A 223,240-nucleotide genomic window follows, 5' to 3' on the forward strand; every position below is an offset into this window, starting at 1 on the left:
TCCCACCAATGGTCAGCGTCTCTACGCCATCCGGTGCGGTGATGGTGAAAGTGCCGCTCTGAGTCAGGGCACCTGCGTCGGGACTGCTGCCGTCGCTGAGGTTTTTCTCGTAGACGTTGAGCTCACCACCCTCGACATTCAAACCATCGATGGTCACGCCATCGTCGTCGTTGTGGATTAACAGCACCAGATTCGCGGTGCTGGTATCCCCGTCGGCGTCGGTGAGGGTGTAGGTGAAGGTTTCCTTGCCATCGCCACCGCCATGCAGCGCCTTGAAATCTGCATCGTTGGTATCGAGGGTGTAGGTGTAACTGCCGTTGGCGTTCAGCACCAGGGTGCCGTAGGTACCCACAAAAGTACCGGGGGTGATCGGGCCGGCGTTCTCACCCACCGGCACACGGTCGGCGCCCTGCTCATCGTTGGTCAGCACATTGCCGTTCAACGTCAGCTGGGTTTCCGAGGCCGTGCCGTTGAGGTCGTCGATCGCCTTGGGCACGTCATCGGTGATGTTCACGTCCAGCGAACCGGTGGTCGTATCGCCGTTGTTGTCGCCCGCCACCACGGTGAAGTGTTCGCTGAGGGTGGTGCCGTCGCCGCTCGTATGGGTCTCGCTGCCGTTGAGGGTGTAGCTGTAACTGACCACGCCGGTGGCCGGGTTGTAGCCGGTGATGGTCAGGGTGCTGCCCAGCGGCGTGGTGATCGATTGCGGGAAGCCTGCGGCGACACCGCCGGTGATGACGTTGATCCCGCCGATGCTCAGGCTGTTCAACCCGTCGGGCGCGTTGACGGTGAAGGTGCCGCTCTGGGTCAGGGCCGCAGGGTTGCTCGCCGTACCGTCAGGCAGGTTCGCTTCGTTGAGGTTCAGCTCGCCACCCTCGACCGACAAGCCACCGAGGGTGACCGGGTTGTTCACCACCGGTGGAGGCGCAGGCACGATCACTGGCGCCGCAGCGCCATCGTCGGTGTTGACCACCGCATCGTGGCGTTCTTCAGGAAACTCGGGAATGCCGCCGAAGCCGGCGGTAGGAAAGCCGATGGTCGGATCGACCCGCCCGCCCACTTCTTCCAGCATCACAAAACTGTGGCCGCCACCCAGCGCGCCGCCGGCAGGTCCGGTCGAACCCGGTCCCGCCGCCGTGGCTTCAGCGGTCTGCGTCGGGTCGTCACCGGCAGCGATGGCTTTTTGCAGTTGCTCGACATCGCTCAGTTGCGCCTCGCTGGGCGTCACCGATTCGTTGGTGTTCAGGTGCGCAGATTCATGGGCCAGCAACTGAGGGGTCATCTGCAGGCTGCTGCCCCGGCCGAGCGTCAGCTCCTGGCCATTTTGCAGATGCACCGCCACGGCGCCTTCGGCTCCGGTATTGAGCTGATCACCGGCGAACAATCGATCGCCTTCGACCAAGGCGCGACGAGTGCCGTCGGCCGCCACCGCGAACACCTGACCGATGACCTTACTGACGATACCGATGAGCGTAGCCATGTGCATTTCCTCCGCTGCCAACCGCTGTCGGCACCTTTTTTTGTGACGGAGAACATGCGTGTGGATGACCAAGTCGGGTGACTGGCGGAGCGCCTGCCGGTCAGCGTTTACCTGCGTAAGCCGCTTCCCTGGCGACGATCTCGCCCAGCGTATTGCTCACGGGGGTCGTCTACGGTGGGAAAAATCCTTTGCAATCAATGGCATCGGACTTCTGTTCGTGGACGACCGGCCTGCGAGCGATGCGTAACGGTTTTGAATCACACCAGTGACAAAAAATTGTCACCGAAACCGCTCCGCGTCCCTCCCCTCCAGCACTTCTCCGTTCCATGTCGATAAGTGGATTGGAACTTTCGCGAAACCCTGATGAGCGCCCTAGAGCTCATAAAACAAGGGCTTCGCAACTGAACAATGTGCTGGATTTTGCAGAGCGCATAAGTTTTTTTCGGCATAACGGTTATGAGAAAACCTTCTTAGCTTCTCTCCAGAATGTTCTTAGCTCTGATGTAAAACCCGTGAAACGGTTTTCCTATAAATGTCGTCAATAAATTGGCGACGATAAAGCACCATCAGGACTTCAGGGAGATGCACCCATGCGCCGCCTAACCCCCCTCTGCTCCGCAGTTCTACTGGCCATGGCCTGCACCTACCAGGCTCAAGCCATGAACCTGACCGAAGCCATCCAGAGCACCATCGCCACTCACCCGGAGCTGGCCTCGCGGGTAGACAGCCGTCTGTCGGCTGACGAAGACGTGAAGGTCGCCAAGGGCGGCTTTTATCCGTCCGTCGACCTGAATGCCGCCTACGGGCGCGGCTACAGCGATAACACCAACACCCGGGCGTTCGGTGATCACCACACCTCGATCCTCAACTACACCCAGTCGGAACTGCGGCTGCGGCAGATGCTGTTCGACGGTTTCAACACCGCCAACGAGGTCGAGCGCACCAAGGGCGTGGTCAACTCCCGTGCCTATTACGCTCAGGGCACCGCCCAGGACCTGGCCCTGCGCACCATCGAGGTCTACCTCGAAGTGCTCAAGCGCCGCGAGCTGGTGACCCTGGCCCAGAACAACCTGCAGGCACACCTGCGGGTCAACGACCAGATCGGCCTGCGCACCGAACGGGGCGTGGGCAGCAACGCCGACGCCGACCAGTCCACCGCTCGTCGGGCGCTGGCGGAAAACAACCTCGATACCGCCCAGGTCGACCTGGCGGATGCCGAGTCGAACTTCGCCGCCGTCGTCGGGCGCCTGCCCGATGAACTGGAAGCGCCGCCCTCGACCCGAGGCGAACTGCCGGCCACCTTGCAGGAAGCCCAGCAGAGCATGGTGGACAACAATCCCTACCTGAAATCCGCCCAGGCCGACGTGCAATCGGCCGAGAGCCAGTACGAAGTGGCCAAGTCGCCGTTCTACCCACGCTTCGACGCCGAAGCGGCGGTGGGCGCCAACAACAACATCCAGGGCGACAAGGGCCATGACAATGAATGGCGGGTCGGCGTAGTGATGAACTACAACCTGTTTCGCGGCGGCAGCGACAAGGCGCGCCTGCAATCGGACGCGCACAAGATCAATCAGGCGATGGACATCCGCAACAACGCCCTGCGCCAGCTCAACGAGAACATTCACCTGGCCTGGAACGCCATGGTCAATGCCAAGAAGCAAACCCCGACCGCCCGTGAATACGCCGAAACCAGCAAACGCGTGCGCATGGCCTACCAGGACCAGTTCGGCCTCGGCCAACGAACCCTGCTCGACCTGCTGGACAGCGAAAACGAACTCTACAACGCCAACCGCCGCTACACCGAAGTGCGCTACACGGAAGAGTTTTCGATGTACCGTGTACTGGCGAACATGGGGCAGTTGCTGAGCAAGCAGCGGGTGGTGCTGCCTGCCGATGCGATTGCCCAGGCCGAGGTGAAGAGCGAAGCCCGTTTGCCAGATCTCAAATAAAAGCGCTGTGTGTAGGAGCTGCCGAAGGCTGCGATCTTTCGATTTTGCTTTTGAAAATCAAGATCAAGATCAAAAGATCGCAGCCCGCTGTGTATTTACAGCCAGCTCCTACAGGGTGTGAGTGTCGTTCGTTCTTCTGTCCTGCCATTTACCGGAGCGTTCAATGTGACCAGCATGGAACCCGGCAACACCGGTGTCGATCCGCGTCTGAGCTTCGATGACCCACTTCTGGACGGTCTGTTGATTCTCTGCAAACTCCACGGCGCAACCGTCAGTCGCGCCAGCCTCAGTGCCGGGCTGCCCATGGCCAAACAGCGCATGAGCCTGGACCTGCTGCCCCGCGCCGCAGCCCGGGCCGGGTTGCAGGCGCGTCTGCTGCGCCGCGATCTCAAGGACATTTCCCCGCTCAACCTGCCGGTGTTGCTGTTGCTTAACAACGATCGCACCGCGGTGCTCAGGCGTATCGGCGAAGACGGCCGGGTGCTGATCCTGCCCAGCGAAGCCGACGGCGGCGAACAGTGGATCAGCCCGGAAGAACTCGCCGAACACTACAGCGGCCAGGCCCTGTTCGCCCGTCCGCGACATGAACTCGAAGACCTGCGCTCACCTCTGGTACCGCGCGTGCAGGCGTGGTTTCGCGACACCCTGAAGCTGTCGAAATGGCTATACAGCGATGCGATCCTGGCGAGCTTCCTGATCAACCTGCTGGGACTGATGGTGCCGCTGTTCGTGATGCAGACCTACGATCGCGTCGTACCGAACCAGGCCACCTCGACTCTGTGGGTGCTGACCATCGGCCTGTTGATCGGCACCGGTTTCGAGCTGGTGCTGCGGGTGGTGCGCGCGCACCTGCTGGACACCGCCGGCAAGAAAACCGATGTGATCCTTTCCGCGACTTTGTTCGAACGCATCACCGGCATGGCGATGAAAGCCAAACCGGCGACCATCGGCGGCTTCGCCCAGAGCATCCATGACTTTCAGGGGCTGCGAGAATTTCTCACGGCGGTGACCCTCACCAGTCTGATCGACCTGCCCTTCGCCCTGCTGATGCTGCTGGTGATCGGCTTGCTCGGCGGCTGGCTGGTGGTGATCCCGATCCTGGCCTTTCCGATCACGATCATTTTCGCCATGGTGATTCAGGCGCGGCTGCGCGACACCGTGCAAAAAAGCCTGAGCCTTGGCGCCGAACGCCAGGCCCTGCTGATCGAAACCCTCGGTGGCCTGGAAACCCTCAAGGCCTGCAGCGCCGAAAGCGAGCGCCAGCACAAATGGGAAAGCACCCACGGCGCCCTCACCCGCCTGGACAGTCACGCGCGCAACCTGGCGGCGTTCGCCACCAACGGCACCCTGTTCATCCAGCAGTTTTCCGGCATGGCGACCATCGTCGCCGGGGTCTACAGCATCATCGCCGGCAACCTCAGCGTCGGCGCCCTGGTGGCGACCTACATGCTCGGCAGTCGGGTCCTGGCGCCGCTGGGGCAGATCGCCGGGCTGATCACCCGCTACCAGCAAGCGCAACTGACCATGAAGAGCACCGACGCCCTGATGGCCCTGCCCCAGGAGCGCGATGCCCGGCAACGTCCACTGGAGCGCACTCACCTGCAGGGCGCGCTGGATGTGGTCGGCATGACGTTTCACTACAACGGTCAGAGCGCGGCGGCGCTGGCCAATATCAGTTTCAGCGTCAAACCCGGTGAACGGATCGGCATCATCGGCCGTAGCGGCTCGGGCAAAAGCACCCTGGCGCGCATGGTCATGGGCTTCCTCGAACCCGAGGAAGGCCAATTGCTGCTCGATGGCCTGGACCTGCGGCAAGTGGACGTCGCCGACCTGCGCCATCAGATCGGTTATGTCGCCCACGACCTGCCGCTGCTGGCCGGCAGCCTGCGCGACAACCTGACCCTGGGCGCGCGCTACATCAGCGATTCGCGCATGCTCGAAGTGGCGGAGTTGACCGGCGTGACCGAACTGGCCCGACAGCACCCGCAAGGCTTCGACCGGCCCGTGGGCGAGCGCGGGCAACTGCTCTCCGGTGGCCAGCGCCAGGCCGTGCTGCTCGCCCGGGCGATGCTGCTGGACCCGCCGATCATGTTGCTCGACGAACCCACCAGCGCCATGGACAACAGCAGCGAGGACGTCCTGCGCCAGAAACTCCACGGCCTGGTCCAGGGCAAAACCGTGCTGCTGGTCACTCACCGTACTTCGATGCTCAGCCTGGTGGATCGGTTGATCGTGCTGGACAACGGGCGGATCGTCGCGGACGGGCCGAAAGAAGCGGTTATTGATGCACTGCGCAAGGGCCGTGTCGGCTCTGCGGCAGTCTAGGAGTCGGCCATGTCTGCTTCCGAACCGATTACCCCCAAGGGACGCGGCTACTTCGACAGCTTCGGCAAAAGCGCCGAGGCCGAGTTCATGCCCGAAACCGCCGGCGCCTCGCTTCAGGATTCGCCACGCTGGTCACGCATTACCGTGTGGCTGGCGGCGGCGCTGCTGATCAGCGCGCTGGTCTGGGCCAAGTTCGCGGTGCTGCAGGAAGTCACCATGGGCGAAGGCAAGGCGATTCCGTCGAGCAAGGTGCAGGTGATCCAGAACCTTGAAGGCGGCATCGTCACCGAGATCTTTGTGCGTGAAGGACAAATGGTGAACAAGGGCGACACCCTGTTGCGCCTGGATGACACCCGCTACCTGTCGAACAAGGGTGAAAGCGAGGCCGATCGTTATGCCCTGACGGCGCAGGTCGAGCGCTTGTCGGCGGAGGCCGAGGGCCGGCCGCTGAAACTGTCGGATGAAGTAATCGCCAAGGCCCCGCAGGTGGCTGAAGACGAACGCGCGCTGTATGACCAACGGCAACGCCGGCTGGCCAGTGAACAGCGCACCCTGACCGAACAACTTCGGCAGAAAACCCAGGAACTGGCAGAATTTCGCTCCAAGGCCGGGCAATACAGCTCGAGCCTGGCGCTGGTCAATCAGGAGTTGGCCATGTCAGAACCGCTGGTCAAGACCGGCGCCGTGTCCCCCGTTGAGATCCTGCGGCTCAAACGCAGCGCGGTGGAGATCCGCGGTTCGATGAACGCCACCAACCTGGCGATTCCCCGGGCGGAATCGGCGATTGCCGAGATCCGCAGCAAGATCGACGAGTCGGAACAGACCTTCCGTTCGGAAGCGGCCAAGGAGCTGAACGAGAAACGCACCGACCTGTCGAAAATCACCGCTTCGAGCATCGCCATCGACGACCGCGTGACCCGCACCACGGTGGTTTCGCCGGTCAAGGGCATCATCAAGCTGCTCAAGGTCAACACCATCGGCGGCGTGGTGCAGCCGGGCAGCGACATGGTGGAAATCGTGCCGTTCGAGGACAACCTGCTGATCGAAGCCAAGGTGCGGCCACAGGACGTCGCGTTCCTGCATCCGGGGCAGAAGGCGATGGTCAAGTTCAGTGCCTATGACTACACGATCTATGGTGGGCTGAGTGCGAAGCTGGAGCTGATCGGGGCCGATACCATCACTGACGACAAGGGCAACAGCTTCTATTTGATTCAGGTGCGCACCGACAAGAATCATTTGGGCGGGGATGCGAAACCGCTGCTGATCATCCCCGGGATGGTGGCGACGGTGGACATTATTACCGGGGAGAAAACGGTGCTGGATTACCTGCTCAAGCCGGTGCTTAAGGCCCGTACCGAGGCGATGCGGGAGAGGTAGTCAGGCCGTTGCATTTGTGGTGATTCAACTGGCCTCTTCGCGGGCAAGCCCGCTCCCACAGGTTTCGTGGTGGTCGCAGAATTTGCGTTCGACGCGGTCAATGTGGGAGCGGGCTTGCCCGCGAAGAGGCCTGCACGGACAACACCTATTTCGACCCATGATTACGCTGAAAGGTCTCCTCCCCCATCGCCGCAATCTGCCCCTCGATCAACGCCTCGAACGGCTTCAACAACGGCTCGAACGAAGCCGGCGCATCCAGCACCTGCAACGCCTGCACGATCGCCTCTATCGTCGACAGCGCTCCCGGCCCCGGTGCCTTGCGCAATCGATAGCGGGATACGCCGCCCTCGGCCAGGGTCACCCTGGGCAATGCCGCCAGCAGCGGATTGAGGTGCAGCATCTTGCGCGCCTTGCGCCAGGTGCCGTCCGGGACCACCAGCAGCAACGGCTCATCCGAGTCGGCATAAGCCTGCATCGGCTGCGCCTCGTCGCCGGGAAACAGCAACCGCGCCCGGTATCCGGGCTGATCCAGCAACCGGGGCAACTCCTCGAACAGCTCGCCAACGATCAATTCGGCATTGGTCAGACCCAATGCCGCCAGCCGCGCCGTATTCAGCGCGTGACTCACTTCACTGGGATGCTGCAACAGCAACACTCGGGTGCGGCTGTCGAGGCTGGGGATCAGCGGGCAGAGGCAGTGGCTTTGCGGACGCAGGCAGCGCGGGCATTGAATTCTGGACATGGTGCTTTCCTCAAGTCGCCTGGTTCAGCTGCGCTTTGAGCAGATCGCGGAAGGTCTGGATCAACGGCTCGCGACTGCGGCCACGACGCACGATCATCGAGAACGGCGCCTGGTAACCGAAGGTGGCCGGCAGCAGCACGCGCAAGTCGCCCTTGTCGGCCCAGGCCTGGGCATAGTGTTCGGGCAAGTAACCGATGTAGGCGCCGGACAGCACCAGAATCAGCTGCGCTTCCATACTCTCCACCGTCGCCGCGCTGTGCTTGAAGCCGTGACGCGCGAGTTCCGCCTGGCTCCAGTAGCCACGACCGACCATGCGCTGCTGGGTGATGACCTGCTCGGGAATGCGCCGCTCGTTGAACAGCGGGTGCCGGGTGCTGCAATAGAGCCAGTGCTGTTCGCGGTACAGCGGCATGTACACCAGACCACTCATGCGCGTGGAAAACGCGCCGATGGCCAGGTCCAGGCGGTTGTCCTGGACGCCCAGTTGCAGTTCATAAGGGCTCATCACCGACAGATGCAGGTGCACCGCCGGGTGTTCCTGGCTGTAGGCGCCGATGGCTTCGGCGAACGGCAGGGCCTTGTCGCTGACCGTCGAGTCGATCACCCCCAGATTCAATGTGCCGCGCAATTCGCCCTTGAGGGCGGCGGCGTACTGCTCGAAACCCTCGAGTTCCCCCAGCAGCCGCAGGGTCTCCTGATGGAACAACTCGCCCTTGCTGGTCAGGCTGAAACCGCCCCGCCCGCGATGGCACAGCACCAGACCCAGGGCCGACTCGAGCTGGCTCATGTAGGTGCTGATGGCCGACGTAGAGAGGTTGAGCTCCTGCTGGGCGTTGGCAAATCCCTGATGCCGCACCACGCTGACGAAGATGCGCAATAGTTTCAGGTCGGGTAAAGCGTTGGCCATGCAAGGGCTCCGGATATTGCTTTTGTGGCGAGGGGGGCAAGCCCTGATGCCTGTCAGTTAAGCCGACGCAGGACCTGTAGCAGCTGGCGAAGCCTGCGTCCGGCTGCGAAGCAGTCGCAAAACCTGAATGCGAGGCCTGCCTGAAGCACCGCGTTGCCTGATTTCACGACTGCTGCGCAGCCGGACGCAGGCTTCGCCAGCTGCTACAGGGATCGCGCTTTGCCTTAACTGCGTGCGGTTTGCGAATGGAGGAGTCTACCGCCGCCATCAGCATTAGTTTAGAAAAATCTGAACTAAGTATTTGCCCGTAGCGATTCTTCCCGGCCACTACATTTCGCAGAATCGGTCCAAAGCGGCGCCCGTCTTCCGTGAGCGGGCTCGACTGCATAAATAAAACAATGACGATGAGGCCTTTCCCGTGGAAAAGATTCTTCACCAACCACTGGGCGGCAACGAAATGCCGCGCTTCGGCGGCATCGCCACCATGCTGCGACTCCCCCATGTTCCTACTGCTGCCGGCCTGGACGCTGCGTTCGTTGGCGTGCCGCTGGACATCGGTACCTCCCTGCGCCCTGGCACCCGTTTCGGGCCGCGTGACATCCGCACCGAATCGGTGATGATCCGCCCGTACAACATGGCCACCGGCGCTGCTCCGTTCGACTCGCTGTCGGTTGCCGACATCGGCGACGTGGCGATCAACACCTTCAACCTGCTCGACGCCGTACGCATCATCGAAGAAGCTTACGACAACATCCTGGAACACGATGTGATCCCGATGACCCTGGGCGGCGATCACACCATCACCCTGCCGATCCTGCGTGCCATCCACAAAAAGCACGGCAAGGTCGGCCTGGTGCACATCGATGCCCACGCCGATGTGAACGATCACATGTTCGGCGAGAAAATCGCCCATGGCACCACCTTCCGTCGCGCCGTTGAAGAAGGCCTGATCGACCCGGACCGCGTCGTACAAATCGGTCTGCGCGCCCAGGGCTACACCGCTGACGACTTCAACTGGAGCCGCAACCAGGGCTTCCGCGTGGTCCAGGCCGAAGAGTGCTGGCACAAGTCCCTGGATCCACTGATGGCCGAAGTTCGCGAGAAAGTCGGCGGCGGTCCGGTGTACCTGAGCTTCGACATCGACGGTATCGATCCGGCTTGGGCGCCTGGCACCGGCACCCCGGAAATCGGCGGCCTGACCACCATTCAGGCGATCGAGATCGTTCGCGGCTGCCAGGGTCTCGACCTGATCGGTTGCGATCTGGTAGAAGTCTCGCCCGCTTACGACACCACCGGTAACACCTCGCTGCTGGCCGCCAACCTGCTGTACGAAATGCTCTGTGTACTGCCTGGCGTAGTCCACCGCTGAGGATTGGTCATGAACGAACGTGATCAGGTCCTGAAAGCGGCCGCCGACCTGGTGTCCGCCTTCGCCCGAAACGATCGCGAAGCCTACTTCGGCGCGTTCAGCGCCGATGCCAGCTTTGTGTTCTACACCCTCGAACAGCCCCTGCTGTCGCGCGACGCCTACCAGGCGTTGTGGGACAGCTGGCGTGCCGAGGATGGCTTCGAAGTGCTGTCGTGCATTTCGAGCAACGCCTTCGTCAGCCTGCAGGGTGACGTGGCGATTTTCATCCATGACGTGGCCACCGAGCTGCGCATGCAAGGGGAGCAACACTTCAGCCAGGAGCGCGAGACGATTGTTTTCAAGAAACAAGCGTCTGGCCAAGAACAACAAGGCCAATGGCTGGCCTGTCACGAACATTTGTCCGCAATGCCGGAAGGGCTGCCAACCCCTTAGCCAAACAGGTGACGCTCACGAACGATGAACGCGCCTTTATGATCGGAGCAGATCATGAATAACAACAACAACGACCAAAGCCTTACGCAGATTGAAACCCACGGGGTCGAACAGATCCCGGACAACGAACGCACCGCGGGTCCGACGGACTTGTTCCGGATGATCTTCGGCGGTTCGAACACCTTTGCCACCGCCGTGCTCGGCAGTTTCCCGGTGCTGTTCGGCCTGTCATTCCAGGCTGGAGCCTGGGCGATTGTGCTGGGCGTGTTGCTCGGTTCGCTGATCCTCGCGCCGATGGGCCTGTTCGGTCCGATCAACGGCACCAACAACGCCGTGTCTTCCGGTGCACACTTCGGCGTGCACGGGCGGATCGTCGGCTCGTTCCTGTCGCTGCTGACCGCCATCGCCTTCTTCTCGCTCTCGGTGTGGAGTTCGGGGGATGCGCTGATCGGTGGTGCCAAGCGCCTGATCGGCCTGCCGGAAACCGACCTGACCCTGGGCCTGGCCTACGGTCTGTTCGCGATTCTGGTGCTGACCGTGTGCATCTATGGCTTCCGCTTCCTGTTGTGGGTCAACAAGATCGCGGTCTGGAGCGCCAGCCTGCTGTTCCTGCTGGGCGTTTTCGCGTTCGCCGGTCCCTTCGACGTGAACTACGCCGGCACCGTGAACATGGGTCAACCAGGTTTCTGGGCGGCATTCATCGGCGCGGCGCTGGTAGCCATGAGCAACCCGATTTCCTTCGGTGCGTTCCTGGGCGACTGGTCGCGCTACATTCCGCGTGACACCTCCAAGCGCCGGATCATGGCGGCGGTGGTGATTTCGCAGATCGCCACCTTCATCCCGTTCCTGTTCGGCCTGATCACCGCCACCATCGTAGCGGTCAAGGCACCGGACTACATCGCGGCCAACAACTACGTCGGCGGCCTGCTGGCGGTATCGCCAAGCTGGTTCTTCCTGCCTGTGTGCCTGATTGCAGTGATCGGCGGCATGTCCACCGGCACCACCTCGCTTTACGGCACCGGCCTGGACATGTCCAGCGTGTTCCCGCGAGTCCTGTCGCGGGTCAAGGCCACGCTGCTGATCGGTGTGATGTCGATTGCCTTCATCTTCATCGGACGCTTCGCGGCGAACCTGGTGCAGAGCGTGTCGACCTTCGCCGTGCTGATCATCACCTGCACCACTCCGTGGATGGTGATCATGATCATCGGCCTGCTGGTGCGCCGCGGCTTCTACTGCCCGGATGACCTGCAAGTGTTCACCCGCGGCGAGAAAGGCGGTCGCTACTGGTTCAACCACGGCTGGAACTGGCGTGGCCTGGGTGCCTGGATCCCGAGCGCGGCCGTCGGCCTGTGCTTCGTGAACCTGCCGGGGCAGTTCGTCGGTCCGCTGGGCAACCTGGCCGATGGCATCGACATCAGCCTGCCGGTCACCCTGGGCCTGGCTTCGGTGGTGTACCTGGTGCTGCTGAGCCTGTTCCCGGAACCGGCGACGGTGTTCGGCCCGAATGATTCACGCAACAAGAGCACGGATTCGCTCGCTAAACCGGCGATGCGACAAGTCGCCTGATTCAACACACCAACATTGCTTTGAAATGCTTTTGTGGCGAGGGGGCTTGCCCCCGTTCGACTGCGTAGCAGTCGCAAAAGAAGGGCCGCTTCGCGACCCAACGGGGGCAAGCCCCCTCGCCACAGGGTGTCGAAATCACAGTAATGCTGTTTGGTTTCACCATAAAAAAGACAATCGGAGACACGCCATCATGGCTTTGGATTTATTCGTCGTACTCATCTACGCCGCCGCGATGCTGATACTCGGCTACTACGGCATGCGCAAGGCCAAGACCAACGAAGAGTTTCTGGTCGCGGGTCGTAACCTGGGCCCGACACTGTACATGGGCACCATGGCGGCAACGGTTCTGGGTGGCGCGTCCACCGTCGGCACCGTACGCCTGGGCTACGTGCATGGCATCTCCGGTTTCTGGCTCTGCGCCGCACTGGGTTGCGGGATCGTGGCGCTGAACCTGTTCCTCGCCAAGCCGCTGCTGAAACTGAAGATCTACACCGTTACCCAGGTACTGGAAAAGCGCTACAACCCGATGGCCCGCTCGGCGAGCGCGGTGATCATGCTGGCCTACGCCCTGATGATCGGCGTGGTCTCGATCCTGGCCATCGGCACCGTGCTGCAAGTGCTGTTCAACCTGCCGTTCTGGTTGTCGGTACTGGTCGGCGGTGGTGTGGTGGTGATCTACTCGACCATCGGCGGCATGTGGTCGCTGACCCTGACCGACATCGTCCAGTTCATCATCAAGACCGTGGGCCTGATGTTCATCCTGCTGCCGATCTGCATGTACCGCGTGGGCGGCTGGGATGAACTGGTCACCAAACTGCCGGCGGCGAGCTTCAGCTTCACCACCATCGGCTGGGACACCATCATCACCTACTTCGTGATCTACTTCTTCGGCATCCTGATCGGTCAGGACATCTGGCAACGGGTGTTCACCGTCAAGACCGCCAAGGTCGCGCAATACGCCGGTACCGCTGCCGGTATCTACTGCATCATCTACGGCCTGGCCTGCGCCCTGATCGGCATGGCCGCTCACGTATTGATCCCGGATCTGGACAACGTCAACAACGCCTTCGCCGCGATCGTGAAACTGTCCCTGCCGGACGGCATCCGTGGCCTGGTGATCGCTGCCGCACTGGCCGCCATGATGTCCACCGCCAGCGCCGGCCTGCTGGCCGCTGCAACCACCCTGAGTGAAGACCTGCTGCCGAAGCTGCGTGGCGGCAAGCAGTCGAGCCTGAGCATGAACCGCCTGGTGACCCTGCTGACCGGTCTCGTCGTACTCGGTATCGCCTTGGTGGTGAACGACGTGATCAGCGCCCTGACCCTGGCTTACAACCTGCTGGTGGGCGGTATGTTGATCCCGCTGATCGGTGCTATTTTCTGGAAACGCGCCACCACCGCCGGCGCCATCGCCAGCATGGGCCTGGGCTTTGCCACTGCCCTGCTGTTCATGGTCAAGGACGGTCTGGATGCCAACACCCCGATCTACTACAGCCTGGCTGTAGGTCTGGTGAGCTTTGTTGTGGTGAGCCTGATGTCTCGTCGCCCGTCCGCGGTGGCGAACGCCATCTAAGCCAGACATAACGAATTGATGCTTTCTTCGACGGGTGCGGCGTCGGTTGCCACACCCGTTTTTTTTCGTCTGGAGAAAACCCTTGAAGATCGTTTCCCGTGATCAGTGGTTCGAGGTCAAACAGCTCAGCGACGGCATACGCCTGATCCACGAGCCCTACATTCGCCCCTTCTACCGCTGCAACCTCTGGCATGTGCAGGGGCGTGACAAGGACTTGCTGCTCGATAGCGGTTCCGGGCTGGTCAGCCTGCGCGAGCAACTGCCGTGGATCACCGAGCGGCCGCTGGTGGCGGTGGCCAGTCATTGCCATTTTGACCACATCGCCGGCCATCACGAGTTCGCCGAACGCCTGGTGCACCCGGCCGAAGCGGACATCCTGGCCGCGCCCGACGGCGAGAACGATTTGAGCCGGGCCTTCGTCGGTGACGATATGTTCGAGGCGCATCCCGATTGCCCGCTGTGCTACGCCGAGTACCGGGTCAAGGCCGCCCCGGCCACCGGCATGATCGAGGAAGGCGACGTGCTGGACCTGGGCGACCGGGTGCTGCAAGTGCTGCACACGCCAGGGCATTCGCCGGGCGGCATCAGCCTGTATGAGGCGGCGACCGAGACGCTGTTCAGCGGCGACATCATCTACGACGGCCCGCTGATCGAAGACGCCTACCACTCCAACCTCGAAGACTACGCCCGCAGCCTGCAACGCTTGCGCGCGCTGCCGATCCGCACGGTGCATGGCGGGCATTTCGGCAGTTTTTCCGGGGAGCATCTGCGCCACATGATTGACGAGTGGCAGCGCTCACACGGCTGAAGCCTGCTGTACTGATCTGAAGGGACCTTTTCGGGATACATCGCAGGGACAACCAACCCCTAACGCCCTCGAAGAACCATCATGAAAAAAGCCGCCGTCCGCGCCGCCGTGCACCGCTTCATCAGCCGCCTGCTGGAGGATCAGAAAGACTTCGACGACAACGCCAGCCTGGCGCAGTTGGGATTGGACAAGACGGATATCGAAGAACTGATCTTCCATCTGGAGGATGAGTTGGGGTTGACGGCGTTCACCGCCGAGGAAGACCAGATGCTCAAGACGGCCAGGACGGCGAATGACTTGAGTCGGTTTTTGATGGAGATTGGGCGGCATTGATAGCTGTATACGGAATCAATGCCATTCAAGGAGAGGTGACTGTGGTGAGGGGATTTAGCGAGTCGTCGCACCGCCCCGTTGGGCTGCGAAGCAGCCCCAAGACCATTCAACCCGGAGATATCAGACAGATCGTGTCCGCCGATTTACGACTGCTTCGCAGCCGGACGCAGCCTTCGGCAGCTGCTACAGGGCCGCGTTGCGATTACCGGCGGCGCTGCTGACGTCGACGCTGTTCGTCATCGGTGCGAATTGGCACAGGTTGCAGAGGCGGTTCGATCAAACCGAGCGCGACACCCAGGTCATGCAGCCAGTTTTGAATTTTCTCTTTCATGTTGCCCCCTTCAGGGTAATGCCGAGCGATCCAAATTCTTGATCGCTTCGAACTGATAATAGTCCGAAGTCCAGAGCAATGCTCGCCCAAAGTGGCAATGATCTGTTACTGAATCGATCACAATCGGAAACGATTAAATCATGCTATCGCCTTGGCCTGGCGCTGCGCCGACGGAAAGAGCGCCTGCTGCTCCTCGATCCACGCATTGAGGTTGGCGCCGACCATACCCTTGCGCCACATCAGCCAGGTCGTCGCGCTGGCAAACGCCTCCGGCAGCGGATGCACCGCCACGCTTTCGCGCCCAGGCAGGCTGGCAAGCATCGACTCCGACATCAGCGCCACGCCGGACCCGGCGATTACACAGGCGAGCATGCCCGGATAGGATTCGATCTCGATCGCCCGGCCCATGGCCGCCTGATCATGGGAAAACCACGACTCCAGGCGCATCCGGTAGGAACAGCCCTGGCGAAAGGTGAACACCGAACGCCCTTCCACATCCCGCGCGCTCTGCACCGGTGGATGATCGGCCTCGCTGATCAGCACCATGCGCTCCTCGCAGAGCAGCACGCCATCGAGCACCGCCAGCCCCGGCGGGCCGTCCACCAGCGCCGCATCCAGCCGGCCGGTGAGCAAACCTTCGAACAACTCGCCGCTGGGCCCGGACTGCACCTGCAGGTTCACCGTCGGGTATCGCCGGTGATAGCGTGCCAACAGCGCAGGAAGGTGAATGGCGGCGGTGCTGTACATGGTGCCGAGCACGAAGTCGCCGGCAGGTTGCCCGCCCTGCACCGCCGCGTGAGCCTCATCGTGCAGGGCGAACAGCTTGGCGGTGTAGTCCAGGAGTACTTTTCCTGCAGGCGAAAGCTGCAGACGCTGACGCTCGCGGACGAACAGCTCGACACCGAGCTGTTCTTCCAGCTGTTTGAGCCGGGTCGACAGGTTAGACGGTACGCGATGCAGGCGCTCGGCGGCACGGGTGATGGACTCTTCCTGCGCCACCGCCTGGAAGATGCGCAACTGGCTGAATTCCACGCCATTCTCCAAACAAGAACAAGTCACCCACTATTGTTCTTTTGCAAAGAATGTCAATCGAATCGGCCAGACGGTTTCAGGATTGCCCCAGCGCCTTGCGCAAGCGCCGACGCAACCACTGCTCGGCACTGACGAAGGTGATGCCCAGCAGCACCAGCACTGCACCGATGACGAAGTTCAGGCTGAGCTTTTCACCCAGCAGCACCACGCCGAAGGTGACGCCGAACAGCGGCGTCATGAAGGAAAACACCGCCAGGTTCGCGGCCAGGTAGCGACGCAGCAGCCAGAACCACACCAGGTAGCTGAAGAACGACACCACCACGCCCTGGAACAGCACACTGGTGAGGGTCACGCCGGTCAGGCTGACGTGGGTGATCTGGCCACTGAGCAACGCGATCAGCAACAGGCCGACGAAGCCGACGATCAGCTGATAGAACAAGGTCAGGGTCACCGGCGCCTCGGACAGACGCGAAGCCCGTACCACCACCGTGGTCGCGCCCCAGGCGGCGCCGGCCAGTACGCCCAGCGCGTCGCCCATCAACATGCGCGGGTCGAGGTTGTCCCAGGACACGCCTGCGGCAAACGCGACGGCAATGCCGATGAACGCCAACAGGATCCCCAGCCACTGCAACGGTCGCAGGCGTTCGCTGGGCAAAAGCCAGTGCACGCCCAGCGCGGTGAAGATCGGCGCGGTGTAGAGGAACACCGACATGTGCGCGGCGGTGGTCAATTGCAGGCCTTCGGAAATGAAGAAGAACTCCAGACCGAACAGCGCGCCAGCCAACAAGCCGCCGCGCCAGGTACCGCCCACCTGATCCCAACCGCCTTTCCAGCAGATCAGCAGCCCCACCAGCAGCGCGGAGATCCCCGAGCGCCCCGCCGCCTGCATGACCGGCGCAATGTCCGCTGCCGCCCACTTGATCATCACCTGCTGGATACCCCAGACCAGGCACAGGCCCAGCATCACCTGCAGGGCAAACCCATCGGCGCTGCGCCGGGTGACGCTCATTGGGAAACCTCTCTTGAACAAAGCATGACAATGACTCGGCAGAAAAAAAGCAAAACCCCGACACAGGGTCGGGGCTGAAATTGTCCCCCTGCAGGAGCTGCCGAAGGCTGCGATTTTTTGATCTTGCTTCTTAAAATCAAAAGATCGCAGCCTTCGGCAGCTCCTACACGGGCGAGGTGTTATCAGGTCAACTCGATACGATCGGCATGAATAACGATCTGGCCATTCTTGTACAACGCACCGATGGCCTTCTTGAAGTTGCCCTTGCTGACGCCAAACATGTCGCTGATCACCGCCGGATCGCTCTTGTCGCTGACCGCCAGGGTGCCGTTGTTCTCGCGCAACCGGGCGAGGATCTTCGAGTTCAGGCTGGTGGCCGCTTCCTGACCCACCGGTTGCAGGCTCAGGCTGATCTTGCCGTCGGCACGCACTTCCTTGATGTAGCCCTTCTCCTGCTTGCCCGCGCGCATGAACTTGAAGATTTCATTCTTGTGGATCAAGCCCCAGTGCTTGTTGTTGATGATCGCCTTGAAGCCCATGTCGGTGGCTTCGGCGACCAGCAGATCAACTTCCTGGCCCTGGCTGTAGTTGGCCGCGGTCTTGTCCAGGTAGCGGTCCAGACGCGTCGTCGCGGTGATGCGACGGGTGTGCTTGTCGAGATAAACGTGCACCACGGCATATTCGCCGGCCTTCATCTGACGTCTCTCTTCCGAGAACGGCAGCAACAGATCCTTCGGCAGCCCCCAGTCGAGGAACACACCGATGCTGTTGACTTCAACAACTTTCAAACTGGCGAATTCACCCACCTGAACTTTCGGCTTTTCAGTAGTTGCGATTAGTTTGTCATCGCTGTCCAGATAAACAAAAACGTTCAGCCAGTCTTCATCTTCGCTGGGAATATCTTTTGGAATATAACGATTGGGCAAAAGAATTTCGCCGTCCGCGCCACCGTCCAGATATAAACCGAAGTTAGTGTGTTTAACCACTTGCAAACTGTTGTAACGCCCGACTAAAGCCATGTCCAATACCCTCATTACGTGGGCGGCATTCTACCCGGTTTTACCGGTCGCGTCGGGCGGCCGAGTCCGCCTCACGAGAAAATCCATCCCAGGCCTTCATTTTCGCGACCTTTGCAGGGGCAAGCGGCCGTTCGTCAGACCGTGGCCGGGGTTGGGCTCGCTCGCCGCCAGCCTGCAAGCTGAAATTTTCCCGACCCTGTTTTTTATTTAAAACAGCGACTTAGAGGAAGTTTGAAAAGTAATTATTTGCCCGTAATTCATGTCCGTCTGAATATCCCTGGGATATTAACCAAGCAAATGACGGCTTATTCCTGTACGATGCCTGGCCATTTTAATTTCCTGAAGGTTAATGGCCGCCATGCGCGTAAAAGCATCCAAAAGCCCAGTAAAACCAGCTCCAGCCGTCGAAACCAGCGAGTCGCTCAACAGCCAGATCGCTGCGTTCCTCAAATCCGGCGGTGAAATCCAGCAAATTGCCAAGGGTGTCAGCGGCCAGACATTCACCCCGTCCAAGCAGATCAGCCTGGGCAAGAAGTAATCATTTCAGCTTTATCGGGTCCACAGGCGCTTTGACTCTCGAAGCGCTTGGACCGCACGCCAGACCTCTTCTGTTTCCTGCGCCATCCATCCTGTAAAAATCGACGAACGGTATTCGTTACCGGGCATTCGCCGGTATGCTTGCACCCGTCTAAATCAAGCGTTTCAGCTCAAGCTGTGCTCGCTGTTCAAGGGAGTGAAGCGTGCTCAAGCCTTTCGGTTTCCTGTTGCCCCTATGCACGCTGCTGGCGTGTTCAGTGGCGCACGGTCAGATTTTCCAGCGTGAACTGGGGGATTTCGATCTCAAGCTCGGTACCAGCCCCAGTCGCAGCATGGCCCAGGGCCTGGTCAAGCCATCGGCCACAGGCTCATTTCACGGTGGCCTGGACCTGACCCACGACAGCGGCTTCTATTTCGGCCAATGGTCGCCCAGCGCGGGCATCAACCCCGAACACACACTCGAAATCGATTCCTACGCCGGGTTTAAACAGCCTTTCGACCAGAATCTGGGTTACGAAATCGGCGTCATCCATTACAGCTATCCGCAACTGGACACCCTCGACAGCCAGGAACTCTACGGCGGCCTGACCTTGCTGGGCAGCCGCTTCGGCGCCGCCTTCAGCAACGACCCCGACAAACGCAACAGCACCCTGTTCGCCGACCTGGGGGGCAATGAACCGTTCGGCATCGGGATCAGCATGAAATACACCACGCACCGGTTGAACACGCCGGTCGCCGTGGACGGTGGTTTTGTCAGCAGTTTTACCGATTGGTCGATGAAATTTTCCCGACCGTTCATGGGCATCGATCTGAACCTGATCTACAGCGACTCCAGCCTCAACGGCAGCAGCTGCTCGGCCTATTCCGGGCACAACAGCCAATGCGACGGACTGCTGACCCTGAAGGCCGAACGCAGCTTCTATTGATCGGCTGAACTGCCAGGCTCATTCTGCGTTCACATGAGCATCAGACTCCGAAACCAGGCTCTCGCAAGGATTCGATCATGTCGCGCTGGTTGAAACACTTGGCTTTCGTACTCACCCTCTCCCTCGCCTTGGGCGCGTGCAGCCGCATGGGCCTGGCCTACCGCAACCTCGACGTGATCATTCCCTGGACGCTCAGCGACTACCTGGACATGAACGGCGAGCAGAAAAGCTGGTTCAACGATCGGCTCAAGGAACACCTGAGCTGGCACTGCACCACGCAAATGCCCGGTTACCTGGATTGGCTGGACCGCCTGCAAACCATGGTCGCGACCAACCAGGTCACCGACGCCGCCCTGCAGGCGCGCACCGAAGAAGCCGAACAGGCCATCGCCGAGACCGCCCGGGAGATCACCCCTTCGGCCGTCGAGTTACTGCAAGGCCTGGACGACCAGCAGGTGGCGGAAATGAACGAGGCGTTCGTCAAGGATCAGCGCAAGCGTCAGGCGCAGTACCTCAAGCCGTCCCTCGACCAGCAGATCAAGGAGCGCGGCGAGCGCATGGAGAAGCGCCTGGATGACTGGATCGGCCCGCTCAATCCGGTGCAGCAACAGCGCGTCATGACCTGGTCCAATGCCCTGGGCGACCAGAACACCCAGTGGCTGGCCAATCGCGTGCACTGGCAGAAGCAGTTCAGCGCGGCGGTGGCCCAGCGTCATGACCCGGGCTTCGCGCAGCGAATCGAGACCCTGCTGGTCAATCGCGAGCGTTTGTGGACACCGGAATACAAACAGGCCTTCGCCAAAACCGAAGCCCAGGCGCGCTCGCTGTTCGTGGATCTGATGGCGCAGAGTACGCCGGTGCAGCGTCAGCGGTTGCAGACGAAAATCGAAGGGGTGAAAAAGGACTTCAGCGACCTAAAGTGCCTGAAGGCCGCAAAACAATCCTGAACCCAACACACATCCCCTTGCAGGAGCTGTCGAGTGAAACGAGGCTGCGATCTTTTGACGTTCAAAAACAAGATCAAAAGATCGCAGCCTGCGGCAGCTCCTACAGGGCACTGGAGGTCAGGCAATCTGCACCTTTGACGCCACCTCATCGAACGTCAGCTCATCCAGCGCATCTTCCTGTTCATCCAGCACCTGCCGCGGATGATCATTGCCGGGGATGCTGCTGTCGATCAGGCTAAGCAGGCGTGAGCCGCGCATCGTCAGAATGTAGTTCGAACCGGTACCGCCCTGCTCTTCAGGGCGCGGCTCGATGTACCCCCGCTCCAGCAGCAGCTTTTCATACTCACCGGCCACGGCCTTGAGGTGGTCGAGGTTTTCCGGCTCTCCGCCCTCGGCGGCCACTTGCGCCGCGTACTGCTCGGCATAGGGCCGTGGGGTGAAGCTGGCTTCACCGTTCTGCACTTCGTGCAGCAAGCGTTCAATCAAATCCCAGTTATAAGTCGTCATCCTGAATCAACCTCCGGTACCCGTGATTGATGGGGCTTTCATAGGTTGTGACCGGTGCGGGCGTTAGCCGTTCAGCCGAGGTCTTGCTCACGACCGACCGGCGGTATGTCGATTTGCCCCGACGTCAAACGACTAGGCTGTGTAATCCGACTCCCAGCTCCACGCAGGAGAAATCATCATGAACATTCAGAATCATCCCGTCGTGTCGCGGGAAGAATGGCTCGCCGCCCGCAAGCGGCACCTGGCCAACGAAAAGGCCTTCACCCGGGAACGGGACAAGCTGAGCGCCGAACGCCGCGCCCTGCCTTGGGTGAAAATCGACAAGGACTACCGTTTCCAGGGCCCCAAGGGCGAGCTGAAACTGGCCGACCTGTTCGGCGGCCGCAGCCAGTTGATCGTCTACCACTTCATGTTCGCCGAAGGCTGGGAGGAAGGCTGCTCCGGCTGCTCGTTCCTGTCCGACCACATCGACGGCGCCAACCAGCATCTGGCTCATCACGATGTGGCAGTGGTCGCGGTTTCCCACGCACCGTTCGAGGAATTCCAGGCCTTCAGGCGGCGCATGGGCTGGACCTTCGATTGGGTATCGTCCGCCGGTTGCGATTTCAACTACGACTTCGGCGTCACCGCCCGGCCCGAAGACGTGGCCGCTGGTACGGCGACCTACAACTATGAAAAGACCGATGGTTCAGAAGAAGAACTGCCGGGGCTCAGCGTGTTTTATCGCAACGACGCCGGGGAGATTTTCCACACCTATTCCACCTACGCCCGGGGCCTGGATTTGCTGGTCGGGGCCTATAACTATCTGGATTTGACACCGAAGGGGCGCAATGAAGAGGAGATCATGGAGTGGGTGCGGCATCACGACAAGTATGAGCAGGCGCAGAAGTCGGGGTGCTGTCACGGCAGCTGACTTCACCCGGATCCCCTGTGGGAGCAGGCTTGCTCGCTCCCACAAGTTCGGTGGTGTTCTCGGGATGTTTGTCGATCTGAACTTTTCCCACTAAAAAGCCCTCAACCGGTTACCCCGCCTTAACCGGACCCGAGGCCTGCCCCCATGAAAACCCTGCACACGCTCACCCTCGCCGCCACCCTCGCCTGCGCCCTGCCCGTCTGGGCCTGCACGCCGGAAGAAGCCACCGCCAAGCGCGAACAGCTGGCCAAGGAAGTCACCCGGCTGACCGAGCAGAACCCGACCAAGGCCAAGGAGATCAATGATGAGTTGCAGAAGATGGACCTTGGCACGGCGGCCAAGGATCTGCCGGACAAGTGCCAGTTGATTGACCAGCGCCTCAAGGAGCTGGGCGTGGCAGAGAAGAAAGCCGAAAGCTGACTGACATTGAAACTGTGGGAGCGGGCTTGCCCGCGATAGCAATTTCTCAGACACATCAATGTTGAATGTGCCGCCGCCATCGCGGGCAAGCCCGCTCCCACAATTTGATGGGTGTTGAGTAAAAGTACTGCACCCGACACAAATCCACTGCTCGCGATGCGTTCTAAACCTTCAACCCCAACTCCGCCGACAACCTCGCCGTCACGCCCTTGATCAGCGGAATCAGCTCAGCCATTTTCTCCAGCGGCATATACGGCACCGTACTGGCGATGCTGATCCCGGCCACGATGCGTCGGCTGGCATCGCGAACGGGCGCGGCCACGCAGCGGATCGACGGTTCGTTGTCTTCCAGGTCGAAGGCATAACCACCGGCCACGTACTCGATCATGCGCTGCTGGAACTGCTCCCAGGATTGCTCCGGGTGCTGCGGCCAGAACTGATTTTTCCCACCCACCGGCAGGCTGACTTCGTACAGCCGTTGCCACTCTTGCGGCGTGTCGTCCAGCATCAGCGCCTTGCCGATCCCGGTGCGCGCCAGCGGCATGCGATGGCCGACCCGCGAGCGCATTTCCGGGCCGTTGCGCCCCGGATTCTTGTGCAGGTACAGGACCTCGTCGCCTTCGCGAATCGCCAGGTGCACGGTGTCGCCGGTCAACGCCGACAGCTCGTCCAGATACGGCCCGGCCAGGGTCACCAGCGGCAGTTCTTCCCGGGCCTGGAAGCCCAGTTCGATGAGCTTGGGCCCCAGCAGGTAACCGACTTGCGGCACTACCCGCAGATACCGCTCATCCACCAGGCAGCTGGCCAGGCGATGGGTGGTACTGCGCGTGGTGCCGATCAGCCGGGCGATTTCCTTGAGATCGCGAGCGCCGCTGGCCACGGCCTGGACCACACCCAGGCCGCGAAGCAGGGTCTGGGTGCCGGTGGGCGCGGCGTCCTTGGCGGTTTTTGGGGCGTCTTCCTGCATATCCAGCCTTAGGGTTGAGCGAGTGAACGGGCGGCATTATGGTCGCCCGCGTGCCTGGACTACAACTTGATACGCTCGACCTTGCCAACCAGCAAGATGTAGGAAAGTGCACCGATCAACGCCAGAACCGAGATGTAGGTAATCGCGGGGGCGAAGGAATCACCGCTGGCGAGGAAACCGATGACGATCGGCGTGGCGATGGCTGACAGATTGCCGATGAAGTTAAACACCCCACCGGTCAATCCGAGCAGGCGCGCCGGTGCCAGGGTAGACACCAGCGACCAGGTGATCGACGCCAGGCCGTTGCCGAAGAACGCCAGCGCGAGGAAGGCAATCACCAGCGGCGTTGACTCGACGAAGTTGGCGCCGATGATCGAGGTGGAAATCAGCAGGCCGCTGATGATCGGCAGCTTGCGGGCGAAGCCGACCGAGTAACCGCGACGGATCAGGAAGTCGGAGAAGAACCCGGAACACAGCACGCCGACGAAGGCCGCGAGAAACGGCAGCGACGCCAGCAGGCCGGACTTGATGAAGTCCATGCCGCGGTACTTCACAAGGTAGGTCGGGAACCAGGTCAGGAAGAACCACAGCGTCGAGTTGAGGCAGAACTGGCCGAGGTAGATACCCCAGAGTTTGCGCTTGGTCAGCACGATCCCCAGATCGCTCCAGCTGAACTTGGCCTTGACCCTGGCCTGCTCCGACTGGATGTCCACCAGGCCGCCGCCTTCGCGGATCAACTCGATTTCGGCATCGTTGGCGCCCTTGAAATCACGGGGTTCGCGATACACCGCGTACCAGATCACCGCCCAGAGAATGCCCACGGCACCGGTGGTGACGAACACCATGTGCCAGCCGAACTCATGCTGCAGCCAGGCCAGGACCGGCGTCAGGAACGCCAGGCCGACGAACTGCCCGGAGGTGTAGAAGCCGATGGCCGTGGCCCGTTCGCGCTCGGGGAACCAGGTGGTGACCACGCGGCTGTTGATCGGATAGGCCGGCGCTTCCAGCGCACCGACCGCCATGCGCAGCACGAACAGCGCGATGAAGCTGGCGGCGAAGCCGAGCATCACCGTGGCGATCGACCACAGCAGCAGTGCGGCGGTATAGAGGATGCGTGGCGGCACCCGGTCCACCAGCCAGCCGCCGGGGATCTGCATGGCGGCGTAGGTCCAGCCGAACGCGGAGAAGATCAGGCCGACGTGGATCGGGTCGATGCCCAGATCGCTGGTCAGCGCGGGCGCGGCAATCGACAGGTTGCTGCGGTCCAGGTAGTTGATCACCACGGTGATGAACAGCAGGACCATGATGAAAAACCGCTTGCGGCTGGGCGTCACCAAAGACGCCTGCCCGGTGAGGGTTTGCGGTTGCATGGGGGGGCCTCTTGTTATGTTTATTGAGGTCGATCCAAAACTTGTGCGCTGATCTCCAGTCCATGGAGATCCAGTGTGGGAGTTTGTGGTGGTCAGTGGAAACTCACCACTCCGCAAAACTGCCATCGGCATGGCGCCAGATCGGGTTGCGCCAGCGATGGCCGACGGCGGCGCGTTCGATCACGTATTCCTCGTTGATCTCGATGCCCAGTCCCGGGCCGTTGGGGATCTTCACCATGCCCTGGTCGTAATCGAACACCCGTGGATCTTTCACGTAGTCGAGCAGGTCGTTGCTCTCGTTGTAGTGGATGCCCAGGCTCTGCTCCTGGATGAACGCGTTGTAGCAGGCCGCGTCCAGTTGCAGGCACGCCGCCAGGGCGATCGGGCCCAGCGGGCAATGCAGGGCCAGCGCCACGTCGTAGGCTTCGGCCATGTTGGCGATCTTGCGGGTCTCGGTGATGCCGCCGGCGTGGGACGCATCCGGCTGGATGATGTCGACGTAGCCTTCGCTGAGCACACGCTTGAAATCCCAGCGCGAGAACAGGCGCTCGCCCAGGGCGATCGGGGTGCTGGTCAGCGGCGCCAGTTCCTTCAGCGCTTCATAGTTTTCGCTGAGCACCGGCTCTTCGATGAACATCAGTTTGTACGGATCGAGTTCCTTCATCAGCACCTTGGCCATGGGCTTGTGCACCCGGCCATGGAAGTCCACGCCGATGCCGACGTTCGGGCCCACCGCGTCACGCACGGCGGCGACGTTGGCCAGGGCCAGGTCGACTTTCTCGAAGGTGTCGAGGAACTGCAGCTCTTCGGTGCCGTTCATTTTCACTGCAGTGAAACCACGGCCAACCGCTTCTTTCGCGGCCCGTGCGGTGTCCGCCGGACGGTCGCCGCCGATCCACGAATAGACGCGGATCTTGTCCCGCACCTGGCCGCCCAGCAGGTCGCTGACCGACACGCCCAGCGCCTTTCCCTTGATGTCCCACAGGGCCTGGTCGATGCCGGCCAGGGCGCTCATGTGAATCGCGCCGCCACGGTAGAAACCGCCGCGGTAGAGTACGGTCCAGATGTCTTCGATGTTGCGCGGGTCCTTGCCGATCAGGTAGTCGGACAGCTCTTCGACGGCAGCAGCAACGGTGTGGGCGCGGCCTTCGACCACGGGTTCGCCCCAACCGGTCACGCCCTCGTCGGTTTCGACCTTGAGGAAGCACCAGCGCGGCGGAACGATGAAGGTGGTCAGTTTGGTGATTTTCATCTGCTTGTCTCTCTTGTTAGATGCGGCGCTCACGGCGCCGGAAAAGTCTTAGCGAAGGGCTTTCCAGGCCGCGACATAGGCCTTGGCATTGGCCGCAACCTGCTCGGGCGTCATGCCCGGTTTGAACAGGCCGGAGCCCAGGCCGAAGCCTTTGACGCCAGCATCGATGAACTGCTGCATGTTGTCCGGGGTGATGCCGCCCACCGGCGCCAGAATGGTTCCCGCCGGCAGCACTGCCAGCCAGGCCTTGGCCACGGCCGGGCCCATCTGTTCGGCGGGAAACATCTTCAGGATGTCCGCGCCTTCGGCCAGGGCCGCGAACGCCTCGGTGGGCGTTGCCACACCCGGCGACAGCGACAGGCCCGCCGCTTTCGCCGCGCGCAGCACCTTGGCGTCGCAGTGGGGCATGACGATCACCTGACCGCCCGCCGCCTTCACCTGCTCGACCTGCTCCGGCGTCAGCACCGTGCCTGCGCCGATCAGGCAATCGGCGGGCAAGGTATCGCGCAGGATGCGGATGCTGTCGTAGGGCTCGGGGGAATTGAGCGGCACTTCGATGACGCGAAATCCGGCGGCGTACAGGACCTCGCCGATGGCCGCGGCTTCTTGCGGGCGCAGGCCGCGCAGGATGGCGATCAGGCCGTTTTGCGCCAGTGCTTGCTTGAGCATCTCAGGACTCCAGTCAGGTTTAACGGGAAGGGTTGGCGGCGATCAGCCCGGCGGCGACCGCCAGCTGCCACAGACCGCGTTCGGTGGCCTGCTCGGCCAGGGTCACTCGGGCAAAGCCACAGGCATTCAGCGCCCGACTGTAGCGAGCGCACAGCTGGGAATTGCCGATCAGGACGATCGACGGCAAGTGCACGCTGTTGCGGCGCTGGCGTTGAGCGTTGGCCAGGGCCGAGAGTTCGTGGCCGATCAGCAGGCCGGACAGGTAGTCGGTCTGTTCGGCACCATTGAGCTCGCCGGTGAGGCCCAGGGTGCGGGCGCTGAACAGGGTCGACAGCACGCCGATGTCGCCGTCCGCCGACAACGCCACCTGCACGCCGCGATCGAAGGCCTGGCCGTCGAACGAGCCGCCGCGCTGCTGGGTGCGGCCGAGGATGCTGTGTTCGCTGAGCACGGCGAAGACTTCGCCGGTCATGAAGGTATCGAAGTGCACGATGCAGCCGTCGGCCACTTCCACCCATTTCGAATGGCTGCCCGGCAGGCCGATCAGCAGATCGCCGTTCGCTTCGTGCGCCAGGCTTTGCAGCACGCCAAGCACCTGGGTTTCTTCGCCGCGCATGACATTGGGCAAACGCGAGCGCTGGATCACCCCCGGCACGATGTGCACGTCGACACCGCGCAGGCTGCGCACGGTTTGCAGGGAGGTGCCGAGGTTGGCGACGTTCGCCGGGGTGTCGCGGTAGGTCGCTTCGCGCCAGCCCTGGGCGCTGCCGACCATGCCGCAGGCGATCACCGGCAGATCCGGCTGGGCATCGAGCCAGTCACCACAGGCCTCGTCGAACGCCAGTTCAAAACCGTCGGCGCATTCGCGGCCGTTGATGATTCGCGGCGCCTTGGGCAACTGCATGATCCCCGACGCCAGCGAACGCTGTTCGAGCACCTGGCCGCCTTCGGCAAGTTTGTAAGCACGTAATGAGGTCGTCCCCCAATCGAGCGCGATCAATTGCGCCTGCATCGCTTCACCTGTTCTGGTTTTTGGCAGTGAGTGAGCAGGACTATAAACCCGGGCGCGGGGAAATCTCAATATATAAATATCAATCCCATATATTGAGACAAATTCAAAAAAAGATCGCAGCCTTCGGCAGCTCCTACAGGGGGGCGTGTAGGAGCTGCCGAAGGCTGCGATCTTTTAAGCGTTCAGGCTGTTTTCAATTACCTTCAGCAAACTCGCGCAACACCTTGCCGTCCATGCGATAGCGCACCCACTCCTCCTGCGGCTGCGCGCCCAGGGATTTGTAGAAGTCGATGGCCGGGGTGTTCCATTCCAGCACGCTCCACTCGAAACGCCCGCAGTCGTTGGCGCAGGCGATTTTCGCCAGTTGCCGCAGCAAGGTCTTGCCCGCGCCGCCGCCGCGTTGTTCGGGGGTGATGTAGAGGTCTTCGAGGTACAGGCAGTTGCTGCCCAACCAGGTGGAGTAGCTGAAGAAGAACACGGCAAAACCGATGGCCACGCCGTCGCGCAGGCAGATCAGTCCATGGGCGGTGGCGCCTTCGCTGAACAGACTGCGCTCGATGTCGGCGACGCTGGCGATGACTTCATGGCGGGCACGTTCGTAGTCGGCCAGTTCAGTGATGAACGCGAGAATTTGCGGAGCATCGCTGGGGGTTGCCGGGCGGATTTCGATCGTCATGGACGTGCCTTGTCGGAAAATGGAAAACGCCATACTAAGGCTGCGCAGGTTTTGTGGCGAGGGGGCTTGCTGTGATGCCAATCAGAATGCACCGCGGACCCTGTAGCAGCTGGCGAAGCCTGCGTTCGGCGGTGTGGATTACTCCGGTGAGCGCTAACCCTGGCATCACGAACCTCAGACCTAACATCCGCACCCAACGTGGTAGATAGACACCCTGCGCATTTATCAGGTCAAGGAACCGCTTCATGTCTACCGCAACACCTCCCGTTTCCGGCAAGTTATTCGGCCTGTTCTGCCTGGCCAGTTACCTGCTGTCGCTGTCCTACGGATCGACGTTTCTGCTGTCGCTGCTGATCGGCTCGCGCGGCGGCAACGAGCACGATGCCGGCAGTGTGATTTCCGCGGCGATGCTCAGCACCTTCGTGGCGGTGATCTTCTCCGGTCACTTGTGCGATCTGCTTGGCGCGGCGCGTTCGGTGGCGTTGTTCGGCGTGTTGCTGGTGGCCGCCAGCCTGGGCTTTGCACTGACACCCGGTTTCGGAAATCTGCTGCTGTTCTTCGGCCTGCTGCTGGGTCTGGGCTGGGGTGTGTTCTATACCCTCGGGCCGATCATCGTCGCGAGCCTGGTCAGCCCCGCGCAGCGCGCCAAATACTTCGCCCTGCTTTCGGGCAGCATGATGACCGGGATCGGCAGCGGACCGTTGCTCGGTCGCGCGGCGAGCGCCCTGGGTTATCCGGTGACCGCGGCGTTCTACCTGGCTGCGGCGGCCAGCCTGATCGGCGTACTGCTGTTCTGGCGACTGGACCACCAGCTGAAAAACGCCTCGACGCAATCCACGGCGGTCTCGCGGATTTCCTGGCAGGCGGCGCGCCAGGTGCTCAAATCAAGGGCGGTGTTCCCGATCATCATGGTCGGCCTCGGCGGTTGCGTGTTCGGCGGTCTGTCGAGCTTCCAGACCAGCTACGCCGCAGCGCGCTCGCTGGACTATTCGCTGTTCTTCCTGGGCTTCATGAGCGCGGCGATCAGCAGCCGCATGTTGATCGCAGGCATCGTGGTCAAGCGCGATCCGCTGCGTGCGTCGTGCCTGCTGTCGGGGTTGATGATGGGCTCGATCCTGATGTTCGGTTTCGTGGTCGACGACGGTTTCAGCTACGTGCTCGCGGCGGTGATGCTCGGGGTCGGTTACGGCCTGACCTACTCGGTGATCAACGGTCTGGCGGCCAATGAGGCGCCAAGCGGCACCACCGCGCAATCGCTGCTGCTGTTCAGCCTGTCGTACTTCATCGGCGTCTTCGGTTTTCCGTTGCTGGCGGGGAAAATCATCGTCGAGCAGGGCATGGCGACGCTGTTGCTCACTGTATTGGCGGTTGCGGCGTTGAACTGGTCGATCACCTTGGGTCGCCTGATCTGGCGGCGAGTCAGTACGAACCGGGCTCTGCAACAGGCCTGAACCGTTCGTCGACCATCAGGCACCAATCAGAAGCGAGGGCGGACCAATATCAGGTAAGGACTCTAAATCAATGGAGAGACCACCATGATCACGTCCCGGCTGACCGCCCTCGCCTTCGCGGCACTGCTGTCCCCCCTCGCCCTCGCGGCGACCACTGCCTCCGGCACCGGCCCGACCAACCCGGTCGAAAGCCCCAAGGCTCCCGCCATCCAGAGTGCCCCCGGCATGAACACCAACGGCGCCGAAATGGAAAACAGCCTGCCGCCATCCACCGGCACCGACCCGCGCACCCAAGGCAACGATGCAGGCCGTCAGGGCGGGCTCAACCAGCCGGACACCGGCGCACCCGACAATGCCGGCTCCGGCATGGGCTCGAAAACCACCACCGGTGGCTCGGGCTCCGAAGGGGGCGTGAGCCAGTAACACCATTCGCTCCAAGACCTGTCCATCGCCATGAAGAGGTAACCATGAACATCGATAAAAACCTGGAGAAAGAAGTCCTGACCCGCCTGCTGCACGCCCACCCGAACGGTCTGGGCAAGGAGGTCCTGGACAATTACCGGGGGGAGAAAGTCGTGGCCAGCACCCTCGCCACCCTGCAGGACCGCGGCTTGATCCAGCACGGCAATGTGCTATGCAACGAAGCCGGCGAGCACTCGCTGAACCTGCCGATCAAACTCAGCGCCGCCGGCGTCGAGGCAGCTCGCAAGCTGGACGTTTGAATGATGAAAGAGGCCCGGGCGAAGAAGATTCCGGGGCGGTCGTCGATGCGCAAGCAGGAGTTGATTGAGGCGTTGCGCAAGGCTGGTCAGGTTCAGAATATTGTGTAGAAGCTGATGGCCCCATCGCGGGCAAGCCCGCGATGACGGCAGATCAGGCGCTGAAAGTCTTGTTGATCAAAGCATCAACCTCAGCAACCCCCGGCGCAGTCGCCGGCCCCCACCGAGTCACCGCCAATGCCGCCGCCGCATTCGCCCGCCGCGCCGCCTCAAACGCCGACAACCCCCGCGCCAACCCCGCGACAAACACCCCGGCATGTGCATCACCGGCACCATTGCTGTCCACCGCCTGAACCTTGAACCCCGGCACATGCCGACGCTCGGAACCCTGACTGATCCAGCACCCCTGCGGCCCGTCCCGCACCACCATCAACACCTTGGCAGGAAGCAGCCCGGCCAGCAGATCCAGCGCCCCGGCGATATCCGGCGCCCCGGTAATCCTCAGCGCCTCGACGCCGTTGCTGGTCCACAGATCGATGCGCGTCAGCAGCGCCTGCAGCAGCGGCGCATCCGGCGACTCCACCAGCGGCCCCGGATCGAACACCACCTTGACCTGCTCCGGCAACGCCAGCACCCAGTCCACCAGCGCCTGCCCCTTGCCGGTCAGCAGCAGGCTGTAGCCGCTGACGTACACGTAGTCGCCCGCCTCCACCTTCACATCAGCGAGATCCTCGGCCGTCAGGTCGCCTTCGGCGCCGATGTAGGACACGAAACTGCGCTCGGCCGATGCATCGGTGATCGCCACGCACAACCCGGTATCCCGCTCGGCACGACCGGCGAGGCCAATGCGGATGCCTTCAGCGTTCATCGCCTCGCGGGCCAGGTCACCGAAGCGTCCGCTGCCGTGGCGTCCCAGGTAGATCACCGGCAGGCCGTTACGCGCGGCGGCGGCCATCACGTTGAAACCGCCACCGGCTTCGAAACTGGCCGACTGGGCCAGCACATCGCCGCCCGCTTGCGGCAACTGATCCACCGCCATGACCAGGTCGATGATGACCTGGCCTGTGTGCAACATCTTAGGCATGAGCATTCTCGTTCAACGCAGCGCGACGATCCCTGGCGCCACCGAGTACAAAGTAAATCCCGCCGGCCACGACGAAGGTCACGATCCAGCCGAGGCCGTTGTGCCCCAGCCATGAGTCGGACAGGAAGCCCTTGAACCAGACGTTTTGCGCCGTGGTGCCGATGGTGGTGAAGCTGAAACCCAGCACGATCGCCAGCGCCCAGGCGCCGAACGCCCGCCACTCCACACCGCCCTGATACCAGTAGGCGCTGCTCGGGCTGACATCCAGCAGGTCCTTGGGGCTGTAGTAGTGACGGTGAATCAGGTCGACCACGAAGATTCCGACCCACGCGGTGATCGGCACCGCCAGCAGGGAAATGAAGGTGATGAACGGGCCGTAGAAGCTGTCGGCGATCAGCATGAAGTAGATGGAACCGGCGAAGATCGCAACGATGTCCACCACCACCGCATACACGCGCTTGACCTTCAGACCCAGGGTCAATGTGGTCAGGCCGGCGGAGTACACCGACAGGTTGTTCGACAGCAGCAGGCCGCCGAACGCGGTGATCAGGTACGGCACGGCCATCCAGGTCGGCAGCATGTCGCGGATGGCGATGATCGGATCGGTGGCCTGGGCCAGGTCATCGTTGCCCACCGACAGCAGGCCGCCGAGGGTGATCAACAGCACCAGCGGAATGCCCGCGCCGAACGCGGCAGACGCCACCAGGCGCACGGCTTTCACGCTGCGATGCTGATAGCGCGACATGTCCGCGCCGGCGTTGGCCCAGCCGATGCCTGTGCCGGCGGCCATGGTGCCGATGCCGATGATCATCGCGCTCATGGGCGCGGGCGTGGCGTTGAACACCGCGCTCCAGTCGATGGTGGCGCAGAGAAAACCACCGACCAGGATGTTCAGCGCACCAAACACATAGGTCGCCCATTTCTGGATCACCAGCAAGGTGGCGTGGCCGAGGCCCGAGACCGACAGGGTCAGCAGCACGAAGATGGCGATGAAGGTGAGGGTCAGCAGCGGCGCGCTTTTCGCTTCCACCGGCGAGCCGAACAGGATCGAGCACAGCGACAGCAGCACGAAGGCGGCGGTGGTGGTGTTGACGGTTTCCCAGCCCAGGCGCGACATCAGCGAGACCAGGGTCGGGCCGATGTTGCCGCGCACGCCGAAGATCGCCCGCGACAGGGTCAGGCTCGGCGCGCGGCCACGGCGACCGGCGATGGAGATGACCCCGACCACCGCGAAGGAACCGGCGGCACCGAGGATGGCGACAATGATCGCCTGCCAGATCGCCAGCCCGCGAAAGGCCACCAGGGTCGCGCCCAGCGGCAGGCCGAGGATGGAAATGTTGGCGGCGAACCAGACCCAGAACAGCTGCAGCGGATGCCCGTTGCACTCGGCCTCCGGCACCGGTTCGATGCCGCGTGTTTCCAGCTGCCCGGCGTTCTGCCCGGCGTTCGATGAACTCATGAAAAATGCTCCTGTTGCCATTTTTGTGGTTGTGGGCAAATCAGATTTTGGCCTGCAACACCCGCCCCGCTCTCTGTAGGAGTTGTCGAGTGGAACGAGGCTGCGATCTTTTGATTTATACAAAGCAAGATCAAAAGATCGCAGCCTTCGGCAGCTCCTACATTGGACGTCGGGTAGTTGTGGGAGCGGGTTTGCCTGCCATTCAGCGCAGCGAAAGCAGCCTTTTAACCAAAGGTTCCAACTCCAGATCATTGACGGCCTTGACCTTGTCGATCATCGCCGACGGCCAGATCTCCAGACCCAGGCAGGCCCCCAGCATCGCGCCGAGAATCGCCGCGATGGTATCGGTGTCGCCCCCCAGGCTCGCCGCCATGCACAGCGCGTCGAAGGCGGTCATCTCACCCATGGCCACCTGCTGGGCCAGGGCAAACGACACCACCACCGACTCCTGCGAAGCCACCGAAGTGCCGATCACGTCGTACAGCAAATCGGCGAGCGCCGCCTTGTCGCTGTCGACGCTGAGGGTCTGTGCCCAACCGATGCGCGAAGCGATGCGTCCACCGGCAACCCAGTGGCCGTGGCTCTGCGCCTGTTGGGCGATGTGCTGGGCGAGGCTCAGCGCCTCGCCCAGGGCCATGCCGTTGATCCCGGCGGAAATCACCGCCGCCACCGCCGCCGCACTGGAGATGCCCAGCGTGGTGTTGTGGGTGACCTGGCAGGCTTGAATCACCGCCTCGATGAAACGCTGCGGATCGCTCACGTCCGCGGCAATCCCGACAGGCGTGATGCGCATCGCTGCGCCGTTGGTGGTGCCGTAACGCCCGGCCTCCTCCGGCGAATGACCGGCGAGGATCATCTCGATCGCACGTTTGGTCGAAGGGCCGAGCAGGTCCTGCGAGCCCTTGGCCTGCATCTCGGCTTCCCACTCGATCAAACGCCGGGCGAGTTGCGCGGGTTCGATCCGGCCTTTGCCATCGACCAGCAACTGACCGACCAGGATCGCCTGTTCGGTGTCGTCGGTGATCGAGCCCTTGGGCATGTTGGCGGCAATCGGTTGCAGGGGACCGGCGTCCTGCAGGTCCTTGATTTCACCGAAGCGCGCCTTGATGTCGTCGCGGCTCAGGGATTGGGTCGGCATGCCCAAGGCGTCGCCCAGGGCCAGGCCATAGAACGCGCCCAGGGCACGATTGAGCGCAGTCATTTCGGGTTTCCAAATTGCAGGTGCATGCGGAAATGCACGGGGTCGAGCAGGCTTTCCACTTGTTCCATGAAGCGGTTCTGCCGGTCGTAGGTAGTACGCAAGGCCTTGAGGAATACCGTGCCCGCCGGACGTCCCAGCAGTTCGGCATCTTCGGCGCTCAGCGGTTCGGCGCCGATCCATTGATCGCCGCGCTCACCGATATAGCCGTAGGCGGCCAGCGTGATGGTCAGGGAGTTATCGATCAAACCGACCCGCGGCAAGCCTTCCAGGCCACCCGTTGCGGGCATCAATGAGCGTTCGAGGGAGACCAGCGTGCCGTCGTTGGAGCGGCGTCGGCGGTCCAGTGTGATGAATTGGTCGGTGCCGAAACGCGACAGCAGGTCGGGACGCGTCACCGCCTCCAGCCGCAGCACCTCGGTATTGACCAGCGACCCGTTGTCGGCCAGAGCCTGGGCCCAGCCGTTGCGCTGGTCGAGCACCACACCGTCAAACGTGACGATGGACCCTACCCCGCTTTGCGTCGCGATGTAGTTGCGCCGTTTCAACTCGGCCAGCGCTTCACGCAAAGTACCTCGGCTGACTTTGAATTCCTGAGCCAACTGATGCTCGCCCGGCAAATGAAACCCGTCCTCCAGAAGGCCGCTTTCAATACGCCGGATGAGCTCATCGACTACCCTTTTTTTCTTGTCGAATCGAACCTGTCTAATCATGTACAAATTGAACATGAAACCAATTGTTTCGAGCAAGAAATATTTGTGGGGAGATGACAGAAGGAGGGTCGGGGGTTACCCAATTCCCTGTGGAAGCGGGCTTGCCCGCTCCCACAGGAGGTGGTGTCAACGCTGCTTCAAACGGTCAATCACCACCGCCAGCAACAGAATCGAACCCCGAATCACGTACTGATAAAAGGTGTCGATGTTCTTCAGGTTCATCGCGTTTTCAATGATCGCCAGGATCAGCACCCCGGCAATCACATGCCGGATCATTCCGATCCCGCCGCTTAAGGAAACCCCGCCCAGAACGCAGGCCGATATCACTGTCAGCTCGAACCCCTGGCCGATCATCGGTTGGCCGGAGGTCATGCGCGAGGCCAGGATCACTCCGGCCAAAGCACCGATCACGCCATGCACGGCGAAGATCATGATCTTGGTCCGGTCCACGTTGACCCCGGCCAACAGCGCCGCTTCCTGGTTGCCGCCGATGGCCATGGTGTTGCGCCCGTAGGTGGTGTAGTTCAGCAGCCAGCCGAAGAACAGGAAGCAGACGATGGTGATCAGGATCGGCACGGGCACGCCGAACAGCTGGCCGTTGCCGTAGACGAAGAACGATTCCTGGGACACGCCCACCGCCTTGCCGTTGGCGAAGATGTAGGCCAGGCCGCGGACGATCTGCATGGTCGCCAGTGTGGTGATCAGCGCATTGACCCGCAGCTTGGCGATCACGATGCCGTTGATCAGGCCGACGATCAGGCCCATGCACAACGCGGCGGAAATCCCGAGGAACACGCTGTTGGTGTCGCGCATCACCACCGCCGCCACCACGCCGGCGCAGGCAATCACCGAGCCCACCGACAGGTCGAAATGCCCGGACGCCAGGCAATACAGCATGGTGCACGCGGCAATACCGGTGGTCGAGATCGCCAGCCCCAGGCCACGCATGTTCAGCGGCGAAAGGAAGTTGTCGATCAGCAAGGTGCAGAGCACGAAGATCCCGACCGCAGCCGCCAGCATGGCCCAGTCATCGACAAAGCGCCGCAGGTCCAGAGGCTTGCGCGCAGTCGGCAGGGTTTCGTTTTGGGTTGTCATCATAGTCACCTCTCAGTTCGCCACGCCGTCAGCGCGTTGGCGCGGCAAAGCCAGTTGCAGCAGGTTGGATTCATTGGCCTGTTCGCGGCTCAGCTCGCCGCGCATCACCCCTTCGCACATCACCAGGATGCGGTCGGAAATGCCCATCACTTCCATCAGGTCGCTGGACACCACGATCACCGCGATGCCGCTGGCGGCCAGGTTGTGGATGATCTGGTAGATCTCGGCCTTGGCGCCGACGTCGATGCCACGGGTAGGCTCGTCGAGCAGCAGGATCTTCATCGGCATCGACAGCCAGCGACCGAGAATCGCCTTCTGCTGATTGCCGCCGGACAGGAACTTGATCGGTTGCCCGGCGTGGGGCGTCTTCACCCGCAGTGCCTTGATCTGTTTGTCGGCGTTGTTCTTTTCCCAGAGCCCGCGGATCAGGCAGCCGAATCCGGAATGAGCCGGGCGTGCACTGATGTTGATGTTTTCGGCGACGCTGGCCAGCGGAATGATGCCCTCCTTCTTGCGGTCCTCCGGGCACAGCAGAATGCCGGCGGCGATGGCATCCCGAGGCGAGTGCAGCTTGAGCTCATGGCCGCGCAATTCCAGACGCCCGGCGGTGTTGCGCTCCAGCCCGCTGAGCAGGCGGAACAGCTCCGTGCGGCCAGCGCCGACCAGACCGAACAGCCCGAGGATCTCGCCTTTGTGCGCCTCGAAACTCATCGGCTCGCGCAAGCCAGGGCCTAGCAGGCCGTCGACCTTCAGCGCCACCGCACCGCGCGGACGCGAGCGATAGTCGTAGATGTCCTGGATGTCGCGGCCGACCATGCAGGTCACCAACTGATCGTGGGTCAGCTCGCTCATGTCCTCGAAAGTGCGCACGTAGCGACCGTCCTTGAACACGGTCACCGCATTGCAGATGCGAAACACCTCTTCCATGCGGTGGGAGACGTACAGCACCACTTTGCCTTCGTCACGCAGGCGCCCGATGATCGCCATCAAGCGATCGATCTCCCGCGCCGACAGGCTGCTGGTGGGTTCGTCGAAGGCGATCACATGGGCGCCACGGGACAGGGCCTTGGCGATTTCCACCAGTTGCCGCTGGCCCAGGGACAGGCGACCGACTTTCTCCTGCGGATCGATTTCGTCGGCCAGGCCCTTGAGGCAGGCCAGCGCCTGCTGGCGTAACTGGCGACGATTGATCAGGCCGAAACTGGCCGGCAGATGGCCGAGGAACAGGTTTTCGGCAACGGTCATTTCCGGCACCAGGTGCAGTTCCTGGTGAATTACCGCCACGCCACTGCCGATGCTGTCGGCGGTGGATTTGAACACGTGGGTGCGGTCGCCGATCCGCAGGTCGCCGCTGCTCGGAATGTAGGCACCGCCGAGGATTTTCAGCAGGGTCGACTTGCCCGCGCCGTTCTCGCCCATCAGGGCATGAACCTGCCCGGGATGGGCGATGAAGTTGATGTTGTCCAGCGCCTTCACGCCGGGAAAGGTCTTGCCGATCCCGTTGAAACGCAGGCTGCCGCCCGACGGGAATGCGGCCGGTTGTTGTAATTGTGTTTGCGCCATAACCACCTCGTCACACAGATCAGGCGGCCCCGCTGCCGGGGCCGCCGATGAAATCAACCGGCCTTCAGTTCCACAGACCGATCTTTTCCAGTTCCTGCTTGAAGTTGTCGCGGGTGATCAGGGTCACGTCGTCCATCGCGGTGTATTTCGCCGGTTCTTTGCCGGTGGTGACCCACTCGTACATCATGCTCGCGGTGTTGTAGCCCTCGATGTGCGGGCTGGGCAGCATCGACCCGTAGAAGCCGCTGTTGGGCTTTTTCAGCTCGCCGATGGCGTCGGTGCCGTTGATGCCGATGCCGATCACGTTCGCCGCGGCAAAACCGGCAGCCTCGGTGGCGCGCACGCCGCCCAGCACGGTGTTGTCGTTCATGCCGCCGATGATCAGGTTCTTCGCCGCACCCGGCAGTTTCACCAGCGCCGAGTTGGTGGCGTCCATGCTGCCTGGCACGTCCAGGGTTTTCAGTGCCGAAAACAGGATGTGATCCTTCGGCATGCCGGCGTCTTCCAGCGCCTTGACCGAACCGTCGGTGCGCTTCTTGCCGGTGTCGAGTTCGTTGTAGGTGTTGATCACGGCGTAGGTGTCTTTCCACTCCCAGCCGCGTTTCTTCGCTTCGGCGGCCATCGCGGCGCCCTGCTTCTGGCCGACCTCGAACGCCGCCATGCCCAGGTACGGAACGTCTTCCATGAACTTGCCGTTGGCGTCGACGAAACGGTCGTCGACGGCGATCACTTTCAGATCGTTGAGCTTGGCCTTGGCCATGATCGCCGGGCCCAGGGAAACATCCGGCGGGCAGATCACGAAGCCCTTGGCGCCGTTGGCCGCCAGGCTGTCGATGGCCGAAAGGGTTTTCTCGCCGTCAGGCACGGCAATCTTGATCAGGGTGAAGCCCTTCTCCTTGCCGGCCTTTTCGGCGAAGGCCCATTCGGTCTGGAACCACGGCTCCTCAGCCTGCTTGACCAGGAAACCGATTTTCACCTCCTCGGCCGCCAGCAGCGGGCCGCTGAGGCTGAATGCGCTGGCCGCCAATGCGGCGCAGCACAGGGAACGGATGGCATGACGACGATTCATAAGCTGACTCCTTGTTATTTTTTTGAGCATTCTTTGAAAGCCATAAAGCGGTGAAACCGAGTTACCAATAGTCATATCGTATGATGATTGGATTTCAGGCGTATTGATGCGCGTGAAATCCCGGACATTCAGTCGTGATACATCACTGAACGGCCACCATCGATGGTGATGCAGGAAGCGTTGATGAACGGCGCCTCGTCGCTGGCCAGGAACACCGCGGTCATCGCCACTTCGATCGGCTGGCCGATGCGTTTGGGCGGATGCAGGTCGTAGGCGCGCTGGCGTTCGGCATGGGGATCGGCAAAGCCGTTCCAGTAATCGACGTTCAATTGGGTTTCGATGTAGCCCGGCGCAATGGCATTCACGCGAATGCCCTTGGGCGCGTATTCGATGCCCAGGGCGCGGGTCAGGCCGAGCAGACCGTGCTTGGCCACCGGATAAGGGAAGCAGCCGGGAATGATGTGGCTGGAATGGGTGGAGGCGATGTTGATGATACTGCCGACGCCCTGCTCGATCATCTGCGGCAATACCGCCTTGCAGCCGTACCAGGCGCCGTCGAGGTCGATGGCGAAGCAACGGTGCCAGTCGTCTTCGGTCATCAGCAGGGGATCGCGGAATACGTTGATCCCGGCGCAATTGACCAGCACGTCGATCCGACCGTGGCGCTCGACCGCAAGCCGGGCCATGGCGTGCAGGTCCTGCTGACGGGAAACGTCAGCCTTGATCGCCACCACGTCCGCACCTTGGTCACGCCAGTGAGCCGCGACTTTTTCGACCTTGTCGGCCTGGATGTCACTGATGACCAACTTCGCCTGCTGGCAGGCGAAGGCCGCGACAATGGCCTCGCCAATGCCCTGAGCGGCACCGGTCAGCAGCACGACCTTGTCTTTGAGGCGCTCGCCCTTGGGCGGTTCAGGCACCGGCGGCAGTTCGAGGGGATATCGCTGCATCACTTCACCAATCTTGTTTTTTTAAGTGTGAGTGCATCGTGGAACGATGGTGCCGACTATAAACCCGGCACCGGATTAATCTCAATATATAATTTTGCATCCCATATTTTGGGATTTAGCCGGCAAATCTCGTACAGAGCTTTCCTGCGACATCCACCTGAATCGACAACACGGCACCGTCCAGCGGGTGATCGAGGGGGCTGGCGGCGCTGGTGATGTACAGGGTTTTCAGGTCGGGACCGCCAAAAACGCAACTGGTCGGACGGCTGACAGGCAGCTCGATGACCCGATCAATCTGGCCGTCCGGTGCCAGCCTGAGCAGGCAACTGCCGTCCCAGCGGGCGTTCCAGATAAAACCTTCGGCATCCATCGCCGAGCCGTCCGGACCGCCGCGACGATGGGGGCCAAACCAGGTTTGCGCCGGTTCCAGGTTGCCGTCGGTGCGGATGAAATGCCGATACAGCGTGCCGTCGAGGCTGTCGCCGAAATAGACCGTGGTGGCGTCGTCGCTCCAGAGCAAGGTATTGGGGATGCCGAGGCCGCGCAGCAGCGGGGTTACCCGCGCATCACGATCGATACGAAACAGCCCGCCGGAACGTCGCTCGAGGGGCAGGTCTTCGCCGTTCTCGCCGATGTTGTTTTGCATGGTGCCAAGCCAGAGCCGACCCTGAGCGTCGCAGCGGGCTTCGTTGCCACGATTGCCGGGTTGCGGATCGGCGACGCAGAACAGGGTCAGGCGCGGTTCAAGACCTGGGGAGTTCAGGTCGAGGCGGTAAACGCCGCTGCTCAAGGTCACCAGCGCATCGCCGCTGGTGCAGGGGATGAAGGCCGACACGTGTTCGGGCATCTGCCAGATCTGCACATTGGCGCCGATCAGCCGCAGGGCTTGTTTGCCGGCGATGTCCACCCAGTAGAGCGCCTGGGTGGGCGCATCCCAGAACGGGCCTTCGCCGAGTTGGGCACGGTGTTCGGTGACTGCGGTCCACGTCATGAAACCTCCTGATTTGTTCTTGTTTTTATACTGTGGGCTTGTTCGCGAATGCGGTGTATCAGTCGACATTGATGTTGGCTGACCCACCGCATTCGCGAGCAAGCCCGCTCCCACAATGGGTTTGCGGTGTATCAGCCGGTTTTCTTGTCCGCCATGACCTGCGGGTAGTAGCGCTTGATCGCAAGGTCTGCGTTATCGATCAGGGTCATACAGGCCCAGACACCCCGCGCAGCATCCCGGGCGGCGATGGCTTCGGCCATGTCCTTGTGAATCGGCAAGGTGCGACGCAACTCGTCGGGGTCGGCGGCGGACACTTCGAAGCACACCGCCAGCAGCGCGCCGAGGGCCGGGACCATTTGTTCAATGAATTGGTTGTGGCTGGCGGCGAGGATGCACTCGTGGAAGAGCTGGTCGGCGCGGTTGTAGTCGATGCCGCTGTCCACGGCCCGTTCCAGGGCGTTGCAGGCGAGCAGGATGGCTTCCACCTGTTCGACGGTGGCGCGCTCGCAGGCCCAGCGCACGGCCATCGGTTCGATGGTGCGGCGCAGGTCGAGCAGATCGTCGACGAAGTTTTCCGGTAATCCGCCACGGGAAAGCCAGCCGACGACTTGCGGATCGAAGAGGTTCCAGCGCTTGACCGGCAGTACACGAGTGCCGACCTTCGGCCCGACTTCGAGCATGCCTTTGGCGACGAGCGTCTTGATGGCTTCGCGAATGACCGTGCGGCTGACGCCCAGCTGTTCACCGAGATCGGCTTCCACCTTGAGCGACTCACCGGGCTTGACCTGCCCGGCGGCGATCCAGCAACCGAGCCAGTCGACGGTCGAGGCGTGAAAACTGCTGGACATGGACACCTCGGAAGCGTGTGCGATGGAGGCACACGCTAATCATCATACGATTGGGTGTCAAATTGATTTTTCAGGAAACACTCGCTCCCACAAGGGTCATGCGTCAGGGCTCGAGGCCGATGGGGAAGAACTCTCCCCCACTCCACACACCCAGCCAGCGCTGCCCATCGATCTCACGACTCACCGCCAGCTCCACCAACTGATAGAACACATTGCGATGAATCAACGACTCAAGATTGCTGCGCACATGCACGTAAGGCGCAGGCTCCTGGGTCTGTGGATCGATCATCACGCGAATCGGATGCTCGGCCCCGGCCTCGGTGGTTTCGTCGACATTGGTGGTAAAGCGCAGGACCTGCGACTCGCCCTCGCCTTCCACGTCCACCGCAATAGCCACGAACGGTGCGTCGTCGACCTTGATGCCGACCTTCTCGACCGGGGTGATGAGGAAGTAATCATCGCCGTCGCGGCGAATGATGGTGGAGAACAGCTTGACCATCGGCTTGCGCCCGATCGGCGTGCCCAGGTAATACCAGGTGCCGTCGCGGGCGATGCGCATGTCGATGTCGCCGCAGAAGTCCGGGTTCCACAGGTGGACCGGCGGCAAGCCTTGGGTCTTGGGGATTTGCCCCAACAGGTCGTTGGCTTTTTGCGGGCCACTCATGGCGATCTCCTTGGATTACTGGTCGCTGAGCCCCAACAGACTGCGAGCGTATTGCTCAAGCGGCGGGCCCATCAGGTCTTCTGGCTTTTCGTCGTGGAACGTCAGTAAACCGCCACGACTCTTGATACGTGCAGTATCGATCAAATACTGGGTGCTGGTCTCGATCAACATGATCTGAATCACGCCGGTGTCGATCCCCAAGCGATCGATCGCTTCCTGATCCAGCCATTCGTCGGAGTTGCCGATGCGGTCATCGGCCTTGGCGAAGCGGGTATAGAGCAGGTAATGGGCGCCGGCGGAACGGGCTTCGTTCATCGCTTCGTCCAGGCCGACAGGCCCTCGGGCGCGGCGGACCATCGGGAAGTATTCGATGAAACCGTCGAAAGCGACTTCGGCGATCACGTTGGGACGCGGGTAAGCGGTGCCACCTGGCGGCATGAAAGCGCCCTGGGCGATGTAGACGAACGAGTCCGGCTGAATGCGCAGGTTGTTCACGCGACGGCTGTCGCTGTGATCCAGAAAGCCGGCGTCGCTCATATGGTAGCGAGCCCCTTCGGCCATATCGCTGACATTCATGCAGCCGCCAAGCGCCAAAACGGCCAGCAGCAAAACCAGGCTACGCATCCTATCCTCCAGAGGCCGGTGTCGGAAAACCGGCGAATGGCCGTGGGATGCAGCTTCCGCGCCAGCTTGGGAGCATCGTTGTGAGGGAGATAGCATTCGCGGGCAAGCCTCGCTCCTACAAATCCTGTAGGAGCGAGACTTGCCCGCGAATGCAAATCCTGTAGGAGCGAGGCTTGCCCGCGAAGAGGTCGGTTCAACCGCCGATGATTTTCATCACGGTCGCGCCACCGGAAAACGCCACTTCCTGCTTGTCACCCAAGGCCTTGACCAACAGGCGCTGCAAGGACGGCAATGCCTGGTGACGCGGCTTGTCCAGCAGATCGCCGACATAGTGACGATTACTCGAAGACAGGCAGCCATGCAGCCAGCCCGTGGAAGACAGTCGCAGCCGTGAACAGGTACGGCAGAACGGCACGCTTTCGTTGGCGATCACGCCAAAGTGCCCCAACCCCGGAATCTGGTAACGCACCGCCGTGGCATCCACCGGCGCATTGGCCTGCAGATACTCATAACGTTCGCCAATCAGGCTCAGCAGTTGTTGCAGGCTGACGAACTGCTGCAGGAAGGTGTTGGAGTCGCTGGCCAGATGGCCCATGCGCATCAGCTCGATGAAACGCAGTTCGTAACCACGCTCCAGGCAGTAATCCAGCAGCGGCATCACCTGATCGAGGTTCTGCCCCCGCAGCGGGACCATGTTGACCTTGATCTTCATGCCGGCCGCGCGGGCCTGTTCCATGCCGTCGAGCACGGTAGCCAGATCGCCGCCACGGGCAATGCCGCGGAACGCGCCGGGATCCAGGGTATCGAGGGAAACGTTGATGCGCCGAATGCCGGCATTGACCAGCAGCGGCAGCTTTTTCGCCAGCAGTTGACCGTTGGTGGTCAGGCTGATGTCTTCAAGACCCATCTGCCCGACCGCCGTCATGAAGGTTTCGAGTTTCGGGCTGACCAGCGGCTCGCCGCCGGTAATGCGCAGACGCTCGATGCCTGCGGCCTCGATCAGATAGGCGACACCGCGTGCCATGGCCTCGGCCGACAACTCATCCTGCGCAGCCACCAGCCGCTTGCCGTTGGGCACGCAGTAGGTACAGGCATAATTGCAGGCTGAGGTCAGGCTGACCCGCAAATTGCGAAAACGCCTGCCTTGACGGTCAACGATCATGGTCACTCCGGCGAAAGAAGATTCGGACCGGCAAAACTTGACTCACAATTCAAGTTTTAGCAAGTCCTACGCCTGAGTATATTCCTGCGACACTGCACCAAATAGCAAAATCATGGCGCAATCAGGCAACTGAATGTCTTAGCTGCTCGACGTGTCGGTATCGCGCTTGCGCTTGTTGCCCATGCGCACGCCGATATCCATCAGAAACTGGAAGAAGCCTTCCTGGTCTTCCAGCACGTTGCTCCAGAACGGCGAGTGATACAGCGCCACGGCACCGTGCACCAGCGCCCAGGATGCGCAGTAGTGGAAATAGGGCGGAACGTCTTCAAGCTTGCCTTCGCTGATCCGGCCCTTGATCAGCAGGGTCAGGCGCTCGAAGTTCGAGGCGCGGATCTTGTGCAGCTCCTCGATCATCTCCGGCACCTGGTTGCCCTTGACCACCTTCTCTTCCAGGCGGTCGAACAGGCGATAACGCTGCGGATCGCGCATGCGGAATTCGAAGTAGGCGCGGGACAGGGCTTCCTTGTCCTTGTCGACGTCGGCCGAATGCAGCAGCTCGTTCAAATCGCGCTCGTAGTCGAGCATCAGGCGCAGGTAGATCTCGGCCTTGGACTTGAAGTGCTTGTAGATCGTGCCTTTGCCGATACCGACGGCATCAGCAATCATCTCGACGGTGACACTGTCTTCACCTTGTTCGAGGAACAGCTTGAGCGCGGTATCGAGAATTTCTTGCTCGCGGCGACGAAACTCACGGACCTTACGAGGTTCTTTGTGCATAAGAAAAGGTCTGTAGGGGTCAAAATACGAAGCCGCGTATTATGCCTAAATTACGCAAAAATGCACGGATCATCCGACCATAACTGTGTTTCTCGAGTATTTCGCGCAAGACCTCCAGTTGATGAGAACTCTTCTGAAGCGCATGTATTCCAAATTTGTTTAAAAACCGCGACGGACAAACTGGACTGACTGAAATACTGATCAATACTTGAACTGTCGGCGGAACATCTCCCCCAAGTGTCACGCCGATATTGGTACCAACGGACCGCGTACCATTGTTTTACTCCTAATGGTCTTAACCCGGATTCACCCCCCAGAACCCGGGTTTTTTTTGCCTGCGATTTAACCTTTCACGTGGGCCAGCGGGAAAAGACGCTTGAAATTCTCGGTCGTCTGCTCGGCAAATCGCTCGAAAGGCTCACCTCGCAACATTGCCAGAAATTCCGCTACTTCCCGAACGTACTGCGGCAGGTTCGGCTTGCCCCGATGAGGGATCGGCGCCAGGTACGGCGAGTCGGTTTCCACCAGCAAACGATCGGCCGGCACCTTGCTCGCCACATCCCGCAGTGCGTCGGCATTGCGGAATGTGACAATGCCCGACAAGGAAATGTAATAACCCATGTCCAGCGCTTCTTTGGCCATGTCCCAGTCTTCGGTAAAGCAATGCAGCACGCCGGCTTGCGGCAGCGCCGCTTCACGCAACAGGTTCAAGGTATCGGCGCGGGCGCCACGGGTGTGGATGATCACCGGCTTGCCAGTCTGCTGCGCGGCCTGCAGGTGCAGCCTGAACGATTCCTGCTGCAATTCGGCCGCTTCCGGCTCGTAGTGGTAGTCCAGGCCGGTTTCGCCGATGGCGACCACCCGCGGGTGATTGAGCTCGTGCAGCAGCCAGTCCAGCGCCGGCGCGGCGCCTGGCTGCACGTCCAGCGGATGCACGCCGACCGAACAATCGACATCGTCGTAGCGCTCGGCCAGGGCCTTGACGTCGGCGGCGTTGTCCGCGCTGACACCAATGCACAGGAAGTGCCCCACGCCCCGCTGGCGGGCCGCATCGAGTGCGGCATCCAGGGAACCATCATGGGCGGCGAGGTCGAGACGATCGAGGTGGCAATGGGAATCTACAAGCATAAAGGGACGGCAACTTACATCGTATGAGTGGGACGGTCGGATTTCAGGGCTCCGGCCAGATGGGTTTCGATTCGACTGCGCGCGGTGTTGTCGCCGTCATTGAACTGTACGCCGACCCCGGCGGCGCGATTGCCCTGGGCGCCCTTCGGGGTAACCCAGCTGACCTTGCCGGCCACGGGGATCTTTTCCGGCTCGTCGAACAGGTGCAGCAGCATGAATACCTCATCGCCCAACTTGTAGGTCTTGTTGGTCGGGATAAACAGGCCGCCATTCTTGATGAACGGCATGTAGGCCGCGTAAAGCACGGATTTGTCCTTGATGCTCAGGGACAAAATACCGTTGCGCGGGCCCGGACTGACTGATTCATTCATGCTGACCTCCACTGCTGAGCTTTACGCTGACAATCAGAGTCTAGGCGCAGACACTCACCTCTGGCCAGGCAACGATGCCCATTGCACCAGCAGCGCCTCCAGCAACAACACCCGATTGAGGTTGGCCTTGCTCAAGACTTTCTGCCGCTGGGCGAGGATCCAGTCCTGAATATTCAGGACTTTGTCCTGGGCGGTTTTCTGCGCCAGGTATTGCACGACCTTGCGCATGTCCATCAGTCCCAGCCCTTCTTCGTCCTGAGTCAGTTGATAGCGCAGGATCAGGTTCGACCAGTCGCAGAACCAGTCGAACAGCAGCAACAGCGGGATCGCGTTCCAGCCTTCCGCCAGCTGTGTCGGCGACTGTTGCTGCTTGAGCAGCTTCTTCACCCCATCGACCACCTGTGCCCGCTGTTCGCGCACACCCTGGGCGTGGAGGTTGGCGGCGGCCAGCGGCGAACCGGCGGCCAGGGTGAGCAATTCGCCGCGTTCTTCTTCCGTGCAGTCTGGCAAAGCGTTGGCCAGCCAGGCCAGACTCGCCGCCTCGCTCGGCAGCGGGCAAGCCTGCTGCACGCAACGGCTCTTGATGGTCGGCAGCAGACGGCTCGGCTGGTGGCTGACCAGCAGCAACACCGTGTCGCCGGAAGGTTCTTCCAGGCTTTTGAGCAAGGCGTTGGCGGCGTTGATGTTCATCGACTCAACCGGCTCGATCAGCACCACCTTGCGCCCGCCCAGTTGCGCGGTCTGCACCACAAAACTCACCAGATCCCGGACCTGGTCGACCTTGATCGCCTTGTCCGCTTCTTCCGGTTCCAGAATGTAGTTATCGGGATGACTGCCGGCCTTGAGCAGCAGGCAGGATTTGCATTCGCCACAGGCGCCCTGCGCGGTGGGATGCTGGCACAGCAGACTCGCCATCAGGCGTTCGGCCAGGGCGCGCTTGCCGATCCCGGCCGGGCCATGCAGCAGGTAGGCATGGGCGTGTTGCGTACGGCCGGCGAACTGCTGCCAGAGGCTGTCCTGCCACGGATAGGCTTCAGCCACGGGCCAACTCCAGAAGGCGCGGCAACAAGCCATCCAGCGACTGCTGAACCTGGGCCAGCGGCTGCGCGGCGTCGATCAACACATAGCGCGCTGGCTCGGCTTCAGCGCGCTTGAGAAACGCACTGCGCACGGCATCGAAAAAGGTCCGGCCTTCGAGTTCGAATCGATCCAGGCGTCCGCGGGCACTGGCGCGGGCCATCCCCACCTCCACCGGCAGATCGAAAATCAGTGTCAGACCCGGGCGCAGATCGCCCTGGACGAAGGACTCCAGCGAGGCGATGCGCTCCAGAGACAGGCCGCGACCGCCTCCCTGATAGGCGTAGGTCGAGTCTGTGAACCTGTCGCACAAAACCACAGCGCCACGGGCCAACGCCGGGCGAATCACCTCGGACAGATGCTGGGCGCGAGCGGCGAACACCAGCAACAGTTCGGTGTCCGGATTCATCACCTCATCGACCGGTGCCAGCAGCACTTCACGGATGCGCTCGGCCAGTGGCGTGCCACCGGGTTCGCGGGTCAGCACGACCTCGATGCCGGCAGCGCGCAGGCGCTCGGCCAGGTATTCGCGATTGGTGCTCTTGCCGGCGCCTTCCGGGCCTTCCAGCGTAATAAACAAGCCAGTCACAGGCAGTCCTTAGTCAGAGTCATTGCGAGCCTTGCGGTGCGGTGGTTTCCGGCTCGGGAGCAGGCGCAGGTTCTTGTGGCGGAACCTGCGGCAGCGCTTCGGGCGCGGTATCGGGCGAGGCGGCGGGGATCGGTGCCTGCTCCTGCCCGGCACCGGATTCGGCCGGCGGAGATTCAGGCGCATGGGATTCCAAGGCCTGGGTCTGTCCGGCCGGAGCTGGCGCAGTCTCGGTGCCGTTGATCGGCGCGGGGCTTGAGCGATAGTCCGCGCGACGCTTGAGCTGGAACTCGCGCACGGCGTTGTTGTGGGCATCAAGATCGTCGGAGAACACATGACTGCCATCGCCGCGCGCCACGAAATACAGGCTGTTGCCCGCCACGGGATTGAGCGCCGCATGGATCGCTTCGCGGCCGACCATCGCAATCGGCGTCGGCGGCAGGCCGGCGATCACATAGGTGTTGTACGGCGTCGGCTCCTTGAGGTGCGCGCGAGTCAACTTGCCACTGTACCGGTCGCCCAGGCCATAGATCACCGTCGGATCGGTCTGCAGCAGCATGCCCATCGCCATGCGCCGCACGAAGACGCCGGCAATCTGCCCGCGCTCCTGTGGCACACCGGTTTCCTTCTCCACCAGCGAGGCCATGATCAGGGCTTGATAGGGTTCGGTGTAGGGCACGTCCGCAGAGCGCTGGTTCCACTCTTTGGCCAGCACTTCGTCGAGGCGGTCATAGGCGGTCTTCAGCAGCTCGACGTCGGTCATGCCGCGCACGAAGCGGTAGGTGTCCGGGAAGAAACGCCCTTCAGGGAAAATCCCGGCATGCCCGAGCTTGTCCATGACCTGAGTGTCGCTCAGAGAGTCGAGGGTGTGCTCCAGCTTCTCTTCCTTGGCCAGGGCTGCGCGGACCTGACGGAAGTTCCAGCCTTCGACCAGGGTCACGCTGTACTGAACCATCTCCCCGCGTTTCCACAGGTCGATCAACCCTTCCATCGTCATGCCCGGCACCATGCGGTATTCGCCGCTGTGCAGAGGTTGCTTGGGCAGATTGAAGCGCCAGTAAACGCGCAGCCAGAACGCGTCCTTGATCAGGCCGTCGGCTTCGAGTCGCAGGAGGGTGCGATTGGGGGTGGTGCCCTTGGGCACGTCCAGCAGTTCTTCCTGAGTGATATTCAGCGGCTGCACCAGCGCCGAATGAATTTTCCAGGCCGAAGCGCCCAACATCAGCCCCGCCAGAACCAGTCCGGTTTCCAGCAGAAGCAAGAATTTACGTCTCACGTATCAAACATCCAGTAGCGCGTGGGCAATGGTTTGGAGTTTACGGGTGAGCGGCCCAACCGGCCAGTGACAGTCGGCATAGGCATGCACCGGCCAAACGCCATACACGCTGTTGCAGACAAAGACTTCATCGGCGTCCTGCAGCTGCTCCAGCGTGATATCGGTGATTTGCGTGGCAATGCCCAAGGACTCGGCCTGGGACAACAGTTCGGCACGCATCACCCCTTCCACGCCGCAGCGACTCAGATCCGCGGTGATCAGCACACCGTCACGCACCAGGAACAGATTGCTGAACACGCCTTCGATCACGCGAGCGTCCTGATCGAGCATCAAGCCTTCGGCATGTTCGCTGTCCCGCCATTCGGCGCGAGCCATCACCTGCTCGAGACGGTTCAAGTGCTTGAGCCCGGCGAGCAGCGGCTGAAGGGAAAGTCGTGTGGTGCACGGGAACAGGCGAATGCCCTGTTCGGCATGGGAATCGGGGTAAGCCGCGGGAGGGTTGCCCGACAGAATACGGCGGGCCGGGGTCGACGGATCGAAAGCGTAACCGCGCAGGCTGTCGCCGCGGGTCACGATCAGCTTGAGCACACCTTCGTTGAGTTGTTCGGCATAGGTCACCAGTTCGGTGACCACGGCCTCATGATCCAGGTTGATCGCCAGGCGATGGCAACCCCTGGCCAGTCGCACCAGATGGCGATCCAGCATGACCGGAAAGCCATCGCGCACGGCGATGGTCTCGAACAGACCATCGCCATACGCCAGGCCGCGATCCTTCAGCGACAGTGCGTCAGCCGGCTGACCGTCGACCCAGGTTTCCATCAACCCGCGAACCGACGGAACACCAGCGAGCCGTTGGTGCCGCCAAAACCGAAGGAGTTGGACAGAACCACATCGATATCCATGTTGCGCGCGGTGTGCGGCACGAAATCGAGATCGCAGCCTTCGTCCGGCTCATCGAGGTTGATGGTCGGTGGCGCCACCTGGCTGTTGATCGCCAGCACGCTGAAGATCGCCTCGACCGCGCCCGCCGCACCCAGCAGGTGACCGGTCATGGACTTGGTGGAGCTGACCGCCAGCTTGTAGGCGTGATCGCCGAACACGGTCTTGATGGCCTGGGCTTCGGCGAGGTCGCCGGCCGGCGTCGAGGTGCCGTGGGCGTTGATGTAGTTCACCTGGTCGGCGTTGACCTTCGCGTCGCGCAGGGCGTTGGTGATGCAACGGGCAGCACCGGCGCCATCGGCTGGCGGCGAAGTCATGTGATAGGCGTCGCCACTGGTGCCGAAACCGATCAGCTCGGCATAGATGGTCGCGCCACGGGCCTTGGCGTGTTCCAGCTCTTCCAGAACCAGGGCACCGGCGCCATCGGACAGAACGAAGCCGTCACGGCCCTTGTCCCATGGACGGCTGGCACGGGTCGGCTCGTCGTTGCGGGTCGACAGTGCGCGGGAGGCACCAAAGCCGCCCATGCCCAGGCCACAGGCGGCCATTTCGGCGCCGCCGGCGATCATCACGTCGGCTTCGTCGTACATGATATTGCGAGCGGCCATGCCGATGCAGTGCGTACCGGTGGTACACGCAGTGGCGATGGCGTAGTTAGGCCCCTGTACACCCAGGTGGATCGACAGGAAGCCGGAAATCATATTGATGATCGAGCCTGGTACGAAGAACGGAGAAATCCGTCGCGGACCGGTCTCGTGCAGCGTGCGGCTGGTTTCTTCGATATTGGTCAGACCGCCAATACCCGAACCCATGGCCACGCCAATGCGCTCGCGGTTGGCGTCGGTGACTTCCAGACCGGCGTTGCGTACTGCCTGGAAGCCTGCGGCCAGACCGTACTGAATGAACAGGTCAAGTTTGCGAGCTTCCTTGACCGACAGGTATTCCTCGACATTGAAGCCCTTTACCGAACCGCCAAAGCGGGTGGAATAGGCAGAAAGGTCGGTGTGTTCGATCAGACCAATGCCACTGCGGCCAGCCAGAATGCCCTGCCAGCTGCTTGGCACATCCGTGCCCAGTGGCGACAACATACCCATACCGGTGACTACGACGCGTCTACGCGACACAGCACTCTCCTTTTTTCAAATGACGACTTTGGATCAGGCCTAAAGAAAAAACCGCACGCCGTGATAGCAGTGCGGTTTTTCCATGACAGCGAGCAACGATTACAAACTATTAACCCTGGTGGGAGTTAACGTAGTCGATTGCAGCTTGTACGGTAGTGATCTTCTCGGCTTCTTCGTCAGGGATTTCGGTCTCGAATTCCTCTTCCAGAGCCATCACCAGCTCAACGGTGTCAAGGGAGTCGGCACCCAGGTCTTCAACGAAGGAAGCGGTGTTGACCACTTCTTCTTCTTTAACGCCCAGTTGCTCGGCAACGATTTTCTTGACGCGCTCTTCGATGGTGCTCATACCTTGTTTTCACTCCTAATGGACAAATTCAGGCAGCTGGCCAGTGGGCAAGTGTATAGAAAGACTTTTCAGCTTTTCAACCGAAAGCTTTGCTCCGCAAACCCGGTGACCCTCTGCCTATAAATAGATTGCAGCTTTATAACGGATTTTAGACAGCTCGTATGACATTTTTTTGAAGCAATCCGTCACATTTAACCTACATGTACATCCCGCCGTTCACCGGGATTGTAGCCCCAGTCACGTAAGCCGCACCGTCGGATGCAAGAAAAGCGACCACAGACGCGATCTCTTGAGCTTGCCCCAGACGACCCAGCGGAATTTGCGTCTGCAAGGCTTCACGCTGTGCCTCGGGCAGTTCGCGGGTCATATCGGTGTCGATGAACCCTGGGGTCACCGAGTTTACCGTAATCGAACGCGAACCGACTTCACGCGCCATGGCGCGGCTGAAACCTTCCAGACCGGCCTTGGCGGCGGCATAGTTTACTTGGCCTGCGTTGCCCATGGCACCCACTACCGAGCCAATACTGATAATTCGGCCCCAGCGCGCCTTGGTCATGCCGCGCAGAACGCCCTTGGACAGGCGATATAGACTGTTCAGGTTGGTATCGATCACGTCGTACCACTCGTCGTCTTTCATGCGCATCATCAGGTTATCGCGGGTGATACCGGCGTTATTGACCAGAATCGCCGGCGCACCGAACTGCTCCTGGATGCTCGCCAGCACCGCGGCAACGGACTCGTCGCTGGTGACGTTGAGCTCAAGGCCGGTGCCCTGGATGCCGTTTTCCTTCAGGGTCGCAGCGATACGCTCGGCACCCGATGCGGAGGTCGCGGTGCCGACCACGATGGCACCCTGACGACCCAGTTCCAGGGCGATAGCCTGACCAATGCCGCGGCTCGCACCGGTAACCAGTGCAACTTTACCTTGCAGACTCATGCAAGCTTCTCCTGATTCAGGCCAACGCTGCACGGGCGGCAGCGAAAGCGTCTGGGGTATTGAGGTTGGAAGTCGATACGCCTTCGGCGCAGCGTTTGTTCAGACCGGCCAGCACTTTGCCAGGACCGCACTCGACCAGATTGGTCGCGCCTTTTGCTGCCAGGGTCTGGACCGATTCGACCCAGCGCACTGGCTTGTAGAGCTGCTCGAGCAGATCACGCTTGAGGGTTTCCAGATCGGCAGGCACGGCGGCGCTGACGTTCTGCACCACAGGAATCTGCGGCGCCTGCCAGTCGATCGCGGCAACCGACTCGGCGAAACGCTCGGCCGCAGGACGCATCAGCTCGCAATGGGATGGCACGCTGACCGGCAACGGCATGGCGCGCTTGGCACCACGGGCCTTGCAGCCTTCGATGGCGCGCTCGACCGCAGCCTTGGCACCGGCGATAACCACCTGGCCCGGGGAGTTGAAGTTGACGGCGCTGACCACTTCGCCTTGCGCCGCTTCGGCACAGGCAGCCAGCACATCGGCATCTTCCAGGCCGAGGATCGCGGCCATGGCGCCCTGCCCGGCCGGCACGGCCTCTTGCATCAGCTTGCCGCGGGTTTCGACCAGCTTCACCGCGTCGCCCAGGCTCAGACTGCCTGCCGCGACCAGCGCGCTGTATTCACCCAGGCTGTGACCGGCAACATAAGCCGGGCGCTCGCCGCCTTGCGCCAGCCACAGGCGCCACAGGGCGATCGAGGCGGTCAGGATGGCCGGCTGGGTTTTATCGGTTTGATTGAGTTGCTCTTCCGGCCCCTGCTGGGTCAGTGCCCACAGGTCATAACCCAGAGCATCGGAAGCTTCTTTGAATGTTTCGAGGACAACCGGATGTTCCGCGCCCAATTCGGCCAGCATGCCGAGGGACTGCGAACCCTGTCCTGGAAAGACGAATGCGAGAGAAGCAGACATGTAACAAGCCCCTAATGATCTTATCGTCGGAGAATTGGTGTCCCGCTATTTGGGGGACGCAAGAAACTGACAGTTGGATGGCCCGATGAACCGGCCGGTCACATTTAAGCATTGTCCGACGAAAACGCCTAAAGCAACAAATCCTCCAGACGGCCGTGTATACGCTCGGGCAGGTTTTCCTGGATCTCGATCAAGGCCCGGGAAATCGCACTCTGAAAACCCTGAACCCCGGCAGAACCGTGACTTTTCACGACAATCCCCTGCAAGCCGAGGAAGCTCGCGCCGTTGTGCCGCGCAGGCGCCAGATCCGCCTTCAGACGCTTCATCAACGGCAAGGCCAACGCGCCCACCAGGCGCGACGGCAGGCTCTGCTTGAACAACGCCTCGATGCGCCCGCCAATCATGGTGGCCAGGCCCTCGCTGGATTTGAGCAAAATGTTGCCGACAAAGCCGTCACAGACCACCACATCCGCCTCGCCACGGTACAAGCCGTCGCCTTCAACAAAACCGATGTAATTGATGCCACGGGCACTTTGCAACAATGTTGCAGCCAGCTTGACCTGCTGGTTTCCTTTTATGTCCTCGGTGCCGATGTTCAGCAGCGCGACACGGGGGCGCACGATACCCAGGGTTTCGGCGGCCACCGAACCCATGACCGCAAACTGCAGCAGGTGCTCGGCACTGCAATCGACGTTGGCGCCCAGATCGAGCAACTGGCAGTAACCGGTCTGCGTGGGAATCGCCGCGACCATGGCCGGCCGGTCGATGCCCGGTAGCGTCTTGAGCACGAACCGCGACAACGCCATCAACGCCCCGGTATTGCCGGCACTGACACAGGCCTGGACCTTGCCATCGCGCAACAGCTCCAGCGCCACGCGCATCGACGAATCAGGCTTGGCGCGCAGAGCCTGGGCAGGCTTTTCGCTCATGGTGATGACTTCGGACGCCGGCGTAATCGTCAGGCGCGCGCGATCCGCAGCCGATTGGCCAGCGATCAATTCTTCAAGGAGGGAGGGTTGACCGACGAGGGTCAGGTGCAGCGAGGGAGTAGCAGACAGGCTGGCAAGGCTGGCCTGGACAATGCTGCGGGGACCGAAGTCCCCGCCCATTGCGTCAATCGCGATGACTTGAGCGGACAAGTGATTACTCGTCAGCGCCCTTGTCGATCACTTTACGACCACGGTATACGCCTTCTGGCGATACGTGGTGACGCAGGTGAACTTCACCGGTGGTTTTTTCTACAGACAGGGTGCTAGCCTCGAGAGCGTCGTGCGAACGGCGCATGTCACGGGCAGAGCGGGATTTTTTGTTCTGCTGAACAGCCATAATTGATTAACTCCTAAACGTTTGGGTCACGCTTTAACTGCGCCAATACACTGAACGGGTTGGACCGCGTTACCTCGTCCTCGCTCGGTTCGGGTTCATCTGCTCCCGCCGGCTGCTGGCATTCTTCCGGATGATGAGCAGGCACAATGGGCAAGGCGAGCAGAAGCTCTTCCTCGATCAGTGACTGCAGATCCAAAGGATCTTCGCCCAGTTCCAGCACGTCATAACCTTTCGGTAACGACTGGGTATTCGCACCCTCCTTCACCACAGCGTAACTGCATTCGCTATGGATCGGCAGGGTGACCAGCTCAAGACAACGCTGGCAAACCATTTTGACTTCGGTGTCGATAAAGCTGTGGATCACCACAGATTTACGTTCATCTCGCTCAAAAACGAGTTTGGCCTGCACCGTACCGACATTGTCGGAAAGCGGGTCGCAGAGTCTCTCCAAATCGGCCAGCAGCAGTTCACCTTGAAGGGTGGTGCCACGATCAGCCAATTTGCGCGGGTCAACGTGAGGTGGAATCGGGTCATTCAACATAGGCGCAGCATTATAGGGATGCCCCCGCCCATGTCAAAGGAAATTCAGCCCTGTGCGCCACCTGCAACCCTCGCTAGAATCCACAACCTGCCTTCCGGAGATGCACATGCTGCCTTTATTACTCGCTTCCAGCTCGGTATATCGCCGGGAATTGCTGGCTCGCCTGCGCCTGCCGTTCACTTGCAGCTCGCCGGATATCGACGAAAGCCATCGTCCGGGCGAACGTGCCGTTGATCTGGTCATGCGCCTGGCCGAGGAAAAAGCCCGGGCGCTAGCCGGCAGCCATGGCGCTCATCTGGTCATCGGCTCCGACCAGGTCGCGGTGCTCGGCGAGCGGATCATCGGCAAGCCCCACACCTTCGAAAAGGCCCGGGAACAACTGCTGGCCGCCAGCGGCAAGAGCGTGACCTTCCTGACCGGCCTGGCCCTGCTCAACACGCAAACCGGTGCATGCCAGGTCGATTGCGTACCTTTCACCGTGCACATGCGCGAACTCGATGAGGCACGCATCGAACGTTACCTGCGTAGCGAGCAACCCTACGACTGCGCCGGCAGCTTCAAGGCTGAAGGCCTGGGGGTGAGCCTGTTTCAAAGCACCGAAGGCCCGGATGCCACCAGCCTGGTGGGACTGCCGTTGATTCGTCTGGTCGATATGCTGCTCAACGAAGGTGTGCAAATCCCGTAAAGCAAAAGATCGCAGCCTTCGGCAGCTCCTGCAAAAGGCATTGCCGATGATTGCGATCTTTTTGATGTCAAAGCCGGGTCAGCGAATAGAGGGACCGTTGAACCCCATCCACATCGCCAAATGCTCAGCCACGCTGGCGCCAAGCTTTTTCGAGAAGCGATCGAACGGAGATTCCTGAACGGTGAAATCCACCAGCTCCTTCTCGCCGATCACATCCCGGGCAACCGAGCTGGCATTGCCCAGACCATCGATCAACCCCAACGGCAGCGCCTGCTCGCCGGACCAGACCAGACCGGAGAACAGTTCCGGATGCTCCTTGTCCTTCAGGCGATCGCCACGCCCCTGCTTGACGCTGTTGATGAACTGCTTGTGCGTGGTGTCGAGCACACCCTGCCAGAACGCGGTCTCTTCAGGCTTCTGCGGCTGGAAGGGATCGAGAAAGGATTTGTGCTCGCCGGAGGTGTAGGTGCGGCGCTCGACACCCAGCTTCTCCATGGTGCCGACAAAACCGTAACCGGCAGCGGTGACACCGATGGAACCCACCAGGCTCGCCTTGTCGGCGTAAATCTGGTCGGCGGCACTGGCGATGTAGTAGGCGCCGGAAGCCCCCAGATCGGAAATCACCGCATACAGCTTGGTCTCAGGGTGCAGACCGCGCAGACGGCGAATCTCGTCATAGACGTAACCGGACTGCACCGGACTGCCGCCCGGGCTGTTGATACGCAGGATGACACCCTTGACCTTGTCGTCCTCGAAGGCGGCACGCAGGCTGCCGACGATGTTGTCAGCGCTGGCCGGCTCCTTGTCGGCGATCATGCCGGTCACGTCGATCAGGGCCGTGTAGTGGCCGCTGCGGGTAGCCGCTTTCTCCACATCCATCAGGGGCGTGAACAAGGCCAGCGCAACAAACAGGTACACAAAGGTCAACAGCTTGAAGAAAATCCCCCAACGACGGGACCGACGCTGTTCCTGCACACCCGCCAGCAGCGTCTTCTCCAACAGCTTCCAGCTTTTTTCGTCACCGCTCTCTGCGCTCGACTTCTCGGGCGCCTTCCATTCGTCGGCCATGCCATCTACCCCAGCAAAAACGTATTAAGCCTGCTGATTCAGCCAGGCATGCAATTGCGAAAAACGATCGATAGCCAATCGCGGCTCGAACACCTTCAGCGCCTCGATCGACTGAGCCCCGTAGCTGACAGCTACCGAATCCATGCCGGCATTGCGCGCCATCTGCAGGTCGAAGGACGAGTCACCAACCATCAGCGCCTCTTCCGGGCGGACTTCGCAGTGCGCCAGGATCTGCTCGAGCATCAGTGGATGGGGCTTGCTGGCGGTTTCGTCGGCGGCACGGGTGATGTCGAAGTAATCTTCCCAACCGTGAGACTTCAGCACCCGATCCAGCCCGCGACGGGCCTTGCCGGTCGCGACCGCCAGATGGTAACCCTCGGCCCGAAAGGCCTCCATCGACTCGACCACACCCTCGAACAACGGCGAAGGCACAGCTTCGGACGCGATGTAGTGATCCGCGTAATGCTGACGAAAAGCCACCAGCTCATCATCACCGATTTCGGGATACAGGGTGCGAATTGCCTCGGGCAACCCCAGACCGATGATGCCCTTGACCGCAAAGTCATCGCACAGCGCAAAACCCGAACGTTCGGAGGCAACGTGCATCGCCTCGACAATCCGACCAATGGAATCGGCCAACGTGCCGTCCCAATCGAATATCAACAGTTTGTAATCAGATTGGCGCACTCAGACGCTCCACGGTTTGGGCCCACATTTCATCCACCGGAGCCTGCAGCTTCAGTTCGCCGCCATCGGGCAGCGGCACGGTCAGCATGTAGGCGTGCAGGAACAGGCGCTTGCCGCCCAGATCGCGAATTTCCCTGGTAAAGTCATCATCGCCGTACTTGCTGTCGCCGGCGATGCAGTGCCCGGCGTGCAGGGTGTGCACGCGAATCTGGTGAGTCCGGCCAGTGACAGGCTTGGCCTCGACCATGGTGGCGAACTCACCGAAGCGGCGCAGCACCTTGAATACGGTCAGCGCTTCCTTGCCCTCGTCGTTGACTTCGACCATGCGCTCGCCCGAACGCAGGTTGCTCTTGAGCAAAGGCGCGCGAACCTGCTTGATCGAGCTTGCCCAGTTGCCGCGAACCAGCGCCATGTAGCGCTTGTCTACGCCGTCACCGCGCAGTTGTTCGTGCAGGTGGCGCAACATGCTGCGCTTCTTGGCGATCATCAGCAGGCCGGAAGTGTCCCGGTCCAGACGGTGGACCAGCTCCAGCTCCTTGGCCTCGGGACGCAACTGACGAAAGGCTTCGATCACGCCGAAGTTCAGGCCGCTGCCGCCGTGGACCGCGATCCCGGCAGGCTTGTTGATCACGATGAGAGCCTTGTCTTCGTAGACAATCGAGGCTTCCAGGCGCTGCAGCAGCCCCTGGGCCACCGGCACCGGCTCGTCACGTTCAGGCACGCGAACCGGCGGCACGCGCACGATGTCGCCGGCCTGCAGCTTGTATTCGGGCTTGATCCGGCCCTTGTTCACCCGCACTTCGCCTTTGCGCAAAATGCGATAGATCAAGGTCTTGGGCACGCCTTTGAGCCGGGCAAGAAGGAAGTTATCGATACGCTGGCCGGCATATTCCGGCGAGACCTCAAGCATTTGCACGCCTGGAGTCGGAGGGGTAGTAGTCGTCATGGCGCGGATGATATCAATTTTTTATGGAATTGAAGCACTTAATCATTGCTGCTATAGTCGCGAACGCCGCCAAAAGCGGCCTGGACAGCGGACCTACGGTCAAAAACCGGCCCTGACCAACGCAATTCACCAGGACGCGAGGCCGTCCTACGGGGCTTTCGCTACGTAACGGTGGAGTTTGCAGGTGTAACGAGCGCAGGTGACATGAGGCCTGAATCACGCCGCGAAGCAGAGTTCCCACTCGCCACGCGAGCCATATTCACGGCCAGTTCACAAAGTGCAGTCAGCTGCAGATGACCCCGAGCGACCGCCTCGGAAACTACGCCTAATTAGCCATGATGCGTGACCTCCCCTTTCGGAGCTCACGGTAAATGCCAACCCGCTGCGGATTCTGCGCGCGGCAGCACCCGAATTATCAGGGATACGTGTAGGGTGGAGATGCACAACCGCTGGACTGTGTAGCAGTAGGCTTTATCAAGACGCTTCATCTCGTCCACAGCCGCCGGTTGATTCCTCCTCCTGACTGAGTGCTTAAGTAGCCACAGCAAGCAGGACGCGTACGTCGCGACAAAGGCCCACATTGGCCGGACATCGCTGGACACGGGAATGGCCAACCACTCCCGACGCACCTGACACCGACCGTGAGAAGTCGTGTGTGCCGAACGCCGTTTCCGGCAGCCCGGAAACCGACGGTACTACATGAAAAGAATGCTGATTAACGCAACTCAACCCGAAGAGTTGCGTGTTGCACTGGTAGACGGCCAGCGCCTCTACGACCTGGACATCGAGTCCGGTGCACGCGAGCAGAAGAAAGCCAACATCTATAAAGGCCGGATCACTCGCATCGAGCCAAGCCTTGAAGCCGCCTTTGTCGATTTCGGCTCCGAGCGTCACGGCTTCCTGCCTCTCAAGGAAATCTCCCGCGAATACTTCAAGAAAGCCCCCGAAGGCCGCGTCAACATCAAGGACGTCCTGAGCGAAGGCCAGGAAGTCATCGTTCAGGTGGAAAAAGAAGAACGTGGCAACAAGGGTGCCGCCCTGACCACCTTCATCAGCCTGGCCGGTCGTTATCTGGTCCTGATGCCGAACAACCCGCGTGCCGGCGGCATCTCCCGTCGCATCGAAGGCGAAGAGCGCAACGAACTGCGTGAAGCCCTGAACGGCCTGGTTGCCCCGGCCGACATGGGTCTGATCGTGCGCACTGCAGGCCTGGGCCGCAGCAGCGAAGAAATGCAGTGGGACCTCGACTACCTGCTGCAACTCTGGACCGCCATCAAGGAAGCGTCCCTGGATCGCGCCGCGCCATTCCTGATCTACCAGGAAAGCAACGTGATCATCCGCGCCATCCGCGATTACCTGCGCCAGGACATCGGCGAAGTGCTGATCGACAGCGTTGAAGCCCAGGACGAAGCCCTGACCTTCATCCGCCAGGTGATGCCACAGTACGCCAGCAAGATCAAGCTGTACGAAGACAGCGTTCCGCTGTTCAACCGTTTCCAGATCGAAAGCCAGATCGAAACCGCCTTCCAGCGCGTCGTCGAACTGCCTTCCGGCGGCTCCATCGTCATCGACCCGACCGAAGCCCTGGTGTCCATCGACATCAACTCGGCGCGCGCCACCAAAGGCAGCGATATCGAAGAGACCGCACTGCAGACCAACCTTGAAGCCGCCGAAGAAATCGCCCGTCAGTTGCGCCTGCGCGACATCGGCGGCCTGATCGTCATCGACTTCATCGACATGACCCCTGCCAAGAACCAGCGCGCCGTGGAAGAAAAAGTCCGCGAATGCCTGGAAGCCGACCGCGCTCGCGTGCAAGTCGGTCGCATCTCGCGCTTCGGCCTGCTGGAAATGTCCCGTCAGCGCCTGCGCCCATCCCTGGGTGAAAGCAGCGGCATCGTCTGCCCACGCTGCAGCGGCACCGGCATCATCCGTGACGTCGAATCGCTGTCGCTGGCCATCCTGCGTCTGATCGAAGAAGAAGCCCTGAAAGATCGCACCGCCGAAGTGCGTGCCCAGGTGCCGATCCCGGTCGCCGCGTTCCTGCTCAACGAAAAACGCAACTCGATCACCAAGATCGAACTGCGCACCCGCGCCCGCATCGTCATCCTGCCGAACGATCACCTCGAAACCCCGCATTTCGAAGTTCAGCGCTTGCGCGATGACAACCCGGAAGCCGCCACCAACCAGTCCAGCTACGAAATCGCCGCTGCCGCTGCCGAAGTGGAAGAAGTCCAGGCATCCGCCGCGACCCGCACCCTGGTTCGCCAGGAAGCCGCGGTCAAGACCGCTCCAGCCCGCGCCAACGCTCCGGTTCCGACCGAAGTCGCCGCTCCGGTTGCAGCTCCAGTGGTCGCCGCGCCTGAGCCAAGCCTGTTCAAAGGCCTGGTGAAGTCGCTGGTCAGCCTGTTCGCCACCAAGGAAGAGCCCGCCGCGCCGGTCGTGGTTGAAAAGCCGGTTGTCGAGCGCCCTGCCCGTAACGAAGAGCGTCGCAACGGTCGCCAGCAGAGCCGCAACCGTAACGGTCGCCGCGATGAAGAGCGCAAGCCTCGCGAAGAACGTGCACCGCGTGAAGAGCGCGCACCACGTGAACCACGCGAAGAGCGTCAAGCGCGCGAAGCCCGTGAGGAAAGTCCAGCGGTAGCTCGCGAAGAGCGCGCGCCACGCGCACCGCGTGAAGAACGTGCACCGCGCGCTCCACGTGAAGATCGCAAGCCACGTGGCGAGCGTGAAGAACGTGTACGCGAACTGCGTGAGCCCCTGGATGCCGCTCCGGCAGCCGCTGCTACCGCAGAAGAGCGTCCAGCCCGTCCACCACGCGAAGAGCGCGCTCCACGCCCACCGCGTGAAGAGCGTCAACCGCGTGCCGAGCAAGCCGCTGCCGCCGCTGCCGAAGAAGAGCTGCCAACCAACGAAGAGCAACTGCAGGAAGAAGGTCAGGAAGGCGCCGAAGGCGATCGTCCACGCCGTCGCTCCCGTGGCCAGCGTCGTCGCAGCAACCGTCGTGAGCGTCAGCGCGATGCCAACGGCAACGTGATCGAAGGTTCGGAAGAATCCGAATCCGGCGAAGCCACCGCGACCAGCGAAGCGCCAAGCACCGCCGATCTGGCTGCCGGCCTGGCTGTAACCGCCGCAGTTGCCAGCTCGGTGATCAGCGCTCCGGCCGAAGCACAAGCCAACCAGCAAGCCGAACGCGCCACTGCCGCCACCCTGGAAACTGCTCCAGTCGAAGCGCCAGTCGTTGAGGCTCCAGCTGTTGAAGCCCCCGTTGTCGAAGCGACCACCCCGGTGGAAGTGACAGCATCGCCGGAAGTCGAGCTGGCACCAGCGCCAGAGGCTCAGCCAGTGGTTGAAGCCGCTGCCGAGCCGACCGTCGTTGCCGAAGCGCCAGTCGTGGCCGCAGAGCCTGTGGTCGAAACCGTGACTGAAACCGTCCGTGAAGTTCGCGAAGAGCAAACCGCGTTCAACTGGGTCGCCGAGCCAGCCGTTGTCGAAGCTCCTGCTCCGGCCGTCGAGGCCGAAGTGGCTGAAGCGATGGTCTCTGAGCCAGTGGTTGCTGCCGCAGAGCCAGCTCCGGTAGTTGAAGCACCGGTGGTTGTTGAAGCACCTGCCCCAATGGTCGAAGCGGCTCCTGTCAGCGCCCTGACCCCAAGCGGCCGCGCACCGAACGACCCGCGCGAAGTGCGTCGTCGCAAGCGTGAAGAAGAGCGTCTGCAGAAGGAAGCCGAACTGGCTGCCGCTGCTGCTCAGGCTGAACCGGTTGTCGCAGAACCCGTTGCCGAAGTCGTCGAGGCAGCCCCTGCCCCGGCTGCGGAAGTGGCTGCCGAGCCAGCTGAGTCGGTGATCCACGAAGCACCACGCTCCGTTCAGGAAGCCGTAGAGCAACACGAACAGGCCCAGGAAAAAGAACACGAGACCAAACCTCTCGTCTGATTCCTGAAGCCGTAAAAAAGCCCCGCCTGGTGATGCCAGGCGGGGCTTTTTCATGCCTGCGATAAACTTTGGACCGCGTTATCGTTCTTCGCGGGCAAGCCTTGCTCCTACGGGTTTTGTGTCGTCCACAGGAATGGATCCTGTAGAGAGCGAGGCTTGCCCGCGAGTGCAATCTATCGGTTAAACGTTAAAGCCTCAGGCACATCCACATCCCACAACACCCCGGGATCGTCCACCGCCACCTCGACCACCTTGGCCGACGCAAACAACGGCTTGGCCCCACGATCTCCCGACAACCCCATCAATCCCGGCCCGAACGTACGCCCGAACCCCACGGGATGCCCATATTCGCCATCGATCACCGGAACACTGATCCCGTCATTGGCAATCCCCGACAACACCTGCTGTACCGTCGACGGCAGGATGAACGGCATATCTCCCAACACGATCAACCAGCCGTCCAGCTGCGAACAGGCCGCAACTCCGGCCGAGATGCTGTCGCCCATACCGGTCGATTCGATCAATACGATCTCGAAACCATAGGCCTGGGCCATGCGGATCACCTGCGGGCGATCTTCGGTGGTTACCAGCACGCGCCTGCTCAGTTCAGCCGGCAAACTCACCAGCACCTGCTCGATCACCGAACGAACCGCGCCGTCACGTCCTGTGCAGTCCGCCAGCAACTTGTCCTTGTCTGCACCCGCCACTTGCCTGAACCGACTGCCCTGCCCCGCCGCCAACACGATGACGCCGACCGACTCACTCATACACTCTCCCGCAAAGGCTTTTTCTGTTTCAGCTCGACGCCGTTCTTGATGGCCACGATTTCGGCCATCAGCGACAAGGCGATCTCCGCCGGGTTATGGCTACCGATGTGCAGGCCGATCGGGCCGTGCAGCCGCGCGATAGCCTGCGGCGACAACCCCAGCTTCAGCAGATTATCCCGGCGCTTCTGGCTGTTGACCCGCGAACCCAGCGCACCGACATAGAACGCCCTGGAGTCGAGCGCCGTCAGCAGGGCCATGTCATCCAGGCGCGGATCATGGGTCAGAGCGACGATGGCTGTGCGTTCGTCGGTCTGGATGTTCAGCACCGCCTCGTCCGGCATGCCCGAGACAAACCGGCCGTGCTGCTCTTCCCAGCCATAGACGAACTCGGTGCGTGGATCGCAGATCAGCACTTCGAAATCCAGCAATCGGGCCATTTCGGCGACGTAGCGGGACAATTGCCCCGCGCCGATCAGCAACAATCGCCAGCGCGGGCCGTAAATGGCCCGCAGTGTCCTTTCATCGAATGTCAGCACGTCCGACTTGCTGGCTGGCTGCAAAACCACCTCACCGGTCGCGATATCCAGCGAACGCGCGACGATCTGGTGGTCTTCACAACGCGCCAGCAATTCGGCGACCCAGGCCGGCTCGCCGACGCGTTCTTCGGTCAGGCGCAAGGTGCCGCCACAAGGCAATCCGAAACGGGCCGCCTCCTCGCGGGTCACGCCGTAGGTAATCAGCTGCACCGGCGGCCCGTCTGCCGGGATACGACCGTCATGCAACCGCGCAATCAGGTCATCCTCGACACAACCGCCGGACACCGAGCCGATCACCACACCATCTTCGCGCAACGCCAGCATGGCGCCAGGCGCCCGGGGCGCGGTGCCCCAGGTCTGGACCACGCTGTACAACACCACCCGCTGTCCGGCGCGGCGCCACTCCAGCACGCTGCGCAGGACATTCAGATCGGCACTGTCCATCAGGCGCTGGCCTTGTTCCAGCCGGAAAGCTGGTAACGAACCGGCAGATCGCGAATGCGCTTGCCGGTGGCGGCGAAGATCGCGTTGCACAGCGCTGGCGCGATCGGCGGCACGCCCGGTTCGCCGACACCGCCCAGCGGCACCTCACCCGGTGGCGTGACCAGATGCACGGCCACTTCCTTCGGCGCCAGGTTCATGCGCGCCACTTCGTACATATGGAAGTTGTCCTGCTGGACCTTGCCGTCCTTGAAGCTGATCTCGCCCAGCACCGCGTTGCCCAGGCCCATGACGCAGGCACCCTCGAACTGCGCGCGAATCCGCTCGGGATTGATCTGCGGGCCGCAATCGACGGCGATATCGGCCTTGTGCACGATCAGGGTGCCGTCGTCCTTGACCTCGACCTCGATCACCGCCGCCACATAGGTGACGAAGCTGTAATGCACCGCCAGGCCCAACCCGCGCCCCTTCGGCAGTTCACGCCCCCAGCCGGCAGCCTTGGCCGCGGTTTCCAGCACCGTGCGCAAACGTCCGGTATCGATCGGATAGCGCTCGGGAGACTCGCCGTAGTTCCACTCATCGCTCAAGGTGGTCGGATCGATCTTGCGGTCCGGGCCGAGCAGCTTGATCTGATACTTGAGCGGGTCTTCCTTGGCCTTGTGGGCCAACTCGTCGATGAAGCTCTGGACCGCAAAACCGTGGGGGATGTTCGACACAGAGCGATACCAGCCCACGCGGGTATGGACCGTTGCCTCAGGGTTTTCCAGGCGAATATTGGGGATTGCATAGGCCATGTTGGTGAAGCCCATGCCCAACTCGAACGCCGCCTCGTGATTCATGTTCGGCGCAAACAAGGCGGTGATGCTCGGCGCCACGGTGCGGTGCAACCAGCCGGAGGGCAGGCCGTCCTTGTTCAGGCTGGCTTCGAGACGCTCCACCGAGACGGTGTGGAAATACGAGCAGTGGATGTCGTCCTCACGACTCCATTGCACCCGCACCGCCTTGCCGGGGAATTCCTTGGCGAGGATTGCCGCTTCGATGATGAAGTCCGGCTTGGACTTGCGACCGAAACCACCGCCGAGCAAGGTGACGTTGAAGGTCACGTTGTCGAATGGCAGGCCAAGGCGTTCGCCTATCCGCTCGCGAGTGACCTGCGGCGCCTGGCTCGGCCCCCAGGCTTCGCAGACACCGTCCTTGTAACGGGCGATGCCGACCATCGGCTCCATCGGCGACTGCGACAGGTGCGGCAGGTAATAGGACGCTTCCAGCTTGCTGTCGGCGCTTTTCATGGCTTCTTCGATGTTGCCGGTATTGCGCACCACCTTGCCGGGTTTCTGCGAAGACGCTTCCAGTTCCTTGCGATAGGCAATCGAGTCGTAACTGGCGTTGGCACCGTCATCCCACTCGATTTTCAGCGCCTCGCGGCCCTTGAGCGCAGCCCAGGTGTTGTTCGCCACCACGGCAATGCCGCCCAGGGGTTGAAACTCCGAAGGCAGCGGTTTGCTCTCGATCTGAATCACCTTGACCACGCCCGGGACCTTCATCGCCGCCGAGCCGTCGAAGCTTTTCACCTTACCGCCATACACGGCTGGCCGGGCAATGACGGCGAACAGCATGCCGTCGAAATGCACATCGGCGCCGTAGACCGCGCGGCCGTTGACGATGTCTTCACCGTCAATGGCCTTGCTGCCTTCCTTGCCGATGTAGCGGAATTCCGAAGGCTGCTTGAGTTTCAGGCTGTCCCGCGCCGGAACCGCCAGGGCGCTGGCGGCGGTGGCCAGGGCGCCGTACTCCAGCTCGCGGCCGGAGGGTTTGTGGATCACCTTGTGCAGTTGCGCGTGGCATTCGCCTACCGGCACTTTCCACTGATCGGCAGCGGCCTGCTCCAGCATGGTCCGCGCGGCGGCACCGCAGCGGCGCATCGGTTCGAACCAGTGGCGCATGCTGCGCGAACCGTCGGTGTCCTGGTTGCCGTAGCGGGCTTCGTCGCCCGGCGCCTGGCGCACCTTGACCCGCGCCCAGTCGGCTTCCAGTTCATCGGCCACGACCATGGTCAGGCTGGTGCGCACGCCCTGGCCCATTTCCGAACGGTTGCAAACCACGGTCACCGTGCCATCAGTGGCGATGCTGACGTACACCTTCGGATCATCCACCCAGCCGTTGGGCATGCCGTCGGCGCCGAACTTCTTCTCTTTATCCTCGGCAAACACGTCCTGCCAGCCCCAACTCGCGGCGACCACCAGGGCACCCGTCGCTCCCACGCCCTTGAGGAAGCCGCGCCGGCTGAGGTTGCTCAGGGCGAAATCATTCGGTAACCGGCTCATGCCTTGGCCTCCTTCAGGTGAGTGGATGCCTGGCGGATGGCGGTCTTGATGCGGTTGTAGGTACCGCAACGGCAGATGTTGCCGACCATCGCCTCTTCGATCTGTTCGTCGCTGGGGTTCGGATTGGTCTTGAGCAATGCGGTGGCGGACATGATTTGCCCGCCCTGGCAGTAACCGCACTGGGCCACGGCCGTATCGAGCCAGGCTTGCTGCACGACTTTGCCTACCGGGTCTGCATGGAGGTTATCGATGGTGCTGACATTCTGGCCAACCACCGAGCCGATTGGCGTGATGCAGCTGCGCGCCGGAGCGCCTTCGATGTGGATGGTGCAGGCACCGCACAGGCCCATGCCGCAGCCGAATTTGGTGCCGTTGTAACCGGCCACGTCGCGGATCGCCCACAACAGGGGCATGTCCTCGGTGACATCGAGTTGATGGTCTTGACCATTGAGTTTCAGGGTAATCATGGGCACGCCCGCATAGGTTTGGTTTATGGGGTCGAGCAATCTGCCGCCGGCGTCCGGCGGTTGGCATAACTCAGATCGACTCAGGCTAATGAGGCTCTCTTATGCCGACGCAAGCGTCTGCACCGGGCCTTTGATGGAGTAAAGCATTGCATCGTTAGCTCGCTAAGTTAACCCAGCATTAACAAAAAAGCCCTGCTTAGGCAGGGCTTTTGGGTTGCAAGCTTCAAGCTACAAGCTTCAAGTAGAAGCAAAGCTGTAAAACTCGACATATCCAGATTGTAGCTCGCAGCTCGCAGCTTGAAGCTTGAAGCTTGCAGCTGCTTCTCTAATAACGATTCGGCTCCATTTCCAGATCGACTTGGAAACGTTCTGAAATGTCTTTCTGGATGCGCTGCGCCAGGTCGAGCAATTGCAGCCCGGTCGCGCTGCCGTAATTGACCAGCACCAGCGCCTGCAACTTGTGCACACCGGCATCCGCTTCGCGAAACCCTTTCCAGCCTGCCCGCTCGATCAACCAACCGGCGGCCAGTTTCACCTGCCCGTCAGGTTGCGCGTAGGCCACCAGATCCGGGTATTGGCCCTTGAGCGTTGCCGCCAGCTGCGCTGAAACCAAAGGGTTCTTGAAGAAGCTGCCGGCATTACCGAGTACCGCAGGGTCAGGGAGCTTTTCGTTGCGAATGCTGCAAATGGCCTGGCTGACATCGCTGGCGGTCGGATGCTCGATTCCCTGCTCGGTCAGGCGCTGGCGCACCGGACCGTACTCCAGGTGCAAGTGCGCCTTGCGATCGAGGATGAAACGTACCCGCAGAATCAACCAGCGGCCCGGCTCCTGCTTGAACAGGCTGTCACGGTAGGCGAAGTTGCACTCATCGAGGTTGAACTCGCGCAGTTCGCCGCTCTGTCGATCGAGAGCGGTGAGGCCGGCGAACACATCCTTGATCTCGACCCCATAAGCGCCGATGTTCTGCATCGGTGCCGCGCCGACAGTGCCTGGGATCAGGCTGAGGTTTTCAAGGCCCGACAAGCCTTGCAGCAGAGTGTGTTGCACGAACGGATGCCACGGCTCGCCCGCCTCGGCCTCGATCAGCACTTTGCTGCCATCGTCGCTCAGCACACGAATCCCGCGGCTGGCCATGCGCAGCACCAGCGCCTGGATATCGGCGGTCAGCAGCAAATTGCTGCCACCGCCAATCACCAGCAACGGCACGTCGTGGGACTGTGCGTAAGCCAGGGCTTCGCGCACATCGGCATCGCTGTGGGCTTCGGCGAACAGGCGGGCCTGAACGTCCACGCCGAAGCTGTTGTACGGCTTTAGCGAAACCTGTGAACGCACCTGCAAACTCATAACCGTCCCTTCAGTTCAATCACCAGCAAATCGGTGGCGCGTTCGATCAGGTCCAGCACCTGCTCGAAACCCTGCTCGCCGTCGTAATACGGGTCCGGCACTTCATCGAGCCCGGACTGATAACGACGCAGGAACAGGTCCAGCTCGGCCTTGCCCTTGGCCGGTTGCAGGGCCTTGAGGCTGCGCAGGTTGCTGTTGTCCATCGCCAGGATCAGGTCATACGTTGCGAAATCGGCGCGGGTGACCTGCTGGGCGCGCTGCGCCGACAGGTCGTAGCCGCGAAGCCTGGCCGCGGCCTGACTGCGCTTGTCCGGCGCCTTGCCGACGTGCCAGTCACCGGTACCGGCGGAAGCGACTTCGACCTGATCGGCCAGTCCCGCCTCGCGCAGTTTTTGGCGCAGCACGCCTTCGGCGGTGGGAGAACGGCAGATGTTGCCCAGGCAGACAAACAGAACCCGCATCAGGCCTCCAGCAGGCGACGAACGCGCTCGAGGTCATCGAAGGTATCGACACCGGCCGGTGGCGCGATCAGCGCATCGGCGACGTGAATCCGTACGCCGTGCCACAGGGCCCGCAATTGCTCCAGGCATTCGGTGTTTTCCAGCCAGCACGGGCCCCAGCTGACGAAGTCATGCAGGAAACCGGCGCGGTAGGCGTAGATTCCAATGTGGCGACGATACGGCACGCCTTCGGGCAAGTGCTCGCGGCTCTGCACAAAGGCATCCCGCGCCCAGGGCAGCGTGGCGCGGCTGAAGGTCAGGGCCAGGCCGTTGAGGTCACTGACGACCTTGACCACATTGGGATTGAACAGGCTTTCAACGTCTTCGATCGGTTCACCCAGGGTGGCCATGCGCGCTTCGGTATGGGCGGCCAGGTTGGCGGCGACCTGATCGATCACGCTCGGCGGGATCATCGGTTCGTCACCCTGGACATTGACCACGATGGCGTCCGGGGCCAGGCCCAGTTTTGTCGCGACTTCGGCCAGGCGATCGGTACCGGAGTTGTGATCTTCGCGGGTCAGTACCACTTCGGCGCCAAACCCCTGGCAGGCTTCGACGATGCGCGCATCGTCGGTGGCAACCACCACGCGCTGGGCGCTGCTTTTTTTCGCCTGCTCCCAGACGTGCTGGATCATCGGCTTGCCGGCGATCGGCAGCAGCGGTTTACCGGGCAGACGGGTGGAAGCGAAACGCGATGGAATGACGACGGTAAAGGCTGTGGTCATTTATCCAGGCGCTCGTCGGTGGTCAGGGTGCGGGCTTCGGTTTCGAGCATGACCGGGATGCCGTCGCGAATCGGGTAGGCAAGACCTGCGCCCTTGCTGATCAACTCGGTCTTGTCGGCGCTGAGCTTGAGCGGGCCTTTGCAGACCGGGCAAGCGAGGATATCGAGCAGTTTGGTGTCCATGAGCATTCCCTGGATAAAAACGGATTAAGGCAACAGACGAGCCGGCAACAGGCGCATCAGCTGAGTATCGAACCAAGCCACGAAAGCCGGCGACGGCACAGCATCGACCGCCAGGTACCACCAATCGGCGGCGGCGAAGGCACGGCACTTCACCGCGTCCTTTTCGGTCATCACCAACGGCAATGACGGGGTGAAATTCAAGGCCTGCACGCTGTATTCGGCGTGGTCGGCAAAGGCATGTGGAACAGGCTGCCAGTGTAGCGTTTCAAGGGTATTGAAGAAACGCTGCGGATTGCCGATGCCGGCCACCGCGTGCAACGCCTGGCCCGGGGCAAAGTGGTCGAGAGGATGGCGCTCGCCGCTGCGCAGATTGATCAATGCGCTGGGTTGCAAATGGAAGGCAAAACCACCGTCGCGATCGGCCGTGGCGCCGTTGTAGAGCACCGCATCGACGCTTTGCAAACGCTCGACCGGTTCGCGCAGAGGGCCGGCCGGCAGGCAACGCTTGTTGCCCAGGCCGCGGGCGGCGTCGATCAGCACCAGTTCCAGGTCGCGAGCCAGGCGGTAGTGCTGCATGCCGTCATCGGAGAGGATCAGGTCCAGCGGCTCGCTCGCCAGCAAGGCCTTGACCGCGCTGCTGCGGTCCGGATCGATCATCAGCGGCACGCCGGTGCGCTGGACGATCAACAGCGGCTCATCGCCCGCAACATCTGCGGTCTGATCAGCCTCGACCCGCCACGGCAATTGCGGCGGTTTGGCGCCATAGCCGCGACTGACTACGCCGACCCGCAGGCCGCTGCGCTGACAGTGCTCGATCATCCACAGAATCAGCGGCGTCTTGCCGGTGCCGCCGACCGTGATGTTGCCGACCACGATCAACGGCACGGGCGGCTGATAGATATCACCCTCGCCCGCCAGGAAGCGTTTGCGCTTGTTGTTGACCACGCACCGGTATAGCCATTCCAGCGGCTGCAACAGTTTGAGGGCCGGATGCCCCTGGTACCACGCGGCGAGTAGGCGATCGGACATGGCCATCATGGCGCGGTTGGCGCCGCCTCGACTGTGGTCATGCGCAAGTGGCTGAAGCCCAGCTTGCCGGCAGCGTCCATGGCAGTGATCACCGACTGGTGCTGGGATTTGCCGTCGGCGCTGATGGACAGCGGCCGACTGGTGTCGCCATTGGATTCTTTCTGCAACGCTTCCATCAGACTGGCCAGGTCGCTTTTCGGCAGGATCTGGTTGTTCACCGAGAACACGCCATCGGCGCTGATGGCGATATCCAGCTGTTTGGACTGATCATCCGCTGGCGAACCGCTGACGGCTTCGGGCAAGTCCACGCGCAGCTGGGTCTCGCGGGTAAAGGTCGTGGTCACCACGAAGAACAGCAGCAGGATAAACACCACGTCGATCAGCGACGCGAGGTTGATGTCCACGTTCTCCCGCTGCTTGCGACGGAATTTCACGCTTTGACTCCCGCCAGGTCCACATCACGGTCGCCCTGGACGACTTCGACCAGCTTGATCGCTTCCTGCTCCATGCCCACCACCAGCTCGTCGATGCGGCGTTGCAGGAAACGGTGGAAGAACACCGACGGAATACCGACCATCAGGCCCGCGGCCGTGGTGATCAGCGCCTTGGAGATACCGCCGGCCAGCACCGCGGCATTGGTGGTCATGCCGGTGCCCATGAACGCACTGAAAATGTCGATCATGCCCAGTACCGTACCCAGCAGGCCCAGCAGTGGAGCCATGGCGGCGATGGTGCCGAGGGCGTTGATGTAGCGCTCCAGTTCGTGAATGACCCGGGCGGCAGCCTCTTCGATGCACTCTTTCATGATCTCGCGACCGTGCTTGGAGTTGGCCAGGCCCGCGGCGAGAATTTCGCCCAGCGGCGAGTTGGCGCGCAGTTCCTTGAGTTTTTCCTTATTGAGCTGTTTGTCCTTGATCCATACCCAGACCTGCCCGAGCAGATGCTCCGGGGTTACACGGCTGGATCGCAGAGTCCAGAGGCGCTCGGCGACAATAGCCATGGCCGCGATGGAACTCAGGATGATCGGCAGCATCATCCAGCCGCCGGATTTGACCAATTCCCACACAGTGACAGTCCCCTCGAAAAAGTGCGCCACTCTAACATAGGGGGTGGTCGCACCGAAGACCGTGATGTCGCATCCGGTCGGTCTTTAATAGCTGACGGTTATCAATGCGCGGGCGCTGGATCGCGCCAGAAACGCCGTTCCAGACGCATCGTCCCCGGTGGCTCGAAGCGTCCCAGTTGCAGATGAATGGCGCCCTGTTCCGCGCTGTCGTAGATGGCCATGCCGCGTTGTCGATAACGCGCCAGCACCGTTGGATGAGGATGGCCGAACGAATTGCCCCGGCTACGGGAGATCAGCACAGCCCTGGGCTGCAGGGTGTTGAGCAAGGCCGTGGTGGAAGAACTGCGACTGCCATGGTGTGGCGACTGCAGCCAGTCGGTCTTCACCGCCAGGGGACCTTCGAGCAACGCACGCTCGGCGCTGGCGTCGATATCGCCGGTCAGCAGCAAGCGCTCACCACTGGCATTGATTTGCAGAACACAGGATCTTGGGTTGCTTTCCCGGGCGTCGGCCCAGCGCCAGAGTTCGAAGTTCACGCCATCCCAGGTCCACTGTCGGCCGCTTTCGCATTCCGTGGCTTGCAACTCGGCCGGCAGCTCTTCGGGTTCACCGCCGATAACCTGTTGAACCGGGATTGTTCTGGCGACCGCTTGAGCCCCACCGGAATGATCGACATGGGCGTGGCTGATCAACATCAGGTCGAGGGCCTCCACCCCCAGTTTGCGCAAGGCCGGCACCACGACACGCTCGCCTAGATCGCTGTCACCGAAGCGCGGTCCCGCGTCGTACAGCAACGCGTGATTTCGGGTCCGAACCAGAATGGCCAGCCCCTGGCCGACATCCAGTTGCCAGATCTGCGCCACGCCTTCCGGCAGCGTGGGTCGAGGCGCAAAAACCAGCAACAGCAGCAACGGCCAACCCAGCGGCCGCATCGGCACGCCGCGCGGTAATAGAAGCAGCAGCGCACCGAACGCCCCCATGGCCCATGACCACCAGGGCATCGCCACCGGTATCCAGGCGGGGATCTGCCCGGCCATCATCCCCAGCCCCAGGAATAACCAGTCGATCAACCCGCCGGCCAGCCACAGCAAGCCCTCCCCCAGATAGGGAATGGGCAGCAACAGGGTTCCAAGCAAGGCCGGTGGCAGCACCAGCATGCTGATCCAGGGCACCGCCAGCAGATTGACCAACGGCCCACTGAGGCTGATCGGCAAGCCGAGTATCAGCAATAACGGACCGAGGCCGATTGCGATCAGCCATTGGGCGCGGGTCCAGGTTTGCCACCAGCGCCACGGCCCCAGACGACCGCTGAAGGTGAAGATCAGTACCGCCACTGCGCCGAAGGACAACCAGAACCCCGGTTGCAGGCTGGCCAGCGGGTCCATCAGCAACACGCCATTGAGCGCCAGCAACAGCGGCCACCAGGCGCCAAGGTGGCGAAAGCGCAGGCGCCACAACAGAACAAGGCCGAGCATCAGGCAGGCGCGGCGCACCGGGACCTCGAAACCTGCCAGCAGCCCGTAGCCGAGCCCCGCCGCAAAGGCCAGGCCGCAGGCCCAGGGCAGCCACGGCAATCGGGTCGGCCACAGACCGTAACGGGCAAGCCCGGCGACCAGCAGGTATACCAGCCCCGCCAGCAGCCCGATGTGCTGTCCGGAAATCACCAACAGGTGCACGGTGCCGGTGTCCTGCAACACCTGCCAGTCCTCGCGACTGAGCCCCGCGCCATCCCCGAGCACCAGCGCCACCAGCACGCCGGTTCGCCCTTGCGCGTCCACTTGCAACAACTTCTGGCGAATACCGTCTCGCCAGGCCCATCGCGCCTCGCTCAGGCGCTCGCCGTCCTTGACCGTTCCGGTCGCGCCGATGCGTTGCGCCAGCAACCAGGCGTCGTAATCGAAGGCATGAGGATTGAGCAACCCGCCGGGCCGTTTCAACTTGACCGCCAGTCGCCAGCGTTCGCCGCTGTTGACCGTCGGTCCGCCGTACCAGGCCAGGCGCATGAGCTTCGGCACGCTGCCGTGTCGCGACCTGGCGTCGGCCAATTCGAAACGCACTGCGGCCTCGCCATGCTGAGGCAAGCCCACGACCCGCCCTTCGACCCAGCGCGTCTCGCCATCCAGGTTCGCTGGCAAGCGGTCATCCAGCGCCCATTGCGCCTGGACGCCGGCCCAGCTCAAGCCGAAGAGGAAAAGTGCCACGGGGTACGTCCGGAACGGCAGCACCATCAAACCCAAGACCGGCAACAACAACCACAACCCGACCGACGGCAATGCCGGTAAAAAACGCAGGGCCAGAAGACCCAGCGCCAACGCGACCATCCCTGTGCGCATACGCCTGTCCTAGAGAGTCCCGACCCTAGGCATAGCTGTTCATCCGCACGACCGTCGTTATCAATTGTCACAAAGTCTGAATAGGCGAGTCATGGAATCCAGACATACTTGCCGCCTTAACCGACCGAGAAGCCTTATGCCCCGGCGCTTGTTCAAACGCTACATGCCAGACCCGATAAGCATCAGGGAACACAAGTCCTTACGCTTTCTCGGCACGCTGCTGCATGACCCCAACCTCTGGCACCTCAACCGCCACTCCGTCGCCCGCGCCATGGCGGTCGGCCTGTTCGCGGCGTTCCTGCCGATCCCGTTGCAGATGCTGGTCGCCGCCACCCTCGCCATCGTCGTGCGCGGCAACATGCCGATCGCCGTCAGCCTGGTCTGGCTGACCAACCCGATCACCATGCCCGCCGTGTTCTTTTGCACCTACCAGACCGGCGCCTGGCTGATGGACGTCCCCGCCCGGCATCTGCCTGACGAGCTGACCTGGGAATGGATCAGCGGCGAACTTTCGACCCTCTGGCAGCCGTTCCTGCTGGGCTCGGTGGTGACGGGGCTGGTGCTTGGCGCCCTGGCCTATTGCCTGGTGATGATGTACTGGCGCTGGTGGGTGGCGCGGCAATGGAAACGGCGCAAGCAGCGCCGGATGCAGCAATGAAATCGGCCTCCGCTTGGGAGGCCGTTTTCATTGCTTGTGTAGGAGCTGTCGAGTGAAACGAGGCTGCGATCTTTTGACCTTAAAAACAAAATAGCCTGCGGCAGCTCCTGCAAAAAGACTGCGATCAGGTCAGGTCCGCATCCCCCGCCCACTCACCAGCAACCGCGCACAACCGAAATACAGAATCACCGTCGCCACCAGCATGAAGGTGATCGCGATGCTGATGCGAATGTCCGACACCCCGAGGATGCCGTAACGGAACGCATTGACCATGTGCAGCACCGGGTTGGCCAGGGACACGGTCTGCCAGAACGGTGGCAGCAGCGAGATCGAGTAAAACACCCCGCCCAGGTACGTCAGCGGCGTCAGCACGAAGGTCGGGATGATCGAGATGTCATCGAAGTTGCGCGCAAACACGGCGTTGATGAACCCGAGCAACGAGAAGATCGTCGCCGTCAGCACCACCACCAGAATGGTCACGCCCAGGTGATGGACCTGCAAATGGGTGAAGAACAGCGACAGCAGGGTCACGATGATGCCCACCATCAACCCGCGCAGCACGCCGCCCAGGGTATAGCCGATCAGGATCGTGTGCGGCGAAACCGGCGAGACCATCAGTTCTTCGATGGAGCGCTGGAACTTGCTGCCGAAGAAACTCGATACCACGTTGCCGTAGGAGTTGGTGATCACCGACATCATGATCAGCCCTGGCACGATGTACTCCATGTAGGTGAAGCCACCCATGTCGCCGATCTGCCGGCCAATCAGGTTACCGAAGATCACGAAGTACAGGACCATGGTGATCGCTGGCGGCAGCAGGGTCTGTGGCCAGATCCGGGTGAAGCGCCGGACCTCGCGGTAAACGATGGTGTTCAGGGCGACGAGATTGGGGCGCAGCTCGGAACTCATACCGCCACCTTCGACAGATTTTTCTCCACCAGGGACACGAACAACTCCTCGAGGCGATTGGTTTTGTTACGCAGACTCAGCACTTCGATGTTCTGTTGTGCCAGTTGAGTGAATAGCGCGGTGATGCCCATGCTTTTGTCGACCTGGACTTCCAGGGTGTGGCCATCGAGCAGACGCGACGGGTAGCCGATCAGTTGCGGCGGCGTGCCCAGACCGTTCTTCAGATCCAGCAGGAAGGTCTCGACATGCAACTGGCTGAGCAACTGCTTCATGCTGGTGTTTTCGACGATGGTGCCGTGGTCGATGATGCCGATGTTGCGGCACAACTGTTCAGCCTCTTCCAGGTAATGGGTGGTGAGGATGATGGTGATGCCGCGCTTGTTCAGCTCGGTGAGGAAAGTCCACATCGAGCGACGCAGTTCGATGTCCACCCCCGCCGTCGGCTCGTCGAGGATCAACAGGCGCGGTTCGTGAACCAGGGCGCGGGCAATCATCAGTCGGCGCTTCATGCCGCCGGACAGTGAACGCGAAGGCACATCGCGCTTGTCCCACAGGCCGAGCTGGGTCAGGTACTGCTCGGCGCGTTCCTTGGCGACTTTCGCCGGAATGCCGTAGTAACCGGCCTGGGTCACGACGATGTCGAAGGTCTTTTCGAACTGGTTGAAGTTGAACTCCTGGGGCACCACGCCGATGGAGCGCTTGAGCGCGGCCGGGTTCTTGTCCAGGTCATTGCCAAAGATATTGACCGTGCCGCTGGTCTTGTTCACCAGGGTCGAGAGAATGCCGATGGTCGTGGATTTGCCGGCGCCGTTGGGGCCGAGCAAGGCGAAGAAGTCACCTTCGGAGACGTCCAGATCGATACCACTCAAGGCCTGGAAACCGTTGCCGTAGGTTTTGGTTAGCTGCCGGATGGACAGAGCGGAACTCATATCGGATTTACGCACCAGAAAGTGAAGAAAGGAAAAATGTGAGCGGGCGGCGAACCATGCAACCGCAGCGCAATAGCACAATGGTGCTTGTCGCCGCCACACAAGTACAGTCAAGTGTGTCGATAGTGAGTATTAAGTCAACGCGGTCATGACCGCCTTGCGATAGGCCGGACGCGCGGACAGGCGCTCATACCAGGCTTGCAGATGAGGCAGCGGCGCACGCTCGATGGGCATTTCGAACCAGGCATAGATAAAGCTGCCCAGGGGAATGTCGCCCATGCCGATCTCGTCGCCCGACAGATACGGCTGGCTCGCCAGAGCCTGATCGGCCATGGCCAGCAGCGCGTCGCACTCCTTGATCGCCGCCTTGATGGCAGGCCAGTCCTGTTGCTCGGCCGGGGTGCGCAAGACGCCCCAGAACACGGTGCGGAACGGGCCGGCGAAACTGGAGGTGGTCCAGTCCATCCACTTGTCAGCGGCGGCGCGGGCTTGCAGATCCGAGGTGAACCACGGCGTGCCGGCCGCGTGCTTGGCCATCAGATAACGAACGATGGCATTGGATTCCCACAACACGAAACCGTCGTCTTCGATCACCGGAACGCGGCCATTGGGGTTCATGGCGCGGTACTCGGGTGTGTCGACGACACCAAAGGCGCCGCCCGCATCGATGGCCTCGTAAGCCAGGCCGAGTTCCTCGGCGGCCCACAAGGGTTTCCTGACATTCGACGAATTTTTCCGACCCCAGATCTTCAGCATGACCGCCTCTCGATTGATGAATGCGCAGGCAGCATACGCCGGATCAGGCGCGACTCAAATCGCTCTGCATGTCACCCAGCAACGCCTGCAACTGCTCGCCGAACAGATGCGGATAGCACTGGCGCAGGTGTTCGAAGAAGAACGCTTCGGGGACGTCGGTGAACTGGCCGTGATCGACCAGGTATTCCATCAGCTTCTCGCCGTCGCGATTGAAGGGGTGAAACACACTGTCATTAATACCGTCGAACTCCAGCGGCGCGACGTTGAACAACTCGCACAATCCCTGATTGAACGCCGGCGTGGCCTTGACCCAGCGACCGTTCAGATACAGCTCGGTGTAGCCGTGCATGGCGAACACATCGCTTTTGAGCAACTCGAGCAGACGCGGCGTCGACAGATGATTACGCACATCCGCCAGACCGATCCGCGCCGGTATTGCGCAATGCCGTGCACAAGCGGCCAGCAGCGTGGCCTTGGGCACGCAGTAACTCTCCCCGGCGGCCAGGGCATGACTGCCACGCAGAGTCTGCGGATCGCGGCTGAACGAGTAAGGGTTGTAGCGCACCGCCTCGCGCACGGCGTAATAGAGACTGACGGCTTGCTCGAGGGGATCGCGACTGGCGCCACGATGCTTTTCGGCGAACTCCACCACCGAGGGATGGTCACTATCGGTGAAGCGGCCGGGACTCAGGTACTCGTGCATGCGGGCAATCTCCTTGGCGAGTCCCGAGTCTAGCGAGAGGTTCAGCACAGAGATAACGACGTTTCGGCCAAATGTGGACGCTTTGGCGCCCGCTCAATGAACGATCTTTCACGGTCCTGCACTCACAGGGCCTACACAATCATCGTAGGTTTCCTACGAATTCAGTCACCTCGCTCTGCCCACCCCGTTTCGCGGATGCCGTCTAAGCTCTTGGGGTTGGTTTGCCCTGGTTTCACGGAGGATTAAATATGCTGCTGTTGTGGATAGTGGTTCTGGTTGTCGGGATAGCTTATTTAGCCCACCGTCGCATCGCCCCGCTGCCTGCCTTGGGCATGGTGGCTGTCTACCTGCTGGCCATGGGCGCCCTCAGTCGCGCGCCGGGTTGGCTGCTGCTGATTTTCTGGGTCCTGCTCGCTGCCGTGGCAGCCCCTTTGCTGTTGCCCGATCTGCGGCGCAAATTCTTCAGCGCGCCGATGTTCAACTGGTTCAAGAAAACCCTGCCGCCCATGTCGCAAACCGAACGCGATGCCATCGAGGCCGGCACCGTGTGGTGGGACGGCGAACTGTTCAGCGGGCGCCCGGACTGGAACAAGTTGCTGTCCTATCCGGTGGCACAACTGAACGAGGAAGAACGGGCCTTTATCGATGGCCCGACCGAAGAACTCTGCGCCATGGTCAGCGACTGGGAGCTCGGGCAAACCATGGACCTGCCAGAGCAGGCCTGGACCTTCATCAAGGACAACGGTTTCTTCGCCCTGATCATTCCCAAGGAGTTCGGCGGCAAGGGCTTTTCTGCCTACGCCCACTCGCAAGTGGCGATGAAACTGGCGAGCCACAGCGGCGACCTCGCTTCCACCGTGATGGTCCCCAACTCCCTGGGTCCTGCCGAACTGCTGCTGCACTACGGCACCGACGAACAACGCAACCATTACCTGCCGCGCCTGGCCCGGGGCGACGAGATTCCGTGCTTCGCGCTGACCGGGCCGCTGGCTGGCTCCGACGCCGGCGGCATGCCCGACACCGGCATCATCTGCAAAGGGGTATGGGAAGGCCAGGAAACCCTCGGCCTGCGCCTGAACTGGGAAAAGCGCTACATCACCCTGGGCCCCGTGGCCACCCTGCTCGGCCTGGCCTTCAAGGCCTATGACCCGGACCACCTGCTGGGCGACCAGGAAGACCTTGGTATCAGCCTGGCCCTGGTACCCACCAACACCGCCGGCGTGAACATCGGTCGCCGCCACCTGCCCTTGGGTGCCGCGTTCATGAACGGCCCGAACTCCGGCAAGGACGTGTTCATCCCTCTGGACTTCCTCATCGGCGGCCAGGAAATGCTCGGCAAGGGCTGGATGATGCTGATGAATTGCCTGTCGGTCGGACGCTCGATTTCCCTGCCGGCAGTGGGCACCGGCATGGCCAAGTTCACCAGCCTGGTGACCGGTCAGTACGCGCAGATTCGTGAACAGTTCAATGTGCCGATCGCGGCGTTCGAAGGCATTCAGGAGTCCATGGCCCGTATCGGAGGCAATGCCTGGATGATGGACGCCGCGCGAATGCTGACCGCCAATGCCGTGGATCTGGGCGAAAAACCGTCGGTGCTGTCGGCCATTCTCAAGTACCACCTGACCGAACGTGGTCGCGAGTGCATCAGCCACGCGATGGATGTGCACGGCGGCAAGGCGATCATCGAAGGGCCGAACAATTACCTGGCGCGCAAATGGAACGGTGCGCCGATTTTCATCACCGTCGAAGGTGCGAACATTCTCTCGCGCAACCTGATGATCTTCGGCCAGGGTGCGATTCGCTGCCATCCTTTCGTGCTCAAGGAAATGGCCCTGGCAGGTCGCGAGGACAAGGATCAGGCACTCAGCGAATTCGATGGCCTGCTGCTCAAACACATCGGTTTTGCCGTGGGCAACGCCGCCAGCACCCTGGTGCTGAACCTTGGTTTCGGTCATCTGGAACACCTGCCGGGCGACCGTCTCAGCCAGGGCTATTTCCGCGCCCTCAACCGTCAGGCCGCGGCATTCGCGCTGCTGGCCGACCTCAGCATGATGTTGCTGGGCGGCGAACTGAAACGTCGCGAACGCCTGTCGGCGCGACTGGGGGATGTGCTGAGCAACATGTACCTGGCCAGCGCCGCGATCAAACGCTACAACGACCTCGACACGCCGCAGCACATGGAGCCGCTGTTCATCTGGGCCATGGAAGAAAGCCTTGGCCAGGCCGAACGGGCCATGGACGAACTGCTCAGCAACTTCCCGAACAGGGTGATGGCGTGCTTGCTGCGGGTGATCGTGTTCCCGTTCGGTCGTCGCCACAAAGGGCCTTCGGACAAACTCGGTGCGGCGGTCGCGGCGGTGATCGGACGCGCCAAGGGCGATCCGGCCCTGGAGGAACTGCTTCAGGGTTGCTACCGCCCGCAGTCGAACGACGATCCGGTCGGCGCCCTGCAACAGGCCTGCGACCTGTTGAACGAAGCGCAGCCGCTGCAGAAAAAGCTGCATGTGGCGCTCAAGAGCGGCCAGGTCAGGCCGGTCGCCGGTGAACATGTCATCGATACCGCGCTGGAAGCCGGCGTGTTGCAGCCGGTCGAGGCGCACACCCTGCGGGAGGCGGAAGCGGCGCGGCGCAAGGTGATCGACGTCGATGACTTCGACAAACAGGAACTGGCGCTGGCCCAGGGTCGGATCCGCTGATCCAGCCGAGCCGGTACGGCGTATAAAAATGGGCGCGGGGGCTTTATACTCCCGCGCCCGTTTTGCTCTTGAGGACTTATCTCGTGTCCAACATCGTTGCCGATCATCTCGTTTTGCTCGACCACCTGCGCAGCATCCTGGTCGCCGTGGGTGAGGCCGACCAGGTTCCCGAAGAAAGCCATGCCTTGTTCCTGGAGCGCTTCGACGAACTGCGTGCCCTGCTGCCGGTCGACCCGATCGAAAGCCAGTACCTGGGCCAGGACATCCTGTGCCAGGTCATCACCCGCTACCCGCAGATCGCCCACCTGGTCCCGCGCGACCTGCTGTGGTACTTCGCCGGCGACTGCCTGCACTACATGCCCGATGACGAAATCGACCTGTACCAAGCCCTGGAAGAACGTCGCTTCGAAGCCGAACAGAACGACGAACCGTTCGACTGGAACCAGGAAAAGCAGCTGCTCGCCCTGTCGAATCAGGACAGCAAGCACTGATCCGGAGCCGGTAAAGCAAAAGGCCCGCATGGTTGTTCATGCGGGCCTTTTTTGTGGCTGAAAACGCCTTCGCGGGCAAGCCTCGCTCCTACAGGTCACGCAAAACGCTGTAGGAGCGAGGCTTGCCCGTGAAGAGGCTCGTCAAAACAACCCGTCACTCTCTGGCAACTCATACTCCGCCGCCCCACCCGATTTCCCCGGGTTGCTCAACGTCGGCTCCTTCTCCAGACACTCCACCAGATAATCGATGAACACCCGCAACTTCGGCGGCAGGTAGCGCGTCGGCGAATGCAGCAACCACGCACCGCCATGATAGGACGCAAGGAAGGTCCAGTCCGGCAGCACCTGCACGATCAACCCCTGCTCCAACGCATGCCGCGCGGTGAAATACGGCAGGCTGCCAATGCCGATGTGCTGCATTACCGCGCCCAGACGAACCCCGGTGTGATTGGCGGCATAACGCCCGCGCACGCCCACCGTCACCACTTTTGAACCTTTCTTGAATTTCCAGCGCGCATCGCTCGGCGTTTCACCCAGATAGATGCAACTGTGATTGAGCAGGTCATGGGGATGGGTCGGCGTGCCGTGCTCGGCCAGATACTGCGGTGTGGCGCAGAGCATATGGTCGATGGTCAGCAGTTGCCGCCCCACCAACCCCGCAGGCGGGCGGTCGGTGATGCGAATCGCCAGGTCGACGTTGTCATCGATCAGGTCCACCTGACGATCCTCGAGCAGCAACTCCACATCCACCTTGGGATAGCGGCGCAAAAACTCCGGCATGTGCGGGTGAATCACGAAGCGCCCGACGGCCTTGGGCACGCTGATCCGCACCAGCCCTTCCGCTTCCTCGCTGAACTGGCCACTGATTTCCATCACCGAGCGGGCAGCGCTGACCATCTCCTGACAGCGCTTGAACACTTCCTCGCCGCCGTCGCTCAAGCGCAATTTGCGCGTGGTCCGTTGCAGCAAACGAATGGCCAGGGCTTTCTCCAGTCGCGAAATGCTGCGACTGACTGCCGAGGGTGAAGAGCCCATTTGGCGGGCCGCTTCGGAGAAGCTGCCGGTCTCGACAACCTTGACGAATATCGCCATTTCACCGAGCAGCGGCAGCGGTAGATTTATGCTCACGACGCAACAGTCCTTTGATGTTTGACCGGATTATCACGCATTAACCCGCTTCATATAATGAAAAACGGAAACATTTATACGAGCCTGCAACATGACGCTTCGCCTTTTTTTCCACAGTGACGACCGCAAGGCCAACGTGGAAATCCTGGAATGCACGCCCCACGAGCAAGAGTTCGCCGTGGTGTTGCGCGCCACGCTGTTCCACCCCCAGGGCGGCGGACAACCCTTTGACACCGGCTGGATTGGCGAAAGCCGGGTACTGCGGGTAATGCAGGATCCCGAGCGGATCGTCCATTACGTCGACCGCCCGGTGGACCTCGGCATGACGCAGATCCGCGTCGACGCACAACGTCGCCAGTCCAACACGCGCCTGCATTCGGCCGGCCACCTGATCGGTCATTTCGTCCAGGCCATGGGCTGGATGCCGATCAAGGCGCATCACTGGCCCAGCGAAGCGCGGGTGCAGTTCAAGCCGTTGGACGCCGCGCAGGACGTTGATGCAAAGACGCTGCAGCACGGCCTCGCGCAATGGATCGCCCACGACCTGCCACGCCTGACCTCGTCGCGCGAAGGCGCCCGGGAAATCGGTTTCGGTGAATTGCCCGCCTACGGTTGCGGCGGCACCCACGTTCGTAGCCTGAAGGATTTGGGCACGGTCACGATCGACTCCCTTTCGCACAAGAAAGGGATCCTGTCGGTCCACTATCACGTGGACTGACAGGACGCTGGATGAGCCTGCGTTCGCAGGCTTCGTAGACACTTTGTCGGATGGACCCAAGGCATGATGCTAGACGTCGAATGTCTCGATGAGACGTGCATAAAAAAGCTGGCCAATGAAGAAATCCTCGCCATCCGCATCAAGGGCTGGCTGCCGCCATCAATGGCATTGAAGATCGGCGACAAGATCCTCGAACCAGGCTTTGAGGGCTATATCAACGCGCCGAGCATTGGCCGCATCGGCATGGCGTTCTACGAAGCGGAAAACCAGCCGCTGCTGGTCGAGGACTATTTCGCCCGCGCCACCCGCAACATCGCCGAATTGCGCAACCGTTGCGCGCCCTACTCGTCTCCGGTCGACACCCTGCGCTGCATGCTCGACGAATCCTGGCCGGCCGGTGCGCACCTGGAAACCCTTTACGGACGCAAGATGTATGTCGGGCTCTCACGGGTGGTGAAACCCGGCGTGTGCTTCCTCGCCCATCACGACATTTTCGCCAAGGACGCCCCAGACAGCTTTCAAGCGCGAAGCCTGGAAGCGCAGTTCGCCTGCAACGTCTACCTGAACATGCCCCGCGAGGGCGGTGCCCTGCAGGTGTGGGACCACGATATTTCGCCGGACCAGTTCGACGAAATGCGCGGCGACAGCTACGGCATCGATCCCGCCTTGCTGGGAACCCCGACCCTGGAAGTTCGCCCCGAGCCTGGGGATTTCATCATGTTCAATTCACGCCGCATGCACGCCGTGACGCCGGGCCTGACCGATCCACGCCTGAGCCTTTCATTCTTCGTCGGTTACCGCGGCACCGCTTCCCCCCTGACTTTCTGGAGTTGAAATGCTTTCCAATTACCTGGGCGAGTTTCTGGCGCTGGCGACCATCCATTTCCTGGCCGTGGTCGCCCCCGGACCGGACTTCGCCGTCACCATCCGCCAGAGCGTGCGATTTGGCCGCTGGGTAGGCATCTTCACGGCACTGGGCATCGGCGCAGGGATTTCCGTGCATGTGCTGTACACCTTGCTGGGTGTCGGCGCGCTGATGCACACCATCCCCTGGTTACTGAGCGTCGCCAAGGTGGTTGGCGGTGCCTACATTCTGTACCTGGGTGTCAGCCTGTTACGCAGCAAGCCCAAATCCGTGCTTGAAGGGGAAAAGGAAGCGGACGAGCCCGTGGTCGAGCAAACCCTGCTCAAGGCATTCACCACCGGCTTTCTGACCAACGCCACCAACCCAAAAGCCACGCTGTTTTTCCTGGCGATCTTCACCACCTTGATCAGTGCTACGACGCCGCTGGAGATTCAGGCGCTGTACGGCGTATGGATGTGCAGCGTGAATGCCTTGTGGTTTGTCATCGTTGCGCTGTTTTTTTCCAGCAGCCGGGTGCGATTGCTGTTTTTGCGCATGGGGCACTGGTTTGAACGGAGCATGGGGGTGATTCTGATTCTTTTTGCTGGCCGGTTGATCCTGTCGATGTAAAACGCCCACGCAAAAAAAGGCCCGCCCAGTCAGACTGGCGGGCCATTTTTTTGATCGCGTAAATCGCGGACGAACAAAAACGCCGCTCAATGAGCGGCGTTTTTGTTTAATTTGGAGCGGGAAACGAGACTCGAACTCGCGACCCCGACCTTGGCAAGGTCGTGCTCTACCAACTGAGCTATTCCCGCAAATGGCGTCCCCTAGGGGACTCGAACCCCTGTTACCGCCGTGAAAGGGCGGTGTCCTAGGCCACTAGACGAAGGGGACACGCTACCCGGAACACATGGTGTGTGTTTCGGTGTCCAGATCCGCATCCGAAGACTTGGTTCTGGTTTCACTCAGCCCTGCCCGAAAGCAACGCTGTTTAAAATTGGAGCGGGAAACGAGACTCGAACTCGCGACCCCGACCTTGGCAAGGTCGTGCTCTACCAACTGAGCTATTCCCGCATTGGCGTCCCCTAGGGGACTCGAACCCCTGTTACCGCCGTGAAAGGGCGGTGTCCTAGGCCACTAGACGAAGGGGACACGCTACAACATTCACTCCCTGCTTCGTTTCGCTGTGTGCTTTACGCTGCAAGTGGCGCGCATTCTATGGATGGTTTGAGGGGTCGTCAACCCCCTGTTATAAATTTTTTTAAATCAATGACTTGGACCCGCTTTTCAGCCCCGATCCGGTTTTTCCGTCGACCGGTGTTTGACGCCTATATTCTGACACCCGCCAAGGCGCTATAGTCGACGACCATGAATGATGGCAACTTGCCAAGTATGTGCCAGCATTCAAAAAGCAGGTCTACGGTCGATACAGGCGTAACCCCATTGATCCAGCTCGTCGGGTGGCGCCAGACGCCTATATGGCAAGCCAATACACTCGCACGCGAACCTAATAGAAGAGGTCTTACCGGTGACACCACTCATGATCACCCTGCTCGTCGTAGCCGGGATCGCACTCTTGATCGCCATTGGCTACATCAACCATGTGGTGGAGAACAATAAGGTAGAAAGGGCCCGTACCAAGGTTGAACTCAACGACCGCCTGCGTCGTTGTGGTGAACTCACCGAAACGTTCCCTGGCCAGTTGATGACACCGGGGCTGAAGTTGCTGCTGGCTCGCCTGGAATTGAATGTCTGCCAACGCCTGCTGAGCCTGGAAAAGACCAGCGCCAACCTCAAGGCGCGCATTGAAGAGCTTGAAGCGCTGGTGGCCCAGGGCGAATCGATTCCGGTCAACAACCCGCCGGCCCCGATCCAGACCGAAGCCAAGGCCAAGGACGTGCGCTTCCTGCTCGAAGCCCTGCACGGCCAGATCACCCGCGCGGCCCATGACGGTTTTCTTCCTCCGAACGAAGCCAAGCGCTGGATTCGCGAAGTGCGCCACATTCTGGTGCTGCTGCACATCGAGTTCTTCAACAACCTCGGCCAGCAGGCCCTGCAACAGAATCAGCCGGGGCAGGCGCGCCTGGCGTTCGAGCGCGGCGTGCAGTACCTGCGCAAACAGCAGGAGCCGCAGGCCTACGCTGAACAGCTGGAGTACCTGGAGAAGCTGCTGGTTCGTGCCAACGATCAGGTCATGGACCGCATCGCCCCGGTGGAAGGTGATGTGAACCAGCTGACCGAGGGTCTGAAGGACGTCGAGGCGGATGCGGACTGGAAGAAGCGGGTGATCTACGACTGATCATTCGGTGAAAATAAAAATGCCCCGGCTCGAAAGAACCGGGGCATTTTGTTATCTGCCTCTTGCAGCTCCTACAGGGGCCAGTGGAGTTTCTGAGGTCAGAGTTTGAAATGTCCTACCATCCCCTTCAATTCAACCCCCAGCTGCGCCAGCTCGATACTCGACGCCGCATTGCCCTGCATCGCCAGTGAAGACTGATCCGCACTCGCACGAATGCTCGTGACACTGCGATTGATCTCTTCGGCCACCGAACTCTGCTCTTCCGCCGCGGCGGCGATCTGCTGGTTCATCTGTTGAATCAACGACACCGCCGACGCAATGCTCCCCAGCGCGCTTTCGGTTTGCAGGGCATCGCTGACCGCCAGTTTCACCAGGTCGCCACTGCTCTGGATCTGCTGCACCGAAGTCTGCGCCGCCGAACGCAGGGCGCTGACCAGGCGTTCGATTTCTTCGGTCGATTGCTGGGTGCGCTTGGCCAGGGCCCGGACTTCATCGGCCACCACCGCAAAGCCCCTGCCCTGCTCGCCCGCCCGGGCGGCCTCAATGGCGGCGTTGAGCGCCAGCAGGTTGGTCTGCTCGGCCACGCTTTTGATCACGCCAAGCACCGTGCCGATGTTCTGAATTTCCGCGCTGAGGCTTTCAATGCTGGAACTGGCCGAGTTGGCCGAGTCCGCCAGCTGTTCGATGCGCGCCATGCTCTGGCGCACCACGACCTGACCACTTTCCACCTTGCCGTCCGCCGTCTGCGCCGCCACGGCCGCTTCCTCGGCGTTACGCGCGACATCGTGCACGGTGGCGGTCATCTGGTTCATTGCCGTGGCGACCTGTTCGGTTTCTTCCTTCTGGCTGCTGACTTCGAGGTTGGTCTGTTCAGTCACCGCCGACAGCGATTGCGCCGACGTGGCCAATTGTTCGATGCCGGCCTGCAAACCGCTGACGATATGGGAGAGCCCCGCGCCCATCTGCTGCATGGCCTGCATCAACTGGCCGATCTCGTCCCGACGGTTCACCTCGACCGTGCCACTCAGATCCCCCGAAGCGATCTGTTGCGCCACGCGAATCACGCTACGCAGCGGCCCCACGATCAGGCGGGTAATCACCCAGGCGGCAATCAGCCCGACCAGCAACGCCAACGCGGACGAACCGATGATCATCAGGGAATTCTTTTTCAGCTCCGCCTGCATCGACTGGTCTTCGGCGACGTAAGCCTGATCGACCCGCTCCATCACCTGGGCCGCGCGTTGATGCAGTTGCTGGTAGACGGTCTTTTCCTGTTCCAGCAGGCCGGTGTACTCGGTGAGCTTGTCGCTGAAACTGGCAATGTGGCCGATCACCTCATTGAGGACGGTCTGGTAACCCTCGTCCTTGACCGAGGTTTTCAGCTGTTCGGCCTGGGCCAGTGCCTGACTGGCCTGTTCGATCTTGCCCTGGCCCGCGCTGTCATCGCCCTTGCGGCTCTGGTCCAGACGCACCCGCGCTTCGTTCATCGCTTGCAGCATCAACCGCGACACCTGGCTGACCTGACTGGCCTGCTCGATGAACTGCGAGCCGTCTTCGCCCTTCGAATCCTTGAGCGTGTAAGTCCCGTCATCGGCCAGCCCGGACTGCAACACGTCCAGATTATTGGCCACGCTGGAGACCGACCAACTGGCCATTTCCAGCGCCAGATCCTTGGCCTGGCTGAGCGAGACGAACTCGTCGAAGGCCTTGCGATAGGCGGCGAGAGACTGCTGGACATCGTTCATCACCGGCACATTGGCCGCGGAATCCGCCTTGAGCTGATCGGCCAGTGCAATCAGGCCATCGACCCCTTCGTGCAAGGTGTCGACGGTTTTCGGGTTGCCGTGCAAGGCATATTCCTGCTCCAGCAGACGCACCTTGAGCAGCCCGCTGTTGAGCGACGACATCTGCTTGAGCCCGTCGAAGCGCTGGCTGATGGTTTGCAAAGACCAGACACCGATGGCCGCCACCAGGGCGGTCAACAACAGCACCAGCACGAACCCGACACCCATTTTTTTTGCCATACCCAGGTTGGCAAAACGTCCTTGCACGGCCGAAATCATTGGACCAGGTCCTCCGCCATAATTGATAAACGCAGATTCGCAACGGCCCTTGAGCAACACAAGACTCTGGCGCCGGAATAATGGCAAAAAGCTACGCCCGCGTCGTTTTCAGAACGCTTGAGGTCGATCCGGAGTGGTGGCCTGAAAAAATGCCCGGGCGCGAGGATCACCCGCCCAGGCGACATTGATGCGCTGCCAGTCATTGACCGCACCGCCGGGACTGAAGGCTGTGGACGATGACAACAAAAGGCCGAAACGCCGGGCCTGCGCCCGCACCTGAGCGTAGTCCGTCATGCGCGGTCGCGCCCAGACAAACAAACCGCCGACCGGTTTGCCGAACACCTCCCACTCGGTGTCTTCGAGCAACTGCAACAGCGCCGATCTGTCGCGACTCAGGCGCTGGCGCTGACGTTGCACCAGATTGCGGTAGGCGCCATTGGCCAGCAGGCAGGCGAGCACCGCTTCACTGAAGGCCGACGCGCCCATGCTGCTGATCATCTTGACCTCGGCCAGTCGCTCGATCGTCCGGGCGGTGGCCACGACAAAGCCGACACGCAAGGCGCTGCTGAGGGTCTTGGAATAGCTGCCGACGTAGATCACGCGGTCATCCAGCGAAGCGAGGCGCTTGCCGGGAGCGCTGTGCAGGTCGGCGTAGACGTCGTCTTCGATTATTTGTACGTGATGCGCGCTGGCCAGTTCGACAATGCGCTTTGCCACCTCCGGCGACAGGCTGCTACCGGTGGGATTGTGATGAAAACTGTTGATGAAGAATCCACGAGGCCGATGCGTCTCGAACCGGGCTTGCAGAACGGCGATATCCGGCCCGAACGGAGTGCGCGGCACCTCCAGCATGCTGACGCCGTGCAGCCTGAGCAGTTCGAACAACACGGGATAACCGGGGCTTTCCACCACGACGCAGTCACCGGGCTTGAACAAGGTTCGCACGATCAGATCGAGCCCCTGACTGGCGCCGGCGGTGGCCAGGATCCGGTCGTCTTCGACCTTGATATCCAGGGGTTTCAGGCCCTTCAGAATCTGCCGACGCAATCGAGCAAGGCCGAGCGCGGAGCTGTAGTTGAACAGGCCGGCCATGTCGGTGCGACTGACCTCGCGGATCGCGTAAGCCAGGTCGTCCGGCTCGCGCCAGCTTTCGGGCAGGCTGCCTGCTCCCAGCTGCAGCTCGCACAGGCAATGGCACGGGTCGGACTCAGCGTCACCCATCGCATTCGCTGCCGCCACGATGTAACCACCACGATGGCGCGACTCCAGCAGCCCTTGCGCGACCAGGCGCTCACAGGCCTGGTCGACACAGGACTCGTTGAGCAGATTGACTCGAGCGATTTTCCGCACCGAAGGCAAACGCGCGCCGCAGGTCAATTGATTGCAACGGATTGCGCGGACCAGCGCGTCGACGATTTGCTGTACGACCGGCACCATGGCCTGTCGATCGATTCTCAATTCCATGAGCAGGCAAACTCCTGTTTGGTTGTGCGAAACCAGTTAATCACAGGAGCGCTGGCGGGGATGTGAGACAACGCCGCTAAAGGCTTGCCGATTAACCCGCTGAAACATACCCAGGTTCGATGTTCGCTTGAGAAATTAGAACGCGGTAACGCCGCCATCCACCGCCAACGAATGCCCGGTCGTGAACGCCGCACCATCGCTGCACAGGTACAGCACCGCACTGGCAATTTCCTCGACCTTGCCGATGCGCCCCACCGGGTGCATGGCATTGGCGAACTCACCCTTCTTCGGATCGGCTTCATAGGCACGGCGGAACATGTCGGTGTCGATGACCGCCGGGCACACCGCGTTGACCCGGATTTTCTTCTTGGCGTATTCGATGGCCGCCGACTTGGTCAGGCCGATCACCGCATGCTTGGACGCCGCGTAGATGCTCATCTTCGGCGCGGCCCCAAGGCCTGCCACCGACGCGGTGTTGACGATCGCACCACCTCCCTGGGCCAGCAGCAACGGCAGCTGATACTTCATGCACAACCACACGCCCTTGACGTTGACGCCCATGATCGCGTCGAACTCGTCGAGGGTGCCGTCGGCCAGCTTGCCCTTCTCGATTTCGATGCCGGCGTTGTTGAAGGCATAGTCGAGACGGCCGTAGGTATTGACCACTTCATCCATCAGATTTTTCACATCGCTTTCCACAGTGACGTTGCAGCGCACGAAGGTCGCTTCGCCGCCCGCTGTACGAATCAGCGCAACGGTGCCCTCGCCGCCGGCGGTGTCCATGTCAGCCACCACCACCTTCAGGCCTTCGGCGGCGAACGCCTGGGCCGTTGCGCGCCCGATACCATTGGCGGCGCCCGTCACTACAGCGACCTGACCGGAAAACGTCATGCTCATCGTTATGTCCTCAAGGAAAAGTTGGCGAGGGATGTTGAGTTCCCAGTCTAGCCAGAGCGTCCCCGTGCACGGCAGCACTATCAGAAGGCCGGTTGAGTGCCCATGAGTTGCAGTGATGGAACTCCCGTACCAATTATCACCACACTGGATCGAGACCTATTCGCCGCATCAGCCGAACTTGCGGCATCGCCAGCCAGGGTCTATCTACAAGGCTTCATTCATCTTGAGTGCCTGACATGACTACCCAGACCAATCGCCAGTTCCTGCTCGCCAAACGCCCGGTCGGCGCGGCCACCCGCGAGACATTCACTTATCAGGAAGTACCGGTGGGCGAGCCGGCCGCGGGTCAGATTCTGGTCAAAAACGAATACCTGTCCCTGGACCCGGCCATGCGTGGCTGGATGAACGAGGGCAAGTCCTACATCCCGCCGGTGGGTCTTGGCGAAGTCATGCGCGCCCTGGGCGTAGGAAAAGTCGTGGCGTCGAACAATCCGGGGTTCGCGGTGGGCGATTACGTCAACGGGGCGTTGGGCGTGCAGGACTATTTCGTCGGCGAGCCGCGAGGCTTCTACAAGGTCGATCCAAAGCTGGCGCCGCTGCCGCGCTACCTCTCGGCGCTGGGCATGACCGGCATGACCGCCTATTTCGCTCTGCTCGACGTCGGCGCGCCCAAGGCAGGGGAAACCGTGGTGCTCTCGGGTGCAGCCGGCGCGGTGGGCAGCATTGCCGGGCAGATTGCCAAGATCAAGGGCTGCCGCGTGGTGGGCATCGCCGGTGGCGCGGACAAGTGCAAGTTCCTGATCGATGAACTGGGTTTCGACGGTGTGATCGACTACAAGAACGAAGACGTTATCGCCGGCCTCAAGCGTGAATGTCCGAAAGGCGTCGATGTGTATTTCGATAACGTCGGCGGCGACATCCTCGATGCCGTGCTGAGCCGCCTGAACATGAAGGCGCGGGTGGTGATCTGCGGCGCGATCAGCCAGTACAACAACAAGGAAGCGGTCAAGGGCCCGGCCAACTACCTGGCGCTGCTGGTCAATCGCGCGCGGATGGAAGGCTTCGTGGTGATGGACTACGCCGCACAATTCGCCGCCGCCGGACAGGAAATGGCCGGCTGGATGGCCAAGGGGCAGCTCAAGAGCAAGGAAGACATCGTGGACGGGCTGGAGACGTTCCCGGAGACGCTGATGAAGCTGTTCAGCGGGGAGAATTTCGGGAAGTTGGTTCTGAAGGTCTAACTCATTACCTGAATTCACCACAAAACAAATGTGGGAGCGGGCTTGCTCGCGAATGCGGTGGATCAGCAACATTGATGTTGACTGACACTCCCTATTCGCGAGCAAGCCCGCTCCCACATTTTTTGGATCTTCCGTGGCGGGTCAGGCCAGTTCAGCCACGACCGAAGCCAACGCCTGCGCCGGATCCGCCGCCTGGCTGATCGGACGACCAATCACCAGATAATCGGAACCGGCCTGCAACGCCTGACGCGGGGTCAGGATGCGGCGCTGGTCGTCCTGGGCGCTGCCCGCCGGACGAATGCCCGGGGTCACCAGTTGCAGCGACGGGTGCGCCGACTTCAAGGCCTGGGCTTCCAGGGCCGAGCACACCAGACCGTCCATCCCGGCTTTTTCCGCCAGGGCGGCCAGGCGCAGCACCTGCTCCTGCGGCTCGATATCCAGGCCGATACCCGCCAGATCCTCACGTTCCATGCTGGTCAGCACGGTCACGCCGATCAGCAACGGCTGCGGGCCGCTGCGCTTGTCCAGCACTTCACGGCAGGCCGCCATCATGCGCAGGCCGCCGGAGCAATGTACGTTGACCATCCACACGCCCATTTCCGCGGCCGCCTTGACAGCCATGGCGGTGGTGTTGGGAATATCGTGGAACTTGAGGTCCAGGAACACTTCGAAACCCTTGTCGCGCAGGGTGCCGACGATTTCCGAGGCGCAGCTGGTGAACAGTTCCTTGCCGACTTTGACCCGGCACAGTTTCGGGTCCAACTGATCGGCCAGCTTCAGTGCGGCGTCACGGGTGGGGAAATCCAGGGCGACGATGATAGGAGTCTGGCAGGCGGACATGAGCGGGCTCTCAGGCAAGTCGAAATCGGCGCGCATTGTAGCGGAACCAGCGCCGCTGGGGGACCCGATGATCGGTAAATCGTCGAGAACGCTGCGGCAAGACTAGCCTTTTCGGCATTTGTGTCGAGCCCGTTACATTACCGACACGTCCACAACATCCTTGCCCGCTACCCTCCCCAGCCGCAACACGTCCCCACCCGGCACTTCCCGCCCGCCAGCCGGACGCCTATGCTGGAACCACCACCTCGCGGCCTATCTTTGTGGTTGGCAGCCAACCTGACAGATGAACGCACGCATGCACAACATCCACGCACCTGTGAACGACGAGCAAAAATCACCTGGCGACGACAAACGCTGGAGCATCCGCGCGCTGATCGTCGACGATGACGTCCCGATCCGCGAACTGATGATCGACTACCTGGCCCGCTTCAACATCCACGCCAGCGGCGTCACCGATGGCGCCGCCATGCGTCAGGCGCTGCAAGCGGAACATTTCGACGTGGTGGTGCTGGACCTGATGTTGCCCGGCGAAGACGGCTTGTCGCTGTGCCGCTGGCTGCGCGCCGAGTCCGACATCCCGATCCTGATGCTCACCGCCCGCTGCGAGCCCACCGACCGCATCATCGGCCTGGAACTGGGCGCCGACGATTACATGGCCAAGCCGTTCGAACCCCGGGAGCTGGTGGCGCGCATCCAGACCATCCTGCGCCGGGTACGCGACGACCGCAGCGAACAGCGGGCGAACATCCGTTTCGACAACTGGCGCCTCAACAGCGTACTGCGCCAGCTGATCGCCGCCGATGGTCTGGTCGTGCCGTTGTCCAACGCCGAATTCCGCCTGTTGTGGGTGTTCATCGAACGTCCGCGCCGGGTGCTGAGCCGCGAGCAATTGCTGGATGCGGCCCGTGGGCGCTCGATCGAAGCCTTCGACCGCAGCATCGACCTGCTGGTGTCGCGCCTGCGGCAGAAGCTCGGGGATGATCCGAAGGCGCCGCAACTGATCAAGACCGTGCGCGGTGAAGGCTACCTGTTCGATGCCCGAGACATCGGTTGATGCGCGGGCGCTTCGATACGCTGTTCGGCCGCCTGTTTGGCGTGTTGCTGATCGCGATCATCCTGGCGCACCTGCTGGCCTTTGCCTGGTTTCACCATTACGGCCCGCCGCCACCTCCGCCGCCGCCGGAATTTTCCGAGGGTTTGGATGGCAAGCGACCGCCGCTGGACCCGCGCTTCGCCAACCGCCCCCCCCGGCCGTGGTTTGGCGGGCCGCTGGTGCCGCTGACCTTTCAATTCATCTCGCTGATCATCGCCGCCTGGTACGGCGCCAAGTTGCTCAGCCGGCCGATCCAGCGCCTGAGCGATGCCGCCGAGCGCCTGAGCGAGGACCTCAACAGTCCGCCGCTGGATGAGTCCGGGCCCCGGGAAGCGCGGCAAGCGGCGCACACTTTCAACAAGATGCAGCGGCGCATCATCGAGCAAGTCAAACAGCGCTCGCGGATGTTGGGCGCGGTGTCCCACGATCTGCGCACACCGCTGTCGCGACTCAAGCTGCGGCTGGAGCAGATCGACGACGACAAGCTGCAGGGCCAGATGCGCCAGGATCTGGACGACATGATCAGCATGCTCGACGCCACCCTCACCTACCTGCACGAACAGCGCACCAGCGAGGCGCCGCAGTTGATGGACGTGCAGGCGCTGGTGGAGTCGTTGAGCGAGAACGCCCAGGACCAGGGCGCCGATGTTCAGGCCAGCGGTCATTGTGCGCCGCTGCTGGTTCAGCCGATGGCCTTGCGCTCCTGTGTGAACAACCTGCTGGATAACGCTCTGCGTTATGCGGGGCAGGCACTGATCACCCTGGAAGACCATCGCGATCAGCTGTTGATCAGGGTCATCGACCGTGGGCCGGGAATCGCGGCGGAGCAACGCGAAGCGGTGTTCGAACCCTTCTTCCGCCTGGAAGGGTCTCGCAATCGCAATTCCGGAGGCGTCGGCCTGGGCATGACCATCGCCCGCGAGGCGGCGGAACGGCTGGGCGGGCAATTGAGCCTGGAAGAAACACCGGGCGGCGGGCTGACGGCGGTCATTCGATTGCCGCGGGCCTGACACACACAGCCCCCCTTGTGGGAGCGGGCTTGCCCGCGAAGGCGTCAGATCAGTCGACACCATCTTTGCCTGACACACCGCTATCGCGGGCAAGCCCGCTCCCACAGGTCCACCGGTCGGCCGCTGAATTGTGAACCACACAAAACCCTGTGGGAGCGTGGCTTGCCCGCGAAGGCGTCAGATCAGTCAACATCACCTTGCCTGATACACCGCCATCGCGAGCAGGCTCGCTCCCACAAAATCAGCGCTTGCGCAGAATCACGCTACCAATCGAATAACCGGCACCAAACGAGCTGAGTACCGCCAACGAACCGGCGGGCAGGTCGTCCTGGTTTTTGTGGAAGGCAATCACGGAACCGGCGGAGCTGGTGTTGGCATAGGTGTCGAGGATCACCGGGGCTTCCTGTTCGGTGGCGTCGCGCCCCAGCAGTTTCTTGACGATCAGGTGGTTCATGCTGAGGTTGGCCTGGTGCAGCCAGAAGCGCTTCACGTCGCTGACGTTGAGCTGGTTCTCTTCCAGGTGCTGACCGATCAGCTCGGCCACCATCGGGCAGACTTCCTTGAACACCTTGCGGCCTTCCTGGACGAACAGCTTGTCCTTGGCACCGATACCCTCTTCCGCAGCGCGGTTGAGGAAGCCGAAGTTGTTGCGGATGTTGTTGGAGAACTTGGTCAGCAGCTTGGTGCTGACGATGTCGAACTGGTGCTTGGAGGTGGCCTGGTCGGCGCGCTCGATGATCACCGCCGTGGCCGCGTCACCGAAGATGAAGTGGCTGTCGCGGTCACGGAAGTTCAGGTGACCGGTGCAGACTTCCGGGTTGACCATCAGGATCGCCCGGGCCTGGCCCAGCTGGACGCTGTTGGCCGCCGCCTGGATGCCGAAGGTCGCCGAAGAACAGGCCACGTTCATGTCGAAGCCGAAACCCTGGATGCCCAGTGCTTCCTGGACTTCGATGGCGATGGCCGGGTAGGCGCGTTGCAGGTTGGAGCAGGCGACGATCACGCCGTCGATGTCCGCTGCGGTCTTGCCGGCGCGCTGCAAGGCTTGTTCGGCAGCACCGATGGCCATCTGGCACAGCACCGACCATACGTCGTTGGAACGCTCGGGCAAACGCGGGGCCATGCGCTGAGGATCGAGGATGCCGTCCTTGTCCATGACAAAGCGGCTCTTGATGCCGGAGGCCTTTTCGATGAACGCAGCGCTCGACTCGGTCAGCGCTTGGACTTCACCGCGCGCGATGGCGTCGGCGTTATCGGCATTGAATTGCGCGACGTAGGTGTTGAACGACTGCACCAACTCTTCGTTGGAAATGCTGTTGGCTGGGGTGTACAGGCCGGTGCCGCTGATGACGACGTTATGCATGGTCGTGTCTCTAATCTGTTCAGGCAGAAAGCATTGGCACCGACGTACCAATACATAAAGGGTCGATTCCCATCCTGGGGACGCAAAACTGGCAACGTTTTATTCCGACACGCAACATGGCCGAAGGCTCTGGGTCGCGAAAACGGCGTTTATGGTCGCGAAGTTTGCCATAAACGTTAGCTTTTGGCGCCTTTTGCGAGAGCGCCGATATCCCTGTGGGAGCGGGCTTGCCCGCGAAGGGGCCATCAAATTCAACATCTATGTTGACTGACACACCGCTTTCGCGGGCAAGCCCGCTCCCACAGGTTATTGCGTAAGCCTTGGGTCTATGGTTCGACCTGGCTCCACTGCTTGCTCAAGCGCTTGTCGGAGATCGGCACCTTGGTCCCCAACTGCTGGGCAAACAGCGAGACCCGGTACTCCTCCAGCCACCAGCGGTACAGCTCCAGCTGCGGATCGCGCTTGCCTTCCTGGGCGTGTTTGCTGGCGCGGGCCTGGTATTGGGTCCAGAGATTGGCCAATTCGCCACTCCAGACCCGATCCTTCTGCAACTGGGCGCCGAGCTTTTCGAAACGCTGTTCGATGGCCTTGAGGTAACGCGGCAGCTCCTTGAGCCAGTGCATCGGCGTTTCCCGGACAAACCCCGGATACACTAGTTGGCTGAGTTGCAGCTTGATGTCGTTCAGGGCTACGGCTTGCGCCAGATCGATCTTGCCCTTGAAGCGCTTTTGCAGGCCGTGCCAGAGCTTGAGGATTTCCAGGGTCAGCTTCGCCACCCGCTCGGCGTGTTCGGTCCAGGCGCCGCGCTTGCGTTCGGCCAGCGATGCCAGCCCCGCGCCATCCCGAGGCAACGGGTCTTCGCCGTCGAGAATGCAGCTGTCGAGGCTGGCCAGCAGAATGTCCTCCACCAGCGCATCCACACGCCCCATGTCGCGGTACAGCAGGCCCAGTTCGGTCAGGCCCGGCAACTTGCCGCGCAGGAACTTCGCCGGCTCCGCCAGTTGCTGCAGCAGCAAACGCTGCAAGGCGCGGCGATGCTGGAACTCGGCCTCGGCCGGCGTCGAGAAACGCCCTTCCTTGACCGTGCCCGCCTCTTCCACCAGCGCCGGATAGACCGTCATCGACAGCCCGGCGATCTTCTGCTGGGTTTTCTGCGCCACCGCGGCAAACACCTTCGGCTCCACCGGCTGCTGGCTCTTCGCGGTCTGTGGCACCGCCAATGCCGCCTGGCTGGCTTCGGCGAAACGTGCGGTCAGCTCGGCAAGGTCACGACCTTCGCCGAGGAACTTGCCCTGGCCGTCGACGATTTCCAGGTTCATGCGCAGATGGCTTTCCATCTGCTGCGCCGCTTCCACCCAGGCTTCATCGCTGACCCGCGCGCCGGTCATGCGCAACAGTTCGCGGCCCAGCGCCTGGGGCAGCGAGCCCTCGGCGAAGGTCATGCGCTGCAAGGCGGCCTTGACGAAGTCCGGCACCGGCACGAAGTTCTTGCGCAGGGCCTTGGGCAGGTTGCGCACCAGGGCAATGCACTTGGACTCGATCACCCCCGGCACCAGCCATTCCAGGCGCTCTGGCGGCAGCATCGGCAGCAATGGCGCCGGCACCCGCAGGGTCACGCCATCGCGCGGATGATTGGGCTCGAAGTGGTAGCTCAGGGCCAATTCCAGATCACCGATGTGCAGGGTATCCGGGTATTGCATGGCGGTGACTTCGCTGGCCTCGCGGGCCAGCACGTCTTCTTCGCGCATGATCAGCAGTTGCGGGTTCTTCTGGCTGTTGACCCGATACCAGCTGTCGAAGGTCGCGGTCTGGTGGATCTCCGCCGGCAACCGCGCATCGTAGAAGGCGTACAGGGTTTCTTCGTCGGCGAGGATGTCACGCCGACGGGCCTTGGCTTCCAGCTCGTCGAGCTGTTCCAGCAACCGCGCATTGGCGGCCAGGCACTTGGCCTTGGACTGAATCTCGCCTCTCACCAGCCCCTCGCGGATGAACATCTCGCGGGACACCACAGGGTCCACCGGGCCGAAATGCACCGGGCGGCGACCGACCACGATCAGCCCGAACAGCGTGATCTGTTCATAGGCCACCACCTGGCCGCGTTTCTTCTCCCAATGGGGTTCGAAGTGGTTTTTCTTGATCAGGTGCCCGGCCAGCGGCTCGATCCAGTCGGCGTCGATCTTGGCCACCATCCGCGCATAGAGCTTGGTGGTTTCCACCAGTTCGGCGGTCATCAGCCATTGCGGGCGCTTCTTGCCGATGCCCGACGACGGGTGAATCCAGAAGCGCCGCTGACGGGCGCCCAGGTAATCGCCGTCTTCGGTTTTCTGACCGATCTGGCTGAGCAGCCCCACCAGCACCGCCTTGTGCAGTTTCGGATAATCCGCAGGCTCTTTATTGAGGCTCAACTGCAGATCGCGACAGATCAGGCTCAACTGACGGTGGGAATCACGCCACTCGCGCAGGCGCAGGTAATTGAGGAAGTTCTTGCGGCACCAGTTGCGCAACGGATTGGCGGTCAGCGCCTGGCGCTGCTCCTCGAAGCCGCGCCACAGATTGACCAGCGCGGCGAAGTCCGAGTCGGCGTCTTTCCACTGTGCGTGGGCCTGGTCCGCCGCCTGTTGACGCTCCGGCGGACGGTCGCGCGGGTCCTGGATCGACATGGCACTGGCGACGATCAGCACTTCCTGCAAGCTGCCGAGCTTGGCCGCTTCCAGCAGCATGCGGCCCATGCGCGGGTCCACCGGCAAGCGCGCAAGCTGTCGACCGAGCGGCGTCAGCTGGCTGTTGCGATCCACCGCCGAGAGCTCTTGCAGCAGGTTGAAACCGTCGCTGATGGCCTTGCCATCCGGCGGCTCGATAAACGGGAACGCGGTGATTTCGCCGAGGCGCAGGTGCAGCATCTGCAGGATCACCGCAGCGAGGTTGGTACGCAGGATTTCCGGATCGGTAAATTCCGGGCGCGCGAGGAAGTCTTCTTCGCTGTACAGCCGCACGCAAATGCCCGGTTCTACCCGTCCGCAACGGCCCTTGCGCTGGTTGGCGCTGGCCTGGGAAACCGCTTCGATGGGCAGGCGCTGGACCTTGGCGCGGTAGCTGTAGCGACTGATGCGCGCGGTGCCGCTGTCGATCACGTAGCGGATGCCCGGCACGGTCAGCGAGGTTTCCGCGACGTTGGTCGCCAGCACCACGCGACGCCCCGGATGCGACTGGAAAATCCGCTGCTGCTCGGCCGGCGACAGGCGCGCGTACAACGGCAGGATTTCGGTGTGTTTGAGTTGGGCCTTGCGCAGCATGTCTGCAGCGTCGCGGATTTCCCGCTCGCCGGGCAGGAACACCAGCACGTCGCCCGGACTGCGGCGCTCGCTGCGCTCATAGGCGGCGATTTCGTCGAGGGTGGCGAGAATCGCCTGATCGACGGTCAGGTCGTCCTCGACACGGTTGCCCTCTTCGTCCTGTTCCAGGGTCAGCGGGCGATACCAGGTTTCCACCGGGAACGTGCGGCCGGAAACTTCGACAATCGGCGCGTCATCGAAGTGCTTGGAGAAGCGCTCCAGGTCGATGGTCGCCGAGGTGATGATGACCTTCAGGTCCGGGCGGCGCGGCAGCAGGGTTTTCAGGTAACCGAGCAGGAAGTCGATGTTGAGGCTGCGTTCGTGGGCTTCGTCGACGATGATCGTGTCGTAGCGCTCAAGGAAACGGTCGTTCTGGGTTTCCGCCAGCAGGATGCCGTCGGTCATCAGCTTGATCAGGGTATTGGCGTCGCTCTGATCCTCGAAGCGCACCTGATAGCCGACCAACGCGCCCAAGGGCGTGCCCAGTTCCTCGGCAACCCGGCTGGCGACGCTGCGCGCCGCGATTCGCCGCGGCTGGGTGTGACCGATCAGGCCCTGCTGGCCGCGACCGATTTCCAGGCAGATTTTCGGCAGCTGAGTGGTTTTACCCGAGCCGGTTTCGCCGGCGATGATCAGCACCTGGTGTTTTTCCAGGGCCTTCTTGATTTCGTCGCGCTTGGCGGCAATCGGCAGACTGTCGTCGTAACGAATCACCGGCACGCTGGCGCGGCGCGCCAGCACCTGATCGCAGGACGCCTGCAGGCGCGTCACCCACTGGGCCAGCTTGGCCTCGTCGGGTTTCTTGCGCAGCTCAAGCAACTGCCGCCGCAGCCGGTGACGGTCGGCGAGCATGGCGTGATCGAGGTTTTTCAGCAGTTTGTCGATGGAGGGCGATTCGTCGGTCATAGAAGCAGCGGCAAGCTGTAAGCTAAAAGCTGCAAGGGTAACAGATGAGCAGCTAAAAGCCTCAAGCTCCAAGTCTCAAGCGGGCTTGCAGCTAGTCGCTTGCCGCTGCCTTTCTCCGATACGGAAACACATCGATCACCTTCCCCGCCCGAATCGCCTCCTGCAAACCCTTCCAGTAATCGGCGTTGTACAGCTCGCCATGCATGCGGTCGAACAGCTTGCGCTGCCCGGAATCGGCAAACAGAAACGGCGGAAACTCTTCGGGGAACACGTCCAGCGGCCCGATCGAATACCAGGGTTCGGATGCCATTTCGTCTTCGGGAGTGCGCGGCGGCGGGATGTGGCGGAAGTTGGCTTCGGTGAGAAAGCAGATTTCGTCGTAATCGTAGAACACCACCCGGCCGTGACGGGTGACGCCGAAGTTTTTCAGCAGCATATCGCCGGGAAAGATGTTCGCTGCCGCCAGTTGCTTGATCGCCAGGCCGTAATCATCCAGCGCTTCGCGGACCTGCGCTTCGTTGGCGTTTTCCAGGTACAGGTTCAACGGCGTCATCCGCCGTTCGGTCCAGCAGTGGCGGATCAGCACCGTGTCGCCTTCCACCGACACCGTGGACGGCGCGACTTCCAGCAGTTCTTCCAGGCACGCCGGGTCGAATTTATCCAGCGGGAAACGGAAGTCGGCGAACTCCTGGGTATCGGCCATGCGCCCGACACGGTCGACGCTTTTCACCAGCCGGTACTTTTCGATCACCGTGGCGCGATCGACGTTTTTCGACGGCGAGAACCGGTCCTTGATGATTTTGAACACGGTGTTGAACCCCGGCAGGGTGAACACGCTCATCACCATGCCGCGCACACCGGGGGCCATGATGAACTGGTCGTCGGTGTTGGCCAGGTGATTGATCAGCGCCCGGTAGAACTCCGACTTGCCGTGCTTGTAGAAACCGATCGAGGTGTACAGCTCGGCGATGTGCTTGCCCGGCAGGATGCGCTTGAGAAAACCGATGAACTCCGCCGGCACCGGCACATCCACCATGAAGTACGAACGAGTGAAGGAGAAGATGATCGACACGTCGGCTTCGTCGGTGATCAGCGCATCGATCTGGATGCCGCGACCTTCCAGGTGCAACAGCGGAATCGCCAGCGGCCACTGCTCGTCGGCGGTGTAGATGCGCCCCACCAGGTAGGCGCCCTTGTTGCGGTACAGCACCGAGGAAAACAGCTCGACGCTCAGCTCCGGATCCTTGCACACCCAGTCCGGCAGGTTCTCGCGCAGTTGCGCCTCAAGACGGCGCAGGTCGCCGGGCAGATCGGCGTATTCCTCGCTGAAGCGATAATCGGCAAAGATGCTGGCGAGCATGCCCGACAGCTGCCCCTGGGGCTTGTAGGTACGGGTTTGCGCGGCGCGGGCCCGACGCAGGCTCGGCCGGGTGGTATGGATGAACATGCAGCCGTCGCTGATCAGGTCGTGGCTGAACAGACCGCAGAAAATCGAGTTGTACCAGGTCTCCGACAGCTCATCGTCGAAACGCAGGTCGATGAGCTTGATGTAGGCGCTTTTGACCAGCGGCCAGCAACTGACGTCCAGGGTATCGTCGTCGAACGCGATGCGCAGTCGCCCGACCGTTTCGCCGACCTTCTCTTCATACAGGTTGATCCGCGCCGCCGAGGCCGATTGCGTCTCCTGCCACAGCGCCTGCTCGAACCGGGCCCGCGCACCGTCGGTGATGCGGCGAAAATGCTCGCGGTAATCGTCGAAGCCGTCGAGGATCAGACGGGCGATGTCGGCGGCTGGCCAATTCTGCGGCATGGTGAGACCTCTGCGGGAATTCGAAAGCCTTGAGCTTAGCCAGTGAAGCGGGTGCAGGAGAAGTGTAATTTTCGGCCCGAATTAAATGCCTGATTTGCGGTTGCCATCGATCAGGCGCTCGGCAACACTCTCGTCCCGATCAAGCCAGGAGCGCACCGTGAACCCCATCGATCTTTTCCGATTACTGTCGCTGGCGGCCATCTGGGGTGCGAGTTTCCTGTTCATGCGCATCATCGCCCCGGAGATTGGCACGATCCCCACTGCGTTTTTCCGGGTGTCCATCGCGGCCGCCGGTTTGCTGGTGATCCTGGGGCTGATGCGGGTGCGATGGGATTTCAAGGGCAAGCTCAAAACCGTGATGCTGCTGGGGGTGATCAACTCCGGCCTGCCTGCGACGCTTTACTCGGTGGCCGCGCAGGTGCTGCCCGCCGGTTACTCGGCGATCTTCAACGCCACGACGCCTTTGATGGGGGTGCTCATTGGCGGTCTGTTCTTCCATGAACGGCTCACCGTTGCCAGGCTCGGCGGGGTGTTCCTGGGGTTGCTGGGTGTCGGCGTCCTGACCCGCGCCGGTCCCGTGGCCTTTGATATGGAACTGCTGATGGGCGCCCTCGCCTGTCTGCTGGCGACCACCTGCTACGGCTTTGCCGGGTTCCTCGCGCGGCGCTGGCTGGATCAGGCCGGTGGACTCGACAGTCGCCTGTCGGCGCTGGGCAGCATGCTGGGAGCCACGTTGTTCCTGCTGCCGCTGTTCGGCTACAGCGCGATCAGTCAGCCTCCGTCGAGCTGGGGCGGCTGGAATGTCTGGCTGTCGCTTTTGGGGTTGGGCCTTGTGTGCACGGCCTTTGCCTACATCATTTACTTCCGCCTGCTCACTGCGATCGGGCCGGTGAAGTCATCCACCGTGACCTTCGCGATCCCGCCGTTCGGGGTGTTGTGGGGGGCGATGTTTCTGGATGAGCCGCTGTCGATGGCGCATGTTTATGGCGGGGTGTTGATTGCGGTGGCGTTGTGGTTGGTGTTGAAGCCCACGGCGACCCGGTAATTTGCGGTGATGTTGATGACGCCTTCGCGGTCAAGCCTCGCTCCTACAGGATGGGTAAGAACGACCACCAACCCTGTAGGAGCGAGGCTTGCCCGCGAAGCGCTTTACGCCGGTTAAAGCCTTACAGCGCACGCACCTCACCGATAGGCAACGGCTGCTCACTTTCACCAATGCCATTGACCAACGGCGCACCAAATTCCTCCAGACTGATCTGGAAACGGTCCCCCGGCTGGGTCTTCACCCCGTCGGCAAACGACAGCGTGGCCGTACCGAAGTAATGCACGTGAACATCGCCGGGACGCAGGAACTGTGCGTACTTGAAGTGATGGAACTCCAGGTTCGCGAGGCTGTGGCACATGTTGTCCTCGCCGCTGAGAAATTCCTTTTCCCAGAGGGTCTGGCCATCACGCTTGATGCGGCTGGTGCCGACCAGGTGCCGAGGCAATTCGCCGACCCGCAATTCCGGGCCATAGGAGCAACTGCGCAGTTTCGAATGGGCCAGGTACAGGTAGTTGCGCCGCTCCATGACGTGGTCGGAGAACTCGTTGCCCAGGGCATAACCCAGGCGATACGGCAGGCCGTCATGGCCAATGACATAGAGCCCGGTCAGCTCCGGCTCTTCACCCGCGTCCTCTGCAAACGGCGGCACCGGGAAGTCCGCGCCAGGACGCACGACGATGCTGCCGTCGCCCTTGTAGAACCACTCCGGTTGCGCACCGACCTGCCCGTCCGCCGGCTTGCCGCCTTCCAGGCCCCACTTGAACATGCGCATGGTATCGGTCATGCCGGCTTCGACCGCGCCGTCCTGCTGGTGCATCTTGTCCCGCGTCGAAGCGCTGCCCAGGTGGGTCAGGCCGGTGCCGCTGATCAGGCAGTGCGCTGGGTCTTCGTGGTCCAGCGGCGGCAGTACGCGGTGTTCATGCAGCAACTGCGCATAATCCAGGCTCGTTTCGCTGCCACGCAGAATGGTTTCTTCCGCCAGGCTGCGCCCGGCACGGATCGCCGCGAGTGCCAGTTCTCGGGTGCTGCGAGTGTCTTTCAACACCTGGACCTGTGAACCATCGACCACGCCCACCTGGCGATCGCCGTTACTGTTTTCAAATTGAATCAGGCGCATGTCGGCCTCCGCAAAGTCGTGGATGGCGCCGCCCGGGAGCGGCGCTTCAAGATCACTCGATGATGTTGAATTCGCTCAGGAACTCATCGGAGATTTCCAGGCCCAGACCCGGCTTGTGATCGTCGAGCTGGATGTACCCGTTGACCGGCTGCGGTTCGCCCTTGAACACGTAGTAGAAGAGCTCGTTGCCGACTTCGACGTCGAACACCGGGAAGAACTCGGCCATCGGTGAGGCGGTGGTGGACATGGTCAGGTGGTAGTTGTGCATCTGCCCGGCGTGAGGAATGACCGGCACCGACCAGGCTTCGGCCATGGCGTTGATCTTGCGCGCGGCGGTGATGCCGCCGACACGGTTGGTGTCGTACTGGATCACGTCGACGGCGCGGCGTTCCAGCAGGTCCTTGAAGCCGTAGGAGGTGAATTCGTGCTCGCCGCCGGAGATCGGCATGATCCCCATTTTCTTCAGCTCGATGTAACCCTCGATGTCATCGGCGATCACCGGTTCTTCCAGCCAGCGCGGTTCGAATTCCGCCAGTTTCGGCAACATGCGGCGGGCGTACTCCAGGGTCCAGCCCATGTAGCACTCGAGCATGATGTCCACATCGGGACCTGCCAGTTCACGCAAAGCGCGCACTTGTTCGATGTTGCGGCGCATGCCCGCCGGGCCGTCTTTCGGGCCGTAACCGAAGCGCATTTTCAGCGCGGTGAAACCCTGGTTCAGGTAGCCCTGGGCTTCTTCGAGGAACAGGTCGAGGTTGTCGTTGGCGTAGAGCTTGGAGGCGTAGGTCCAGATCTTTTCCTTGGTGCGCCCGCCCAGCAGCTTGAACACCGGCTTGTTGACCGCTTTGCCCATGATGTCCCAGATCGCGATGTCGATCGCCGAGATCGCGGCCATGCCGATGCCCTTGCGGCCCCAGGCGTGGCTCTGGCGGTACATTTTCTGCCAGATGTATTCGTTGTCGAACGGATCTTCGCCGATGGCGATCGGTGCCAGGTAGGTGTCGATGATTTCCTTGGCCACACGCGGCGCCAGGGCGCAGTTACCGATGCCGACCAGGCCCGTGTCGGTTTCGACTTCCACCACCAGCCAGCCGTGGAAACGGAACGAGCCCATGGCGTCGCCGCGTTCGAACAGGATGTCGCTGGCGTTGGTGCAGAAGTGCGCCTGAGGGGGAACGACTTTGCCTTTCCACTCGAATACGCGGGTACGGATCGCTTTGATTTTCATGAATACAGTTCCTTGCTGGCGCTTCTTGTAATTGTTGAGTCGTGTGCGCGGCCCGCCTGGTTGGCGGCTTCCGGCATTCGATGGAGCGACTTTAGCCAGCGCCCGGGGACGGCGGATAATCACTTATGCGTATCCGGCGATAACCTGGGGTGATATCGAAAAGCGGTTATTGCCTGAATTGGGTTATCAGCTGCTTTGGCAAAAAAAAGTGGGAGGAATTGATGTTGGCCAGACCTGAAAAACATTGTGGGAGCGGGCTTGCTCGCGAAGAGGTCGTGTCAGGCAACGAAGATGTCGACTGACAGACCGCATTCGCGAGCAAGCCCGCTCCCACAAAGATTTATGGTGTTTGGGAGATTTGGGTCAGTGCCGGCTGGCCCCCATCCGACAGGCGATTTCGAAGGCCTGGCGGGTGGCGCCGACGTTGGCCTTGCCTTGGCCCGCGATGTCGAAGGCGGTGCCGTGGGCCGGGGTGGTGATCGGGATGGGCAGGCCGCCCTGCACCGTGACGCCACGGGAGAAGCCCATCAGCTTGATCGCGATCTGCCCCTGGTCGTGATACATGGTCACCACCGCGTCGAAGGCGCTGGCATCGCCCTGGACCTTGAGGAAAATCGTGTCGCCCGGGTACGGTCCTTCGGCGGCAATGCCCTGCGCCTGAGCCGTGCGAACGGCCGGGCCGATGATGTCGATTTCTTCCCGGCCGAACGAACCGTTGTCGCCGTTGTGCGGGTTCAAACCGCAGACGCCAATCCGCGGTTTCTCCAGGCCGCTGCGCTTGAGCGCGGTGTCGATCAGCTCAATCGCCTCCACCACCCGCTGCTCACTCAGCATGCCCGGGACTTCGGACAGAGCGACGTGGGACGTCACCCGGGAAGTCCAAAGGTTGTCCAGCACGTTGAACTCACAGAACGGTCCATGGAAATCCAGCAACTCGGCAAACCAGTGCAACTCGTCGTTGTGAGCCATGCCGGCCATGTGCAGCGACGTCTTGTTCAGCGGGCCGAACAGCACCGCATCGGTGATCCCCGCCTCGGTCAGGCGCAGGGCTTTTTCCAGGGTGTCGAGGCTGTAGCGACCGCCAATCACACTGGCTTCGCTGCGCGGGAAATCACCGACCGCATCACCGCGAAAATCGTAGAACAGCGGCGTGTCATCGACGAACGACAACTGCTCAAGCGAATCCACCTGGCGATAGGGAAACTGCACCCCGGCGATGTCCATGCCGCGACGCATTTCCGTTTCATCGGCGATCAGGATCACCTGGGCCTTGCTGCGTACTTCAGCCTCGGCGAGCAGCCGGGCGATCAGTTCCGGGCCGATGCCCGCCGGGTCGCCCAGGACCATCGCGATGGTAGTTTTTTTCATGCTTCACTCCTCAAGGGTTCAGGCTGCGCCCGGTCAATGGCGCAAGGCTCGCAGCGATAGATGCGCTGCGCGTTGCTGTAGAACAGTCGCTCCTGATCGGCCACGGGCAGATCGGCGACGATGGATTTGAAACCGCTGTAGATGTCATCGAACGAGCCGCACAGGCTGTCCACCGGGAAGTTGCTGGCGAACATCACCCGGGCGGTGCCGAACATGGCGATCACCTCGCGCACGATCCAGGCGTTGTCGATGGCGCGCCATGCCCTGCCCGCCTGTCCCAGGCCGGAAATCTTCACCTGCACGTTCGGCCACTCGGCCAGGCGCGACATCGCCAGGCGCCAGCCGGCCAGGCCTTCGGCGCTGCGATCGCTGGGCAGACCGGCGTGGTTGAGGATCAGCGTGGTACCGGGAAAGTCCCGGGCCAGGCGCTCGGCTTCGTGCAGGTTCCACCAGGGCGTCTGCAAGTCGAAATGTAGCCCCAACCCTTGCAGCGCGGCATAGCTGCGGCGCCAATGCTCATTGCTCATCAGGCTGCGCACATGGCCCACCTCGGCCGGCGTGGTCGGGCCACCGGGTTTGTGCCGCACGCTGCGCACGCACTTGAAACCCGCCTGCTCGGTGAGCACCGCGATGGCGTCCGGATGATCGAGCCAGGCTTGCGCGACGATCGCGTTCGGCACGCCGTAGCGGGCGGCCAGTTGTTCGATGAAACGGGTCTCGCCAATCGGATCCTGCGGGTCCCATTCGGTCTCGATGTACACCGTTTGCACGACGTTGTGGGGACCGGCATCGGCGAAATAATCGTCGGGAAAATAACGACGCTTGATCGCACTGTAATCACCGTAGCGAAACGGGATATTCGCCTCGGGCGCGAGCCACGGATGGTGGTTGATCGTCGGGTCCCAGAAATGATGATGGGCGTCGATGATCGGGCCTCTCCAAAGGCTTCTTGAGGACGACTCAGCCATGACGCACCTCATCCAGGCTGATGAACAGGGTGGCGAGCACGAACACCGCCGAACACACCGCGAAGAACCCGAGCACCGGCGCGAAGCCACCGCTCATTTGCAGAATCACACCCACCAGGATCGGCACCGCGATACCGCCGGTGCTGCCGGCCATGTTCATCACGCCGCCGATCAGCCCGACCCGCGCCGGAGCCGCCAGCAATGAAGGGAAGCTCCAGTAGAGACTGCCCCACATCAGGAAGAACGCGGTCAACGCCAAGAGGGCCACGGCGGCGTAGGGATTGCTCAGGGTCGGCAACAGCAGGAAGGCGCCGAGGGCCACCACGCCGGAGAACGCCAGCAGGCTCTTGACCGCCACCCCGCGCCGCACGCCCTTGCGGATCAGGCCATCGCAGAGGAAACCACCGGTCAGCGAACCCAGGGCGCCGCAGATGAAAATCACGAAGGTCGCCGCGCCAATGCCCTTGATGTCAAAGCCGCGAGCCTGGGACAGATAACTCGGGCCCCAGGTCAACAGACCGAAATACACCATCGCCCAACTGGCCCGACCGATCAGCAGTCCGCTCAGGGAGCGCATGGCGATGCCCAGGCCCTTGACCGGCGCACGGGCGGCTTCGGCAGCCGGCGTGGCGCGCCCGGCGTTGATCTTTTCCAGCTCCAGCGCATTGACCTGTGGATGGGTATTGGGGTCGTCGCGCAGATAACGCCACGCCAGCCAGGCCAGCGCCAGGGTCGCGACACCGGCAATCACGAACGCCAGACGCCAGGAATCCAGCGCGACAATCAGATAGGCGATGATCAGACCGCCAAGCGCCACGCCCAACGGGCTGCCGCTGTCCATCAGCACTGCCCCGCGACTGCGCTCGCTGGGCGCCAGCCACAGGGAAATCAGCTTGCCGCCGGAGGGGAACAATGGCGCCTCCGACGCCCCCAGTGCTACGCGGGCAAACAGCAATGACAGGCCGCCGGTGGCAAACGCCGCCAGTACCTGGAAGGTGCCCCACAAGCCGGTGGACCAGCCGATCACCCGATGCGGGCCGAAGCGATCGATCAGCCAGCCGCCAGGAATCTGCAACAGCGCATAGGCCCAGAAAAAGCTGCTGAGAATCAGCCCTTGCATGCTCGGTGACAGGGAAAACTCGTTGGCGATGGTCGGCATGGCGATGGACAGCGACACCCGATCGATCAGGTTGACCATGGTCAGCGCAAAGATGATCGCGAAGATCCGCCAGCGCACATTGCTGGCCTTCGCGGCGGTGGGCTGCGCGATTGCAGCGGCAGCGGACGGAGCCTCGGCGCCGGTCAACTGCAGGGAAGCACTGGGACGAGCCATGGTGCGTACCTCTTTTATTATTTTTGTGAGATGCCGCTTATCGCGGCCCTGGCGAGCACTATCGAAGGCTCAGCGATAACCGTCTAATCAAACCTGGAAATAAGGCGATAGCCTCGAGTTATGGCACACGCCCCTTTCAATGAGCTTTCAGCACTGTTTCCACTTGTTTCCAGAACACCGCTCCCTGTAGCCGCTGGCGAAGCCTGCGTCCGGCTGCGAAGCAGTCGTGAAATCGCCAACGCGGTGTTTCAGATCGACCGCGGACACAGGTTTTGCGACTGCTGCGCAGTCGGACGCAGGCTTCGCCAGCTGCTACAGGTCTGTACGTTGAGCCTCCAGATAGCACAGCTATAACCCCAGGCTATCGGCGTATGTATTGTTTTGACTAGACGCGGCGGCGCGACGTTCCCACACTCGGCCCAGGCTTGCGGCTTCACCGCGCAGACAAGTCACTCATAACAACTACAAAAACGAGGCTCTTCCATCATGCGAAATGCATTCGTCCGTCGCACTTCCCGTCTGTTTCTCGGCTGCACCCTGCTCACCGCAGGCGCCCTTCCCGCACTCGCCCAGGCTGCCTGGCAGCCGGACAAGAACGTCGAAATCGTCGTCGCCGGCGGTCCTGGTGGCGGTACCGACCAGCTCGGACGCCTGATCCAGTCGATCATCACCACCCACAAGCTGCTCGATGTGAACACCATCGTCCTGAACAAGGGCGGTGGCAACGGCGCCGAAGCCTTTCTCGACATGAAGATGAACAAGGGCGATGCCGAGAAACTGGTGATCGGCACCAACAACATCTACCTGCTGCCGCTGGTGTCCAAGCTGGGTTACCAATGGCAGGAACTGACCCCGATTGCCGCCGTGGCCGAGGATGACTTCATTCTCTGGAGCTACAAGGGCGCGCCGTGGAAAGACGCCAAGGGCTTCTATGACGCGGTCAAGGCCGATCCGTCGAACCTGCGCATGGGCGGCAGCCAGTCCAAGGACGTCGACCAGACCCTGACCCTGCTGCTCAACCAGACCAACAACAGCAAACTGGTGTACATCCCCTTCAAGAGCGGCAGCGAGGCCGCCACGCAACTGGCCGGCAAACACATCGCCGCCAACGTCAACAACCCCAGCGAAAGCATCAGCCAATGGCGTGGTGATCAGGTCGAACCGCTGTGCGTGTTCAGTAAAGAGCGCATGACCTACACCGAAAAAGTCGCCGGCGACAAAGCCTGGGCCGACGTACCGACCTGCCACGAACAGGGCCTGGGCATCGACCAGTACCGTTTCCCGCGCACCGTGTTCATGCCCGGCGAAGTCAGTGCCGAGCAGCGCGCGTTCTACGTCGAGCTGATGCGCAAGGTCACCGAGACGCCGGAGTTCAAGGCCTACGTCAAGCAGAACGCCTTGGTGCCGACCTTCCTGGAAGGCGAGCCGCTGACCGCCTACATCGAACATGACACCGCCCGCGTCACGCCGGTGTTCAAGGAAGCCGGCTGGCTGAAAAACTAAAGTTGTCCGGCCGCTCGCCTGCGGGCGGCCGTCCTCTGCTGGAGACGTTTTCATGTCCCATTCTTCGGATTCACCGGCGCTGGTCGGCACCCGCTGGGTCGAACTCGGCCTGGCGCTGTTCACCACCGTGCTTGGCGTGGTGGTGATGTTCGGCAGCCACGAACAAGGCATCGGCTGGGGCGACGCCGGCCCCGAGCCGGGTTACTTCCCCTTCTACATCGGCCTGCTGTTGTGCGCCGCCAGCGTCGCCAATGGCGTATTGGCGCTGGTGCGCTGGCAGGCCCTGAGCGTGGCGTTCGTCAGCCGCAGCGCGTTCCGCCAGGTGATGTCGGTGTTTGTGCCGATTGCCCTGTTCGTCGGCGCCATGCCGTTCACCGGGATCTACATCGCGTCTGCGGTGTTCATCGCCTGGTTCATGTGGCGTGACACCGTGCGCGCCAAACCCTATGGCAAGTGGATGATCGCCAGTGTTTCGCTGGGCGCGGCGCTGTTCAGCTATCTGGTCTTCGCGCTGTGGTTCAAGGTCCCGCTGGATGCAGGTCCCCTGGGCGACGGTATTGCCCTGGCCTGGAGACATTTCAAATGAGCGAATTCGATTCCCTGCTGCAAGGCATGAACCTGATCCTCACGCCGGGCCACATCGGCCTGATGGTGGTCGGCGTGCTGCTGGGCATTCTGGTCGGCGTGTTGCCCGGCCTTGGCGCCCCCAACGGCGTGGCACTGCTGCTGCCGCTGACGTTCACCATGTCGCCGGTGTCGGCGATCATTTTGCTGTCGTGCATGTATTGGGGGGCGTTGTTCGGCGGATCGATCACCTCCATTCTGTTCAACATACCCGGTGAACCCTCATCGGTGGCGACGACCTTCGACGGCTACCCGATGGCCCGCGAAGGCCGCGCCGCCGAAGCCCTGACCGCCGCGTTCAGCTCAGCGCTGATCGGCGCGCTGTGCGGCGTCATGCTGCTGACCTTCCTGTCGACCCGCATTGCCGAGTTCGCCATGTCCTTCAGCTCACCGGAGTTCTTCGCGGTGTATCTGTTGGCGTTCTGCACCTTCATCGGCATGAGCAAGAACCCGCCGCTGAAAACCGTGGTGGCGATGATGATCGGCTTCGCCATGGCGGCGGTCGGCATGGACACCGTGTCCGGCAACCTGCGCCTGACCTTCGACCAGCCGATCCTGATGACCGGCATCAGCTTCGAAGTGGCGGTGATCGGACTGTTCGGCATCGGCGAAATCCTCTGCACCGTGGAGGAAGGCCTGGTGTTCCGTGGCGAGCATGCGCGGATTACGCCGATGGTGATTCTGCGCACCTGGGCAAAACTGCCGCGCTATTGGTGGACGATCGTGCGCAGCACCCTGGTCGGTTGCTGGATGGGCATCACCCCCGGTGGCCCGACCGCGGCATCGTTCATGAGCTACAGCCTGGCCCGGCGCTTCTCGAAGAATCGCGATAGCTTCGGCAAGGGCGAAGTCGAAGGGGTGATCGCCCCGGAAACCGCCGACCACGCCGCCGGCACCAGCGCCCTGCTGCCGATGCTGACCCTGGGCATTCCGGGTTCGGCCACAGCCGCGGTGATGCTCGGTGGCCTGATGATCTGGGGCCTGCACCCTGGCCCGACGTTGTTCGTTGAACAGCACGATTTTGTCTGGGGCCTGATCGCGAGCATGTACCTGGGCAACGTGGTGAGTCTGATCGGGGTGTTGGCGACCGTACCGCTGTTCGCCTCGATCCTGCGCATTCCGTTCTCGATCATCGCGCCGATCATCATCATGGTCTGCGCCATCGGTGCCTACTCGGTGCACAACTCGTTCTTCGACGTGGTGCTGATGCTCGGCTTCGGCGCACTGGGTTACCTGTTCAAGAAACTCGGCTACCCGATCGCGCCGCTGGTGCTGGCGGCGGTGTTGGGCGACAAGGCGGAAGACGCGTTCCGTCAGTCGATGCTGTTCTCGGATGGGCAACTGGGAATCTTCTGGTCCAACCCGTTGGTGGGCAGCCTGACCACGGCCGCCCTGCTGATGCTGTTCTGGCCGATGATTTCCAAAGCGCTGCAAACCCTGATCGGCCTGCGCAAATCCCCAGCCGCCAAGGCAAAATCGGTGCTGTGACACAGCAATGCTGGCAACGCCTGACATTTGTTGTCAGGCTTGCCGCAGTCTTTTCTGCGAGCGCGGCCCATGACCCGAATTCCTGTTGCCAATGTGATCCACAGCCGTCTGCGTCTGCGCCAACTGCGCCTGATGCTGGCGCTACAGGAGTTCGGCTCGCTGCGCCGCGCCGCCGACCACATCGGCATGACCCAGCCGGCAGCGACCAAAATGCTGCACGAAGCCGAGGACCTGCTCGGTGTCGAACTCTTCGAGCGCCTGCCTCGGGGCATGCGCTCCACCCCGTTCGGGGAAACCGTCATCTACTACGCGCGCATGGTCTTCGCCGAACTGAGCGGCATGCGCGAGGAACTGGTGGCCCTGGAATCCGGCAACCTGGGCCGGGTGGCGGTCGGCGCCATTCCGGCTTTGGCGTCGGGGCTGTTGACCCGCACTATCGCGACCTTGAAACAGAGCCATCCACGACTGTCCATGAGCATTCAGGTCGACACCAGCGACGTGCTGGTGCAGGCGCTGCTGCAGGATCAACTGGACGTGGTGCTGGGGCGAATCCCGGTCGGGGCAAGGGCCGAGGAATTGCTCTTCGACAGCCTGGGCGAAGAAGCCCTGTGCGTGATCTGCGGCGCGCAGAATCCGCTGGCGCGGGAAACCCAGTTGAGCTGGGCCGAATTGCAGAACCAGACGTGGGTACTGCAACAGCATCCAAGCCCAATGCGCGCGATCATCAATCAGGTGTTCCACAACGCGCGGGTCGACATCCCCAGCAGCATCGTCGAGACCACTTCGATCATGACCCTGCTCTCGCTGATCCAGCAGACCGACATGCTCGGCGTGACGCCGGTGTCGGTGGTCGAGGATTACCCGGGGCGCGACTTGCTGGCGGTATTGCCGATCAAGTTCGAGGCACGGTTGCCCCCTTATGGCTTGATCACCCGCCGTCATCGCATTCAATCGTCGGCGATGCAGGCGTTCATGCATTCGGTGCGCGCCGAGCATACGCTAGCCAAATGAAAAGGCCCGGTGCAATCAATGCACCGGGCCTTTTTCGGGTTGCCTGATTTAAGCGCTCTTACGGAAAACGAAGGCCAGACCGACGATGATCAGCACCATGCCCAGCAGGCTCAACGCCGCCAGCTTGTTGCCGAAAATCAGGTAGTCCATCACCGCCGTCACCGCCGGCACCAGGTAAAACAGGCTGGTGACATTCACCAGATTGCCCCGGGCGATCAGGCGATACAGCAGCAGGGTCGCCAGCACCGACACCACCAGTCCCATCCACAGCACTGGCACGACAAACCCCGTGTTGTGCTCGAAATGAAACGGCTGGAACGGCACGAAGATTCCGCACAGCAGCAATCCCGCGAGGTACTGCACAGGCATCGTGCCGAGGGGATTTTCAGTGATGCGCTTTTGCATGATCGAGCCGAACGTCATGCTCGCCAGCGCCAGCAAACCAAAGAGCATCCCGGCCAGCGACATGCCGGCAAGGCCAATGCCCTGATACACCACCATGATCAAGCCGGCCAACCCCAGGCACAGCCCGAAAATCCGGCTGGCCGAGCGCTGACGCTCCATGATCACCACCGTGAGAATCGGCTGAACGCCCATGATGGTCGCCATCACCCCTGGCGTCACCTTCAGGTCCAGGGCCAGCAGATAGAAAATCTGATAAGCCCCCAGCAACACCACCCCGGTGGCCATCGCGTACTGCATCGGTTTCCCGCCCTTGGGCAACTTCAGCTTGAGCAACGGCACCAGCAACACCAGCCCGCACAGGGCGATGACAAAGCGAAACAGCAGAAAGGCAAAGGGGGATGCGTGAGCCAGGCCCCATTTGGAGAAAATCGCCCCGCTGCTCCACAGCAGGACGAACAGGCTCGTGGAAGTCGCCGCGAGCGCGGACTGTCTGGAAAAAGCAAACATGAATACCACCTGTAGTCAGGCAAAAAGCCAACTCAGCCGAAGCTGAAATTCAGTCGTTGTTTCAGGCGGGCGGCAGGGATCAGCAGAAAACGCCGATCAGCCCCGAATGCCAACACCCGGCGGTGAAACCACCGCGCACACTGGAGTGCGACTGACAGGAGGGGGGTAATGACTGATCTGCACAGGCTGCTGATTCCCGCACGGCACGACGCCAGCGTTGACCGCTGAATCGACTACCGCGTTGATGAGGGATGCAGGCATGGGCTGATCTTTTTGATGAGGTGGAGGGTGTGCCGAGAGACACCCGAGCGCCGACTATAACCAGCGGGTGACATGAATTGCAATGACTTGGGCAAAACGAAAAAACGCTCTCCTACGGGGGAGCGTTTTTCATTCGGTAGTAGACGCTACCCAAACAGCCAATATCCCAACAACGTCAGCACCACCACCGCCAGCACCGGCCGCAACACCCGGTAGGCCTTGGGGTTGCGCCGCTTCCACTGCTTGACCACTCCACTGACCTTGTCGCTGGAGTTCTTGCTCCAGGCGTAGGCTTTGTTGATCCCGCCGACGCGCTCATCGTCCAGATTCTGTGGTGCCGTGGCGCGACCGAGGAACGCGCTGATCGTGCGGTTGATGCGGGTCATCAGGCGATTGCTCAGGGGGCGTTCGATGTCGCAGAACAGGATGACCCGGGTCTTGTCCGTTTCGTTCTTGACCCAGTGTACGTAAGTCTCGTCGAACATCACGTCCTCACCGTCGCGCCAGGCGTAGACCTGGCCGTCGACGAAGATGCGGCAGTCGTCGGAGTTGGGCGTCGAAAGGCCCAGGTGATAACGCAGGGAACCGGCGAAGGGATCGCGGTGGGGGTTGAGGTGGCTGTTGCCCGGCAACAGCGCGAACATCGCGCCCTTGACGTTTGGAATGGCGCTGACCAGTTCCACGGTTTTCGGGCACAGCAGTTCGGCCGAAGGCAGGGGTCTGTCGTACCACTTGAGGTAGAAACGCTTCCAGCCTTTCTTGAAGAACGAGCCGAACCCGGCGTCATTGTTCTTCTCGGCGGCGCGAATGTAACCCTCGTCGAACAAATGCATCGCTTCGTCGCGAATGACTTCCCAGTTGTCCTTGAGCACGTCCAGCTCGGGGAATTTGCTGCGGTCCAGGTAGGGTTTGGAAGGAACGCCGGAGAACAGGTACATCAGGGCGTTGTAGGGGGCGAACAGGGCCGAATGGTTGACGAACTGGCGCAGAACCGGCAATCGCGCCTTGCCCCGCAAATGCACATAGAGGGTGCTGCCCAGAAACAGCAGCAACAACGAGGCCTTCGCGGCAAGGGATAAGGTCATCAACAACTCCTTGGTAACAGACACTTTGCACAACGCCATTTGCCCGACATTGCTGTCGGCATATAAACACGACCGACTTCAGGGAAAAACCGTCTGCCCCAACATTCTGTATCAATAAATACGCAATAAAGCCTTTATTAACATGCGATGCCTGAACGTCGGCTGATCTGATCCACCCAAAAGTCCGACACTGTGGCGAACCCTTCGCCACAGCGCGTGATCGTCAAACCCTTACTGCTGATTCTCCTGATCGGTGAACAGGTCGCTGAACAGCATGCTCGACAGGTAGCGCTCACCGGAGTCCGGCAGGATCACCACGATCGTCTTGCCCTGCATTTCCGGTGTCTCGGCCAGACGAACCGCCACCGCCATCGCCGCGCCGCAGGAGATGCCACACAAAATCCCTTCTTCCTGCATCAGGCGCAGAGCCATGGCCTTGGACTCGTCGTCGCTGACCAACTCCACGCGGTCGACGATCGACAGGTCCAGGTTCTTCGGCACGAAACCGGCACCGATACCCTGGATCTTGTGCGGGCTCGGCTTGACCTCGTCACCTGCCAGAGTCTGGGTGATCACCGGCGAAACCGTCGGCTCTACCGCCACCGAGAGAATCGGTTTGCCCTGGGTATTCTTGATATACCGCGATACACCGGTGATGGTTCCGCCTGTTCCGACGCCTGACACCAGAACGTCGACCGCGCCGTCAGTGTCGTTCCAGATTTCGGGACCGGTGGTCTTTTCATGGATGGCCGGGTTGGCCGGGTTGTCGAACTGCGCCGGCATGAAGTACTTGGACGGATCGCTGGCAACGATTTCACCGGCTTTCTCGATCGCGCCTTTCATGCCCTTGGCCGGCTCGGTCAGCACCAATTCCGCCCCCAGAGCCTTGAGCACCTTGCGTCGCTCGATGCTCATCGACGACGGCATGGTCAACATCAACTTGTAGCCCCGCGCCGCGGCCACGAAGGCCAGACCAATGCCGGTGTTGCCGGAGGTTGGCTCGACGATGGTCATGCCAGGCTTGAGTTTGCCGGTGCTTTCGGCGTCCCAGATCATGTTCGCGCCAATCCGGCACTTGACCGAGTAACCGGGGTTTCGCCCTTCGATCTTGGCCAGAATGGTCACACCACGCGGTGCGATACGGTTGATCTGCACCAGCGGCGTGTTGCCGATGGAATGGGCGTTGTCAGCGAAGATACGGCTCATGAAGTGTCCTTGATACAGCATTCGATAGCGCACAAAGGTAAGCCTGTTGCCCTTGGTCGTCCAGTCGGGTCGAACGTCCGGGTATCAGCGCAGTCAATGGCTTTAGATTGCCAGAGATTTGCGAGCATGAAACGTCGATACCGCTGGCCCATGTGGACCCTCGCCGGCCTCGTTGCGCTGCTGATTGCCCTGCACTTCGCCCTGCCCTTTCTGGTGCGCGATTACCTCAATGAGCGGTTGGCCAACATGGGCGATTACCGCGGCCAGATCGCCGACGTGGACCTGGCCCTGTGGCGCGGCGCGTACAAGATCAATGGCCTGAAAATCGTCAAGGTCGAAGGCAAGGTGCCGGTGCCTTTCGTCAATGCACCGTTGATCGATCTGTCCGTCAGTTGGCATTCGCTCTGGTACGACCATGCGGTGGTGGCCAAGGTGAGGTTCGTCAATCCCGAGGTGAACTTCGTCGACGGCGGCGCCAATAAAAAGAACTCGCAAACCGGTGAAGGCACCGACTGGCGCGCCCAGCTGGGGAAATTGCTGCCCATTACCCTGGATGAAGTGCGGATCGATGACGGCAAAATCAGCTTTCGCAACTTCAACTCCAAGCCGCCTGTGAACATGAACGCGACGAAGATCGACGCCAATATTTACAACCTGACCAACGTGGTGGACAAAGAAGGCAAGCGCGATGCCCGCTTTGAAGGCAAGGCCCTATTGCTGGGCCATGCGCCACTGGAAACCAATGCCACCTTCGACCCGCTGAGCAACTTCGAGGATTTCGAGTTTCGCCTGCGCGCCACCGACATCCAGCTCAAACGCCTGAATGACTTCGCCTCGGCCTACGGCAAATTTGACTTCAATGCCGGTCACGGCGACGTGGTGATAGAAGCCAAATCCACCAAAGGCCAGCTCACCGGCTACATCAAGCCGTTGCTGCGTGATGTCGATGTGTTCAATTGGCAGCAGGACGTGGAAAACGAGAAGAAGGGCCTGTTCCGCTCAGTATGGGAAGCGTTGGTGGGAGGAACCGAAACCGTCCTGAAAAACCAGGGGAAAAACCAGTTCGCCACGCGCGTCGAGCTCAGCGGCAGCGTACACCAGCGAGATATCAGCGCGTTCGAAGCGTTTTTGCAGATTTTACGCAACGGATTCATTCAGGCTTTCAATGCCCGTTATGAACGGCCGAAGCCGGATGCCGGTTAATGCTTGCGAGTAACGACATAACGACCGGTTTGTTCCGCCGCTCGTGGCTGATTCGCTTGTTGTTGCAGGAAATCCCATCCCAGGCAAGCCAAGGCCAGCGAGCGTGGGACCGCTTCGCGACCGCTGCTGTAGCGACTGATGCTTCTGGTACTGACGCCCAACGCCTCTGCGGCTTGGCTTAGTGGCAGCCCGGTGCGGGCGCGCCAGTCGATGAAGATACGGGTGTTTTCATCCGATGCGTTTTGCGCCAGCGCATCCAGGTACAGGGTGTCGGCACCGATCTGTATGTCCAGTCCAGGCCATTCGACACTCCAGCCATCGTCGCCCAATTCGGCGCTATTGAAGGCGTCGCCATGCAACGGTTGCAGCCCCGGATAGGCTTGCAAGTCTTGGGTCAGGTCAAGGGTCAGTTGCTGACCGTCGATAAAGGTCAGAGCCAGGCGATAACCCGGCAGCGCCTGAACCTTGGTCAACCTTGGTCGCTTCATGGGTAACATCGTTTCCAATCCTCCAGTAATTGCATCTGATGGGCCCTTACCCACTCCAGTGCTTCCTTGATGATCAGCGGTGGCGCCTTGCCTCTCATCACTTCGATGGTTTCCAGGCTCAGCATGACATCCAGCCCGCCACCGGTGAGGTGGACATGGGGTGGTGGATGGTCCTTTTCACGCAACTGAATGCGGTACGTATCGCGAAATCGGTATTTGGTAGACATGCGCCGCAAGCTATCGCCAAAATGGCGATATCTCAATACTGGCGAGCCGCCGAGACTGAGTCAAGATGTGACGCTCCATTCAGAGACTGAATAAGCCGTCTGCGTTCACAGTCGACCGGACACCGCGTTATAGTCGGGGCTGACTATTTGTTGTTATTGCGCCCCGCCCTGCCTCGCTCAGGTCGGCATAAACCGTTCGAGGATTAGCAGATGAAGTTCGAAGGCACCCAGGCCTACGTCGCCACCGATGACCTGAAGCTGGCGGTCAACGCCGCCATCACCCTGGAGCGGCCGTTGCTGGTCAAGGGCGAACCAGGCACCGGCAAGACCATGCTCGCCGAGCAGCTGGCCGAATCCTTTGGCGCCAAGCTGATTACCTGGCACATCAAATCCACCACCAAGGCTCACCAGGGCCTGTACGAGTACGACGCGGTCAGCCGTCTGCGCGATTCGCAGCTGGGCGTGGACAAGGTTCACGACGTTCGCAACTACCTGAAGAAGGGCAAGCTCTGGGAAGCCTTCGAGTCCGAGGAGCGGGTGATCCTGCTGATCGACGAGATCGACAAGGCCGACATCGAGTTCCCCAACGACCTGCTGCAAGAACTCGACAAGATGGAGTTCTACGTTTACGAGATCGACGAGACCATCAAGGCCAAGAAGCGTCCGATCATCATCATTACCTCCAACAACGAGAAAGAGCTGCCGGACGCCTTCCTGCGCCGCTGCTTCTTCCACTACATCGCCTTCCCCGACCGCACCACCCTGCAGAAAATCGTCGACGTGCACTACCCGGACATCAAGAAAGACCTGGTCAGCGAAGCGCTGGACGTGTTCTTCGACGTGCGCAAGGTGCCGGGCCTGAAGAAAAAACCTTCGACTTCGGAACTGGTGGACTGGCTCAAGCTGCTGATGGCCGACAACATCGGTGAAGCCGTGCTGCGCGAACGCGATCCGACCAAGGCCATCCCGCCGCTGGCCGGCGCCCTGGTGAAAAACGAACAGGACGTGCAACTGCTCGAGCGTCTGGCGTTCATGAGTCGTCGCGGCGCTCGATAAGGGTCAACACCATGTTGCTCAACCTGTTCAATGAAATGCGCGCAGCCAAGGTACCGGTTTCGGTGCGCGAGCTGCTGGACCTGATCAACGCGCTCAAGCAGCGCGTGACCTTCGCGGACATGGACGAGTTCTACTACCTGTCCCGGGCGATCCTGGTGAAGGACGAACGGCATTTCGACAAGTTCGACCGGGCCTTCGGTGCCTACTTCAATGGCCTGGACAAACTCGACGACCACTTGCAGGCCCTGATTCCGGAAGACTGGTTGCGCAAAGAGTTCGAGCGTTCGCTGACCGACGAAGAGCGCGCGGCGATCCAGTCCCTCGGCGGCCTGGACAAGCTGATCGAAGAGTTCAAGAAACGCCTGGAAGAGCAGAAGGAACGCCACGCCGGCGGCAACAAGTGGATCGGCACCGGTGGCACCAGCCCGTTCGGCTCCGGCGGTTTCAACCCGGAAGGCATTCGGGTCGGTGATGCCGGCAAGCGTCAGGGCAAGGCGGTCAAGGTCTGGGACCAGCGCGAGTACAAGAACCTCGATGATTCGGTGGAGCTTGGCACGCGCAACATCAAGGTCGCCCTGCGCCGTCTGCGCAAGTTTGCCCGCCAGGGTGCGGCGGAGGAGCTGGATATCGACGGCACCATCGACCACACCGCCAAGGACGCCGGCCTTTTGAACATCCAGATGCGCCCGGAACGGCGCAACACGGTCAAACTGCTGTTGCTGTTCGACATCGGCGGCTCGATGGACGCCCACGTGAAGATCTGCGAGGAACTGTTCTCGGCCTGCAAGACCGAGTTCAAGCATCTGGAGTACTTCTACTTCCACAATTTCATTTATGAATCGGTGTGGAAGAACAACATGCGTCGCACCTCCGAGCGCACCTCGACCATGGACCTGCTACACAAGTACGGTGCCGACTACAAAGTGATCTTCATCGGCGACGCCGCCATGGCGCCCTATGAAATCACCCAGCCGGGCGGCAGCGTCGAGCACTGGAACGAGGAAGCCGGGTATGTGTGGATGCAGCGCTTCAAGGAGAAGTACAAGAAGCTCATCTGGATCAACCCGTATCCGAAAGACACCTGGGGCTACACCTCATCGACCAACATCGTGCGAGATTTGATCGAGGATCAGATGTATCCGCTGACCTTGCGGGGGTTGGAGGAAGGGATGCGGTTTTTGTCCAAGTAAATTCGCCGGCCAAAAAAGATCGCAGCCTTCGGCAGCGCCTACACCGATCTCTGTAGGAGCTGCCGAAGGCTGCGATCTTTTGATCTTTACCTGAAGCGCTGCAGATACTCGACCTGCTCACGATGTGCAACCTCCTGCACCACCGGCCGCAACCGCACCGACGTTCCAGGCAGACACTGCGCCAACCGGGCCAGCGCCAACGGTGTCAACGCCCCCAGCCTTGGATACCCGCCGATGGTCTGCCGATCATTGAGCAACACAATCGGCTGCCCGTCCGGCGGCACCTGAACCGCACCCAACGCAATACCCTCGGAAATCATCGGCTTGCCCTGATACTGCAACGCCGTGCCCAACAACCGAATCCCCATCCGGTCGCCACGGCTGTCGAGGTTCCACTCGCTGTTGAACGCATCGAACAGGCTCTGCCCGCTGAACTCACCGATTTGCGCACCGAGTATCAAGTCCAGCGGCGCATCCAGGCTCAGGTCGGGCTGCTGCTCCGGGGTCAAAGCACGCAGCAACATCACTGAATTGCCCGAATAGCTCAGTTGCGCGCCCTTGCCCAGCGCACGGCCCATGCCATCCAGCCCACCCAGCTCTTCACGCACCACGGTTGCGCTGCTGCCCAACACCTTGGGCGCTTCAAAACCGCCGGGGGCCGCCAGATAGGCGCGAGCCCCGAGCAAGGGTTGGGTGAATTGCAGGCGCTGGCCTTTGCCCAACCTGAAACTGCGCCACGGTGCCAGCGGTTCGCCGTCCAGTTGCGCGCCAAGATCAGCACCGGCCAGCGCCAGCACGCAATCGTCCTGCGCCACCACGGAAAAACCGCCCAAGGTGATCTCGATCACCGGCGCGTCGAGCCCGTTGCCCAGCAGCCAGTTGGCCCAGGACATCGAGCACCAATCCAGCCCGCCACCCTGGGTCACCCCCAGATGGCGCACGCCGAAACGGCCGGCGTCCTGCAGCAGACACAATGGCGTACTCGCCTCAATCGTCAGACGGCTCATGCCAGGGCCTCCAGTGGCGTGTCATCACCGCCCAGGTTGATGAACTCGGCATGCCCGACCGCTTCGAAGCGCACGGTGTCGCCCGGTTGCATCAGGCTGTAGCCGTCACGGTTGCGGTCGAACAGTTTGGCCGGGGTGCGGCCGATCAGGTTCCAGCCGCCCGGCGACACCACCGGATAGGCCGCCGTCTGTCGCTCGGCGATGCCGACGCTGCCAGCGGCGACTTTCTTGCGCGGGGTGTTCAGGCGCGGAGCGGCGAGCACTTCTTCCACCAGCCCCATGAAAGCGAACCCCGGTGCGAAACCCAGGGCGAACACCTGGTACTCACGCTCGCTGTGACGACGGATCACCTCCTCCACCGCCAGCCCGCTGCGCTGTGACAGCAGCGTCAACTCCGGCCCCACGCTCAAGTCGTACCACACCGGCAATACATGGCAGGCGCCACGGGTGCGGGCGTTGGGCGACAGATCGATCAAGGCCTCGGCAATCAATTCCCGGGCCTGGGACGGACTCAACGCGGTCAGGTCGTAATGCACCATCAAGGTCGTGTAGGACGGCACCAGATCGATCAACTGCGCGCCAAATGCGGTCCGCAGGCTTTCGCTGGCCGCCAGCATCCAGGGCATGTTGGCTTCGGCGATTTCATCGAACAGGCGCACCATCAGGCAATCGAGCGCGACCACTTCCACCCGCAGTTTCATGACGCGCTCTGCTCGTTCAGGGCCTGACGGATGCGTTGCACGGCCGCCACCGAACTGGCGTTGTCGCCGTGCACGCAAAGGGTATTGGCCTGCAAATGCAGAGCGCTGCCGTCGCTGGCGGTGAGGTGCTCGCCACGGGCGATCGTCAGGGCCTGACCGATGATTTTCTCCGACTCGTGATGCACCGCTCCTGGCAGGCTTCGGGAAACCAGCATGCCGGCACTGTCGTAGGCGCGGTCGGCGAAGGCTTCGAACCAGAGGGTCACGCCATACTCGTCACCCAGTCGCTGCGCCGCGCTGTTGTCTTTGGTCGCCATCAACATCAAAGGCAGGCTGCGATCATAGGCGGCTACGGCCTGCAGCACCGCACGCAGTTGCGCCGGGTTGGCCATCATGTCGTTGTACATCGCGCCGTGGGGTTTGACGTAGTTGACCCGCCCGCCCTGGGCGCGGCAGATGCCGTCGAGGGCGCCGATCTGGTAGTGCAGGATGTCCTGAAGTTCCTGGGCGGCGTAGGCCATGGAGCGACGACCGAACCCCACCAGGTCCTGATAGGCCGGATGAGCGCCGATCTGCACGCCGTGTCTGAGGGCCAGGCTGACGGTCTTGCGCATGATACTCGGGTCGCCCGCATGGAAACCGCAGGCGATGTTGGCGCAATCGATGAAGGGCATGACTTCCGCGTCCAGACCCATGGTCCAGTTGCCGAAACTCTCGCCGATGTCGCAATTCAATAGCAGGCGGCTCACGATGAACACTCCTGTAGGTTTTATTCTTTTTTGCTGCGGGACATATCCGTCAGACAGACCCGCAGATTAACAGTTACCGACTTCGAGTCATTGCGCGTCGAGTTGCTTGCCACGGGTTTCCGGCAGGCTCAGGGCCGCGAGGATCACCACGCCGTAGGACACCGCGGCGAAGGACCCGATGCCGACGCTCAGCGGCACTTTCTGGCTGAGCAGGCCGATCAGCAGCGGGAACAACGCCGCCAGTGCCCGGCCGATGTTGTAGCAGAATCCCTGGCCCGAACCGCGAATCCGCGTCGGGAACAACTCGGTGAGGAACGCGCCCATGCCGCTGAAAATCCCCGAGGCGAAGAAGCCCAGCGGGAAACCCAGCCACAGCATCACGCCATTGCTGACCGGCATCTGCGTGTACAGCAGGACGATGGTGAACGAACCGACCGCGAACAGGATGAAGTTCTTTTTCCGACCGAGGATGTCGGTCAGATAGGCGCTGATGACGTAACCGACGTAGGAACCGATGATCACCATCGCCAGATAACCGCCCGTACCCAGTACGCTCAGGCCCCGCTCGTTCTTCAGAAAAGTCGGCAACCAGGAAGTGATCGCGTAGTAGCCACCCAGTGCACCGGTGGTCAGCAAGGATGCGCGAATGGTGGTGAAGAGCATGCCCGGGGCGAAGATCTCGTAGAACTTCGACGGATTGCTCGGGGCTTCCTTGGCCTTGGCTTCGCGGTAGATTTCCGGATCCTTGACCAGACGGCGGACGAAAATCACGAACACCGCCGGGACGATGCCGAGGATGAACAGTGCGCGCCAGGCATCATCCGGCGGCAGGACCGAGAACAGCAGCGCATACAGAATTGCCGTCAGGCCCCAACCCAGCGCCCAGCCGGATTGCACCATGCCCACGGCCTTGCCTCGGTCCTGGGCGCGGATGACTTCACCGATCAGCACCGCACCGGCCGTCCACTCACCGCCGAAGCCGAAGCCCATCAGGGTCCGGGCGATCAGCAGTTGTTCATAGTTCTGGGCAAAACCACAGAGGAAGGTGAAGAAGGCAAACCACAGCACGGTCAGTTGCAACGTACGCACCCGGCCGATGCGGTCGGAGAGAATCCCCGCCACCCAGCCGCCGATGGCCGAGGCGATCAGGGTGCTGGTGTGAATCAGCCCGGCCTGGCCGGTGGTGATGCCCCACATGGCAATCAGGGTCGGCACCACGAAGCTGAGCATCTGGGTGTCCATGCCGTCCAGGCCATAGCCGATCTTGCAGCTCCAGAAGGTGCGGCGTTCCTGCTGATTGATGTTGCGATACCAGTCGAAAGGTCCGGGGCGAGCCGTGACTTTCGGGATGGCGGTGGTGTCGGGCGCACTCATGGCAAATCTCCGCGCTGATTTTATTGGTATTGTTCTGAGCCCCGACGACGCCTATCGTGGGAACCGGATGGCCTGATTTTTGGGTGCGCGGCCCCGTCGCGTCCAACTAATAAAAACCCGCCTTAGACATAAGAAATTTTTATCCCATGAACCTGAAGTTTCTCGAGACCTTCGTCTGGGTCGCCCGCCTCAAGAGTTTTCGCCTGACCGCCGACAAGCTCTTCACCACCCAGGCGTCGATCTCCAGCCGCATCGCCGTGCTCGAAAGCGAACTGGGCGTGAAGCTGTTCGTGCGCGATTCCCGAGGCGTGAGCCTGACGCCGGAAGGCCTGAAAGTGCTCGATTACGCCGAGCAGATGATGGACACCATGCAGGCGCTCAAGCAGTCGATCGAGACCCGTTCGAGCAAGGCCGGGCGCGTGCGGATCGGGGTCATGGACACGGTGATCCACACCTGGCTCAGCCCGCTGGTGGCGCAGATCACCGATCACTATCCGCTGCTCGAAATCGAGCTGGTGGCCGATACGTCGCTGAACCTCTGCGATCAGCTGCAAAAAGGTTTTCTCGATGTGGCCCTGCAAACCGACCTGTTGCGCCAGGAAAGCGTGCGAAGCCTGGAACTGGCCAGCCACCCGATCGGCTGGATCGCCGCCAGCAATTCGCTGTACAACCGCGAATACGCAGGCGTCGCCGACCTTGGCAATGAACGGATCATCACCTACTCGAAAAACTCCCATCCCCATCAGGAAGTGCTCGCTTTGATGCAGGCCAACGGCGTCATGGCGCCGAGGCTGAGCTGCGTGAATTCGGTGTCGGCGATCACCCGCCTGCTGCGCGACGGCTTCGGGATTGGCGCCCTGCCGCCAGTGCTGGTGGCCGAGGAACTGGCCCGCGGGGAACTGACCCTGCTGGACATCGACCAGCGCCCGCCGGATCTGCAGGTGGTGGTGTCGTGGCGGGTGGGCGCGGAATGGGTCGAGGAGATTGTGGCGCTGTGTCAGCAGGTGCTGGAGGGGTATGCGCGCAGGGTGGGTGAGCGTTACATCACCCTGGCGCGCTGATTTTCTTGATCCTGTGGGAGCGGGCTTGCTCGCTCCCACAGGTTAGCGCCTGTCAGTCATTCCAGACCGCGAGCATCCCGCTCTTCGATCGGCCGGCTCTGACGCTGGCGCTTGCCGCCCAGCACCACCCAGTCGATCAACCGAAACAGGCACTCGATGCCGAACGACAACAGCAGCGCGCCGCTCATGCCCCAGATCATCGCTTCAGGCGTCAGCAGGATCTGGTAGCTGTAGCCGTTCCAGGTTTCCTTGCGGATGTCCGGATCGGCGGCCAGCACCACTTGCAGAAAGCGGATGTACCACGGGCCCTGCATCGCCTGGAACTGCTTGTCCAGTGCGACCTGGCGGGTCAGCAGGTTGTTCAGGCTCTCGGCGTCGCTGCGAAAGATCGGGTCTTCGCTGGCCCGGTAATGGGCCACCAAGGCCTGCATATCGCCCTTGAAGAACTGGTTGGCGGTGTTCTGGAAGCCGCTCAAGCCGGCCTGCGCCTCAATCAGATGCGCTTCGACCCGCTTGGCGTAGTCGTTGATGAACCCCGGCACCTGGACACCGATCAACAGGCCCGCCGCAAACAACACCAGCCGTAGATAACTGAGCAACATGGGAACAGGTCCTTATTCGGTCATACCCTGGCTGACGCATTCACCGCGTCGCCACAGGCTCCATTGGCCCGGCTCGTAGCGGGTCCAGGTTTCGTTTTCGGTGAGAGGTTCGGTGGCGATGACCGTGACCACGTCGTTGGGCGTGGTTTCGGCCTGGAAATCGACGATCACATCGACATCCTTCAAGCGCGCCGGGCCGAACGGGGCACGGCGGGTGATCTGCGCCAGCTTGGTCGAGCAATAGCAGAACAGCCAGTCGCCATCGCTGAGCAGGCAGTTGAATACGCCTTTGCTGCGGTATTCGGCGCAGGCGGCCACCAGATCCGGCAGCAGCTCCTCGACCTCCACCGGCTCCGGGAACGCGGCACGCACGCGGTTGAGCAGATCGCAGAACGCCGCCTCGCTGTCGGTGTCCCCGACAGGACGGTAGAAACGGGTGATTGGCTGGAAGTCCGCCAACTGGCCGTTGTGGGCGAAACACCAGTTGCGGCCCCACAACTCGCGGACGAACGGATGGGTGTTGGACAGGCAGACCTTGCCGACGTTGGCCTGGCGAATGTGACCGATCACCACTTCGCTCTTGATCGGGTAGCGCTGCACCAGGTTCGCCACTTCCGACTCGCTGCTCGCCGCCGGGTCCTGAAACAGGCGCAAGCCCCGGCCTTCGTAGAAAGCGATGCCCCAGCCATCGCGGTGCGGACCGGTGCGCCCGCCGCGCTGCATCAGCCCGGTGAAGCTGAACACGATATCGGTCGGGACATTGGCGCTCATGCCCAATAACTCACACATGCTCGGACTCTCGCTTGAAGCCAGGGGCAGGATTACAGACGGGGCTCGACCCGCATACGCTGGGGATTGCTCGGAACCGGCGGACGACCGTAGCGATCATCGCCGGCGCCGCCGAAGGGTTGATCGTCTTCCCGGTCATCGGCCTGGGCCGCAGCCTTGGCGGCGGCAGCCTGGGCCTTGCGAGCGTTGGAAGCGCGCTCGATGGGAAAGCGGATCGCCACGAACACCAGATAGATGGCGAAAGCGATCATGCCGTACATGAACAGGTCGGAAATCGCCCGCCAGGCGTTGTTGCCGACCTTGAACAACAGGTCCAGGGCGGTAATGGCAACGGCCGGGGCAAGTTTTTCCTTGACCGGGTCGATGATGGTCGGGCTGAACAGCAGCACCGCCATCAGCACCCGCAGCGGCTCGCGCAACCAGCGCCACATCCAGCGGGTCAGGCGCATCCACACCAACAGGCAGCCCAAAGCGGCAAAGGCATAAAGGCCCCAGGCGATCAGATAGTCGTTCTCGGTCATGGTGTCCGTGGCATGGCAGGCAAATTGGCGCTTATGATAACGGCTTTTCGCACGTCAGGCTGCACCTATGCCTGCCGAGCCAGTCACAGGTTGCGAAACCCCAATTCCGTATCTTGTCCGAGAGCCATTCATGTCCTTATCAGCGAACGCCCCCCTCCCCCCGATCGCCCACAAGGCCGAAGGCTCTGACCCCTATGCCTGGCTGCAGGAGCGCGACACCGCGGCGGTGCTCGACTACCTCAAGGCCGAAAACAGCTACCAGGAAGCACAAACCGCCGATCAGGCCGAGTTGCGCGAGACGTTGTTCCAGCAGATCAAGGGCCGGATTCTCGAAACCGACCTGTCCCTGCCCTCGCCCTGGGGCCCGTACCTGTATTACACCCGCACCACCGCCGGCGACGAATACGCCCGCCACTACCGCTGCCCGCGCCCGGCCGATGACAGCCTGACCCTCGACGAAAGCCGGGAACAGTTGCTGCTGGACCCGAACGTGCTGGCCAATGGCGGTTTCTTCTCCCTGGGCGCGTTCAGCATCAGCCCGGACCACCAGCGCCTGGCCTACAGCATCGATTCCACGGGCGACGAGATCTACACGCTGTTCGTGAAGGAATTGTCCGACGGCCGTGTCAGCGAACTGGAGTTCCAGGACTGCGACGGCAGCATGACCTGGGCCAACGACAGCCTGACCCTGTTTTTCGGCGAGCTGGACGACACCCACCGCCCGCACAAACTGCTGCGCTACCGCCTGGACGGCACGGCCGCCGAAGAGGTGTTCCACGAGCCGGACGGTCGCTTCTTCATGCATTGCTACCGCTCAAGCTCCGAGCAGCAATTGCTGTTGTCGGTGGGCAGCAAGACCACCAGTGAAATCTGGGTGCTGGACGCCAACCAGCCGCAGCAGGCCTTTACCTGCATCGCGCCACGGGTCGAAGACCATGATTACGATGTCGACCACGGCGTACTGGACGGCCAATGGACCTGGTTCATCCGCACCAACCGCGACGGCATCAACTTCGCCCTGTACACCGCCGCCGATACCGGCGTCGCCCCCGTCGAATCCACCTGGCAAAACCTGATTGCCCATAGCGATACGGTGATGATCGACGGCCTGAGCCTGAACGCCGGCGCCCTGACGTTGAGCCTGCGCGAAGGCGGCTTGCCGATCATCGAAGTTCACCCACAGGACTTGCCAAGCTACCGGGTACAACTGCCGGACGCGGCCTACAGCCTGCATGTGCAGAACAGCCTTGAATTCGAAAGCCAGCGGATTCGCCTGCGCTACGAAGCGTTGAACCGTCCGGCGCAGATCCGCCAGCTCGAACTGGTCAACGGCGAGCAGAAAGTCCTCAAGGAAACCCCGGTGCTCGGCCCGTTCGACGCCGATGCCTACGTCAGCCAGCGCCTGTGGGCCACCGCGCCGGATGGCACCCAGGTGCCGATCAGTTTCGTGGTCAAGCGCGAAGCCCTCGGCAAGCCGACGCCGCTGTATCTGTACGGTTACGGCGCCTACGGACAGAGCCTCGACCCGTGGTTTTCCCATGCGCGCCTGAGCCTGCTCGATCGCGGCGTGGCGTTTGCCATTGCCCATGTGCGCGGCGGCGGCGAGCTGGGTGAAGCCTGGTATCGCGCCGGCAAGCAGGAACACAAGCACAACACCTTCAGCGACTTCATTGCCTGCGCCGAACATCTGATCGCTTCCGGTTTGACCACCGCGCCGCAGTTGGCGATCAGCGGCGGCAGCGCCGGCGGTCTGTTAATCGGCGCCGTGCTCAATCAACGCCCGGAGCTGTTTGGCGCCGCCGTGGCCGAAGTACCGTTCGTCGACGCGCTCAACACCATGCTCGATCCGGACCTGCCGCTGACCGTTACCGAATACGACGAGTGGGGCAATCCGCAGGAGCCGGACGTGTACGCTCGGATCAAGGCCTACGCGCCGTACGAAAATGTCACCGCGCAGGCGTATCCTGCGACGCTGGTGATCGCCGGCTACAACGACAGCCGCGTTCAGTACTGGGAGGCGGCCAAGTGGGTGGCCAGGTTGCGCGCGACCAAGACCGACGACAATCTGCTGCTGCTCAAGACCGAACTGGGCGCCGGGCATGGCGGGATGAGTGGTCGCTACCAGGGATTGCGTGACGTAGCGCTCGAATATGCATTTTTGTTCAAGGTTCTGGGGATCGCCTGAGGAACTTGGCTTAAGGTGCCTGTCTTAATTCCCGGCACCACACGCCGATACAACATTACCGCCCTCCCGTAGGAGCGAGCTTGCTCGCGATGGATTCAAAAACGCCGCGGGGTGTCAGGCTCCCAGCGTTATCGTTGGCGACCATCGCGAGCAAGCTCGGCTCCTGCAGGGGGAAGAATTTCGGTTCGAATTACAAAAAAGACCGCACGACATGTCAGAAACGACCTTGCTGAACAACGAAATCCGCGACTGGCTGATGGACTGCGGCCTGTTCAACCAGCTGTTGCCGGCGGACTTTGCCGCGGCCTCGGGCTATTTCAGTATCAGCACCATTGCCCAAGGCGAAGAGATTTTCCATGAGGGGGATGCCGGCAGCTTCATGTGCATCATCCACACCGGCCAGGTGGCTGTGCAAAAAACCACCAGCGACGGCCAACTGGTGACCATCGCCACCCTGCGCAGCGGCCGCTCGTTCGGTGAGATGGCGGTACTCGACGGCGAACGCCGCTCGGCAAGCTGCGTGGCGGCGAGCAACTGTCAGTTGCTCAACCTGGGCAAAGATTCACTGGAAAAAATGCTCAACGACGCCCCGAAGATCGCCGCCAAGATCATCCGCGCCCTCGCCGTGTCCCTTTCCAAGCGCTTGCGCATGGTCGACGGGCAACTGCTGTCGCAGCAGGTTTAACCGCCGGGCGACTTGACCTTGGGCGGATTCTGCTCGATTCCCGGAACCGGTTGATCCTTGGTGGGCGGGCTGGGCATATCGATCGGCACCAGGGGTGGGCCGCCACTGCCGGCTCCGACTTTAGGAACAACCGCCGGGGTGATCTGCGGGTACGGTGTGGGTGTAGCGGTGCCTGGGGAACCGGGCATCGGTGCTGGACTGACGGGCGTGACTTGCAGCGGCTGGGCGGCTTGCACTGCAGTAATCGAGAGCGCGGCCATAGCAATGACCGTTAGAATGGTGCGCTTCATCAATGACTCCGTTGGCCTTGTTGTCATGTGCAGGCTACTCCCAACTGCGTCCGTTTGCCTTCCCTCCTGCCGCCATTTTCTCCTCAAGTGAACCCCATGAAACGTTTCGTACTGCTCGACACCACCCCAATTCCCGAGAACGGCGGTGCTCTGTGCCTGTTCGAATACGGTGAGGATTTCGTCATCAAGATCCAGGGCGGTGACGGCGGGCAACTGATGAACACGCGCATGCACGGCTCCGAGGATGCCTTGGCCGAGATTCCTTGCCGCAAGGTCGCCGGACGCCCCAATTCCCGGGTGTTGATCGGTGGTCTCGGCATGGGTTTCACCCTCGCCTCGGCGCTCAAGCATCTGGGCAAGACCGCCGAAGTGGTGGTCGCCGAACTGGTACCTGGCGTGGTTGAGTGGAACCGCGGCCCACTGGGTGAAAAAGCCGGTAAACCCTTGCTGGACCCGCGCACTGTCATCCGCATGGAAGACGTGGCCAAGGTCTTGCAGGCCGAGCCGCAAGGCTTCGACGCGATCATGCTCGACGTCGACAACGGCCCCGAAGGCCTGACCCGCAAAACCAACAGCTGGCTCTATTCATCCGAAGGCCTGGCCGCGTGCGCCAGGGCCCTGCGCCCCAAAGGCGTGCTGGCGGTCTGGTCGGCCAGCGCCGACCGGCATTTTTCCGACAAACTGAAAAAAGCCGGTTTCAAGGCCGAGGAAGTTCAGGTCTTCGCCCACGGCAACCGCGGCACCCGCCACACCATCTGGATTGCCGAGAAGCTCAAGGGCTGAGCTAAACTCTGCTGTATAACCGTCATTAGTCTTTTACAAAGGTGAACCCATGAGTTCGTCCACCCCAACCAACACGTCGAAGCTGGATCGCATCCTGGCCGACAACCAGCGCGACAAGGAAATGGGCTACCGCGACAAGGCCCTGAAGATGTACCCGCACGTGTGCGGCCGCTGCGCCCGGGAATTCTCCGGCAAGCGCCTGAGCGAGCTGACCGTGCACCACCGCGATCACAACCACGACAACAATCCGCAGGACGGATCGAACTGGGAGCTGCTGTGCCTGTACTGCCATGACAACGAACATTCGCGCTATACCGACCAGCAGTACTTCGGCGAAGGCTCGCTGAGCACGCCGAAGATCGCCAAGGCGACGCACAATCCCTTTGCGGCGTTGGCCGGGATGATGAAGAAAGAAGACTGAAGATCTCTGCAGGCCTTACTGGCCTCTTCGCGGGCCAGCCTCGCTCCTACAGGTAATACGCAATCCGTAGGAGCGAGGCTTGCCAGCGAACGACTTCCTGACACCACCAATCTCAAACTGACCACCCCTCCCCCAATCCCCGTATAATCGCGCTTTTTTCCCAAAGGCACCCCGCAAGTGGCAGACAAACGCTACAGCTGCATCGGTTTGTACAACCCCAAATCACCGGAGAACGTCGGTTCCGTGATGCGCGCCGCTGGCTGTTATGGCGTGGCGTCGGTGTTCTACACCGGCAAGCGCTATGAGCGCGCCGCCGACTTCGTCACCGATACCAAGCGCGTCCACTACGACATCCCGCTGATCGGCATCGACGACCTGAAAAAGATCCTGCCGCTCAATTGCGTACCGGTTGCCGTGGAGCTGGTCGAGGGCGCCCGCCCGCTTCCCGAGTACACCCACCCGGACCGCGCGCTGTACATCTTCGGCCCGGAAGACGGCTCGCTCGACAAGGAAATCCGCGACTGGTGCGAAGACGTGGTCTACATCCCCACCACCGGCTGCATGAACCTGGCTGCCACGGTCAACGTCGTGCTTTACGATCGCATGGCCAAGGGCCTGAATACCCGCTCGGGGCCGAAATTCCGCTGATTTGCGCAACATTGGATGGAACGAGCGGGCAAGATCGGCAGTCAGCTTGAATATCGACCTACCAAAGCCCCACTGCCTGGAGACAGATCATGAGCGAACTCAAACGCGTAGAACGCATCGATTCCACCCCGTTCCAGAGCCCTTCGGAGCACAACGTTCAGGGCTGGGAACGCCTAGGCTCCCTGGCCGGTGGCGTGGTAATGGTCGGCAAGGGCCTGCGTCGTGGCGGTATCTTCGGCTTGATTCAGGTGGCCATCGGCGGCGTCGCCCTGGCTCGCGGCATCACCGGCCATAGCTCGGCGAAAAGCCTGCTGGAGAAAAGCCGTCAGGACATGAACAACGTGCGGGCGAAGATTCAGCGGGCGGGTGAAGAACTGAGCCAGTTGAAGGCCAATGCCGAGGCGGCGACCAGGACGGCGACGGTTACCGGCAATGATTCGTTGAAATCGCCTAAACCGTAAAAGCGAAAAGATCGCAGCCTGCGGCAGCTCCTGTACAGGTTTCGAATTTCCCTGCAGGAGCTGCCGCAGGCTGCGATCTTTTGATCTTTATTGCAGTAAATCAGTGTCCAGCACCTTGGAAGAATCCCCGATCACGCTCTCACTGAGCTGAACGAATTCCTTGGTATCCAGGCTTCCCAACCGCATCGCCCCGCGCAGCACATCATCCAGCGAACGCTTGTTGCGGGTCTTCAGGCGAATCTCGCGGTCCAGCTCCTGCATCAGCACCACGGCCTTGGCGATCTGCGCCGGGCTGACCTGTTCGCTGCGCAAGGTGGTGACTTTCTGGCCGGCCTTGGTCAAGCGCTCCTGCAGACTCTGATAACGTTCATCGCTCATGCCGCCGGCGCGGCGCACCAGTTCGATGGCGTAGTACTCGGCGAAACCTTCGCTGATCCAGTCGCTGCGCTGCTTGTCGTTGATCCGTCCGAACAGCTGCGCCAATTCCCGCACCAGCGCGCTGCTGCCGCTTTCGCTGACCAGCGGCAAGTGAGTGTTCAGGTAAATCGACTCATGGGCCGCGAGGCTGCCGCGCCACATGGGATCGTTGGCGCCGACAATCAGCAGTTTGGTGGGATGGCGGTCATACACCGCTTGCACCTGCGGCCAGACGAACGTCAGCAGGGTCAGAACATCCATGCGCCGCATGCCCTGCCCCTGGGGCGAAGCCACGGTCACTTCGGTTTCCCCCAGGCGGGTACGGCGGCTGCCCAGGTTACCGGCGAGCATCCAGCCGGTCGGCCGGTCGAACAATCGGGAAACGTTGTCGATGCGGAATTTGTTCTTGCCGATACGTGGCCAGGCGGTTTCGACGCTTTTCCAGCCGTTGGGCAATTCGAATTCCAGGCGTGACACCAACTCAATGCCGTCCTGCTGATCGAGCCGGGCCGGCGGCACCAGATCCTCACCGCGCAGCAGCGCCCAGTTCGGCGTCATGCGGGTGTCGAAGCTGCCGTTCTTGCGGGCGTGGCTGACGTGAACGCGGTAGGTCAGGCTGGCCTTGTCCGTGGCCGGGCGCCAGACGCCGCGGGCCTGCGCGCCCGGGGTCAGTTGCCACTGGCCGTCGGCCTTGAAATCGCTGTAGCGGCTGCCGTCGCCCAGGTCGAAATCCAGGCTGCGCACCGCCGAGCCCTGGGCCAGGGTCAGGCGCACTTCTGCCTGTTCACTTTGCGGCAACAAGCGCACGTGGTAATCCAGATCGACCTTCTTCGCCGCCCACACGGGCGAGCTCAGGGCCAGAAGCCCAACGACCAGCGCCCGCCGCCATCCCACAGCCATACACACTCCTTGGTGAAATCCGAACTCGTCGTGGCGATCAACCCGCGCGGAAAATCAGATGATCTTCCCAGTCCTCTTCCGGCACGCTGCCTTCGGCCAGCATACGCCCGGACTGGGAGATACGTTCGTGATGCACAGCGTCGCGGTCGCCGCACACCAGGTGATGCCACAACGGCAGGTCCTTGCCCTCGCTGACCAGACGATAACCGCAGGTCGGCGGCAGCCATTTGAACTCATCGGCCTTGCCCGGGGTGAGCTGGATACAATCAGGCACCGAGGCGCGACGGTTCGGGTAATCGCTGCACTGGCAGGTTTTCAGGTCCAGCAGTTTGCAGGCGATGCGCGTGTAATAGACGCTGTTGTCTTCTTCGTCTTCGAGCTTTTGCAGGCAGCACAGACCACAGCCGTCACACAGCGATTCCCATTCCTCCTGATCGAGTTGATCGAGGGTTTTGCGTATCCAGAACGGTTCGACTTTGGCGGCCATGTCTCAAGCATCAACATCAGGTGGTGAAAAGGCCGCCAGTCTAGTGCCCAAGGCCCCCGGGGCCAAGCACTGGCGACTGCCGGTAGATCGGGACTTGTCAGTTTTTGCGCCGACCAGTAGCTTTGCCAGTCGCAAGGCGCCCTGCCCGCGTGCCATTAACGCTCGACCGCGTTGCATTACGGTGAATCGCCACGGCGCCCGACAAACCTCACTGCCCAGCTCAACTGCGCCCGCAGGTTTGCGACACCCTCACTTTCAAACGTAGCAAGGAATCTCTTGATGAGTGCAAACCCGCGCATTGCCGATTACGTCATCCATCCTCAGTTCACCGATCGCTGGTCGCCTCGCGCCTTCACCGGCGAAGCCATTCCCGTCGAAACCCTGCTGAGCTTCCTCGAAGCCGCGCGCTGGGCGCCATCGGCGTACAACTCGCAGCCATGGCGCTTTCTCTATGCCCGTCGCGACACGCCGAACTGGGAGCGTTACCTGGGCCTGCTGAACGAGTTCAACCGCAGCTGGGCGCAACACGCTTCGGCCCTGGTGATCGTGATCTCGAAAACAACCTTCACCGCCCCCGGCGCCAGCGAAGAAACCCCGGCCCTGTGGCACACCTTCGACACCGGTTCCGCCTGGGGTCACCTGGCGCTGCAGGCGAGCATCAGCGGCTGGCACACCCACGGCATGGCCGGTTTCGACCAGGAGCTGACCCGCAAGACGTTGAACATTCCAGAAGGTTATGCGCTGCACGCCGCCGTGGCGATCGGCAAGCTGGGGGACAAGGCATCGCTGGCCGAGTACCTGCAAGCCCGTGAAGAGCCGAGCCCGCGTCGTCCGTTGAGCGAACTGGCTGCCGAGGGTGATTTCACCCTGTAAAAGCAAAAGATCGCAGCCTTCGGCAGCTCCTGCAGGTGTACACATGACCCTGTAGGAGCTGCCGCAGGCTGCGATCTTTTCGCCCGCGTTCAATACCCGCGATTGAAATCCACTTCCCCGCGCAACCCCTCACCCGCCTGATAAGCCCGCAGGTTCTCGACAAACAGTGTCGTCATCAACGATGGTGAAGTCGGCGCCGAGCTGTGTCCGGTCAGCAGCAGGCCCCAGGCCGTCCAGAACGGGTGACGTTGCGGCAGCGGCTCCTGACGGCAGACATCGATCACCGCGCCCGCCAGATGCCCTTCCTTCAAGGCGGCCACCAGGTCCGCATCGACCACCGCCACACCGCGACCCGCGTTGATGAACAACCCGGTCGGCTTGAACTGCTTGAACAGCGCCGCATCGTAGATATCGTGGGTGTTCGGCGTATTTGGCAGCAGGTTAACCACGTAATCCACTTGCCCCACCAATCGCGGCAAATCTTCCAGGGACCCGACCTCGATAAACGGTGCCTGCTCGCGGGCTTCGCTGGCGACGCCATACAACTCCACACCGAAAGGTACCAGGAACTGCGCCACGGTCTGGCCGATGTCGCCGGTACCCACGATCAGCACCTTGCGCCCGGCCAGGCTCTGGCCATGACGATTGTCCCACTTGCGCTCGACCTGGCTGACCAGCCGCGCCAGTACTTCCCGTTCATGACCGAGCATGTAGGTGAGCACGTATTCGGCCATGACCTGACCGAAGATCCCCACGGCGCGGGTCAATCGATAGTCACGCGGCAGGCCCTCGGCGAGCAGCGGCGTGATGCCGGCCCAGGTCGATTGCATCCATTGCGGTTGATGGCCCTGGCGCAACAGTGTGGCCAAAAGATCGGGCTGGCCGAGCCAGACCGGACACTCGGCGGCCTGCCGGGAAAGTTCAGCGGAGTCGCCGCTGGTCAGTACTTCAACGTCCGGCGCGGCCTCACGCAATAGCTGGAAGTAGACAGGATGGTCGTGTTCGGCAATCAGAACGCGCATGCTTCAACCTTTCAAAAAAGCGCTGCAGACAACCGCGGACGCCCTTTTGCTGCGCGTCGCGGCCATCGCCAAAATCATTCCAGAATGTCACAAGGGCCCTGAACAGAGCCTGTCGGCCGGTTAAACCGGGTCGTTGCGTCGCAGCAACTCTTCTGGCAGGTGCTCGATGTATTCCTCTTCGGCGGGCGGCATTTGCAGGTGATAGCCCTGCTTTTCAAGGTTCGCCAGCACGACGCCGATGTCCTCGCGCGACAGTTTGCGCTCGGGGGTCAGCACCAGGTCGAAAGCGTGGATGGCTTTGCCGAAGGCGGCCATCAGGGCTTCGGGAACGCGCTCCAGTGCATCGCTTTTGAGCACATAGAGGTACATCTCGTTTTTCTTCGAACTGCGGTAGATGGAGCAGATATGTTTCAAGGCTGTTCTCCGGCGGTGGCCAGGCTGTCGAGCAGCGCCTGGCCCATCAATTCGCGGCGCCAGCCACGCAGCGAATCAGGCAATTGATAGGGACCATTGGGGAAGCCGCTCTTGAGCAGGGCTTCCAGGGTTTTCTTGCGCAGCATCACCTCTGGCGCGATGTCCAGGCGCTCGGCCTCGGCCTGGCCGATGGCTTTCATCTGCTTGAGCAGCGCGGCGGCGTCCACCGGCAGCGGCTCCGGCACGGCGGGCGGCCACTGATCGGGCGGCAGACTGCCGGAGCGCTTGATCAGATCGAGCAGAAACTCGCCGTCCTGACGCACGGTGCGCGGATGCATGTCTTCGATTTTCGCCAGGGCGCCAAGGTTGTCCGGCTGGGTGCGAGCCAGTGGCCACAGCGAGTGTTCGCGAATGATGCGGTTACGCGGCAGGTCACGGACGCGCGCCTGGGTTTCACGCCAGGCGCAGAGCTCACGCAACACGGCAAGTTGTGCGCGGGACAGTTTCCACGCCAGTTTGGCGTCACGATAGACCTCGTAAGGATCGGTCTCGCGGCGCAGGTTGGCCACCAGCTCCGCGCCATCCTCCAGGACCCAGGCATATTTGTCGTCGGACAGCTTCGGACGCAGCTGTACGAAAACTTCGGCCAGGTGCAGCGCGTCTTCGGCGGCGTAGCTGATCTGGGTGTCGGACAGCGGGCGTTGCAGCCAGTCGGAACGGGTTTCGCCCTTGGGCAGCTCGATGCCGAGCACTTCCTGCACCAGGCGCGAATAGCCCATGGAAAAACCCAGGTTCAGGTAAGCGGCGGCCAGTTGCGTATCGAACAGTGGCGCCGGCAGGCTACCGGTGAGGCGCAGGAGGACTTCAAGGTCTTCGCTGCAAGCGTGCAGGACTTTGACCACCGCGCGGTTTTCCAGCAGCGCGGCCAGGGGCTGCCAGTTGTCGATGGTCAGTGGATCGATCAGGTAAGCGCGCGAGCCATCGCCCACCTGCAACAGGCCGGCGATCGGATAGAAGGTGTCGACCCGCATGAATTCGGTGTCGAGGGCAACGTAGGGCAATTGCTGCCATTCGGCGCAATGCCGGCCGAGGCTATCGTTGTCGCGAATCCAGTGAATTTCGATGGCCACACGGCTCTCCCTTGAAGAATGGCGCGCAGTATATATCGCCTCCGGCGATTTCCGCGCATCCACTGAACGAGAGCGTCTGCGAAAATACCTGATTAACAAAAAGAATAGTCTGACAAAGCAGGGTTAGCCGATCTTACAGAGCACGTAAACCCGCATCGGCGAGCAGGCTGGAAAGAAGTCCTGAAGGCTGAGCACACGGAAACCGGCCTGCCTGAATTCAGCCTCCACCTGCGCTGTGCAGGGCAGTGATCGGCCGGCAAGCCTCTCTATGTCCGTATGCCTGGCCTTGAAACGACCGCCAACCCGGACCGCTACGATGACCGTGTCGCGGCTGACCCGGTGAAATTCGCCGAGCATCGCCAGACGATGCTCGGGGTTGGACAGATGCTGAAACAGATGCATGCAAAAAATGCTGTCCACCGCATTTTCCGACAGCCCGATGGTGAAGGCGGAACTTTGAAAAGTCCTGATCCGCTTCAGCAGGCTTTGGGAATGGTGGGTCCGGGCATGGTCGAGAATGCCCTGGGAGGGATCGGTGGCGAGAATCACCCGGTTGGCATGTTCGGCCAGCACCGGCCACAGGCGCCCGACGCCACAGGCCACATCGAGAATCAGACCCGGCTCACCCGCGACCTTCAGCGCATGGCGCACCAGTTGCTGCTCGCGCCATAACGCCAGGCGCCCACTCAGACTCTGCGCCCGAGGCTGCAAGCAGACGCGGGCATGCTCCTGGTCGTAGCGCCGGGCAAACTCGAGCTCGATGGCCGTGAGGGACTGGGGCATGGGTGCGTTCAATCCTTGGCCAGCACGCCGTCGATCACCGCCCCGCGACATCCGGCGAACATGTCCAGATCCTGGTTGTAAACCTTGCTGTTGACCTCCAGCAGACCCAGCATCGAATGGAACAGGTTGTCCTGGCTCAGGGGCTTTTCACGGCTCAGTTGCAGGCAATGGGTGTCCACTGAATACGACTTCTGATAGCTGTCGGAGAACCAGGCCAGCATCGCCACATGTTTCTGTTGTTCCGGCGCCAGCATGTAAGGCGTGCCGTGCAGGAACAGGTTGTATTCACCCAGGGATTCGCCGTGGTCCGACAGATACAGCATCGCGGTGTCCACCTTTTCCTGGTTGCTGCGCAAGATATCGATCAGGCTCGACAGCACATGGTCGGTATAGACGAGCGTGTTGTCGTAACCGTTGACGATACTTTCGCGACTGCAATTGTTCAGCGCATTACTTTCACAGACCGGAGTGAAGTGTTCGTATTCTTTCGGATAACGCTTGAAGTATTCAGGGCCGTGGCTGCCCATCTGGTGCAATACCAACACGGTGTCCTTATCCAGGTTATCGATGAAGTGCTGCAGGCCTTGCAACAGGATCTCGTCGCGGCACTCACTGTTGGCACACAGCGTCGGGTCTTTCAGGTTGCTGACATCTTGCAGAGTGACGCGATCGCATGTGCCTTTGCAGCCGGACTGGTTATCGCGCCAGATAACATCCAGGCCCGCACGCTTGAGCACGTCCAGCAGACCTTCTTCATTCTTCGCCTTGCTGGCGTTGTAATCCTTGCGCCCCATGTTGGAGAACATGCAGGGAACAGACACAGCGGTCTCGGTACCGCAGGAACTCACATCGGTGAACGCGATCAGGCCGGCTTCCTTGTTCAGTTTTGGCGTGGTGTCACGGTCGTAACCAAGAACGCCGAAGTTCTCCGCCCGGGCACTTTCCCCCACCACCAGCACCGTCAGGGACTTGCGGCTGCGATTTTGCACGGCTGGATTGCGCTGGGCATCTTCACCTATTTTGACAAAGGGCTGCTGAGCGGAGGCTACCTGTTCACGCAAATACCCGAACGAGGCGCCAATGTAGTTGCTCGGCACTACCATCAGGCGCAATTCATGGTGATTGCGAAACAACGAAGAAAGTCCCTGGTAGTTAACCAGCGCTACACCGCCAATAACCGCAACCGATGCAAAGGTCACCAGAACTTTACTTAACAGCTCACGGTGCCAGCGACGGAAGTTGATCGGTGTTTTCCACACCAACCAGGAAGGCAGAACACCCAATATCAAAATATAGCCAAGCAACTTCAACGACAGTAAATCGCGCACTTCGGTCGCGTTGGTTTCGGCAAAGTTGCGAAACATGCCGGCGTCGATCAATACACCGTACTGGCTCATGAAGTAAGCCACGCCGGCGCTGATCATGAACAGCAGCGTCAGGACCGGCTTCATCACAGGCCGAAACGCCAGCAACGTGAGCACGATGTTGAAGGCGGCGAGGATCATCGCGCCGAACGCCACGCGCATCACCACGCCCTTTCCGTCGGCGGCAGTGATTTCAAACAGGTGCTGCCACAACACGAAATTGAAGGCAGTCAATAAAAAGGCGCTGGCAATCAGCGTCACCCACTCCGGGCGCACGGCTTTAATCTTCAACATGGCAATCGGCTGTTCCTGAAAAGAAGTGCCGCCGATAAATGTGAAAATTTCATTTACCGCGACAGCACTAATTCTGGGCAGCCGACCATCAATTTTTTGTGAAAAAGAAGCCAACGATTAGTTGGCTTGGGGAATTGCAGTGAAACTTTTGAATTATTTGAGAACTGTTCAGCATTGATTCAGCTCTCGCGGGACGAGCCTGCTCGCCCCTGCCTGTTCAGACGCCAATGGCTGTCTTGGTATACGACTCGCGGTCGATATCGAGAATTTCCACGCACAGCTGGACTTCCACGCCCGCCGGCCATTCACACAGATCCTTCACCACCGCCAACAGGCTTTCGGACAGCTGCTGCTTGATCTGCGGCGAACGCCCGCTAAGAAGCGCCAGCTTCACATGCACGAACGCCCGCTCCGCCATTGCCGTGCCGACCTTGAATGTCTCGACCTTCACCGCACGACTCTTGATGTCGAATTCGGCACCGAACTGCCCGGACCCCACCAGCGTGTTGTTAAGTCGCATCAAGGCGACATCGGCATTGAGCTCGGGCAGGTTGGCGGTGTATTCCAGGTGCAGGTGAGGCATGACGTGACTCCTGTTGTTCGCTTAAAAGCTCGGTGAAAAGTGGCTACATATAACATGCTGCAGTTCAGGTCATTGGGACAGCGACATCAGATTGCGCTCTCCCATGTAGGTTTCAATCCGTGAACGCAGCCAGCGCTCGGCGGGGTCGCTGTCGACGTGACTGAGCCAGACCATGCACAGCTCAAGCGCCGGCGTCGGAAACGGAAAGCCTTCCTTGAACAACAGACCCGACGCGGCCATTGCCTCGGCGGTGTAATCCGGCAGGCTGGCAATCAGGTTCGTACCGGCCAGCAACGCTGGCAACGAACTGTATTGGGGCACAGAGAGCACCACCTGACGGGAACGGCCAATTTGCGCCAGCCACTCATCGGCATAGCCGCTGACGTTGGCGATGTGCGAAACCAGCACGTGTGGACGTGAGCAGTACTCATCGAGGGTCAGCGGGGCTTCAGAGGCATCGGCGCGCAACACGCTGGCCTGGATGCGTCGCAACAATTTGCGCTTGGCGTTGGCCGGCAAGGCGCGGGTCTGGGTGACGCCGACCGTGATATCGCCGGATGCCAGCAGATCGGAAATCCGCCAGTGGTCGACGGTCTGTACCACGAACACCACCTTCGGGGCTTCCTGGCGCAGCGCGTGCAACAGCGGCGGCAGCAATCCGTATTCGACGTCGTCGGACATGCCGATGCGGAACGTCATGGTGCTGTTACCGGGATCGAAATCATGGGTCAGGCTCAACGCCGCCGACAACGAATCGAGCGCTGGCGACAAATGCCGGAAAATCTCCTCGGCCCGTGCCGTGGGTTCCATGCGATGACCGACGCGAATGAACAACGGATCATTGAACATGGTACGCAAGCGATTGAGCGCCGAACTGATGGTCGGCTGGCCGAGAAACAGCTTGTTTGCCACTTTGGTGACGTTGCGCTCAAGCATCAGCGTTTCAAACACCACCATCAGATTGATGTCGGCCTTGCGTAGTTCGTTGCGATTCATCCATTGCCCCCGCCTTTTTAACTGTCGACAGTTTAGGGAGGTGTAACAATCTGCGTCTATGCAACAACACAAATGCGTCAGGCATTTTTTACATTTAATGCAATTGAAGTCACAGCGTTCGATCACCGGTCATCAAGGCCGCATGTCCGGCACTCCCTTGGTCCGACAGGAACGGCCTTCCCTGGGATCAGCTGGATACGATCTGCCATACGTTCAGGCACGGTGGGTCGATCTGATCGAGCCGGCGGCGGAAAATCCTTCAGAAACGAAAAAGCCCCTGAAATGTTCAACCATTTCAGGGGCTTAGTCGTATTCAATAATGGCGGAGAGATAGGGATTCGAACCCTAGGTACCCGCGAAGGTACAACGGATTTCGAATCCGTCCCATTCGGCCACTCTGGCATCTCTCCAACGGCGCGCATCATAACAGCACATTCGCAGGAAGCGAACCCCTTTCGCGAAATATTTCTGTGCTATCAGATGCTTGCGTCGGTTAAAGCGGTACGCCCAGACGGTTGGCGACTTCTTCGTAGGCTTCGATGACGTCACCGAGGCCCTGACGGAAGCGGTCCTTGTCCATCTTCTTCTTGGTGTCCTTGTCCCAGAGGCGGCAGCCGTCCGGGCTGAACTCGTCACCCAGGACGATGGAGCCGTCGCTGAACACGCCGAATTCGAGCTTGAAGTCCACCAGCAGCAGGCCGGCGTCGTCGAACAGCTTGCTGAGGATCTCGTTGACCTTCAGGGACAACTCTTTCATGCGAGCCAGTTGCTCGGCAGTGCCCCAGCCGAATGCCACGACGTGGGATTCGTTGATGAACGGGTCACCCTTGGCGTCGTCCTTCAGGAACAGTTCGAAGGTGTAAGGGTTGAGTTTCATGCCCTCTTCGACGCCCAGGCGCTTGACCAGGCTGCCGGCGGCGTAGTTACGCACGACGCACTCGACCGGGATCATGTCCAGCTTCTTCACCAGGCATTCGTTGTCGCCCAGCAGCTTGTCGAACTGGGTCGGCACGCCGGCGGCTTCGAGTTTCTGCATGATGAAGGCGTTGAACTTGTTGTTCACCATGCCCTTGCGATCGAGCTGTTCGATGCGCTTGCCGTCGAACGCCGAAGTGTCGTTGCGAAACAGCAGGATCAGACGGTCAGCGTCGTCGGTCTTGTAAACCGACTTGGCTTTGCCGCGGTAGAGTTCTTCACGTTTTTCCATGATGGGCTCCGCTTGCTAAGTAGATGGGCTAGGCGATGTGTCGCCAGTCGAGCCCTGAATCTTGATCGGCCAGTTGCAGCCAGTCCGGGTCGCACCCGAGGGTGTCGACAAAACATTGCCGGGCCAGCTGCGGCAGGTTGTTCTTGCTGCTCAGATGGGCCAGGACCAGGTGTTGCAGGCCTTGCCAGCCCAACTCGGCCACCAGGAATGCCGCCTGATGGTTGTTCAAATGTCCCAGTTCGCCGCCCACCCGCTGCTTGAGAAAGTACGGGTAATGACCGCGAGCCAGCATGTCCCGGCAATGGTTGGCCTCGATCATCAGCGCATCGAGATCCCGATAGCCTTCCAGCACCCTGTTGCAGTACGAACCCAGGTCGGTCAACAGGCCGAAGCGCCGCTCACCGTCACTGAACACATATTGCGTCGGTTCCTGCGCATCGTGGGCCACGGCAATGACGCCAATGCTCAGGTCGCCGATCTGCAGTCGTTCACCATCAGCCAGAAAGCCCGTGGGCTCGATGGGCTTGCGCATCCCGCGCAGAGTCCCGCGACTGAGGTAGACAGGCAAATTGTAGCGCCGAGACAGCAAACCCACGCCATGCACGTGGTCGGCATGTTCGTGGGTCACGAGTATCGCGCTCAGTTGCGCCGGGTTCACACCCAGGCGCAACAGGCGTTTTTCGGTTTCTCGCAGGGAGAAACCACAATCGACCAGCACATACGTATCAGCGCTGGCTATCAGCGTGCCGTTCCCTTGGCTACCGCTGCCGAGAACGGCAAAACGCATGTGATCAGCCCAGATTGTCCTGAATCACGCTCAACACTTTGCGCGCCACGTCAGCCGGCGCCACGGTGTTGATGTTTTTCTCGACGGTGACCTGGACGCTGTCGCCCACCTTGCTCAGGCGAACCTGATAACGCTCGGCGCGCGCTTCACGCTCTTCCTTGTTCGGCGTGCTGCCGAACAGGCTGCTGAAGAAGCCTGGCTTGTCGTCTTTCTTCTCGGCCTTTTCAGCCAGGTTGATGTAGTACAGGCCCAGGCTGCGGTTGATGTCTTCCACGCGCCATTCACCCTGCTCCAGCGCACGGCCGACGCTCGACCAGGCACGGTCCAGGTCGGAGCCGACGTTCAGCACAGGGTTGCCGCTGCCGTCTTCGCTGAGGCTGACACGGCTCGGGGTGTCGAAGTCACGGGACGCCAGCATGGAAACCGAACCGCCCTTCTCGGAGATGCGGCTCATGCTCGCGAGCATGTCGTCGACCAGCGCAGCGTCCAGGCCGGTGTTGACCGAACGGTTGGTGAATTCGACGTCGGCGGTGCTGCCGGCAGGACGCTCGGCGGTGACCACATAGACTTCGCTGGTGTTGCGCTGCACACCCGGCTCGATACGCACACGGGCACGGATTTCGCTGTCGGAGGCGACACCGGCGGCGCTCAAGCGCTTGGCCATTGCCGCCGACAACTCGTCGGAGTGCTGCCAGGTGGTGGTGAATTCGCCGGTCTGCGGGCGCTGTTCGTCCAAGCGGAAACCGTTGTCCTGGAAGAATTGCACGGCCACGGGCCAGGCTTGCGCAGGCGGGTTCTGCGCCAGGATCCAGCGCGCATCGCCGCTCTTCTGCAGCGAGTAGGCACTGGCATCAGCCACGGAAGACAGAGGCAGTGGGCGAGGAACGACGAACTCGCCGGTGGCGGTGTCATCGGCCACGTTACGCGGGATCGGCAGCAGCGGATCCAGACGCTTGGCGGTCTGGACATCCGGCGGGATTTGCATCGGTGCAGTCTGTTTTGCTTCCAGGTAATCGCTACCACGGTCACGGAAATAACCTTCCGAACCCCAGAGCCATCCACAGCCACTGGTGCTGGAGATGATCAAGGCAAGCGCGGAAAGTCCGGCCATTCGCTTCATGCGTTGTACTTCCTCAATTAAGCCAGGACGCCGGACTGGCGCATGGCCTGACGCAGCGGTTCGTGACACTCGGCGCTGAGCCAGGTGAGCGGCAGACGGATACCGTCCGGCATCAGACCCATCTCATGCAGCGCCCATTTCACGGGGATAGGGTTGGATTCGATAAACAGGGTTTTATTGAGCGGCATCAGCTTTTCATGAATGGCGCGCGCTTTCTCGGCGTCGCCGTTCAGAGCTGCAATGCACATGTCCGACATGTCGCGCGGGGCGACGTTGGCGGTCACCGAGATGTTGCCCTTGCCGCCCAGCAGGATCAGCTCGACCGCGGTGGCGTCGTCACCGGAGAGCACCAGGAAGTTGCTGCTGACACCGTCGATGATTGTCTTGGCACGTTTCAGGTCGCCGGTAGCTTCCTTGATGCCGATGATGTTCTTGACGGTCGACAGACGGATCACGGTCTCGGCCTGCATGTCGCATGCGGTGCGGCCCGGGACGTTATAGAGGATCTGCGGGATGTCGACGGCCTCGGCAATGGCCTTGAAGTGCTGGTACAAACCTTCCTGGGTCGGCTTGTTGTAGTACGGCGTGACCAGCAGGCAAGCGTCGGCGCCGGCAGTCTTCGCGTTGATGGTCAGCTCGATGGCTTCGCGGGTCGAGTTGGCGCCCGTGCCGGCGATCACCGGAATGCGGCCATTGACCTGTTTCACGACGCGACGGATGACTTCGATGTGTTCGTTCACATCAAGCGTGGCGGATTCACCTGTGGTGCCGACCGCCACGATGGCGTGGGTGCCGTTTTGCAGGTGAAAGTCCACCAGTTTGCTCAGGCCGTCCCAGTCGAGATTACCTTGTGCATCCATGGGTGTGACCAGTGCCACCATACTGCCCGCAATCATGCAACCGCTCCTGCCGGAAAAAGAGAGCCGTAATGGTACTGGCGCCAAGATGCTTGTACAAGCGAAGTACTGCGCTGCCGCCATTCCCCTTGGCGCCGCTTTTCGCTACCCTTCAGACTTTGATCGGTACCGACAGGCTCGTACGTCGGCTCTGAGCCTCCATTTTCGGTATCACAAGCCCCGTTCCAGCGTTGCCATTGCGCTGCTCCTGCCATACTGGAGCACATTGCAACCTGCGCCAGGGGCCTTGCGATTCGCATTCGCAGGCTCGCTCCGCAAAAAACAGACCGATGAAAGTACCGACCGCTCATCGCTTTAGGAATGCTGCATGTCCACCCCCACAGTTCGCGAACAATTCCTTGTCATCAGTGCCCTCGGCGCCAACCCCATGGAGCTGACTAACGTCCTGTGCCGCGCCAGCCATGAAAACCGCTGCGCCGTGGTCACCTCTCGCCTGACCCGTCATGGCGAGTGCAGTGCGCTGGTCCTTGAAGTCTCCGGCAGCTGGGACGCCCTGGCCCGCCTGGAAGGCAGCCTGCCGATCCTGGCCAAGCGTCACGCCTTCACCGTCAACGTGGTGCGCAGCGCCGCGCTTGAAAACCGCCCCCAGGCCCTGCCGTACGTTGCCTATGTCAGCTCGGCCTACCGCTCGGACATCGTCAACGAGCTGTGCCAGTTCTTCATGGACCACAACGTCGAGCTGGAAAACCTGACCTGCGACACCTATCAGGCTCCGCAGACCGGCGGCACCATGCTCAACGCCACCTTTACCGTGACCCTGCCGGCCGGCGTGCAAATCAGCTGGTTGCGCGATCAGTTCCTGGATTTCGCCGATGCGCTGAACCTGGATGCCCTGATCGAACCGTGGCGCCCACAAAACCCAATGTAAGGAAGCTTTCATGGCCGTTGCCATCGACCAACCGGTCGCCGACTTCGAAGCACCCGCCACCAGCGGGCAAACCGTCAGCCTGGCGGCACTCAAGGGCAAGCAGGTAGTGATCTACTTCTATCCGAAGGACAGCACGCCGGGCTGCACCACCCAGGGCCAGGGCTTTCGTGATCAGCTGGATGCCTTCAAGGCGGCCAACACCGAAGTCTTCGGGGTATCGCGCGACGGTTTGAAATCCCATGAGAACTTCAAGGCCAAGCAGGCATTCAACTTCGAGCTGATCAGCGACAAGGAAGAAGCGCTCTGCCAGCAGTTCGACGTGATCAAGCTGAAGAAGCTCTACGGCAAGGAATACATGGGCGTTGATCGCAGCACCTTCCTGATCGACAGGAACGGTGTGTTGCGTCAGGAATGGCGCGGCGTGAAGGTGCCGGGGCATGTCGATGCGGTATTGGCTGCGGCTCAGGCCCTGAATAAAGCCTGATTCCTGTAAAAAGATCGCAGCCTTCGGCAGCTCCTGCATTGGATCGCGTACATCCTGTAGGAGCTGCCGAAGGCTGCGATCTTTTATCTACAGCAGCGGCGCCACCATCGGCTCCTTGCGCGGCCACGCATCCAGCACCGCCTTGAACAGGGTCGCCAGGGGGATCGCAAAGAACACCCCCCAGAATCCCCACAGCCCGCCAAACAGAAGCACCGCACAGATAATCGCCACCGGATGCAGATTCACCGCCTCCGAGAACAGCAAAGGCACCAGCACATTGCCGTCCAGTGTCTGGATGATCCCGTAGACCGCCATCAGATAGATGAACTGATCGCTCCAGCCCCACTGGAACAGCGCAATCAGCAGCACCGGCACGGTCACCACCACGGCCCCGACGTAGGGCACCACCACCGACACGCCCACCAGCAACGCCAGCAGCGCCGCGTAGTTGAGTTCCAGAATGACGAAAGCGATGTAGGTCACGCCGCCGCAGATGAAGATCTCGATGACCTTGCCGCGTATGTAGTTGGCGATCTGCCGGTTCATGTCGTGGGCGACGCGGGTGATCAAGGCGCGCTCGCGGGGCAGGTAACCGCGCACCCACTCCCCGATCATGACCCGATCCTTGAGGAAGAAAAACACCAGGATCGGCACCAGCACCAGATAGATCATGATGTTGACCAACAGCGGCAGGCTCGACAGCGAGAACGTCAGCGCCCACTGCCCGAACTTGCCGATCTCGCCCCGCGCCACTTCAATGGCCTGCAGCACCTGCTCGTCGGACACCAGATGCGGGTAGCGCTCCGGCAGCAGTAATAGAAGCGATTGCCACTTGGCGAGCATGCCGGGCAGTTCGTTGAACAAGGTGATCAATTGATGCCAGAGCAGCGGCACCACGACCACGATGAACACCAGCAACACGCCCATGAACAGTGCGAAGACCAGCCCGACCGCCACGCCACCCGGAACGCGCAGACGCTCCAGACTCAGCACCAGGCCTTGCATCAGATACGCCAGCACCATCCCGGCCAGCACCGGCGCAAGCATGCCGCCCAGGGTCAGGACGGCGGTGAATGCCAGAAAGAGGAGGACTGCCAGAACCACGGCTTCTTCATCGGAGAAGTAGCGCTGAATCCAGTCGCGTAACACTTTGAACATCAATAATCCTTAAGAACAAACGTCGCGGGTTTCAGGCCTTCTTCAACCAATAGCGGTAAACGCCTGATTCGTCTTCTTCACGAAGCAGCGTATGACCGGCCAATCGGGCAAAGGTGCGAAAGTCGCGCTGCGAGCCTGCATCCGTGGCGATCACCTTGAGCACAGCGCCACTGGCCATGCGGTTGAGTTCCATCTTCGCCTTGAGTAACGGCAACGGGCAATTGAGGCCACTGGCGTCCAGTTCAACGTCATGGGCTACAGCGTCGGTCATTGCATCACTCCGGTACAGATGATTGAGCTGCCTAGAATATCTGGTCGCAAGGCTGGTGTCCGGCTACAGTAAGGTCTTTGTCGACTAAGGCTTTGTGCATGACTTTTTTGCGCCCTACCCTGCTGACGCTCGCTTGCCTGCTCGCTTCACCGGGCTTCGCCGACGATCTGCCGTCACTCGGCGACGCCAGTTCTGCCATCGTCTCTCCGCAACAGGAATACCAGTTGGGCCGCGCATGGCTGGCGCTGTTGCGCAGTCAGGTGTCGCAACTCAATGATCCGCAACTCAAGGACTACGTCGAATCCAGCGTGTACCGCCTGGCCGAGGCCAGCCAGGTCAACGACCGGCGCTTTGAGTTCATTCTGATCAACAGCCCGCAACTCAACGCCTTCGCCGCCCCCGGCGGGATTGTCGGGGTCAACGGCGGCCTGTTCCTCAATGCCCAGACCGAAGGCGAATATGCCTCGGTAATGGCTCACGAATTGGCTCACTTGTCGCAACGCCACTTTGCCCGCGGCGTGGAAGCACAACAGCGCATGCAGGTGCCGATGATGGCCGCGCTGCTGGCCGGTATCGTGATTGCCGCCGCCGGTGCCGGCGATGCGGGTATCGCCGCCATTGCCGGTACGCAGGCAGCGGCCATTCAGGAACAACGGCGCTTCTCGCGGCAGAACGAACAGGAAGCCGACCGCATCGGTATTCTCAACCTGGAAAAAGCCGGTTACGACCCGCGTTCGATGCCCACGATGTTCGAACGCCTGGGCCGCCAATATCGCTTCGACGCCAAGCCACCGGAATTCCTGCTGACTCACCCGGTGACCGAATCGCGTATCGCCGACACCCGCAACCGCGCCGAGCAGGCACCCCAGGGTGGCATTGAAGACACGCTGCGTTATCAATTGATCCGTGCGCGAGTCCAGCTTATCTACGAGGAAACCCCAGGCCTGGGCGCCAAGCGATTCCGCGCGCTGCTGGATGAAAACCCGAAAAACGATGTCGCGCGCTACGGACTGGCCATCGCCCAGATCAAGGGCGGCCAGTTGAACGAAGCCCGGGAGAACCTCAAACCGCTGCTCGCCAAGGCACCCAACGAGATCATCTACAACCTCGCGCAGATCGACCTGGACATCACCAACAATCGACTGCCCGACGCTCAATCGCGCATGGACCGGATGCTCGCCCAATACCCTGGCAACTATCCGTTGAACCAGGTGCGCGTCGATCTGTTCCTGAAACAGAACCGCACCGCCGATGCCGAGAAAGCGCTGGAAGGCTTGCTCAAATCGCGCCCGGACGATCCGGACGTCTGGTACCAGGTGGCCGAGACTCGCGGGCTGTCGGGCAACATCATCGGCCTGCATCAGGCGCGCGCCGAGTACTTCGCCCTGGTGGGCGACTACCGTCAGGCCATCCAGCAACTGGACTTCGCCAAGCGCAAGGCTGGCAGCAACTTCCCACTGTCTTCGCGCATCGATGCCCGTCAGCGCGAGCTGATGGAACAGGAGCGCATGATCAAGGACATGATGGGCTGACGACCTCGGACACCATTTGTTCCGGACATAAAAAAACCGCCTCTTTCGAGGCGGTTTTTCATTCAGCCAACACCCGGATTATTCAGCCAGTTTGAAGGTGATGAAGCTGGCGCGGCCCTGACGCAGAACGCGCATGGACACCGAACGATTCTTCGGCAGCGCCTTGGCGATCTCAGCGAATTGCTTGGTGGACTCGATTGCCTGGTTGTTCAGGTGGGTAATCACGTCACCCGGCTGCAAGCCGATCATGGCGGCAGGTCCGTCCTGAACTTCCTTGATCACCACACCGCCCTTGAGGTCGTAGGTTTTCTTCTGTTCGGCAGTGATTTCAACCACCGAAACACCCAGGCGATTGCTGCTGCTCTCGGCGCCGGATTTCGGCAAGGCGCTGAGGTCCTTGTCTTCATCAGGAATGTCGCCGACGGTCAGCTCGATATTCTTGCGCTTGCCGTCACGAATCACTTCCAGATTGGCCTTGGAGCCCGCCTTCAGCGCGCCGACCAGATGCGGCAGATCGGCGGACATCACGATCGGCTGGCCATTCATGCTCAGGATCACGTCGCCAACCTGCAGGCCGCCCTTGGCCGCCGGACCGTCGTCCTGGATCTGTGCAACCAGAGCACCGGCCGGTTTTTCCAGGCCGAACGACTCGGCGAGATCCTTGTTCACTTCCTGGATTACGACACCCAACCAGCCACGGCTGACCTTGCCACCGCTTTTCAGCTGGTTGGAAACGTCCATTGCCACGTCGATTGGAATGGCGAACGACACCCCCATGAAGCCGCCGGAACGGGTGTAGATCTGCGAGTTGATGCCGACCACTTCGCCATTGAGGTTGAACAGCGGGCCGCCGGAGTTACCCGGGTTGATCGGCACGTCGGTCTGAATGAACGGCACGTAGTTTTCGTTGGGCAGGCTGCGGCCCACGGCGCTGACGATGCCTTGGGTCACCGTGTGGTCAAAGCCGAACGGCGAACCGATCGCCACGACCCACTGGCCGGCTTTCAGATCCTGGGATTTGCCCAGCTTCAGCACCGGCAGGTCCTTGCCTTCGATTTTCAGCAGGGCCACGTCGGAACGGGTATCGGTGCCGACCAGTTTGGCCTTCATCTCGCTGCGGTCAGCCAGACGCACCAGAATTTCATCGGCATCGGCGATCACGTGGTTGTTGGTGAGGATGTAGCCGTCAGACGAAATGATGAAACCCGAACCCAGGGATTGCGCTTCACGCTGACGATCACCGCGAGGCGAACGCTGTTGCGGCGGCATTCCGCGTTCGAAGAACTCGCGCAGCATCGGCGGCAGGCCTTCGAGATCCGGCATCTGCTGGTTCACTTTGCGGTCCGGCAGTTTCTGCGTGGTACTGATGTTCACGACTGCGGGCGATGCTTGCTCGACCAGCTGGGTAAAGTCGGGCAGATCGGCCGCTTGCGCGGAGACTGCCTGACCGAGCACCAGCACGGTGGCAAAAATGGAGAGATAAGCTTTCAAGCGTGGTATCGACATACGGCTCCCGTTACGACGAGCATGGTTAAGCGATATGGAACAAGGAACCCGGGAAAAGATACGCCGGTATCTTTGTTTCGGGAACAACAAACAAGGCCAGAGCCGAGGGGCTCTGACCTATAAAAAATTCTCGGGGTATTTGCAAACTGAAATGCTCACGAAACATTTCGATTTCAGCTCACTGCTTGGTGGTGGCAGCGTCGGTTCGCATCGATAGCGCGATTCGCTCGGCAGTACCGACCGGAATCTCCCCGACCACAGTCACCATCATTTCGCCTTGCGGCGTGGTCATGCGGCGGGAAACGGCGACAGTTGGACCAAGCTGAGTGCGGGTGTCGGTCACCGTGGCGCCATTCAATGGTTCCAGGAACACCGAAAAACGCGCCAGGCCATCATCGTACATCAGGCTGTTGACCTGGGTTTTGGTCTCCGGATCCTTGCGCGCCGTGCTGCTGGTCAGCTCAAAGCCAGGCGGCAGCCAGTCCGAATGCCAGACCTGCGCGGTCTTGACCGCGGAAGCCTTGTCGCTTTCAAGATTGACGGTCTTGCAATCGGAGCCCGGTTGCAGATCTCCGTCGGAAGGAACACTGGAGGTGTCCAGTTGCGTGAACTGAAACCTTTCCAGCAATCGCCCCTTGTCATCGAGCAGCAACGACTTGAGCGGCAGACCGGTTTCCTTGTCCAGATGCAATTCGAAACCGTAACGGTGCTGATCGCGAGGCGTCAGCGACACAATCACCGCCGGACGGCCGGCCACGCGCGACTTGCCGACGACAGCAAGGTCATACCAGTTCTTGAGCTTTTGTGGATCGAGTGCACGAGCCGCGGAATTGGGGGAGTCCCCAAGTCCCGCAATCAGGGTGCCGCTGACGCATTGAGTACGTCCATCAATGCGTACGACCTCCTGCGCTGACCCGTCGAGCTGAAGCAATCGCTCGCGGACCTTGCCATCCTGGACGCGGTGCCAGATGTCATGGGTAGAAAAACTACCGTTGCGCTCGTAGACGAAAGTACCCTGAAAGCTTTGCTGCTGCTCGGCCTGGCCAAGACGGGTCAACCAGTCCTGAGCTTCATCGGCATGGGCTGGAACAACGAACCAGCCACCAAGCAGAAGCGTAAGTAGAGGTATGGCGCGCATGATCCTCCTTAACGGTTTTCCAGGCTTGCTGCACGCGCGTAAGGCAGAGCGCTCTCGGTACCTTTCAGTGCAGCCTGTTGAGCATGTTGGCGCAAGTAGCCTGGAAGACGCTGATCGTGCCAGCCTGGCTGCCCTTGCAATACGCCGTTGGCCATTGGGCCGGTAGCGTCCGAACTCTCACTATAGCCTGCCAGTACAGCCGGGCCCTTGACTTGTGGAGCGGCCAGGTTCTGTTGGGTCGATTGCTGAGCCAGTTCCACACCGGCGATTTCGTCCTGGTTGTACAGACGAACACCTGCCAGTACGGCAACCGTTACCGATGCAGCGACGGCCAGACGACCCAGGCTGCGCCATGGACCACGGCTGGCTTTTGCCGGCACGGCCTCGTCGGCCAGGGCTGCGGAGACGGCCGCTGCAATATCCAGACGTGGAAGCAGCAGATCCTTGTGCATCGCCGCACGCGCAATTTGATAACGAGCCCAGGTTTCACGGGTTTCAACATCGTCGCAGGCGCTGAGCACCCGACGCAGTTCCAATTCGTCCGCTTCGTTATCCATCACTGCGGACAGCGATTCCTGCAGGGCTTCACGACTCATGGCGTTCCTCTCTTGGCTGTCGCCGCTGTCATTAGTTTTCCTGCAACAACGGCTGCAGGGCTTTGTCGATGGCCTCCCGGGCGCGGAAGATCCGGGAGCGCACGGTGCCCACCGGACATTGCATGACGCTCGCAATGTCCTCATAACTCAGACCATCGAATTCACGCAAAGTTAAAGCCGTACGTAAATCTTCAGGTAGTTGCTGAATGGTTCGATGGACGGTGCCTTCGATCTCATCCCGCAGCAAAGCCCGTTCTGGCGACTCGAGATCCTTGAGGCCATGATCGCCATCGTAGAACTCTGCATCCTCGGAACTGACATCGCTATCCGGCGGCCGGCGGCCGCGTGAAACCAGATAGTTTTTCGCCGTGTTGATGGCGATGCGGTAAAGCCACGTATAGAACGCGCTGTCTCCGCGAAAATTTCCAAGTGCGCGGTAAGCCTTGATGAAGGCTTCCTGCGCCACATCCTGCGCTTCATGGGTGTCGTGCACGAATCGCACGATCAACCCGAGAATTTTGTGCTGGTATTTCAGCACTAGCAGATCGAAAGCACGCCTGTCGCCGCGTTGAACGCGTTCGACCAGTTGCTGATCCTCTTCCTGGGTTAGCATGAACACTCCTCGATAAGCGCGGAGGAGGCTTGCAAAACTAAACGACCGGGCTTGCAAACATAGACTCGGGCTTTTCGCAAAAGTTCTCCCCCTCCAGGCAAGTTTCCTGCGGCCTCTGATTCGACACGCACGAAAAACGCAGCGCGAGATGACCCGGCTGCGCGAATAATCTTCTTGTCAGTTTCACCGGCAGGATCCAATCACAATCCTCCACGATTCCGACCCTGTCCCTTGATTCAGGCAACCGCCTATTGATCTTGGGCCTTTGGCAAAAGTTCCACACATTTATAGCCGTGTGACAGCAACATTGTGCAACTGTGAATGGAAAAAGACTGTTAAATCCCCGATACAGTCCTCAAGCGGGCAAATCCGCGAGAAAAACATCCGACGAAACGTCAGGTTTTTCTCGTCACAGTAGTTTCACAATGCCATATGGGCTCGGCTATTGTGCCGCCCCACCCCTCTATATACTAGTGGGCTGTGCGCAAACCCGACTCGCTTGTCCAGTTGTCCAGCGCTTCCCCCCTACCGGGTCGCCTTGAGCGGAATCCTGAAATGAGCCAACAGTTTCAACACGATGTTCTGGTAATTGGCAGCGGTGCTGCCGGCTTGAGCCTTGCGCTGACCTTGCCCGGTCATTTGCGCATTGCCGTATTGAGCAAGGGCGACCTCGCCAATGGCTCGACTTTCTGGGCCCAGGGCGGCGTCGCGGCAGTGCTGGACGACACCGACACCGTTGAATCCCACGTCGACGACACCCTCAATGCCGGCGGCGGCCTGTGCCATGAAGATGCCGTGCGCTTTACCGTCGAGCACAGTAAAGAAGCCATCCAATGGCTGATCGACCAGGGCGTGCCGTTCACCCGCGACGAGCAGTTCAGCAGCGAAGACGGCGGATTCGAATTCCACCTGACCCGCGAGGGCGGCCACAGCCATCGCCGCATCATCCACGCCGCCGATGCTACCGGCGCGGCCATTTTCAGAACCCTGCTGACCCAGGCGAAGCAGCGCTCGAACATCGAGTTGCTGGAACAGCGGGTGGCCATCGACCTGATCACCGAAAAGCGCCTTGGCCTGGAAGGCGACCGTTGCCTGGGTGCCTATGTCCTCAATCGCAGCACCGGCGAGGTCGACACCTACGGCGCGCGTTTCGTGATCCTCGCCTCCGGCGGCGCGGCCAAGGTCTACCTCTATACCAGCAACCCCGATGGCGCCTGTGGCGACGGCATCGCCATGGCCTGGCGTTCGGGCTGCCGGGTGGCGAACCTGGAATTCAACCAGTTCCACCCCACCTGCCTGTACCACCCGCAAGCCAAGAGCTTCCTCATCACCGAAGCCCTGCGTGGCGAAGGCGCCCATCTGAAGCTGCCGAACGGCGAACGCTTCATGCACCGTTTCGACCCACGGGCGGAACTGGCGCCACGGGACATCGTCGCCCGGGCCATCGACCATGAAATGAAGCGTCTGGGCGTCGATTGCGTTTATCTGGACATCAGCCACGAGTCCGAAGACTTCATCAAGACGCACTTCCCGACGGTGTACGAGCGCTGCCTCGAATTCTCCATCGACATCACCAAACAGCCGATCCCGGTGGTACCGGCGGCGCACTACACCTGCGGCGGCGTCATGGTCGACCAGCACGGTCGCACCGATGTGCCGGGCCTGTACGCCATCGGCGAAACCAGCTTCACCGGCCTGCACGGCGCCAACCGCATGGCCAGCAACTCGCTGCTGGAGTGTTTTGTCTACGCACGTTCTGCCGCCGCGGACATCCTTGAGCAACTGGCGCAGGTTGCCGCGCCCGCCGCCCTGCCCGCCTGGGATGCGAGCCAGGTCACCGACTCCGATGAAGACGTGATCATTGCGCACAACTGGGACGAATTGCGGCGGTTCATGTGGGACTACGTCGGCATCGTGCGCACCAACAAGCGCCTGCAACGGGCTCAGCACCGGGTGCGCCTGCTGCTGGACGAGATCGACGAGTTCTACAGTAACTACAAGGTCAGCCGGGACCTGATCGAGCTACGCAACCTGGCCCAGGTGGCGGAGCTGATGATCCTGTCAGCCATGGAGCGCAAGGAAAGTCGCGGGCTGCATTACACCCTCGACTACCCGGACATGCTGCCGGTGGCCCTGGACACTATTCTGGTGCCGCCCACCTACGCCGACTGAACTTGAGCCGTACCCGCAGGCGTCGGTGCAAGTCCGCCGCCTGCGAATCCCGGGGCACGCAAATGGCCCTGATTCGCCGCTCACCGCGCAGTCGGAATCGCAGCACCACAATCAACGGCAACGCCAGGCTGTCCGGCCGCAGCTGCACCGGCTGCCATCCCTTCGACCGATTCCACAATTGCCAGCCGTCGGCATCGCGCCGCAAGCCGCGAAAAGCCTGTGGATGAGTCAGCAGAATTTGACGTGGCAACGCCCAGGCGCCGTGCGCAAGGCAGCAAAAAGCGCCGAGCAGGCTGGCCCAGAAAGGAAGAGAGAGAAGAAACAGCGAACCCAGCGCGAACAGCTGGGCCAACAGATATGCCGCCAGCAACTGCCGTGAGGCATGCCAGCGGCATTCGAACCCATTACTTGGGTTGGACACGATCCAGAATCATGCGAACCATGCGCTGAAGCTCCGGATCTTCAGACTCGGTGCGTTCCATGAACCAGCCGAACATGTCCTGATCTTCGCATTCGAGCAACCTGACGTAGCAGGCGCGATCAACCTCGTTGAGGTGCGGGTAAACCTCTTTCACGAACGGCACCAGCAACACGTCTAGCTCAAGCATTCCGCGACGGCTGTGCCAGTAGAGGCGATTCAGTTCAACATCTTCGACCATGGAGCGCTCCTCAAATAGGGCCGCAAGTATACAGCCCCAGGCCTGATCGAACAGTCGGCTTTGGTCGGGCACCGACGATCCTTTGTGAACTACCCATTTCAAGGGCGCCCCCTTATCATGTCCGCCAGACTCTTTACCCTGCGATGACCCATGGCCGATTCTGCTTTTTTCTGCACGCTGTCTCATGAAGGTGTTCTGGGGGTCCGCGGCGCGGACGCCGCCAAGTTCCTGCAAGGTCAACTGACCTGCAACCTCAATTACCTGAGCGACTCCCAAGCCAGCCTCGGCGCGCGCTGCACGCAGAAAGGCCGGATGCAATCGAGTTTCCGCATCCTGCTCGAAGGTGACGGCGTGCTGTTGGCCATGGCCAGCGAGTTGCTCGAACCGCAACTGGCGGACCTGAAAAAGTACGCGGTGTTCTCCAAGTCCAAGCTGACCGATGAAAGCGCCGCCTGGGTCCGCTTCGGCGTCGACCATGGCGATGCCGCGCTGACCAGCCTGGGCCTTGAGCTACCGCAAGACACTGACAGTGTCGTGCGCAACGACGGGTTGATAGCCATTCGCGTATCCCCTGATCGCGCAGAACTCTGGGCCGCCGCCGATCAAGCCGACGTCATCAAGGGCAAACTCGGCGCCCTGTTGGCCGAAGGCGATCTGAATCAATGGCTGCTGGGCCAGATCCGCGCCGGTATCGGCCAGGTGATGCCAGGCACCCGCGAGCTGTTCATCCCGCAGATGCTCAACCTGCAGGCGGTTGGTGGCGTGAGTTTCAAGAAAGGCTGCTACACCGGCCAGGAAATCGTCGCGCGGATGCAGTACCTGGGCAAACTCAAGCGCCGCCTTTATCGCGTAAAACTGGACGCCGGCGAACTGCCTGAACCCGGCACCCAACTGTTTTCCCCTGCTCATGCAAGCGCCATCGGCGAAGTTGTGCTGGCTGCCCGTGCAGAACGGAACATCGAACTGCTGGCGGTGCTGCAAGCCGAAGCCGCCGAAGCCGGTGACCTGCACGTCGGCGCACTCGATGGTCCGGCCCTGCACTTGCTCGACCTGCCTTACGAACTCGACCGCGACCGCGAAATCCAGCGCTAAACACGGCACTTTCAGCGACACCTTTTGGCGACACCTAGAGAAACGAAATGAGCGAGCTGGCGGAAAAGGTCCAAAGGGATTTGGTTGAGGCCATCGATAACGATGACCTGGTTCTGCCAACTTTGCCGGAGGTGGCGTTACAGATTCGCAAGGCCGCCGAAGACCCGGACATCGGGATCAGCGACCTGAGCAAAGTGATCGGCCGCGATGCGGCGCTGTCGGCACGGCTGATCAAGGTGGTCAACAGCCCGCTGCTGCGTGCGACTCAGGAAGTCACCGACCTGCACACGGCGATCACCCGCCTGGGCATCAACTACAGCAGCAACCTGGCCATCGGCCTGGTCATGGAGCAGATTTTCCATGCCCGTTCCGAGGTGGTGGAACAGAAGATGCGCGATGTCTGGCGCAGAAGCCTGGAAATCGCCGGTGTCAGTTATGCCCTCTGCCGCAGCTACACCCAGCTCAAGCCCGATCAGGCAGCGCTGGGCGGGCTGGTGCATCAGATTGGTGTGCTGCCGATCCTGACCTACGCCGAAGATCACTATGAACTGCTGTCCGACCCGGTCAGCCTCAACCATGTGATCGACCACATTCATCCCATGCTGGGGGACAAACTGCTCAGGGTCTGGGAGTTTCCGGACATGCTGGTGCAAGTGCCGCAGCTGTACCTGAACTTCAAACGGCAATCGGCGCAGGTCGATTACGTCGACCTGGTGCAAGTGGCCAGCCTGTATTGCCACAAGGACACCGACCACCCGATCTCGCGCATCGACCCTTTCAGTGTGCCGGCCTTCAACAAACTGGGGATCGATCCGGACAACAAAGCGATGTGTGCGGATCTGGAAGAAAACCGCTCGATGTTCTACTGATCACCAGACACCAAAAAACCTGTAGGAGCGAGCGGTTGTTGAATCACTCCCCCGGCACAAAACTCACCCGCACCTTCAACCCCGCCTGTTCTCCATCATGCAGGCTGATCTGCGCCAGGTGCGCGCGGCAGATTTCACCGACAATCGCCAGGCCCAGACCTGATCCGGCCACCTGCTGATTGCGTCGATAAAACCGCTCGAACACCCGATCCCGTTCATCGAGAGGGATGCCCGGGCCGTCGTCCTCGACCTCCAGCACCGCCGGCGCCGACACCCGCAGAATCACGTTGCCGCCCGGTGGCGTGTGGGCCAGGGCGTTGTCCACCAGATTGCTCAACAGCTCATTCAACAGGGTCGGCTCGCCCCGCAGCCAGACCGGCTCGTCAGCTTCCAGCGCCAGTGCCACGCCACGTTTGTAAGCGAGCGGTGCCATGGCCATGCCCAGATCCCGCGCCAATTGGCTCAGATCCAGCAACTGCGCGCCGCCCTCGGCAATCGCCCGTGCACCGTTCTCCACCCGCGCCAGCGAGAGCAATTGATTGGCCAGATGGGTCAGGCGATCGGTGCCCGAAGCCGCCGTTTCCAGCGTGTCGCGCCAGATCTGCGGTTCGCTCGAACGCAACCCCAGTTCCAGTCGAGCCTTGAGCGCCGCCAACGGGGTACGCAGTTCGTGGGCGGCATCGGCGATGAACTGCGCCTGCCGCTCGAACTGCCCGCGCAGGCGCTCGGTGAAGTGATTGAGTGCGCTCACCAATGGCCACAGTTCATGCTGAACTTCCACCAGCGGCAGCGGGCGCAAATCATCCGGCTGCCGCTCTTCAACCGCCGTGCGCAGGCGCTCCAGCGGACGCAGCGCGGCACTGACCGCAAACCAGACGATCATCAGTGCCCCCACCGCGAGCATGCCCAGACGCAGCAAAGTGTCCGCCGCCAGACTGCGGGCCATGCTGACCCGAGCCTCGTCGGTTTCGGCTACGCGGATTTCCGCCATGCCGTTCATGTTCGGCTCGCTGACGGGTTTGAGCAGGCTGACCACGCGAACGTTCTGGCCTTGATAGGTCGCGTTGTAGAAACGCGCCAGCGCCGGATAGTCATCGGTGCGCGGCGTGCCGGGCGGTGGTGGCGGCAGGTTTTCGTAGCCGGAAATCAGCTTCTGATTGATGTCGTTGACCAGATAGAAAATCCGCCCGGCGCTGTCGTAGGCGAAGGTGTCGAGGGCTACGTAAGGCACGTCGGCGCTCAACGTACCGTCGCGTTGAGTAACGCCTGCGGCAATGGTTCGCGCCGACGCCAGCAGGGTCCGGTCATAGGCGGTGTCCGCCGCCTCGCGACCGTTCCAGTAGGCACTCAAACCGCTGGCCAGCATCAACACCACCAGCAACAGCGCCAGGTTCCACAGCAGGCGCCAGCGCAGGCTGCTGGGCTTATGCATCGCGGCTTTCCAGCAGGTAGCCCAGGCCCCGGAAAGTCACGATGGCCACCGGTTGCCCGTCGAGTTTCTTGCGCAGGCGGTGCACGTAGATTTCGATGGCGTCGGGGCTGGCTTCTTCGTCCAGTCCGAAGACCTGAGAAGCCAGTTGCTCCTTGCTCATCACCCGACCGGGACGGGCGATCAGTGCTTCGAGCACCGCCTGTTCGCGGGAGGTCAGGGTCAGCAGTTCCTCGGCCAGGGTGAAACGCCGGGTATCGAGGTCGTACGCCAGCACCCCGCAGCGCTGCACCCGCTCACCGCCCAGTACGCTGCGGCGCAACAGGGCCTTGACCCGGGCTTCGAGTTCCGTGAGTTCGAAAGGCTTGGCCAGGTAATCGTCGGCACCGAGGTTGAGGCCGTGGACCCGGTCCTTGACGTCACTGCGTGCGGTGAGCATCAGCACCGGCAAGTTCTTGCCACGACTGCGCAAGCGCGCCAGCACTTCAAAACCATCCATGCGCGGCAGGCCGACATCGAGGATCGCCATGGCGTAGTCCTCGCTGCCCAGCGCCAGGTCGGCGGCCACGCCGTCGTGCAGCACATCCACGGTCAGACCGGTGCTCTTGAGCGCCTGGGCGACGCTTTCGGCGAGCTGCAGATGGTCTTCGACGAGCAGAACACGCATGGATTTTTACCTCGTTCAGGGATGGTCGACGCCATTCTTTGGCGCGGAGTTTACAGCGGCATCCGCTGCTGTGAAGCCCGAAAAACCTTGAAAGCCTGATGAAAGGTTAGCGAAAGGTTCGCTGGTTAGAGTTGAGTTACGGAATGTTTCGACCTGACCATTCCCCCTGCCGTTCGCTCTCCGTTTTTGAATGTAGCGCCCGAAAAACGCCACGAAGCGTTTTCGCCAATAAGAACAATAACCGAGGTCCTGCACCATGCTGCCCAACCAGCTCAAGTCTTGCCTTCCTCCGTATTTTCCGATGTTTGCGCATGCCAGCGCCGAAGCCGGCTGCTCGTCGTTCCGCACCTGCGGACATGAGCGAGACGACGTCGCGCGAAATCGTCGTATCTGAATCATCCCGAAAAACAACAATTCCAAAGGAGACAAAAAATGAATCGATCACTGCGCCGTTTCGCCCTCGCCGCCAGTTGTGTGCTGTTCGCCGGCCAACTGATGGCCGAGCCCAAACGCCCTGAATGCATCGCCCCCGCCTCGCCCGGCGGCGGCTTCGACCTGACCTGCAAACTGGCGCAAAGCGCGCTGGTCAACGAAAAACTGCTGACCAAGCCGATGCGCGTGACCTACATGCCCGGTGGTGTCGGCGCGGTGGCTTATAACGCGGTGGTCGCCCAGCGCCCGGCGGATGCCGGCACGCTGGTGGCCTGGTCCAGCGGTTCGCTGTTGAACCTGGCCCAGGGCAAGTTCGGTCGCTTCGATGAAAACAACGTGCGTTGGCTCGCTGCCGTCGGCACCAGCTACGGCGCCATCGCGGTGAAGAGCGATTCGCCCTACAAGACCCTCGACGATCTGGTACAGGCGCTGAAGAAAGATCCGAGCAAGGTGGTGATCGGTTCCGGCGGCACCGTCGGCAGCCAGGACTGGATGCAAACCGCATTGATCGCGAAGGCCGCCGGCATCAACCCGCGCGACCTGCGTTACGTCGCCCTCGAAGGCGGCGGTGAAATCGCCACCGCGCTGCTCGGCGGGCACATCCAGGTCGGCAGCACCGACATCTCCGACTCCATGCCGCACATCCAGAGCGGCGACATGCGCCTGCTGGCGGTGTTCTCCGACAAGCGTCTGGACGAGCCGGAAATGAAGGACATACCGACCGCTCGCGAACAGGGCTACGACATCGTCTGGCCGGTGGTGCGCGGCTTCTACCTGGGGCCGAAAGTCAGCGACGAAGACTACGCCTGGTGGAAAGACTCCTTCGACAAACTGCTGGCTTCGCCTGAGTTCGCCAAGCTGCGCGACCAGCGTGAACTGTTCCCGTTCGCCATGACCGGCCCGGAACTGGACACCTACGTGAAGAAGCAAGTCGCGGACTACAAAGTGCTGGCCAAAGAGTTCGGCCTGATCCAGTGATCGCCTCTGTCTAGCGGCTGCGGTCCCGTTTTGCGGGGCCGCGGCACAGGAGTTTTCCATGCTCTTACAACGCATTTTCGCTTCGGTGCTGTTGCTGGCCTGCCTTGGCCTGGCGCTCATGGCGTGGCCGTATCAAGCGGCATTTTCCTACGAGCCGGTGGGACCACGGGCCTTCCCGCTGCTGATGCTCGGCCTGATGGGGCTGGCGCTGCTGTACATGGTGTTTCGCCCCGCGCCGATCAAACACAGCGATGACGAACCGCCACTGGATCGCCCGACGCTGACCAAGATCGGCCTCTGTGTGGTCCTGCTGCTGGTGTTTGCCGGCACGTTCGAACCCCTCGGTTTCATCCTCGCCAGCATCATTACCGGCATTCCAATGGCACGCCTGTATGGCGGTCGCTGGCTGCCGAGCGTGGTGATCATCAGCCTGATGGCCATCGGTCTGTACCTGCTGTTTGACCGTTTGATGGACGTTCCGCTGCCCCTTGGCCTGCTCGACGTTCTGGAGAACTGATATGGATACCCTCGGCTATTTGGGACAGGGTTTCGGCGTCGCGCTGAGCCCCTACAACCTGGTGACCGCCCTGTGCGGCACCTTGATCGGCACCGTTGTCGGCCTGTTGCCGGGCCTGGGCCCGATCAATGGCGTAGCGTTGCTGATCCCGATCGCATTCGCCCTCGGTCTGCCACCGGAATCGGCGTTGATTCTGCTGGCAGCGGTGTACCTGGGCTGCGAATACGGCGGTCGGATCAGCTCGATCCTGCTGAACATCCCGGGCGAAGCCTCCACCGTGATGACCACCCTCGACGGCTACCCGATGGCGCGCAAGGGCCTGGCCGGTGTAGCCCTGTCGCTGTCGGCCTGGAGTTCGTTCATCGGTGCCTTCATCGCCACCTGCGGCATGGTGCTGTTTGCCCCGTTGCTGGCGAAATGGGCGATTGCCTTCGGACCGGCGGAATACTTCGTGTTGATGGTGTTCGCGATTGTCTGCCTGGGCGGCATGGCCGGCGATCGACCACTCAAGACCTTCGTTGCCGCGCTGATCGGCCTGTTCCTGTCGAGCGTCGGCATTGATGCCAACAGCGGCGTTTACCGCTTCACCGGCGACAACATTCACCTGACCGACGGCATCCAGTTCGTCGTGCTGGTGCTGGGCCTGTTCTCCATCAGCGAAATCCTCCTGCTGCTGGAAAAGACCCACCACGGCCAGGAAGCGGTGAAAGCCACCGGCCGGATGATGTTCAACTTCAAGGAAGCGGCCTCGGTGTTCGTGGTCAACATCCGTTGCGGCGTGCTGGGTTTCATCATGGGTGTGCTGCCGGGTGCGGGTGCGACCCTCGCCAGCGCCGTGGCCTACATGACCGAAAAACGCCTGGCCGGCGCCAAGGGCACCTTCGGCCAGGGCGACATGCGTGGCCTGGCCGCGCCGGAAACCGCCATCGGCGGTGCAGCCTGCGGCGCCCTGGTGCCAATGCTGACCCTCGGCGTTCCCGGTTCAGGCACCACGGCGGTGATGATTGGCGCGTTGTCGCTGTACAACATCACACCGGGCCCGCTGCTGTTCCAGGAGCAACCGGACATCGTCTGGGGCCTGATCGCCTCCCTATTCATCGCCAACATCATGCTGGTGATCCTCAACATCCCGATGATCCGCGTGTTCACCCGCATCCTCGCCGTGCCGAACTGGGCCCTGGTGCCCATCATCGCGATCATCACCGGGATCGGTGTCTACGCGGTGCATGCGACGACCTTCGACCTGTTCTTGATGATCGGCATTGGCATCTTCGGCTACATCCTGCGCAAGCTGGACTTCCCGTTGTCGCCATTGCTGCTGGGCTTCATCCTCGGCGGCCTGATGGAACAAAACCTGCGCCGCGCGCTGTCGATCTCCAACGGTGCGCTGGAAATCCTCTGGTCGAGCCCGATCACCTTCGGCTGCTGGGTACTGACAGCGATCATGCTGTTGATGCCGCTCATCCGTATCTGGCGCAAGCGTTCGGCTGCACAACGCGTTATCGCCGATGTCTGATCGAACACCGTTCAACGCCTGGTGGGGTACGCCGCTGGTCGGCGCGCTGGGCGGTTTCCTCGCCAGCCAGGTCGGCTGGCCACTGCCGTGGATGGTCGGCTCGTTGCTGGCGATCATCCTCGTGCGCTGCCTGACACCCTGGCAATTGGCGGAAATCCCTGGCGGGCGCAAGTGCGGCCAGTGGATCGTCGGTATCGGCATCGGCCTGCACTTCACCCCACTGGTGATGGAGCAGGTGCTGAGTCATTTCGGCCTGATCTTCTTCGGTGCGTTGGTCACCAGCCTGTCCGCGGTGGTCGGGGTCTGGCTGATGCGGTGCACCGGCGAGGATCGCGCCACCGCGTTTTTCTCCAGCATGCCCGGCGGTTCCGGGGAGATGGTCAACCTGGGCGCGCGCAACGGCGCGGTGCTCAGCCGCGTGGCGGCAGGCCAGAGCCTGCGGGTGCTGGTGGTGGTGCTCTGTGTGCCGGCGGCATTCAAATACTTGCTGGGCGATGGCACGCCGATCTCCCACGCCGGCAGCATCGACTGGCGCTGGCTGGCGGTGCTGTTTCCCGCGGGTGCCTTGGCGGCCTGGATCTGGGAGCGCCTGCGTCAACCCAATCCCTGGCTGTTCGGGCCGTTGCTGGTGAGTGCCGCGGTGAGCATCGGCTGGGACCTGCATATCGGCCTGCCCAACGGCGGCAGCCAGATCGGCCAGTGGCTGATCGGCAGCGGCCTGGGTTGTCACTTCAACCGGCAGTTTTTCCGTCGCGCGCCTTCGTTCATGGGCCGGACTCTGGTCGGCACGGTATTGACCATGTTGATTGCCACCGGCGCGGCGCTGGGCCTGAGCGCCCTCACCCACCTGGATTTGCGTTCGCTGACGTTGGGCATGATGCCCGGCGGGATTGCGGAGATGAGCCTGACGGCAGAGACCTTGCAACTGTCGGTGCCGCTAGTGACGGCGATGCAGGTGATGCGGTTGCTATTTGTGCTGTTTCTGGCGGAGCCGTTGTTCAAGTATTGGAATCGGAATCCGGACGAAACACCGAGTTAACTTCATCGCGGGCAAGCCCGCTCCCACAAGGTATGTCGGCGGTCACCAGATCGTGTGAACACCGACAAACCCTGTGGGAGCGGGCTTGCCCGCGATGCTTTTAGAGATTCGGCAAACGCCAATCGATCGGCGTCTCGCCATTCTGCTCCAGGAACTTGTTGGTCCGGCCGAAATGCCCGCACCCCAGGAACCCGCGATAGGCAGAAAGCGGCGACGGATGCACCGAGGTCAGGACCAGGTGCTTGGTGGCATCGATCAGCTTCTGTTTGCTCTGGGCATGGGAGCCCCAGAGCATGAACACCAGATGCGGTTGCTGCTGGCTCACCACCTCGATGATCCGGTCGGTGAAGAACTGCCAGCCCTTGTCCTTGTGCGCGTTGGCGTTGGCGCGCTCAACGGTCATGGTGGTGTTGAGCATCAGCACGCCCTGGTCGGCCCAGCTTTGCAGGTAGCCGTGGTTGGGAATGTCGATGTTCAGGTCGCGTTTCAATTCCTTGTAGATGTTCACCAGCGACGGCGGCGCCGGTACGCCCGGTTGCACCGAGAAGCATAGACCGTGGGCCTGGCCCGGGCCGTGGTACGGGTCCTGGCCGAGGATGACCACCTTGACCTTGTCCAGCGGCGTCGAATTCAGGGCGTTGAAGATCAACGGGCCCGGTGGATAGATCTCCTTGCCGGCCACCCGCTCCTGTTGCAGGAAATTGCGCAACTCTGCCATGTAGGGCCGGTCGAATTCGGCACGCAGGGCCTCCTTCCAGCTCGGTTCGAGTTTGATACGGTCATCAGCAGTCATGGTTACATCCGGCAAAAACAATGGGGCGAACCCTAAGAAGGCCCATCGCGCTTGTCAATTGATCTGACACAGTTCCGGCACTTTCCCGTACAGCGATCATACTTAACCCTCAAATTCCCGATCGAGGTCACGATGAATCTGCACTTCGAAGAACTCACCGGCACCGACGGCGCCCGCATCGGCATTGCCAGCCTGGACGCCGAACAATCGCTCAATGCCCTGTCCCTTCCGATGATCAACGCCCTGCGCGACCGGATGGACGCCTGGGCCAAGGATCCGCAAATCGTCTGTGTGCTGCTGCGGGGCAAAGGTCCCAAGGCCTTTTGTGCCGGCGGCGAAGTGCGCAGCCTGGTACAGGCCTGTCGCGCCAACCCGGGCCAGGTGCCGCCCTTGGCCGCGCAGTTTTTCAACGCCGAATATCGCCTGGACTTCAGTCTGCACACCTACCCCAAACCGCTGATCTGCTGGGGCCACGGTTATGTGCTGGGCGGCGGCATGGGCCTGTTGCAGGGGGCGAGCATCCGGATTGTCACGCCGAGCAGCCGGCTGGCGATGCCGGAAATCAGCATCGGCCTGTACCCGGACGTCGGCGCCAGCTGGTTCCTCTCGCGCCTGCCCGGCAAGCTCGGCCTGTTCCTGGGCCTGACCGGCGCGCACATCAATGGTCGCGATGCCCTTGATCTGGACCTGGCCGACCGCTTCCTGCTCGACGAACAGCAGCAGGAGCTGATCGAAGGCCTGCTGCAACTGAACTGGCAAGAACAGACGCCGATGCAGCTCAACAGCCTGCTCAAGGCCCTGCAGCAGGAAGCGGTGGCGCAAATGCCTGAAGCCCAATGGCTGCCACGACGCCAGCGCATCGACGAACTGCTGGATGTCAGCGATGTGCGCTGCGCCTGGAAAGCCATCAGCGCGCTGCGCGATCACACCGACCTGCTGCTCGGCCGCGCCGCGCGGACCATGAGCGAAGGCTCGCCGCTGACCGCTCATCTGGTGTGGGAACAGATCATCCGCGCCCGGCATATGTCCCTGGCGCAGGTTTTCCAGATGGAATACACCCTGAGCCTCAATTGCTGCCGGCATCCGGAATTCAGTGAAGGGGTGCGGGCGCGGCTGATCGACAAGGACCAGAAACCGCACTGGCACTGGCCGGATATCAACCATGTGCCGGATGCGGTGGTAGAGGCGCATTTCCACAAGGTCTGGGAGGGGCGGCATCCGTTGGCGGATCTCTCCGAGTACTAGAAGTCTGCACAAAACAACTGTGGGAGCAAGCCCGCTCCCACATTGGAAATTGCGCTCAAGGGTTAACGGTGATTCCACTGCCCATCACGTCCACCCCGCCCATCGCGATCGCCTCTGCCGCCGCGATAGTTGTTGTGTCCGCCACGATCGCCACGGTGGTCGTTGTCCCAACCACCTCGTTTACGGTTATCCCAGCCATGGTTCTGATACGCCCGATGATCGGGGCGTGTCTGGTAGTAGCGCGGGGCCGGCTGGTAATAGCGCGGCGATGGTTGATAAACCCGCGGCTGGTAGTAATACCTCGGCGTTGGCTGGTAGTACCGGGCAGGGGGCGAGTAATACCGGCGAGGTGGGGTGTAGTACCCGCCGTTCGAGTAATACGACCCACCGGAGTAATACGTCGGCGCCGGTGAGGTATAGGTCTCGGAACTGTAGTAACTGACTCCTTCGTCGTAGTAAGGCACGCATCCACCCAGGGACAGACCCAACACAGCAATCAGTAGAATTCGTCGGTACATGGCGGCCTCCTGGACCGCGAGTGAGCCGCACCAGCGACGCTGGCAGGCGACAGTCGATCATTGGTTGACTGTCAAAATATCTGACACTGGATTCGGAATCTGGTGCGTCCCGGAAACAAGTTGAAACATCTCGCCGATGAAAGGTTTTTCATCATTCATCCGCCGATTAATGGTGGCCATGGCGATATCCACCGCCGTAATAACGCGGCGCGTGACCGCCCCAGTGGTAATAGCGATAACCGCCATAGAAGCGCGGTCCGCCGTAGTAGTAGCGTGGTCCGTAGTAGTAGGAATAAGGCGCGTAGCCCGGATAGTAGTAAGGTGAGGAATACACATCGTAACCACCGGCGTAGTAATAGCAGCCGGACAAGCCCAGACCGAGAACCACGCCAAGCAACAATCGACGAAACATGATGGCGGCCTCCTGAAAGACCACAGGCGGCACAGGCCGACTGACATCTGTTTTGACTCGCAATCGCTGACCAAGTGCGTCACCGCGCCAACCTTCGGATCAGTGGCCGAGACGTCCCATTGCGGTGCGCCGGCGCACCATCACAAGGCAGGCCGGCCTTGTCTCACCGAAGCCATAATCGCGCAATCCCCCGAACCAGAGCGTTCGGCCCGACTTGGCACGGCTCTCGCTTTAGCCCAACCGTGCAGGAGTCATCACAGGTTCGCGGCACCACAATTTGCAATGGCTGACTAGGGTTCCGGCTCGCACTGGCGAGTGACTGGTCCGAGAGTTGGCGACCTCCAGTTGAGGTTACACGGCGGGACAAAAGCCCGGGAGACAAGCCACCGTTCGCGGTGTCGCTGCCTTCCTGCCCGTCCTCGATCAACTGGAGAATCCGCTATGTCACGACTACGTTTCCCCGCCCTCCTCGCCGCCGCGTTCGCCGCCTTGCTCGGCACCCAGACCCAGGCCGCGCAGAAAGACCACTTCAGCGTCTGCTGGACCATCTACGCCGGCTGGATGCCCTGGGAATATGCGGGCAGCCAGGGCATCGTCGACAAATGGGCGAAGAAATACGGCATCAAGATCGATGTGGTGCAGCTCAACGATTACGTCGAATCCATCAACCAGTACACCGCCGGCCAGTTCGACGGCTGCACCATGACCAACATGGACGCGCTGACCATTCCGGCCGCCGGTGGCGTGGACAGCACCGCGCTGATCGTCAGCGACTTCTCCAACGGCAACGACGGCATTGTGCTCAAGGGTGATGGCAAGACAGTCGCCGACCTCAAGGGCATGGACGTCAACCTGGTCGAGCTCTCCGTTTCCCACTATCTGCTGGCCCGGGCCCTGGATTCGGTGGACCTCACCGAGAAAGACCTGAAGGTGGTCAACACCTCCGACGCCGATATCTCGGCCGCCTTCAACACCGATCAGGTCAGCGCCGTCACCACCTGGAACCCGATGCTTTCGGACATCAAGGCCAAGCCTGCCGTGACCGAGGTGTTCAACTCCAGCCAGATCCCCGGCGAAATCATGGACATGATGGTGGTCAACTCCCAGACCCTCAAAGACAACCCGGCCCTGGGCAAGGCGCTGACCGGCGCCTGGTTCGAAGTGGTCGAGTTGATGAACGCGAAAAACGCCAGCGGCCAGGCTGCGCTGGAACACATGGCCAAAGCGTCGGGCACGAACCTGGCGGGTTTCCAGGCGCAATTGGACACCACCAAGTTGTTCGCAACGCCCAAGGAAGCCCTGGCGTTCAGCACCAGCAAGCAACTGCCGGAAACCATGCGCCGGGTCGCCGAATTCTCTTTCCAGCACGGCTTGCTGGGTGAAGGCGCCAAGGACACCAGCGCCGTCGGCATGGCCTTCGCCAACGGCGTGACCAGCGGTGACAAGGGCAACCTCAAGCTGCGCTTCGACCCCAGTTACGTGCAAATGGCCGCCGACGCCAAGCTGTAAAAAGAGGACCTGGCCATGCGCCTGATCAATCGTCATCCCGATCGCCCCAGTCGACTGTTGCTGGTGATCCTGCCGTTCGCTCTGGTGCTGTTCGCCTACTTGATGGGCTCGGCCGAGCGCCTGGCGGACAATCCCAACGACAAGCTGTTGCCCAGTGCCGTGCAAATGACCGACGCGGTCAAACGCCTGGCGTTCGTCGCCGACAGCCGCACCGGCGACTACGTGCTGTGGCAGGACACCGCCTCCAGCCTTCGCCGTCTGGCCATCGGCCTGGGCATCAGCGCCCTGGCCGGGCTGTGCCTGGGGATCGCTGCCGGCACCCTGCCGTTGTTCGGTGCGCCGTTGTCGCCCTTGCTGACGGTGTTGTCGATGGTGCCGCCGCTGGCCATCCTGCCGATCCTGTTCATCGTCTTCGGCCTTGGCGAGTTGTCCAAGGTGATGCTGATCGTGATCGGTATCACCCCGGCCCTGGCCCGGGACCTGGAACAGCGCGCCCGGGAAATTCCCGTCGAACTGCTGATCAAGGCCCAGACCCTCGGCGCCTCGACCTGGACCCTGATGCTGCGCGTGGTATTGCCGCAATTGCTGCCGCGCCTGCTGATCTCGCTGCGGCTGATGCTCGGTTCGGCATGGTTGTTCCTGATCGCCGCCGAAGCCATCGCCTCCACCGACGGTCTGGGCTACCGGATTTTCCTGGTGCGTCGTTATCTGGCGATGGACGTGATCCTGCCCTACGTGGTGTGGATCACCCTGCTCGCCTGGCTGATGGACTGGGGCCTCAAGCGCCTGACCCAACGGGCCTTTCCCTGGTACGAGGGGGCACGCCCATGAGCTTCATCACGGTCAAGAACGTATGGCAGCAATACGCCGATCAGGTGGTGCTCGAAGGCCTGAACCTGAGCGTCAACGAAGGTGAGTTCTGTACCCTCGTCGGCGCCTCCGGTTGCGGCAAATCGACCTTCCTGCGCCTGCTGCTGGGCCAGGAGCGCGCCAGTCGCGGCGAGATCCTGCTCGACGGTCAGCCGCTGTGCGCCGAACCGGACGCCAGCCGCGGTGTGGTGTTCCAGCGCTATTCGGTGTTCCCGCACCTGAGCGTGCTGGACAACGTGGCCCTGGGTCTGGAACTGCCCCGCTCGCCACTGCTGGGCCGGTTGTTCGGCAGCGCCAAACGCGATGCCCGCGAACAGGCCTCGGCGCTGCTGCACAAGGTCGGCCTCGGTCACTCGCTGGACAAGTACCCGGCGCAGTTGTCCGGGGGCATGCAGCAGCGCCTGGCCATCGCCCAGGCGCTGATCATGAAACCCCGGGTGCTGCTGCTCGACGAACCGTTCGGCGCTCTCGACCCGGGCATCCGCAAGGACATGCACGCCCTGCTGCTGGAGCTGTGGCGCGAGACGCAACTGACGGTGTTCATGGTCACCCATGACCTGTCCGAAGGCTTCAGCCTCGGCACCCGCCTGCTGGTGTTCGACAAGGTCCGCGTCGACCCGCACGCCCCCGGCGCCTATGGCGCGCGCATCACCTACGACATCCCTTTGAACAGCGACCGCCGCACCGCCCGTGCCGCCGTCGACGCCCTGCCGGCTCCGCTGGCAGGCACGCTTCGCATCGCTTAGAGGAATTTTGAAATGACGAATTCGACCCAACTGTTCCCGCCCTTCGCCGAGGAAATGCTTCCCGGCGGCGGCCACCGTTCATTCGTGCTCAAACGCGGCCAGTTGCTGCGCCTGACCGACATTCGCGGCGGTGCCAACGTGAGCCTGACGCTGCTCAACGCCAACGAAAAAACCGAGCGCCTGAACCTGCCCGACAGCCTCAAATGCCAGCACACCGCCAAACTGACCGCCGGCCATTGCCTGTACTCGGACATGGGCCGGGTGCTGGCGGCGATCACCGCCGACACCTGCGGCTGGAGCGACAGCCTCGGCGGCGTGCTGTGCGCCGAGGAAGTGGCGGAAAAATACGGCGCCGGGCGCTATCAGGAATTGCGTAACGGCTTCTTCCGCAACGGCACCGACAACCTGCTGGTGGAGCTGGGCAAGTGGGGCCTGGGCCTCTCGGACCTGCAGATGACCCTCAACCTGTTCAGCCGGGTGAACGTCGATGAGGACGGGCGCTTCCACTTCGTCGAGGGCAACGCCAAAGCCGGTGACTACATCGAACTGTACGCGCCGATGGACACTCTGGTGGTGCTGACCGCCCTGCAGCACCCGATGGACCCGGCGCCCGAGTACGCGCCGAAACCGCTGAAGCTCAGCTGGATGAACGCCGACGCCAGCGTCGCCGAACACTGCCGCACGTCGCGCCCGGAAAACGAGCGCGGCTTCATCAACACCGACCGTCTGTTCGCCTGAGGATCGCTGCCATGTCACTTGCAATCGCCACCGCTCACAAGCATCCGGAGACAGCGGTCTACCGCGCCACCATCCCCGCCGGTGAACCCTGGCTGACGGAGGTCAAGGCCGGGCAGACCCTGCGCATTCTCGATCTGGAAGGCAATCAGGCGGTCGATACGCTGTTCTACAGCCTCGCCAACCCCAAGGAACGCTACGACGTGCAGCGCACCCTGCGCCGGCAGAACAGCGTCTACCTGAGCACCGGCAGCGTGCTGTATTCCAACCTCGGCAAACCGATGCTGACCATCGTCGCCGACACCTGCGGCCGCCACGACACCCTCGGTGGCGCCTGCGCGCAAGAGAGCAACACCGTGCGCTACGCCCTGGAAAAACGCTACATGCACAGCTGCCGCGACAACTACCTGCGCGCCTGCGTGCACGACGGCCGGCTGGGCAAGGGCGACATCGGGCCGAACATCAACTTCTTCATGAACGTGCCGGTCACTGCCGACGGCGGGCTGACCTTCGAGGACGGGATCTCGGCGCCGGGCAAATACGTCGACCTGCGTGCCGAGATGGACGTGATCGTGCTGATCTCCAACTGCCCGCAACTGAATAACCCGTGCAACGCCTACAACCCGACGCCTGCGGAGCTTTTGGTATGGAACTGAAACTCGCGCGGTTGCGTCGCTGGTTGTTTGTCCTGTGCCAGGCCAGATCGGGGCAGTGCATCAAATAACCGGCCCCTGTAGGAGCTGCCGCAGGCTGCGATCTTTTGATCCTGATCTTGAGAAAAGCCAGAGCAAAAGATCGCAGCCTGCGGCAGCTCCTACAGAGAAGCAGTGTGAATTTTTTGCATCCGGGACGGCCCGGATGCCAGTCGAAAAACTGCGGGACGGCCCGCATCCCAGGTCGAGGCTGATGTGCAATCGCCTCCGGGGGTTATGCCATGTTCGAAAAAGTCCTGATTGCCAACCGTGGCGCCATTGCCTGCCGCATCCTGCGCACCCTGCGTGAACTGCACGTCAAAGGCATCGCCGTTTACTCCGAAGCCGACGCCGCCAGCCTGCACATCCTGCAAGCCGATCAAGCCCACAGTCTGGGTGAAGGCGCCGCGGCTGGCACCTATCTGGCGGTGGAAAAAATCCTCGCCATCGCCAAGGCCAGTGGTGCCACGGCGATCCACCCCGGCTACGGTTTTCTCTCGGAAAACGCCGCGTTCGCCGAAGCCTGTGAAGCAGCCGGCATCGCCTTCATCGGCCCGACACCCGAGCAACTGCGGGTGTTCGGCCTCAAGCACACCGCCCGCGCCCTTGCCAGGCGACACGGCGTGCCGATGCTCGAAGGCACCGAACTGCTGGACAGTCTCGAAGCGGCGCTGATTGCCGGCGAACAGGTCGGCTATCCGGTAATGCTCAAGAGCACCGCCGGCGGTGGCGGCATCGGCATGCGCGTGTGCCGCAACGCCGCCGAGTTGAGCGAGTCCTTTGACGCGGTCAAACGCCTGGGCCAGAACAACTTCAGCGACGCCGGCGTGTTCATCGAAAAGTACATCCAGCGCGCCCGTCATCTGGAAGTGCAGGTGTTCGGCGATGGTCACGGCGAGGTGATCGCTCTCGGTGTTCGCGACTGCTCGGTGCAGCGCCGCAATCAGAAAGTGCTCGAAGAAACCCCGGCGCCCAACCTGCCTGAAGGCATGGCCGAAGCCCTGTGCGCAGCAGCGATCAAACTGGCGAAGGCGGTGAACTACCGCAGCGCCGGCACCGTGGAATTCGTTTTCGACAGCGAAAGCCGGCGCTTCTATTTTCTGGAAGTGAACACCCGCTTGCAGGTGGAGCACGGCGTCACCGAGCAGGTGTGGGGCGTGGATCTGGTGCGCTGGATGGTCGAGCTGGCGGCGGGCGACTTACCGCCGTTGAGCGTACTGAGCCAGGGTCTGAAAGCCGACGGCCATGCGATCCAGGCGCGGCTCTACGCCGAAGATCCGGGACGGGATTTCCAGCCGAGCCCCGGCCTGCTCACCGCGGTGAATTTCCCGCTGGCCGATGGCAAGCAGTTGCGCATCGACACCTGGGTCGAGGCCGGTTGCGAGATCCCGCCGTATTTCGATCCGATGATTGCCAAGGTCATCAGCTGGGCGCCGACCCGCGAAGAAGCCCGCACCGATCTGCATCAGGCGCTGGGCGACAGCCTGCTCTACGGCGTGGAAACCAACCGCGATTACCTGCGGCAGATTCTGCTCGATGTGCCCTTCGCCAGCGGCCAGCCGTGGACCCGTTGCCTGGAGAATCTGGTCTACCGAGCCCACACTTTTGAGGTGCTCAGCGCCGGCACCCAGACCAGCGTCCAGGACTACCCCGGCCGCCTCGGCTACTGGGCCGTGGGCGTGCCGCCATCGGGGCCGATGGACAGTCGCGCCCTTCGCCTGGGTAACCTGTTGCTCGGCAACCAGGAAGGCGCCGCCGCGCTGGAAATCACCATGAGCGGGCCGTTGCTGCGCTTCAATTGCGAGGCCGTGGTGGCGGTGACCGGGGCCGAGATTGCGCTGTCATTGAACGGTGAAAGCGTCGCGATGAACACGGCACTGCTGATTCCGGCAGGCGCCACCTTGAGTCTCGGCACCCTCGCAGGTCGTGGCGCGCGCAGCTACCTGTGCCTGCGCGGCGGCCTGCAAGTGCCGGACTATCTGGGCAGCAAGAGCACCTTCACCCTCGGCCAGTTCGGCGGCCACGGCGGTCGCGCCTTGCGTGCCGGTGATGTGTTGCATGTGCCGGCCTTGAGCGACCGCAGCGCCGGGCAGCAACTGCCTGAAGAACAAGTCGGCACGTTGCCGGACGTGCGGCAGATCCGGGTGATCTACGGCCCTCACGGCGCACCGGAATACTTCACCGAAAACTACATCGACACCTTCTTCGCCACCCAGTGGGAAGTGCACTTCAACTCCAGCCGCACCGGTGTGCGGCTGATCGGTCCCAAGCCAGAATGGGTGCGTGCCGACGGCGGTGAAGCCGGGCTGCATCCGTCGAACATTCACGACAATCCGTACGCGATCGGCGCGGTGGATTTCACCGGGGACATGCCGGTGATCCTCGGCCCCGACGGCCCGAGCCTGGGCGGGTTCGTGTGCCCGGTGACGGTGATCGAGGCGGACCTCTGGCAGCTGGGGCAGCTCAAGGCCGGGGACAAGGTGCAGTTTCAACCGGTCGATCTCAAGACCGCCCGCAACCTCGCCCTGAAATGGCCCCACTGCAGGAGCGAACTTGCTCGCGATAGCGGTGGATCAGGTACGCAGGTGTTGACTGACATGCCGCAATCGCGAGCAAGCTCGCTCCTACAGTGGGGTCATGTTCCAGAGGGTGGATTAGTGTCGCCAGTGGTTCTGGACATCGGCCAGGCCGACACCCGCCTGGTCGCCCGCCTCTCCGGCGACACTCACCTGCTTCTGGAGATCGGCACCCCCGAACTCGACCTCGTCCTGCGCTTCCGCGCTCACGCCCTGATGCAGGCTCTTGAGAGCAAACACCTGCACGGCGTGATCGACCTGACGCCCGGCATCCGTTCGCTGCAGGTGCACTACCAGCCCGAGCAACTGCCGCTGGCCGATCTACTGGGCATCGTCGCCGGTGAATGGGACGCGGTGTGCGCCGCCCGGGACCTGCAAGTGCCGTCGCGCATCGTCCACCTGCCGCTGTCCTGGGACGATCCGGCGTGCCAGCTGGCGATCGAGAAATACATGACCACCGTGCGCAAGGATGCGCCGTGGTGTCCGAGCAACCTGGAGTTCATCCGCCGCATCAACGACTTGCCGAACCTCGATGAAGTGCAGCGCACGGTGTTCAACGCCAGCTACCTGGTCATGGGCCTGGGTGACGTCTATCTCGGCGCGCCGGTCGCCACGCCCCTCGATCCGCGGCACCGTCTGGTGACCACCAAATACAACCCGGCCCGCACCTGGACCGCGGAAAACTCCGTAGGCATCGGCGGCGCCTACATGTGCGTGTACGGCATGGAAGGCCCCGGTGGCTATCAGTTCGTCGGCCGTACCTTGCAGATGTGGAACCGCTACCGCGAGGTGGCCGCGTTCGATGGCAAACCCTGGCTGCTGCGCTTCTTCGACCAGATCCGTTTCTACCCGGTGAGCGCCGACGAACTGCTGCGCATCCGTCGGGATTTCCCCCTCGGGCGCTTCGCTCTGAACATCGAGCACAGCCAGTTGAACCTCGCCGATTACCAGGCATTCCTGACCGAGCAAGCCCAGAGCATCGCCGCCTTTCGCCAACAGCAACAGGGCGCGTTCAACGCCGAACGCGAGCGCTGGATCGCCAGCGGCCAGGCGCATTTCGACAGCGAGGAAGCCGTCCCGCAAACCACTGAAGACGCACCACTGGCCAGCGGAGAAATGAGCGTCGACAGCCACATCGCCGGCAACCTCTGGCAGGTCCAGGTGCAGGCCGGCAGCCGGGTCGAGGCCGGGGATGTGCTGGTGATTCTGGAGTCGATGAAGATGGAAATTCCCGTGCTGGCGCCCATGGCTGGCGTCGTGCGGGAAATCCGCGTGCAACCGGGCTCGGCGGTGCGCGCCGGACAGCGCGTCGTGGTGCTGGAACTCGCCTGAACCCATTTTGAAAAGGACACACGCCATGACTATCAATCTGCAACTCGACGCCCTGCGCAGCGCCTACCGCGACGCCAGCATCACTCCCCGGGAACTGCTGTTGGGCCTGCGCGACAAGGCCGCGGCGTTGAACCCGGATTATCACCTGTTCATTCATTTGCTCAGCGTCGAAGAGCTTGAGCCGTATCTCGCCGCCCTCGAAGGTCGCGATATCGACAGCCTGCCGCTGTACGGGGTGCCGTTCGCGATCAAGGACAACATCGATCTGGCCGGCATACCGACCACTGCGGCGTGCCCGGCGTTCGCCTATGTGCCGCAGCACTCGGCGACCATCGTCGAGCAGTTGCTGGCCCTGGGGGCGATTCCGCTGGGCAAGACCAATCTCGACCAGTTCGCCACAGGGCTCAATGGCAGCCGCTCGCCCTACGGCGCGTGCCCTAACAGCGTGTTGCCGGAGTATCCGTCGGGTGGTTCCAGCGCAGGTTCTTCGCTGGCGGTGGCCCTCGGTGTGGCGAGCTTCTCCCTGGGCACCGACACGGCGGGCTCCGGCCGCGTACCGGCGGCGTTGAACAACCTGGTGGGGATGAAGGCCACCAAAGGGCTGATCTCCACCGCCGGTGTCGTGCCGGCCTGCCGCACCCTGGATTGCGTGACCACCTTTACCGCCACCGCGCGGGAGGCCAGTCAACTGCTGGCGCTGACCGCACACCTCGATCCCCGGGATGAATACAGCCGCGCCAACCCGCAGTGGAATGACGGCTCGGCGTTCGGCGCGCCTCGTCCGTTCCGTTTCGGCGTGCCACGGGCGCAGGATCTGCAGTTCTTCGGCTGTCCCGAGGGGCCGGTGCTGTTCGCTGATGCCGTAAAACGGCTCAAAGTATTGGGCGGCGAGGCGGTGGAACTCGATCTTTCACCGTTCCTCGAAGCGGCGCGGTTGCTCTACGAAGGTCCGTGGGTGGCCGAGCGCTTCAGCGTGGCCGGCGAACTGATGGAGCACAATCCCGAGGCCGTGCTGCCGGTGATCCGTGCCGTACTGGCCAAGGCGCCCGCGGTCAGCGGTGTGCAAACCTTCCGCGCGCAGTACCGCCTGCAAGCGCTCAAAGCCGTTTGCGACAAGGCCCTGGCCGATCTCGACTGCGTGGTGACACCGACGATCGGGCGTCCTGTCACCCTGGCGGAACTTGCTGCAGAGCCGGTGCTGCGCAACTCCGAATTGGGCTACTACACCAACTTCATGAACCTGCTGGACTACGCCGCCATCGCCGTGCCGAGCGGTTTCATGGACAACGGCCTGCCCTGGGGCGTGACGCTGTTCGGCCGCGCGTTCACCGATCAGTATCTGTTGAGCGTGACCAATGGCTTGCAGCGCCAGCAGGGTCTGGCGGTGCCGACACCGGCCACGATTGCCCGCCATGATCGCGCGCGGCTGGTGGTCTGCGGCGCGCATCTGGATGGCCTGGCGCTGAACTGGCAATTGAAACAACGGGGCGCACGGCTGGTGGAAACCACCTTCAGCTCGGCCGACTATCACTTGTATGCGCTGGCCGGCGGCCCGCCGTTTCGACCGGGGATGGTTCGGGTCAAACAGGGCGGCGTGGCGATTGCCGTGGAAGTCTGGGAGTTGCCGAGCAGCGAGTTGGGCTCGTTCCTGACCGGCATTCCGGCGCCCCTGGGGCTGGGCAAGGTGCAACTGGCGGATGGGCGCTGGGAGAGCGGATTCATCTGTGAGCCGTATGGCTTGGAGGGTGCGGTGGACATCAGCCACCTCGGCGGATGGAGGGCCTACTTGAAAACCCTCGCCTGATAGTGACCTCTTCTGTAGGAGCTGCCGCAGGCTGCGATCTTTTGATTTTGCTTCTGAAACCAAAGTCAAAAGATCGCAGCCTGCGGCAGCTCCTACAGGGAATCAGGGCACCTGGACAAACTTCGCTGGGCTTGATCCCTGCCGATTCATCCTACAAATCCCGCAGTTATTTCCTCGCCATACCACTAGAATGCATGCCATCGGACTATTGCCAATGGAATTGCCATGCCGCTTCGCTCGCCGCTGTACTCTCAACGCTCGTTGATACTCACGCTGGTCGCATTGTTGGGCGCGGGCTTTCTGGCCACTTCCTTTCTCAGTTACTACGCCTCGCGGGCGTCGATCCGCGACAACATCGTCAATACCGAACTGCCGCTGACTTCGGACACGGTCTATTCGGAAATCCAGAAAGACCTCGTCCGGCCGATCCTGATTTCCTCGATGATCTCCCGCGATACCTTCATGCGCGACTGGGTGGTCAACGGTGAGCGCGACACCGACCAGATGACCCGCTACCTCAACGAGGTCATGACCCACTACGGCGCCTACACCGCCTTCTTCGTGTCCAATGCCAGCCTGACCTACTACCACGCCAAGGGCGTGCTCAAGCAGGTCAAGGTCACGGAGCCGCGCGACGCCTGGTACTTCCGCGTACGCGACATGAAGGATCCCTACGAGATCAACGTCGACCCGGACCTGGCCAACAAGGACAACCTGACCGTCTTCATCAACTACAAGGTCTACGACTACAACAACCGTTTCATCGGCGCCGCCGGTGTCGGGCTGACGGTCGATGCGGTGATCAAGCTGATCGACAAGTACCAGCAGCACTACCAGCGCAGCGTGTATTTCGTCGACACCTTCGGACGCCTGGTGCTCACCGGTGCCGAGGGTGGTCCGCAAGGCGCGCGGGTCGGCCAGCCACTTGGCGAAATCGACAGCATGAAGAACCTGGTCAGCCAGTTGCCCAAACCCCACAGCGGCAGCTACGAATATTCCGGCCAGGGCCAGGGGCACTTCCTCAATGTGCGGTTCATTCCGGAGCTGAACTGGTATCTGTTCGTCGACAAACTCGAAGACGGTGACCTCAGCGACATCCGCCGCTCGCTTTACCTCAACCTGCTGATCTGCCTGGTCGTCACCCTGACCGTGCTGGCCCTGATCAATCAGGTGATCAAGCGATTCCAGGGCAGAATCCACGCCCAGGCCACCCTCGACAGCCTGACCGAACTGCCCAACCGTCGCGGCTTCGACCTGCTGGCCGCACAAGCGATGCACGAAGCCCAGCGCGAGCCCAAGCCGCTCACTGCCTTGCTGCTGGACCTGGACCACTTCAAGGCTCTGAACGACACCTTCGGTCACATGGCCGGCGATCAGGTGCTGATCGGCTTCGCGAGGGATCTGGAAAGCTGCCTGCGCCATTCCGACATCGTCTGCCGCTGGGGCGGTGAAGAGTTCATCGTGTTGCTCAAGGACACCGACGGCGATACCGGCCTGATGATCGCCGAGAAAATCCGCCAGCACGTGGAACAACAGGCCTATGCCTACAACGGCAGCAACCTGCATCTGACCGTCAGCATCGGCCTGACCACCCTGCAGACCGATGACACCTTGCACACTCTGCTGTCCCGGGCCGATCATGCGATGTACCGGGCCAAGCAAAGTGGCCGCAACCGAACCTGCGTGGAAAAGCCTCACTCCAGCTATGAACCCGCCTGAGCTATGCCCCGCCTGCGGCGCCCGCAATGACTGCGCCCTGGCCGATCCGCGAACCGCCGATCGGGCATGCTGGTGCTACGGCGTCAGCATCGACCCGGCGGTACTGCAGGCGCTGCCGGACGAGCTGCGCAACGCCGCCTGCCTGTGCCCGCGCTGCGCCCGGGTCGAGGCGCAGTTGCAAGCAGCTTCCCGGCCGATCGAGTAAGATACGCGGCCTTCCCTCCTCGATCCCCGAGCCATGCGCGTCGACCGTTTCCTCAGCAATCTGCCTCGCTTCAATCGCCAGCAGGTGCGTCTATTGCTGGTGGAAAAGCGCGTGCGGATCGACGGCAAGATCGTCAGCGATCCCCACGCCGATGTCCGCGAGTTCAGCCGCGTCGAAGTCGATGACGAAGTCCTGCAACAGGGCAAGCCGCTGCGCCACTTCATGCTGCACAAACCCGCCGGCTGCGTCAGCGCCACCCGCGACCCGCAGCACCCCACCGTGCTCGACCTGATCGATGAACCGGACAAAGACGACCTGCACATCGCCGGCCGCCTGGATTTCAACACCACCGGCCTGATGCTGATCACCAACGATGGTAGCTGGTCGCGACGCTTGACCCAGCCGCAGACCAAACTGCCCAAGGTCTACCATGTCGAAACCGAGCAGGACATCGGCCCCGAATACGCCGTGAAATTCACCGAAGGCCTGTACTTCGCCTTCGAAGACCTCACCACCCAACCGGCCGATCTTGAGCTATTGGGACCGAAGACGGCGCGACTGAGCATCGTCGAAGGTCGCTACCATCAGGTGAAGCGCATGTTTGGCCATTTCGACAACAAGGTGCTGCGCCTGCACCGCGAGCGCATGGGCCCGCTGGTGCTCGACAGCGCGTTGAAACCGGGCGAATACCGCCCGCTGAGCGACGAAGAGATCCGATTGATCTAAGCCGACGACCGCTCAGCAGAACTTGTCGAACAATTTACCAACGGCACTTGCGCAATGATGTGACCCCTGCTTGAATCAGGACGTCGGCCGAAATGTGACCGACGAGTCACAACATACTTCTAAGAAACTTTTTGCCGGTAGGGACCCTCGGGTTCCGGCCTCACCCGGCAGACTGCCCGCCAATAACAACACCCGTCGACCGGACTGCAATGGATCGACATGGGCCTCCAAAAATTCCAGGCATATGCCTACCTGTCACAAAGCTCGTGCAATCTCTTTTGCGCGCATACCCGCTTGCCAGGAGTCTTATGACATGAGGCCAGAAATCGCTGTGCTGGATATACAGGGTCAATATCGGGTTTACACGGAGTTCTATCGCGCAGGCGCCGCAGAGAAGACCATCATTCTGGTCAACGGCTCGATGTCCACGACTGCGTCGTTTGCTCAAACCGTGAAAAACCTCTATCCGCAGTTCAACGTGGTCTGCTACGACCAGCCCTACGCGGGCCAGTCGAAAGCCCACAACCTGCATGAAAAAATGCTGACCAAGGAAATCGAAGGGCAGATCCTGCTGGAGCTGATCGACCACTTCGGTGCCGAACACGTGCTGTCGTTTTCCTGGGGTGGCGCCGCGGCCATGATGGCGCTGTCGCAAAAGCCACGCCGCATCGAAAAGGCCGTGATCAGCTCGTTCTCGCCGGTGATCAACGCACACATGCTCGATTATCTGGAGCGCGGCGTCGACTTCCTGCACAACCGTGACGGCGACCGGGTCGGGCATCTGGTCAACGACACCATCGGCAAGCACTTGCCGTCGTTGTTCAAGCGCTTCAACTACCGTCACGTCAGCTCCCTGGCCGAGCACGAGTACGGGCAGATGCACTTTCACATCAACGACGTGCTGCACAGCGATCGCCAGTGCTACCTGAACGCGGCAAAGAAAATCGACGTACCGGTGCTGTTCCTCAACGGCGAATGGGACGAATACACCTCCGCCGACGACGCCCGGTTGTTCGCCAACCACGTGCAACACAGCACCTTCAGCACCCTGCAAGCCACCGGCCACTTTCTCGACCTGGAGCACAAAGCTGCCTGCCGAGACAGCCACAAGGCACTGATGGGTTTCCTGAAACCGGGGCAACATGAAGCCCGACCGCGTTTCAACTACGTCCAGGACCACCATGCATTGGCCATCTGAAACAGCGTCATCGCGAGCAAGCCCCGCCCTTCTGTAACCCACAGGAGCGAGGCTTGCCCGCGAACGACCGTCCCCGTTTCGCCTGCGCTAAAGCGGTGTGCCGCAAAGAAAAACTTCATTTCCAAACGTACATCTGGTACAAAGTCACCGCTCCAGGCGGGTGTCGTATAATGGCATTACTCCAGCTTCCCAAGCTGATAACGAGGGTTCGATTCCCTTCACCCGCTCCAACCGAATTTTTGTCTCACGTTGTTTTTGACGGGGGATGCAGGTAAAGAAAAAACCGGCCTTGATGGCCGGTTTTTTTGTTTCCGGGATTTTTATTTCGACCGTGCCGTTAGCGTTCTCGCGCGAAATCGCTGTTTTGTTAGCGTTTTCGTTGATCCATTAATGAAACTCGCTAGCCATAACTCTGCTGGATGATTTCTCGCAAAACCCGCGGCAAAACCTCGCAATACAGAGACCTGTCCAATTCGCGCTCAACCACCACTGCGTTCGCGGCAGCCTCCTAGACTCGGTTTTCAATCACTCACCCAACACCCTGAAAAAGATTGGTGGGTATAGTGTTGATAATGAAAAATCAGTAGGTATAGTAACCACTAGCACACCACATGGAGGTGATGTGAATAGCCGATTTTTGATAAGCCAACTCGTTGCGGACGGCTGGTACCTGGTGCGAATCAGAGGCAGTCATCATCACTTCAAACATCCGACCAAGCCGGGGCTGGTCACGGTTCCTCATCCGAAGAAGGACCTGCTCAAGAAAACGGCCATGAGTATTTTGCAACAGGCGCTGCTCTGACGAGCTTCATGCGCCGAGTCCTCGGAGGACAACGAACATGCTTTACCCGATTGCGATTTCAATGGGCGACGACGAGCACGCCTGGGGTGTGGAGGTCCCTGATATTCCGGGATGCTTTTCTGCCGGAGAGGATCTGGACGACGCGATGGCCATGGCTCGGGAAGCCATTGAAGGTCATTTCGAGATCCTGGCCGAAGACGGCTCGCCCATTCCTCCGGCCAACAAAGTGACTCTGCACGCAGCCAATCCCAAGTACGCGGGATGCGCATGGGCGCTGGTCGATATCGATGTCACCAAGTATCTGGGCAAGGCTCAAAAGCTGAACATCACGCTGCCTGGTTATTTGCTCAACCGCATTGATGAGTACGTGCAGCACCACCCGGAAGAGAAAAGCCGTTCAGGATTTCTGGCGTCAGCAGCACTCAAGGTCTTGCAGCAGAGCTGATGCACGCTGATTTAACGATGTAGGAACCGGTCCAAGTGGCCGGTTTTTTATGAGCAAGATTTGGTCGAGCCGCCATCAACGTTCGCCGATGCGTGATGGTTGTTATTTGTTGGGAGGTGATTACGTGACGCATGGGTGCAGAAACGTCCTGACGTTACATTGGGCGCCTTACGTATGGATTGCGTATAGATCAAAGCCCACCCGTAAAGATCCCGTAGCGCCACATTTCCCCCACCAACAGATGCCCTATCCTACCGGCTCACCCTTCATCAAGAGGTCGGCATGGACAGTTCGGAGTTAGGGATCATGATCATTTCGATGATCGGGTTGTTCGGCTTTGCTTCGTTTGTTTTTGAATACCTGAGCGCCAGGCGTGCGAGGAGGAGGGGCTGAAACACGGCCGCTTCGATATTCGAAAAAAACAAAAAGATCGCAGCCTTCGGCAGCTCCTACATCCGATTGCGTACCCATGTAGGAGCTGCCGAAGGCTGCGATCTTTTGGCTCTTCAAATCAAAAGCAGAATTTTCATCTCGCCGTCGATGTCTGAATTTCAGGTTCACCCCAATAAGGAAAACGGCCATGAAATTCGCAAAAGTCGCGCAGAAACTCGCCCTCTGGACCGGTAGCCCCCGGACGTTCCTGGGGGCAATCTCTTTGATTTTTCTGTGGGGGTTGAGCGGGCCGATTTTCGGGTTCAATGACACTTGGCAACTGATCATCAACACCTCGACCACGATCATCACTTTCCTGATGGTGTTCCTGATCCAGAACACGCAGAACCGCGACACCGACATTCTGCATTTGAAGGTCGACGAGTTGCTGCGCGTGACGAAGGAAGCGCAAAACGCGATGCTGGGGCTGGAGGCGCTGGATTTGAAGGAGCTGGAGGCATTGCGCAAGCACTACCGCAGCCTGGGCGAGGGGCTGACCGTTGCCATCGACGGCACCGTCGTCGAGGAAAAGGGCAAACACAACCTGAATGAATGCTGAGCGATCGTGCGCGGATGAACCTGGTCCACCCGCGCACGCAATGCCCTAGCGACTGGCTTGCAGGGCCCTGGCCATTTGCAGGTGATTTTGCAGTTTGGGCAGGGTTTCTTCGGCGTATGCCTTGAGCTCCGGCACGTCGGTGGTTTGTGCCGTTTGCTCGAGTTGCTCGATGGCTTTCTCGGTGGTGCTGACCTGACTGGCCGCGTAGGCCTCATCGAAGTTGTTGCCGTCCATGACTTGAGGCATCAGGGCCTTGGCCTTGTCCACCACCTCTTCGCGCGGCGCCACCGGCAGGTCCAGTTGCTTGGCGATTTTTGCCAGGTGCTGGTTGGCGGTGGTGCGGTCGTTGATCACCACGATGGTGTAATCCTTGACCTCTTTGGATTCGGATTTCTGGTGCGCCAGACGACTGGCTTCGATTTCGGCGACGCTTTGCGCCGAGGCATCGTTGATGAATTCAGTGGGTGACTGGGCGAAGGCACTGCCGGCGCTCAGGCCCATCAAGGTGACAAAAAAGCTGCTGCGAAAACGGGTGGCCATACGGTTCATGGTCGCGCCCTCCTTTAACAATTCAAACGGGAGCTTTCGCCCCCGTTTCTCAATCAAAACCACCTCATCCACTAGCGGGACTTCTGCCCGCCCTGTCCGCCTTTACGATTCATATCGGTCTTTGGCTCTTTGTCGACAGTCGTGGTGGTGGTTTTCCCACCCTTGCGACTGGCTTCATTGGCTTTGGTTCGATCGTTGGCCATGTGTTCCTGGTTGGAGTTTCTTGAGTTAGGCATGATTCTCTACCTCTTGGTGATAATCGCCGCGAGCTGTAGCCCGCATAGATTCTGAATTTATGCGTCCCAAAAGGTTTAGAAATTTGCGCCCGTGCCCTGACGAACGGCAGTCAATCGTCAGACCAGCCGCAGGTGATGCGCGCGCTTGGCGGTGTACATCGCCTCGTCGGCATGCCGGAACAGCTGCTTTTCTTCGGTGCCGTTTTCCGGGTATTGCGCCACGCCGATGCTGGGTTGGATGTGCAGGCTGTGCCCGTCCAGGCGCAGCGGCTGGGCCAGGACCTGACGAATCTTGCCGGCCACGCAATCGGCATCGCCCGAGGCGTGGATGCTGTGCAGCAACACCACGAATTCATCCCCGCCGATGCGCGCCACGGTGTCGGTTTCCCGCACGCAGCCCTTGAGTCGATTGGCGACGGTCTGCAGCAGCATGTCGCCCACCGCGTGGCCATGGGTGTCGTTGACCTGCTTGAACCGGTCAAGGTCGACATACAGCAATGCCATGCGCCCGTTGTCCTCCCGCGCTGACGCCAACGCAATCTTGAGCCGATCGCGCAGCAATTCGCGGTTGGGCAATTGGGTGAGCTGGTCGTACTGGGCCATGCGCTGCAGGCGCGCATGCAACTGCTTGCGCTCGATTGCCGTCGCCACCTGCGCGCACACGTACTGCAACAGTTCCTTGTCCTGCTCGGTGTAGCGCTCGCCGCCGGGGATGCTTTTGACGATCAGCGCACCGATGGTGCCGTTTTGCGAATTGAGCGGCACGCCCAGCCAGCAGGGTGAATTCTGCCCGGCCACCAGCGCTTCGAAGCCCACCGGTGGAGTGTCCTGATCCGGTGTCAGGAGGATCGGCATTCCCGTGTTGATCACCTCGGCACACAGCCGTCCGGTGATGGTGCCGGGTTGCTCGGGTTGCGGCTCGTGGTCGTCGACGTGATAGGGGAAATTCAGCTGCGCGCAATGCTCGTCATACAGCGCCACGGAGAAATTCATCGCCGGCAACCACTCGCCGATGATCATATGAATGCGCTTGAACAACGCCAGCAGGTCTTCCGCCGCATGGGCCGCTTCCGATATCGCATACAGCGCCGCCTGCCGCGACTCGGCCTGCTTGCGCTCGGTGATGTCGCGGGCCACGGCGATGCGCAACTGATCAACCTCCGACCAGCGCGCCGACCACAGGATGTGCACCACCTGGCCGTCCTTGCGCAGGTAGCGGTTCTCGAAATTGAGCTTGGGTTCGCCGCCCATGATGTCTCGCGCGGCGTCGAGGGTGCGCTGGCGGTCAGCCGGGTGCACCAGGTCGATCATCATCCGGCCGATGAGCTCGTCAGGGCTGTAGCCGAGGATGCGCTCGCAGGCCGCGCTGACAAAGACGAAACGGCCCTGTTTATCGACTGCGCAAACGGCGTCCAGCAAGAGGTCGATGTAGCTCGCCAACGGAGCGGAATTTCTGGTGGTCATGATGCCGAACGCGTTTCCGAACTATGCCGCAATAAGAAACCATCCCTGACCCACATCCCTATAGCCGATGCAGCCTTGCATCGGCTTCAAGCCTTGTTCGTCACCAGCCCCGGCAAGGCATGCGCCAGGGCATTGATGGCAAACCCGATGAACATCACGCCGCACAAGCGGGTGATCATCAATTCATGACGTTGATACAAGGTGCGCACCCGGCGTGCCCCCACCACCCCGATGAGGATAGCGTAGGCGAAAAGGCCGCCGACGAAGCTCAGGAAGATCAGCCACGGCAGCATCGACCAGGTCAGCAGCTCGGCGCGGCTGGACAGCAACGCGGTGAAGGTCGCCACGGCTACAGGGTAGGCCTTGGGGTTGGTCAGGCCGAACAGGATGCCGTGCCAGAACGGCTGGCGCGCCGCGCCCTGAGGCTCTTCGGCGCTGTTGCGACGCGCCCGCACCGCTCGCCAGCCGAGCCAGAACAAATAAAGCCCGCTGAGCACGCCCAGCACATCGAACGCGGTGCTGCCGATTTCCCGTGCACCGACGATCGCCACCAGCGCGGTGCTGCACCACACCACATCGCCCAGCAGATGCCCGCACAGAAACCCCGCCCCCGCCCGCCGTCCATGTGCCGCGCCGATCCCGAACACCGCCAGCACACCGGGCCCGGGGGTGATGCCATAGATGAAGCCCGAGGCGAGTACGGCCATTAGGAGCGAGGGGGTCATGGGAAGTCCTTTTGAACTGTCTGGTGAATGGTGGCCAGTCTATATCAGGTCATTGTGGGTTGATTGACTGATTGTCGAACAATTCTGTGAATGATGGAGGTATGAAAGCTTAAAGATCGCAGCCTTCGGCAGCTCCTACAGGAGAGCGGTGGCGTGTTGGATTTTTGTGTTTAGCCAGTTCAATGCTTGATCTGCGCTGCGGCGCTTGTGCCAGGCCAGCACGAAGGTAAACGCGGGAATGTGGAACGGTGGCGGAACGACGATCAACGACGGTTCGGCGAAATCCCGCAACGCCCGGGAGGCGACGGTGAGGATCAGGTCGGTGCCGCTGATCAGCGCCGGGGCGACGTTCCAGTGCGGCAGGCTGATGGCAACGCGGCGGCGCTCGCGCAGAGCGGTCAGGGCGCGTTCGATTTCCGGGGTGCCGCTGCCGCGCATTTCCAGCAGGACATGGGGGCAGCGCAAATAGGTGGGCATGTCGAGGATGCCGCTGTCCGGCAGTCGGCTGCGATCCAGCAGGCAGGCGTAGTGTTCCTCGAACAGCGGCGTGCTGCGCAACTCGTGGGGCATTTCGGGAAACACGCCGGCGGCGACATCGATGTCCCCGTTGAGCACACCTTCGAGCATGCCCTCGCGGCTGGCGTGGCTGATTTGCAGATCGATGCCCGGCGCTTCGCGGCGCAAGGTGCGCACCAGTTCGGGCAGGACGATGGCGGCGCCGTAGTCGGACATCGCCAGGCGAAACCTGCGCTTGGCAGTCGCCGGATCAAAGGCGTTCGGCGCCAGCAGCGATTGCACCTGGGCCAGGGTTTCGGCCAGTAGTGCGGTCAGTTCCAGAGCCCGCGCCGTTGGCACCAGCCCCGCCCCCGCGCGCACCAGCAGCGGATCGCCGAGCAAGTCGCGCAAGCGCGCCAAGGCATGGCTGACCGCGGGCTGGCTCAGGTGCAGACGCTCTGCCGCACGGGTCACGTGCTGCTCGCTGAGCAAGGCGTCGAGGATCACCAGCAGGTTGAGGTCGATACGGCGCAGATCATTCATCTGATGCATGTTCTGAATAGCAAAACGGAATTTAAATTTGCGTGATGAATACCCTAGAGTCCAGCAAAACCTGTTGGAGAGCGAACATGAATACCTTGCATTGGGCCGGCCTGTTGCTGCTGGCCGCCTTCGCCGGGGCGGTGGTGCCGTTTCAGAGCGCGATCAATTTCAATCTGGGGCGCGGCCTGGGCCATCCATTGTGGGCCACCCTCGCCTCGCTGGTGGTCAGCATCGCAGTGCTGTTACCCATCATGCTGGCGATGCGATTGCCGCTGCCGTCACTGACGTTCATCGGCCATGCGCCGCTATGGATGTGGGCGGGTGGCGCCTTTGGGGTGTGCTTCATATCGCTGGCGCTGGTGCTGCTGCCCAAACTCGGCGCTTCGGGATTCATGGCGCTGGCGTTGGCCGGGCAAGTGGTGGCGTCGATGCTGCTCGACCACTTTGGCTGGTTCGGCTTGCTGGAGCGGCAGGTGACGTTGCCCAAGGTGTTTGGGGCGGTGTTGCTGATTGCGGGGGTGGTGTTGATTCAGTTTGGCGACGGACTGGGGAAAACGGTGTCTGCAACCTCTTGAAAAGCAAAAGATCGCAGCCTTCGGCAGCGCCTACAGGGATGCGTGGTCTCTGTAGGAACTGCCGGGGGCTGCGATTGTTTTACGCTTTGTCGAGGGTGCGCAGTTTCTGCGGCAGGCCCCACATCAGCAGTGCCACGGCGATCAGCGCGCAGACGCCGATGACATACAGCGCCGGGGTGGTGCTGCCGGTCATGTCCTTGATCCGGCCGACCATCACCGGGCTGACGATGCCGCCGAACTGACCCAGGGTGTTGATCACCGCGATCCCGCCCGCAGCGCCTGCACCAGCGCCGGCCAGCAGTTTCGGTGGCAAGGTCCAGAAGCTCGGGATCGAGGCGATGATCCCGGCACCGAGCAGGCCCAGCGCAACGATCAGGAACGTGGTGTGGCTGGCGAAAATCCCCGCGCTGAAGAAGCCCAGCGCGCCCACCGCCACCAGGCCGGCGACATACTTGCGACGCTCGCCGGTAGCATCGGACAGACGCCCGATCACCACCATGCTGATGGCGCCGCAGATGTACGGGATGGCGGTCAGCAGACCGATCATCACCGGGCTTTCGGTACCGGCGCTGCGGATCAGTTGCGGAGCCCAGAAGTTCAGGCCGTAGGACGCCACCTGGATCAGGAAGTAGATCAGGCCCAGCGTCAGGAAGCCCGGAATCTTCAGTGCCGCGAGCAGCGAGCCGTGAGCCTTGTGAGGTTCATGCTGGGCGATGCGGCTCGACAGCAGGGTCTTCTCCGAAGGGGTCAGCCAATGGGCGTCTTCGATGCGGTCCTTGAGCAGGGTCAGCACCAGCAAACCCAGGCCGATGCAAGGTACGCCGCCAAGCAGGAACAGCCAGTGCCAGCCGCGCATGTCCATCACGCCATCGAGGTGTTCCAGCACCAGTCCGGAGAACGGTGCACCCACCAGGCCTGCGAAGGCCGACGCCAGGAACAGCATCGAGGTGATGCGGCCGCGATAGTGCTGCGGGAACCACAATGTGAGGTAGTACAGAACGCCCGGCGCAAAACCGGCTTCCATCGCGCCGATCACGAAGCGCAGCACGTAGAACTGCCATTCGCTGTTGACGAACACCATCAAGGCGGTGGCCAGGCCCCAGGACATCATGATCCGGGCGATCCAGCGGCGCGCGCCGACCTTGTACAGCATCATGTTGCTGGGCACTTCGAAGATTACGTAGCCGACCACGAACAGCCCGGCACCGAGGCCGTAGGCGGTGTCGCTCAGGCTGAGGTCCGCCTGCAGCTGGAACTTGGCGAAGCTGATGTTGATGCGGTCGAAGAAGGCGAACAGGTAGCAGACCATGATCAGCGGCATCAGCCGCCAGGCGACCTTGCTGACCAGGGCTTTTTCTTCGTCGTGGCTGACGGCCGGGCTCGCCCCGGCCTCCATTGCATTGAGGCTCATAGCGTTTCTCCAGGTGGACTTCCCATGGGGTGTCCGGATTGTTTTTGTTGTCTGGTAAATGTTCGTTTTGAAAATTTCTGTAGGAGCGAGGTTTGCCCGCGAATGCGGTTTGTCAGTCACCTTCGATGTTGAACGTCAGATCGCCTTCGCGGGCAAGCCTCGCTCCTACACAGGGGTTGGATATGTCAGGACGGCACGGGATGCAGGTCGCAATTGCGCCCCGCCTTGGCCAGCTGGCCGGGCACTTCGTGGCCGAGCAGCGCTGGCAGGCCTCGGGACAACTTCAACAGCAGCGGCAAGTCGATGCCGGTGTGAATGCCCAACTCATCGCACAGGTTGACCAGATCTTCGGTGCAGATGTTGCCCGAAGCCCCGGGCGCGAACGGACAACCGCCGAGCCCGCCGAGGGCGGCGTCGAACCGTCGGGCGCCAGCCTCATAAGCAGCCAGTACGTTGCACAGGCCAAGGCCGCGGGTGTTATGGAAATGCAGGGTCAGGTCCGCTGGCGATACCCGCTGCAACACTCGCCGCACCAGACGATCCACCTGCCGCGGATTGGCCATGCCGGTGGTGTCGGCCAGGGTGATGCCTTGAATGCCGAGTTCCTGGTAGGCCTCGACGATCTGCAACACCCGGTCCTCATCGATCCGGCCTTCGAACGGACAACCGAACGTGGTGGCGATGCTGGCGTTGAGTCGCACCGGTTTACCCTGCACGAACTGGACGATTTCACCGAAGGCGGCCAGCGAATCCTCACACCGCATGCGCATGTTGGCCATGTTGTGGGTCTGGCTGGCGGACATCACCAGGTTCAGTTCGTCGGCGCTGCAGGCCAATGCCCGCTGCGCGCCCTTGAGATTGGGGATCAGTGCAACGTAGATCACCCCCGGTTGGCGGGTGATGCCCTTGAACACCAGCTCGCCGTCGCGCAGCGCCGGAATGGCCTTGGGCGAGACGAACGAGCCGCCTTCGATACGGCTGAATCCGGCCAGGGACAGTTGATCGATCAGGGCGATCTTGTCGACGGTTTCGACCCAGGTCGGCTCGATCTGCAAGCCGTCGCGGGGGGAGACTTCCTGAACGATCAGGTGGTCGGAATAATCGGTGATCATTGCACCACTCCTTCGACTTTCAGGCGCTCGATGTCGGCCACCGTCAGGCCCAGTTGCGTGAGGACGGCGTCAGTGTGCTGGCCCAGGCCGGGGCCGGACCAGTTCACGCCGCCCGGGGTTTCCGAGAGCTTGGGCACGATGCCCGGCATCTTCACCGTGGCGCCGCCCGGCAGCTCGGCATTGAGCAGCATGTCCCGGGCCTGATAGTGCGGATCGGCGACGATGTCGGCCACCGAATAGATGCGTCCGGCCGGCACTTCAGCCGCTTCCAGCGCCGCCAGCACATCGTCGATAGGCAGGCTGCTGGTCCAGTGGGTGATCGCCGCGTCGAGCAGGTTGCTCTGGGCCGCACGCCCGTCGTTGTGGGCGAACTGCGGCGCTTCGGCCAGATCCGCGCGGCCGATGGTGTGCATCAAACGACGATAAATCGGATCGCTGTTGCCGGCGATAACCACGTAGGCGCCGTCCGCCGTGAGGTAGGTGTTGGACGGTGCGATGCCCGGCAAGGCACCACCGGTGCGCTCGCGGACATGGCCGAGCATGTCGTACTCCGGCACCAGGCTTTCCATGACGTTGAACACGCTTTCGGCCAGGGACACGTCGACGATCTGCCCGACGCCCTGCCCGGTCTTGACCCGCAGCAGCGACATCAGCGCGCCGATCACCGCGTGCAGTGAGGCCAGTGAATCGCCGAGGCTGACGCCCACCCGCGCCGGTGGTGTACCGGGGGTGCCGGTGGTGTAGCGGATGCCGCCCATGGCCTCGCCGATGGCACCGAAACCGGGACGATCACGGTAAGGACCGGTCTGACCATAGCCCGAGATACGCACCAGGGTCAGGTTGGGGTTCAGGGCGTGCAGCACGTCCCAGCCCAGCCCGAGTTTTTCCAGCGCACCGGGGCGCAGGTTTTCGATCAGCACGTCGGCGCTGGTCGCCAGTTGCTTGACCAGTTCGATGCCTTCGGCGGATTTGAGGTTCAGTGCCAGGGACTTCTTGTTGCGCGATTGCAGGTACCACCACAGCGAGGTGCCTTCGTGCAGCTTGCGCCATTTGCGCAGGGGATCGCCCTGGCCCATGGCTTCGATCTTGATCACCTCGGCGCCGAACTCGGCGAGCATGCGCGCGGCGAACGGCGCGGCGATCAGCGTGCCGATTTCGATCACTTTGATCGCACTCAAGGGGGCAGTCATCGCGGGGTACCTCTTGTTCTTGGAATATGTGCCAAGGCTAGAGGACAGGTGCCAGGGGAATCCAACCTTCAGTTGGCAACGAGCGTTCGCGAAACGCGAACGCATGGGGAAATGTCTGTAGGCTTCAATCCATTATCGCGAGCAGGCTCGCTCCCACAGGGATTTGTGTTGCGCTGCAGCTCCTACAGGGTGGTGGCTTCGCGCAAATGCTCGAACAACATCCGACTCACCGGCGACAACAGCGCCTCATCGCGCACCACCAGAATCAACGCCCGGTCCGACCAGTCATCGGTCAACGGCACCGCATGCAACCCGAGCGCCCGCCCGAACAATTCATAAGCCCGCTGCGGCAACACGCCAATGCCCATGTTGGCCTGGATCATCCGGCACATCGCATCGAACCCCGGCACATGAATCCGCACCCGCAACATACTGCCCGCCTGACGCGCCGCCGCATGGGTGCGCATGTTGATGGAACTGGCCGCATGCAAGCCGACGAAATCGCTGTCCAGGGTATCGGCGAACGCCAGGCTCGAACGGCTGGCCAACGGGTGATCGGGCAACATCAGCACCATCAGCTTGTCCTGGCGATAGAGCACGCTGTGCAGGCCCTTGATGTCACTGTCGATGGAGCAGATGCCGAGGTCGGCCACGCCATCGAGCACCCCTTGAATCACCCCGGAACTGGGCCGTTCCTCAAGGTCGGTCTTGACCTGCGGATGCCGCTCGGAAAAGTCCCGCAGGTCCTCCGGCAGGAACTGAATGATCGCCGACAGGTTGGCCAGCATCCGCACGTAACCGCGCACACCGTGACTGTGCTCGCCCAGCTCCAGGCCCATTTTTTCGACGTTGAACAGCATTTGCCGGGCATGGTGCAGCAGCGTTTCGCCGGCGGGCGTCAGGGTCATGCCCTTGGCCTGGCGCACGAACAGGCTGATGCCCAACGCCTCCTCCAGCTCCATCAGACGTTTGCTCGCAGCCGACACCGCAATCGCCTCGCGCGCAGCGGCACGGGTCAGGGTGCCCTCCTCGTGGACGGCGACGAACAGTTGCAAGGTGATCAGGTCGAGGCGGCGGATCAGGCTTTTCTGCAGCATGGAGGGCTCGGTGGTGGCGGCTCGGGCAAGGTCGCAGCATAGCCTTCTTCGTTTGCGCAGTGGCAGGTCGCCCGCGGCTCGCCGTGATAAAGTCGCCGCCCATCAGACCTTTTGCCTTGAGACTGTGACCGCAATGACCGATTTTCTGGATGTCGACGCCCACCTTGAAGACTGGAACACCTTGCGCGACAGCGCTGCGTTCGCCGGCTTGCTGGTGGGCAACGGCGCCAGTCGCGCGGTGTGGGACGATTTTGGCTATGAGTCGCTGTTCGAGAATGCCCGCACCGTCGAAGAAAAGCCCCTGAGCCCGTCCGAGCTGAGCGTGTTCGATGCGCTGCAGACCCGCAGTTTCGAGCAGGTGCTGAGCGCGCTGAAGACTACCAGCCGGGTCAACAAGGCCCTGGCGGTCAGCTCCGCCGCGCCGCGCAACCGCTACTACGCGATCAAGGAAGCGCTGATCAACAGCGTGCACGCGGTACATATTCCGTGGCGCCTGATCGAAGCCTCGACCCTGGCGACGATCAACCGGGAACTGGCCAGCTATCGCACGGTGTTCACCACCAACTACGACCTGCTCAACCACTGGGCGATCCAGCATCAGGCGGATGCGATCAGCGATCTGTTCGAGGGTGCGGAGCCGTCCTTCGAACTGAGCGCCACCGCCACCGACAAGACCCGTTTGCTGTACCTGCACGGCGGCCTGCACCTGGTGCGCAATCAGGACGGTACGGCGCGCCGGATGATGTCCACCGAGGGCACGCTGCTGGGCAATTTCGCGATCAACAACACCATCAAGACCCTTGATGACGTGCCGCTGTTCGTCAACGAAGGGCCAAGTGCGGACAAGCTCAAGACCATCCGCAGCTCGGATTATCTGTCATTCTGCTACGAGCAACTGCTGGGGCATGGCGATGGTTTGTGCATTTTCGGACATGCCTTGGGCGAGCAGGACAGCCACATCGTGCACGCCCTGCGCCAAGGGAAACCGAAGGTGCTGGCGATCTCGATTTACCCGCGCAGCCAGGCGTTCATCCAGCATCAGAAGCGCTATTACACGAAGCTGTTCGACGGCACCGGGGTTGAGTTGCGGTTTTTTGATTCGAAGACCCATGCGCTGGGCAGCCCGAAGCTGGCGGTGCCGGTCGAGGTTTAGTGCACACACATACTTGTGGCGAGGGGGCTTGCTCCCTCGCCACAATGTTCTCGTCGTCTGTGAGTCCTGGAGCTCATTCCTCCGCGCTATGCACCACCACCAGCAGCTGCGCCTGAACCTCCCCCACCGAACGGATGCGATGCGGTTTCTGTGAATTGAAATGCAGCGCATCGCCCCGGCCGAGCAGCACCCGCTCGCTGACGAAGTCCACTTCCACCTGTCCTTCGTGGACAAACAGGAACTCCTCGCCCAGGTGTTCCTTGAAGGTTTTGTCAGTGAACTCCGTTGGCGGATAGATGATGAACGGCAGCAGGCTGCGCTCGCTGACCTGATGAGCCAGCACCGCGTAACCCGGGTTGCTGTCGCTGGCGCCCAAGGGCTGGCGCTCGTGGCTGCGCACCAGGCTGTAGCTGTCCAGGCTGACGTTGTCCTCGGAAAACAGCTCCTCGACCTTCACGTTCAGGGCCTTGGCCAGTTTCAGCGCCGCCGCGATCGACGGCGTGTTCAAGCCGCGTTCGACCTTCGACAGGTAGCTCTTGGTCATGCCCGATTGTTCGGCCAGGGCCTCGAGGGTCACGCCAAGTTTTTTTCTCAATAATTTCAAACGGATAGACATTTGCAGCGATTAATCCATCAAGGAGGTGACGAATTGTCCTTGCTCATGACACAAAGTGTCATATAGCATCTTTCGTGTCATCTGCATGACCCAGCCAAAGAGGACACCGATATGGCCAAGACATTAGCACTGCCCAAAGATCAACTGGTCAAGCAAGCGCTCAGCCAGATGCAAAACACGCTGGCGGATAATACGTGGACCGACCAGCAAAAGCTGGCCCTGACCTGCCGCATTCTGTTCGAGAACGGCCATGACTCCGGCCTTGCCGGGCAGATCACCGCCCGCGGCCCGCTGCCCGGCACCTATTACACTCAACAGCTGGGCCTGGGATTCGACGAGATCACCGCCAGCAACCTGCTGCTGGTCAACGAAGACCTGGAAGTGCTCGAAGGCCACGGCATGCCGAACCCGGCCAATCGTTTTCACAGTTGGGTCTACCGCGCCCGCCCGGATGTGAACTGCATCATTCACACCCACCCGACCCACGTCGCGGCGCTGTCAATGCTCGAAGTGCCGCTGCAGATTTCCCACATGGACCTCTGCCCGCTTTACGAAGACTGCGCGTTTCTCGAAGGTTGGCCGGGGGTGCCGGTGGGTAACGAGGAAGGTGATCTGATTGCCGGCGCCCTGGGCGACAAACGCGCGGTGCTGCTTTCCCACCACGGCCAGCTGTCCACCGGCAGTACCATCGAGGAGGCCTGTGTGATCGCCCAACTGATCGAACGTGCCGCCAAGCTGCAACTGTTGGCGATGAGCGCCGGGACCATCAAGCCGATCATTCCCGAGCTCGGCCGCGAAGCCCATGACTGGATCGCCCGGCCCAAGCGTCACGCCGCCGCATTCAACTACTACGCCCGGCAGAATCTGCGTCGTCACGCCGATTGCCTGAACTGATCCCAGACCTATTTCAACGGAGAGACCCTCATGTCCAGCGCCAACATTCACGGCATCATCGGCTACACCATCACCCCGTTCACCGCCAATGGCGAAGGCGTCGACCTTGAGGCCCTCGGGCGCTCCATCGACCGCCTGATCGAGGGCGGCGTGCATTCCATCGCACCGCTGGGCAGCACCGGCGAAGGCGCTTACCTGAGCGATGCAGAGTGGGATCAGGTCGCCGAATTCAGCATCAAACACGTGGCCAGACGCGTGCCGACCGTGGTCAGCGTATCCGACCTGACCACCGCCAAGGCCGTGCGTCGCGCCCGTTTCGCCGAAGCCCACGGCGCCGACGTGGTGATGGTATTGCCGACCTCGTACTGGAAACTCAGCGAAGCGGAAATCCTCGCCCACTACCGCGCCATCGGCGACAGCATCGGCGTGCCGATCATGCTCTACAACAACCCGGCCACCAGCGGCACCGACATGTCGGTGGACCTGATCCTGCGCATCGTCAAGGCCGTGGAAAACGTGACCATGGTCAAGGAGAGCACCGGGGACATTCAGCGCATGCATCAACTGCAACGTCTGGGCGAAGGCCAGGTGCCGTTCTACAACGGCTGCAATCCACTGGCGCTGGAAGCCTTCGCCGCCGGGGCGAAAGGCTGGTGCACGGCGGCGCCGAACCTGATCCCGCAGCTCAATCTGGATTTGTATGACGCGGTGCTGGCCAACGATCTGCGCAAGGCGCGGGAGCTTTTCTATCGCCAGTTGCCGCTGCTGGATTTCATCCTCAAGGGCGGCTTGCCGGCGACGATCAAGGCGGGGTTGCGTCAGACCGGGCTGGAAGTGGGTAATCCGCGATTGCCGGTGTTCCCGTTGGGTGAGGCGGGTTGCAGCCAGTTGCAGGATTTGCTGGCGGTGTTGCGCTGAAAATCCGGATCCGCCGCCAGCCACAAGGTTGGTGGCGGGTCAGGTGCAGGCGATCAGAGCGACGGCAAGGTCTTGTCCTTGATCACTTTGGTCGGGCCGTTGGCCTTCACGGCGGCGATGCCTTTTTCCATGGCGGACGCCGAGGAATAGGATTCGCTGCTGCCAATGATCTCGTGATTGCCGGCCTTGAGGTTGAAGTAAGGATGACCATCCTTCGTGGTCTTCTTCTCGTAGCGTTCGTCCAGCGGGCTGTTGACCTGGACCGATGCGATGCCTTTGTCGGCCGCCGCGCGAGTGGTGTACAGCTCACTGGTCAGAATGGTTTCGGCGTTCGCCGCCTTCAGCACGAACCTGAGTTGACCATTGCTGCTTTTGCTCACTTCGTACCATCCGGACATGTCGATCTCCTTGGCGTTTGAGAGGGTGTGCGCTTCAGAGTAAAGACCAGGGCGGGATTTCTGTCGCCTGTTCCGGCCTCTTCGCGGGCAAGCCTCGCTCCTACGGGTCCGTTTCCTGCAGGAGCGAGGCTTGCCCGCGAAGAGGCCAGCAGGCTCGACACAAAACCCTCTACTTCACCACCGCCCGCACCACCGACAACTCTTTCACCGCCCCCCGCCGCTGGCTCAGATACCGCGTACAACTCACCCGCAGAAACGAAGCAAAATTCACCACCTCGCCGCGGTAGTCCATCACCTCTTCATACAGCTTGGCGATCAACTGGTTGGTGGTCATGCCATCGACTTCGGCGATTTCGCTGAGGATGTCCCAGAACTGATTCTCCAGGCGCAGGGTGGTCACCACCCCGCAGATGCGCAGCGAGCGAGAGCGCGATTCGTAGAGAATCGGGTCGGCTTTGACGTAGAGCTCGCACATGGGCGGGTCCTCGTTACAGGGTGATTTGGGTGCCCAGCAAACCGAGGAATCCGGCGAGCCAGCTCGGATGGGCAGGCCAGGCCGGCGCGGTGGCCAGATTGCCCTGAACATGACCGTCCGTCACCGGGATGTCGATAAACGTACCGCCGGCCAGGCGTACTTCCGGTGCGCAGGCCGGATAGGCGCTGCACTCGCGGCCTTCCAGAATGCCAGCCGCGGCGAGCAATTGCGCCCCGTGGCAGACGGCGGCGATCGGCTTGCCGGCCTTGTCGAACGCGCGCACCAGTTCCAGGACCTTGTCGTTCAGGCGCAGATACTCCGGCGCACGACCGCCGGGGATCAGCACGGCGTCGTAATCTGCTTCCCTGACCTTGGCGAAGTCGAAGTTCAGGGCGAACAGGTGGCCGGGTTTTTCGCTGTAGGTCTGGTCGCCCTCGAAGTCGTGGATGGCCGTGCGCACGGTCTGGCCGGCGGTCTTGTCCGGGCAGACGGCGTGCACCGTATGGCCGACCATCAACAACGCCTGGAACGGCACCATCACTTCATAGTCTTCGACGTAATCGCCGACCAGCATCAGAATTTTTTTCGCGGCCATGGGGCGGACTCCTCTGGGATATTGCTCGGGGAGTATTCAAGGTAGTCCTTATCCGGTGGGGCGGGTAATAACCGCCTACTACGCACACGCAAGAACACCACGAACCCTGTAGGAGCTGCCGAAGGCTGCGATCTTTTGATCTTGATCTTGAAAAGCAAAATCAAAAGATCGCAGCCTTCGGCAGCGCCTGCATTGGGGGCATTACCCCCAACTGTACGGATGTTTCTTCGGCCAGCTGTAAGCGCCAAAAACAGTGGTTTATGGCTAGATGAAGGCTCTTCCAATCACAACAATACCGGTTGCCATCATGTCCTCCCGCGAAAACACCGGCATGGCCCTGGGCCTGCTCGGCGTCGTCATTTTCAGCCTCACCCTGCCCTTCACGCGCATCGTCGTGCAGGAACTTCATCCGCTGCTCAATGGCCTGGGCCGAGCGCTGTTCGCGGCGGTTCCGGCGGCGATCCTGTTGCTGTGGCGGCGGGAAAAGTGGCCGACCTGGCGCCAGGTCAGGGGCCTGAGCCTGGTGATTGCCGGTGTGATTCTGGGCTTCCCGGTGTTGTCGGCCTGGGCGATGCAAAGCCTGCCGGCGTCCCACGGTGCGCTGGTCAACGGCCTGCAACCGCTGTGCGTGGCGCTGTACGCCGCTTGGCTGTCCCATGAGCGCCCGTCGAAAGCCTTCTGGGCCTGTGCAGCGCTGGGCAGTGCGCTGGTGCTCGGTTACGCGCTGATCAGCGGCGCCGGCAGTATTCAAGCCGGGGATCTGCTGATGCTCGGGGCGATTGCGGTGGGCGGCCTGGGTTATGCCGAGGGCGGCCGATTGGCCAAGGAAATGGGCGGCTGGCAAGTGATCTGCTGGGCGCTGGTGCTGTCGACCCCGCTGCTGATCGGGCCGGTGTGGTACCTGGCGCTGCAGCATCAGGGCGAGGTCTCGGCCAAGACCTGGTGGGCCTTTGGCTATGTTTCGCTGTTTTCGCAGTTCATCGGGTTCTTTGCCTGGTACGCCGGGCTGGCGATGGGCGGGATTGCGCGGGTCAGTCAGATCCAGTTGCTGCAGATCTTCTTCACCATCGCGTTTTCCGCGCTGTTCTTTGGCGAACATGTCGAGCCGATCACCTGGCTGTTCGCGGCCGGCGTAATCGTGACCGTAATGCTGGGCCGCAAGACCGCCATCAAACCCGCACGCACCGCCACCGCATAACCCCCATGTAGGAGCCAGGCTTGCCCGCGAAGAGGCCGGCACATCCGGCATCTGTGTTGGCAGGCCTGACGCCTTCGCGGGCAAGCCTCGCTCCTACAGTTTTTATGTTCCCGCAGGGGACGTGGTTTATTTCAGGTAACCATCGGCCCGCAGCAGCGTTTCCAGGCAATGCTCGGTGATGTGGTAGAAGTCCTTCAGTTCCTGAATCTTCGCCAACAACGCCGTCGGGTCCACCGGCTCGGCGCGTTTGACCGCCAGGATCATCTTGTTCTTGTTGGTGTGGTCCAGTGAGATGAACTCGAACACCTTGGTCTCGTATCCGCAGGCTTCGAGGAACAGCGCGCGCAGGCTATCGGTGACCATTTCCGCCTGCTGGCCCAGGTGCAGGCCGTACTGCAGCATCGGCTTGAGCAGCGCCGGGCTCTGGATCTGCAGGCGAATCTGCTTGTGGCAGCACGGCGAGCACATGATGATCGACGCCCCGGACCGGATGCCGGTGTGGATCGCATAGTCGGTGGCGATGTCGCAGGCATGCAGGGCGATCATCACCTCCAGCTCGCTGGGCGCCACGCTGCGCACGTCACCGCACTTGAACACCAGCCCCGGATGCTCGAGCTTCTGCGCCGCGGTGTTGCACAGCTTGACCATATCCTCACGCAGTTCGACCCCGGTCACCTCGCCCTCGGCGTTCAGGGTGTTGCGCAGGTAGTCGTGGATGGCGAAGGTCAGGTAACCCTTGCCCGACCCGAAGTCCGCCACCCGCACCGGCTTGTCCAGCGCCAGCGGCGAAGAGGTCAGCGCATGGCTGAACACTTCGATGAATTTGTTGATCTGCTTCCACTTGCGCGACATCGCGGGAATCAGCTCGTGCTGCTTGTTGGTCACGCCAAGGTCGGCGAGAAACGGCCGGCTCAGGTCTAGGAAGCGGTTTTTCTCACGGTTGTGCTCGGTGGACGGTACTTCGCGCAATTGCTGGGGCTTGCTCTTGAACAGCGAACTCTTGCCCTTTTTGCTGTATTCGAGCTGTGCTTCGTCGGTCAGCGACAGCAAATGCGCATTTTTGAACGAGGCCGGCAACAGCCCGGCGATGGTCGCCACGCCCTCTTCCAGCGGCAGGTTCCTGGTGATGTCGCGGGTCTTGTAGCGATAGACGAAGGACAGGCAAGGCTGTCCCTTCACCGCCACCGCCTTGATGATGATGCGCTGCAGATCCGCCTCATCGCCGACGTACTTGGCCAGCACCAGCTTGATGAAGGCGTTTTGCTCAAGGCTGGTTTGCAGCAGATCGATGAACTGGGCGTGATGATCCGGCGCGAGGCTGGCGGGAGTAGCGGTAACAGACATGGAAAAAACGGCCTCAGGGCGGGGCGGATCGGGAATGGCGGGTATTTTAGGGGGGATGGCGGTTGAGGACACGCAGTTATTTACGAACGGCGTGATCTGGGGCGGCAGACACAATCCTCCTGTCGGAGCAGGCCCGCCCCCACAGGGGTTCAGTGTTCAGCCCAGGACCACCAGGCGATTCGGCAACTCATTACGCACCTGCGTCACCGGCACATGCACCTTGAGCAACTCCCCGCAGGCCTCGACGCAATTGACGAACCCCTGCAAGGTCTGCCCCTCGCGCACCTGGCGGGTGAACTCGGCGACTATCGTGTCCCAGCTCTTGTTGTCCAGACGGCTGGAGACGCCCTCGTCCACCAGGATTTCGACATAGCGCTCCGCCTCGGAGACGAAAATCAGGATGCCGGTGCTGCCCACGGTGTGGTGCAGGTTCTGTTCGAGGAACTGCCGGCGCGCCAGGTTCGAGGCACGCCAGTGGCGGACCGAGCGCGGGATCAGGTGGGTGGTGATTTTCGGTATCCGGAACACCAGGCACAGGACGATGAAGCTGATCCATTGCACCAGCAACAGGCTGTGCATGGTCAGCCAGCCGGTCAGGTAATGCACGATCCCCGGCACCACCAGCGCCAGCAGGCTGGCCCAGAGCAGCGGGATGTACGCATAGTCGTCGGCGCGGGCCGCGAGGACGGTCACAAGCTCCGCGTCGGTGTCGCGCTCGACCCGGGCGATGGCCTCGGCGACCTTGCGTTGTTCGTGTTCAGTCAGTAATGCCATGTCGAAAAGTGCCTGCTCATTATTATTGTCACCAGCCGCCGGACGAACCACCGCCCCCGAAACTGCCTCCGCCGCCGCTGAAGCCTCCGCCTGCGCCGCCCCCACCGAAGCCTCCGCCGCCAAATCCGCCTGCGGAACCACCGGAACCGCCACGACCGGCGGGAAGGATACCCAGCATCTGGCAGACAAACACCGTCAGGATGAACAACAGCACCAAAAACACGAACAGCCCCGGATGCCGCGAGACGAAATCGTCCTCCGGATCGCCAGTGGATTCATACACCGTCGAGGGTTCGTCCAGGGGATTGCCACCCAGCACCACCAGCATCGCCGCCACGCCGTCGCTGATGCCCTTGCTGTAGTTGCCGGCCTTGAAGGCGGGGGTAATGACCTGGTGGATGATCACCGAACTCTGGGCGTCGGTCAGCCGATCTTCCAGGCCGTAGCCCACTTCGATGCGCAATTTGCGCTCATCCCGGGCGACGATCAACAACGCGCCGTTGTTTTTGTCTTTCTGGCCGATGCCCCAGTAGCGCCCCAGTTGATAACCGAAATCGGCGATGTCGGTGCCCTGCAAATCCGGCAAGGTGACCACCACCAGTTGCTCGCCAGTGGCCTTTTCATGGACGGCCAGCTGTTGCGTCAGCTGCTCGCGCACCGAAGGCTCGATCATCTGGGCATTGTCCACCACCCGCCCGGTCAGCGCCGGGAACGTCAGTGCGGCCTGGGCCGCGAGGGCAAACAGCCACAGCATCAGCACCAGGCCCAGTTTTATTGCGCGCATTGGCAGCCTCATCCGTGCCCTCCTGGAACCTGCCCCCGATCAATGCAGGAGCTGCCGAAGGCTGCGATCTTTTGACTTTGGTTTCTAAAAGCAAGATCAAAAGATCGCAGCCTTCGGCAGCTCCTACACAGAGCGGTTCAGAATTTGACTTCGGGGGCCTTTTCCGAGCCCGGCGTCGCTTCGAACGTCTCGCGAATCGGCAAGCTGCTGTACATCACGCTGTGCCACAGGCGACCGGGGAAGGTGCGGATCTCGGTGTTGTACTTCTGCACCGCGAGGATGAAATCGCGCCGGGCCACGCTGATGCGGTTCTCGGTGCCTTCAAGCTGCGATTGCAAAGCGAGGAAGTTCTGGTTGGCCTTCAGGTCCGGATAACGCTCGGACACCACCATCAGGCGGCTCAAGGCCCCGGTGAGCCCGTCCTGGGCCTGCTGGTACTGCTTGAGTTTTTCCGGATTGTCCAGGGTTGAGGCATCAACCTGGATCGACGTGGCCTTGGCCCGCGCCTCGATCACCGCCGTCAGGGTTTCCTGCTCGTGGGCGGCATAGCCCTTGACGGTTTCCACCAGATTGGGAATCAGGTCGGCACGGCGCTGATACTGGTTCTGCACCTGACCCCAGGCGGCCTTGGCCTGCTCATCGAGGGTCGGGATGTTGTTGATGCCGCAGGCGGTCAGCAACGTCGCCATCACCAGCAAGGTGGCGATCTGCAGTCTCGACCGGTAAGACTGTCTTGCATTCATCACAGTGATACTCCGTTCACATTGCCTGGAAAAAACAACCGACGACCCTCTCGGCCGGCTCTTGGGGCATAATCCGCCGCGCCACTGGATTGCATCGGGACAATGGGCTAAAAGATGCCCTGCGCAAAAAACATCCGGCTTGCGGCACCTTTTAAGGCGGCCGATTTCAGATAAGCACCCGAACAACAATAGACGCTCCCTAACTTTTGGCTGACCGGCGCGTGCATCGCCGCTTGGGCCCTTGAGAAAACTATTCATGAAGAAGCTGTGTTTGCTGGGTTTGCTCGTCAGCCTGGCCAGTCATAACGTATTGGCCGCTACGACGCCCCCGCCGCTGGAAAACAAGGACGCCTTCATCAGCAACCTGATGAAGCAGATGACCCTCGACGAAAAAATCGGCCAGTTGCGCCTGATCAGCATCGGCCCGGAAATGCCCCGGGAGCTGATCCGCAAGGAAATCGCCGCGGGCAACATCGGCGGCACGTTCAACTCCATCACTCGCCCGGAAAACCGTCCGATGCAGGACGCGGCCATGCGCAGCCGGCTGAAGATCCCGATGTTCTTCGCCTACGACGTGATCCACGGCCACCGCACCATTTTCCCTATCCCCCTGGCCCTGGCTTCGAGCTGGGACATGGACGCCATCGGCCTGTCCGGGCGCATCGCCGCCAAGGAAGCCGCCTCCGACAGCCTCGACATCACCTTCGCGCCCATGGTCGACATCTCCCGCGACCCGCGCTGGGGCCGCACGTCCGAAGGTTTCGGTGAAGACACCTACCTGGTCTCGCGCATTGCCGGGGTGATGGTCAAGGCGTTCCAGGGCACCGGCGCCAACGCCGCCGACAGCATCATGGCCAGCGTCAAGCACTTCGCCCTGTACGGCGCGGTCGAGGGCGGTCGCGACTACAACGTGGTCGACATGAGCCCGGTCAAGATGTACCAGGATTACCTGCCGCCGTACCGCGCCGCCATCGACGCCGGTGCCGGCGGGGTGATGGTCGCGCTGAACTCGATCAACGGCGTGCCGGCCACCGCCAACACCTGGCTGATGAACGACCTGCTGCGCAAGGAGTGGGGCTTCAAGGGCCTGGCCGTGAGCGATCACGGAGCGATTTTCGAGCTGATCAAGCACGGCGTCGCCGCCGACGGTCGCGAAGCGGCGAAGCTGGCGATCAAGGCCGGCATCCACATGAGCATGAACGACACCCTGTACGGCAAGGAGCTGCCGGGGCTGCTGAAGTCCGGCGAGATCAAGCAGAGCGACATCGACAACGCCGTGCGTGCGGTGCTCGACGCCAAGTACGACATGGGCCTGTTCAAGGACCCGTACCTGCGCATCGGCAAGGCCGAGGATGATCCGGCCGACACCTACGCCGACAGCCGCCTGCACCGCGCCGAGGCCCGTGACGTGGCCCGCCGCAGCCTCGTGCTGCTGAAGAACAGCAACGAAACCCTGCCGCTGAAGAAGACCGCGAAAGTCGCCCTGGTCGGTCCGCTGGCCAAGGCGCCGATCGATATGATGGGCAGCTGGGCCGCCGCCGGGCGTCCGGCGCAGTCGGTGACCCTGTTCGATGGCATGAGCAATGTGATCGGCGACAAATCGTCGCTGATCTACGCCCGTGGCGCCAACATCACCAGCGACAAGAAGATCCTCGACTACCTGAACTTCCTCAACTTCGACGCCCCGGAAGTGGTCGATGACCCGCGTCCGGCCAACGAGCTGATCGACGAAGCGGTGAAAGCCGCCAAGGAAGCCGACGTGGTGGTCGCCGCCGTGGGTGAATCCCGTGGCATGTCCCACGAATCGTCGAGCCGCACCGACCTGAACATCCCGGAAAACCAGCGCGAGCTGATCCGTGCCCTGAAAGCCACCGGCAAGCCGCTGGTGCTGGTGCTGATGAACGGCCGTCCACTGTCGATCCTGCAGGAGAACGAACAGGCCGATGCGATCCTGGAAACCTGGTTCAGCGGCACCGAAGGCGGCAACGCCATCGCCGACGTGCTGTTCGGCGACTACAACCCGTCGGGCAAACTGCCGATCACCTTCCCGCGTTCGGTGGGTCAGATTCCGACCTACTACAACCACCTGAGCATCGGCCGGCCGTTCACCCCGGGCAAGCCGGGCAACTACACCTCGCAGTACTTCGACGACACCACAGGTCCCCTGTTCCCGTTCGGCTACGGCCTGAGCTACACCGACTTCAGCCTGAGCGACATGGCCCTGTCGTCGACCACGCTGAACAAGACCGGCAAGCTCGACGCCAGCATCACGGTGAAAAACACCGGCAAGCGTGACGGCGAAACCGTGGTGCAGCTGTACATCCAGGACGTGGCCGGCTCAATGATCCGTCCGCTCAAGGAACTGAAGAACTTCCAGAAAGTGATGCTCAAGGCCGGCGAACAGAAAGTCGTGCACTTCACCATCACCGAGGACGATCTGAAGTTCTACAACACCCAGCTCAAGTACGCGGCGGAGCCGGGCAAGTTCAATGTGCAGATCGGTCTGGATTCCAAGGATGTGACGCAGCAGAGTTTTGAGTTGCTGTAACCCCTGATACGCCGCAAATCAAATGTGGGAGCGGGCAACCCCGCTCCCACAATGGTTTTTGGTGTCTGGACTAACCCCGTTTATCCAGCAGATTCACCACCAACCGATCCACCCATCCCCACACCCGCTGCTTGACCCGCCGCCACAGCGGCCGGCGTCGCCACTCTTCCAGGCTCACTTCCTGGCTCAACCCGAAATCCCGCTCGAAACTCGCAGTCACCGCCCGAGTCAGCCCCGGGTCCAGCGCTTCGAGATTCGCCTCAAGGTTGAACCGCAGGTTCCAGTGATCGAAATTGCACGAGCCGATGCTCACCCAGCCATCGATCAGGACCATCTTCAGGTGCAGGAAACACGGCTGGTACTCGAAGATTTTCACCCCGGCCTTGAGCAGGCGCGGGTAGTAGCGATGTCCGGCGTAGCGCACCGACGGGTGATCGGTGCGCGGCCCGGTCAACAGCAGCCGCACGTCGACACCCCGCGAGGCTGCGCGGCGCAGGGAGCGGCGGACTTTCCAGGTCGGCAGGAAATACGGCGTGGCCAGCCAGATGCGCTGCTGGCCGCTGTTCAATGCACGGATCAGCGATTGCAGGATGTCCCGGTGCTGGCGGGCGTCGGCATAGGCGACCCGGCCCATGCCCTCTCCCATGGACGGCACTCGGGGCAGGCGCGGCAGGCCGAAATGCGAAGCCGGTTTCCAGGCGCGGCGATGGCGGTTGGCGATCCATTGCCGGTCGAACAGCAGTTGCCAGTCGAGCACCAGCGGGCCGGTGATTTCCACCATCACTTCATGCCATTCGCTGACGTCGTCACCCGGTGTCCAGAACTCATCGGTGACGCCCGTGCCGCCGACCACCGCCAGGCTCTGGTCCACCAGCAGCAGCTTGCGGTGGTCGCGATAGAAGTTGCCGACCCAGCGCCGCCAGTTCAGGCGATTGTAGAAGCGCAGCTCGACCCCGGCGGCCGTGAGGCGTTGCCGCAAAGCCAGGGTGAACGCCAGGCTGCCGTAATCATCGAACAGGCAACGCACCCGCACCCCGCGTTCGGCCGCCTGGACCAGCGCCTGCACCATGGCCTCGGCACAGGCCCCCGCCTCCACCAGGTACAGCTCCAGCTCGACCTGTTCCTCGGCGCGGGCGATAGCCACCAGCATGCGCGGAAAGAACTGCGGGCCGTCGATCAGCAGCTCGAAGTGATTGCCTTCACGCCAGGGGAAGATCGGCCCGGCCATGTCAGCGCGCCGTGAAAATCAGCACCGCGCCCACGGGCACGGACAGGCTGATGGCCGACAACCCGACGATCTTGCGCAGGGTTTCCACGCCCGGTGCCAGGTCGAAGTCTTCGACGTTGAGCACCACAGGTTCCAGGGTCACCACCTGAAAGCGCCGGTCATCCAGGCGCGTGGCCAGCAGTTGGGCGTTGTAGGTGTGCTGGCGACCGTGCAGGTCGACGGTCAGGGGCAGGCGCAGTTCCAGCTGCGCACCGGAGGCGAGGTCGTTGATCGGGCGCAGGTCGATTTGCGTGGTGATCAGGGCTTCGGGGTATTTCTCGATCTCGAACAGCTCCTTGCGCATGCGCTCATCGCGCAGTGGCACGCCGCTGTTGATCGATTCAAGCTCGACCTCCACCTGCGCCAGCCCACCGGGATCGACCTTGCCGTGCAATACGAGAAAGCGCTGCACTTCGGACAGGTTGGCGTTTTTGGTGCTGACGAACGACAGCCGCGAGGACTCGCCGTCCAGGTACCAATCGGCCTGGGCCGACAGGCATGCGCCGCTCAACAGCAGGATGGCGAGGGTTTGAGTGACAGACCGCTTGAACATAGAAAACCGTGGGGCAGATAAACCTGTGCTGAACCTTAACCGGCTTGTCACAAGTTGCAAACCTGTAGCAGCTGCCGAACGCAGCCTTCGGCAGCTGCTACAGGTTACGTGTTGATCAGGCCATCGCCTGCTGTACTTCACCGATGGTGGCAGCGAGGCTGTTGAGGTGCAGGCTCAGGACCCGCTCCACCGGCGCCTGGTCCATCGGCCAGTGCAGCGCCATGCTGCCCACCAGGCGGCCATCGGTGCGAATCGGCAAGGCCACCGCGCGGATCAGGAACGGCAGGCGCACCGGGTATTCCCAGTGGCCTTCGGTGCGCTGGCCGAAGCCCTGGTGCAGGGATTGTTCGGTGGCACGGAACAGGGATTCGTCGCTGAGTCGTTCACGGGCCGCCAGGCGCTGCACTTCATCGCTTTGCAACTCACCCAGGCAAGCCCGGCCCATGGCGGAATGGAACAGGCTGGCGTTGTGCCCGACGATCTGGCAGTTGTGCGGATAGCGTTTGCGCAACGCCGAAGGGATCGAACTTTCCATGACCTCGACCCGCTCACCGTCAAAACACGACAGGTCCGTCACCAGCCCGGTGCGCTCGCTCAACTCCAGCAGCAGCGGCGCGGCGCTCTCCACCAGACGCCGCTTGAAGCGCTGCTGACTGTCGCCAAACAGGCACTTGGCACGCAACCGGTATTGCCGGTCGCTCAAGCCGCGATAGACCCAGCCCTGCTCCTGCAAGGTCAGCAACATGCGCGACACCGTGGCCTTGGGCAAGGCGGTCAGGTAATGCAACTGCTCAAGGCCCAGCGCCTGATGCTCGCCAAGCAACTCGACGATCGCCAGGGCGCGCTCCACTGAACGTACGCTGCCGCCTTCTGCCTTGCTGTCCATGGGTTCGACTTCCCTTTGGCCGGAATGGATGGACGATTTATACAGCAAGTTACAGGCCCATCCGGCGCCCTCAAGCCAGTTGCAGACAAGCGGGCGGTCGGCGCTTGACCCATTGCGTCAGCTGCTCATGGGCGTAGGCCAGTTGCAGCACGGCAAAGTCGGCCTGGGCCGGGCCAATGATCTGCAGGCCCATCGGCAGGCCGGCCGGGTTGAATCCCACGGGCACGTTCATGCTCGGCAGGCCGGCCAGGGTCGGGCCGATCACCACCTCCATCCAGCGGTGATAGGTGTCCATGTCACGCCCGCCAACTACGCGCGGCCATGGGGTCTGTGCATCAAAAGGGAACACTTGGGCGGTGGGCAGCAACAGGAAGTCGTAACGTTCGAACAATTCATTCAGTGCCCGGTACCACTCGCTGCGACTGACCGAGGCCTGATAAACGTCCGCCGCACTCAGGCGCATACCGCCTTCAATTTCCCATTGCGCCTCGGGCTTGAGCTGCTGGCGCTTGTGCGGATCGGCGTACAACCCACCGAGGCTGCCCTGCACCAGCCAGTGTCGATGCACCAGCCAGGTCTGCCACAGGCGCTCCATGGAGAAGTCCGGCTGGCAGGCTTCGACCTTGCAGCCCAGCGCCGAAAAGTCCTGCAACGCCGATTCGCACAGGCTCATCACGCCCGGGTCCATCGGCAGGTAGCCGTTGTAATCCCCCAGCCAACCGACCCGCACATCGCTGAAATCCTGGGCCAGCGGCTGCCGGAAAATCTCCGGGCTCTGAGTCAGCGACAACGGCACTCGCGGGTCATAGCCGGCCTGAGTGCCAAGCAATCGGGCGACATCGGTGACGGTGCGGCCCATCGGCCCTTCGGTGGCCAGTTGCTGGACAAACGTCTCCGGCGCCGGTCCGTGGGGCACGCGCCCGAGCGATGGCCGGAAACCGAAGACATTGTTGAACGCCGCCGGATTGCGCAGCGAACCCATCATGTCGCTGCCGTCGGCCACCGGCAGCATGTGCAGGGCCAGCGCCACCGCCGCCCCGCCGCTGCTGCCGCCGGCGACCAGCGTCGGGTCGTAGGCGTTGGTGGTGGTGCCGAATACCCTGTTGTAGGACTGCGAACCGAGGCCGAATTCCGGCACGTTGGTCTTGCCGATGATGATCGCCCCGCTCTCGCGAACCCGCGCCACGCTGATGGCGTCCTGCGCCGGCACCTGCTCGGCGAACAGCGGCGAGCCCATGGTCGTGCGCAAACCGGCGGTGGCCGCCAGGTCCTTGATCGCCTGGGGCATGCCGTGCATCCAGCCGCGGGACTGGCCCTGGTCCAGCTGCCGGTCGCAGGCGTCGGCTTCGGCCAGCAGTTCCTCTTCCGAACGCAGGGACACCAGCGCGTTGACCTGCGGATTGAAGCGTTCGATCTGCGCCAGATAGGCCTGCATCACTTCACGGCACGAAACGTCCCTCGCGTGGATGGCCCGGGACAACGCATCGGCGTCCATTTCAACAATCGGATGGATGCTCAAGATTTCACCTCAAGGTTAAGTGCGACAGATTTCTTTGCGCGATTTGTCTCCTGCATGCAGTAGGTACCCAACAGGGTCAACAGGCAAGTGAACAAAACATAGAAGGACGGTGCCACCGGAGTTTGCAGGACCTTGCTCAGCCAAGTGACGATCAACGGCGCGAAACCGCCGAAGACCATGACCGCGACGTTGTAGGCCACCGAGACCCCAGTGGAACGCACTTCGACGGGAAACTGCTCGGCCAGTGCCGTCGGCGCCGGGCCGAAGAAGCCGCCAATCGCAGTACACAGCAGCAGTTGCATCACCAGCAGGCGCTCGATCGACGGCGCGGCCGCGACCCACACGAACAGCGGATAGACCATCACGAAAAACGCCAGGGTGAAGGCCATCAGCACCGGACGCCGGCCCAGGCGGTCCGACAGCGCGCCGGACAGCGGAATCACCACGGTCATCACCGCCACCGCCAGCATTTGCACCAGCAGCACCTGATCCAGCGGCAGGCCGAGGTTCTTGTGGGCGAAGGTCGGCATGTTCACCAGCACCACGTAGAACGACACGGTCGCGCCACAGGCCAGGCCCATGGACACCAGGATCGCCCGCCGGTGTTCGCGGATCACTTGCAGCAAACCGGGGCCGGCCCCTTTGGCCTGCTTGCGCGCTTCAAGGAATTCTTCCGGCTCTTCCATGTGTTTGCGAATCCACAAGCCCACCGGGCCGATCAGCAGACCGATCACGAACGGAACGCGCCAGCCCCAGCTGTCCAGCGCCTCGGGCGACAGCATATGGGTGAACAACGCCACCATCCCGGCCCCGGAAAACACCGCCAGGCATTGCCCCACCAGTTGCCACGAACCGTACAAACCCTTGCGATGAGCCGGTGCGCTTTCCACCAGAAATGCCGTGGCGCTGGCGTACTCGCCGCCGGTGGCGAAACCCTGGAGCATCCGCGCCACCACGATCAACAGCGGTGCGCCCATGCCGATGGCGGCGTAGTTCGGCGCGAAGGCGATCAGCGCGATGGACACCGTCATCAGGCGGATGATCATCTGCATCGCCGCCTTGCGGCCCTTGCGATCGGAATACATGCCCAACAGGATGCCGCCCACCGGGCGCATGAAAAAACCGACGCCGAAGGTCGCGAGCGCCATCAACAGCGAGGCGTATTCGTCGTCGGACGGGAAAAATTGCTTGGCGATGAGGCTCGCCAGAAAGCCGTAAACGATGAAGTCATACCATTCCAGCGCGTTGCCGATAACGGCGGCGACCACTTGCCGGGTGCGCGAAACACCAGTGCTCGAAGTGTGCATGGGGAACTCTCCAGAAACCTGTTGGGTAATGCCGGGCGCGACATGGCGCGCCCGGTCCGGCGGCAGTAGAAAGAGCGGGAGGGTCAGGCCGGCTTGAGCCAGCTCTCGGTCAGCGCGCCCCAGAACGCGGCGCCGGTCAGGAGGATGTCGTCGTTGAAGTCGTAGGCCGGGTTGTGCACCATCGGCCGCGATACGCCGTTGCCGATGAACAGATAGGCGCCGGGGCAGCGTTGCAGCATCCAGGCGAAATCTTCGCTGCCCATGAGCTTGGCGGTGTTGCCGTCCACGGCGTCTTCGCCCACAAGCTCGACGCCGACCTGACGGGCGAACTCGGTTTCGGCGGCATGGTTGACCAGCACCGGGTAGGCCGGGCGATGTTCGATGGATGAGGCGCAGCCGAAGCTGGCGGCCTGGGATTCGATGATTGCGCGCACGCGTTCGAGAGTCTGCTCGCGCACCTCAGGGGTCAGCGCCCGCAGGCTCAGGCGCAGGATGGCCTGTTGTGGAATGACGTTGGCCGCTTCACCGGCCTGCAGCGCGCCGACCGTGACCACCGCCGCCTGCTGCGCATCGATGTTGCGCGCGACCACGGTTTGCAGGGCCATGACCACGCTCGACGCAGCCACCAGCGGGTCCACCGCCAGATGCGGCATCGAGCCGTGGCCGCCGACGCCTTCGATGGTGACGGTCAGCAGATCCTGCGAGGCCATCATGGGACCTGCGCGAAAGCCCAGGTGCCCTTCAGGCAGGCCCGGCATGTTGTGCATGCCGAACAGCGCATCGCAGGGGAAACGTTCGAGCAGGCCATCGGCGAGCATCGCCTCGGCGCCCCCCTGGCCTTCTTCGGCGGGCTGGAAAATCAGGGTCAGGGTGCCGTCGAACTGACGGGTGGCCGCCAGGTAGCGCGCGGCGCCCAACAGCATGGCGGTGTGGCCGTCATGCCCGCAGGCGTGCATGCAGCCCTTGTGCTGGCTGGTGTAGGAGGCCCCGGTGTTCTCGATGATCGGCAGCGCATCCATGTCGGCGCGGATGCCGAGCTTGCGCGAACTGCTGCCGTTGCGCAGCACGCCGACCACGCCGGTCTTGCCGATGCCGGTGTGGACTTCATAGCCCCATTCTTCAAGCGACCGGGCGACCAGCGCCGAGGTGCGGTTCTCCTCGAAGCCGAGCTCGGGGTGGGCATGGATGTCCTGGCGGGTGGCGTGCAGGTCGCTGGCCACGTCGTTGAGCCAGGCAAGGATGTGCTGATGTCGGGTCATGAAGATTGTCCTCTGGCCGGGTGAATTCCCGTTCTTTTTGTTCGCGGCGATTTCGCGACGCATCAAGGCAGGTCGCGCTCACCGCCAGATAACCGCGAGATGCGAATGAGGACAATCGAATGTGGTTCCACGGTGTGGAACTTGTGAGGCATGACACGCCACAAAAGCCTGTTGCCGCAGATCAGGTAACACCCTGTTCAGGGAGACAGGCGGCAACCCTGGCGCTCACCAATCCACACGGCGCTATTGCTGCGCCCCAGGCCACTGACAGTCACGCGCTTGCTTGCGCTGTCATCGGTAAAACCGCTGAACGGCAACCACTGTTTCACGTAGCCATGGCAGTACTCGGCATCGTTGTTCATCACATACCGGCACGAACAATATTCCTTGGCGGTGTAGGCGCTGATGATGTCGGGAAATGCCCACAACGCGACCCGTTCGTGCCAGATCCAGCCGAGCAGAACCAGCAGCAGGATGAACATCAGCGAACGAATCGGACGACGCAGGAACCCGGTCATGGCTGCACCTTCCCGGCGAATGCCTGGCGCGCCAGTTTGAGCAGTTCGTTGTGCGAATAGCTGCCGTCGCGATCATCGGCGTAGCGGACGATCACCAGGTTTTCACCTGGAATCACGTACATCGCCTGCCCCCAGTGACCCAGCGCGGCGAAGGTATCGGCAGGCGCATCGGGCCACGGCTGGGCCGCTCCATCCGCTGCGCGATTGAGCCACCAATGCCCGCCCGGCACCGCGTCATCCTGATGCGCCCGGTAATGCGCGAAAGGCTCGCGGTTGAACGCGACCCAGTCTTTGGGTAGCAACTGCCGGTCGCCCCAGCGACCGTCGCGGGCCATCAACAGGCCGATGCGCGCCAGGTCGCGAGCGGTGAGGTAGGCATAGGACGAGGCGACGAAAGTGCCCGTGACGTCGGTTTCCCAGACCGCGTGGTGAATGCCCAGCGGCTCGAACAATGCGGTCCATGGATAGTCGGCGTAACGCTGCGCGCCGACGATGGATTTCAAGGCGGCGGACAACAGATTGCTGTCACCGCTGGAATACCGAAACGATTGCCCCGGCGCGGCGTAGCTGTCGTGCGCGGCGGTGAACGCGGCCATGTCCCCATGGCCACGGGTGTAGAGCATGGCCACCACCGAGGATTTCAACGGGGCGTATTCGTAGTCTTCCTGCCAGTCCAGGCCCGAGGCCCAGTGCAGCAGGTCGGCCATGGTCATATCGGGGTGTTTTTTCAGCGGCGGGTAATAGTTGGCCACCGGGTCCTGCAGCTTGAACCGGCCTTCGCCATAGGCCACCCCGAGCACGGTGGCCATCAGGCTCTTGCTGATCGACCAGGTCAGGTGCGGAGTGTCGGCGGTGGTGGCGCCGGCGTAGCGTTCGTAGATCAGTCGGCCGTCGCGGATCACCAGCAGGGCATCGGTGCGGATGCCTTTGCGGGTGGTGTCGTCGCGGGGCGGGAAGGCATATTGCTCAAGCGCTTCGAGCGCCGGGCTGGCGGGGGCCGGGGCGGTTGGCCATTGTTCGGCGCGGGCCGTGAGGCTGAGTAACAGCAGCAATAGGGACAAGCCTTTGGGCATGGTGGAGGCTCATGGGTGATAACCGGGTGAGCCTAGTCGAGTTTGATGACAGTTCCGGGATTAGCGACAGAACATTGTGGCGAGGGGGCCCGTCAAAACGCCGCCAACGCCTTGGCCAACCGCTTGCCCCGCGCCCCCGCCGCCAGATCCATCACCGCCTGATCGCGCTGCCACATCGCTGCCCACTCCGCAGGACCATCGGCCAACGCCTGATTCACCTCGGCCTTGAGCCCATCGAACTGCGCAAACAATCCACCCAACAACACATGCCCCGCCTGATTACCCGGTGGCTGCCGGCTGACTTCGGCGCATCCGGCCAGCAGCGCCAGCAAACGCAACTGCAGGCTTTGCGGCCAATCGCTGTCCTGACCGACGCCATACAGCCACGCGGTCATCGCACTGAGCACATAGATGTCTTCCAGGGTACGGAACGGTTTGACGTACGCATCCCAACCATCCCCCGCCAGCAACTCACAGAGCGCGTTATCCAGAAACAACCGGCCATGGCTGATGTCCGGCATCAACGGAATCGCCGGCAGCTTTTCCACCCGCACACCCGGCTCGTCGGGATAGACCACCGCCAGGCTCAGGCGTGGATCGTCGTCCGCTTGCTCGCTGCGGGCGGCTACCAGCAGCCAGTCGGCGGCATCGCCCGCGGTGACGAAATCCTTGCGTCCACTTAGACGCAAACCGTTGAGCCGGGTTTGCATGTCGGCCGGTCGCAGGCTGCGTTGCTCGGTCGCGCACAAGGCGCCGAGGCTGGCTGGCGCGCTCGGCCAGAGCATGCGCAGCGCCGCCTGATAACCCACCAGAAACGCCAGCCCCGGGGTGGCCATCAGGCGCCCGCCGGCCACCGCCAGTTCAAACGGTGTGACGTTGCCCAACTGCTGCAACAACGCCGCGAAGCCCTCGCCCAGGTCGGGGTCGGCAGGCAGGCGATCGCGGCGATTCAACAGGGTTTGCCAGGGCATAAGAGGCTCCTCGAGGGCTGTCATATAAGCATCACCAAAGCTTAATGGCGATGACACCGGGGCTACATAGCCTGACTTTGCACAACACGGCTGGATAAAGAAAGTCGATCCGCTGTAACCCACAGACGGGTAAGCAGCCCGCACGGAGAATCGCCATGACTCAGATCGCCCGCATCAGCGACACCGGCAACGAACGCCGCCTGCAAGCCGAACGCCTGGTGGGACCGCAGGCGCTGCAGGAAGCCCAGGCTCTGCGCTTCAACGTGTTCAGTGGCGAATTCAACGCCAAACTCAAGGGCGCCGAGCTGGGTCTGGACATGGATGATTACGACGTTCACTGCTTCCACATCGGTGTGCGCGACCTGAACACCGGCCGCCTGGTGGCGACCACCCGCCTGCTCGATCACACCGCCGCCAGCAGCCTGGGCAAGTTCTACAGCGAAGAAGAATTCAGCCTGCACGGCCTGGTCAATCTGCAAGGCCCGATCCTGGAAATCGGCCGCACCTGCGTCGACCCGGCCTACCGCAACGGCGGCACCATCGCCGTGCTCTGGGGCGAACTGGCCGAAGTCCTGAACCAGGGCGGCTACAGCTATCTGATGGGTTGCGCGAGTATCCCGATGCACGACGGCGGCATCCAGGCCCACGCGATCATGCAGCGCCTGCGTGAACGCTACCTGTGCACCGAACACCTGCGCGCCGAGCCGAAAAAGCCACTGCCTGCGCTGGACATCCCTTCCAACGTCATCGCCGAAATGCCGCCGCTGCTCAAGGCCTACATGCGCCTGGGCGCGAAGATCTGCGGCGAGCCGTGCTGGGACGAAGATTTCCAGGTGGCCGACGTGTTCATCCTGCTCAAGCGCGACGAGCTGTGCCCGCGTTACGCCAAGCACTTCAAGGCGGCCGTGTGATGAGTCGGTTGCGCGTGTACGCGCGAATCGCCCGGGTGTTGCTGGTGGTCATGCTCGGCCTGTGCATGGCCAGTGTGTTCGGTGTGTTCGAACGTCTCGGACTGTCCCACTCGATGGCCCGCCGGCAGCGCTGGTCGCGGTTTTTCATGGCGCGCCTGAGCAATGCCCTGCCCTTCGACATCCGCGTGCAAGGCGAACTGCCGAAGACGCCGATGCTGTGGGTCAGCAATCACGTGTCCTGGACCGATATTCCGCTGCTGGGGATGCTCACGCCGCTGTCGTTCCTGTCCAAGGCCGAGGTTCGTACCTGGCCGGTGGCGGGCTGGTTGGCGGCCAAGGCCGGCAGCCTGTTCATCCGTCGCGGTTCGGGTGACAGCCAGTTGATCCGCAAACAGATGACCCGCCATCTGCAACAGGAACATCCCCTGCTGATGTTCCCCGAAGGCACCACCACCGACGGCCGTTCCCTGCGTACCTTCCACGGTCGCCTGCTGTCGGCGGCGATCGATTCCGAGGTGAAGCTGCAGCCGGTGGCGATCCGTTATCTGCGCAACGGCGAGCCCTGCACCCTGGCGCCGTTCATTGGCGACGACGACCTGCTGTCGCACCTGATGCGCCTGTTCGCCAATGATCGCGGTGAAGTAGAAATTCATCTGCTCAAGCCGATCGCCTGCGAAGGCCGGGAGCGCGCTGCGCTGGCGTTCGAAGCGCAGCAGGCGGTGCAGAAGACGTTGTTTGGAACGATCCCGGAAAAACAGCCAGCTCCAATGCGCCCTGCTATCGCGGCATAAACATAAATCCCCTGTGGGAGCGGGCTTGCTCGCGAATGCGGTATGTCAGACAACATTGATGTCGACTGACACGACGCATAACCCATGTAGGAGAGAGGCTTGCCCGCGAAGAGGCCCTTGAAAGCCCCAAAAGCTTCGCGGGCAAGCCTCGCTCCTACAGAGATTGGGTGTCAGCGGTTCCGAGCAAACTCCTGCAACCGCGGATAGAACAACCGGAAATCCTCGCTCAACGGCTCATACAACCCGCGCAACTCCTGCATCGCGAACGCCAGCTCCTCAGGCCGCGTCAGGCGTCGGGAAATCCCTCGCAGCACCTGCTCCAGCACTTCGAACTCCTGATACGAACCCAGCCAGTCATTGGCCACCATGTGCGGCGCAATCCGTGCCAGGCGCTCGGGCAATTGCTGTTGGCTGGACAGCACCCGGTACACGTCCGAGGTGAATTGCTCCAGCGGCCGGTCGGCGTACAGCCGCCAGTCCCGGGCCAGGCAATGGTCGAAAAACACATCGAGGACGATCCCGGCATAACGCCGGCGCGTCAGGGAAAAGCGCGACAGCGAGGCGTCCACCAACGGGTGGCGGTCGGTGAACACGTCGATGCTGCGATGCAGCTGGATGGCCGTTTCGATCTCCGGTTCGAACTGCCCCTGCAGCCGCCCTTTGACGAAATCGCCATACAGACTGCCGAGCAATTGACCGGGGCGCTGGCCTCCGAGGTGAAGATGTGCGAGATAGTTCATGGGCGCAGCTTAGCACTGCGGCCTTGCACTATGACAAGTCGTGTATCGTTATAACCCGATATAGCGAATTACGCAGTCTTCAGATCAAAACCATATTGGCGTATCGCGATGGAGCGATTTATATTTCGCTCCATCGCGATATAACGTTTTACCCATATCGAGCCCCCGACCATGAACCTTGACCTCGACGAAATAATAAAAGCCCTGGCGCATCCAGTACGCAGGGACATCCTGCACTGGCTCAAAGACCCGGACGTCGAATTCCCCGATCAGAGCCACAGCAACGAGCACGGCGTCTGCGCCGGGCAGATCGATCAACGTTGCGAGCTGTCGCAGTCCACCGTGTCCGCACACCTGGCAACCCTGCAACGCGCCGGCCTGATCAGCAGCCGCAAAGTCGGCCAATGGCACTTTTTCAAACGCAACGAGGAAACCATCCAGGAGTTCCTCCGAATCTTCAGCAAAGAGCTCTGACCCTTAACGTCAGCCAGCCAAAAGGAATGCCCCCATGCCCCTCTCGCTACTCATACTGGCCTTGAGCGCCTTCGCCATCGGCACCACCGAGTTCGTCATCATGGGCCTGCTGCCCAATGTGGCGGCCGATCTTGGCGTGTCGATCCCCGGTGCCGGCTGGCTGGTGACCGGTTACGCCCTGGGCGTGGCCATCGGTGCGCCGTTCATGGCGCTGGCCACCGCCCGGCTGCCGCGCAAGGCCGCCCTGGTGGCGTTGATGGGCATCTTCATTGTCGGCAACCTGCTCTGCGCGGTGGCCAGTGACTACAACGTCCTGATGTTCGCCCGAGTGGTGACGGCCCTGTGCCACGGCGCGTTCTTCGGTATCGGTTCGGTGGTGGCTGCAAGCCTGGTGCCGGCCAACAAGCGTGCTTCGGCCGTGGCCCTGATGTTCACCGGCCTGACCCTGGCCAACGTGCTGGGCGTGCCGCTGGGCACCGCGCTCGGTCAGCAGGCCGGCTGGCGTTCGACCTTCTGGGCAGTGACGGTAATCGGCGTGATCGCGCTGATCGGCCTGATTCGTTTCCTCCCGGCCAAGCGCGATGAAGAGAAGATCGACATGCGCGCCGAATTGCGCGCCCTCAAAGGCGCCGGGATCTGGTTGTCCCTGAGCATGACCGTCATGTTCGCCGCGTCGGTGTTCACCCTGTTCACCTACGTCGCGCCGCTGTTGGGCGAAGTCACTGGCGTCTCGCCCCGTGGCGTGACCTGGACCCTGATGCTCATCGGCCTGGGTCTGACCGTCGGCAACATCATCGGCGGCAAGCTGGCCGACAAGGGCCTGGCGGCGACGCTGATCGGCGTCTTCATTGCCATGGCCGTGGTCTCCACCGTGCTGACCTGGACCAGCGTCGCGCTGATCCCGACCGAAATCACACTATTCCTCTGGGCCACCGCCTGTTTCGCCGCCGTGCCTGCCCTGCAGGTCAACGTGGTGACCTACGGCAAGGCCGCGCCGAACCTGGTCTCGACCCTGAACATCGGCGCCTTCAACGTCGGCAACGCCCTGGGCGCCTGGGTCGGCGGCACCGTCATCGCCCACGGCTTCGGCCTGACCAGCGTGCCCCTGGCGGCTGCGGTCCTGGCGGTACTCGCCCTGGTCCTGACCCTGATCACTTTCCGTCAGAGCGGTAATCCCGAACTGGCTCCTGCTACCAACTGATACCTCACGAGGGATGTATTCAATGACGACTATTTTCGATCCGATCAAACTGGGCGACCTCGAGTTGGCCAACCGCATCATCATGGCTCCGCTGACCCGCTGCCGCGCCGACGAAGGTCGTGTGCCCAACGCGCTGATGGCCGAGTACTACGTGCAGCGCGCATCCGCCGGGCTGATCCTCAGCGAAGCCACCTCGGTGACCCCGATGGGCGTCGGCTACCCGGACACCCCGGGCATCTGGTCCAACGACCAGGTACGCGGCTGGACCAACGTCACCAAGGCGATCCACGGCGCGGGCGGCAAGATCTTCCTGCAACTGTGGCACGTGGGCCGTGTATCCCACGAGTCGTACCTGAACGGCGAAAAGCCGGTCGCGCCGAGCGCCATTCAGCCAAAAGGCCACGTCAGCCTGGTTCGTCCGATGGCCGACTACCCGACGCCGCGTGCCCTGGAAACCGCTGAAATCGCCGACATCGTCGATGCCTACCGCGTCGGTGCCGAGAACGCCAAGGCCGCCGGTTTCGACGGCGTGGAAATCCACGGTGCCAACGGCTACCTGCTCGACCAGTTCCTGCAGAGCAGCACCAACCAGCGCACCGACCAGTACGGCGGCTCCCTGGAAAACCGTGCACGCCTGCTGCTGGAAGTGACCGACGCTGCAATCGAAGTCTGGGGTGCCGGCCGTGTCGGCGTACACCTGGCTCCACGTGCCGACTCTCACGACATGGGTGACGACAACCTGGTCGAGACCTTCACCTACGTGGCCCGGGAACTTGGCAAGCGCGGCATCGCCTTCATCTGCTCCCGTGAGAAAGAAGGCGACGACAGCATCGGTACGCAAATCAAGGAAGCTTTCGGCGGCCCGTACATCGTCAACGAGCGCTTCACCAAGGACAGCGCCAACGCTTCGCTGGCGGCTGGCAAGGCTGACGCCGTGGCCTTCGGCATCCCGTTCATTGCCAACCCGGACCTGCCGGCGCGCCTGAAAGCCGACGCCCCGCTCAACGAGCCGCGTCCGGAGCTGTTCTACGGCAAGGGCCCGGTCGGCTACATCGACTACCCGGCGCTGTAAGCCTCGCCCCGCAAAAGCAAAAGCCCCGACTCGAGAGAGCCGGGGCTTTTTTATTGTCCTTGGATTCAACTGTAGGAGTTGCCGAAGGCTGCGATCTTTTGATCTTGCTCTTGAAAAACAAAATCAAAAGATCGCAGTCTTCGACAGCTCCTACAAAGAGATCGGCGTTTTCCGCAGGGTCGACACAAAATCCCTACAAAATACCGAGCCTGCAACCTACAAACTCGCCAAGCGTACGTATATAAAAGCACCCCACTGCCGCAAAGCCCGTGAAGATCTGTTCATTTACGTCTTCAACGATTGACACCCCCAAAGCCGATTACGCATGTTGTTTCACTTTCGCAGGCTGGGGCTCAGACTCAGCATGTCGATCGCGGTGTCGACCCAGCGCTCGGCCTCGGTGTGCAACTCGAAGCTCTCGGGGGTCAGCAGCCACTGGTACAGCAGGCCGTCGATGTAGGCGTGAATGGCGATAGCCGCACGGGCGGTGTCGAGATTTTCCGGCAACTGCCCGCGATTCA

Annotated in this window: 224 protein-coding genes, 6 tRNA genes, 2 pseudogenes and 1 riboswitch (1 of these 233 cut by a window edge); of the genes and pseudogenes, 83 read left to right on the top strand and 149 right to left on the bottom strand. The window is 61.7% G+C overall.

The features are described from left to right. The coding region (locus HNO86_RS05715; protein ID WP_175376047.1) for a retention module-containing protein at positions 1–1,480 on the bottom strand (1,480 nt) is incomplete at its 3' end. A 590-nt stretch (positions 1,481–2,070) separates the two neighbouring features. Here HNO86_RS05715 and HNO86_RS05720 point away from each other — a divergent pair. The 3 genes from HNO86_RS05720 to HNO86_RS05730 all read left to right on the top strand — a co-directional run bounded on the left by HNO86_RS05720 (position 2,071) and on the right by HNO86_RS05730 (position 7,131). After that, complete coding sequence (locus HNO86_RS05720; RefSeq protein ID WP_175376048.1) at positions 2,071–3,429, top strand: TolC family outer membrane protein; 1,359 nt, start codon at positions 2,071–2,073, stop codon at positions 3,427–3,429. Between the two features lie 165 nt (positions 3,430–3,594). After that, entirely contained in the window at positions 3,595–5,754 is a 2,160-nt protein-coding gene (locus HNO86_RS05725) for a type I secretion system permease/ATPase (RefSeq protein WP_175376049.1), read from the top strand. A 9-nt stretch (positions 5,755–5,763) separates the two neighbouring features. Beyond that, the gene (locus tag HNO86_RS05730; protein ID WP_175376050.1) at positions 5,764–7,131 is read left to right on the top strand and encodes an HlyD family type I secretion periplasmic adaptor subunit; all 1,368 of its coding nucleotides are present in this window, start codon (positions 5,764–5,766) and stop codon (positions 7,129–7,131) included. Positions 7,132–7,276: 145 nt separating this feature from the next. Here HNO86_RS05730 and HNO86_RS05735 read toward each other — a convergent pair whose 3' ends face one another. Together HNO86_RS05735 and HNO86_RS05740 are read right to left on the bottom strand one after the other, a co-directional pair. Then, positions 7,277–7,873: a tRNA-uridine aminocarboxypropyltransferase gene (locus tag HNO86_RS05735; RefSeq protein ID WP_175376051.1), complete on the bottom strand. Its 597-nt coding sequence runs from the start codon at positions 7,871–7,873 to the stop codon at positions 7,277–7,279. A 10-nt stretch (positions 7,874–7,883) separates the two neighbouring features. After that, positions 7,884–8,780 (bottom strand): LysR family transcriptional regulator, encoded by an 897-nt coding sequence (locus HNO86_RS05740; RefSeq protein ID WP_175376052.1) that lies wholly within the window; start codon positions 8,778–8,780, stop codon positions 7,884–7,886. 418 nt (positions 8,781–9,198) lie between these two features. Here HNO86_RS05740 and speB point away from each other — a divergent pair, with 418 nt between their 5' ends. The 6 genes from speB to HNO86_RS05770 all read left to right on the top strand — a co-directional run bounded on the left by speB (position 9,199) and on the right by HNO86_RS05770 (position 14,858). After that, a complete protein-coding gene (speB, locus tag HNO86_RS05745) occupies positions 9,199–10,149 on the top strand; it encodes an agmatinase (RefSeq protein ID WP_175376053.1) in 951 nt (316 codons plus the stop codon). 9 nt (positions 10,150–10,158) lie between these two features. Next, entirely contained in the window at positions 10,159–10,581 is a 423-nt protein-coding gene (locus HNO86_RS05750; RefSeq protein ID WP_175376054.1) for a nuclear transport factor 2 family protein, read from the top strand. Positions 10,582–10,635: 54 nt separating this feature from the next. Then, complete coding sequence (locus HNO86_RS05755; RefSeq protein WP_175376055.1) at positions 10,636–12,147, top strand: cytosine permease; 1,512 nt, start codon at positions 10,636–10,638, stop codon at positions 12,145–12,147. Between the two features lie 190 nt (positions 12,148–12,337). After that, positions 12,338–13,717: a sodium:solute symporter gene (locus tag HNO86_RS05760; protein WP_175376056.1), complete on the top strand. Its 1,380-nt coding sequence runs from the start codon at positions 12,338–12,340 to the stop codon at positions 13,715–13,717. A gap of 82 nt (positions 13,718–13,799) precedes the next feature. Beyond that, a complete protein-coding gene (locus HNO86_RS05765; RefSeq protein WP_175376057.1) occupies positions 13,800–14,525 on the top strand; it encodes an MBL fold metallo-hydrolase in 726 nt (241 codons plus the stop codon). Between the two features lie 81 nt (positions 14,526–14,606). After that, a complete protein-coding gene (locus HNO86_RS05770) occupies positions 14,607–14,858 on the top strand; it encodes an acyl carrier protein (RefSeq protein WP_175376058.1) in 252 nt (83 codons plus the stop codon). Between the two features lie 202 nt (positions 14,859–15,060). Here HNO86_RS05770 and HNO86_RS30195 read toward each other — a convergent pair whose 3' ends face one another. From HNO86_RS30195 to HNO86_RS05785, 4 genes are all read right to left on the bottom strand, one after another. Then, positions 15,061–15,189, bottom strand: a complete 129-nt coding sequence (locus HNO86_RS30195; protein WP_007914492.1) for a PA1414 family protein — start codon at positions 15,187–15,189, stop codon at positions 15,061–15,063. A 138-nt stretch (positions 15,190–15,327) separates the two neighbouring features. Further along, positions 15,328–16,221 carry a LysR substrate-binding domain-containing protein gene (locus HNO86_RS05775; RefSeq protein ID WP_175376059.1) on the bottom strand — a complete coding sequence of 298 codons (894 nt, stop codon included), beginning with the start codon at positions 16,219–16,221 and terminating at the stop codon, positions 15,328–15,330. A 76-nt stretch (positions 16,222–16,297) separates the two neighbouring features. After that, positions 16,298–17,230, bottom strand: a complete 933-nt coding sequence (locus tag HNO86_RS05780) for a DMT family transporter (RefSeq protein ID WP_175376060.1) — start codon at positions 17,228–17,230, stop codon at positions 16,298–16,300. 182 nt (positions 17,231–17,412) lie between these two features. Beyond that, positions 17,413–18,249 carry a S1 RNA-binding domain-containing protein gene (locus tag HNO86_RS05785; protein WP_175376061.1) on the bottom strand — a complete coding sequence of 279 codons (837 nt, stop codon included), beginning with the start codon at positions 18,247–18,249 and terminating at the stop codon, positions 17,413–17,415. A 349-nt stretch (positions 18,250–18,598) separates the two neighbouring features. Between HNO86_RS05785 and HNO86_RS05790 the strand changes: the two genes are divergently transcribed. From HNO86_RS05790 to HNO86_RS05800, 3 genes are all read left to right on the top strand, one after another. After that, on the top strand, positions 18,599–18,787 hold the full coding sequence (locus tag HNO86_RS05790) for a hypothetical protein (RefSeq protein ID WP_175376062.1): 189 nt from the start codon (positions 18,599–18,601) through the stop codon (positions 18,785–18,787). A 202-nt stretch (positions 18,788–18,989) separates the two neighbouring features. Beyond that, entirely contained in the window at positions 18,990–19,712 is a 723-nt protein-coding gene (locus HNO86_RS05795; protein ID WP_175376063.1) for a TorF family putative porin, read from the top strand. Between the two features lie 77 nt (positions 19,713–19,789). Beyond that, entirely contained in the window at positions 19,790–20,659 is an 870-nt protein-coding gene (locus HNO86_RS05800) for a DUF6279 family lipoprotein (RefSeq protein ID WP_175376064.1), read from the top strand. Positions 20,660–20,776: 117 nt separating this feature from the next. Here the strand turns inward: HNO86_RS05800 and HNO86_RS05805 are convergent, their stop codons facing one another. Continuing rightward, a complete protein-coding gene (locus tag HNO86_RS05805; RefSeq protein WP_175376065.1) occupies positions 20,777–21,166 on the bottom strand; it encodes a transcriptional regulator in 390 nt (129 codons plus the stop codon). 178 nt (positions 21,167–21,344) lie between these two features. Between HNO86_RS05805 and HNO86_RS05810 the strand changes: the two genes are divergently transcribed. After that, a complete protein-coding gene (locus HNO86_RS05810) occupies positions 21,345–22,079 on the top strand; it encodes a thioredoxin family protein (protein WP_175376066.1) in 735 nt (244 codons plus the stop codon). 144 nt (positions 22,080–22,223) lie between these two features. After that, complete coding sequence (locus tag HNO86_RS05815; protein WP_175376067.1) at positions 22,224–22,499, top strand: hypothetical protein; 276 nt, start codon at positions 22,224–22,226, stop codon at positions 22,497–22,499. 163 nt (positions 22,500–22,662) lie between these two features. Here HNO86_RS05815 and HNO86_RS05820 read toward each other — a convergent pair whose 3' ends face one another. The 6 genes from HNO86_RS05820 to HNO86_RS05845 all read right to left on the bottom strand — a co-directional run bounded on the left by HNO86_RS05820 (position 22,663) and on the right by HNO86_RS05845 (position 28,445). After that, positions 22,663–23,466 carry an IclR family transcriptional regulator gene (locus tag HNO86_RS05820; RefSeq protein WP_175376068.1) on the bottom strand — a complete coding sequence of 268 codons (804 nt, stop codon included), beginning with the start codon at positions 23,464–23,466 and terminating at the stop codon, positions 22,663–22,665. 59 nt (positions 23,467–23,525) lie between these two features. After that, positions 23,526–24,836, bottom strand: coding sequence for an MFS transporter (locus HNO86_RS05825; protein ID WP_175376069.1), 1,311 nt, complete (start codon positions 24,834–24,836; stop codon positions 23,526–23,528). A 103-nt stretch (positions 24,837–24,939) separates the two neighbouring features. After that, a complete protein-coding gene (gene dgoD, locus HNO86_RS05830; RefSeq protein WP_175376070.1) occupies positions 24,940–26,088 on the bottom strand; it encodes a galactonate dehydratase in 1,149 nt (382 codons plus the stop codon). A gap of 48 nt (positions 26,089–26,136) precedes the next feature. After that, positions 26,137–26,757 (bottom strand): 2-dehydro-3-deoxy-6-phosphogalactonate aldolase, encoded by a 621-nt coding sequence (locus HNO86_RS05835; RefSeq protein ID WP_175376071.1) that lies wholly within the window; start codon positions 26,755–26,757, stop codon positions 26,137–26,139. Between the two features lie 19 nt (positions 26,758–26,776). Next, positions 26,777–27,769: a 2-dehydro-3-deoxygalactonokinase gene (locus tag HNO86_RS05840; protein WP_175376072.1), complete on the bottom strand. Its 993-nt coding sequence runs from the start codon at positions 27,767–27,769 to the stop codon at positions 26,777–26,779. Positions 27,770–27,962: 193 nt separating this feature from the next. Then, positions 27,963–28,445: a GNAT family N-acetyltransferase gene (locus HNO86_RS05845; RefSeq protein ID WP_175376073.1), complete on the bottom strand. Its 483-nt coding sequence runs from the start codon at positions 28,443–28,445 to the stop codon at positions 27,963–27,965. Between the two features lie 245 nt (positions 28,446–28,690). Between HNO86_RS05845 and HNO86_RS05850 the strand changes: the two genes are divergently transcribed. From HNO86_RS05850 to HNO86_RS05865, 4 genes and pseudogenes are all read left to right on the top strand, one after another. Beyond that, entirely contained in the window at positions 28,691–29,896 is a 1,206-nt protein-coding gene (locus HNO86_RS05850) for an MFS transporter (RefSeq protein WP_175376074.1), read from the top strand. A gap of 84 nt (positions 29,897–29,980) precedes the next feature. Beyond that, the gene (locus HNO86_RS05855) at positions 29,981–30,319 is read left to right on the top strand and encodes a hypothetical protein (RefSeq protein ID WP_175376075.1); all 339 of its coding nucleotides are present in this window, start codon (positions 29,981–29,983) and stop codon (positions 30,317–30,319) included. A gap of 44 nt (positions 30,320–30,363) precedes the next feature. Beyond that, positions 30,364–30,618, top strand: a complete 255-nt coding sequence (locus tag HNO86_RS05860; protein WP_175376076.1) for a hypothetical protein — start codon at positions 30,364–30,366, stop codon at positions 30,616–30,618. Then, positions 30,619–30,726: pseudogene (locus tag HNO86_RS05865) on the top strand (Rho termination factor N-terminal domain-containing protein); the annotation flags it as partial. It lies immediately after the preceding gene. A gap of 43 nt (positions 30,727–30,769) precedes the next feature. Here HNO86_RS05865 and HNO86_RS05870 read toward each other — a convergent pair. The 27 genes from HNO86_RS05870 to HNO86_RS06000 form a co-directional block, all read right to left on the bottom strand. Then, positions 30,770–31,699 carry a PfkB family carbohydrate kinase gene (locus HNO86_RS05870; protein ID WP_175376077.1) on the bottom strand — a complete coding sequence of 310 codons (930 nt, stop codon included), beginning with the start codon at positions 31,697–31,699 and terminating at the stop codon, positions 30,770–30,772. After that, positions 31,692–33,158 (bottom strand): cytosine permease, encoded by a 1,467-nt coding sequence (locus HNO86_RS05875; RefSeq protein ID WP_175376078.1) that lies wholly within the window; start codon positions 33,156–33,158, stop codon positions 31,692–31,694. Before HNO86_RS05875 ends, HNO86_RS05870 begins: the two co-directional genes overlap by 8 nt. Before the next feature lie 202 nt (positions 33,159–33,360). Beyond that, a complete protein-coding gene (locus HNO86_RS05880) occupies positions 33,361–34,359 on the bottom strand; it encodes an ADP-ribosylglycohydrolase family protein (RefSeq protein ID WP_175376079.1) in 999 nt (332 codons plus the stop codon). After that, a complete protein-coding gene (locus HNO86_RS05885) occupies positions 34,356–35,069 on the bottom strand; it encodes a GntR family transcriptional regulator (protein WP_175376267.1) in 714 nt (237 codons plus the stop codon). The genes HNO86_RS05880 and HNO86_RS05885 overlap by 4 nt, the downstream gene beginning before the upstream one ends. A gap of 126 nt (positions 35,070–35,195) precedes the next feature. Continuing rightward, positions 35,196–36,164 (bottom strand): L-arabinose ABC transporter permease AraH, encoded by a 969-nt coding sequence (gene araH / locus HNO86_RS05890; RefSeq protein WP_175376080.1) that lies wholly within the window; start codon positions 36,162–36,164, stop codon positions 35,196–35,198. A gap of 12 nt (positions 36,165–36,176) precedes the next feature. Then, positions 36,177–37,727: an L-arabinose ABC transporter ATP-binding protein AraG gene (gene araG, locus HNO86_RS05895; RefSeq protein ID WP_175376081.1), complete on the bottom strand. Its 1,551-nt coding sequence runs from the start codon at positions 37,725–37,727 to the stop codon at positions 36,177–36,179. Positions 37,728–37,791: 64 nt separating this feature from the next. Next, positions 37,792–38,796 (bottom strand): substrate-binding domain-containing protein, encoded by a 1,005-nt coding sequence (locus tag HNO86_RS05900; RefSeq protein WP_175376082.1) that lies wholly within the window; start codon positions 38,794–38,796, stop codon positions 37,792–37,794. Positions 38,797–38,924: 128 nt separating this feature from the next. Beyond that, positions 38,925–39,746 carry an SDR family oxidoreductase gene (locus HNO86_RS05905; protein WP_175376083.1) on the bottom strand — a complete coding sequence of 274 codons (822 nt, stop codon included), beginning with the start codon at positions 39,744–39,746 and terminating at the stop codon, positions 38,925–38,927. A 115-nt stretch (positions 39,747–39,861) separates the two neighbouring features. Next, positions 39,862–40,737, bottom strand: coding sequence for an SMP-30/gluconolactonase/LRE family protein (locus tag HNO86_RS05910; RefSeq protein WP_175376084.1), 876 nt, complete (start codon positions 40,735–40,737; stop codon positions 39,862–39,864). 131 nt (positions 40,738–40,868) lie between these two features. Then, the gene (locus HNO86_RS05915) at positions 40,869–41,585 is read right to left on the bottom strand and encodes a FadR/GntR family transcriptional regulator (RefSeq protein WP_175376085.1); all 717 of its coding nucleotides are present in this window, start codon (positions 41,583–41,585) and stop codon (positions 40,869–40,871) included. Positions 41,586–41,688: 103 nt separating this feature from the next. Continuing rightward, positions 41,689–42,249 carry a DUF1285 domain-containing protein gene (locus HNO86_RS05920; RefSeq protein ID WP_175376086.1) on the bottom strand — a complete coding sequence of 187 codons (561 nt, stop codon included), beginning with the start codon at positions 42,247–42,249 and terminating at the stop codon, positions 41,689–41,691. A gap of 15 nt (positions 42,250–42,264) precedes the next feature. Continuing rightward, entirely contained in the window at positions 42,265–42,873 is a 609-nt protein-coding gene (locus tag HNO86_RS05925; RefSeq protein WP_175376087.1) for a DUF4823 domain-containing protein, read from the bottom strand. A gap of 193 nt (positions 42,874–43,066) precedes the next feature. Beyond that, positions 43,067–44,035 (bottom strand): GTP 3',8-cyclase MoaA, encoded by a 969-nt coding sequence (locus HNO86_RS05930; protein WP_175376088.1) that lies wholly within the window; start codon positions 44,033–44,035, stop codon positions 43,067–43,069. A gap of 138 nt (positions 44,036–44,173) precedes the next feature. Further along, positions 44,174–44,812 carry a TetR/AcrR family transcriptional regulator gene (locus HNO86_RS05935; RefSeq protein WP_175376089.1) on the bottom strand — a complete coding sequence of 213 codons (639 nt, stop codon included), beginning with the start codon at positions 44,810–44,812 and terminating at the stop codon, positions 44,174–44,176. A gap of 342 nt (positions 44,813–45,154) precedes the next feature. Then, a complete protein-coding gene (locus HNO86_RS05940) occupies positions 45,155–45,940 on the bottom strand; it encodes a TatD family hydrolase (RefSeq protein ID WP_175376090.1) in 786 nt (261 codons plus the stop codon). Positions 45,941–45,954: 14 nt separating this feature from the next. Further along, positions 45,955–46,311 (bottom strand): PilZ domain-containing protein, encoded by a 357-nt coding sequence (locus HNO86_RS05945; RefSeq protein WP_175376091.1) that lies wholly within the window; start codon positions 46,309–46,311, stop codon positions 45,955–45,957. A gap of 54 nt (positions 46,312–46,365) precedes the next feature. Then, positions 46,366–47,352: a DNA polymerase III subunit delta' gene (locus HNO86_RS05950; protein ID WP_175376092.1), complete on the bottom strand. Its 987-nt coding sequence runs from the start codon at positions 47,350–47,352 to the stop codon at positions 46,366–46,368. Continuing rightward, positions 47,345–47,977 carry a dTMP kinase gene (tmk, locus tag HNO86_RS05955; protein ID WP_175376093.1) on the bottom strand — a complete coding sequence of 211 codons (633 nt, stop codon included), beginning with the start codon at positions 47,975–47,977 and terminating at the stop codon, positions 47,345–47,347. Before tmk ends, HNO86_RS05950 begins: the two co-directional genes overlap by 8 nt. 19 nt (positions 47,978–47,996) lie before the next feature. Beyond that, positions 47,997–49,250, bottom strand: coding sequence for an endolytic transglycosylase MltG (gene mltG / locus HNO86_RS05960; protein WP_175376094.1), 1,254 nt, complete (start codon positions 49,248–49,250; stop codon positions 47,997–47,999). A 3-nt stretch (positions 49,251–49,253) separates the two neighbouring features. Further along, positions 49,254–50,069: an aminodeoxychorismate lyase gene (gene pabC / locus HNO86_RS05965; RefSeq protein ID WP_175376095.1), complete on the bottom strand. Its 816-nt coding sequence runs from the start codon at positions 50,067–50,069 to the stop codon at positions 49,254–49,256. Beyond that, positions 50,069–51,313: a beta-ketoacyl-ACP synthase II gene (gene fabF, locus HNO86_RS05970; RefSeq protein WP_175376096.1), complete on the bottom strand. Its 1,245-nt coding sequence runs from the start codon at positions 51,311–51,313 to the stop codon at positions 50,069–50,071. Before fabF ends, pabC begins: the two co-directional genes overlap by 1 nt. 109 nt (positions 51,314–51,422) lie before the next feature. Further along, complete coding sequence (gene acpP, locus HNO86_RS05975) at positions 51,423–51,659, bottom strand: acyl carrier protein (RefSeq protein WP_025261008.1); 237 nt, start codon at positions 51,657–51,659, stop codon at positions 51,423–51,425. Between the two features lie 196 nt (positions 51,660–51,855). Continuing rightward, positions 51,856–52,596 (bottom strand): 3-oxoacyl-ACP reductase FabG, encoded by a 741-nt coding sequence (gene fabG, locus HNO86_RS05980; RefSeq protein ID WP_175376097.1) that lies wholly within the window; start codon positions 52,594–52,596, stop codon positions 51,856–51,858. Between the two features lie 16 nt (positions 52,597–52,612). Continuing rightward, positions 52,613–53,551: an ACP S-malonyltransferase gene (gene fabD, locus HNO86_RS05985; RefSeq protein WP_175376098.1), complete on the bottom strand. Its 939-nt coding sequence runs from the start codon at positions 53,549–53,551 to the stop codon at positions 52,613–52,615. 128 nt (positions 53,552–53,679) lie between these two features. Then, a complete protein-coding gene (plsX, locus tag HNO86_RS05990) occupies positions 53,680–54,690 on the bottom strand; it encodes a phosphate acyltransferase PlsX (protein ID WP_175376099.1) in 1,011 nt (336 codons plus the stop codon). Positions 54,691–54,694: 4 nt separating this feature from the next. Further along, positions 54,695–54,877 carry a 50S ribosomal protein L32 gene (rpmF, locus tag HNO86_RS05995; RefSeq protein ID WP_003179396.1) on the bottom strand — a complete coding sequence of 61 codons (183 nt, stop codon included), beginning with the start codon at positions 54,875–54,877 and terminating at the stop codon, positions 54,695–54,697. A 13-nt stretch (positions 54,878–54,890) separates the two neighbouring features. Continuing rightward, a complete protein-coding gene (locus HNO86_RS06000; RefSeq protein WP_175376100.1) occupies positions 54,891–55,418 on the bottom strand; it encodes a YceD family protein in 528 nt (175 codons plus the stop codon). Positions 55,419–55,524: 106 nt separating this feature from the next. On the opposite strand from HNO86_RS06000, the gene HNO86_RS06005 reads away from it, so the two are divergent. Then, positions 55,525–56,103 carry a nucleoside triphosphate pyrophosphatase gene (locus HNO86_RS06005; protein ID WP_175376101.1) on the top strand — a complete coding sequence of 193 codons (579 nt, stop codon included), beginning with the start codon at positions 55,525–55,527 and terminating at the stop codon, positions 56,101–56,103. 78 nt (positions 56,104–56,181) lie between these two features. Here the strand turns inward: HNO86_RS06005 and HNO86_RS06010 are convergent, their stop codons facing one another. From HNO86_RS06010 to rluC, 3 genes are read right to left on the bottom strand one after another with little or no spacing between them, the layout of a single operon-like run. Next, on the bottom strand, positions 56,182–57,171 hold the full coding sequence (locus tag HNO86_RS06010; RefSeq protein ID WP_175376102.1) for a S49 family peptidase: 990 nt from the start codon (positions 57,169–57,171) through the stop codon (positions 56,182–56,184). Between the two features lie 24 nt (positions 57,172–57,195). Continuing rightward, positions 57,196–57,858 (bottom strand): HAD-IA family hydrolase, encoded by a 663-nt coding sequence (locus tag HNO86_RS06015; RefSeq protein ID WP_175376103.1) that lies wholly within the window; start codon positions 57,856–57,858, stop codon positions 57,196–57,198. Beyond that, positions 57,845–58,804: a 23S rRNA pseudouridine(955/2504/2580) synthase RluC gene (rluC, locus tag HNO86_RS06020; RefSeq protein WP_175376104.1), complete on the bottom strand. Its 960-nt coding sequence runs from the start codon at positions 58,802–58,804 to the stop codon at positions 57,845–57,847. The genes HNO86_RS06015 and rluC overlap by 14 nt, the downstream gene beginning before the upstream one ends. Positions 58,805–59,503: 699 nt before the next feature. Between rluC and rne the strand changes: the two genes are divergently transcribed. Beyond that, positions 59,504–62,734, top strand: coding sequence for a ribonuclease E (gene rne, locus HNO86_RS06025; RefSeq protein WP_175376105.1), 3,231 nt, complete (start codon positions 59,504–59,506; stop codon positions 62,732–62,734). A gap of 173 nt (positions 62,735–62,907) precedes the next feature. On the opposite strand, the gene HNO86_RS06030 is transcribed toward rne, so the two are convergent. From HNO86_RS06030 to HNO86_RS06085, 12 genes are all read right to left on the bottom strand, one after another. Then, positions 62,908–63,501, bottom strand: coding sequence for an NTP transferase domain-containing protein (locus HNO86_RS06030; RefSeq protein WP_175376106.1), 594 nt, complete (start codon positions 63,499–63,501; stop codon positions 62,908–62,910). Beyond that, positions 63,498–64,481: an XdhC family protein gene (locus HNO86_RS06035; protein WP_175376107.1), complete on the bottom strand. Its 984-nt coding sequence runs from the start codon at positions 64,479–64,481 to the stop codon at positions 63,498–63,500. Before HNO86_RS06035 ends, HNO86_RS06030 begins: the two co-directional genes overlap by 4 nt. Further along, entirely contained in the window at positions 64,481–66,802 is a 2,322-nt protein-coding gene (locus HNO86_RS06040) for a xanthine dehydrogenase family protein molybdopterin-binding subunit (RefSeq protein ID WP_175376108.1), read from the bottom strand. Before HNO86_RS06040 ends, HNO86_RS06035 begins: the two co-directional genes overlap by 1 nt. After that, a complete protein-coding gene (locus tag HNO86_RS06045; RefSeq protein WP_175376109.1) occupies positions 66,799–67,269 on the bottom strand; it encodes a (2Fe-2S)-binding protein in 471 nt (156 codons plus the stop codon). Before HNO86_RS06045 ends, HNO86_RS06040 begins: the two co-directional genes overlap by 4 nt. A 325-nt stretch (positions 67,270–67,594) precedes the next feature. After that, positions 67,595–68,614, bottom strand: coding sequence for a UDP-N-acetylmuramate dehydrogenase (gene murB, locus HNO86_RS06050; protein WP_175376110.1), 1,020 nt, complete (start codon positions 68,612–68,614; stop codon positions 67,595–67,597). Further along, positions 68,611–69,075 carry a low molecular weight protein-tyrosine-phosphatase gene (locus HNO86_RS06055; RefSeq protein WP_175376111.1) on the bottom strand — a complete coding sequence of 155 codons (465 nt, stop codon included), beginning with the start codon at positions 69,073–69,075 and terminating at the stop codon, positions 68,611–68,613. Before HNO86_RS06055 ends, murB begins: the two co-directional genes overlap by 4 nt. Beyond that, positions 69,075–69,839: a 3-deoxy-manno-octulosonate cytidylyltransferase gene (gene kdsB, locus HNO86_RS06060; protein ID WP_175376112.1), complete on the bottom strand. Its 765-nt coding sequence runs from the start codon at positions 69,837–69,839 to the stop codon at positions 69,075–69,077. Before kdsB ends, HNO86_RS06055 begins: the two co-directional genes overlap by 1 nt. Continuing rightward, positions 69,836–70,021, bottom strand: a complete 186-nt coding sequence (locus HNO86_RS06065; protein ID WP_007945752.1) for a Trm112 family protein — start codon at positions 70,019–70,021, stop codon at positions 69,836–69,838. The genes kdsB and HNO86_RS06065 overlap by 4 nt, the downstream gene beginning before the upstream one ends. 24 nt (positions 70,022–70,045) lie before the next feature. Further along, positions 70,046–71,056 carry a tetraacyldisaccharide 4'-kinase gene (gene lpxK, locus HNO86_RS06070; protein WP_175376268.1) on the bottom strand — a complete coding sequence of 337 codons (1,011 nt, stop codon included), beginning with the start codon at positions 71,054–71,056 and terminating at the stop codon, positions 70,046–70,048. Beyond that, entirely contained in the window at positions 71,056–71,484 is a 429-nt protein-coding gene (locus HNO86_RS06075; protein WP_175376113.1) for a biopolymer transporter ExbD, read from the bottom strand. Before HNO86_RS06075 ends, lpxK begins: the two co-directional genes overlap by 1 nt. Then, positions 71,481–72,116 (bottom strand): MotA/TolQ/ExbB proton channel family protein, encoded by a 636-nt coding sequence (locus HNO86_RS06080; protein WP_175376114.1) that lies wholly within the window; start codon positions 72,114–72,116, stop codon positions 71,481–71,483. The genes HNO86_RS06075 and HNO86_RS06080 overlap by 4 nt, the downstream gene beginning before the upstream one ends. Positions 72,117–72,217: 101 nt before the next feature. Next, complete coding sequence (locus HNO86_RS06085; RefSeq protein ID WP_175376115.1) at positions 72,218–74,449, bottom strand: DNA internalization-related competence protein ComEC/Rec2; 2,232 nt, start codon at positions 74,447–74,449, stop codon at positions 72,218–72,220. Between the two features lie 136 nt (positions 74,450–74,585). Here HNO86_RS06085 and HNO86_RS06090 point away from each other — a divergent pair, with 136 nt between their 5' ends. After that, the gene (locus HNO86_RS06090; RefSeq protein ID WP_175376116.1) at positions 74,586–75,107 is read left to right on the top strand and encodes a DUF2062 domain-containing protein; all 522 of its coding nucleotides are present in this window, start codon (positions 74,586–74,588) and stop codon (positions 75,105–75,107) included. 129 nt (positions 75,108–75,236) lie between these two features. Here the strand turns inward: HNO86_RS06090 and HNO86_RS06095 are convergent, their stop codons facing one another. The 4 genes from HNO86_RS06095 to HNO86_RS06110 form a co-directional block, all read right to left on the bottom strand. After that, positions 75,237–76,016 (bottom strand): ABC transporter permease, encoded by a 780-nt coding sequence (locus HNO86_RS06095; RefSeq protein ID WP_077047013.1) that lies wholly within the window; start codon positions 76,014–76,016, stop codon positions 75,237–75,239. After that, positions 76,013–76,945: an ABC transporter ATP-binding protein gene (locus tag HNO86_RS06100; protein ID WP_175376117.1), complete on the bottom strand. Its 933-nt coding sequence runs from the start codon at positions 76,943–76,945 to the stop codon at positions 76,013–76,015. Before HNO86_RS06100 ends, HNO86_RS06095 begins: the two co-directional genes overlap by 4 nt. 132 nt (positions 76,946–77,077) lie before the next feature. Next, positions 77,078–77,701 (bottom strand): glutathione S-transferase family protein, encoded by a 624-nt coding sequence (locus HNO86_RS06105; protein WP_175376118.1) that lies wholly within the window; start codon positions 77,699–77,701, stop codon positions 77,078–77,080. Positions 77,702–77,744: 43 nt separating this feature from the next. Beyond that, positions 77,745–78,404, bottom strand: a complete 660-nt coding sequence (locus tag HNO86_RS06110) for a transglutaminase family protein (RefSeq protein WP_175376119.1) — start codon at positions 78,402–78,404, stop codon at positions 77,745–77,747. Positions 78,405–78,652: 248 nt separating this feature from the next. Here HNO86_RS06110 and HNO86_RS06115 point away from each other — a divergent pair, with 248 nt between their 5' ends. Together HNO86_RS06115 and HNO86_RS06120 are read left to right on the top strand one after the other, a co-directional pair. Next, complete coding sequence (locus tag HNO86_RS06115; protein WP_175376120.1) at positions 78,653–81,100, top strand: acyl-CoA dehydrogenase; 2,448 nt, start codon at positions 78,653–78,655, stop codon at positions 81,098–81,100. Between the two features lie 83 nt (positions 81,101–81,183). Then, complete coding sequence (locus HNO86_RS06120) at positions 81,184–81,591, top strand: PA2817 family protein (RefSeq protein WP_077047009.1); 408 nt, start codon at positions 81,184–81,186, stop codon at positions 81,589–81,591. Between the two features lie 141 nt (positions 81,592–81,732). Here HNO86_RS06120 and HNO86_RS06125 read toward each other — a convergent pair whose 3' ends face one another. Next, positions 81,733–82,719, bottom strand: a complete 987-nt coding sequence (locus tag HNO86_RS06125) for a LysR substrate-binding domain-containing protein (protein ID WP_175376121.1) — start codon at positions 82,717–82,719, stop codon at positions 81,733–81,735. A gap of 91 nt (positions 82,720–82,810) precedes the next feature. Here HNO86_RS06125 and HNO86_RS06130 point away from each other — a divergent pair, with 91 nt between their 5' ends. The 3 genes from HNO86_RS06130 (at position 82,811) to HNO86_RS06140 (ending at position 84,911) form a co-directional block, all read left to right on the top strand. Continuing rightward, positions 82,811–83,437: an alanyl-tRNA editing protein gene (locus HNO86_RS06130; RefSeq protein ID WP_175376122.1), complete on the top strand. Its 627-nt coding sequence runs from the start codon at positions 82,811–82,813 to the stop codon at positions 83,435–83,437. 63 nt (positions 83,438–83,500) lie between these two features. Next, positions 83,501–84,271 carry a 2OG-Fe(II) oxygenase gene (locus HNO86_RS06135; RefSeq protein WP_175376123.1) on the top strand — a complete coding sequence of 257 codons (771 nt, stop codon included), beginning with the start codon at positions 83,501–83,503 and terminating at the stop codon, positions 84,269–84,271. 1 nt (position 84,272) lies between these two features. Then, positions 84,273–84,911: a LysE family translocator gene (locus HNO86_RS06140; RefSeq protein ID WP_175376124.1), complete on the top strand. Its 639-nt coding sequence runs from the start codon at positions 84,273–84,275 to the stop codon at positions 84,909–84,911. A 112-nt stretch (positions 84,912–85,023) separates the two neighbouring features. Here HNO86_RS06140 and HNO86_RS06145 read toward each other — a convergent pair. The 4 genes from HNO86_RS06145 to HNO86_RS06160 all read right to left on the bottom strand — a co-directional run bounded on the left by HNO86_RS06145 (position 85,024) and on the right by HNO86_RS06160 (position 85,436). Then, positions 85,024–85,099, bottom strand: a tRNA-Gly gene (locus HNO86_RS06145). 3 nt (positions 85,100–85,102) lie between these two features. Further along, a tRNA-Glu gene (locus HNO86_RS06150) sits at positions 85,103–85,178 on the bottom strand. 104 nt (positions 85,179–85,282) lie between these two features. Next, positions 85,283–85,358: transfer RNA gene (locus tag HNO86_RS06155), tRNA-Gly, on the bottom strand. A gap of 2 nt (positions 85,359–85,360) precedes the next feature. Beyond that, positions 85,361–85,436: transfer RNA gene (locus HNO86_RS06160), tRNA-Glu, on the bottom strand. Positions 85,437–85,824: 388 nt separating this feature from the next. Here HNO86_RS06160 and HNO86_RS06165 point away from each other — a divergent pair. Beyond that, positions 85,825–86,583 carry a hypothetical protein gene (locus HNO86_RS06165; RefSeq protein WP_178131021.1) on the top strand — a complete coding sequence of 253 codons (759 nt, stop codon included), beginning with the start codon at positions 85,825–85,827 and terminating at the stop codon, positions 86,581–86,583. Positions 86,584–86,681: 98 nt separating this feature from the next. Here the strand turns inward: HNO86_RS06165 and HNO86_RS30530 are convergent, their stop codons facing one another. The 4 genes and pseudogenes from HNO86_RS30530 to HNO86_RS06180 form a co-directional block, all read right to left on the bottom strand. Then, positions 86,682–87,563, bottom strand: coding sequence for a methyl-accepting chemotaxis protein (locus HNO86_RS30530; RefSeq protein WP_372242513.1), 882 nt, complete (start codon positions 87,561–87,563; stop codon positions 86,682–86,684). Continuing rightward, positions 87,543–88,646: pseudogene (locus HNO86_RS30535) on the bottom strand (HAMP domain-containing protein); the annotation flags it as partial. The gene HNO86_RS30530 and the pseudogene HNO86_RS30535, both read right to left, overlap by 21 nt. Positions 88,647–88,754: 108 nt before the next feature. Further along, positions 88,755–90,110, bottom strand: coding sequence for a PLP-dependent aminotransferase family protein (locus HNO86_RS06175; RefSeq protein WP_175376127.1), 1,356 nt, complete (start codon positions 90,108–90,110; stop codon positions 88,755–88,757). Between the two features lie 135 nt (positions 90,111–90,245). Next, a complete protein-coding gene (locus HNO86_RS06180) occupies positions 90,246–91,007 on the bottom strand; it encodes an SDR family oxidoreductase (RefSeq protein ID WP_175376128.1) in 762 nt (253 codons plus the stop codon). Positions 91,008–91,243: 236 nt separating this feature from the next. Between HNO86_RS06180 and HNO86_RS06185 the strand changes: the two genes are divergently transcribed. Beyond that, complete coding sequence (locus HNO86_RS06185; protein ID WP_175376129.1) at positions 91,244–92,248, top strand: NADP-dependent oxidoreductase; 1,005 nt, start codon at positions 91,244–91,246, stop codon at positions 92,246–92,248. Positions 92,249–92,389: 141 nt separating this feature from the next. Here HNO86_RS06185 and pyrF read toward each other — a convergent pair whose 3' ends face one another. Then, positions 92,390–93,088: an orotidine-5'-phosphate decarboxylase gene (gene pyrF / locus HNO86_RS06190; RefSeq protein WP_175376130.1), complete on the bottom strand. Its 699-nt coding sequence runs from the start codon at positions 93,086–93,088 to the stop codon at positions 92,390–92,392. A gap of 295 nt (positions 93,089–93,383) precedes the next feature. On the opposite strand from pyrF, the gene HNO86_RS06195 reads away from it, so the two are divergent. Then, positions 93,384–94,142, top strand: a complete 759-nt coding sequence (locus tag HNO86_RS06195) for a response regulator (RefSeq protein ID WP_175376131.1) — start codon at positions 93,384–93,386, stop codon at positions 94,140–94,142. Then, positions 94,142–95,191, top strand: a complete 1,050-nt coding sequence (locus HNO86_RS06200) for a HAMP domain-containing sensor histidine kinase (protein WP_175376132.1) — start codon at positions 94,142–94,144, stop codon at positions 95,189–95,191. The genes HNO86_RS06195 and HNO86_RS06200 overlap by 1 nt, the downstream gene beginning before the upstream one ends. A 241-nt stretch (positions 95,192–95,432) precedes the next feature. On the opposite strand, the gene HNO86_RS06205 is transcribed toward HNO86_RS06200, so the two are convergent. The 3 genes from HNO86_RS06205 to aceK all read right to left on the bottom strand — a co-directional run bounded on the left by HNO86_RS06205 (position 95,433) and on the right by aceK (position 102,602). Next, positions 95,433–96,554, bottom strand: coding sequence for a beta-ketoacyl-ACP synthase III (locus HNO86_RS06205; protein WP_175376133.1), 1,122 nt, complete (start codon positions 96,552–96,554; stop codon positions 95,433–95,435). Positions 96,555–96,880: 326 nt separating this feature from the next. Further along, positions 96,881–100,792, bottom strand: coding sequence for an ATP-dependent RNA helicase HrpA (gene hrpA / locus HNO86_RS06210; RefSeq protein WP_175376134.1), 3,912 nt, complete (start codon positions 100,790–100,792; stop codon positions 96,881–96,883). A gap of 91 nt (positions 100,793–100,883) precedes the next feature. After that, on the bottom strand, positions 100,884–102,602 hold the full coding sequence (aceK, locus tag HNO86_RS06215; RefSeq protein ID WP_175376135.1) for a bifunctional isocitrate dehydrogenase kinase/phosphatase: 1,719 nt from the start codon (positions 102,600–102,602) through the stop codon (positions 100,884–100,886). A gap of 157 nt (positions 102,603–102,759) precedes the next feature. Between aceK and HNO86_RS06220 the strand changes: the two genes are divergently transcribed. Then, positions 102,760–103,647: an EamA family transporter gene (locus tag HNO86_RS06220; RefSeq protein WP_175376136.1), complete on the top strand. Its 888-nt coding sequence runs from the start codon at positions 102,760–102,762 to the stop codon at positions 103,645–103,647. 121 nt (positions 103,648–103,768) lie between these two features. Here HNO86_RS06220 and araD1 read toward each other — a convergent pair whose 3' ends face one another. The 5 genes from araD1 to HNO86_RS06245 form a co-directional block, all read right to left on the bottom strand. Beyond that, positions 103,769–104,764 carry an AraD1 family protein gene (araD1, locus tag HNO86_RS06225; protein ID WP_175376137.1) on the bottom strand — a complete coding sequence of 332 codons (996 nt, stop codon included), beginning with the start codon at positions 104,762–104,764 and terminating at the stop codon, positions 103,769–103,771. A gap of 52 nt (positions 104,765–104,816) precedes the next feature. After that, the gene (locus tag HNO86_RS06230) at positions 104,817–105,992 is read right to left on the bottom strand and encodes an L-rhamnonate dehydratase (protein WP_175376138.1); all 1,176 of its coding nucleotides are present in this window, start codon (positions 105,990–105,992) and stop codon (positions 104,817–104,819) included. A 363-nt stretch (positions 105,993–106,355) separates the two neighbouring features. Next, a complete protein-coding gene (locus tag HNO86_RS06235) occupies positions 106,356–107,360 on the bottom strand; it encodes a 4-hydroxythreonine-4-phosphate dehydrogenase PdxA (protein ID WP_175376139.1) in 1,005 nt (334 codons plus the stop codon). Then, positions 107,357–108,328 carry an amidohydrolase gene (locus HNO86_RS06240; RefSeq protein WP_175376140.1) on the bottom strand — a complete coding sequence of 324 codons (972 nt, stop codon included), beginning with the start codon at positions 108,326–108,328 and terminating at the stop codon, positions 107,357–107,359. Before HNO86_RS06240 ends, HNO86_RS06235 begins: the two co-directional genes overlap by 4 nt. Next, entirely contained in the window at positions 108,321–109,661 is a 1,341-nt protein-coding gene (locus HNO86_RS06245) for an MFS transporter (RefSeq protein WP_256672552.1), read from the bottom strand. The genes HNO86_RS06240 and HNO86_RS06245 overlap by 8 nt, the downstream gene beginning before the upstream one ends. 486 nt (positions 109,662–110,147) lie before the next feature. On the opposite strand from HNO86_RS06245, the gene HNO86_RS06250 reads away from it, so the two are divergent. The 4 genes from HNO86_RS06250 to HNO86_RS06265 all read left to right on the top strand — a co-directional run bounded on the left by HNO86_RS06250 (position 110,148) and on the right by HNO86_RS06265 (position 114,287). Beyond that, positions 110,148–111,164: a tripartite tricarboxylate transporter substrate binding protein gene (locus tag HNO86_RS06250; RefSeq protein ID WP_175376141.1), complete on the top strand. Its 1,017-nt coding sequence runs from the start codon at positions 110,148–110,150 to the stop codon at positions 111,162–111,164. A gap of 52 nt (positions 111,165–111,216) precedes the next feature. Next, positions 111,217–111,750, top strand: a complete 534-nt coding sequence (locus HNO86_RS06255) for a tripartite tricarboxylate transporter TctB family protein (RefSeq protein WP_175376142.1) — start codon at positions 111,217–111,219, stop codon at positions 111,748–111,750. Continuing rightward, the gene (locus HNO86_RS06260) at positions 111,747–113,276 is read left to right on the top strand and encodes a tripartite tricarboxylate transporter permease (RefSeq protein WP_175376143.1); all 1,530 of its coding nucleotides are present in this window, start codon (positions 111,747–111,749) and stop codon (positions 113,274–113,276) included. Before HNO86_RS06255 ends, HNO86_RS06260 begins: the two co-directional genes overlap by 4 nt. 69 nt (positions 113,277–113,345) lie before the next feature. After that, positions 113,346–114,287: a LysR family transcriptional regulator gene (locus tag HNO86_RS06265; RefSeq protein WP_175376144.1), complete on the top strand. Its 942-nt coding sequence runs from the start codon at positions 113,346–113,348 to the stop codon at positions 114,285–114,287. Positions 114,288–114,335: 48 nt separating this feature from the next. Here the strand turns inward: HNO86_RS06265 and HNO86_RS06270 are convergent, their stop codons facing one another. From HNO86_RS06270 to cysK, 3 genes are all read right to left on the bottom strand, one after another. Further along, positions 114,336–115,199, bottom strand: coding sequence for a DMT family transporter (locus HNO86_RS06270; protein ID WP_175376145.1), 864 nt, complete (start codon positions 115,197–115,199; stop codon positions 114,336–114,338). A 407-nt stretch (positions 115,200–115,606) separates the two neighbouring features. After that, positions 115,607–116,545 carry an aspartyl/asparaginyl beta-hydroxylase domain-containing protein gene (locus tag HNO86_RS06275; protein WP_175376146.1) on the bottom strand — a complete coding sequence of 313 codons (939 nt, stop codon included), beginning with the start codon at positions 116,543–116,545 and terminating at the stop codon, positions 115,607–115,609. A gap of 231 nt (positions 116,546–116,776) precedes the next feature. Beyond that, positions 116,777–117,751 carry a cysteine synthase A gene (gene cysK / locus HNO86_RS06280; RefSeq protein WP_175376147.1) on the bottom strand — a complete coding sequence of 325 codons (975 nt, stop codon included), beginning with the start codon at positions 117,749–117,751 and terminating at the stop codon, positions 116,777–116,779. 126 nt (positions 117,752–117,877) lie between these two features. Here cysK and HNO86_RS06285 point away from each other — a divergent pair, with 126 nt between their 5' ends. Further along, the gene (locus HNO86_RS06285) at positions 117,878–118,954 is read left to right on the top strand and encodes a DUF748 domain-containing protein (protein ID WP_175376148.1); all 1,077 of its coding nucleotides are present in this window, start codon (positions 117,878–117,880) and stop codon (positions 118,952–118,954) included. Here HNO86_RS06285 and HNO86_RS06290 read toward each other — a convergent pair. Both HNO86_RS06290 and HNO86_RS06295 read right to left on the bottom strand, forming a co-directional pair. Next, positions 118,951–119,451: a DUF2442 domain-containing protein gene (locus tag HNO86_RS06290; protein WP_175376149.1), complete on the bottom strand. Its 501-nt coding sequence runs from the start codon at positions 119,449–119,451 to the stop codon at positions 118,951–118,953. The genes HNO86_RS06285 and HNO86_RS06290 overlap by 4 nt on opposite strands. Beyond that, entirely contained in the window at positions 119,439–119,669 is a 231-nt protein-coding gene (locus HNO86_RS06295; protein ID WP_175376150.1) for a DUF4160 domain-containing protein, read from the bottom strand. Before HNO86_RS06295 ends, HNO86_RS06290 begins: the two co-directional genes overlap by 13 nt. A 210-nt stretch (positions 119,670–119,879) precedes the next feature. Between HNO86_RS06295 and HNO86_RS06300 the strand changes: the two genes are divergently transcribed. Then, positions 119,880–120,725 carry a MoxR family ATPase gene (locus tag HNO86_RS06300; RefSeq protein ID WP_175376151.1) on the top strand — a complete coding sequence of 282 codons (846 nt, stop codon included), beginning with the start codon at positions 119,880–119,882 and terminating at the stop codon, positions 120,723–120,725. A gap of 11 nt (positions 120,726–120,736) precedes the next feature. After that, positions 120,737–121,915: a VWA domain-containing protein gene (locus HNO86_RS06305; RefSeq protein ID WP_110966881.1), complete on the top strand. Its 1,179-nt coding sequence runs from the start codon at positions 120,737–120,739 to the stop codon at positions 121,913–121,915. A gap of 86 nt (positions 121,916–122,001) precedes the next feature. Here HNO86_RS06305 and HNO86_RS06310 read toward each other — a convergent pair whose 3' ends face one another. The 4 genes from HNO86_RS06310 to HNO86_RS06325 all read right to left on the bottom strand — a co-directional run bounded on the left by HNO86_RS06310 (position 122,002) and on the right by HNO86_RS06325 (position 125,746). Continuing rightward, positions 122,002–122,922: a biotin-dependent carboxyltransferase family protein gene (locus tag HNO86_RS06310; protein WP_175376152.1), complete on the bottom strand. Its 921-nt coding sequence runs from the start codon at positions 122,920–122,922 to the stop codon at positions 122,002–122,004. Further along, on the bottom strand, positions 122,919–123,623 hold the full coding sequence (pxpB, locus tag HNO86_RS06315) for a 5-oxoprolinase subunit PxpB (RefSeq protein ID WP_175376153.1): 705 nt from the start codon (positions 123,621–123,623) through the stop codon (positions 122,919–122,921). The genes HNO86_RS06310 and pxpB overlap by 4 nt, the downstream gene beginning before the upstream one ends. Beyond that, positions 123,620–124,372 carry a 5-oxoprolinase subunit PxpA gene (locus HNO86_RS06320; protein ID WP_175376154.1) on the bottom strand — a complete coding sequence of 251 codons (753 nt, stop codon included), beginning with the start codon at positions 124,370–124,372 and terminating at the stop codon, positions 123,620–123,622. The genes pxpB and HNO86_RS06320 overlap by 4 nt, the downstream gene beginning before the upstream one ends. An 87-nt stretch (positions 124,373–124,459) precedes the next feature. Beyond that, on the bottom strand, positions 124,460–125,746 hold the full coding sequence (locus HNO86_RS06325) for an MFS transporter (protein ID WP_175376155.1): 1,287 nt from the start codon (positions 125,744–125,746) through the stop codon (positions 124,460–124,462). Positions 125,747–125,892: 146 nt separating this feature from the next. Between HNO86_RS06325 and HNO86_RS06330 the strand changes: the two genes are divergently transcribed. Next, positions 125,893–126,807: a LysR family transcriptional regulator gene (locus HNO86_RS06330; protein WP_175376156.1), complete on the top strand. Its 915-nt coding sequence runs from the start codon at positions 125,893–125,895 to the stop codon at positions 126,805–126,807. 56 nt (positions 126,808–126,863) lie between these two features. Here the strand turns inward: HNO86_RS06330 and HNO86_RS06335 are convergent, their stop codons facing one another. The 3 genes from HNO86_RS06335 to HNO86_RS06345 are packed head-to-tail and all read right to left on the bottom strand — an operon-like array spanning position 126,864 to position 128,719. Then, on the bottom strand, positions 126,864–127,409 hold the full coding sequence (locus HNO86_RS06335) for a DUF2937 family protein (RefSeq protein WP_175376157.1): 546 nt from the start codon (positions 127,407–127,409) through the stop codon (positions 126,864–126,866). Positions 127,410–127,421: 12 nt separating this feature from the next. After that, on the bottom strand, positions 127,422–128,198 hold the full coding sequence (locus tag HNO86_RS06340) for a class II glutamine amidotransferase (protein ID WP_175376158.1): 777 nt from the start codon (positions 128,196–128,198) through the stop codon (positions 127,422–127,424). Positions 128,199–128,230: 32 nt separating this feature from the next. Beyond that, positions 128,231–128,719, bottom strand: coding sequence for an MFS transporter (locus tag HNO86_RS06345; protein ID WP_175376159.1), 489 nt, complete (start codon positions 128,717–128,719; stop codon positions 128,231–128,233). A gap of 130 nt (positions 128,720–128,849) precedes the next feature. Between HNO86_RS06345 and HNO86_RS06350 the strand changes: the two genes are divergently transcribed. Beyond that, positions 128,850–130,904 (top strand): S9 family peptidase, encoded by a 2,055-nt coding sequence (locus HNO86_RS06350; RefSeq protein ID WP_175376160.1) that lies wholly within the window; start codon positions 128,850–128,852, stop codon positions 130,902–130,904. A 211-nt stretch (positions 130,905–131,115) separates the two neighbouring features. After that, a complete protein-coding gene (locus HNO86_RS06355; RefSeq protein WP_077046467.1) occupies positions 131,116–131,589 on the top strand; it encodes a cyclic nucleotide-binding domain-containing protein in 474 nt (157 codons plus the stop codon). Here the strand turns inward: HNO86_RS06355 and HNO86_RS06360 are convergent. Next, on the bottom strand, positions 131,586–131,879 hold the full coding sequence (locus tag HNO86_RS06360; RefSeq protein WP_175376161.1) for a hypothetical protein: 294 nt from the start codon (positions 131,877–131,879) through the stop codon (positions 131,586–131,588). The genes HNO86_RS06355 and HNO86_RS06360 overlap by 4 nt on opposite strands. A 96-nt stretch (positions 131,880–131,975) precedes the next feature. Between HNO86_RS06360 and HNO86_RS06365 the strand changes: the two genes are divergently transcribed. From HNO86_RS06365 to HNO86_RS06380, 4 genes are all read left to right on the top strand, one after another. Next, a complete protein-coding gene (locus HNO86_RS06365) occupies positions 131,976–132,662 on the top strand; it encodes a spermidine synthase (protein WP_175376162.1) in 687 nt (228 codons plus the stop codon). A gap of 49 nt (positions 132,663–132,711) precedes the next feature. After that, on the top strand, positions 132,712–133,083 hold the full coding sequence (locus HNO86_RS06370; RefSeq protein ID WP_175376163.1) for a YajD family HNH nuclease: 372 nt from the start codon (positions 132,712–132,714) through the stop codon (positions 133,081–133,083). 177 nt (positions 133,084–133,260) lie between these two features. Then, positions 133,261–133,731, top strand: a complete 471-nt coding sequence (locus HNO86_RS06375) for an RNA methyltransferase (protein WP_007911337.1) — start codon at positions 133,261–133,263, stop codon at positions 133,729–133,731. An 89-nt stretch (positions 133,732–133,820) separates the two neighbouring features. Further along, positions 133,821–134,192: a DUF2892 domain-containing protein gene (locus HNO86_RS06380; RefSeq protein WP_175376164.1), complete on the top strand. Its 372-nt coding sequence runs from the start codon at positions 133,821–133,823 to the stop codon at positions 134,190–134,192. Positions 134,193–134,279: 87 nt separating this feature from the next. On the opposite strand, the gene HNO86_RS06385 is transcribed toward HNO86_RS06380, so the two are convergent. Continuing rightward, positions 134,280–135,509: a hypothetical protein gene (locus HNO86_RS06385; protein WP_175376165.1), complete on the bottom strand. Its 1,230-nt coding sequence runs from the start codon at positions 135,507–135,509 to the stop codon at positions 134,280–134,282. A gap of 37 nt (positions 135,510–135,546) precedes the next feature. Further along, positions 135,547–135,996 (bottom strand): YcgN family cysteine cluster protein, encoded by a 450-nt coding sequence (locus tag HNO86_RS06390; RefSeq protein ID WP_175376166.1) that lies wholly within the window; start codon positions 135,994–135,996, stop codon positions 135,547–135,549. A gap of 279 nt (positions 135,997–136,275) precedes the next feature. Here HNO86_RS06390 and HNO86_RS06395 point away from each other — a divergent pair, with 279 nt between their 5' ends. Then, a complete protein-coding gene (locus HNO86_RS06395) occupies positions 136,276–136,869 on the top strand; it encodes a nitroreductase family protein (protein ID WP_175376167.1) in 594 nt (197 codons plus the stop codon). Between the two features lie 89 nt (positions 136,870–136,958). Here HNO86_RS06395 and HNO86_RS06400 read toward each other — a convergent pair whose 3' ends face one another. The 12 genes from HNO86_RS06400 to dapA form a co-directional block, all read right to left on the bottom strand. Beyond that, complete coding sequence (locus tag HNO86_RS06400) at positions 136,959–137,891, bottom strand: D-2-hydroxyacid dehydrogenase (protein WP_175376168.1); 933 nt, start codon at positions 137,889–137,891, stop codon at positions 136,959–136,961. A gap of 120 nt (positions 137,892–138,011) precedes the next feature. Continuing rightward, entirely contained in the window at positions 138,012–138,305 is a 294-nt protein-coding gene (locus HNO86_RS06405) for a YcgL domain-containing protein (protein ID WP_175376169.1), read from the bottom strand. Beyond that, positions 138,302–139,435, bottom strand: coding sequence for a ribonuclease D (gene rnd, locus HNO86_RS06410; protein WP_175376170.1), 1,134 nt, complete (start codon positions 139,433–139,435; stop codon positions 138,302–138,304). The genes HNO86_RS06405 and rnd overlap by 4 nt, the downstream gene beginning before the upstream one ends. 123 nt (positions 139,436–139,558) lie before the next feature. Then, positions 139,559–140,218 carry a class I SAM-dependent methyltransferase gene (locus HNO86_RS06415; protein ID WP_175376171.1) on the bottom strand — a complete coding sequence of 220 codons (660 nt, stop codon included), beginning with the start codon at positions 140,216–140,218 and terminating at the stop codon, positions 139,559–139,561. 8 nt (positions 140,219–140,226) lie between these two features. Beyond that, a complete protein-coding gene (locus tag HNO86_RS06420; protein WP_175376172.1) occupies positions 140,227–141,876 on the bottom strand; it encodes a phosphoethanolamine transferase in 1,650 nt (549 codons plus the stop codon). A gap of 217 nt (positions 141,877–142,093) precedes the next feature. Further along, the gene (locus HNO86_RS06425) at positions 142,094–142,459 is read right to left on the bottom strand and encodes a 5-carboxymethyl-2-hydroxymuconate Delta-isomerase (protein ID WP_175376173.1); all 366 of its coding nucleotides are present in this window, start codon (positions 142,457–142,459) and stop codon (positions 142,094–142,096) included. A gap of 69 nt (positions 142,460–142,528) precedes the next feature. Next, positions 142,529–143,455, bottom strand: coding sequence for a LysR substrate-binding domain-containing protein (locus tag HNO86_RS06430; protein WP_175376174.1), 927 nt, complete (start codon positions 143,453–143,455; stop codon positions 142,529–142,531). A 320-nt stretch (positions 143,456–143,775) separates the two neighbouring features. Beyond that, positions 143,776–143,865, bottom strand: a tRNA-Ser gene (locus tag HNO86_RS06435). Positions 143,866–143,948: 83 nt separating this feature from the next. Continuing rightward, positions 143,949–144,662 carry a phosphoribosylaminoimidazolesuccinocarboxamide synthase gene (gene purC / locus HNO86_RS06440; RefSeq protein ID WP_110966859.1) on the bottom strand — a complete coding sequence of 238 codons (714 nt, stop codon included), beginning with the start codon at positions 144,660–144,662 and terminating at the stop codon, positions 143,949–143,951. A gap of 28 nt (positions 144,663–144,690) precedes the next feature. Beyond that, positions 144,691–145,449 carry an MBL fold metallo-hydrolase gene (locus tag HNO86_RS06445; RefSeq protein WP_175376175.1) on the bottom strand — a complete coding sequence of 253 codons (759 nt, stop codon included), beginning with the start codon at positions 145,447–145,449 and terminating at the stop codon, positions 144,691–144,693. 4 nt (positions 145,450–145,453) lie between these two features. Continuing rightward, positions 145,454–146,569 carry an outer membrane protein assembly factor BamC gene (bamC, locus tag HNO86_RS06450; RefSeq protein ID WP_175376176.1) on the bottom strand — a complete coding sequence of 372 codons (1,116 nt, stop codon included), beginning with the start codon at positions 146,567–146,569 and terminating at the stop codon, positions 145,454–145,456. A 17-nt stretch (positions 146,570–146,586) separates the two neighbouring features. Then, the gene (gene dapA, locus HNO86_RS06455) at positions 146,587–147,465 is read right to left on the bottom strand and encodes a 4-hydroxy-tetrahydrodipicolinate synthase (protein WP_175376177.1); all 879 of its coding nucleotides are present in this window, start codon (positions 147,463–147,465) and stop codon (positions 146,587–146,589) included. A 328-nt stretch (positions 147,466–147,793) separates the two neighbouring features. Between dapA and HNO86_RS06460 the strand changes: the two genes are divergently transcribed. Then, positions 147,794–148,354 carry a glycine cleavage system protein R gene (locus tag HNO86_RS06460; protein WP_175376178.1) on the top strand — a complete coding sequence of 187 codons (561 nt, stop codon included), beginning with the start codon at positions 147,794–147,796 and terminating at the stop codon, positions 148,352–148,354. A 10-nt stretch (positions 148,355–148,364) separates the two neighbouring features. Then, on the top strand, positions 148,365–148,838 hold the full coding sequence (locus HNO86_RS06465; RefSeq protein ID WP_175376179.1) for a peroxiredoxin: 474 nt from the start codon (positions 148,365–148,367) through the stop codon (positions 148,836–148,838). Positions 148,839–148,925: 87 nt separating this feature from the next. Here the strand turns inward: HNO86_RS06465 and HNO86_RS06470 are convergent, their stop codons facing one another. Together HNO86_RS06470 and HNO86_RS06475 are read right to left on the bottom strand one after the other, a co-directional pair. After that, complete coding sequence (locus HNO86_RS06470; RefSeq protein WP_175376180.1) at positions 148,926–149,996, bottom strand: AI-2E family transporter; 1,071 nt, start codon at positions 149,994–149,996, stop codon at positions 148,926–148,928. Positions 149,997–150,027: 31 nt separating this feature from the next. Then, the gene (locus HNO86_RS06475) at positions 150,028–150,267 is read right to left on the bottom strand and encodes a sulfurtransferase TusA family protein (RefSeq protein ID WP_175376181.1); all 240 of its coding nucleotides are present in this window, start codon (positions 150,265–150,267) and stop codon (positions 150,028–150,030) included. 98 nt (positions 150,268–150,365) lie between these two features. Here HNO86_RS06475 and HNO86_RS06480 point away from each other — a divergent pair, with 98 nt between their 5' ends. Further along, on the top strand, positions 150,366–151,799 hold the full coding sequence (locus HNO86_RS06480; protein ID WP_175376182.1) for a M48 family metalloprotease: 1,434 nt from the start codon (positions 150,366–150,368) through the stop codon (positions 151,797–151,799). 78 nt (positions 151,800–151,877) lie between these two features. Here HNO86_RS06480 and HNO86_RS06485 read toward each other — a convergent pair whose 3' ends face one another. The 4 genes from HNO86_RS06485 to rpoE all read right to left on the bottom strand — a co-directional run bounded on the left by HNO86_RS06485 (position 151,878) and on the right by rpoE (position 155,652). After that, a complete protein-coding gene (locus tag HNO86_RS06485) occupies positions 151,878–153,305 on the bottom strand; it encodes a DegQ family serine endoprotease (RefSeq protein WP_175376183.1) in 1,428 nt (475 codons plus the stop codon). 178 nt (positions 153,306–153,483) lie between these two features. Further along, on the bottom strand, positions 153,484–154,443 hold the full coding sequence (locus HNO86_RS06490; RefSeq protein ID WP_175376184.1) for a MucB/RseB C-terminal domain-containing protein: 960 nt from the start codon (positions 154,441–154,443) through the stop codon (positions 153,484–153,486). Between the two features lie 8 nt (positions 154,444–154,451). Continuing rightward, entirely contained in the window at positions 154,452–155,039 is a 588-nt protein-coding gene (locus HNO86_RS06495) for a sigma-E factor negative regulatory protein (protein ID WP_175376185.1), read from the bottom strand. A gap of 31 nt (positions 155,040–155,070) precedes the next feature. Beyond that, positions 155,071–155,652, bottom strand: coding sequence for an RNA polymerase sigma factor RpoE (rpoE, locus tag HNO86_RS06500; RefSeq protein ID WP_123715030.1), 582 nt, complete (start codon positions 155,650–155,652; stop codon positions 155,071–155,073). A 555-nt stretch (positions 155,653–156,207) separates the two neighbouring features. On the opposite strand from rpoE, the gene nadB reads away from it, so the two are divergent. After that, entirely contained in the window at positions 156,208–157,824 is a 1,617-nt protein-coding gene (gene nadB, locus HNO86_RS06505) for an L-aspartate oxidase (protein WP_175376186.1), read from the top strand. Here the strand turns inward: nadB and HNO86_RS06510 are convergent. Both HNO86_RS06510 and HNO86_RS06515 read right to left on the bottom strand, forming a co-directional pair. Further along, positions 157,793–158,245 carry a protein YgfX gene (locus tag HNO86_RS06510; protein ID WP_175376187.1) on the bottom strand — a complete coding sequence of 151 codons (453 nt, stop codon included), beginning with the start codon at positions 158,243–158,245 and terminating at the stop codon, positions 157,793–157,795. The two genes, nadB and HNO86_RS06510, sit on opposite strands and share 32 nt — an antisense overlap. Beyond that, the gene (locus tag HNO86_RS06515; protein ID WP_175376188.1) at positions 158,229–158,483 is read right to left on the bottom strand and encodes a succinate dehydrogenase assembly factor 2; all 255 of its coding nucleotides are present in this window, start codon (positions 158,481–158,483) and stop codon (positions 158,229–158,231) included. The genes HNO86_RS06510 and HNO86_RS06515 overlap by 17 nt, the downstream gene beginning before the upstream one ends. Positions 158,484–158,633: 150 nt before the next feature. On the opposite strand from HNO86_RS06515, the gene HNO86_RS06520 reads away from it, so the two are divergent. Next, a complete protein-coding gene (locus tag HNO86_RS06520; RefSeq protein WP_175376189.1) occupies positions 158,634–159,575 on the top strand; it encodes a folate-binding protein YgfZ in 942 nt (313 codons plus the stop codon). Between the two features lie 47 nt (positions 159,576–159,622). After that, entirely contained in the window at positions 159,623–160,444 is an 822-nt protein-coding gene (locus HNO86_RS06525) for an HDOD domain-containing protein (protein ID WP_175376190.1), read from the top strand. 43 nt (positions 160,445–160,487) lie between these two features. Here the strand turns inward: HNO86_RS06525 and HNO86_RS06530 are convergent, their stop codons facing one another. The 3 genes from HNO86_RS06530 to HNO86_RS06540 are packed head-to-tail and all read right to left on the bottom strand — an operon-like array spanning position 160,488 to position 162,816. After that, positions 160,488–161,876 (bottom strand): sensor histidine kinase, encoded by a 1,389-nt coding sequence (locus HNO86_RS06530; protein ID WP_175376191.1) that lies wholly within the window; start codon positions 161,874–161,876, stop codon positions 160,488–160,490. Further along, a complete protein-coding gene (locus tag HNO86_RS06535; RefSeq protein WP_175376192.1) occupies positions 161,869–162,540 on the bottom strand; it encodes a response regulator in 672 nt (223 codons plus the stop codon). The genes HNO86_RS06530 and HNO86_RS06535 overlap by 8 nt, the downstream gene beginning before the upstream one ends. A 15-nt stretch (positions 162,541–162,555) precedes the next feature. After that, positions 162,556–162,816 carry a hypothetical protein gene (locus tag HNO86_RS06540; RefSeq protein WP_175376193.1) on the bottom strand — a complete coding sequence of 87 codons (261 nt, stop codon included), beginning with the start codon at positions 162,814–162,816 and terminating at the stop codon, positions 162,556–162,558. 156 nt (positions 162,817–162,972) lie between these two features. Here HNO86_RS06540 and HNO86_RS06545 point away from each other — a divergent pair, with 156 nt between their 5' ends. Genes HNO86_RS06545 through HNO86_RS06560 form a run of 4 tightly spaced genes read left to right on the top strand, consistent with a single transcriptional unit; the run spans position 162,973 to position 167,022 of the window. Then, positions 162,973–163,950, top strand: coding sequence for a tripartite tricarboxylate transporter substrate binding protein (locus HNO86_RS06545; RefSeq protein ID WP_175376194.1), 978 nt, complete (start codon positions 162,973–162,975; stop codon positions 163,948–163,950). A 58-nt stretch (positions 163,951–164,008) separates the two neighbouring features. Beyond that, on the top strand, positions 164,009–164,467 hold the full coding sequence (locus HNO86_RS06550; RefSeq protein ID WP_175376195.1) for a tripartite tricarboxylate transporter TctB family protein: 459 nt from the start codon (positions 164,009–164,011) through the stop codon (positions 164,465–164,467). A 1-nt stretch (position 164,468) separates the two neighbouring features. Then, positions 164,469–165,983 carry a tripartite tricarboxylate transporter permease gene (locus tag HNO86_RS06555; protein WP_175376196.1) on the top strand — a complete coding sequence of 505 codons (1,515 nt, stop codon included), beginning with the start codon at positions 164,469–164,471 and terminating at the stop codon, positions 165,981–165,983. Further along, entirely contained in the window at positions 165,976–167,022 is a 1,047-nt protein-coding gene (locus HNO86_RS06560; protein WP_175376197.1) for an AbrB family transcriptional regulator, read from the top strand. Before HNO86_RS06555 ends, HNO86_RS06560 begins: the two co-directional genes overlap by 8 nt. Positions 167,023–167,122: 100 nt before the next feature. On the opposite strand, the gene ung is transcribed toward HNO86_RS06560, so the two are convergent. After that, the gene (gene ung, locus HNO86_RS06565; RefSeq protein WP_175376198.1) at positions 167,123–167,815 is read right to left on the bottom strand and encodes a uracil-DNA glycosylase; all 693 of its coding nucleotides are present in this window, start codon (positions 167,813–167,815) and stop codon (positions 167,123–167,125) included. Between the two features lie 132 nt (positions 167,816–167,947). Between ung and HNO86_RS06570 the strand changes: the two genes are divergently transcribed. Further along, positions 167,948–169,060, top strand: a complete 1,113-nt coding sequence (locus tag HNO86_RS06570) for an enoyl-CoA hydratase/isomerase family protein (protein ID WP_175376199.1) — start codon at positions 167,948–167,950, stop codon at positions 169,058–169,060. Between the two features lie 62 nt (positions 169,061–169,122). Here HNO86_RS06570 and HNO86_RS30200 read toward each other — a convergent pair whose 3' ends face one another. The 3 genes from HNO86_RS30200 to HNO86_RS06575 are packed head-to-tail and all read right to left on the bottom strand — an operon-like array spanning position 169,123 to position 169,990. Next, positions 169,123–169,578 (bottom strand): hypothetical protein, encoded by a 456-nt coding sequence (locus HNO86_RS30200; protein WP_256672553.1) that lies wholly within the window; start codon positions 169,576–169,578, stop codon positions 169,123–169,125. A 57-nt stretch (positions 169,579–169,635) separates the two neighbouring features. After that, the gene (locus HNO86_RS30205) at positions 169,636–169,758 is read right to left on the bottom strand and encodes a hypothetical protein (RefSeq protein ID WP_256672554.1); all 123 of its coding nucleotides are present in this window, start codon (positions 169,756–169,758) and stop codon (positions 169,636–169,638) included. Next, entirely contained in the window at positions 169,745–169,990 is a 246-nt protein-coding gene (locus HNO86_RS06575; RefSeq protein ID WP_175376200.1) for a hypothetical protein, read from the bottom strand. Before HNO86_RS06575 ends, HNO86_RS30205 begins: the two co-directional genes overlap by 14 nt. Before the next feature lie 279 nt (positions 169,991–170,269). Continuing rightward, positions 170,270–170,370: riboswitch (guanidine-I (ykkC/yxkD leader) on the top strand. A gap of 61 nt (positions 170,371–170,431) precedes the next feature. Between HNO86_RS06575 and HNO86_RS06580 the strand changes: the two genes are divergently transcribed. The 14 genes from HNO86_RS06580 (at position 170,432) to HNO86_RS06645 (ending at position 185,349) form a co-directional block, all read left to right on the top strand. Continuing rightward, positions 170,432–171,499 (top strand): putative urea ABC transporter substrate-binding protein, encoded by a 1,068-nt coding sequence (locus HNO86_RS06580; protein ID WP_175376201.1) that lies wholly within the window; start codon positions 170,432–170,434, stop codon positions 171,497–171,499. Positions 171,500–171,514: 15 nt separating this feature from the next. Continuing rightward, positions 171,515–172,330: an ABC transporter permease gene (locus tag HNO86_RS06585; RefSeq protein WP_175376202.1), complete on the top strand. Its 816-nt coding sequence runs from the start codon at positions 171,515–171,517 to the stop codon at positions 172,328–172,330. Further along, complete coding sequence (locus HNO86_RS06590) at positions 172,327–173,115, top strand: ABC transporter ATP-binding protein (protein WP_175376203.1); 789 nt, start codon at positions 172,327–172,329, stop codon at positions 173,113–173,115. Before HNO86_RS06585 ends, HNO86_RS06590 begins: the two co-directional genes overlap by 4 nt. A 12-nt stretch (positions 173,116–173,127) precedes the next feature. Then, positions 173,128–173,853, top strand: a complete 726-nt coding sequence (locus HNO86_RS06595) for an urea amidolyase associated protein UAAP1 (RefSeq protein ID WP_175376204.1) — start codon at positions 173,128–173,130, stop codon at positions 173,851–173,853. Between the two features lie 11 nt (positions 173,854–173,864). Beyond that, positions 173,865–174,506, top strand: a complete 642-nt coding sequence (locus HNO86_RS06600; protein WP_175376205.1) for an urea amidolyase associated protein UAAP2 — start codon at positions 173,865–173,867, stop codon at positions 174,504–174,506. A 278-nt stretch (positions 174,507–174,784) separates the two neighbouring features. Further along, positions 174,785–178,450 carry an urea carboxylase gene (gene uca, locus HNO86_RS06605; RefSeq protein ID WP_175376206.1) on the top strand — a complete coding sequence of 1,222 codons (3,666 nt, stop codon included), beginning with the start codon at positions 174,785–174,787 and terminating at the stop codon, positions 178,448–178,450. 25 nt (positions 178,451–178,475) lie between these two features. Further along, positions 178,476–180,254 (top strand): allophanate hydrolase, encoded by a 1,779-nt coding sequence (gene atzF / locus HNO86_RS06610; protein ID WP_175376207.1) that lies wholly within the window; start codon positions 178,476–178,478, stop codon positions 180,252–180,254. Between the two features lie 225 nt (positions 180,255–180,479). Then, the gene (locus HNO86_RS06615) at positions 180,480–181,973 is read left to right on the top strand and encodes a sensor domain-containing diguanylate cyclase (protein WP_175376208.1); all 1,494 of its coding nucleotides are present in this window, start codon (positions 180,480–180,482) and stop codon (positions 181,971–181,973) included. After that, entirely contained in the window at positions 181,960–182,178 is a 219-nt protein-coding gene (locus tag HNO86_RS06620; RefSeq protein ID WP_175376209.1) for a cysteine-rich CWC family protein, read from the top strand. The genes HNO86_RS06615 and HNO86_RS06620 overlap by 14 nt, the downstream gene beginning before the upstream one ends. A 33-nt stretch (positions 182,179–182,211) precedes the next feature. Further along, the gene (locus HNO86_RS06625) at positions 182,212–182,904 is read left to right on the top strand and encodes a pseudouridine synthase (protein ID WP_175376210.1); all 693 of its coding nucleotides are present in this window, start codon (positions 182,212–182,214) and stop codon (positions 182,902–182,904) included. Between the two features lie 313 nt (positions 182,905–183,217). Continuing rightward, positions 183,218–184,102, top strand: coding sequence for an alpha/beta fold hydrolase (locus tag HNO86_RS06630; RefSeq protein WP_175376211.1), 885 nt, complete (start codon positions 183,218–183,220; stop codon positions 184,100–184,102). Positions 184,103–184,258: 156 nt separating this feature from the next. Then, positions 184,259–184,332 (top strand) — tRNA-Gly (locus tag HNO86_RS06635). A gap of 392 nt (positions 184,333–184,724) precedes the next feature. Next, positions 184,725–184,904 carry a type II toxin-antitoxin system HicA family toxin gene (locus HNO86_RS06640; RefSeq protein ID WP_175376212.1) on the top strand — a complete coding sequence of 60 codons (180 nt, stop codon included), beginning with the start codon at positions 184,725–184,727 and terminating at the stop codon, positions 184,902–184,904. A 37-nt stretch (positions 184,905–184,941) separates the two neighbouring features. Beyond that, positions 184,942–185,349, top strand: coding sequence for a type II toxin-antitoxin system HicB family antitoxin (locus HNO86_RS06645; protein WP_175376213.1), 408 nt, complete (start codon positions 184,942–184,944; stop codon positions 185,347–185,349). A 297-nt stretch (positions 185,350–185,646) separates the two neighbouring features. Here HNO86_RS06645 and HNO86_RS06650 read toward each other — a convergent pair whose 3' ends face one another. After that, on the bottom strand, positions 185,647–185,931 hold the full coding sequence (locus HNO86_RS06650) for a hypothetical protein (protein ID WP_175376214.1): 285 nt from the start codon (positions 185,929–185,931) through the stop codon (positions 185,647–185,649). Between HNO86_RS06650 and HNO86_RS06655 the strand changes: the two genes are divergently transcribed. Beyond that, positions 185,930–186,340 carry a low affinity iron permease family protein gene (locus tag HNO86_RS06655; protein WP_175376215.1) on the top strand — a complete coding sequence of 137 codons (411 nt, stop codon included), beginning with the start codon at positions 185,930–185,932 and terminating at the stop codon, positions 186,338–186,340. The genes HNO86_RS06650 and HNO86_RS06655 overlap by 2 nt on opposite strands. 45 nt (positions 186,341–186,385) lie before the next feature. Here the strand turns inward: HNO86_RS06655 and HNO86_RS06660 are convergent, their stop codons facing one another. The 5 genes from HNO86_RS06660 to HNO86_RS06680 form a co-directional block, all read right to left on the bottom strand. Next, on the bottom strand, positions 186,386–186,889 hold the full coding sequence (locus HNO86_RS06660; RefSeq protein ID WP_175376216.1) for a DUF4142 domain-containing protein: 504 nt from the start codon (positions 186,887–186,889) through the stop codon (positions 186,386–186,388). 71 nt (positions 186,890–186,960) lie between these two features. Beyond that, positions 186,961–187,125: a stress protein gene (locus HNO86_RS06665; protein WP_175376217.1), complete on the bottom strand. Its 165-nt coding sequence runs from the start codon at positions 187,123–187,125 to the stop codon at positions 186,961–186,963. A gap of 117 nt (positions 187,126–187,242) precedes the next feature. Continuing rightward, positions 187,243–188,589, bottom strand: coding sequence for a sensor domain-containing diguanylate cyclase (locus HNO86_RS06670; RefSeq protein ID WP_175376218.1), 1,347 nt, complete (start codon positions 188,587–188,589; stop codon positions 187,243–187,245). 86 nt (positions 188,590–188,675) lie between these two features. After that, a complete protein-coding gene (locus tag HNO86_RS06675; RefSeq protein WP_175376219.1) occupies positions 188,676–189,314 on the bottom strand; it encodes a LysE family translocator in 639 nt (212 codons plus the stop codon). A gap of 135 nt (positions 189,315–189,449) precedes the next feature. After that, positions 189,450–190,361 (bottom strand): LysR substrate-binding domain-containing protein, encoded by a 912-nt coding sequence (locus HNO86_RS06680; protein WP_175376220.1) that lies wholly within the window; start codon positions 190,359–190,361, stop codon positions 189,450–189,452. Positions 190,362–190,438: 77 nt separating this feature from the next. On the opposite strand from HNO86_RS06680, the gene HNO86_RS06685 reads away from it, so the two are divergent. Further along, positions 190,439–190,927 (top strand): DMT family transporter, encoded by a 489-nt coding sequence (locus HNO86_RS06685; RefSeq protein WP_175376221.1) that lies wholly within the window; start codon positions 190,439–190,441, stop codon positions 190,925–190,927. Positions 190,928–191,006: 79 nt separating this feature from the next. Here the strand turns inward: HNO86_RS06685 and HNO86_RS06690 are convergent, their stop codons facing one another. The 4 genes from HNO86_RS06690 to HNO86_RS06705 form a co-directional block, all read right to left on the bottom strand. After that, positions 191,007–192,338 (bottom strand): MFS transporter, encoded by a 1,332-nt coding sequence (locus HNO86_RS06690; protein ID WP_175376222.1) that lies wholly within the window; start codon positions 192,336–192,338, stop codon positions 191,007–191,009. Positions 192,339–192,523: 185 nt separating this feature from the next. Beyond that, positions 192,524–193,450 (bottom strand): hydroxymethylglutaryl-CoA lyase, encoded by a 927-nt coding sequence (locus HNO86_RS06695; protein ID WP_175376223.1) that lies wholly within the window; start codon positions 193,448–193,450, stop codon positions 192,524–192,526. After that, positions 193,447–194,640 (bottom strand): CaiB/BaiF CoA-transferase family protein, encoded by a 1,194-nt coding sequence (locus HNO86_RS06700; protein ID WP_175376224.1) that lies wholly within the window; start codon positions 194,638–194,640, stop codon positions 193,447–193,449. Before HNO86_RS06700 ends, HNO86_RS06695 begins: the two co-directional genes overlap by 4 nt. Positions 194,641–194,822: 182 nt before the next feature. Beyond that, a complete protein-coding gene (locus tag HNO86_RS06705) occupies positions 194,823–195,737 on the bottom strand; it encodes a LysR family transcriptional regulator (RefSeq protein WP_175376225.1) in 915 nt (304 codons plus the stop codon). A gap of 133 nt (positions 195,738–195,870) precedes the next feature. Between HNO86_RS06705 and HNO86_RS06710 the strand changes: the two genes are divergently transcribed. Continuing rightward, positions 195,871–196,890: a DUF4917 family protein gene (locus tag HNO86_RS06710; RefSeq protein ID WP_175376226.1), complete on the top strand. Its 1,020-nt coding sequence runs from the start codon at positions 195,871–195,873 to the stop codon at positions 196,888–196,890. A 73-nt stretch (positions 196,891–196,963) separates the two neighbouring features. On the opposite strand, the gene HNO86_RS06715 is transcribed toward HNO86_RS06710, so the two are convergent. Continuing rightward, complete coding sequence (locus tag HNO86_RS06715; protein WP_175376227.1) at positions 196,964–197,506, bottom strand: helix-turn-helix domain-containing protein; 543 nt, start codon at positions 197,504–197,506, stop codon at positions 196,964–196,966. 111 nt (positions 197,507–197,617) lie between these two features. Here HNO86_RS06715 and HNO86_RS06720 point away from each other — a divergent pair, with 111 nt between their 5' ends. Together HNO86_RS06720 and HNO86_RS06725 are read left to right on the top strand one after the other, a co-directional pair. Continuing rightward, positions 197,618–198,400, top strand: coding sequence for an aldolase (locus HNO86_RS06720; protein WP_175376228.1), 783 nt, complete (start codon positions 197,618–197,620; stop codon positions 198,398–198,400). Between the two features lie 30 nt (positions 198,401–198,430). Then, positions 198,431–199,318 (top strand): dihydrodipicolinate synthase family protein, encoded by an 888-nt coding sequence (locus HNO86_RS06725; protein ID WP_175376229.1) that lies wholly within the window; start codon positions 198,431–198,433, stop codon positions 199,316–199,318. Positions 199,319–199,371: 53 nt separating this feature from the next. On the opposite strand, the gene HNO86_RS06730 is transcribed toward HNO86_RS06725, so the two are convergent. The 3 genes from HNO86_RS06730 to HNO86_RS06740 form a co-directional block, all read right to left on the bottom strand. After that, positions 199,372–199,716 (bottom strand): YegP family protein, encoded by a 345-nt coding sequence (locus HNO86_RS06730; protein ID WP_175376230.1) that lies wholly within the window; start codon positions 199,714–199,716, stop codon positions 199,372–199,374. A gap of 169 nt (positions 199,717–199,885) precedes the next feature. Then, positions 199,886–200,191 (bottom strand): ribbon-helix-helix domain-containing protein, encoded by a 306-nt coding sequence (locus HNO86_RS06735; RefSeq protein WP_175376231.1) that lies wholly within the window; start codon positions 200,189–200,191, stop codon positions 199,886–199,888. Between the two features lie 13 nt (positions 200,192–200,204). Further along, positions 200,205–200,786, bottom strand: a complete 582-nt coding sequence (locus tag HNO86_RS06740) for a DJ-1/PfpI family protein (protein WP_175376232.1) — start codon at positions 200,784–200,786, stop codon at positions 200,205–200,207. A gap of 307 nt (positions 200,787–201,093) precedes the next feature. Between HNO86_RS06740 and HNO86_RS06745 the strand changes: the two genes are divergently transcribed. Then, positions 201,094–201,984 (top strand): DMT family transporter, encoded by an 891-nt coding sequence (locus tag HNO86_RS06745; protein ID WP_175376233.1) that lies wholly within the window; start codon positions 201,094–201,096, stop codon positions 201,982–201,984. A 126-nt stretch (positions 201,985–202,110) separates the two neighbouring features. Here HNO86_RS06745 and HNO86_RS06750 read toward each other — a convergent pair whose 3' ends face one another. The 4 genes from HNO86_RS06750 to HNO86_RS06765 form a co-directional block, all read right to left on the bottom strand. Then, complete coding sequence (locus HNO86_RS06750; protein ID WP_175376234.1) at positions 202,111–203,328, bottom strand: SAM-dependent methyltransferase; 1,218 nt, start codon at positions 203,326–203,328, stop codon at positions 202,111–202,113. Between the two features lie 156 nt (positions 203,329–203,484). After that, complete coding sequence (locus HNO86_RS06755) at positions 203,485–204,102, bottom strand: TPM domain-containing protein (protein ID WP_175376235.1); 618 nt, start codon at positions 204,100–204,102, stop codon at positions 203,485–203,487. Between the two features lie 28 nt (positions 204,103–204,130). Beyond that, complete coding sequence (locus HNO86_RS06760; protein WP_175376270.1) at positions 204,131–204,886, bottom strand: YgcG family protein; 756 nt, start codon at positions 204,884–204,886, stop codon at positions 204,131–204,133. A gap of 137 nt (positions 204,887–205,023) precedes the next feature. Next, entirely contained in the window at positions 205,024–205,629 is a 606-nt protein-coding gene (locus tag HNO86_RS06765) for a LemA family protein (RefSeq protein WP_175376236.1), read from the bottom strand. A 256-nt stretch (positions 205,630–205,885) separates the two neighbouring features. Between HNO86_RS06765 and bglX the strand changes: the two genes are divergently transcribed. Continuing rightward, entirely contained in the window at positions 205,886–208,177 is a 2,292-nt protein-coding gene (bglX, locus tag HNO86_RS06770; protein WP_175376237.1) for a beta-glucosidase BglX, read from the top strand. 70 nt (positions 208,178–208,247) lie between these two features. On the opposite strand, the gene HNO86_RS06775 is transcribed toward bglX, so the two are convergent. The 9 genes from HNO86_RS06775 to HNO86_RS06815 all read right to left on the bottom strand — a co-directional run bounded on the left by HNO86_RS06775 (position 208,248) and on the right by HNO86_RS06815 (position 217,530). Further along, entirely contained in the window at positions 208,248–209,405 is a 1,158-nt protein-coding gene (locus HNO86_RS06775) for a phosphatidylserine/phosphatidylglycerophosphate/cardiolipin synthase family protein (protein ID WP_175376238.1), read from the bottom strand. A 1-nt stretch (position 209,406) separates the two neighbouring features. After that, entirely contained in the window at positions 209,407–209,997 is a 591-nt protein-coding gene (locus HNO86_RS06780; RefSeq protein WP_175376239.1) for a YceI family protein, read from the bottom strand. Positions 209,998–210,112: 115 nt separating this feature from the next. Continuing rightward, complete coding sequence (locus HNO86_RS06785; protein WP_175376240.1) at positions 210,113–210,883, bottom strand: IclR family transcriptional regulator; 771 nt, start codon at positions 210,881–210,883, stop codon at positions 210,113–210,115. A 70-nt stretch (positions 210,884–210,953) separates the two neighbouring features. After that, a complete protein-coding gene (locus tag HNO86_RS06790; RefSeq protein WP_175376271.1) occupies positions 210,954–212,396 on the bottom strand; it encodes an amidase in 1,443 nt (480 codons plus the stop codon). Positions 212,397–212,398: 2 nt separating this feature from the next. Further along, entirely contained in the window at positions 212,399–213,709 is a 1,311-nt protein-coding gene (locus tag HNO86_RS06795; RefSeq protein WP_175376241.1) for a citrate-proton symporter, read from the bottom strand. Positions 213,710–213,792: 83 nt separating this feature from the next. Then, positions 213,793–214,968, bottom strand: a complete 1,176-nt coding sequence (locus HNO86_RS06800; protein WP_175376242.1) for a M20 aminoacylase family protein — start codon at positions 214,966–214,968, stop codon at positions 213,793–213,795. 197 nt (positions 214,969–215,165) lie between these two features. Beyond that, a complete protein-coding gene (locus HNO86_RS06805) occupies positions 215,166–215,486 on the bottom strand; it encodes an amidase (protein WP_175376243.1) in 321 nt (106 codons plus the stop codon). After that, positions 215,483–216,559: a serine hydrolase gene (locus HNO86_RS06810; RefSeq protein ID WP_175376244.1), complete on the bottom strand. Its 1,077-nt coding sequence runs from the start codon at positions 216,557–216,559 to the stop codon at positions 215,483–215,485. Before HNO86_RS06810 ends, HNO86_RS06805 begins: the two co-directional genes overlap by 4 nt. A gap of 92 nt (positions 216,560–216,651) precedes the next feature. Further along, positions 216,652–217,530 carry an acyl-CoA dehydrogenase family protein gene (locus tag HNO86_RS06815; RefSeq protein WP_175376245.1) on the bottom strand — a complete coding sequence of 293 codons (879 nt, stop codon included), beginning with the start codon at positions 217,528–217,530 and terminating at the stop codon, positions 216,652–216,654. 155 nt (positions 217,531–217,685) lie between these two features. Here HNO86_RS06815 and olsB point away from each other — a divergent pair, with 155 nt between their 5' ends. Further along, positions 217,686–218,441 (top strand): L-ornithine N(alpha)-acyltransferase, encoded by a 756-nt coding sequence (olsB, locus tag HNO86_RS06820; RefSeq protein WP_175376246.1) that lies wholly within the window; start codon positions 217,686–217,688, stop codon positions 218,439–218,441. Continuing rightward, positions 218,441–219,232, top strand: a complete 792-nt coding sequence (locus HNO86_RS06825; protein ID WP_175376247.1) for a lysophospholipid acyltransferase family protein — start codon at positions 218,441–218,443, stop codon at positions 219,230–219,232. The genes olsB and HNO86_RS06825 overlap by 1 nt, the downstream gene beginning before the upstream one ends. Before the next feature lie 170 nt (positions 219,233–219,402). Here the strand turns inward: HNO86_RS06825 and HNO86_RS06830 are convergent, their stop codons facing one another. Further along, positions 219,403–219,972, bottom strand: coding sequence for an ACP phosphodiesterase (locus tag HNO86_RS06830; RefSeq protein WP_175376248.1), 570 nt, complete (start codon positions 219,970–219,972; stop codon positions 219,403–219,405). Positions 219,973–220,143: 171 nt separating this feature from the next. On the opposite strand from HNO86_RS06830, the gene HNO86_RS06835 reads away from it, so the two are divergent. The 3 genes from HNO86_RS06835 to HNO86_RS06845 are packed head-to-tail and all read left to right on the top strand — an operon-like array spanning position 220,144 to position 222,719. Next, positions 220,144–220,446, top strand: coding sequence for a helix-turn-helix transcriptional regulator (locus HNO86_RS06835; protein WP_175376249.1), 303 nt, complete (start codon positions 220,144–220,146; stop codon positions 220,444–220,446). Positions 220,447–220,480: 34 nt separating this feature from the next. Further along, positions 220,481–221,647: an MFS transporter gene (locus HNO86_RS06840; protein ID WP_175376250.1), complete on the top strand. Its 1,167-nt coding sequence runs from the start codon at positions 220,481–220,483 to the stop codon at positions 221,645–221,647. Positions 221,648–221,669: 22 nt separating this feature from the next. Beyond that, positions 221,670–222,719: an alkene reductase gene (locus HNO86_RS06845; RefSeq protein ID WP_175376251.1), complete on the top strand. Its 1,050-nt coding sequence runs from the start codon at positions 221,670–221,672 to the stop codon at positions 222,717–222,719. A 333-nt stretch (positions 222,720–223,052) separates the two neighbouring features. Here HNO86_RS06845 and HNO86_RS06850 read toward each other — a convergent pair whose 3' ends face one another. Beyond that, positions 223,053–223,240 carry the end of a TetR family transcriptional regulator gene (locus tag HNO86_RS06850; RefSeq protein ID WP_175376252.1) on the bottom strand. The gene runs 445 nt beyond the window's last position, so the window shows 188 of its 633 coding nt (coding positions 446–633); its start codon lies off the right edge, out of view; it ends in the stop codon at positions 223,053–223,055.

Source organism: Pseudomonas sp. C1C7, assembly GCF_013359595.1.
GTDB lineage: Bacteria > Pseudomonadota > Gammaproteobacteria > Pseudomonadales > Pseudomonadaceae > Aquipseudomonas.

Excerpts from the sequence above, each read along its gene's own strand:
- HNO86_RS05720 (WP_175376048.1), top strand. The coding sequence starts at position 2,071 with ATGCGCCGCCTAACCCCCCTCTGCTCCGCAGTTCTACTGGCCATGGCC.
- HNO86_RS05730 (WP_175376050.1), top strand. The coding sequence starts at position 5,764 with ATGTCTGCTTCCGAACCGATTACCCCCAAGGGACGCGGCTACTTCGAC.
- HNO86_RS05735 (WP_175376051.1), bottom strand. The coding sequence starts at position 7,873 with ATGTCCAGAATTCAATGCCCGCGCTGCCTGCGTCCGCAAAGCCACTGC.
- HNO86_RS05740 (WP_175376052.1), bottom strand. The coding sequence starts at position 8,780 with ATGGCCAACGCTTTACCCGACCTGAAACTATTGCGCATCTTCGTCAGC.
- HNO86_RS05750 (WP_175376054.1), top strand. The coding sequence starts at position 10,159 with ATGAACGAACGTGATCAGGTCCTGAAAGCGGCCGCCGACCTGGTGTCC.
- HNO86_RS05755 (WP_175376055.1), top strand. The coding sequence starts at position 10,636 with ATGAATAACAACAACAACGACCAAAGCCTTACGCAGATTGAAACCCAC.
- HNO86_RS05760 (WP_175376056.1), top strand. The coding sequence starts at position 12,338 with ATGGCTTTGGATTTATTCGTCGTACTCATCTACGCCGCCGCGATGCTG.
- HNO86_RS05770 (WP_175376058.1), top strand. The coding sequence starts at position 14,607 with ATGAAAAAAGCCGCCGTCCGCGCCGCCGTGCACCGCTTCATCAGCCGC.
- HNO86_RS30195 (WP_007914492.1), bottom strand. The coding sequence starts at position 15,189 with ATGAAAGAGAAAATTCAAAACTGGCTGCATGACCTGGGTGTCGCGCTC.
- HNO86_RS05780 (WP_175376060.1), bottom strand. The coding sequence starts at position 17,230 with ATGAGCGTCACCCGGCGCAGCGCCGATGGGTTTGCCCTGCAGGTGATG.
- HNO86_RS05785 (WP_175376061.1), bottom strand. The coding sequence starts at position 18,249 with ATGGCTTTAGTCGGGCGTTACAACAGTTTGCAAGTGGTTAAACACACT.
- HNO86_RS05790 (WP_175376062.1), top strand. The coding sequence starts at position 18,599 with ATGGCCGCCATGCGCGTAAAAGCATCCAAAAGCCCAGTAAAACCAGCT.
- HNO86_RS05800 (WP_175376064.1), top strand. The coding sequence starts at position 19,790 with ATGTCGCGCTGGTTGAAACACTTGGCTTTCGTACTCACCCTCTCCCTC.
- HNO86_RS05805 (WP_175376065.1), bottom strand. The coding sequence starts at position 21,166 with ATGACGACTTATAACTGGGATTTGATTGAACGCTTGCTGCACGAAGTG.
- HNO86_RS05810 (WP_175376066.1), top strand. The coding sequence starts at position 21,345 with ATGAACATTCAGAATCATCCCGTCGTGTCGCGGGAAGAATGGCTCGCC.
- HNO86_RS05815 (WP_175376067.1), top strand. The coding sequence starts at position 22,224 with ATGAAAACCCTGCACACGCTCACCCTCGCCGCCACCCTCGCCTGCGCC.
- HNO86_RS05820 (WP_175376068.1), bottom strand. The coding sequence starts at position 23,466 with ATGCAGGAAGACGCCCCAAAAACCGCCAAGGACGCCGCGCCCACCGGC.
- HNO86_RS05825 (WP_175376069.1), bottom strand. The coding sequence starts at position 24,836 with ATGCAACCGCAAACCCTCACCGGGCAGGCGTCTTTGGTGACGCCCAGC.
- dgoD (WP_175376070.1), bottom strand. The coding sequence starts at position 26,088 with ATGAAAATCACCAAACTGACCACCTTCATCGTTCCGCCGCGCTGGTGC.
- HNO86_RS05835 (WP_175376071.1), bottom strand. The coding sequence starts at position 26,757 with ATGCTCAAGCAAGCACTGGCGCAAAACGGCCTGATCGCCATCCTGCGC.
- HNO86_RS05840 (WP_175376072.1), bottom strand. The coding sequence starts at position 27,769 with ATGCAGGCGCAATTGATCGCGCTCGATTGGGGGACGACCTCATTACGT.
- HNO86_RS05845 (WP_175376073.1), bottom strand. The coding sequence starts at position 28,445 with ATGACGATCGAAATCCGCCCGGCAACCCCCAGCGATGCTCCGCAAATT.
- HNO86_RS05850 (WP_175376074.1), top strand. The coding sequence starts at position 28,691 with ATGTCTACCGCAACACCTCCCGTTTCCGGCAAGTTATTCGGCCTGTTC.
- HNO86_RS05855 (WP_175376075.1), top strand. The coding sequence starts at position 29,981 with ATGATCACGTCCCGGCTGACCGCCCTCGCCTTCGCGGCACTGCTGTCC.
- HNO86_RS05860 (WP_175376076.1), top strand. The coding sequence starts at position 30,364 with ATGAACATCGATAAAAACCTGGAGAAAGAAGTCCTGACCCGCCTGCTG.
- HNO86_RS05870 (WP_175376077.1), bottom strand. The coding sequence starts at position 31,699 with ATGCCTAAGATGTTGCACACAGGCCAGGTCATCATCGACCTGGTCATG.
- HNO86_RS05875 (WP_175376078.1), bottom strand. The coding sequence starts at position 33,158 with ATGAGTTCATCGAACGCCGGGCAGAACGCCGGGCAGCTGGAAACACGC.
- HNO86_RS05880 (WP_175376079.1), bottom strand. The coding sequence starts at position 34,359 with ATGACTGCGCTCAATCGTGCCCTGGGCGCGTTCTATGGCCTGGCCCTG.
- HNO86_RS05885 (WP_175376267.1), bottom strand. The coding sequence starts at position 35,069 with ATGATTAGACAGGTTCGATTCGACAAGAAAAAAAGGGTAGTCGATGAG.
- araH (WP_175376080.1), bottom strand. The coding sequence starts at position 36,164 with ATGACAACCCAAAACGAAACCCTGCCGACTGCGCGCAAGCCTCTGGAC.
- araG (WP_175376081.1), bottom strand. The coding sequence starts at position 37,727 with ATGGCGCAAACACAATTACAACAACCGGCCGCATTCCCGTCGGGCGGC.
- HNO86_RS05900 (WP_175376082.1), bottom strand. The coding sequence starts at position 38,796 with ATGAATCGTCGTCATGCCATCCGTTCCCTGTGCTGCGCCGCATTGGCG.
- HNO86_RS05905 (WP_175376083.1), bottom strand. The coding sequence starts at position 39,746 with ATGCAGCGATATCCCCTCGAACTGCCGCCGGTGCCTGAACCGCCCAAG.
- HNO86_RS05910 (WP_175376084.1), bottom strand. The coding sequence starts at position 40,737 with ATGACGTGGACCGCAGTCACCGAACACCGTGCCCAACTCGGCGAAGGC.
- HNO86_RS05915 (WP_175376085.1), bottom strand. The coding sequence starts at position 41,585 with ATGTCCAGCAGTTTTCACGCCTCGACCGTCGACTGGCTCGGTTGCTGG.
- HNO86_RS05920 (WP_175376086.1), bottom strand. The coding sequence starts at position 42,249 with ATGAGTGGCCCGCAAAAAGCCAACGACCTGTTGGGGCAAATCCCCAAG.
- HNO86_RS05925 (WP_175376087.1), bottom strand. The coding sequence starts at position 42,873 with ATGCGTAGCCTGGTTTTGCTGCTGGCCGTTTTGGCGCTTGGCGGCTGC.
- HNO86_RS05930 (WP_175376088.1), bottom strand. The coding sequence starts at position 44,035 with ATGATCGTTGACCGTCAAGGCAGGCGTTTTCGCAATTTGCGGGTCAGC.
- HNO86_RS05935 (WP_175376089.1), bottom strand. The coding sequence starts at position 44,812 with ATGCACAAAGAACCTCGTAAGGTCCGTGAGTTTCGTCGCCGCGAGCAA.
- HNO86_RS05940 (WP_175376090.1), bottom strand. The coding sequence starts at position 45,940 with ATGCTTGTAGATTCCCATTGCCACCTCGATCGTCTCGACCTCGCCGCC.
- HNO86_RS05945 (WP_175376091.1), bottom strand. The coding sequence starts at position 46,311 with ATGAATGAATCAGTCAGTCCGGGCCCGCGCAACGGTATTTTGTCCCTG.
- pabC (WP_175376095.1), bottom strand. The coding sequence starts at position 50,069 with ATGGAAACCTGGGTCGACGGTCAGCCGGCTGACGCACTGTCGCTGAAG.
- acpP (WP_025261008.1), bottom strand. The coding sequence starts at position 51,659 with ATGAGCACCATCGAAGAGCGCGTCAAGAAAATCGTTGCCGAGCAACTG.
- fabG (WP_175376097.1), bottom strand. The coding sequence starts at position 52,596 with ATGAGTCTGCAAGGTAAAGTTGCACTGGTTACCGGTGCGAGCCGCGGC.
- fabD (WP_175376098.1), bottom strand. The coding sequence starts at position 53,551 with ATGTCTGCTTCTCTCGCATTCGTCTTTCCAGGACAGGGTTCGCAGTCC.
- rpmF (WP_003179396.1), bottom strand. The coding sequence starts at position 54,877 with ATGGCTGTTCAGCAGAACAAAAAATCCCGCTCTGCCCGTGACATGCGC.
- HNO86_RS06000 (WP_175376100.1), bottom strand. The coding sequence starts at position 55,418 with ATGTTGAATGACCCGATTCCACCTCACGTTGACCCGCGCAAATTGGCT.
- HNO86_RS06005 (WP_175376101.1), top strand. The coding sequence starts at position 55,525 with ATGCTGCCTTTATTACTCGCTTCCAGCTCGGTATATCGCCGGGAATTG.
- HNO86_RS06010 (WP_175376102.1), bottom strand. The coding sequence starts at position 57,171 with ATGGCCGACGAATGGAAGGCGCCCGAGAAGTCGAGCGCAGAGAGCGGT.
- rluC (WP_175376104.1), bottom strand. The coding sequence starts at position 58,804 with ATGACGACTACTACCCCTCCGACTCCAGGCGTGCAAATGCTTGAGGTC.
- rne (WP_175376105.1), top strand. The coding sequence starts at position 59,504 with ATGAAAAGAATGCTGATTAACGCAACTCAACCCGAAGAGTTGCGTGTT.
- HNO86_RS06030 (WP_175376106.1), bottom strand. The coding sequence starts at position 63,501 with ATGAGTGAGTCGGTCGGCGTCATCGTGTTGGCGGCGGGGCAGGGCAGT.
- HNO86_RS06035 (WP_175376107.1), bottom strand. The coding sequence starts at position 64,481 with ATGGACAGTGCCGATCTGAATGTCCTGCGCAGCGTGCTGGAGTGGCGC.
- HNO86_RS06040 (WP_175376108.1), bottom strand. The coding sequence starts at position 66,802 with ATGAGCCGGTTACCGAATGATTTCGCCCTGAGCAACCTCAGCCGGCGC.
- HNO86_RS06045 (WP_175376109.1), bottom strand. The coding sequence starts at position 67,269 with ATGATTACCCTGAAACTCAATGGTCAAGACCATCAACTCGATGTCACC.
- murB (WP_175376110.1), bottom strand. The coding sequence starts at position 68,614 with ATGAGTTTGCAGGTGCGTTCACAGGTTTCGCTAAAGCCGTACAACAGC.
- HNO86_RS06055 (WP_175376111.1), bottom strand. The coding sequence starts at position 69,075 with ATGCGGGTTCTGTTTGTCTGCCTGGGCAACATCTGCCGTTCTCCCACC.
- kdsB (WP_175376112.1), bottom strand. The coding sequence starts at position 69,839 with ATGACCACAGCCTTTACCGTCGTCATTCCATCGCGTTTCGCTTCCACC.
- HNO86_RS06065 (WP_007945752.1), bottom strand. The coding sequence starts at position 70,021 with ATGGACACCAAACTGCTCGATATCCTCGCTTGCCCGGTCTGCAAAGGC.
- lpxK (WP_175376268.1), bottom strand. The coding sequence starts at position 71,056 with ATGGCCATGTCCGATCGCCTACTCGCCGCGTGGTACCAGGGGCATCCG.
- HNO86_RS06085 (WP_175376115.1), bottom strand. The coding sequence starts at position 74,449 with ATGCGCACAGGGATGGTCGCGTTGGCGCTGGGTCTTCTGGCCCTGCGT.
- HNO86_RS06090 (WP_175376116.1), top strand. The coding sequence starts at position 74,586 with ATGCCCCGGCGCTTGTTCAAACGCTACATGCCAGACCCGATAAGCATC.
- HNO86_RS06095 (WP_077047013.1), bottom strand. The coding sequence starts at position 76,016 with ATGAGTTCCGAGCTGCGCCCCAATCTCGTCGCCCTGAACACCATCGTT.
- HNO86_RS06100 (WP_175376117.1), bottom strand. The coding sequence starts at position 76,945 with ATGAGTTCCGCTCTGTCCATCCGGCAGCTAACCAAAACCTACGGCAAC.
- HNO86_RS06105 (WP_175376118.1), bottom strand. The coding sequence starts at position 77,701 with ATGCTGAAGATCTGGGGTCGGAAAAATTCGTCGAATGTCAGGAAACCC.
- HNO86_RS06110 (WP_175376119.1), bottom strand. The coding sequence starts at position 78,404 with ATGCACGAGTACCTGAGTCCCGGCCGCTTCACCGATAGTGACCATCCC.
- HNO86_RS06115 (WP_175376120.1), top strand. The coding sequence starts at position 78,653 with ATGCTGCTGTTGTGGATAGTGGTTCTGGTTGTCGGGATAGCTTATTTA.
- HNO86_RS06130 (WP_175376122.1), top strand. The coding sequence starts at position 82,811 with ATGACGCTTCGCCTTTTTTTCCACAGTGACGACCGCAAGGCCAACGTG.
- HNO86_RS06135 (WP_175376123.1), top strand. The coding sequence starts at position 83,501 with ATGATGCTAGACGTCGAATGTCTCGATGAGACGTGCATAAAAAAGCTG.
- HNO86_RS06140 (WP_175376124.1), top strand. The coding sequence starts at position 84,273 with ATGCTTTCCAATTACCTGGGCGAGTTTCTGGCGCTGGCGACCATCCAT.
- HNO86_RS06165 (WP_178131021.1), top strand. The coding sequence starts at position 85,825 with ATGATCACCCTGCTCGTCGTAGCCGGGATCGCACTCTTGATCGCCATT.
- HNO86_RS30530 (WP_372242513.1), bottom strand. The coding sequence starts at position 87,563 with ATGCAGGCCATGCAGCAGATGGGCGCGGGGCTCTCCCATATCGTCAGC.
- HNO86_RS06175 (WP_175376127.1), bottom strand. The coding sequence starts at position 90,110 with ATGGAATTGAGAATCGATCGACAGGCCATGGTGCCGGTCGTACAGCAA.
- HNO86_RS06180 (WP_175376128.1), bottom strand. The coding sequence starts at position 91,007 with ATGAGCATGACGTTTTCCGGTCAGGTCGCTGTAGTGACGGGCGCCGCC.
- HNO86_RS06185 (WP_175376129.1), top strand. The coding sequence starts at position 91,244 with ATGACTACCCAGACCAATCGCCAGTTCCTGCTCGCCAAACGCCCGGTC.
- pyrF (WP_175376130.1), bottom strand. The coding sequence starts at position 93,088 with ATGTCCGCCTGCCAGACTCCTATCATCGTCGCCCTGGATTTCCCCACC.
- HNO86_RS06195 (WP_175376131.1), top strand. The coding sequence starts at position 93,384 with ATGCACAACATCCACGCACCTGTGAACGACGAGCAAAAATCACCTGGC.
- HNO86_RS06200 (WP_175376132.1), top strand. The coding sequence starts at position 94,142 with ATGCGCGGGCGCTTCGATACGCTGTTCGGCCGCCTGTTTGGCGTGTTG.
- HNO86_RS06205 (WP_175376133.1), bottom strand. The coding sequence starts at position 96,554 with ATGCATAACGTCGTCATCAGCGGCACCGGCCTGTACACCCCAGCCAAC.
- hrpA (WP_175376134.1), bottom strand. The coding sequence starts at position 100,792 with ATGACCGACGAATCGCCCTCCATCGACAAACTGCTGAAAAACCTCGAT.
- aceK (WP_175376135.1), bottom strand. The coding sequence starts at position 102,602 with ATGCCGCAGAATTGGCCAGCCGCCGACATCGCCCGTCTGATCCTCGAC.
- araD1 (WP_175376137.1), bottom strand. The coding sequence starts at position 104,764 with ATGCGCCTGATTCAATTTGAAAACAGTAACGGCGATCGCCAGGTGGGC.
- HNO86_RS06230 (WP_175376138.1), bottom strand. The coding sequence starts at position 105,992 with ATGAAAATCAAAGCGATCCGTACCCGCGTATTCGAGTGGAAAGGCAAA.
- HNO86_RS06235 (WP_175376139.1), bottom strand. The coding sequence starts at position 107,360 with ATGAAAAAAACTACCATCGCGATGGTCCTGGGCGACCCGGCGGGCATC.
- HNO86_RS06240 (WP_175376140.1), bottom strand. The coding sequence starts at position 108,328 with ATGGCTGAGTCGTCCTCAAGAAGCCTTTGGAGAGGCCCGATCATCGAC.
- HNO86_RS06245 (WP_256672552.1), bottom strand. The coding sequence starts at position 109,661 with ATGGCTCGTCCCAGTGCTTCCCTGCAGTTGACCGGCGCCGAGGCTCCG.
- HNO86_RS06250 (WP_175376141.1), top strand. The coding sequence starts at position 110,148 with ATGCGAAATGCATTCGTCCGTCGCACTTCCCGTCTGTTTCTCGGCTGC.
- HNO86_RS06255 (WP_175376142.1), top strand. The coding sequence starts at position 111,217 with ATGTCCCATTCTTCGGATTCACCGGCGCTGGTCGGCACCCGCTGGGTC.
- HNO86_RS06260 (WP_175376143.1), top strand. The coding sequence starts at position 111,747 with ATGAGCGAATTCGATTCCCTGCTGCAAGGCATGAACCTGATCCTCACG.
- HNO86_RS06265 (WP_175376144.1), top strand. The coding sequence starts at position 113,346 with ATGACCCGAATTCCTGTTGCCAATGTGATCCACAGCCGTCTGCGTCTG.
- HNO86_RS06270 (WP_175376145.1), bottom strand. The coding sequence starts at position 115,199 with ATGTTTGCTTTTTCCAGACAGTCCGCGCTCGCGGCGACTTCCACGAGC.
- HNO86_RS06275 (WP_175376146.1), bottom strand. The coding sequence starts at position 116,545 with ATGACCTTATCCCTTGCCGCGAAGGCCTCGTTGTTGCTGCTGTTTCTG.
- cysK (WP_175376147.1), bottom strand. The coding sequence starts at position 117,751 with ATGAGCCGTATCTTCGCTGACAACGCCCATTCCATCGGCAACACGCCG.
- HNO86_RS06285 (WP_175376148.1), top strand. The coding sequence starts at position 117,878 with ATGAAACGTCGATACCGCTGGCCCATGTGGACCCTCGCCGGCCTCGTT.
- HNO86_RS06290 (WP_175376149.1), bottom strand. The coding sequence starts at position 119,451 with ATGTTACCCATGAAGCGACCAAGGTTGACCAAGGTTCAGGCGCTGCCG.
- HNO86_RS06295 (WP_175376150.1), bottom strand. The coding sequence starts at position 119,669 with ATGTCTACCAAATACCGATTTCGCGATACGTACCGCATTCAGTTGCGT.
- HNO86_RS06300 (WP_175376151.1), top strand. The coding sequence starts at position 119,880 with ATGAAGTTCGAAGGCACCCAGGCCTACGTCGCCACCGATGACCTGAAG.
- HNO86_RS06305 (WP_110966881.1), top strand. The coding sequence starts at position 120,737 with ATGTTGCTCAACCTGTTCAATGAAATGCGCGCAGCCAAGGTACCGGTT.
- HNO86_RS06310 (WP_175376152.1), bottom strand. The coding sequence starts at position 122,922 with ATGAGCCGTCTGACGATTGAGGCGAGTACGCCATTGTGTCTGCTGCAG.
- pxpB (WP_175376153.1), bottom strand. The coding sequence starts at position 123,623 with ATGAAACTGCGGGTGGAAGTGGTCGCGCTCGATTGCCTGATGGTGCGC.
- HNO86_RS06325 (WP_175376155.1), bottom strand. The coding sequence starts at position 125,746 with ATGAGTGCGCCCGACACCACCGCCATCCCGAAAGTCACGGCTCGCCCC.
- HNO86_RS06330 (WP_175376156.1), top strand. The coding sequence starts at position 125,893 with ATGAACCTGAAGTTTCTCGAGACCTTCGTCTGGGTCGCCCGCCTCAAG.
- HNO86_RS06335 (WP_175376157.1), bottom strand. The coding sequence starts at position 127,409 with ATGTTGCTCAGTTATCTACGGCTGGTGTTGTTTGCGGCGGGCCTGTTG.
- HNO86_RS06340 (WP_175376158.1), bottom strand. The coding sequence starts at position 128,198 with ATGTGTGAGTTATTGGGCATGAGCGCCAATGTCCCGACCGATATCGTG.
- HNO86_RS06345 (WP_175376159.1), bottom strand. The coding sequence starts at position 128,719 with ATGACCGAGAACGACTATCTGATCGCCTGGGGCCTTTATGCCTTTGCC.
- HNO86_RS06350 (WP_175376160.1), top strand. The coding sequence starts at position 128,850 with ATGTCCTTATCAGCGAACGCCCCCCTCCCCCCGATCGCCCACAAGGCC.
- HNO86_RS06355 (WP_077046467.1), top strand. The coding sequence starts at position 131,116 with ATGTCAGAAACGACCTTGCTGAACAACGAAATCCGCGACTGGCTGATG.
- HNO86_RS06360 (WP_175376161.1), bottom strand. The coding sequence starts at position 131,879 with ATGAAGCGCACCATTCTAACGGTCATTGCTATGGCCGCGCTCTCGATT.
- HNO86_RS06365 (WP_175376162.1), top strand. The coding sequence starts at position 131,976 with ATGAAACGTTTCGTACTGCTCGACACCACCCCAATTCCCGAGAACGGC.
- HNO86_RS06370 (WP_175376163.1), top strand. The coding sequence starts at position 132,712 with ATGAGTTCGTCCACCCCAACCAACACGTCGAAGCTGGATCGCATCCTG.
- HNO86_RS06380 (WP_175376164.1), top strand. The coding sequence starts at position 133,821 with ATGAGCGAACTCAAACGCGTAGAACGCATCGATTCCACCCCGTTCCAG.
- HNO86_RS06385 (WP_175376165.1), bottom strand. The coding sequence starts at position 135,509 with ATGGCTGTGGGATGGCGGCGGGCGCTGGTCGTTGGGCTTCTGGCCCTG.
- HNO86_RS06390 (WP_175376166.1), bottom strand. The coding sequence starts at position 135,996 with ATGGCCGCCAAAGTCGAACCGTTCTGGATACGCAAAACCCTCGATCAA.
- HNO86_RS06395 (WP_175376167.1), top strand. The coding sequence starts at position 136,276 with ATGAGTGCAAACCCGCGCATTGCCGATTACGTCATCCATCCTCAGTTC.
- HNO86_RS06400 (WP_175376168.1), bottom strand. The coding sequence starts at position 137,891 with ATGCGCGTTCTGATTGCCGAACACGACCATCCTGTCTACTTCCAGCTA.
- HNO86_RS06415 (WP_175376171.1), bottom strand. The coding sequence starts at position 140,218 with ATGCCCCAGTCCCTCACGGCCATCGAGCTCGAGTTTGCCCGGCGCTAC.
- HNO86_RS06420 (WP_175376172.1), bottom strand. The coding sequence starts at position 141,876 with ATGTTGAAGATTAAAGCCGTGCGCCCGGAGTGGGTGACGCTGATTGCC.
- HNO86_RS06425 (WP_175376173.1), bottom strand. The coding sequence starts at position 142,459 with ATGCCTCACCTGCACCTGGAATACACCGCCAACCTGCCCGAGCTCAAT.
- HNO86_RS06430 (WP_175376174.1), bottom strand. The coding sequence starts at position 143,455 with ATGAATCGCAACGAACTACGCAAGGCCGACATCAATCTGATGGTGGTG.
- purC (WP_110966859.1), bottom strand. The coding sequence starts at position 144,662 with ATGGAAAAACGTGAAGAACTCTACCGCGGCAAAGCCAAGTCGGTTTAC.
- HNO86_RS06445 (WP_175376175.1), bottom strand. The coding sequence starts at position 145,449 with ATGCGTTTTGCCGTTCTCGGCAGCGGTAGCCAAGGGAACGGCACGCTG.
- bamC (WP_175376176.1), bottom strand. The coding sequence starts at position 146,569 with ATGAAGCGAATGGCCGGACTTTCCGCGCTTGCCTTGATCATCTCCAGC.
- dapA (WP_175376177.1), bottom strand. The coding sequence starts at position 147,465 with ATGATTGCGGGCAGTATGGTGGCACTGGTCACACCCATGGATGCACAA.
- HNO86_RS06460 (WP_175376178.1), top strand. The coding sequence starts at position 147,794 with ATGTCCACCCCCACAGTTCGCGAACAATTCCTTGTCATCAGTGCCCTC.
- HNO86_RS06465 (WP_175376179.1), top strand. The coding sequence starts at position 148,365 with ATGGCCGTTGCCATCGACCAACCGGTCGCCGACTTCGAAGCACCCGCC.
- HNO86_RS06470 (WP_175376180.1), bottom strand. The coding sequence starts at position 149,996 with ATGTTCAAAGTGTTACGCGACTGGATTCAGCGCTACTTCTCCGATGAA.
- HNO86_RS06475 (WP_175376181.1), bottom strand. The coding sequence starts at position 150,267 with ATGACCGACGCTGTAGCCCATGACGTTGAACTGGACGCCAGTGGCCTC.
- HNO86_RS06480 (WP_175376182.1), top strand. The coding sequence starts at position 150,366 with ATGACTTTTTTGCGCCCTACCCTGCTGACGCTCGCTTGCCTGCTCGCT.
- HNO86_RS06485 (WP_175376183.1), bottom strand. The coding sequence starts at position 153,305 with ATGTCGATACCACGCTTGAAAGCTTATCTCTCCATTTTTGCCACCGTG.
- HNO86_RS06490 (WP_175376184.1), bottom strand. The coding sequence starts at position 154,443 with ATGCGCGCCATACCTCTACTTACGCTTCTGCTTGGTGGCTGGTTCGTT.
- HNO86_RS06495 (WP_175376185.1), bottom strand. The coding sequence starts at position 155,039 with ATGAGTCGTGAAGCCCTGCAGGAATCGCTGTCCGCAGTGATGGATAAC.
- rpoE (WP_123715030.1), bottom strand. The coding sequence starts at position 155,652 with ATGCTAACCCAGGAAGAGGATCAGCAACTGGTCGAACGCGTTCAACGC.
- nadB (WP_175376186.1), top strand. The coding sequence starts at position 156,208 with ATGAGCCAACAGTTTCAACACGATGTTCTGGTAATTGGCAGCGGTGCT.
- HNO86_RS06515 (WP_175376188.1), bottom strand. The coding sequence starts at position 158,483 with ATGGTCGAAGATGTTGAACTGAATCGCCTCTACTGGCACAGCCGTCGC.
- HNO86_RS06520 (WP_175376189.1), top strand. The coding sequence starts at position 158,634 with ATGGCCGATTCTGCTTTTTTCTGCACGCTGTCTCATGAAGGTGTTCTG.
- HNO86_RS06525 (WP_175376190.1), top strand. The coding sequence starts at position 159,623 with ATGAGCGAGCTGGCGGAAAAGGTCCAAAGGGATTTGGTTGAGGCCATC.
- HNO86_RS06530 (WP_175376191.1), bottom strand. The coding sequence starts at position 161,876 with ATGCATAAGCCCAGCAGCCTGCGCTGGCGCCTGCTGTGGAACCTGGCG.
- HNO86_RS06535 (WP_175376192.1), bottom strand. The coding sequence starts at position 162,540 with ATGCGTGTTCTGCTCGTCGAAGACCATCTGCAGCTCGCCGAAAGCGTC.
- HNO86_RS06545 (WP_175376194.1), top strand. The coding sequence starts at position 162,973 with ATGAATCGATCACTGCGCCGTTTCGCCCTCGCCGCCAGTTGTGTGCTG.
- HNO86_RS06550 (WP_175376195.1), top strand. The coding sequence starts at position 164,009 with ATGCTCTTACAACGCATTTTCGCTTCGGTGCTGTTGCTGGCCTGCCTT.
- HNO86_RS06555 (WP_175376196.1), top strand. The coding sequence starts at position 164,469 with ATGGATACCCTCGGCTATTTGGGACAGGGTTTCGGCGTCGCGCTGAGC.
- HNO86_RS06560 (WP_175376197.1), top strand. The coding sequence starts at position 165,976 with ATGTCTGATCGAACACCGTTCAACGCCTGGTGGGGTACGCCGCTGGTC.
- ung (WP_175376198.1), bottom strand. The coding sequence starts at position 167,815 with ATGACTGCTGATGACCGTATCAAACTCGAACCGAGCTGGAAGGAGGCC.
- HNO86_RS06570 (WP_175376199.1), top strand. The coding sequence starts at position 167,948 with ATGAATCTGCACTTCGAAGAACTCACCGGCACCGACGGCGCCCGCATC.
- HNO86_RS30200 (WP_256672553.1), bottom strand. The coding sequence starts at position 169,578 with ATGTACCGACGAATTCTACTGATTGCTGTGTTGGGTCTGTCCCTGGGT.
- HNO86_RS30205 (WP_256672554.1), bottom strand. The coding sequence starts at position 169,758 with ATGGCCACCATTAATCGGCGGATGAATGATGAAAAACCTTTCATCGGC.
- HNO86_RS06575 (WP_175376200.1), bottom strand. The coding sequence starts at position 169,990 with ATGTTTCGTCGATTGTTGCTTGGCGTGGTTCTCGGTCTGGGCTTGTCC.
- HNO86_RS06580 (WP_175376201.1), top strand. The coding sequence starts at position 170,432 with ATGTCACGACTACGTTTCCCCGCCCTCCTCGCCGCCGCGTTCGCCGCC.
- HNO86_RS06585 (WP_175376202.1), top strand. The coding sequence starts at position 171,515 with ATGCGCCTGATCAATCGTCATCCCGATCGCCCCAGTCGACTGTTGCTG.
- HNO86_RS06590 (WP_175376203.1), top strand. The coding sequence starts at position 172,327 with ATGAGCTTCATCACGGTCAAGAACGTATGGCAGCAATACGCCGATCAG.
- HNO86_RS06595 (WP_175376204.1), top strand. The coding sequence starts at position 173,128 with ATGACGAATTCGACCCAACTGTTCCCGCCCTTCGCCGAGGAAATGCTT.
- HNO86_RS06600 (WP_175376205.1), top strand. The coding sequence starts at position 173,865 with ATGTCACTTGCAATCGCCACCGCTCACAAGCATCCGGAGACAGCGGTC.
- uca (WP_175376206.1), top strand. The coding sequence starts at position 174,785 with ATGTTCGAAAAAGTCCTGATTGCCAACCGTGGCGCCATTGCCTGCCGC.
- atzF (WP_175376207.1), top strand. The coding sequence starts at position 178,476 with ATGACTATCAATCTGCAACTCGACGCCCTGCGCAGCGCCTACCGCGAC.
- HNO86_RS06615 (WP_175376208.1), top strand. The coding sequence starts at position 180,480 with ATGCCGCTTCGCTCGCCGCTGTACTCTCAACGCTCGTTGATACTCACG.
- HNO86_RS06620 (WP_175376209.1), top strand. The coding sequence starts at position 181,960 with ATGAACCCGCCTGAGCTATGCCCCGCCTGCGGCGCCCGCAATGACTGC.
- HNO86_RS06625 (WP_175376210.1), top strand. The coding sequence starts at position 182,212 with ATGCGCGTCGACCGTTTCCTCAGCAATCTGCCTCGCTTCAATCGCCAG.
- HNO86_RS06630 (WP_175376211.1), top strand. The coding sequence starts at position 183,218 with ATGAGGCCAGAAATCGCTGTGCTGGATATACAGGGTCAATATCGGGTT.
- HNO86_RS06645 (WP_175376213.1), top strand. The coding sequence starts at position 184,942 with ATGCTTTACCCGATTGCGATTTCAATGGGCGACGACGAGCACGCCTGG.
- HNO86_RS06655 (WP_175376215.1), top strand. The coding sequence starts at position 185,930 with ATGAAATTCGCAAAAGTCGCGCAGAAACTCGCCCTCTGGACCGGTAGC.
- HNO86_RS06650 (WP_175376214.1), bottom strand. The coding sequence starts at position 185,931 with ATGGCCGTTTTCCTTATTGGGGTGAACCTGAAATTCAGACATCGACGG.
- HNO86_RS06660 (WP_175376216.1), bottom strand. The coding sequence starts at position 186,889 with ATGAACCGTATGGCCACCCGTTTTCGCAGCAGCTTTTTTGTCACCTTG.
- HNO86_RS06665 (WP_175376217.1), bottom strand. The coding sequence starts at position 187,125 with ATGCCTAACTCAAGAAACTCCAACCAGGAACACATGGCCAACGATCGA.
- HNO86_RS06670 (WP_175376218.1), bottom strand. The coding sequence starts at position 188,589 with ATGACCACCAGAAATTCCGCTCCGTTGGCGAGCTACATCGACCTCTTG.
- HNO86_RS06675 (WP_175376219.1), bottom strand. The coding sequence starts at position 189,314 with ATGACCCCCTCGCTCCTAATGGCCGTACTCGCCTCGGGCTTCATCTAT.
- HNO86_RS06680 (WP_175376220.1), bottom strand. The coding sequence starts at position 190,361 with ATGCATCAGATGAATGATCTGCGCCGTATCGACCTCAACCTGCTGGTG.
- HNO86_RS06685 (WP_175376221.1), top strand. The coding sequence starts at position 190,439 with ATGAATACCTTGCATTGGGCCGGCCTGTTGCTGCTGGCCGCCTTCGCC.
- HNO86_RS06690 (WP_175376222.1), bottom strand. The coding sequence starts at position 192,338 with ATGAGCCTCAATGCAATGGAGGCCGGGGCGAGCCCGGCCGTCAGCCAC.
- HNO86_RS06695 (WP_175376223.1), bottom strand. The coding sequence starts at position 193,450 with ATGATCACCGATTATTCCGACCACCTGATCGTTCAGGAAGTCTCCCCC.
- HNO86_RS06700 (WP_175376224.1), bottom strand. The coding sequence starts at position 194,640 with ATGACTGCCCCCTTGAGTGCGATCAAAGTGATCGAAATCGGCACGCTG.
- HNO86_RS06705 (WP_175376225.1), bottom strand. The coding sequence starts at position 195,737 with ATGCTGCAGAAAAGCCTGATCCGCCGCCTCGACCTGATCACCTTGCAA.
- HNO86_RS06710 (WP_175376226.1), top strand. The coding sequence starts at position 195,871 with ATGACCGATTTTCTGGATGTCGACGCCCACCTTGAAGACTGGAACACC.
- HNO86_RS06715 (WP_175376227.1), bottom strand. The coding sequence starts at position 197,506 with ATGTCTATCCGTTTGAAATTATTGAGAAAAAAACTTGGCGTGACCCTC.
- HNO86_RS06720 (WP_175376228.1), top strand. The coding sequence starts at position 197,618 with ATGGCCAAGACATTAGCACTGCCCAAAGATCAACTGGTCAAGCAAGCG.
- HNO86_RS06725 (WP_175376229.1), top strand. The coding sequence starts at position 198,431 with ATGTCCAGCGCCAACATTCACGGCATCATCGGCTACACCATCACCCCG.
- HNO86_RS06730 (WP_175376230.1), bottom strand. The coding sequence starts at position 199,716 with ATGTCCGGATGGTACGAAGTGAGCAAAAGCAGCAATGGTCAACTCAGG.
- HNO86_RS06735 (WP_175376231.1), bottom strand. The coding sequence starts at position 200,191 with ATGTGCGAGCTCTACGTCAAAGCCGACCCGATTCTCTACGAATCGCGC.
- HNO86_RS06740 (WP_175376232.1), bottom strand. The coding sequence starts at position 200,786 with ATGGCCGCGAAAAAAATTCTGATGCTGGTCGGCGATTACGTCGAAGAC.
- HNO86_RS06745 (WP_175376233.1), top strand. The coding sequence starts at position 201,094 with ATGTCCTCCCGCGAAAACACCGGCATGGCCCTGGGCCTGCTCGGCGTC.
- HNO86_RS06750 (WP_175376234.1), bottom strand. The coding sequence starts at position 203,328 with ATGTCTGTTACCGCTACTCCCGCCAGCCTCGCGCCGGATCATCACGCC.
- HNO86_RS06755 (WP_175376235.1), bottom strand. The coding sequence starts at position 204,102 with ATGGCATTACTGACTGAACACGAACAACGCAAGGTCGCCGAGGCCATC.
- HNO86_RS06760 (WP_175376270.1), bottom strand. The coding sequence starts at position 204,886 with ATGCGCGCAATAAAACTGGGCCTGGTGCTGATGCTGTGGCTGTTTGCC.
- HNO86_RS06765 (WP_175376236.1), bottom strand. The coding sequence starts at position 205,629 with ATGAATGCAAGACAGTCTTACCGGTCGAGACTGCAGATCGCCACCTTG.
- bglX (WP_175376237.1), top strand. The coding sequence starts at position 205,886 with ATGAAGAAGCTGTGTTTGCTGGGTTTGCTCGTCAGCCTGGCCAGTCAT.
- HNO86_RS06775 (WP_175376238.1), bottom strand. The coding sequence starts at position 209,405 with ATGGCCGGGCCGATCTTCCCCTGGCGTGAAGGCAATCACTTCGAGCTG.
- HNO86_RS06780 (WP_175376239.1), bottom strand. The coding sequence starts at position 209,997 with ATGTTCAAGCGGTCTGTCACTCAAACCCTCGCCATCCTGCTGTTGAGC.
- HNO86_RS06785 (WP_175376240.1), bottom strand. The coding sequence starts at position 210,883 with ATGGACAGCAAGGCAGAAGGCGGCAGCGTACGTTCAGTGGAGCGCGCC.
- HNO86_RS06795 (WP_175376241.1), bottom strand. The coding sequence starts at position 213,709 with ATGCACACTTCGAGCACTGGTGTTTCGCGCACCCGGCAAGTGGTCGCC.
- HNO86_RS06800 (WP_175376242.1), bottom strand. The coding sequence starts at position 214,968 with ATGACCCGACATCAGCACATCCTTGCCTGGCTCAACGACGTGGCCAGC.
- HNO86_RS06805 (WP_175376243.1), bottom strand. The coding sequence starts at position 215,486 with ATGACCGGGTTCCTGCGTCGTCCGATTCGTTCGCTGATGTTCATCCTG.
- HNO86_RS06810 (WP_175376244.1), bottom strand. The coding sequence starts at position 216,559 with ATGCCCAAAGGCTTGTCCCTATTGCTGCTGTTACTCAGCCTCACGGCC.
- HNO86_RS06815 (WP_175376245.1), bottom strand. The coding sequence starts at position 217,530 with ATGCCCTGGCAAACCCTGTTGAATCGCCGCGATCGCCTGCCTGCCGAC.
- olsB (WP_175376246.1), top strand. The coding sequence starts at position 217,686 with ATGACTCAGATCGCCCGCATCAGCGACACCGGCAACGAACGCCGCCTG.
- HNO86_RS06825 (WP_175376247.1), top strand. The coding sequence starts at position 218,441 with ATGAGTCGGTTGCGCGTGTACGCGCGAATCGCCCGGGTGTTGCTGGTG.
- HNO86_RS06830 (WP_175376248.1), bottom strand. The coding sequence starts at position 219,972 with ATGAACTATCTCGCACATCTTCACCTCGGAGGCCAGCGCCCCGGTCAA.
- HNO86_RS06835 (WP_175376249.1), top strand. The coding sequence starts at position 220,144 with ATGAACCTTGACCTCGACGAAATAATAAAAGCCCTGGCGCATCCAGTA.
- HNO86_RS06840 (WP_175376250.1), top strand. The coding sequence starts at position 220,481 with ATGCCCCTCTCGCTACTCATACTGGCCTTGAGCGCCTTCGCCATCGGC.
- HNO86_RS06845 (WP_175376251.1), top strand. The coding sequence starts at position 221,670 with ATGACGACTATTTTCGATCCGATCAAACTGGGCGACCTCGAGTTGGCC.